At 72.2% G+C, this 186418-nt stretch carries 181 protein-coding genes, 4 tRNA genes and 1 pseudogene (1 of these 186 running past the window's edge); 56 read left to right on the plus strand and 130 right to left on the minus strand.

Annotated features, from left to right (window positions below):
- The 18 genes from rplR to rpsJ form a co-directional block, all read right to left on the minus strand.
- Positions 1–147 carry the beginning of a 50S ribosomal protein L18 gene (gene rplR / locus WA788_RS17265; protein ID WP_103886906.1) on the minus strand. Its footprint begins 237 nt before the window's first position, so only the first 147 of its 384 coding nucleotides appear in the window; its start codon is at positions 145–147; the stop codon falls past the left edge of the window.
- A 2-nt stretch (positions 148–149) separates the two neighbouring features.
- Positions 150–689 (minus strand): 50S ribosomal protein L6, encoded by a 540-nt coding sequence (gene rplF / locus WA788_RS17270; protein ID WP_335978231.1) that lies wholly within the window; start codon positions 687–689, stop codon positions 150–152.
- A gap of 21 nt (positions 690–710) precedes the next feature.
- The gene (gene rpsH / locus WA788_RS17275; RefSeq protein WP_335978232.1) at positions 711–1109 is read right to left on the minus strand and encodes a 30S ribosomal protein S8; all 399 of its coding nucleotides are present in this window, start codon (positions 1107–1109) and stop codon (positions 711–713) included.
- Between the two features lie 130 nt (positions 1110–1239).
- Positions 1240–1425 carry a type Z 30S ribosomal protein S14 gene (locus WA788_RS17280; protein ID WP_093713218.1) on the minus strand — a complete coding sequence of 62 codons (186 nt, stop codon included), beginning with the start codon at positions 1423–1425 and terminating at the stop codon, positions 1240–1242.
- A gap of 2 nt (positions 1426–1427) precedes the next feature.
- Positions 1428–2009, minus strand: a complete 582-nt coding sequence (gene rplE, locus WA788_RS17285) for a 50S ribosomal protein L5 (RefSeq protein WP_335978237.1) — start codon at positions 2007–2009, stop codon at positions 1428–1430.
- A gap of 1 nt (position 2010) precedes the next feature.
- Positions 2011–2334: a 50S ribosomal protein L24 gene (rplX, locus tag WA788_RS17290; RefSeq protein WP_202235522.1), complete on the minus strand. Its 324-nt coding sequence runs from the start codon at positions 2332–2334 to the stop codon at positions 2011–2013.
- A gap of 3 nt (positions 2335–2337) precedes the next feature.
- Complete coding sequence (gene rplN, locus WA788_RS17295; RefSeq protein ID WP_037912379.1) at positions 2338–2706, minus strand: 50S ribosomal protein L14; 369 nt, start codon at positions 2704–2706, stop codon at positions 2338–2340.
- A 116-nt stretch (positions 2707–2822) separates the two neighbouring features.
- A complete protein-coding gene (rpsQ, locus tag WA788_RS17300) occupies positions 2823–3104 on the minus strand; it encodes a 30S ribosomal protein S17 (protein ID WP_202235521.1) in 282 nt (93 codons plus the stop codon).
- Positions 3104–3328 (minus strand): 50S ribosomal protein L29, encoded by a 225-nt coding sequence (gene rpmC / locus WA788_RS17305; protein WP_202235520.1) that lies wholly within the window; start codon positions 3326–3328, stop codon positions 3104–3106. The genes rpsQ and rpmC overlap by 1 nt, the downstream gene beginning before the upstream one ends.
- Entirely contained in the window at positions 3328–3747 is a 420-nt protein-coding gene (gene rplP / locus WA788_RS17310) for a 50S ribosomal protein L16 (RefSeq protein WP_335978241.1), read from the minus strand. The genes rpmC and rplP overlap by 1 nt, the downstream gene beginning before the upstream one ends.
- Before the next feature lie 5 nt (positions 3748–3752).
- Complete coding sequence (rpsC, locus tag WA788_RS17315; protein ID WP_335978243.1) at positions 3753–4589, minus strand: 30S ribosomal protein S3; 837 nt, start codon at positions 4587–4589, stop codon at positions 3753–3755.
- Entirely contained in the window at positions 4589–4936 is a 348-nt protein-coding gene (gene rplV, locus WA788_RS17320) for a 50S ribosomal protein L22 (RefSeq protein WP_073492408.1), read from the minus strand. The genes rpsC and rplV overlap by 1 nt, the downstream gene beginning before the upstream one ends.
- A 48-nt stretch (positions 4937–4984) precedes the next feature.
- Complete coding sequence (rpsS, locus tag WA788_RS17325) at positions 4985–5266, minus strand: 30S ribosomal protein S19 (protein ID WP_202235517.1); 282 nt, start codon at positions 5264–5266, stop codon at positions 4985–4987.
- A gap of 12 nt (positions 5267–5278) precedes the next feature.
- A complete protein-coding gene (gene rplB / locus WA788_RS17330) occupies positions 5279–6115 on the minus strand; it encodes a 50S ribosomal protein L2 (protein WP_335978245.1) in 837 nt (278 codons plus the stop codon).
- 46 nt (positions 6116–6161) lie between these two features.
- The gene (gene rplW, locus WA788_RS17335) at positions 6162–6524 is read right to left on the minus strand and encodes a 50S ribosomal protein L23 (protein WP_335978247.1); all 363 of its coding nucleotides are present in this window, start codon (positions 6522–6524) and stop codon (positions 6162–6164) included.
- A complete protein-coding gene (rplD, locus tag WA788_RS17340; protein WP_335978249.1) occupies positions 6524–7177 on the minus strand; it encodes a 50S ribosomal protein L4 in 654 nt (217 codons plus the stop codon). Before rplD ends, rplW begins: the two co-directional genes overlap by 1 nt.
- A 5-nt stretch (positions 7178–7182) precedes the next feature.
- Positions 7183–7827: a 50S ribosomal protein L3 gene (gene rplC / locus WA788_RS17345; protein WP_103886919.1), complete on the minus strand. Its 645-nt coding sequence runs from the start codon at positions 7825–7827 to the stop codon at positions 7183–7185.
- Positions 7828–7841: 14 nt separating this feature from the next.
- Positions 7842–8150 carry a 30S ribosomal protein S10 gene (gene rpsJ / locus WA788_RS17350; RefSeq protein ID WP_014144312.1) on the minus strand — a complete coding sequence of 103 codons (309 nt, stop codon included), beginning with the start codon at positions 8148–8150 and terminating at the stop codon, positions 7842–7844.
- A gap of 504 nt (positions 8151–8654) precedes the next feature.
- On the opposite strand from rpsJ, the gene WA788_RS17355 reads away from it, so the two are divergent.
- From WA788_RS17355 to WA788_RS17365, 3 genes are all read left to right on the plus strand, one after another.
- On the plus strand, positions 8655–10049 hold the full coding sequence (locus tag WA788_RS17355; protein ID WP_335978253.1) for a ricin-type beta-trefoil lectin domain protein: 1395 nt from the start codon (positions 8655–8657) through the stop codon (positions 10047–10049).
- Between the two features lie 147 nt (positions 10050–10196).
- Entirely contained in the window at positions 10197–10904 is a 708-nt protein-coding gene (locus WA788_RS17360) for an ABC transporter ATP-binding protein (protein ID WP_335978254.1), read from the plus strand.
- A complete protein-coding gene (locus WA788_RS17365; protein ID WP_335978255.1) occupies positions 10901–12646 on the plus strand; it encodes a hypothetical protein in 1746 nt (581 codons plus the stop codon). Before WA788_RS17360 ends, WA788_RS17365 begins: the two co-directional genes overlap by 4 nt.
- A 103-nt stretch (positions 12647–12749) precedes the next feature.
- Here WA788_RS17365 and tuf read toward each other — a convergent pair whose 3' ends face one another.
- The 4 genes from tuf to rpsL form a co-directional block, all read right to left on the minus strand.
- Positions 12750–13943 carry an elongation factor Tu gene (gene tuf, locus WA788_RS17370; RefSeq protein WP_335978256.1) on the minus strand — a complete coding sequence of 398 codons (1194 nt, stop codon included), beginning with the start codon at positions 13941–13943 and terminating at the stop codon, positions 12750–12752.
- A 150-nt stretch (positions 13944–14093) separates the two neighbouring features.
- Positions 14094–16223: an elongation factor G gene (fusA, locus tag WA788_RS17375; RefSeq protein WP_335978257.1), complete on the minus strand. Its 2130-nt coding sequence runs from the start codon at positions 16221–16223 to the stop codon at positions 14094–14096.
- A gap of 38 nt (positions 16224–16261) precedes the next feature.
- The gene (gene rpsG / locus WA788_RS17380; RefSeq protein WP_033177779.1) at positions 16262–16732 is read right to left on the minus strand and encodes a 30S ribosomal protein S7; all 471 of its coding nucleotides are present in this window, start codon (positions 16730–16732) and stop codon (positions 16262–16264) included.
- Between the two features lie 2 nt (positions 16733–16734).
- Positions 16735–17106 carry a 30S ribosomal protein S12 gene (rpsL, locus tag WA788_RS17385; protein ID WP_014144289.1) on the minus strand — a complete coding sequence of 124 codons (372 nt, stop codon included), beginning with the start codon at positions 17104–17106 and terminating at the stop codon, positions 16735–16737.
- Between the two features lie 369 nt (positions 17107–17475).
- Here rpsL and WA788_RS17390 point away from each other — a divergent pair, with 369 nt between their 5' ends.
- The 6 genes from WA788_RS17390 (at position 17476) to WA788_RS17415 (ending at position 24213) form a co-directional block, all read left to right on the plus strand.
- A complete protein-coding gene (locus WA788_RS17390; RefSeq protein ID WP_335978263.1) occupies positions 17476–18210 on the plus strand; it encodes a Crp/Fnr family transcriptional regulator in 735 nt (244 codons plus the stop codon).
- A 132-nt stretch (positions 18211–18342) separates the two neighbouring features.
- The gene (locus WA788_RS17395; RefSeq protein ID WP_335978265.1) at positions 18343–19203 is read left to right on the plus strand and encodes a hypothetical protein; all 861 of its coding nucleotides are present in this window, start codon (positions 18343–18345) and stop codon (positions 19201–19203) included.
- The gene (locus tag WA788_RS17400) at positions 19200–21308 is read left to right on the plus strand and encodes a hypothetical protein (protein WP_335978267.1); all 2109 of its coding nucleotides are present in this window, start codon (positions 19200–19202) and stop codon (positions 21306–21308) included. Before WA788_RS17395 ends, WA788_RS17400 begins: the two co-directional genes overlap by 4 nt.
- A 98-nt stretch (positions 21309–21406) precedes the next feature.
- On the plus strand, positions 21407–22507 hold the full coding sequence (locus WA788_RS17405; RefSeq protein ID WP_335978269.1) for a PE-PGRS family protein: 1101 nt from the start codon (positions 21407–21409) through the stop codon (positions 22505–22507).
- Complete coding sequence (locus WA788_RS17410; RefSeq protein WP_335978271.1) at positions 22504–22995, plus strand: Pycsar system effector family protein; 492 nt, start codon at positions 22504–22506, stop codon at positions 22993–22995. The genes WA788_RS17405 and WA788_RS17410 overlap by 4 nt, the downstream gene beginning before the upstream one ends.
- Before the next feature lie 273 nt (positions 22996–23268).
- Positions 23269–24213, plus strand: coding sequence for a M48 family metalloprotease (locus WA788_RS17415; protein WP_335978273.1), 945 nt, complete (start codon positions 23269–23271; stop codon positions 24211–24213).
- A 72-nt stretch (positions 24214–24285) separates the two neighbouring features.
- Here the strand turns inward: WA788_RS17415 and WA788_RS17420 are convergent, their stop codons facing one another.
- The 11 genes from WA788_RS17420 to WA788_RS17470 all read right to left on the minus strand — a co-directional run bounded on the left by WA788_RS17420 (position 24286) and on the right by WA788_RS17470 (position 40138).
- Positions 24286–24756, minus strand: a complete 471-nt coding sequence (locus tag WA788_RS17420; protein ID WP_335978275.1) for a DUF1707 and DUF4190 domain-containing protein — start codon at positions 24754–24756, stop codon at positions 24286–24288.
- Positions 24757–24836: 80 nt separating this feature from the next.
- Positions 24837–25442 (minus strand): TetR/AcrR family transcriptional regulator, encoded by a 606-nt coding sequence (locus WA788_RS17425; protein WP_335978277.1) that lies wholly within the window; start codon positions 25440–25442, stop codon positions 24837–24839.
- 11 nt (positions 25443–25453) lie between these two features.
- Positions 25454–27031 carry an MFS transporter gene (locus WA788_RS17430; protein ID WP_335978280.1) on the minus strand — a complete coding sequence of 526 codons (1578 nt, stop codon included), beginning with the start codon at positions 27029–27031 and terminating at the stop codon, positions 25454–25456.
- A gap of 181 nt (positions 27032–27212) precedes the next feature.
- Positions 27213–31112, minus strand: coding sequence for a DNA-directed RNA polymerase subunit beta' (locus WA788_RS17435; protein WP_335978282.1), 3900 nt, complete (start codon positions 31110–31112; stop codon positions 27213–27215).
- A gap of 92 nt (positions 31113–31204) precedes the next feature.
- Entirely contained in the window at positions 31205–34690 is a 3486-nt protein-coding gene (gene rpoB / locus WA788_RS17440) for a DNA-directed RNA polymerase subunit beta (protein ID WP_335978284.1), read from the minus strand.
- 562 nt (positions 34691–35252) lie between these two features.
- On the minus strand, positions 35253–35639 hold the full coding sequence (gene rplL, locus WA788_RS17445) for a 50S ribosomal protein L7/L12 (RefSeq protein WP_335978286.1): 387 nt from the start codon (positions 35637–35639) through the stop codon (positions 35253–35255).
- A 152-nt stretch (positions 35640–35791) separates the two neighbouring features.
- Entirely contained in the window at positions 35792–36334 is a 543-nt protein-coding gene (rplJ, locus tag WA788_RS17450; RefSeq protein WP_335978287.1) for a 50S ribosomal protein L10, read from the minus strand.
- 303 nt (positions 36335–36637) lie between these two features.
- Complete coding sequence (locus WA788_RS17455; protein WP_335978289.1) at positions 36638–37549, minus strand: hypothetical protein; 912 nt, start codon at positions 37547–37549, stop codon at positions 36638–36640.
- A gap of 238 nt (positions 37550–37787) precedes the next feature.
- Positions 37788–38513: a 50S ribosomal protein L1 gene (gene rplA, locus WA788_RS17460; RefSeq protein ID WP_335978291.1), complete on the minus strand. Its 726-nt coding sequence runs from the start codon at positions 38511–38513 to the stop codon at positions 37788–37790.
- A gap of 84 nt (positions 38514–38597) precedes the next feature.
- Positions 38598–39032: a 50S ribosomal protein L11 gene (gene rplK, locus WA788_RS17465; protein ID WP_202235499.1), complete on the minus strand. Its 435-nt coding sequence runs from the start codon at positions 39030–39032 to the stop codon at positions 38598–38600.
- Positions 39033–39127: 95 nt separating this feature from the next.
- Positions 39128–40138, minus strand: coding sequence for a helix-turn-helix transcriptional regulator (locus WA788_RS17470; RefSeq protein ID WP_335978293.1), 1011 nt, complete (start codon positions 40136–40138; stop codon positions 39128–39130).
- Between the two features lie 97 nt (positions 40139–40235).
- Between WA788_RS17470 and WA788_RS17475 the strand changes: the two genes are divergently transcribed.
- Genes WA788_RS17475 through WA788_RS17485 form a run of 3 tightly spaced genes read left to right on the plus strand, consistent with a single transcriptional unit; the run spans position 40236 to position 41228 of the window.
- Complete coding sequence (locus WA788_RS17475; RefSeq protein ID WP_335978294.1) at positions 40236–40658, plus strand: VOC family protein; 423 nt, start codon at positions 40236–40238, stop codon at positions 40656–40658.
- Between the two features lie 31 nt (positions 40659–40689).
- Positions 40690–40962, plus strand: coding sequence for a type II toxin-antitoxin system Phd/YefM family antitoxin (locus tag WA788_RS17480; protein WP_335978296.1), 273 nt, complete (start codon positions 40690–40692; stop codon positions 40960–40962).
- Positions 40959–41228 (plus strand): type II toxin-antitoxin system RelE family toxin, encoded by a 270-nt coding sequence (locus WA788_RS17485; protein WP_335978298.1) that lies wholly within the window; start codon positions 40959–40961, stop codon positions 41226–41228. Before WA788_RS17480 ends, WA788_RS17485 begins: the two co-directional genes overlap by 4 nt.
- A gap of 15 nt (positions 41229–41243) precedes the next feature.
- Here WA788_RS17485 and WA788_RS17490 read toward each other — a convergent pair whose 3' ends face one another.
- Both WA788_RS17490 and WA788_RS17495 read right to left on the minus strand, forming a co-directional pair.
- Complete coding sequence (locus WA788_RS17490) at positions 41244–41468, minus strand: DUF397 domain-containing protein (protein ID WP_335978300.1); 225 nt, start codon at positions 41466–41468, stop codon at positions 41244–41246.
- Positions 41469–41473: 5 nt separating this feature from the next.
- The gene (locus WA788_RS17495) at positions 41474–42037 is read right to left on the minus strand and encodes a DUF5753 domain-containing protein (RefSeq protein WP_335978301.1); all 564 of its coding nucleotides are present in this window, start codon (positions 42035–42037) and stop codon (positions 41474–41476) included.
- 633 nt (positions 42038–42670) lie between these two features.
- Here WA788_RS17495 and WA788_RS17500 point away from each other — a divergent pair.
- Positions 42671–42841, plus strand: coding sequence for a hypothetical protein (locus tag WA788_RS17500; RefSeq protein WP_335978303.1), 171 nt, complete (start codon positions 42671–42673; stop codon positions 42839–42841).
- Positions 42842–43128: 287 nt separating this feature from the next.
- On the plus strand, positions 43129–43866 hold the full coding sequence (locus tag WA788_RS17505) for an SGNH/GDSL hydrolase family protein (RefSeq protein WP_335978531.1): 738 nt from the start codon (positions 43129–43131) through the stop codon (positions 43864–43866).
- Between the two features lie 95 nt (positions 43867–43961).
- On the opposite strand, the gene nusG is transcribed toward WA788_RS17505, so the two are convergent.
- The 3 genes from nusG to WA788_RS17520 all read right to left on the minus strand — a co-directional run bounded on the left by nusG (position 43962) and on the right by WA788_RS17520 (position 45445).
- Positions 43962–44897 carry a transcription termination/antitermination protein NusG gene (gene nusG, locus WA788_RS17510; RefSeq protein WP_335978305.1) on the minus strand — a complete coding sequence of 312 codons (936 nt, stop codon included), beginning with the start codon at positions 44895–44897 and terminating at the stop codon, positions 43962–43964.
- Positions 44898–44984: 87 nt separating this feature from the next.
- On the minus strand, positions 44985–45266 hold the full coding sequence (secE, locus tag WA788_RS17515; protein WP_335978306.1) for a preprotein translocase subunit SecE: 282 nt from the start codon (positions 45264–45266) through the stop codon (positions 44985–44987).
- 106 nt (positions 45267–45372) lie between these two features.
- Positions 45373–45445: transfer RNA gene (locus WA788_RS17520), tRNA-Trp, on the minus strand.
- Between the two features lie 162 nt (positions 45446–45607).
- Here WA788_RS17520 and WA788_RS17525 point away from each other — a divergent pair.
- Positions 45608–46846, plus strand: a complete 1239-nt coding sequence (locus WA788_RS17525) for a pyridoxal phosphate-dependent aminotransferase (RefSeq protein WP_335978308.1) — start codon at positions 45608–45610, stop codon at positions 46844–46846.
- Between the two features lie 100 nt (positions 46847–46946).
- Positions 46947–47981 carry an adenosine deaminase gene (locus WA788_RS17530; RefSeq protein WP_335978310.1) on the plus strand — a complete coding sequence of 345 codons (1035 nt, stop codon included), beginning with the start codon at positions 46947–46949 and terminating at the stop codon, positions 47979–47981.
- On the opposite strand, the gene WA788_RS17535 is transcribed toward WA788_RS17530, so the two are convergent.
- The 8 genes from WA788_RS17535 to WA788_RS17570 all read right to left on the minus strand — a co-directional run bounded on the left by WA788_RS17535 (position 47982) and on the right by WA788_RS17570 (position 53127).
- A complete protein-coding gene (locus tag WA788_RS17535; RefSeq protein ID WP_335978312.1) occupies positions 47982–49037 on the minus strand; it encodes a UDP-N-acetylmuramate dehydrogenase in 1056 nt (351 codons plus the stop codon). It abuts the gene before it with no gap.
- 75 nt (positions 49038–49112) lie between these two features.
- A complete protein-coding gene (locus WA788_RS17540) occupies positions 49113–50495 on the minus strand; it encodes a DHA2 family efflux MFS transporter permease subunit (protein ID WP_443034054.1) in 1383 nt (460 codons plus the stop codon).
- A gap of 242 nt (positions 50496–50737) precedes the next feature.
- On the minus strand, positions 50738–51283 hold the full coding sequence (locus tag WA788_RS17545) for a TetR/AcrR family transcriptional regulator (protein WP_335978533.1): 546 nt from the start codon (positions 51281–51283) through the stop codon (positions 50738–50740).
- 205 nt (positions 51284–51488) lie between these two features.
- On the minus strand, positions 51489–51917 hold the full coding sequence (locus tag WA788_RS17550; RefSeq protein WP_335978316.1) for a MaoC family dehydratase: 429 nt from the start codon (positions 51915–51917) through the stop codon (positions 51489–51491).
- On the minus strand, positions 51914–52453 hold the full coding sequence (locus WA788_RS17555; protein WP_443034051.1) for a MaoC family dehydratase N-terminal domain-containing protein: 540 nt from the start codon (positions 52451–52453) through the stop codon (positions 51914–51916). The genes WA788_RS17550 and WA788_RS17555 overlap by 4 nt, the downstream gene beginning before the upstream one ends.
- A 233-nt stretch (positions 52454–52686) precedes the next feature.
- Positions 52687–52851: a 50S ribosomal protein L33 gene (gene rpmG / locus WA788_RS17560; protein ID WP_004571794.1), complete on the minus strand. Its 165-nt coding sequence runs from the start codon at positions 52849–52851 to the stop codon at positions 52687–52689.
- Positions 52852–52935: 84 nt separating this feature from the next.
- Positions 52936–53008: transfer RNA gene (locus WA788_RS17565), tRNA-Met, on the minus strand.
- A 46-nt stretch (positions 53009–53054) separates the two neighbouring features.
- Positions 53055–53127 (minus strand) — tRNA-Thr (locus tag WA788_RS17570).
- Positions 53128–53535: 408 nt separating this feature from the next.
- Here WA788_RS17570 and WA788_RS17575 point away from each other — a divergent pair.
- Positions 53536–54900, plus strand: a complete 1365-nt coding sequence (locus WA788_RS17575) for an amidohydrolase family protein (RefSeq protein ID WP_335978321.1) — start codon at positions 53536–53538, stop codon at positions 54898–54900.
- Between the two features lie 9 nt (positions 54901–54909).
- Complete coding sequence (locus tag WA788_RS17580) at positions 54910–55566, plus strand: NAD(P)H-binding protein (RefSeq protein WP_335978322.1); 657 nt, start codon at positions 54910–54912, stop codon at positions 55564–55566.
- Positions 55567–55639: 73 nt separating this feature from the next.
- On the opposite strand, the gene WA788_RS17585 is transcribed toward WA788_RS17580, so the two are convergent.
- From WA788_RS17585 to WA788_RS17605, 5 genes are all read right to left on the minus strand, one after another.
- Positions 55640–56404 carry a class I SAM-dependent methyltransferase gene (locus WA788_RS17585; RefSeq protein WP_335978323.1) on the minus strand — a complete coding sequence of 255 codons (765 nt, stop codon included), beginning with the start codon at positions 56402–56404 and terminating at the stop codon, positions 55640–55642.
- Between the two features lie 76 nt (positions 56405–56480).
- Positions 56481–56840: a DUF742 domain-containing protein gene (locus WA788_RS17590; protein ID WP_335978325.1), complete on the minus strand. Its 360-nt coding sequence runs from the start codon at positions 56838–56840 to the stop codon at positions 56481–56483.
- 49 nt (positions 56841–56889) lie between these two features.
- Complete coding sequence (locus WA788_RS17595) at positions 56890–57312, minus strand: roadblock/LC7 domain-containing protein (protein ID WP_335978327.1); 423 nt, start codon at positions 57310–57312, stop codon at positions 56890–56892.
- Positions 57313–57384: 72 nt separating this feature from the next.
- Positions 57385–60177, minus strand: coding sequence for a sensor histidine kinase (locus tag WA788_RS17600; RefSeq protein WP_335978329.1), 2793 nt, complete (start codon positions 60175–60177; stop codon positions 57385–57387).
- Between the two features lie 337 nt (positions 60178–60514).
- Positions 60515–61828, minus strand: a complete 1314-nt coding sequence (locus tag WA788_RS17605) for a transposase domain-containing protein (protein WP_335978331.1) — start codon at positions 61826–61828, stop codon at positions 60515–60517.
- Between the two features lie 220 nt (positions 61829–62048).
- On the opposite strand from WA788_RS17605, the gene WA788_RS17610 reads away from it, so the two are divergent.
- The 5 genes from WA788_RS17610 to WA788_RS17630 all read left to right on the plus strand — a co-directional run bounded on the left by WA788_RS17610 (position 62049) and on the right by WA788_RS17630 (position 66079).
- Positions 62049–62846 (plus strand): ABC transporter ATP-binding protein, encoded by a 798-nt coding sequence (locus WA788_RS17610; protein ID WP_335978333.1) that lies wholly within the window; start codon positions 62049–62051, stop codon positions 62844–62846.
- Positions 62843–63703 carry an ABC transporter permease gene (locus WA788_RS17615; RefSeq protein WP_335978335.1) on the plus strand — a complete coding sequence of 287 codons (861 nt, stop codon included), beginning with the start codon at positions 62843–62845 and terminating at the stop codon, positions 63701–63703. The genes WA788_RS17610 and WA788_RS17615 overlap by 4 nt, the downstream gene beginning before the upstream one ends.
- A 118-nt stretch (positions 63704–63821) precedes the next feature.
- Positions 63822–64880, plus strand: a complete 1059-nt coding sequence (locus tag WA788_RS17620; RefSeq protein WP_335978337.1) for an ABC transporter substrate-binding protein — start codon at positions 63822–63824, stop codon at positions 64878–64880.
- A gap of 210 nt (positions 64881–65090) precedes the next feature.
- Complete coding sequence (locus tag WA788_RS17625) at positions 65091–65777, plus strand: hypothetical protein (RefSeq protein ID WP_335978339.1); 687 nt, start codon at positions 65091–65093, stop codon at positions 65775–65777.
- Between the two features lie 83 nt (positions 65778–65860).
- Positions 65861–66079 carry a DUF6011 domain-containing protein gene (locus tag WA788_RS17630; RefSeq protein ID WP_335978341.1) on the plus strand — a complete coding sequence of 73 codons (219 nt, stop codon included), beginning with the start codon at positions 65861–65863 and terminating at the stop codon, positions 66077–66079.
- A 90-nt stretch (positions 66080–66169) separates the two neighbouring features.
- Here the strand turns inward: WA788_RS17630 and WA788_RS17635 are convergent, their stop codons facing one another.
- Entirely contained in the window at positions 66170–67084 is a 915-nt protein-coding gene (locus WA788_RS17635) for a LysR family transcriptional regulator (RefSeq protein WP_335978343.1), read from the minus strand.
- Positions 67085–67183: 99 nt separating this feature from the next.
- On the opposite strand from WA788_RS17635, the gene WA788_RS17640 reads away from it, so the two are divergent.
- On the plus strand, positions 67184–68236 hold the full coding sequence (locus WA788_RS17640) for an NADP-dependent oxidoreductase (protein WP_335978345.1): 1053 nt from the start codon (positions 67184–67186) through the stop codon (positions 68234–68236).
- Positions 68237–68312: 76 nt separating this feature from the next.
- Here the strand turns inward: WA788_RS17640 and WA788_RS17645 are convergent.
- Positions 68313–68394 (minus strand) — tRNA-Tyr (locus tag WA788_RS17645).
- A gap of 210 nt (positions 68395–68604) precedes the next feature.
- Here WA788_RS17645 and WA788_RS17650 point away from each other — a divergent pair.
- On the plus strand, positions 68605–69093 hold the full coding sequence (locus WA788_RS17650) for a YajQ family cyclic di-GMP-binding protein (protein WP_335978348.1): 489 nt from the start codon (positions 68605–68607) through the stop codon (positions 69091–69093).
- 138 nt (positions 69094–69231) lie between these two features.
- Here the strand turns inward: WA788_RS17650 and WA788_RS17655 are convergent, their stop codons facing one another.
- From WA788_RS17655 to WA788_RS17715, 13 genes are all read right to left on the minus strand, one after another.
- Positions 69232–69726, minus strand: coding sequence for a peroxiredoxin (locus WA788_RS17655; protein WP_335978350.1), 495 nt, complete (start codon positions 69724–69726; stop codon positions 69232–69234).
- Between the two features lie 133 nt (positions 69727–69859).
- Complete coding sequence (locus WA788_RS17660) at positions 69860–70252, minus strand: YccF domain-containing protein (RefSeq protein ID WP_335978352.1); 393 nt, start codon at positions 70250–70252, stop codon at positions 69860–69862.
- Positions 70249–71109, minus strand: a complete 861-nt coding sequence (htpX, locus tag WA788_RS17665) for a zinc metalloprotease HtpX (protein ID WP_335978354.1) — start codon at positions 71107–71109, stop codon at positions 70249–70251. Before htpX ends, WA788_RS17660 begins: the two co-directional genes overlap by 4 nt.
- 216 nt (positions 71110–71325) lie before the next feature.
- The gene (locus tag WA788_RS17670; protein WP_335978356.1) at positions 71326–72885 is read right to left on the minus strand and encodes an NADH-quinone oxidoreductase subunit N; all 1560 of its coding nucleotides are present in this window, start codon (positions 72883–72885) and stop codon (positions 71326–71328) included.
- Positions 72885–74450 carry a complex I subunit 4 family protein gene (locus WA788_RS17675; protein WP_335978358.1) on the minus strand — a complete coding sequence of 522 codons (1566 nt, stop codon included), beginning with the start codon at positions 74448–74450 and terminating at the stop codon, positions 72885–72887. Before WA788_RS17675 ends, WA788_RS17670 begins: the two co-directional genes overlap by 1 nt.
- 7 nt (positions 74451–74457) lie before the next feature.
- Positions 74458–76482: an NADH-quinone oxidoreductase subunit 5 family protein gene (locus tag WA788_RS17680; protein ID WP_335978360.1), complete on the minus strand. Its 2025-nt coding sequence runs from the start codon at positions 76480–76482 to the stop codon at positions 74458–74460.
- Positions 76479–76886: an NADH-quinone oxidoreductase subunit NuoK gene (gene nuoK, locus WA788_RS17685; protein WP_335978362.1), complete on the minus strand. Its 408-nt coding sequence runs from the start codon at positions 76884–76886 to the stop codon at positions 76479–76481. The genes WA788_RS17680 and nuoK (WA788_RS17685) overlap by 4 nt, the downstream gene beginning before the upstream one ends.
- A complete protein-coding gene (locus tag WA788_RS17690) occupies positions 76886–77497 on the minus strand; it encodes an NADH-quinone oxidoreductase subunit J family protein (RefSeq protein ID WP_335978364.1) in 612 nt (203 codons plus the stop codon). The genes nuoK (WA788_RS17685) and WA788_RS17690 overlap by 1 nt, the downstream gene beginning before the upstream one ends.
- On the minus strand, positions 77497–78129 hold the full coding sequence (locus WA788_RS17695) for a NuoI/complex I 23 kDa subunit family protein (RefSeq protein WP_335978366.1): 633 nt from the start codon (positions 78127–78129) through the stop codon (positions 77497–77499). The genes WA788_RS17690 and WA788_RS17695 overlap by 1 nt, the downstream gene beginning before the upstream one ends.
- A gap of 3 nt (positions 78130–78132) precedes the next feature.
- The gene (gene nuoH, locus WA788_RS17700) at positions 78133–79095 is read right to left on the minus strand and encodes an NADH-quinone oxidoreductase subunit NuoH (protein ID WP_335978368.1); all 963 of its coding nucleotides are present in this window, start codon (positions 79093–79095) and stop codon (positions 78133–78135) included.
- Entirely contained in the window at positions 79092–80072 is a 981-nt protein-coding gene (locus WA788_RS17705; RefSeq protein ID WP_335978370.1) for an NADH-quinone oxidoreductase subunit C, read from the minus strand. The genes nuoH (WA788_RS17700) and WA788_RS17705 overlap by 4 nt, the downstream gene beginning before the upstream one ends.
- Positions 80069–80701: an NADH-quinone oxidoreductase subunit B gene (locus WA788_RS17710; RefSeq protein WP_335978372.1), complete on the minus strand. Its 633-nt coding sequence runs from the start codon at positions 80699–80701 to the stop codon at positions 80069–80071. Before WA788_RS17710 ends, WA788_RS17705 begins: the two co-directional genes overlap by 4 nt.
- Positions 80692–81060, minus strand: coding sequence for an NADH-quinone oxidoreductase subunit A (locus WA788_RS17715; RefSeq protein WP_335978374.1), 369 nt, complete (start codon positions 81058–81060; stop codon positions 80692–80694). The genes WA788_RS17710 and WA788_RS17715 overlap by 10 nt, the downstream gene beginning before the upstream one ends.
- A 221-nt stretch (positions 81061–81281) precedes the next feature.
- On the opposite strand from WA788_RS17715, the gene WA788_RS17720 reads away from it, so the two are divergent.
- The 3 genes from WA788_RS17720 to WA788_RS17730 all read left to right on the plus strand — a co-directional run bounded on the left by WA788_RS17720 (position 81282) and on the right by WA788_RS17730 (position 84484).
- On the plus strand, positions 81282–82502 hold the full coding sequence (locus WA788_RS17720) for a sensor histidine kinase (protein ID WP_335978376.1): 1221 nt from the start codon (positions 81282–81284) through the stop codon (positions 82500–82502).
- A 118-nt stretch (positions 82503–82620) separates the two neighbouring features.
- On the plus strand, positions 82621–83967 hold the full coding sequence (locus WA788_RS17725) for a sensor histidine kinase (RefSeq protein WP_435125353.1): 1347 nt from the start codon (positions 82621–82623) through the stop codon (positions 83965–83967).
- Positions 83968–84010: 43 nt separating this feature from the next.
- Positions 84011–84484 (plus strand): MarR family winged helix-turn-helix transcriptional regulator, encoded by a 474-nt coding sequence (locus WA788_RS17730; protein ID WP_335978378.1) that lies wholly within the window; start codon positions 84011–84013, stop codon positions 84482–84484.
- 498 nt (positions 84485–84982) lie between these two features.
- Here WA788_RS17730 and WA788_RS17735 read toward each other — a convergent pair whose 3' ends face one another.
- Complete coding sequence (locus WA788_RS17735) at positions 84983–85939, minus strand: quinone oxidoreductase family protein (protein ID WP_335978380.1); 957 nt, start codon at positions 85937–85939, stop codon at positions 84983–84985.
- Between the two features lie 159 nt (positions 85940–86098).
- Here WA788_RS17735 and WA788_RS17740 point away from each other — a divergent pair, with 159 nt between their 5' ends.
- The 3 genes from WA788_RS17740 to WA788_RS17750 all read left to right on the plus strand — a co-directional run bounded on the left by WA788_RS17740 (position 86099) and on the right by WA788_RS17750 (position 90029).
- Positions 86099–86758, plus strand: coding sequence for a response regulator transcription factor (locus WA788_RS17740; protein ID WP_335978537.1), 660 nt, complete (start codon positions 86099–86101; stop codon positions 86756–86758).
- A 153-nt stretch (positions 86759–86911) separates the two neighbouring features.
- Complete coding sequence (locus tag WA788_RS17745; protein ID WP_443034055.1) at positions 86912–88924, plus strand: 2-oxoacid:acceptor oxidoreductase subunit alpha; 2013 nt, start codon at positions 86912–86914, stop codon at positions 88922–88924.
- Positions 88917–90029: a 2-oxoacid:ferredoxin oxidoreductase subunit beta gene (locus WA788_RS17750; RefSeq protein ID WP_335978383.1), complete on the plus strand. Its 1113-nt coding sequence runs from the start codon at positions 88917–88919 to the stop codon at positions 90027–90029. Before WA788_RS17745 ends, WA788_RS17750 begins: the two co-directional genes overlap by 8 nt.
- Positions 90030–90096: 67 nt before the next feature.
- Here WA788_RS17750 and WA788_RS17755 read toward each other — a convergent pair whose 3' ends face one another.
- On the minus strand, positions 90097–90462 hold the full coding sequence (locus tag WA788_RS17755) for a winged helix-turn-helix transcriptional regulator (protein WP_335978385.1): 366 nt from the start codon (positions 90460–90462) through the stop codon (positions 90097–90099).
- A 108-nt stretch (positions 90463–90570) separates the two neighbouring features.
- On the opposite strand from WA788_RS17755, the gene WA788_RS17760 reads away from it, so the two are divergent.
- Both WA788_RS17760 and rarD read left to right on the plus strand, forming a co-directional pair.
- Positions 90571–91440 carry an SDR family oxidoreductase gene (locus WA788_RS17760; protein ID WP_335978387.1) on the plus strand — a complete coding sequence of 290 codons (870 nt, stop codon included), beginning with the start codon at positions 90571–90573 and terminating at the stop codon, positions 91438–91440.
- A 124-nt stretch (positions 91441–91564) separates the two neighbouring features.
- Entirely contained in the window at positions 91565–92512 is a 948-nt protein-coding gene (rarD, locus tag WA788_RS17765; protein ID WP_335978539.1) for an EamA family transporter RarD, read from the plus strand.
- Here rarD and WA788_RS17770 read toward each other — a convergent pair.
- The 4 genes from WA788_RS17770 to WA788_RS17785 form a co-directional block, all read right to left on the minus strand.
- On the minus strand, positions 92502–93437 hold the full coding sequence (locus WA788_RS17770; protein WP_335978389.1) for an ABC transporter permease: 936 nt from the start codon (positions 93435–93437) through the stop codon (positions 92502–92504). The two genes, rarD and WA788_RS17770, sit on opposite strands and share 11 nt — an antisense overlap.
- Entirely contained in the window at positions 93424–94389 is a 966-nt protein-coding gene (locus WA788_RS17775) for an ABC transporter ATP-binding protein (protein WP_335978391.1), read from the minus strand. Before WA788_RS17775 ends, WA788_RS17770 begins: the two co-directional genes overlap by 14 nt.
- A gap of 88 nt (positions 94390–94477) precedes the next feature.
- Positions 94478–95710 carry a LolA family protein gene (locus tag WA788_RS17780; RefSeq protein ID WP_335978392.1) on the minus strand — a complete coding sequence of 411 codons (1233 nt, stop codon included), beginning with the start codon at positions 95708–95710 and terminating at the stop codon, positions 94478–94480.
- Positions 95711–95913: 203 nt separating this feature from the next.
- Entirely contained in the window at positions 95914–96933 is a 1020-nt protein-coding gene (locus WA788_RS17785) for a polyprenyl synthetase family protein (protein ID WP_335978394.1), read from the minus strand.
- A gap of 426 nt (positions 96934–97359) precedes the next feature.
- Here WA788_RS17785 and egtA point away from each other — a divergent pair, with 426 nt between their 5' ends.
- The 5 genes and pseudogenes from egtA to WA788_RS17810 all read left to right on the plus strand — a co-directional run bounded on the left by egtA (position 97360) and on the right by WA788_RS17810 (position 103220).
- Positions 97360–98757, plus strand: a complete 1398-nt coding sequence (gene egtA / locus WA788_RS17790; protein ID WP_335978395.1) for an ergothioneine biosynthesis glutamate--cysteine ligase EgtA — start codon at positions 97360–97362, stop codon at positions 98755–98757.
- A 246-nt stretch (positions 98758–99003) separates the two neighbouring features.
- Entirely contained in the window at positions 99004–100320 is a 1317-nt protein-coding gene (gene egtB, locus WA788_RS17795; RefSeq protein WP_443034052.1) for an ergothioneine biosynthesis protein EgtB, read from the plus strand.
- Positions 100321–100607: 287 nt separating this feature from the next.
- A pseudogene (locus WA788_RS17800) lies at positions 100608–101099 on the plus strand (class II glutamine amidotransferase); the annotation flags it as partial.
- Positions 101100–101210: 111 nt separating this feature from the next.
- Entirely contained in the window at positions 101211–102197 is a 987-nt protein-coding gene (gene egtD / locus WA788_RS17805) for an L-histidine N(alpha)-methyltransferase (protein ID WP_435125602.1), read from the plus strand.
- Positions 102198–102410: 213 nt separating this feature from the next.
- Positions 102411–103220 (plus strand): class I SAM-dependent methyltransferase, encoded by an 810-nt coding sequence (locus tag WA788_RS17810; protein WP_335978396.1) that lies wholly within the window; start codon positions 102411–102413, stop codon positions 103218–103220.
- Positions 103221–103232: 12 nt separating this feature from the next.
- On the opposite strand, the gene WA788_RS17815 is transcribed toward WA788_RS17810, so the two are convergent.
- From WA788_RS17815 to WA788_RS17895, 17 genes are all read right to left on the minus strand, one after another.
- Positions 103233–103808 (minus strand): hypothetical protein, encoded by a 576-nt coding sequence (locus WA788_RS17815; RefSeq protein WP_335978397.1) that lies wholly within the window; start codon positions 103806–103808, stop codon positions 103233–103235.
- Positions 103795–105663: an alpha/beta fold hydrolase gene (locus WA788_RS17820; protein WP_335978399.1), complete on the minus strand. Its 1869-nt coding sequence runs from the start codon at positions 105661–105663 to the stop codon at positions 103795–103797. The genes WA788_RS17815 and WA788_RS17820 overlap by 14 nt, the downstream gene beginning before the upstream one ends.
- Before the next feature lie 99 nt (positions 105664–105762).
- A complete protein-coding gene (locus tag WA788_RS17825) occupies positions 105763–105942 on the minus strand; it encodes a hypothetical protein (protein WP_335978401.1) in 180 nt (59 codons plus the stop codon).
- A gap of 276 nt (positions 105943–106218) precedes the next feature.
- A complete protein-coding gene (gene nuoN, locus WA788_RS17830) occupies positions 106219–107880 on the minus strand; it encodes an NADH-quinone oxidoreductase subunit NuoN (RefSeq protein WP_435125397.1) in 1662 nt (553 codons plus the stop codon).
- Complete coding sequence (locus WA788_RS17835; RefSeq protein WP_335978402.1) at positions 107877–109523, minus strand: NADH-quinone oxidoreductase subunit M; 1647 nt, start codon at positions 109521–109523, stop codon at positions 107877–107879. The genes nuoN and WA788_RS17835 overlap by 4 nt, the downstream gene beginning before the upstream one ends.
- 6 nt (positions 109524–109529) lie before the next feature.
- Positions 109530–111434: an NADH-quinone oxidoreductase subunit L gene (gene nuoL, locus WA788_RS17840; protein ID WP_335978403.1), complete on the minus strand. Its 1905-nt coding sequence runs from the start codon at positions 111432–111434 to the stop codon at positions 109530–109532.
- Positions 111435–111447: 13 nt separating this feature from the next.
- A complete protein-coding gene (gene nuoK / locus WA788_RS17845; RefSeq protein WP_335978405.1) occupies positions 111448–111747 on the minus strand; it encodes an NADH-quinone oxidoreductase subunit NuoK in 300 nt (99 codons plus the stop codon).
- Positions 111744–112646, minus strand: a complete 903-nt coding sequence (locus tag WA788_RS17850) for an NADH-quinone oxidoreductase subunit J (protein WP_335978406.1) — start codon at positions 112644–112646, stop codon at positions 111744–111746. The genes nuoK (WA788_RS17845) and WA788_RS17850 overlap by 4 nt, the downstream gene beginning before the upstream one ends.
- Positions 112643–113302: an NADH-quinone oxidoreductase subunit NuoI gene (nuoI, locus tag WA788_RS17855; protein WP_335978407.1), complete on the minus strand. Its 660-nt coding sequence runs from the start codon at positions 113300–113302 to the stop codon at positions 112643–112645. Before nuoI ends, WA788_RS17850 begins: the two co-directional genes overlap by 4 nt.
- Entirely contained in the window at positions 113295–114728 is a 1434-nt protein-coding gene (nuoH, locus tag WA788_RS17860; RefSeq protein WP_335978408.1) for an NADH-quinone oxidoreductase subunit NuoH, read from the minus strand. Before nuoH (WA788_RS17860) ends, nuoI begins: the two co-directional genes overlap by 8 nt.
- Positions 114725–117214, minus strand: coding sequence for an NADH-quinone oxidoreductase subunit G (locus WA788_RS17865; RefSeq protein ID WP_335978410.1), 2490 nt, complete (start codon positions 117212–117214; stop codon positions 114725–114727). The genes nuoH (WA788_RS17860) and WA788_RS17865 overlap by 4 nt, the downstream gene beginning before the upstream one ends.
- Positions 117211–118545: an NADH-quinone oxidoreductase subunit NuoF gene (gene nuoF, locus WA788_RS17870; protein ID WP_335978411.1), complete on the minus strand. Its 1335-nt coding sequence runs from the start codon at positions 118543–118545 to the stop codon at positions 117211–117213. The genes WA788_RS17865 and nuoF overlap by 4 nt, the downstream gene beginning before the upstream one ends.
- Complete coding sequence (nuoE, locus tag WA788_RS17875) at positions 118545–119456, minus strand: NADH-quinone oxidoreductase subunit NuoE (RefSeq protein ID WP_335978413.1); 912 nt, start codon at positions 119454–119456, stop codon at positions 118545–118547. Before nuoE ends, nuoF begins: the two co-directional genes overlap by 1 nt.
- Positions 119453–120790: an NADH-quinone oxidoreductase subunit D gene (locus WA788_RS17880; RefSeq protein WP_335978415.1), complete on the minus strand. Its 1338-nt coding sequence runs from the start codon at positions 120788–120790 to the stop codon at positions 119453–119455. Before WA788_RS17880 ends, nuoE begins: the two co-directional genes overlap by 4 nt.
- Positions 120787–121524 carry an NADH-quinone oxidoreductase subunit C gene (locus WA788_RS17885; protein ID WP_335978418.1) on the minus strand — a complete coding sequence of 246 codons (738 nt, stop codon included), beginning with the start codon at positions 121522–121524 and terminating at the stop codon, positions 120787–120789. The genes WA788_RS17880 and WA788_RS17885 overlap by 4 nt, the downstream gene beginning before the upstream one ends.
- Positions 121521–122075 carry a NuoB/complex I 20 kDa subunit family protein gene (locus WA788_RS17890; protein ID WP_093785987.1) on the minus strand — a complete coding sequence of 185 codons (555 nt, stop codon included), beginning with the start codon at positions 122073–122075 and terminating at the stop codon, positions 121521–121523. Before WA788_RS17890 ends, WA788_RS17885 begins: the two co-directional genes overlap by 4 nt.
- A 60-nt stretch (positions 122076–122135) precedes the next feature.
- The gene (locus WA788_RS17895; protein ID WP_103887024.1) at positions 122136–122495 is read right to left on the minus strand and encodes an NADH-quinone oxidoreductase subunit A; all 360 of its coding nucleotides are present in this window, start codon (positions 122493–122495) and stop codon (positions 122136–122138) included.
- 725 nt (positions 122496–123220) lie between these two features.
- Here WA788_RS17895 and WA788_RS17900 point away from each other — a divergent pair.
- Positions 123221–123955, plus strand: a complete 735-nt coding sequence (locus tag WA788_RS17900; protein WP_335978422.1) for a C40 family peptidase — start codon at positions 123221–123223, stop codon at positions 123953–123955.
- Positions 123956–124061: 106 nt separating this feature from the next.
- Here WA788_RS17900 and WA788_RS17905 read toward each other — a convergent pair whose 3' ends face one another.
- From WA788_RS17905 to WA788_RS17925, 5 genes are all read right to left on the minus strand, one after another.
- Positions 124062–125348, minus strand: coding sequence for a geranylgeranyl reductase family protein (locus WA788_RS17905; protein ID WP_335978424.1), 1287 nt, complete (start codon positions 125346–125348; stop codon positions 124062–124064).
- A 130-nt stretch (positions 125349–125478) separates the two neighbouring features.
- Positions 125479–127551: a zinc ribbon domain-containing protein gene (locus WA788_RS17910; RefSeq protein WP_335978426.1), complete on the minus strand. Its 2073-nt coding sequence runs from the start codon at positions 127549–127551 to the stop codon at positions 125479–125481.
- Positions 127552–127662: 111 nt separating this feature from the next.
- Positions 127663–128364: a demethylmenaquinone methyltransferase gene (locus WA788_RS17915; RefSeq protein WP_335978428.1), complete on the minus strand. Its 702-nt coding sequence runs from the start codon at positions 128362–128364 to the stop codon at positions 127663–127665.
- A gap of 104 nt (positions 128365–128468) precedes the next feature.
- Positions 128469–129668: a cyclic dehypoxanthinyl futalosine synthase gene (gene mqnC, locus WA788_RS17920; protein ID WP_335978430.1), complete on the minus strand. Its 1200-nt coding sequence runs from the start codon at positions 129666–129668 to the stop codon at positions 128469–128471.
- A gap of 193 nt (positions 129669–129861) precedes the next feature.
- Positions 129862–130722: a menaquinone biosynthetic enzyme MqnA/MqnD family protein gene (locus tag WA788_RS17925; RefSeq protein WP_335978432.1), complete on the minus strand. Its 861-nt coding sequence runs from the start codon at positions 130720–130722 to the stop codon at positions 129862–129864.
- A 242-nt stretch (positions 130723–130964) separates the two neighbouring features.
- On the opposite strand from WA788_RS17925, the gene WA788_RS17930 reads away from it, so the two are divergent.
- Positions 130965–131168 carry a cold-shock protein gene (locus tag WA788_RS17930; RefSeq protein ID WP_103887033.1) on the plus strand — a complete coding sequence of 68 codons (204 nt, stop codon included), beginning with the start codon at positions 130965–130967 and terminating at the stop codon, positions 131166–131168.
- 102 nt (positions 131169–131270) lie between these two features.
- Here WA788_RS17930 and WA788_RS17935 read toward each other — a convergent pair whose 3' ends face one another.
- Together WA788_RS17935 and WA788_RS17940 are read right to left on the minus strand one after the other, a co-directional pair.
- Positions 131271–133109, minus strand: coding sequence for an AMP-dependent synthetase/ligase (locus WA788_RS17935; protein ID WP_335978547.1), 1839 nt, complete (start codon positions 133107–133109; stop codon positions 131271–131273).
- 132 nt (positions 133110–133241) lie between these two features.
- Positions 133242–134549, minus strand: a complete 1308-nt coding sequence (locus WA788_RS17940; RefSeq protein WP_335978434.1) for an acetyl-CoA C-acetyltransferase — start codon at positions 134547–134549, stop codon at positions 133242–133244.
- 88 nt (positions 134550–134637) lie between these two features.
- Here WA788_RS17940 and WA788_RS17945 point away from each other — a divergent pair, with 88 nt between their 5' ends.
- A complete protein-coding gene (locus WA788_RS17945; RefSeq protein WP_335978436.1) occupies positions 134638–135927 on the plus strand; it encodes a 3-oxoacyl-ACP reductase in 1290 nt (429 codons plus the stop codon).
- A 1-nt stretch (position 135928) separates the two neighbouring features.
- Positions 135929–136738 carry a MaoC/PaaZ C-terminal domain-containing protein gene (locus WA788_RS17950; RefSeq protein WP_335978438.1) on the plus strand — a complete coding sequence of 270 codons (810 nt, stop codon included), beginning with the start codon at positions 135929–135931 and terminating at the stop codon, positions 136736–136738.
- Here the strand turns inward: WA788_RS17950 and WA788_RS17955 are convergent.
- The 7 genes from WA788_RS17955 to WA788_RS17985 all read right to left on the minus strand — a co-directional run bounded on the left by WA788_RS17955 (position 136722) and on the right by WA788_RS17985 (position 142441).
- Positions 136722–137924, minus strand: coding sequence for an acyltransferase family protein (locus WA788_RS17955; RefSeq protein ID WP_335978439.1), 1203 nt, complete (start codon positions 137922–137924; stop codon positions 136722–136724). The two genes, WA788_RS17950 and WA788_RS17955, sit on opposite strands and share 17 nt — an antisense overlap.
- A gap of 300 nt (positions 137925–138224) precedes the next feature.
- Positions 138225–138794 (minus strand): TetR/AcrR family transcriptional regulator, encoded by a 570-nt coding sequence (locus WA788_RS17960; RefSeq protein WP_335978548.1) that lies wholly within the window; start codon positions 138792–138794, stop codon positions 138225–138227.
- Positions 138795–138920: 126 nt separating this feature from the next.
- The gene (locus tag WA788_RS17965) at positions 138921–139235 is read right to left on the minus strand and encodes a DUF4229 domain-containing protein (RefSeq protein ID WP_335978440.1); all 315 of its coding nucleotides are present in this window, start codon (positions 139233–139235) and stop codon (positions 138921–138923) included.
- Between the two features lie 138 nt (positions 139236–139373).
- Positions 139374–139895, minus strand: a complete 522-nt coding sequence (locus tag WA788_RS17970; RefSeq protein ID WP_335978441.1) for a GNAT family N-acetyltransferase — start codon at positions 139893–139895, stop codon at positions 139374–139376.
- Between the two features lie 87 nt (positions 139896–139982).
- Positions 139983–141146, minus strand: coding sequence for an aminofutalosine synthase MqnE (gene mqnE / locus WA788_RS17975; protein ID WP_335978443.1), 1164 nt, complete (start codon positions 141144–141146; stop codon positions 139983–139985).
- Positions 141147–141214: 68 nt separating this feature from the next.
- Positions 141215–141670, minus strand: coding sequence for an Lrp/AsnC family transcriptional regulator (locus tag WA788_RS17980; protein WP_335978445.1), 456 nt, complete (start codon positions 141668–141670; stop codon positions 141215–141217).
- Positions 141671–141790: 120 nt separating this feature from the next.
- Positions 141791–142441: a UbiX family flavin prenyltransferase gene (locus tag WA788_RS17985; RefSeq protein WP_335978549.1), complete on the minus strand. Its 651-nt coding sequence runs from the start codon at positions 142439–142441 to the stop codon at positions 141791–141793.
- Between the two features lie 324 nt (positions 142442–142765).
- Here WA788_RS17985 and WA788_RS17990 point away from each other — a divergent pair, with 324 nt between their 5' ends.
- Both WA788_RS17990 and WA788_RS17995 read left to right on the plus strand, forming a co-directional pair.
- Complete coding sequence (locus WA788_RS17990; protein WP_335978550.1) at positions 142766–143395, plus strand: rhomboid family intramembrane serine protease; 630 nt, start codon at positions 142766–142768, stop codon at positions 143393–143395.
- 139 nt (positions 143396–143534) lie between these two features.
- On the plus strand, positions 143535–144647 hold the full coding sequence (locus WA788_RS17995) for a hypothetical protein (protein ID WP_335978446.1): 1113 nt from the start codon (positions 143535–143537) through the stop codon (positions 144645–144647).
- Between the two features lie 87 nt (positions 144648–144734).
- On the opposite strand, the gene mqnP is transcribed toward WA788_RS17995, so the two are convergent.
- Positions 144735–145652 carry a menaquinone biosynthesis prenyltransferase MqnP gene (gene mqnP / locus WA788_RS18000; protein WP_335978447.1) on the minus strand — a complete coding sequence of 306 codons (918 nt, stop codon included), beginning with the start codon at positions 145650–145652 and terminating at the stop codon, positions 144735–144737.
- A complete protein-coding gene (locus WA788_RS18005; protein ID WP_335978449.1) occupies positions 145649–147100 on the minus strand; it encodes a menaquinone biosynthesis decarboxylase in 1452 nt (483 codons plus the stop codon). The genes mqnP and WA788_RS18005 overlap by 4 nt, the downstream gene beginning before the upstream one ends.
- A 132-nt stretch (positions 147101–147232) precedes the next feature.
- Between WA788_RS18005 and WA788_RS18010 the strand changes: the two genes are divergently transcribed.
- Positions 147233–147625, plus strand: a complete 393-nt coding sequence (locus WA788_RS18010; RefSeq protein ID WP_335978451.1) for a PLD nuclease N-terminal domain-containing protein — start codon at positions 147233–147235, stop codon at positions 147623–147625.
- 54 nt (positions 147626–147679) lie between these two features.
- Here the strand turns inward: WA788_RS18010 and ccsB are convergent, their stop codons facing one another.
- From ccsB to hemL, 7 genes are all read right to left on the minus strand, one after another.
- Positions 147680–148762 (minus strand): c-type cytochrome biogenesis protein CcsB, encoded by a 1083-nt coding sequence (gene ccsB, locus WA788_RS18015; RefSeq protein WP_335978453.1) that lies wholly within the window; start codon positions 148760–148762, stop codon positions 147680–147682.
- Positions 148759–150546: a cytochrome c biogenesis protein ResB gene (resB, locus tag WA788_RS18020; protein WP_443034053.1), complete on the minus strand. Its 1788-nt coding sequence runs from the start codon at positions 150544–150546 to the stop codon at positions 148759–148761. Before resB ends, ccsB begins: the two co-directional genes overlap by 4 nt.
- Positions 150547–150549: 3 nt before the next feature.
- Positions 150550–151317, minus strand: a complete 768-nt coding sequence (locus WA788_RS18025) for a cytochrome c biogenesis CcdA family protein (RefSeq protein ID WP_335978454.1) — start codon at positions 151315–151317, stop codon at positions 150550–150552.
- A 1-nt stretch (position 151318) separates the two neighbouring features.
- Positions 151319–151930, minus strand: coding sequence for a TlpA family protein disulfide reductase (locus WA788_RS18030; RefSeq protein WP_335978456.1), 612 nt, complete (start codon positions 151928–151930; stop codon positions 151319–151321).
- 93 nt (positions 151931–152023) lie between these two features.
- Positions 152024–153382 carry a hypothetical protein gene (locus WA788_RS18035; RefSeq protein ID WP_335978458.1) on the minus strand — a complete coding sequence of 453 codons (1359 nt, stop codon included), beginning with the start codon at positions 153380–153382 and terminating at the stop codon, positions 152024–152026.
- Between the two features lie 199 nt (positions 153383–153581).
- Positions 153582–154259, minus strand: coding sequence for a histidine phosphatase family protein (locus WA788_RS18040; RefSeq protein WP_335978460.1), 678 nt, complete (start codon positions 154257–154259; stop codon positions 153582–153584).
- Positions 154256–155563, minus strand: a complete 1308-nt coding sequence (gene hemL / locus WA788_RS18045; protein ID WP_335978462.1) for a glutamate-1-semialdehyde 2,1-aminomutase — start codon at positions 155561–155563, stop codon at positions 154256–154258. The genes WA788_RS18040 and hemL overlap by 4 nt, the downstream gene beginning before the upstream one ends.
- A 106-nt stretch (positions 155564–155669) precedes the next feature.
- On the opposite strand from hemL, the gene WA788_RS18050 reads away from it, so the two are divergent.
- From WA788_RS18050 to WA788_RS18065, 4 genes are all read left to right on the plus strand, one after another.
- Entirely contained in the window at positions 155670–156281 is a 612-nt protein-coding gene (locus tag WA788_RS18050; protein ID WP_335978464.1) for a hypothetical protein, read from the plus strand.
- A 147-nt stretch (positions 156282–156428) separates the two neighbouring features.
- Positions 156429–156821, plus strand: coding sequence for a group I truncated hemoglobin (locus WA788_RS18055; RefSeq protein ID WP_335978466.1), 393 nt, complete (start codon positions 156429–156431; stop codon positions 156819–156821).
- A gap of 147 nt (positions 156822–156968) precedes the next feature.
- A complete protein-coding gene (locus WA788_RS18060) occupies positions 156969–157493 on the plus strand; it encodes a hypothetical protein (RefSeq protein ID WP_335978468.1) in 525 nt (174 codons plus the stop codon).
- 48 nt (positions 157494–157541) lie between these two features.
- The gene (locus WA788_RS18065) at positions 157542–158306 is read left to right on the plus strand and encodes an SDR family oxidoreductase (protein ID WP_335978470.1); all 765 of its coding nucleotides are present in this window, start codon (positions 157542–157544) and stop codon (positions 158304–158306) included.
- A gap of 44 nt (positions 158307–158350) precedes the next feature.
- Here the strand turns inward: WA788_RS18065 and WA788_RS18070 are convergent, their stop codons facing one another.
- A complete protein-coding gene (locus WA788_RS18070) occupies positions 158351–159544 on the minus strand; it encodes an RtcB family protein (RefSeq protein WP_335978472.1) in 1194 nt (397 codons plus the stop codon).
- A 228-nt stretch (positions 159545–159772) separates the two neighbouring features.
- On the opposite strand from WA788_RS18070, the gene WA788_RS18075 reads away from it, so the two are divergent.
- The 3 genes from WA788_RS18075 (at position 159773) to WA788_RS18085 (ending at position 163388) form a co-directional block, all read left to right on the plus strand.
- Complete coding sequence (locus WA788_RS18075) at positions 159773–160669, plus strand: DUF3558 domain-containing protein (protein ID WP_335978474.1); 897 nt, start codon at positions 159773–159775, stop codon at positions 160667–160669.
- A gap of 89 nt (positions 160670–160758) precedes the next feature.
- On the plus strand, positions 160759–161505 hold the full coding sequence (locus tag WA788_RS18080; protein ID WP_335978476.1) for a DUF3558 domain-containing protein: 747 nt from the start codon (positions 160759–160761) through the stop codon (positions 161503–161505).
- Positions 161506–161681: 176 nt separating this feature from the next.
- Positions 161682–163388 (plus strand): DUF2637 domain-containing protein, encoded by a 1707-nt coding sequence (locus WA788_RS18085; RefSeq protein WP_335978478.1) that lies wholly within the window; start codon positions 161682–161684, stop codon positions 163386–163388.
- A gap of 107 nt (positions 163389–163495) precedes the next feature.
- Here WA788_RS18085 and lysS read toward each other — a convergent pair whose 3' ends face one another.
- Positions 163496–165226, minus strand: a complete 1731-nt coding sequence (gene lysS / locus WA788_RS18090) for a lysine--tRNA ligase (RefSeq protein ID WP_335978480.1) — start codon at positions 165224–165226, stop codon at positions 163496–163498.
- 267 nt (positions 165227–165493) lie between these two features.
- Between lysS and argS the strand changes: the two genes are divergently transcribed.
- Positions 165494–167269: an arginine--tRNA ligase gene (gene argS, locus WA788_RS18095; RefSeq protein WP_335978481.1), complete on the plus strand. Its 1776-nt coding sequence runs from the start codon at positions 165494–165496 to the stop codon at positions 167267–167269.
- 88 nt (positions 167270–167357) lie between these two features.
- Here the strand turns inward: argS and WA788_RS18100 are convergent, their stop codons facing one another.
- The 8 genes from WA788_RS18100 to WA788_RS18135 all read right to left on the minus strand — a co-directional run bounded on the left by WA788_RS18100 (position 167358) and on the right by WA788_RS18135 (position 175284).
- Positions 167358–167906, minus strand: a complete 549-nt coding sequence (locus WA788_RS18100; protein WP_335978482.1) for a L,D-transpeptidase — start codon at positions 167904–167906, stop codon at positions 167358–167360.
- A gap of 43 nt (positions 167907–167949) precedes the next feature.
- Positions 167950–168936, minus strand: coding sequence for a porphobilinogen synthase (gene hemB, locus WA788_RS18105; RefSeq protein ID WP_335978484.1), 987 nt, complete (start codon positions 168934–168936; stop codon positions 167950–167952).
- A 198-nt stretch (positions 168937–169134) separates the two neighbouring features.
- Entirely contained in the window at positions 169135–170787 is a 1653-nt protein-coding gene (locus WA788_RS18110; RefSeq protein WP_335978486.1) for a uroporphyrinogen-III synthase, read from the minus strand.
- Positions 170784–171905, minus strand: coding sequence for a hydroxymethylbilane synthase (gene hemC, locus WA788_RS18115; RefSeq protein ID WP_335978487.1), 1122 nt, complete (start codon positions 171903–171905; stop codon positions 170784–170786). The genes WA788_RS18110 and hemC overlap by 4 nt, the downstream gene beginning before the upstream one ends.
- Positions 171898–173262, minus strand: a complete 1365-nt coding sequence (locus WA788_RS18120; protein WP_335978489.1) for a glutamyl-tRNA reductase — start codon at positions 173260–173262, stop codon at positions 171898–171900. Before WA788_RS18120 ends, hemC begins: the two co-directional genes overlap by 8 nt.
- A gap of 67 nt (positions 173263–173329) precedes the next feature.
- Positions 173330–174040 (minus strand): redox-sensing transcriptional repressor Rex, encoded by a 711-nt coding sequence (locus WA788_RS18125; protein ID WP_335978491.1) that lies wholly within the window; start codon positions 174038–174040, stop codon positions 173330–173332.
- A gap of 131 nt (positions 174041–174171) precedes the next feature.
- Complete coding sequence (locus WA788_RS18130; protein WP_335978493.1) at positions 174172–174846, minus strand: 3'-5' exonuclease; 675 nt, start codon at positions 174844–174846, stop codon at positions 174172–174174.
- Positions 174847–175038: 192 nt separating this feature from the next.
- A complete protein-coding gene (locus WA788_RS18135) occupies positions 175039–175284 on the minus strand; it encodes a glutaredoxin family protein (RefSeq protein ID WP_335978494.1) in 246 nt (81 codons plus the stop codon).
- A gap of 83 nt (positions 175285–175367) precedes the next feature.
- On the opposite strand from WA788_RS18135, the gene WA788_RS18140 reads away from it, so the two are divergent.
- The 3 genes from WA788_RS18140 to WA788_RS18150 all read left to right on the plus strand — a co-directional run bounded on the left by WA788_RS18140 (position 175368) and on the right by WA788_RS18150 (position 179262).
- Positions 175368–176294: an HAD family hydrolase gene (locus tag WA788_RS18140; protein WP_335978496.1), complete on the plus strand. Its 927-nt coding sequence runs from the start codon at positions 175368–175370 to the stop codon at positions 176292–176294.
- 649 nt (positions 176295–176943) lie between these two features.
- Positions 176944–177741: an ECF subfamily RNA polymerase sigma factor, BldN family gene (locus tag WA788_RS18145; RefSeq protein ID WP_335978498.1), complete on the plus strand. Its 798-nt coding sequence runs from the start codon at positions 176944–176946 to the stop codon at positions 177739–177741.
- Positions 177742–177939: 198 nt separating this feature from the next.
- Positions 177940–179262, plus strand: coding sequence for a DUF5667 domain-containing protein (locus WA788_RS18150; RefSeq protein WP_335978500.1), 1323 nt, complete (start codon positions 177940–177942; stop codon positions 179260–179262).
- A gap of 25 nt (positions 179263–179287) precedes the next feature.
- Here WA788_RS18150 and WA788_RS18155 read toward each other — a convergent pair whose 3' ends face one another.
- The 8 genes from WA788_RS18155 to WA788_RS18190 form a co-directional block, all read right to left on the minus strand.
- Positions 179288–180529, minus strand: coding sequence for a lysophospholipid acyltransferase family protein (locus tag WA788_RS18155; RefSeq protein WP_335978502.1), 1242 nt, complete (start codon positions 180527–180529; stop codon positions 179288–179290).
- Positions 180526–181614: an NAD-dependent epimerase/dehydratase family protein gene (locus WA788_RS18160; RefSeq protein ID WP_335978504.1), complete on the minus strand. Its 1089-nt coding sequence runs from the start codon at positions 181612–181614 to the stop codon at positions 180526–180528. The genes WA788_RS18155 and WA788_RS18160 overlap by 4 nt, the downstream gene beginning before the upstream one ends.
- A gap of 173 nt (positions 181615–181787) precedes the next feature.
- The gene (locus tag WA788_RS36080) at positions 181788–182003 is read right to left on the minus strand and encodes a 30S ribosomal protein bS22 (RefSeq protein ID WP_435125512.1); all 216 of its coding nucleotides are present in this window, start codon (positions 182001–182003) and stop codon (positions 181788–181790) included.
- A gap of 29 nt (positions 182004–182032) precedes the next feature.
- Positions 182033–182245, minus strand: a complete 213-nt coding sequence (locus tag WA788_RS18170; RefSeq protein ID WP_202235362.1) for a helix-turn-helix domain-containing protein — start codon at positions 182243–182245, stop codon at positions 182033–182035.
- Between the two features lie 129 nt (positions 182246–182374).
- Positions 182375–183175: a phosphatase gene (locus WA788_RS18175; protein ID WP_335978506.1), complete on the minus strand. Its 801-nt coding sequence runs from the start codon at positions 183173–183175 to the stop codon at positions 182375–182377.
- A 90-nt stretch (positions 183176–183265) separates the two neighbouring features.
- Positions 183266–184453: an acetoin utilization protein AcuC gene (locus tag WA788_RS18180; protein WP_335978508.1), complete on the minus strand. Its 1188-nt coding sequence runs from the start codon at positions 184451–184453 to the stop codon at positions 183266–183268.
- Positions 184422–185654 carry an MFS transporter gene (locus WA788_RS18185; RefSeq protein ID WP_335978510.1) on the minus strand — a complete coding sequence of 411 codons (1233 nt, stop codon included), beginning with the start codon at positions 185652–185654 and terminating at the stop codon, positions 184422–184424. The genes WA788_RS18180 and WA788_RS18185 overlap by 32 nt, the downstream gene beginning before the upstream one ends.
- A gap of 103 nt (positions 185655–185757) precedes the next feature.
- Entirely contained in the window at positions 185758–186405 is a 648-nt protein-coding gene (locus WA788_RS18190) for an HAD family hydrolase (protein ID WP_335978512.1), read from the minus strand.
- Positions 186406–186418 lie beyond the last annotated feature (13 nt).

A 186418-nucleotide genomic window follows, 5' to 3' on the forward strand; every position in this document is an offset into this window, starting at 1 on the left:
CGCCACGATGCCGCGGTTGGACCGCGTCACCACCAGGCGCGGGCGCTCGGACGTACCGTTGACGCGCTTGCGCACCCGGATGTGGCGCCGCTTGAGCGCCGCACCCTTGTACGCCTTGCCCTTGGCGATCTTCACACCGTATGCCATGGCTACTTACCAGCCTTTCCGACCTTGCGGCGGATGACCTCGCCGGCGTACTTGACGCCCTTCGCCTTGTACGGGTCAGGCTTCCGCAACTTGCGGATGTTGGCGGCCACTTCGCCGACCTTCTGCTTGTCGATGCCCTCGACGGAGAACTTCACCGGGGACTCGACCTTGAAGGAGATGCCCTCGGGGGCCTCGACGAGGATCGGGTGGCTGTAGCCGAGCGAGAACTCCAGGTTGGAGCCCTTCGCCTGGACGCGGTACCCGACGCCGCTGATCTCAAGGGACTTGCTGTAGCCCGCGGTCACGCCGGTGATCATGTTCGCCACCAGCGTGCGGGACAGGCCGTGCAGGGCCTTCGAGACACGCTCGTCGTTGGGGCGGGTGACCAGCAGCACGCCGTCCTCGCCCTTTGCGATCTCGATCGGCGCGGCGACGGTGTGGGTGAGCGAGCCCTTGGGGCCCTTCACCGCGACCGTGCGGCCATCGATGGTGACGTCCACTCCGGCGGGAACCGAGATGGGCAGCTTGCCGATGCGCGACATTGCTCTACCTCTCTTTCCCGGTTACCAGACGTAGGCGAGGACTTCCCCACCCACGCCCTTCTTCTGCGCCTGCTGGCCGGTGAGCAGTCCGTGCGACGTGGAGATGATCGCCACGCCGAGGCCGCCCAGCACCCGAGGCAGGTTGGTGGACTTTGCGTAGACCCGAAGACCCGGCTTGCTGATCCGCTTGATGCCGGCGATCGAGCGCTCGCGGTTCGGGCCGAACTTCAGCTCGAGGATGAGGTTCTTGCCGACCTCGGCCTCCTCGACCTTCCAGCCGGTGATGTAGCCCTCCTGCTGGAGGATCTCCGCGATGTGCGACTTGATCTTGCTGAACGGCATCGCAACCTCGTCGTGGTACGCCGAGTTCGCGTTGCGCAGACGGGTCAGCATGTCTGCGATGGGGTCGGTCATGGTCATGAGTTGGCCCTGGGCCTCTCTCGCCGGGGTTTCCTGTCTGCTCCGTCCCTCTCCCCCGGCCGGAGCCGGGAGCGGGTGTGGAGCGGGGACCTACGGCGTAGTGGATCGGGTCCTGGTGTCCGGAAGGGGACTACCAGGAGCTCTTGGTCACGCCCGGCAGCTCGCCACGGTGCGCCATCTCACGGAGGCACACGCGGCACAGGCCGAACTTGCGGTAGACGGAGTGCGGCCGGCCACAGCGCTGGCAGCGGTTGTACGCGCGCACAGCGAACTTGGGCTTGCGAGCCGACTTAGCGATCAGAGCCTTCTTCGCCACGGTCAGTTCTCCTTGAACGGGAAGCCGAGGTGACGAAGGAGGGCACGACCCTCGTCGTCGTTGGTCGCCGTGGTGACCACGGTGATGTCCATGCCCCGGACCCGGTCGATCTTGTCCTGGTCGATCTCGTGGAACATGACCTGCTCCGTGAGACCGAAGGTGTAGTTGCCCCGGCCGTCGAACTGCTTCGGCGACAGGCCGCGGAAGTCGCGGATACGCGGCAGCGCCAGCGACAGCAGGCGGTCCAGGAACTCCCACATCCGGTCACCGCGCAGCGTGACGTGCGCACCGATCGGCTGACCCTCACGCAGCTTGAACTGCGCGATGGACTTACGGGCCTTGGTGACCTGCGGCTTCTGACCGGTGATCGTGGCGAGGTCGCGGATGGCGCCCTCGATCAGCTTGGAGTCGCGGGCGGCGTCGCCCACACCCATGTTGACCACGATCTTGGTCAGACCGGGGATCTGCATGACGTTCTCGTAGCCGAACTGCTCGTGCAGCTTGCCCGCGATCTCGGCGCGGTAGCGCGCCTTGAGGCGCGGAGCGGTGCTGGTGGCAGCGGCACCTGAAGTTGCAGTAGTCATCTCAGATGTCCTCACCGGTCCGCTTGGCAACGCGGATCTTGGTGCCCTCGTCGTCGAAGCGGTAGCCGACGCGGGTCACAACCTTCTTGCCGTCCTTCTCCACGACCAGCTGCACGTTGCTGACGTGGATCGGCGCCTCGGTGGTGATGATCCCGCCGGTCTTCGAACCGCGGTCGGTCTGGCCGGCCTTGGTGTGCTTCTTGACCCGGTTGACACCCTCGACCAGGACCCGGTCCTCGCGGGGGTAGGCCACGATGACCTTGCCCTGCTTGCCCTTGTCCTTGCCGGTGATGACCTGAACCAGGTCGCCCTTCTTGATCTTCATCGGTTACAGCACCTCCGGCGCGAGCGAGACGATCTTCATGAACCTCTTCTCGCGCAGCTCACGGCCGACCGGGCCGAAGATGCGGGTGCCGCGCGGGTCACCGTCGTTCTTGAGGATGACCGCCGCGTTCTCGTCGAAGCGGATGTACGAGCCGTCGGCACGGCGGCGCTCCTTGACGGTGCGCACGACGACAGCCTTGACGACCTCGCCCTTCTTCACGTTGCCACCGGGGATCGCGTCCTTGACGGTGGCGACGATGACGTCACCGATGCCCGCGTAGCGGCGACCCGAACCACCGAGAACACGGATGCAAAGGATCTCCTTGGCACCAGTGTTGTCGGCGACACGAAGTCGCGACTCCTGCTGGATCACGTCTATCTCCTGTTTGTCTGCCGGTTCCCGGCGGGTGCCGCACGGGGTGTCCCGCGCGGCACCCGCCGAGCCTGGCGGAACCGTCCTGCGAGGGACTCCCCGCAGGAATTACTGGGCTACTTGGCCTTCTCGAGGATCTCCACCACACGCCACCGCTTGGTCGCGGACTGCGGGCGGGTCTCCATCAGCAGCACGCGGTCGCCGATGCCGGCGGCGTTCTGCTCGTCGTGGGCCTTGAGCTTGTTGGTGCGGCGAATGACCTTGCCGTAGAGCGCGTGCTTCACGCGGTCCTCGACCGCGACCACTACGGTCTTGTCCATCTTGTCGCTGACCACGAGGCCCTCACGGGTCTTGCGGAAGCCGCGCGCGTTGGTTTCAGTCACATTCTTCTCGCTCATCAGGCGCTCTCCACCGTCTCGATGCCGAGCTCACGCTCACGCATGAGGGTGTAGATCCGGGCGATGTCCTTGCGGACGGTCTTGAGCCGGGAGTTGTTCTCAAGCTGTCCGGTGGCCGCCTGGAAGCGGAGGTTGAACAGCTCCTCCTTGGCCTCACGCAGCTTGCCGACGAGGTCCTCGTCGCCAAGCTGGCGCAGCTCGGTCGCCTTGGTACCGGCCGCCATCACGACTCACCTGCCTCGCGCCGCACGATGCGGCACTTCATCGGAAGCTTGTGCGCGGCGCGGGTCAGCGCCTCGCGCGCAACCTTCTCATTCGGGAAGGACAGCTCGAACATCACCCGACCGGGCTTGACGTTCGCGATCCACCACTCCGGCGAACCCTTACCGGAACCCATGCGGGTCTCAGCCGGCTTCTTCGTCAGCGGGCGGTCCGGGTAGATGTTGATCCAGACCTTGCCGCCACGCTTGATGTGCCGGGTGATGGAGATACGAGCGGACTCGATCTGCCGGTTGGTCACGTAGGCGGGCGTGATGGCCTGCAGGCCGTACTCGCCGAACGCCAGCTCCGTGCCGCCCTTGGCCATACCGCGCCGGGTGGGGTGGTGCTGCTTGCGGTGCTTGACCCTACGGGGGATCAGCATGGTACTTAGCCTTCCGTTCCGGGGGTCTCAGCAGCCGGGGCCGCGTCGACGGGAGCGGGCGCCTCGGCCTTGGCGGCCGTCGGGGCTCCGTCCGTCTGGGGACGACGGCCACGGCCGCCGCGCTCGCCACCGCGGCGCTGCGGACGCTCGTTGCCGCCGCCGCGGGCCGGGCGGTTGCCGGCGCGGGCAGCGGCGTTCTCGGCGCGGACCTCGGCGATGTTCTTCACGTCGCCCTTGTAGATCCACACCTTCACACCGATCCGGCCGAAGGTGGTCTTGGCCTCGAAGAAGCCGTAGTCCACGTTCGCCCGCAGGGTGTGCAGGGGCACCCGGCCCTCGCGGTAGAACTCGGAGCGGGACATCTCGGCGCCGCCGAGGCGGCCGCCGCACTGGATCTTGATGCCCTTGGCGCCGGCCTTCAGCGTGCCCTGCATGCTCTTGCGCATGGCACGGCGGAAGGAGACCCGGGAGGACAGCTGCTCGGCGACCGCCTGGGCCACGAGCTGCGCGTCCATCTCGGGGTTCTTCACCTCGAGGATGTTGAGCTGGACCTGCTTGCCGGTCAGCTTCTCCAGGTCGCCGCGGATACGGTCGGCCTCCGCGCCGCGGCGGCCGATGACGATGCCCGGCCGGGCGGTGTGGATGTCGACGCGGACGCGGTCGCGGGTGCGCTCGATCTCCACCTTGGAGATGCCGGCCCGCTCCATGCCCTGCGTCATCATCCGGCGGATGGCGACGTCTTCCTTGACGTAGTCCTTGTAGAGCTTGTCGGCGTACCACCGGGACTTGAAGTCCGTGGTGACGCCGAGCCGGAACCCGTAAGGGTTAACCTTCTGGCCCATTACCGGGTCCCTTCCTTGCTGGCAACGACCACGGTGATGTGACTCGTCCGCTTGCGGATGCGGTAGGCGCGGCCCTGGGCGCGCGGCCGGAACCGCTTCAGGGTCGGACCCTCGTCCACGTACGCCTCGCTGATGTACAGCGACTCGGCGTCCGTGTGGTCGTAGTTGTGCGCGGCGTTGGCGATGGCGCTGTCCAGCACCTTGCCCACCGGCTCGCTCGCGGCCTGCGGCGTGAAACGCAGGACCGCCTGAGCCTCCGTGGCGTTCATGCCACGGATGAGGTCCACCACGCGGCGGGCCTTCATGGGCGTGACGCGGATGTACCGCGCCTGGGCCCTGGCTTCCATGGTTGTCCCTTCAGTGTCTGTCATGGTCGGTCGCTTCTCGCCGCTGGATCAGCGACGCCGCGCCTTGCGGTCGTCCTTCTCGTGACCGCGGAAGGTACGGGTCGGCGCGAACTCGCCGAGCTTGTGGCCGACCATCGACTCAGTGACAAACACCGGGACGTGCTTACGGCCGTCGTGCACCGCGATCGTGTGGCCCAGCATGGCCGGGACGATCATCGAGCGGCGGGACCAGGTCTTGATGACGTTCTTGGTGCCGGCTTCGTTCTGGACATCCACCTTCTTGATCAGGTGGTCGTCGACGAAGGGCCCCTTCTTGAGACTCCGCGGCATCTAAACCCGCTCCTAGCGCTTCTTGTTCGTCTTGCGGCGGCGGACGATGTACTTGTTGCTCGCCTTCTTGGGAGAACGAGTACGACCCTCCTTCTGACCCCAGGGGGAGACCGGGTGGCGACCACCGGAGGTCTTGCCCTCACCACCACCGTGCGGGTGGTCCACCGGGTTCATGGCGACACCGCGGACGGTCGGGCGGACGCCCTTCCACCGCATGCGGCCGGCCTTGCCCCAGTTGATGTTCGACTGCTCGGCGTTGCCGACCTCACCGATGGTGGCGCGGCAGCGGACGTCGACCATCCGGACCTCGCCGGACGGCATGCGAAGGGTGGCCATGTTGCCTTCCTTCGCCAGCAGCTGCACCGAGGCGCCCGCGGAGCGGGAGATCTTGGCGCCGCCACCGGGCCGCAGCTCGATCGCGTGGATCGTGGTACCGACCGGGATGTTGCGCAGCGGCAGGTTGTTGCCCGGCTTGATGTCGGCCGCGGGGCCGTTCTCGATCCGGTCGCCCTGCTGCAGGCGGGCGGGGGCGAGGATGTAGCGCTTCTCGCCGTCCGCGTAGTGCAGCAGCGCGATGCGCGCGGTGCGGTTGGGGTCGTACTCGATGTGCGCGACCTTCGCGGGCACGCCGTCCTTGTCGTGCCGGCGGAAGTCGATCACCCGGTAGGCGCGCTTGTGGCCACCGCCCTGGTGACGAACGGTCACTCGACCGGCGTTGTTACGGCCGCCCTTGCTGTGCAGCGGGCGGACCAGCGACTTCTCCGGCGTGGACCGCGTGATCTCGACGAAGTCGGCGACGCTGGAGCCACGACGGCCCGGGGTCGTCGGCTTGTACTTGCGGATACCCATTCTTAGTCCTCGGAATATTCCGGACTTCGACTCGATCCGATCTCCGTCAGGAGACCGGGCCGCCGAAGATGTCGATGCGGTCGCCCTCGGCAAGGGTCACGATGGCGCGCTTGGTGTTCGCGCGCTTGCCGAAACCGGTGCGGGTGCGCTTGCGCTTGCCCTGCCGGTTGATCGTGTTGACCCCGGTGACCTTGACCTGGAAGACCGTCTCGACGGCCTGCTTGATCTGGGTCTTGTTGGCGCGCGGGTCGACGACGAAGGTGTACTTGTTGTCGTCCAGCAGCGCGTAGCTCTTCTCGGAGACGACCGGCTTGATCAGCAGGTCGCGCGGGTCCGTGAAGGTCTTGCTGGTGATCTCGGCGGCCGGCACCTGGTCGGCGGCCTCGGTCTGTGCGGTCTGCTCGGCCATCAGGCGTCGCTCCCTTCGGTCTCGGCGGCGCCGTTACCGATGAAGCGGTCGAAGGCGGCCTTGGTGAAGACCACGTCGTCGGAGACGAGCACGTCGTACGTGTTGAGCTGGCCCGCCTCCAGGATGTGCACCTGGGGGAGGTTGCGGGCGGACAGCCACCCGGCCTCGTCGGACCGCTCGACGACGAGCAGCACGTTCTTGCGCTCGCTGATCTTGCCCAGCAGCGTCTTCGCGGCCTTCGTCGACGGCGTGCTGCCTTCGACCAGGTCGCTCACCACGTGGATGCGGCTGTGCCGGGCGCGGTCGGTCAGGGCGCCACGCAGGGCGGCCTTGATCATCTTCTTGGGCGTGCGCTGCGAGTAGTCGCGCGGCACGGGGCCGTGCACGACGCCACCGCCGGCGAACTGCGGCGCGCGGGTCGAGCCCTGGCGGGCGCGGCCGGTGCCCTTCTGGCGGTACGGCTTCTTGCCACCACCGCGGACCTCGCCACGCGTCTTGACCTTGTGCGTGCCCTGGCGGGCAGCGGCCAGCTGCGCGACGACGACCTGGTGGATCAGCGGGATGCTGACCTTGGCGTCGAAGATCTCGGCCGGGAGCTCTACGGTCCCGGTGGTGTCGCCCGCGGGCGACAGGATGTCGATGCTGGTGCTCATATCCTTCAGGCCCCCTTGGCCGCGCTGCGGACCAGGACGAGGCCGCCGTTCGGACCGGGAACCGCGCCCTTGATGAGCAGCAGGCCCTTCTCCGCGTCAACGGCGTGGACGGTCAGGTTCTGGGTGGTGACCCGCTCGTTGCCCATGCGGCCCGCCATGCGCAGACCCTTGAACACGCGGCCCGGGGTGGCGCAGCCGCCGATGGAGCCGGGCGAGCGGTGCTTGCGCTGGACACCGTGGCCGGCGCCGAGGCCCTTGAAGTTGTGGCGCTTCATGACACCGGCGAAGCCCTTGCCCTTGCTCTTGCCGGTCACGTCGACCTTGACACCGGCCTCGAACACCTCGGCGGTGATCTCCTGGCCCAGGGTGTACTCGGCGGCGTCGGCGGTGCGCAGCTCCACGAGGTGGCGGCGCGGGGTGACGTCGGCCTTGGCGAAGTGGCCCTTGAGGGGCTTGTTCACCTTGCGCGGGTCGATCTCGCCGAAGGCGAGCTGGACCGACTCGTAGCCGTCGGCGTCGTTGGTACGCACCTGGGTCACGACGTTCGGGCCGGCCTTGACCACGGTCACCGGGACGACACGGTTGTTCTCGTCCCAGACCTGGGTCATGCCGAGCTTCTCGCCCAGGATGCCCTTGATCTGCTTGGTCATCTTCTCCGCGCCTCTCAGAGCTTGATCTCGATGTCGACGCCGGCCGGCAGGTCCAGGCGCATCAACGAGTCAACGGTCTTGGGCGTCGGGTCGAGGATGTCGATCAGGCGCTTGTGCGTGCGCATCTCGAAGTGCTCGCGCGAGTCCTTGTACTTGTGCGGCGACTTGATGACGCAGTACACGTTCTTCTCAGTGGGCAGCGGCACCGGGCCCGCGACCTGCGCACCAGTACGGGTCACCGTCTCGACGATCTTCTTCGCCGAGGAGTCGATGACCTCGTGGTCGTAGGCCTTGAGCCGGATGCGGATCTTCTGTCCCGCCATGGCTACTCCGTAGTCCTTGTCTCTGTTTACGCTCTGGCATCCGCTTGTCCGACCCACGCGGTCGGGCGTGTCGCTTCTCTCGCACATGGCTTTCCGCATGCGGAACAGGCCCTGCGCCAGGGATGTGCGTGGGAGATACCACCCACCGGATGCCTGGCCGGAGCCGCACTGACGCTTCCCGGAAGATTCCCGTACGTCCGCCCCAGCGCTGCCCGGAGGGCAGATATGGACGACGAGTACTGTGGGACTCGCTTCCGGTCCCCCCGACGGGAGGCGCGCAGCATCGGCGCTCGACCGAGCAACTTGGGTAGTCTGCCATACCGGACGCACCGGACGCCAATCGAGCCGGGTAGCTTACCCCGTGGTCCGGGACACCCAAACCCTGGCGGGGCGAGTCCGGACATGTCGCGATGGCCGAGGACGGCGCGGCAGGCGCTGTGGGGCGCGGAAGGTGGCCCGTTGGCGCTCTGCCCCGGCACCCGCCCGCCCCTGTAACTTTCCAAGGTGAGCCTATGGAGTTCCCTGGAGCCCGCGTCCACGACCGTCGACGCGGGCAGCACTGTGCCCGTACGCCTCCGCATCCGCAACACCGGCGACGTCGTCGACGAGTACCGCTTCACCGTCGTCGGTGACCTCGCGCCCTACATCACCGCCGAACCAGCCACCCTCCGGCTCTACCCGGGCACCACGGGCACGGTCGAGCTCACCGTCGCGCCGCCCCGTACCCCCGACGCCACCGCCGGGCCGCACCCCTACGCCGTCCAGATCACCCCGTCCGAGCAGCCCGAGGCGACCACCGTCCCGGAGGGCAACATCACGGTGACGCCGTTCGTCGAGGTGCGCGCCGAACTCGTCCCGCACACCGTCAAGGGGCGCTTCCGGGGACGGCCCAGGCTGGCGGTCGACAACCTCGGCAACACCGCCCTCACCGCCGTCGTGACCGGCGAGGACAACGGCGACCAACTCGGCTACGAGATCGTCCCGTCCAACGTCCGTATCGAGCCGGGCCGAGCGGCTTTCCTCGCCGCCACGTTGAAGCCCCGCCAGATCATCTGGATCGGCCCCAAGCAGAACCGGCCGTACCGGCTGTCGGTGTCCCGCTCGGGGGTCAGCCCGCTGAACGTGGACGGCTCCTACGTCCAGCGCGGCGTCCTGCCCCGCTGGCTCCTGACCGTCCTCACCATCTGCCTGGGGCTCATCATCGCCGGCGTCGCGCTCTGGTTCACCCATGCGCCCGCCCTCAGCAGCCGGGCCACGCCACTCGTCCAGCAGAGCACCGCGAGCGTGCTCCCCAGCCCGAGTTCCGCACCTGTGCAGCCACAGCCGGCCACCACCACCCCGAGTGCGGCGGTGCCCACCACACCGCAGGACACCGCGACCCGTGGAGGCGGCGCCACCCACGGCGCCACCCACGGCGGAAGCAGCGGCGGAGGCGGGGGCGGCACCACGCACACGACGCCGCCCGCCACCGGGAGTTCGGCCGTCGAGCTGGTCGGCCGGGGCTCCCACCGGTGCATCACGGTGACCGACGGCGTCGCGCCGGGGGGCAAGGACGGCAAGCCGCTGGAGCTGTGGGACTGCAGCGGCGCCGCCTGGCAGCAGTGGACCTTCGTCCTGGACGGGTCGTCCGACTACCGCGGCACCATCCACTCGCTGGGACTGTGCATGGACGTTGCCAACGCGGACACGGCCGCGGGCACCACGGTCCAACTGGCCAACTGCAACGGCGGCCCGGCCCAGGTGTGGACCCTCAACACCACCGCGGGCGGCGATCTGGTGAGCATCCTCGCCAACAAGTGCGTGGCCGCGGTCAACCAGGGAACCGGCAACGGGACCAAGCTGCAGCTGGCGGACTGCGCCGGCACCTCCAACCAGAAGTGGGTCCGGGCCAAACCGTGAGGGTGGGAAAGGTCCGGCGACGTGCGGCGTGCGTCGGGTCCTGCACTCCGCACCGGGGCGGGCGGTCGCCAACCCGACACGCCCCGCCGCCTGCGCGGCCGGCCGTACTAGGGTCACGGGGACCCACCTAGTGCAGGGAGGCACGTGATGGCGGTGAAGGCCCACGGTTCGGGTGCGCTGCTGCGGCTGCGGAAGGTCGGCCGCAGCTACGGGCAGCGGCGGGCCCTGTGGCCGCTGGACCTGGACGTGGCCGCCGGGACGTGCACCGCGCTGTTCGGGCACAACGGCTCCGGCAAGTCGACGCTGCTGCGGATCGCGTCCGGCCGCGACACCCCCAGCACCGGCCAGGCCCTGTTCGCCGGGCGGCCGATCAGCGAGGACGACCCGGAGGTGCGCGCCCGGGTCGCCGTGGTCGGCGACACCGTGGCCTGCTACCCGGACCTGACCGTGCGCGAGCACCTGGAGCTGGTGACCGTCGCGCACGCCGTCGACGACGCCGCCGGCTGGATCGACCAGGTGCTGGCCGACCGCCGGCTCGCCGACCACGCCGACGCGCTGCCGGGCGCGCTGTCCTCCGGGCAGATGCAGTCCCTGCTGCTGGCCGCCGCCCTGGTCCGGCCGCGGGACCTGCTGGTCCTCGACGAGCCCGAGCAGCGGCTGGACCCGGGCGCCCGCCGCCGCCTGGCGGAGCTGCTGGTCGCCGAGAAGGAGAGCGGCGTGGCGGTCCTGCTCGCCACCCACCAGCCCGAGTTGGCCGCGGCCGTCGCCGACCACCTGGTCGCCCTGGAGGACGGCCAGGTGGCCGCGCAGGGCCCGCCCGCCGAGGTCCTCCCCCACCTGGGCACGCCCGCATGACCGCCCCGCCCGCGGCCGCGCAGCCCCACGGCCCTGAAGGCGCGACGGGCCCCGCCGGCACCGCCGACGCCGCCGGCACCGCCGACGCCCCCGATCCGGCCGAGGAGACCGCCTCCGGCGGCTGGAGCGAGGCCGACGACGACCGGACCGCGGAGACGCTGGCGTGGCTGCGCGCCAAGCGCAAGACGCACCGGCGGCAGCAGGGCCGGGACCTGGCCGTCCTGCTGTACTCGGTGCTGCTGGCCGTGGCCGGCTACGGCAGCGGGCTGGCCTACCACTTCCTGCACGGCCTCAGCGAAGGCGCGGACTACGGCGGCTTCGGCGCCGGGCTGACCCGCGGCCTGCCCGCGCTGTTCACCGGGCTCGGCCTGCTGCTGTTCCTGGTCGCCGCGCGGGACGCGCTGTGGCGCGGGCCCGTGGTGCTGCCCGGTCCGGCGGTGGGCTGGCTGCTGGCGCAGCCGGTCCGGCGGGCGGCGGTGCTGCGGCCCTGGTTCCGGCTGTCCGCGGGCCTGGCGCTGCTGCCCGGCGTGTTCGGCGGGCTGGCCGGCGCGGTCGCGCTGCGCGTCACCGGGCAGGCACCGCTCGGCAGCGCGCTGCTGGCGGTGCTGCCCGCCGCGCTGTGCCTGCCGCTGCTCGCGACGGCCGTCGGCATGGCGGTGGAGCGCCGCCCGGAGCGGGCCCGGGACGTACGGCGCTGGACCGCGCCGGCCGCCGCGCTGCTCGCCGCGCTGGCCGCGCAGACCGCGCTGGCCGGGGCCGGGCACCGGTGCCGGCCGCTGGAGTGGGTGGAGCTGTGGTCGGGCCCCTGGGGCTGGGCCGCGCAGCCGGTGGTCCGCGCCTGCGGCGGCGCCGCGCCCGGCTGGCCGGCCGCGGCCGCCCTGCTGCTCGCCGCCACCGCCGCGGCCGTGGCGGGCGCGCACCGCGAGGCCGCGGCCGTACCGACCGCGCAGTTGCGCGCGAGGTCCGCGACCGCCACCACCGTCGCCTCGGTGGCCTGGTCGCTCGAACTGCGCGCCGCGAAGCTCGCGTTGCTCTCCGCCGCCGGCGGTGACGCCACCCGTACGGTCCGGCTGCCGCCGCCGCGCGGCCGGGCGGCGCGCTACCTGGCGGTCGCCTGGCGCGACGCCCTGACGCTGCTGCGCGCCCCCGGGAGGGTGGGGCGCGCGGTGCTGTGGACGGCGGCCGCGGCGGCCGCCGCCGGGCTCGGCGCCGACCTGGGCGGTGAGCGGCGCCCGGTGGGCCTGGTGATCGGCCTGGTCTGCGGCTACCTCGCGGTGGGCGCGCTCGCGGAGTCCGCCCGGGTCGAGACCGACGACCTGCGGCGCGCGGCCTGGTCGCCGTACCGGCTGCGCAGCCTGATGCTCCAGCACGGCACCGTGCCGGCGCTGGGCGGCGCCGTCCTCGGGCTGCTGGCCGCGGTCCCCTTCGCGGTCCGGGGCGCGCCGGTCGCCCTGCTCTACCTGCCGCTGTGCGCCTTCCCGTTCACCGCGGCCGCGCTCTACGGCGCCTGCCGCGGGCCGGCCCGCACCCAGTTGATGTTCCTGGGGGGCGGCTCCCCCGTCGGCTCCCCCGGGCCCCTGATCTACCTCGCCTGGTACGCGGCCGGGCCGCTGGTCGCGGTGACCGTGCTGGCCGTCACCCTGTCCACCGCGGCCCCGGCCGGCGTCGCCGCCGCCACGGCCCTTCTGACCGCCGCCCTCGGCTACGCGGCTGCCCGCTCCGCCGACCGGCTCCTGCGCTGAAACAGCGCGGTGAGGACGCCACCGGCTGACCCGCCCCACGCAAAAGGTGCCCCACTCCAAGCGGAGTGGGGCACCTACCTACGGCTCAGCGAGCCCGCAGGGCTTACTTGTTGATCTTGGTGACCTGGCCGGCGCCCACCGTACGACCACCCTCGCGGATGGCGAACTTCAGGCCCTCCTCCATGGCGACCGGCTGGATCAGCGAGACCGTCATGGAGGTGTTGTCGCCCGGCATGACCATCTCGGTGCCCTCGGGGAGGGTCACCACGCCGGTCACGTCCGTGGTACGGAAGTAGAACTGCGGGCGGTAGTTGTTGAAGAACGGCGTGTGGCGGCCGCCCTCGTCCTTGGACAGGATGTACGCCTGCGCCTCGAACTCGGTGTGCGGGGTGACCGAACCCGGCTTGATGATGACCTGGCCGCGCTCGACGTCCTCGCGCTTGATGCCGCGGAGCAGCAGACCGACGTTCTCACCGGCCTGGCCCTCGTCGAGCAGCTTGCGGAACATCTCGATGCCGGTGACCGTGGTGGAGGTCTTCTCCTGCTTGATGCCGATGATGTCAACGGTCTCGTTGACCTTCAGGACACCACGCTCGATACGGCCGGTGACGACAGTGCCACGACCGGTGATCGTGAAGACGTCCTCGATCGGCATCAGGAACGGCTTGTCGACGTCGCGCTCGGGGGTGGGGATCGACTCGTCCACGGCCTTCATCAGGCCGAGCAGCTTCTCGCCCCACTCCTTGTCGCCCTCGAGGGCCTTGAGCGCGGACACCCGCACGACCGGCAGGTCGTCGCCCGGGAACTCGTACTCGGAGAGCAGCTCGCGCACCTCGAGCTCGACGAGCTCCAGGATCTCCTCGTCGTCCACCATGTCGGCCTTGTTCAGGGCCACCACGATGTACGGCACGCCGACCTGGCGGGCCAGGAGCACGTGCTCCTTGGTCTGCGGCATCGGGCCGTCGGTCGCGGCGACCACCAGGATCGCGCCGTCCATCTGCGCGGCACCGGTGATCATGTTCTTGATGTAGTCCGCGTGACCGGGGCAGTCGACGTGCGCGTAGTGACGCGACTCGGTCTGGTACTCGACGTGCGCGATGGAGATGGTGATACCGCGCTGGCGCTCCTCAGGAGCCTTGTCGATCTGGTCGAAGGCCGAGGCCTCGTTCAGTTCCGGGTACGCGTCGTGCAGCACCTTGGTGATCGCCGCGGTAAGGGTGGTCTTACCGTGGTCGATGTGACCGATGGTGCCGATGTTGACGTGCGGCTTAGTCCGCTCGAACTTCGCCTTCGCCACTGGGGTCCTCCTGGGAGTGGATCTGTACGCCTTGCTTCATCGGCGCCAGGTGATCTTTGCTGGAATGCCGACCCGGGGGCGTTTCCGGCCCGTTGTGCCGGAAACGCCCCGAAAGCCTGCTGTCAAGCCTAGACGAGGTACCGGGGGGTACTACTCGCCCTTGGCCTTCGCGATGATCTCCTCTGCGACGTTCCGCGGAACCTCGGCGTAGGAGTCGAACTGCATGGAGTAGCTGGCCCGGCCCGAGGTCTTGGACCGCAGGTCACCGACGTAGCCGAACATCTCCGACAGCGGGACCAGGCCCTTGACGACCCGGGCGCTGTGACGCTCCTCCATGGCCTGGATCTGGCCACGGCGGGAGTTGAGGTCGCCGATGACGTCGCCCATGTAGTCCTCGGGCGTGGTGACCTCGACGGCCATCATCGGTTCGAGGAGCACGGGGCTCGCCTTGCGGGCACCCTCCTTGAACGCCTGCGAACCGGCGATCTTGAACGCCAGCTCGGAGGAGTCGACCTCGTGGTAGCCGCCGTCGATCAGGGTGACGCGGACGCCCACCATCTCGTAGCCGGCCAGGATGCCGAACTTCATGGCCTCCTGCGCGCCCGCGTCCACCGAGGGGATGTACTCACGGGGGATGCGGCCGCCGGTGACCTTGTTGACGAACTCGTAGGTCGCGTCGCCGCCTTCCAGCGGCTCCAGCATGATCTGCACCTTGGCGAACTGACCGGTGCCACCGGTCTGCTTCTTGTGGGTGTAGTCGATGCGCTCGACCGTCTTGCGGATGGTCTCGCGGTACGCGACCTGCGGCTTGCCGACGTTGGCCTCGACCCGGAACTCGCGCCGCATCCGGTCGACCAGCACCTCGAGGTGCAGTTCGCCCATGCCGCCGATGATGGTCTGGCCGGTCTCCTCGTCCGAGTGGACCTGGAAGGAGGGGTCCTCCTCCGAGAGGCGCTGGATGGCGACACCCAGCTTCTCCTGGTCGCCCTTGGACTTGGGCTCGATCGCGACCTCGATCACCGGCGCCGGGAAGTCCATCGACTCCAGGATCACCGGGTTCTTGTCGTCGCACAGCGTCTCACCGGTGGTGGTCTGCTTGAGCCCCATCACGGCGATGATGTCGCCGGCGCCCACCGACTCAATCTCCTCACGCTTGTTCGCGTGCATGCGGTAGATCTTGCCGATGCGCTCCTTCTTGCCCTTCACGGAGTTCAGCACGGCCGAACCCGACTCCAGGCGACCGGAGTAGATCCGGACGAAGGTGAGCTTGCCCAGGTGCGGGTCGCTCATGATCTTGAACGCGAGACCGGAGAACGGCTCGTCGTCCGACGGCTTGCGCTTGATGACCTCGTCCGCGTTGCCGACGGCGTGGCCCTCGATGGCCTCGACGTCCAGCGGCGACGGGAGGTAGCGCACGACCGCGTCGAGCAGGGGCTGCACGCCCTTGTTCTTGAACGCGGTGCCGCAGAACACGGGGGTGACGGTGACCGAGCCGGCGCCGCCCTTGGAGGCGAGCGTGATCCGGCGGATGGCCGCGATCAGCTGCTCCTGGGTGGGCTCCTGGCCCTCCAGGAAGAGCTCCATCATCTCGTCGTCGTGCTCGGCGACGGCCTCGAGCAGCTTGCCGCGCCACTCCTCGGCCGCCTCGACGTGGGTGTCCGGGATGTCGACGGTGTCGTACATCTCGCCCTTGGTCGCTTCGAGCGACCAGACCAGGGCCTTCATCTGGACGAGGTCGACCACGCCCTTGAAGTCGGCCTCGGCACCGATCGGCAGCTGCATGACCAGCGGCACCGCACCGAGGCGGTCCACGATCATGTCGACGCAGCGGTGGAACTCCGCGCCGGTGCGGTCCAGCTTGTTGACGAAGCAGATACGGGGCACGCCGTAGCGGTCGGCCTGGCGCCAGACCGTCTCGGACTGCGGCTCCACACCGGCGACACCGTCGAACACGGTCACGGCGCCGTCGAGGACGCGGAGCGAACGCTCCACCTCGACGGTGAAGTCGACGTGACCGGGGGTGTCGATGATGTTGATGGTGTGGTCGACGTTGTCGAGCGGCCAGTGACAGGTCGTCGCGGCCGACGTGATGGTGATGCCGCGCTCCTGCTCCTGCTCCATCCAGTCCATGGTGGCAGCGCCGTCGTGGACTTCACCGATCTTGTAGGAGACACCGGTGTAGAACAGAATCCGCTCGGTGGTCGTCGTCTTGCCCGCGTCGATGTGGGCCATGATCCCGATGTTGCGGACCTTGGCCAGGTCAAGCGAAGTGGTGGCCATGTGGCTCAGTCTTCTCTCGGTCTCGATGGGGGTGGTGACTACCAGCGGTAGTGCGCGAAGGCCTTGTTGGACTCGGCCATCTTGTGCGTGTCCTCGCGGCGCTTCACGGAGGCGCCCAGGCCGTTGCTGGCGTCGAGGATCTCGTTCATCAGCCGCTCGGTCATGGTCTTCTCGCGACGGGCGCGGGAGTACCCGACCAGCCAGCGCAGCGCCAGGGTGTTCTGGCGGCCCGGACGGACCTCGACCGGCACCTGGTAGGTCGCACCGCCGACGCGGCGGGACTTGACCTCGAGGGTCGGCTTGATGTTCTCCAGCGCGCGCTTGAGGGTGATCACCGGGTCGGCGCCGGCCTTCTCGCGCAGGCCCTCCAGGGCGCCGTAGACGATGCGCTCGGCGGTGGAGCGCTTGCCGTGCAGGAGGATCTTGTTGACCAGCGAGGTCACCAGCGGGGAGCCGTAAACCGGGTCGATGATGACCGGGCGCTTCGGGGCGGGGCCCTTACGAGGCATGCTTACTTCTCCTTCTTGGCGCCGTAGCGGCTGCGGGCCTGCTTACGGTTCTTCACGCCCTGCGTGTCGAGCGAACCGCGGATGATCTTGTAGCGAACACCCGGCAGGTCCTTCACACGGCCGCCGCGCACGAGCACGATGGAGTGCTCCTGAAGGTTGTGGCCCTCGCCCGGGATGTAGGCAGTGACCTCGATACCGCTGGTCAGACGGACACGCGCGACCTTACGGAGGGCCGAGTTCGGCTTCTTCGGGGTGGTCGTGTAGACACGCGTGCAGACGCCGCGGCGCTGGGGCGAACCCTTCAGCGCGGGCGTCTTGTTCTTCTCGACCTTGTCCTGCCGGCCCTTTCGGACCAGCTGCTGGATCGTAGGCACCGTTTCTCCGGTTTCTGTGTGCCGATCTCGATAAATCTAACCTGGGACCCGACCCACGCGGTCGGGTGTGTCGCGGACCCCACACGCATCCGCGTCCAGAAGATCGGAAAGCGCGTATGGTCGGGCGCCGCGGCCTCGATGTCCTCGTCCGGTCACACGGCACGCACAAGGACCCGGGCACACCCCAGGCACAGATGAGAGCGTACCTACCGCATCGGCTACGGTCAAAACAAATGCGCCGGGCCCCTTGACCCGTGGACGGGTGGCTGGCACCGCATGGTCGGCGCGGCCGTTCCGGCCCCCTCGGCGGGCCGCTGCACTAAGGTGATGCGGCCTCGTACCGCAGCGAATCGAGGGGGAGCTTCGCTCATGACGGTCACTGGTGCCACCGATCGAAGCGGCCCGCCCGGCCGGCCCGAACCGCCGAACACGCTGGACGACCGGATTCCCTTCCTCGCGCGTCTGGAACACGACGACCGGGTCGCCTTGCTCGCCCTCGGCCGTCCACTGGTCTACCCGCCACGAGCGACCCTCGTCTACCAGGACGAGCCTCCCGCGCATGTCCTGCTGATCCTCAGCGGCTGGACCAAGGTCACGCACTCCGCGGTCAACGGATACGAGGCACTGCTCGCGCTCCGCGGCCCGGGCGACATCGTCGGGGAGGCGTCCGCGGTCAGCGGGCGGCCGCGCTCGGCGACGGTGACCGCGTTGGAGGCGGTCAAGGCCGTGGCCATCGAACGCGAACGGTTTCTGGCCCAGTTGGCCTCCTCTCCCGCCACCGCGCTGAAACTCCTGGGGCTCACGGCTGACCGCACCCGGGCCAGCGACCGCCGACGGGTGGAGTTCGGCGCGCTCGGCGTACGGGAACGGCTGGCCATCCTCCTGCTGGAACTGGCCCGTACCCACGGCACGCAGGTGCCCGAGGGACTGCGGCTCACCACCGGGCTGAGCCAGCACGACCTGGCCGGGTCGGTGGGGGCCTCGCGGGAAGCAGTCGCGCGGCTGCTGAAGGAACTTCGCGAACGGGACATCGTCCGTACCAGCCGTCGCAGCCTGGTCATCGTGCGGCCGGAGCAGCTGCGCCGGATCGGGCGCGGCGAGTAGCGGTCGGGACTGCCGCGCAGCGGCACCCCGTTGTGTGCATTCGGTCACAGACCGTCTGTGTCAGCGGGCCTCCCGATTGTCAGTGCGGTGCGGGAGAGTCAGGCGGCACGGATGAGTCCTTGAGAGGCGGCCATGACGGAACCAGTGAACCGCACCATCCTGCTCTTCGACATCGAGCGCTTCAGCCGGCGCGACGACGTGGAGCAGGCGTTCCTACGGCGGGGTCTCGACACCGTCGTGGAGGACAGCCTCGCCGCGGCCGGTGTGGAGCGCACCCAGCAGTACCGCGAGGACCGCGGCGACGGGCTGATCATCCTCATCAGCGGCGACGTCTCGAAAGCCCGGTTGCTCCGCGCGCTGCTGACGACCACGCCGGACGCGCTTCACGCGTACAACCGCTTCGCCGCCAGCAGCACCCAGATGCGGCTGCGCGTCGTCCTGGCGGCCGGTGAGGTCGCGCACGACCCGCAGGGCAGCACGGTCGGCGGCCTTGTCGGACACGACCTCAACCAGGCGTGCCGGCTGCTCGACGCCGACGTACTACGCGCGGCGCTCCAGCAGCGGGAGTCAGCCGACTGCGTGTTGTGCGTGTCGACGTCCGTCTACGAGGGCGTGGTCCGGCACGGCCACCGCGGTCTGGACAAGGAGGAGTTCCACCGGGTCGCCGTGGCGGTGAAGGAGGACCGGCTGACCGCCTGGCTGCACGGACCGGTGCCCGACCTGCCCGGGAGCCGTCACAGCGCACCGGTCGACGCCGGCGGCGCGGCGGAGGGTCCCACGCCTCCGACCGAGCCGGTGCCGGCGCCTGCGCAGGGCACGGCACGCCCGCAGGACGCTGCCGGCCGAAGCGTCCAGTTCACCTTCAACGGCGGCTCCCAGACCTTTGGCGGCAGTCAGGTCGCGGGCGACCAGATCGGCGTGAGCGGTGGCCAGGTCACCGGCGACGTGATCATGGGCGGCATCCGGCGGGACCCGGAGGGTGGTCACCGATGAGCGACCCGGACGGTCGGCAGGACCAGACCGAGGAGCAGGCGGCGGAGGACGCTTCGGCCGACGGGCAGGAAGCCGGCGAGGAACAACAGGAGATCGAGGACGACCTCCCCCAGGACCCCTGGGTCGCCCGCCGCGAGCTGTACTTCCACGCCCCGAGCGCGTTCGGCGGAGGACTGACCGCGGGCGACCAGATCGGAATGTCCGGCGGCCGGGTGCACGGCGACCTGATCATGGGCAGCAAGGTGGAGAACCACTTCCGGTACGGGTCCGCCACCCACACCTCGGGGCTGCTCCCGCCCGCCGAACTGGCCGAGCTGGCCGAGGTCTTCGTCGCGGACGCCGACCGTGTCGACACCGCCCTGGCCCGGTTGCGCGAAGACCGTGTGCTGGTGCTGTCCGGCGCTCCCTACACCGGCCGCCGCAGCGCCGCGCTCATGTTGCTGCACACGTTGGGCGCGGCCCCGGTGCGCGAGCTCGATCCGAAGACCCGCCCCACGGCGCTGAAGGACGAACTCGGCGCAGGCGCCCGCGGCTACCTGATCTGCGACCTGATCACCGACCGGGACCATCCGCTGCGCGACATCGACCTCCTGGGCCTGCGGGAGAAGCTGACGGAGGAGAACTCCTACCTCGTCGTCACCGTGGGTCTGGCCGCGTCGCTGTCCGGTGTACGGCCCACGGAGTGGGAGCCGCCAGCGCCCGATGCCGTCCTGCGGTCCCATCTGGCCCGACGGGTCGGTGACGCTCAGCGCGAGCGGTTGCTGCTCGGGATGGCGCCGGTCCGGGAGTTCGTCGCCCACGCCCACCACCAGCTTCGCGAGGCCGCGAGGTTCGCGGAGGCGCTGGCGGCCTACGCCCGGGGCGAGTTGACCGAGCAGAAGCTCGGCTCGTTCCAGGCCGCGGCCGTGACCGACCAGGTACAGGAGTGGTTCGGCGACGAGGAGACGCCGCTGCGGGACAAGGCGTTCCTGATCGCCCTCGCCGCCTTCAACGAGGCCCCGTACGCCCTGGCCGCCGAGCTGAGCGACGAGCTGTACGCCGCCCTCCAGCAGACCGAGCACCCCGCGGTCCGACCGGTGATCCCGGTCTTCGGCACCTCCATCGGCAAGCGGCTGCAACTGGCCCGCGCGGAGGGGTACGAGGAGGTCGAGTACACCGAGTGGGGCGAGGTCAGCCAGTACAAGGCCCGCTTCCGTGAGCCGCTGGCCGCTCTGGTCATGCTGCGCGAGGTGTGGACCGGCTATCCCTCGGCCCGGCCCGCGCTGATCCGCTGGCTGCGTCAACTCGCCGACGACGGCCGGCCGCTGGTCCGCACCCGTGCGGCGGCGACCGCGGCGGTGCTGACATACGCCGACCTGCCCTCGGCCATGGCGCTCGTCGTACAGGGCTGGGCCGGTGCCAAGCGGTACCGCCGCTGCCTGGTCGCCGCCAACACGCTTGCACTTGCACACGGATTCGGCGCTCCGAACATCCCCAGCATCCTGCGCGCCTGGTGCGATCCGTCGCAGCCGGACAAGTGGCTGCGATGGACGGCGATCCGCGCATACGGGCTCGTCGGCGCGGAGATGCCGGAAGCAGCGGTGGAAGCGCTCAGCGACGCCGCCCGGGCCGAGGGCGATGACGAGGCCGCCGGCCCGATCGCCGAGTCCATGGCGCTGCTGCTCACGGGGCCCGTCGCAGGGGCCCGCAGCCAGGTACTGTCCGATCTGGCCGGCCTGGTCCACGACAAGCCGCCAGTCCGCCGTGTGGTGCTCCGTGCGTTCGTCCTGGCCTGCGAGCACACGGACGACAACCTGTTGCTGCTGCGCTGGCACGCCGCAGCGGCAGCGTCGAGCGGCACCGCGGACGACCGGCACCTGGCGGCGCTGTGGCGAGCGGTCCTCGGCGACCTGGAGCACACCGGGGGCGCCTTGCAGGCGCTTCGCCGGTGGGTGCGGCAGGCGGACGCCGACCCCACCGTCGAGTCCGCCCTCCTGTGCCTGCTGCCGTCGATCGCGGTGACCGCCGACGACCGCAAACGTCTCAGCCATCTGCTGCGCACCCTGCCGTCCTCGCCCGGCGAACAGCCGCCGCAGGCGGCCGGCCGGCTGCTCGCCGCCTTGTAGGCCGACGCATCCGCACGAGATGTCCGCACCACGATCCACGCGTGCGGAAAGAGCGCAGCACCTCCCCATCCACCCCGCGACCAATTGGAGTGACGACCATGGCGGACTTCTCCCGCCCGCCGGACTGGGACCAGGGCGCCGACCGGCACAGCGACGTGCCCGACCCCGTGCTGCGGGTGCGCCAGCTCGCGCGCTTCGAGTACCGCAAGCTGTACACCCGGATCGACGACGCCCTGGTGTTCACCACCAGCAAGGGCGGCTACGACGTCTTCATGCCGCCGCGTCGGCCGGGCCGTTCTGAGATGGCGACGAAGCGGTACTCCGCCGTGTACGAGGTCGACATCGGTGTGCACCGCTGCGCGACGTCGCTGCGCCTGCCGAGCGACAACGACGCCTTTCACTTCACGGCGGAAGCCGAGCTGAGCTGGCAGGTCGTCCGTCCTGACCTGTTCGTCGCCAGTGGCGAACGCGATGTGCCGGCACTGCTGACCCGCCGGGTCGAGGAACTCGCCCGCCCGCACACCCGGCTGTTCGCGGTGGACCGCGCCTCGGCCGCGGAGGAAGCTGTGCGGCGCGCGGTCGAGACAGCGGGACCGCTCGGCGGCGAGACCGGACTGCGGGTGCACTGGGTCCTGCGCCTGCACGTGGACGACGAAGCCCTGGAGCACCAGCGTGGCCTTCGGCAGAAGCGCTACGCCGACGAGCAGCTCAGCGTCTCGCACGCGCTCGCCATGCGTGAGGACCGGCTCCAGGCGGACCGCATGACGGCTCAGGCCGAGCAGGAACACGACCTGGCGATGCTCAAGGCACGCGGCGAGATCGAACGCCAGAGCCTGGAAGCCGAGAAGATCAAGTACTACCAGTATTACCTCGAACAGGAGGGTGTGGCGTCCTGGGCGTTCCACCTCGCCCAGCACCCGGAGGACTCCCGCCTGGTGATGGAGAACCTGCGCAAGGACCAGATCGCCCTCATCCAGAGCCAGGCTCAGGTCGCCATGGAGGTTCTGAAGGGCCCGAGTCTGGAGGAGTACCAACGTGAGGGCGTGACCAAGCAGTCACTCAAGTTCTTCGAGGACATGTTCACCCGCAACCTGCCGGGTGCCACCTGGGTTTCTCCCGAACCGGGCACCCTGCCGTGGGCCGGGTCCCAGGACGAACCGCCCGACAATCCGACCCCGCCGAAGACGGACGAGCCGTGACCGCGTCCGTCGCCGGCCACCGATTACTCGCGGAGCTGCGCGCGGAGATCGCGCACGCCGACAACAAGGCGTCGGTGCTGCTCGGTGCGTTGAGCATGACGGCGGGTCTGGTCGGCGCGCTGCTCGCCGCACACGGCTGGACGCCGGAACGTCTCCCGACCGCGGCCCAATGCGTGTGGTGGGCCGGTGTCGCCTCACTCGGCGGCTGTCTGCTGTCCCTTCTCCTTGCGATCGCCCCCCGGTACGGCAGGGCCTTCTGGACCCTCGGCCGCCCACTGACCTACTTCGACGACATCCGGCGCGCCGTCGCCCAGGACGTGCTGGCCCGCGCGCTGGCGGACACCGACGCCGCCCCGAACGCGGGTCTGATCGACGCGCTCTCCGCCACGAGCCGCATCGTCGGCACCAAGCACGCCTGGATACGCGTAGGGCTGATCGCCTACGCCGCGGGCGCGGTACTGCTACCCAGCGCCCTGCTCCTGAGCTGACGACGCCCACGACGCCCCACCGGAAGGCATAACCGCATGACCACCCCGTCCGACGCTGCCGGCGAGGGCCCGGCCGACAGCCGCGGCCCGGCCAAGGTCCCGCCGCAGTACCCCACCGCCGCGGAGCCGGCACCACCGCGATACCCCACCTCCTCCCGATCGGAACCGCCGGACTACCCCGGCGGCGGACCGCCGCGCCCCGCGCCGGGCCCCACCAAGACCGCACCTCCTCCCCCTCCTGCGCAGGACTCGGCACCGTTTCCACGGCAACGGATGACGGGCGATGCGCCGGGCCGGGTGCACATCGCCAAACGGCAGCGCGGGCTGGACGCCACCGCGATCGGCCAGTTGGTGTTCTACCTGCCGAGCTTCGTGGTCAGCCTGGTTCTCGTCGCCGGTCTCGCGCAGGCGGTGCTCCCCCACGAGGGCTGGGTCGTCGTGGTGGCCTGGCTCGCCTCGGGGGCTTTCGCCTTCCACCCGCCATCCGAGGACTTCATCGCCCGCTACCTGCTGCGACTGCGCTACCCGACCCCGTGGGAGTCTGCCCGCCTGGAGCCGCAGTGGCGGAAGGTGACCGCGCGGGCCGGTGTGGAAGGGCGCGCCTACCGGCTCTGGGTCGAGGACAGCGACGACCTCAACGCCCTTTCGGCAGCGGGCCACATCGTCGGAATCACGCGCTTCGCGCTCACCCTGCCCGAGGACCAGCTCGCCGCTGTGCTGGCGCACGAACTCGGCCATCACACCGACGGTCACGCCTGGTCGTCCCTGCTCGGCTCCTGGTACGCGGCCCCCGGACGGCTGGCGTGGGCCGTGGTCCGCGCCGTGACCCGCTTCTGCCGACGGTTCAGCAGTTGTCTCACCTTCCTCCTGCTGATCACGGTGGTCGGTGCGGTGGCAGCGCTCGCGCTCGCGTACTGGTTCGTCGTCGTACCGCTCCTGGCTGCGCCGTACCTGCTGGCCGCCGTCAGTCGCCGAGCCGAGCTGCGGGCGGACCGGCACGCGGCCGCCCTGGGCTTCGCGCCGATGCTCGCCCAGGTCCTGCACGTCATGCAGTCGCAGCAGTGGGCCGACCCCCGCACCGCGGGTCTCGCGCTGACAGCGCACGGCACTACGGCCGCGACGGCGCACGGCGGCCTGCCCGGCAAGCTGCTTTCCTCTCACCCGGACTACCACACCCGGCTCCACCACCTGCGGCCTTACCTGGAGCCGGCCCGATGAACGGCGCCGGGCAGCCGCAGGAGGGGGGCGGCGGCCCGGCGCTCCCGGTGCGGTCCGAAGTCTCGAGAGGGCTCAGGGGCCCGGGGCGGTGGCGATGAAGGCGACGACCAGGGCGATGAAGGCGGTGATGACGGCGAGGCAGGCGTAGCCGAGGATGAGGCCGGCGGTGGCCTGGCCGTCGCCGGACTCGCCGGTGCGGCGGATCTGGGTCTTGGCGACGTGCCCGCAGATGACCGCCGGGATCGCGGTGGCGCCCAGGGTGAAGGCGGCCAGGACGCCGCAGACGAGGGAGGCGGTGGCCGCGGTGTTGGTGCGCCGGACCTCGGGGACGAAGACCGGGGCTGGGGCCGGGGGCGGCAGCGGGTAGGGCGGCGCGGCGGGGTGGGGGATGTCCGCGGTGATCCGGTCGAGGTCGTCGTAGGTGCGGGCCTGGTAGGCCCGGCCGACCCGCTCGTCGTACTCCTCGGGCCGCAACCGGCCCTGGGTGTACGCCTCCTTGAGGATGTCCACCGCGCGCTCACGGTCCCCGTCACTCGCCAGCATGCGTTGATGCATGCCCCGGGTGAGCGCCGATCAGCCGCGACTGCCGTGCGGTGTCGAGAAGTTGTGACGCAGCGCCGCGGCTACGCCTGTTCGCCGTCGGTCCCGGGTGGCGTCGCGGTGAGGCCGGTGAGGACCTCGGTGACCAGGGCGACCAGTTCGGCGCGGGGGACGGAGCGGATGTCCTCGAACCAGCCGAGCGAGCGGCTGAGGCTGATGCCGTAGAGCGCGGAGACCGCGATCTCCGCGCGCAGCCGGGGCCGGTCGAGGTGCTGGCCGGCGATGTCCTCGGCCAGGGGCTCCACGACGCGGCGGGCGAGGCGTTCGCGGGCGGCCACCCGGATCTCCGGCGAGGTGTCGGACCGGATCAGGGCCTGCATGATGGGCCCGGGCCCGCGCTCGTCGGACCGCCGGACCAGGGTTTTTGCGATCTGTGCCAGCCCGCTGAACTCGGCCGGCCCGCTGACCGCGGCGTCCTCGGCGACCACCGCGGCGACGTACAGCTCCGCCTTGTTGCCGAAGTAGCGGGCGATCAACGCGGCGTCCACGCCCGCGCGTTCGCCGATCTCCCGGATCGTGGTCCGCTCGAAGCCCTTCTGCCCGAACAGCTCCTGGGCGGCCCGCAGCAGCGCCTGCCTGCTGGCGGCCGCATCGCGGGGGCGCCCGGGCCCCGTCTGCGCGACGCCCACCGTGGTCCTCCTCAGCGGGTGTCCGAAGCCCGGTCGTCGACGGTCATGAAGCCGGAGCCGGCGAGTTCGGCCTCCTCCTCCATCATAGGGACGACCGCCGCGGCCTCCTCGGCCTTCGCCCGTACCCGGCTGCCGCCGCCCAGCCCGGGCAGCACGAAGCTGATCACGGCCGTGGCCACGGCCAGCGCCGACGCGAAGAGCAGTGCCGTCTCGAAGCCGGACACCTTCGGCAGGGCGCTGCCCGCCGGGGTGTGCGCCATCAGCACCGCGGCCGACAGCGCGCTGCCCAGCGTCAGGCCGATGCTGCGCAGCACCTGGTAGAAGCCGGTCGCGCTGCCGGTCTCACTGGCCGGCACCGCGCGCACGATGAAGCCGGGCATCGCCGCGTAGGTGAAGCCCATCCCGAAGCCGGCGATCCCGGTGACCACGAACGCCTCCCACAGGTGGGAGTGCTCCAGCGCGAAGAAGCCGGTGCCGAAGGCGAAGATCAGCGAGCCCAGCGGGATCATGCTGCGGGTGCCGAACCGCCGTTCGTAGATCCCGAGGAAGCGGCTGGCCACGAAGTTCGCCGCCGCGTAGGGCATCAGCACCAGGCCGGAGACGACGAGCGAGGCGCCGAAGCCGTAGCCCCGGTCCGTCGGGACCTGGACGAACTCGACCACCACCGGCAGCAGCAGGTACATCGCCACGCTGATCAGGAAGCCGCCGGTGTCGGCGGTGAGCACCGAGCGGTTCTTCACCTGGCGCAGGTCGATCAGCGGGTCGGTGGTGCGCAGCTCATACGGAATCCAGGCCGCGAGCAGCACCAGGCTGGCGGCGAAGATGCCCAGGGTGCGGGCCGAGGTCCACCCCCAGCCGCCGGCTTCGCTGAGCGCCACCGAGAGCCCGACGACGACCAGGCTGATCAGGGTCGCGCCCACCGTGTCGAACCGCCGCGAGGGGACGTCCGCCCGGCCGGGCAGCACGAACGCGGCGAGCAGGAAGGCGGCGCCGACGGTGATCGCGCCGAACCAGTACGCGCCCCGGTAGTCGAAGGTCTCGGCGATCAGCGCGGTGACCGGGTAGCCGAGGCCGGCGCCGATCGCGGCGGTCACCGAGAGCGTGGCGATCGCCTGCCGCGACTTCTCGGGGGTGAGGTTGCGCCGGGCGACGGCCATCGCCACCGGCAGCAGTCCGAGGCCGACCCCTTGCAGGCCGCGCCCGACGATCAGCATCGCGAAGCCGTTGGACAGGGCGGCGACCACGCAGCCGGCGACCACCGAGCCGAGCGCGGCGAGGATCACGTCGCGCTGCCGGGGCCCGTCGGAGAGCCGGCCCATCAGCGGGGTGGCGAGGGCGCCGGTCATCAGCGTGATGGTCAGCAGCCACTCCGCGGTGCTCAGCGAGACCCCGTCGGCGTCGGCGATGGTGGGGATCAGCGGGGCGCCCAGGCTGGAGACGACCGACATCAGCGAGCCGACGATGATCAGGGTCGGCCCGAGCAGCCGCAGCCGCAGCCCGCTCGGTAGGGCCCCGGGGCCGGTGGCCCCGCCTGTTATGTGTGCGCTGCTGGACACGGTGCCGCCGCTCTCCCCGGGTTCGGATGTCACCGGGCGATGTCACCCGGTGATGTCATCAGATGATGACAACTGGAGATAACGGTATCACGCAACTATCTCGGCCCCGAACGGGGCCGGGCGGGCGGCCCCGGGCACGCACGCGAAAGGGCGGCCGCCCCGGAACCCCGGGGCGGCCGCCCTCCATGACCGCTCAGGCCGTCAGGCCCACGCCTCAGCCGTTGTACGGGCCGTAGTCGTAGTCCTCCAGCGGCACCGCCTGGCCGGAGCCGGTGCCGAACGGGCTGTAGTCGATGTCGTCGTAGCCGACGGCCGAGTACATCGCGGCCTTGGCCTCCTCAGTCGGCTCCACCCGGATGTTGCGGTAGCGGGACAGGCCCGTACCGGCCGGGATGAGCTTGCCGATGATGACGTTCTCCTTCAGACCCAGCAGCGAGTCCGACTTCGCGTGGATCGCCGCGTCCGTCAGCACCCGGGTCGTCTCCTGGAAGGAGGCGGCCGACAGCCAGGACTCGGTGGCCAGCGAGGCCTTGGTGATACCCATCAGCTGCGGGCGGCCCGAGGCCGGGTGACCGCCCTCGGAGACCACGCGGCGGTTCTCGGTCTCGAACCGGCCGCGCTCGACCAGCTCGCCCGGCAGCAGCTCCGCGTCGCCGGACTCGATGATCGTCACCCGGCGCAGCATCTGCCGGATGATGATCTCGATGTGCTTGTCGTGGATCGACACGCCCTGCGAGTTGTAGACCTTCTGCACTTCCTGCACCAGGTGGATCTGGACCTGGCGCTGGCCGAGGATGCGCAGCACGTCGTGCGGGTTGGTCGCGCCGTAGGTGAGCTTCTGGCCCACCTCGACGTGGTCGCCCTCGCCGACCTGGAGCTTGACGCGCTTGGAGATCGGGTAGGCGATCTCGTCGGCACCGTCGTCCGGGGTGACGATGATCTTCTTGGTCTTCTCGGTCTCCTCGATCCGGACCCGGCCGGCCGCCTCGGAGATCGGCGCGACACCCTTGGGCACGCGCGCCTCGAAGAGCTCGACCACACGCGGCAGACCCTGCGTGATGTCGTCACCGGCCACACCACCGGTGTGGAAGGTACGCATCGTCAGCTGGGTGCCGGGCTCACCGATCGACTGGGCGGCGATGATGCCGACCGCCTCGCCGATGTCCACCAGCTTGCCGGTGGCCAGCGAACGCCCGTAGCAGTAGGCGCAGGTGCCCACCGCCGACTCGCAGGTGAGGATCGAGCGGGTCTTGACCTCCTCGACGCCGTGCCGCAGCAGCTGGTCGATGAGGACGTCGCCCAGGTCGACGTTGGCGGGGGCGATGACCTTGCCGTCCACCACGACGTCCTCGGCGAGCATCCGCGCGTACACGCTGGTCTCGACGTCCTCGGCCTTGCGCAGCGAGCCGTCCTCGGCGCGCTCGGCGATCCGCAGCTTCAGACCGCGGTCGGTGCCGCAGTCCTCCTCGCGGATGATCACGTCCTGCGAGACGTCCACCAGACGACGGGTCAGGTAACCCGAGTCGGCGGTGCGCAGCGCGGTGTCGGCCAGACCCTTACGGGCACCGTGGGTGGAGATGAAGTACTCCAGCACGGACAGGCCCTCGCGGAAGGACGCCTTGATCGGACGCGGGATCGTCTCGTTCTTGGCGTTCGACACCAGGCCGCGCATACCCGCGATCTGACGCATCTGCATCATGTTTCCGCGGGCACCCGAGTCGACCATCATGAAGATCGGGTTGGTCTTCGGGAAGTTGGCGTTCATCGCCTGGGCGACCTCGTTGGTCGCCTTGGTCCAGATGTTGATCAGCTCGTCCGAGCGCTCCTGCTTGGTGATCAGGCCGCGCTCGTACTGCTTCTGGACCTTCTCGTCGAGCGCCTCGTAGGAGGCGATCAGACCCTTCTTCGCCTCGGGCACCACGATGTCGGTGACGGCCACGGTGACGCCCGAACGGGTCGCCCAGTGGAAGCCGGCCGCCTTCAGGTTGTCGAGCGTCGCCGCCACGATCACCTTCGGGTACCGCTCGGCGAGGTCGTTGACGATCTCGGAGAGCTGCTTCTTGCCGACCGCGTAGTCCACGAACGGGTAGTCCTCGGGCAGCAGCTCGTTGAAGAGCGCCCGGCCCAGGGTGGTGCGCAGCCGGAAGCTGTCACCGACCTGGTACGGCTCCTCGCCCTCCACCGGCTCCGGCGGGGTCCAGCCGCGCGGCGGGACGGTGCCCACCGGGAAGCGGATGTCCACCTTGGCCTGCATGGACAGCTCGCGCGCGTCGAAGGCCATGATCGCCTCGGCGGTCGCGCCGAACGCCCGGCCCTCGCCGATGACCTCGCGCTCCTCGGAGTCCGTGGTCAGGAAGAACAGGCCGAGCACCATGTCCTGGGTCGGCATGGTGACCGGGCGGCCGTCGGCGGGCTTGAGGATGTTGTTCGAGGACAGCATCAGGATGCGGGCCTCGGCCTGCGCCTCCGCGGACAGCGGCAGGTGCACGGCCATCTGGTCGCCGTCGAAGTCCGCGTTGAACGCGGTGCAGACCAGCGGGTGGATCTGGATGGCCTTGCCCTCGACGAGCTGCGGCTCGAACGCCTGGATGCCCAGCCGGTGCAGGGTCGGCGCGCGGTTGAGCAGCACCGGGTGCTCGGCGATGACCTCTTCCAGCACGTCGTACACGACCGTGCGGCCGCGCTCGACCATGCGCTTGGCCGACTTGATGTTCTGCGCGTGGTTGAGGTCCACCAGGCGCTTCATCACGAACGGCTTGAAGAGCTCCAGCGCCATGGCCTTGGGCAGGCCGCACTGGTGCAGCTTGAGCTGCGGGCCGACGACGATCACCGAGCGGGCGGAGTAGTCCACGCGCTTGCCGAGCAGGTTCTGGCGGAACCGGCCCTGCTTGCCCTTGAGCATGTCGGAGAGCGACTTCAGCGGACGGTTGCCGGGGCCCGTCACCGGGCGGCCGCGGCGGCCGTTGTCGAAGAGCGCGTCGACGGCCTCCTGGAGCATCCGCTTCTCGTTGTTCACGATGATCTCGGGCGCACCGAGGTCGAGCAGGCGCTTCAGGCGGTTGTTGCGGTTGATCACCCGGCGGTACAGGTCGTTCAGGTCGGAGGTGGCGAAGCGGCCACCGTCGAGCTGGACCATCGGACGCAGGTCCGGCGGGATCACCGGGACGCAGTCCAGCACCATGCCGCCGGGCTTGTTGGTGGTCTGGAGGAACGCGGAGACCACCTTGAGCCGCTTCAGGGCGCGGGTCTTCTTCTGGCCCTTGCCGGTGCGGATGATCTCGCGGAGGCGCTCGGCCTCCTCCTCCAGGTCGAAGGACTCCAGGCGCTTCTGCAGCGCCGCGGCACCCATCGAGCCCTGGAAGTACGTGCCGAAGCGGTCGCGCAGCTCGCGGTAGAGCAGCTCGTCGCCCTCCAGGTCCTGGACCTTGAGGTTCTTGAAGCGGGCCCACACCTCGTCGAGCCGGTCCAGCTCGCGCTGGGCGCGGTCGCGCAGCTGCTTCATCTCGCGCTCGGCGCCCTCGCGCACCTTGCGGCGGACGTCGGCCTTGGCGCCCTCGTTCTCCAGCTCGCCGAGGTCGGCCTCCAGCTTCTTCTGCCGGGCCTCGACATCGGCGTCGCGGCGCTGCTCGACCTGCTGGCGCTCCACGGAGACCTGGGCCTCCAGGGAGGGCAGGTCGCGGGTGCGGCGCTCGTCGTCCACCCAGGTGATCATGTACGCCGCGAAGTAGATGACCTTCTCCAGGTCCTTCGGGGCGAGGTCGAGCAGGTACCCCAGGCGCGAGGGCACGCCCTTGAAGTACCAGATGTGGGTGACCGGCGCGGCCAGCTCGATGTGGCCCATCCGCTCACGCCGCACCTTGGCGCGGGTGACCTCGACGCCGCAGCGCTCGCAGATGATGCCCTTGAAGCGGACACGCTTGTACTTGCCGCAGTAGCACTCCCAGTCCCGGGTGGGGCCGAAGATCTTCTCGCAGAAGAGCCCGTCCTTTTCCGGCTTGAGGGTGCGGTAGTTGATGGTCTCGGGCTTCTTGACCTCGCCGTGCGACCAGGTCCGGATGTCGTCCGCGGTGGCCAGGCCGATCCGCAGCTCGTCGAAGAAGTTGACGTCGAGCACTGTGTCGTCAATCCCTCTCAGGGTTGATTCTCAAATGGTCTGAACGGGTCGCGGGAGAGCCCGTCCGGTGGGAGACCGGACGGGCCGGCCCGTCAGACCTCTTCGACGCTGCTCGGCTCGCGCCGGGACAGGTCGATGCCGAGCTCCTCCGCCGCACGGAACACGTCCTCGTCGGTGTCCCGCATCTCGATGGACATGCCGTCCTTGGACAGCACCTCCACGTTGAGGCAGAGCGACTGCATCTCCTTGATGAGCACCTTGAAGGACTCGGGGATGCCGGGCTCGGGGATGTTCTCGCCCTTGACGATGGCCTCGTAGACCTTCACGCGGCCGAGCACGTCGTCGGACTTGATGGTCAGCAGCTCCTGGAGCGCGTAGGCGGCGCCGTACGCCTCCAGCGCCCACACCTCCATCTCGCCGAACCGCTGCCCGCCGAACTGCGCCTTACCACCCAGCGGCTGCTGGGTGATCATCGAGTACGGGCCGGTGGAGCGGGCGTGCAGCTTGTCGTCCACCAGGTGGTGCAGCTTGAGGATGTACATGTAGCCGATGGAGATCGGCTCCGGGAACGGCTCGCCGGAGCGGCCGTCGAACAGCCGCGCCTTGCCGGAGGGCCGCACCATCCGGTCGCCGTCGCGGTTGGGGATCGTGGCCTCGAAGAGACCGACGATCTCGTCCTCGCGGGCGCCGTCGAAGACCGGCGTGGCCACGTTGGTGCCCGGCTCGACCCGGCCGGCGCCGATGCCGTCCAGCCGCTGGGCCCACTCCTCGGCGATGCCGGAGACGTCCCAGCCCTGCTTGGCGAGCCAGCCGAGGTGGATCTCCAGCACCTGGCCCGGGTTCATCCGGGACGGGACGCCGAGCGGGTTGAGGATGATGTCGACCGGGGTGCCGTCCTCGGTGAACGGCATGTCCTCGACCGGCAGGATCTTGGAGATGACGCCCTTGTTGCCGTGCCGGCCGGCGAGCTTGTCGCCGTCGGTGATCTTGCGCTTCTGGGCGACGTAGACCCGCACCAGCTGGTTGACGCCGGGCGGCAGCTCGTCGCCCTCCTCGCGGTCGAAGACGCGCACGCCGATGACCTTGCCGACCTCGCCGTGCGGCACCTTCAGGGAGGTGTCGCGGACCTCGCGGGCCTTCTCGCCGAAGATCGCGCGCAGCAGCCGCTCCTCCGGGGTCAGCTCGGTCTCGCCCTTGGGCGTGACCTTGCCGACCAGGATGTCGCCGGCGACCACGTCGGCGCCGATCCGGATGATGCCACGCTCGTCGAGGTCGGCGAGGACCTCCTCGGAGACGTTCGGGATGTCCCGGGTGATCTCCTCCGGGCCCAGCTTGGTGTCGCGGGCGTCGACCTCGTGCTCCTCGATGTGGATCGAGGACAGGACGTCGTCCTGCACGAGGCGCTGCGACAGGATGATCGCGTCCTCGTAGTTGTGGCCTTCCCACGGCATGAACGCGACCAGCAGGTTCTTGCCGAGGGCCATCTCGCCCTCGTCCGTGGACGGTCCGTCGGCGAGCACCTGGCCGGCCACCACGCGGGCGCCCTCGTCCACGACGACCTTCTGGTTGAACGAGGTGCCCTGGTTGGAGCGGGAGAACTTGGCGACCCGGTAGGTGGTGTAGGTGCCGTCGTCGTTGGTGACCGTGACGTAGTCGGCGGAGACCTCCTGGACCACGCCGTCCTTCTCGGCCTTGATCACGTCGCCGGCGTCGACCGCGCAGCGGTACTCCATGCCGGTGCCGACCAGCGGCGCCTCGGCCTTGATCAGCGGCACGGCCTGGCGCATCATGTTCGCGCCCATCAGGGCGCGGTTGGCGTCGTCGTGCTCCAGGAACGGAATCATCGCGGTGGCGACCGACACCATCTGGCGCGGCGAGACGTCCATGTAGTCGACGTCGTCGCCGGGGATGTAGTCGATCTCGCCGCCGCGGCGGCGGACCAGCACGCGGGACTCGGCGAACCGCAGCTCGTCGGTGAGCGGCGCGTTGGCCTGCGCGATGACGAAGCGGTCCTCCTCGTCGGCGGTCAGGTAGTCGACGTGGTCGGTGACCTGGCCGTCGGTGACCTTGCGGTACGGCGTCTCGATGAAGCCGAACGCGTTGACCCGGCCGTAGGAGGCGAGCGAGCCGATCAGGCCGATGTTCGGGCCTTCGGGGGTCTCGATCGGGCACATCCGGCCGTAGTGCGACGGGTGCACGTCGCGGACCTCGAAGCCGGCCCGCTCACGGGACAGGCCGCCGGGGCCGAGCGCGTTGAGCCGGCGCTTGTGCGTCAGGCCCGACAGCGGGTTCGTCTGGTCCATGAACTGGGAGAGCTGGCTGGTGCCGAAGAACTCCTTGATGGAGGCGACGACCGGCCGGATGTTGATCAGGGTCTGCGGCGTGATCGCCTCGACGTCCTGGGTGGTCATCCGCTCCCGGACCACGCGCTCCATACGGGCCAGGCCGGTACGGACCTGGTTCTGGATCAGCTCGCCGACGTTGCGGATGCGGCGGTTGCCGAAGTGGTCGATGTCGTCGGTCTCGACGATGATCGACCGGCCGGAGTCGCCCACGGTCTCGGTCTCGCCCGCGTGCAGCTTCACCAGGTACTTGATGGTGGCGAGGATGTCCTCGGTGGTGAGCACGCCGGCGTCCAGCGGCGCGTCGCTGCCGAGCTTCTTGTTCACCTTGTAGCGGCCGACCTTGGCCAGGTCGTAGCGCTTCGGGTTGAAGTAGAGGTTCTCCAGCAGGGTCTGGGCGGCCTCCTTCGTCGGCGGCTCGCCCGGGCGCAGCTTGCGGTAGATGTCCAGCAGCGCGTCGTCCTGGCCCTGGGTGTGGTCCTTCTCCAGGGTGGCGCGCATCGACTCGTACTCGCCGAACTCCTCGAGGATCTGCTCGGTGGTCCAGCCGAGCGCCTTGAGCAGCACGGTCACCGACTGCTTGCGCTTGCGGTCGATGCGCACGCCGACCATGTCGCGCTTGTCGATCTCCATCTCCAGCCAGGCACCCCGGGACGGGATGATCTTGGCGGAGAAGATGTCCTTGTCGGACGTCTTGTCGATGGAGCTGTCGAAGTACACACCCGGCGAGCGGACCAGCTGCGAGACGACGACACGCTCGGTGCCGTTGATGCAGAAGGTGCCCTTGCTCGTCATCAGGGGGAAGTCGCCCATGAAGACGGTCTGGGACTTGATCTCGCCGGTCTCGTTGTTGGTGAACTCGGCGGTGACGAAGAGCGGGGCGCCGTAGGTGAAGTCGCGCTCCTTGCACTCGTCGAGCGAGTTCTTCGGCGGCTCGAAGCGGTGGTCACGGAACGTGAGGGACATCGACCCGGAGAAGTCCTCGATCGGGGAGATCTCCTCGAAGATCTCCTCCAGACCGGACTTCCTGGGGACGTCCTGCCCACTGTCCAGGGCCGCCTCGACCCGGGCCTTCCATGCCGCGTTGCCGAGCAGCCAGTCAAAGCTCTCGGTCTGGAGCGCGAGGAGGTTCGGAACTTCGAGCGGTTCACGGATCTTCGCGAAAGAGATGCGCAGCGGGGCGGTGCTTGCGCCGTTGTTCGAATGGGTGGTCGAGGCGTTGCGCGAGGCGGCCAAGAGGGGGTCCTTCCGAGGGCTCGGACTCACTACGCGCGTACCGGACCGAACCCGAGCTGAAGAGAAAAGCCCTGATGACAGGCTTCCTCACGAGTGCTCGGACACGGGCATACCCCTGGTGACGGGCCAGGCAGCAGCTAACAGGCAGCGCAAAGGGTCAGTGTAGCCACTTGGCCCACTGATGTCCAGGCTGAGATTCGGAGTACCGAATCGTCGCCCCCTCCGCCCGTCTCACGGCCGCGTCCGCCCGGCCCTCGGAGCCCGGGTCCCGCGTCCGTCATCCATCATGTCCTGCCTGCCGCGCGGACCACCGCAAGCGGGTCCACCCGACCACCAACGCATCCATTCCCGCTTCGCCGGCGATCCATGCATCCGGCCCCTGACGAAGTGTGGGGCCGGCGGGCACCGGACCGGGTGACCGCGGGTGGCGGCGCGTCCTGAGAATTGCGCGCCGCGTGCCATCCGTCAAGGCCCAAGCCTCGCGGAGATCGAAAACGACCGAGGGCGGCCACCCGTTCGGGTGGCCGCCCTACGGCGGGTGGAGCAGCTGCGGAGCGAGGTGTTACTTGACCTCGACCGAAGCGCCGGCGCCCTCGAGGGACTCCTTCGCCTTGTCCGCGGCTTCCTTGGTGGCCTTCTCCAGGACGGGCTTCGGGGCGCCGTCCACGAGGTCCTTGGCCTCCTTCAGGCCCAGCGAGGTCAGCTCACGCACGACCTTGATGACCTGGATCTTCTTGTCACCGGCGCCGGTGAGGATGACGTCGAACTCGTCCTTCTCCTCGACGGCCTCGGCCGGGGCGCCCGGGGCACCGCCGGCGGCGGCGACCGCGACCGGAGCGGCGGCGGTGACGTCGAACTTCTCCTCGAACGCCTTCACGAACTCGGAGAGCTCGATGAGGGTCAGGCTCTCGAACTGGGCGAGCAGTTCGTCCTGGGTCAGCTTCGCCATGATTGGCGTCCTTCCATTCATTCGGCTGGTGCCGTGGTGTACATGTCGGCGGGCGTACGTCGGGCCCGCGGCGACCGCTCCCGCTCCGCGAGCGACCGGTACGGGTACCGGGCGCCCCGCCGGGTCAGGCGGCGGTCAATGTGCGAGCCGAGTTACTCGGCACCGCCCTGCTCTGCCTCGGCCTCGGCCTTCTTGGCCCGAAGCGCCTCCGCGGTGCGGACGAACTTCGACGGGAGCGCCTGGAAGAGCGCGGCAGCCTGGGACTGCTTGGCCTTCATGGCACCCGCCAGCTTGGCGAGCAGAACCTCGCGGGACTCGAGGTCCGCAAGCTTCTTGATCTCGTCGGCGGACAGCGCCTTGCCGTCAAGGACACCGCCCTTGATGACGAGAGCGGGGTTGTCCTTGGCGAAGTCGCGCAGACCCTTCGCCGCCTCGACCGGGTCACCGGTCACGAAGGCGACGGCCGACGGACCCGCGAACAGGTCGTCGAGCGTGTTGATCCCGGCCTCGTTGGCCGCGATCTTGGTCAGCGTGTTCTTCACCACGGCGTACGTGGCGTTCTCACCGAGCGAACGGCGCAGCGTCTTGAGCTGCGCCACGGTGAGACCGCGGTACTCGGTCAGCACTGCGGCGTTCGAGCTGCGGAACTTGTCCGTCAACTCGGCAACCGCGGCAGACTTGTCGGGCCTCGCCATGAGTCTCGGCCTCCTTCCGGGTGATTGCGGACCGCCCGGTTGACGAAGGGGACGTGACTGGCGCGAGCAACACAAACGCCCCGGGCGCAGGCGCACGGGGCGGAACTCGACGAGAGGGCGTCAGCACTCCCGGAGATCTTCATCCGGTCACCTACGCGGGCCGTCCGCACCGAGCGGAATCCTTCGGCCGCCCCACCCGTTCCCGGGCAAGGCGACAACCTGCGGTCTTTGGCTTCGCCGCAACGGTACGGGTACAGGCCGCCGAAGAGCAAATCGCCTCCGCGGTACCGCTGGACCGGCGGCCTACGAGGCCTGGTCGAGCAGGTGGGAGAAGTCGGTGGTCTGCGAGGCCGGCGGCGCCGCGACGTGGACCTTGAGACCGTAGTCGGAGTAGAAGACCCTCGTCGACAGCAGGCCCTGCTTGCTGGTCGCGCGACTGGCCGACTCGACCGGGAGGTTGTCCTTCGACACCCACAGGTCGACCGTCTCGGTGGTGATACCGGCCTTGGTGAGCTGCTGCCGCACCGCCTGGAACTGTGCGGCGGTCAGGTGCGGGGTGCTCTGCCGGGTGACGGTGGCGACATCGAGGGTGCCCCGGTAGTGGGTGGCCGGAACGCCGCGTACGGTCTCCTGGCCGACCGCGCGCACGTCGGGCGACGCCAGCACGATGTCCACCGTGCGGGTGGGATTGCCCTCGTCCAGCTGGTCCTTGGCGACGGCGCCCGAAGCACCGCTGAACTTGGCCAGATCGTCGCTGTCGTACCTGAACCACTCCTTGCCGCCGAGCTTCTTCGCGAAGGCCGGGCCGAGGTCCACGTAGTACGCGTCCGGCAGGTAGCGGATCTTCATACTGGCCATGCCCGCCTTCTGCATGGTCGCGAGGGACGAGCCGCCGGTGTACGTCATCTGCAGGTCGGCGAGCATGCCGTTCGACCAGTCCATCGAGCCGGTGACGCGCATCGACACCTCCGAGCCCATGGTCGTCGTGGTGTCCGTCCGCGCGGAGTACACGCTGTCGGTGCGCTTCTGCACGGTGGCCAGGGCATCGACGGCGTGGGCGACATCGCCGTGGGACGAACTGCCGCCGGACGCCGTGGACGTCGCGGTCCTCGGAGCGCCGGCCGTGTCGTGGCCGCCGCAGGCAGCCGTCAGGACCAGCAGCGCGCCCGCGGCCGCGGCCGCCCCCACAAGGCGCCGGACACGGGTATGTGACATGGAAAGGCCCCTTCCCCCCAGGGGCGAGCGCCCTTCGTGGGCCCGCCCCTCGTTCCCACGGGAAGACCCTATTCATTCCCGGGGGGAAGACCCTAGCGGTTTCCTGTGACGGCACGCCTGCGGGGCGTGCGGCCGTCCGGTCCGCACACGCGCGGGCGCCCCGCGACCGCCCGGGGGTGCCGGGGGGAGCGGGGCGCCGTGGTGCTGTCGTGCCGTCGTACTGCCGGCCGCACCGCCGTCAGAGGGCGGCGGGGTCCTCCTCGGTGAGGAGGTTGCGGGTGCGGTTGGAGTCGAGCGGGATGCCCGGGCCCATCGTGGTGGAGACGGCGGCCTTCTTGATGTAACGGCCCTTGGCCGCGGACGGCTTGAGCCGCAGGACCTCGTCCAGCGCCGCCGCGTAGTTCTCCACCAGCTTGGTCTCGTCGAAGGAGACCTTGCCGATGATGAAGTGCAGGTTCGAGTGCTTGTCGACGCGGAACTCGATCTTGCCGCCCTTGATGTCCGTGACCGCCTTCGCCACGTCCGGGGTGACCGTGCCGGTCTTCGGGTTCGGCATCAGACCGCGCGGGCCGAGCACGCGGCCCAGCCGGCCGACCTTGCCCATCAGGTCCGGGGTGGCGACGACGGCGTCGAAGTCGAGCCGGCCCTTCGACACCTCGTCGATCAGTTCGTCGGAGCCGACGATGTCGGCTCCCGCGGCTTCCGCGGCCGCAGCACGGTCACCGGTCGCGAAGACCAGGACCCGGGCGGTCTTGCCGGTGCCGTGCGGAAGGTTCACGGTGCCGCGGACCATCTGGTCGGCCTTGCGCGGGTCGACACCCAGGCGGAAGGCGACCTCGACGGTCGAGTCGAACTTGGTGGTCGCGGTCTCCTTCGCGAGACGGACGGCCTCCAGGGGCGCGTACACGCGCTCCCGGTCGATCTTGGCGTCCGCAGCGCGGAGAGACTTGCTGCGCTTGCTCACTTGCTGCTCCTACGTTGTCTTGGAGTCGTGGTCCGAGCCGAGCAGGCCCTTCCACTCACTGCCGGGTGTGGCCAGGTCGGCGGTTCAGCCCTGGACCGTGATGCCCATGGAACGGGCGGTACCCGCGATGATCTTCTCCGCGGCGTCCAGGTCGTTCGCGTTCAGGTCGGGGAGCTTCGTGGTGGCGATCTCCCGCACCTGCTCACGGCTGAGCGAGGCGACCTTCTTGACGTGGGGCTCGCCGGAGCCCTTGTCCACGCCCGCGGCCTTCAGGATGAGCTTCGCGGCCGGCGGGGTCTTGGTGATGAACGTGAAGGTACGGTCCTCGTAGACCGTGATCTCCACCGGGATCACCATGCCGCGCTGCGACTCGGTGGCCGCGTTGTAGGCCTTGCAGAACTCCATGATGTTCACGCCGTGCTGGCCCAGCGCGGGGCCGACCGGCGGCGCCGGGTTGGCCGCACCGGCGTTGATCTGGAGCTTGATCAGCCCCGTGACCTTCTTCTTCTTGGGAGGCATTGCTCTCTCCGGGTCTTGTTGAGAGTGTTCATGCCTGCGAGCAGGCATACCGCACCACGATAACGGGTACGGGGCCGCGCCCTGAAATCGCGAGGTCACCGCGGGTCGCGCAGCGCCGACCGGTGCAGGCGGCCGGCGAGGGCGGCGACCAGGTCGCGGAGCTCGGCGGGGCGCTCGACGGCGAACGGCAGGTCGAGCGCGGCCAGGACGCCGGGCAGCCAGTCCAGGCGCTCCACGTGCAGTTCCACGCGGAGCCAGCCGGCGGGGTCGTCCGGGTCGGTGGGCTCGCCGTCCCGGGCGGCCGGGGGCTTCGTCACGACCGCGACGGACGCCGGCAGGCGGGTGCGGACCTCCTCCACGCTACCGGCGATCCGCAGCACCACCTCGTACCGGTAGCGCGCGGTGGCGAACCCGGTCAGCACGCGCTCGGCCGGGTCGACGCCGGCGGGCGGGGAGAACGAGCCCGGCAGGGTGCGCGCCTCCGCGACGCGGTCGAGCCGGAACGTACGGTCCTCGCCGCCGGGCACCAGCGCGCCCGTGACGTACCAGCGGCCGGAGTGGACCACCAGGCCGTACGGGTGCAGCGTCCGTACGGTGGCGCGGCCGCCGGCGGCGGTGTGGCGGAAGGCGACCGGGCGGTGGTGGCGCACCGCGTCGGCGAGCGTGAGCAGCACGGCGCTGTCCGGCGCGGCGGGTTCCGCGCCGCCCGGGGCGGTGAGGGCGAGGGTGTCCAGCACGGTGTCGAGCCGGGCGCGCAGCCGCGCGGGCAGCACCCGGCGGATCTTGGCCGCCGCGGTCTCGCCGGCGGTGGCCGCTTCCGTGGCCAGGCCGAGGCGGCGGCCCGCGACCAGGCCGAGGAGCACGGCGAGGGCCTCGTCGTCGCTGAGCATCAGCGGGGGCAGGCGGTAGCCGGGGGCGAGCCGGTAGCCGCCGTAGCGGCCGCGGACCGACTCGACCGGCACGTCGAGGTCGAGGAGGTGGTCGGCGTACCGCCGCACCGTGCGCTCGTCCACGCCGAGCCGGTCGGCGAGTTCGGCGACGGTGCGGGTGCCGCCGGACTGGAGGAGTTCCAGCAGGGTGAGCACGCGGGCGGTGGGCCGGGACATACCTGCGATTCTGCCTCGGATACCGGGCGGGTTCTGCCCGGTATCCGTCCTAACGTGCGGTGGAGAGAACAGCACCCGACGACGTACGGAGCACCCCATGGAGTTCGCCTCGACCCGCATCATCACCGACGACGTGGCCCGCCTCGTCGGCTTCTACGAGCGCGTGACCGGCGTACGGGCCGACTGGGCCACCGAGGACTTCGCGGAGATCCGCACCCCGGGGGCGACCCTGGCGATCGGCAGCACCCGCACGGTCCCCCTCTTCGCACCCGGCTCCGCCCGGCCCGCCGCCAACCACAGCGCGATCATCGAGTTCCTCGTGCCCGACGTGGACGCCGCCTACCGCGACCTCGCCGGTTCGGACTTCGTCAACGAGCCCACCACGATGCCCTGGGGCAACCGCTCCCTGCTGCTCCGCGACCCCGACGGCACCCTCGTCAACCTCTTCACCCCGGTCACGGCAGCCGCCCGCGAGAGGTTCGCCATGGATCAGGCGGCCACCGTTCATCCTCGGAGGTGACTGTGTACACATATCTGCGTACACTGGTGCCATGACCGAGAACACCGTGACCGTACGGGAAGCGCGCGCGCATCTCGCGGATCGCATCCACGACGCCGAAGAGGGCACGCCGACCGTCATCACCCGGAACGGCGAGCCCGTGGCGGCCCTGGTACCGATCGCGGACCTCAACGCCCTGGAGGAGGCCGCCGACCTGCTGCTGGCCCGGGAGGCGGAAGAGGCCCTCGCCGAGGGAGGCCCCACGGTGACCATGGCCGAGTTGCTGGCCGACCTGTTCGCCGAACGGGCTGACGGCGCGGCATGAAGTACGCATTCCGTTTCCTCCCCGCGGCGCAACGCCAGCTCCGTGCCATCGATCGGCCCGCCGCGATGCGCATCCTCACCGCGCTCACCGCGCTCGGTGACGATCCTTACCGCGAAGACGCGGACGTCAAGAAGCTCATAGGCCCGTCCGACCTCTATCGGCTCCGCGTCGGCGCCTACCGCGTCGCCTACCGGGTCGAGGACGGTGAACTCCTCATCCTGGTCGTCAAGGTCGGCAACCGACGCGATGTCTACCGCGCCCTCTGACAGCACACGGCCGGCTCACCCGTCGAAACGGCCCCCGCGCACAGCCGCCACGAATTGGGCGAACGAGTCCGCCGGGAACACCAGCGCCGGGCCCGCCTTGTCCTTCGAGTCCCGCACGGCCACCTGCCCGGTGGGGGTCAGATCGGCGACCTCGACACAATTGGTGCCGTTCTCCTGGCTGTACGACGACTTGAACCAGGCGTCTTCGGCCACAAGGTCAGGAGCCGTGCGGTGCGTCATGTGGATCAGATCTCTCCGGCTAGTCGGTGCAGGAAGGTCGGGGTCTCGCCCGGCGCCAGGGCTCCTGCCCGCAGTGCGTCGAACCGGCGAGTGAACGCCCAGATGGTGGTGTCCTTGTCGCTGACGTTCGACCCTTCGGGCCCGTCGGTCTGGACGACCGTGAGCTGCGGGGACTCGAACTCCAGCAGGTTGAAGTTGAAGCTGGACCTGTACGTCTCGCCGTCCATCGGCAAAACCTGGACTGTCACATTATCGAGCTTCGTCAGGCGGATGATTTCCTCGTACTGCTCACGCATGACGTCCGGACTGCCGATCCTGCGACGCAGTGCCGCCTCATCGAGGATCGCCCACAGCTCCAGACGCCCCTCCATGGTCGTGAGCCGTTCCTTCCGCTCCATCCGTAGCTGGATGTGGCGCTCCACCAACTCCGTGGTGTGCTCCTCGACAGGCTTTGCGACTTGGAGCATCTCCCGAACGTAGCGCTCGATCTGGAGAAGGCCGACCACCACGCTCGGGTGCGACGCACGGATCGCACGGGCGCCCGTCTCCAGACCGACGTACATCGCCATGCCTGACGGCATCACGCTGCGGTACTGCGACCACCAACCGCGGTTGAGGGAGTCCCGGTGGATCTCCGCGAGGAAGTCGGTGCCGCCATGAGTCTGCCTCCCCGTGTACCGAGTCCACGAGCTCGACGCGAGAGCCCCGAGCGTTTAACGGACAGTCCGCGCTCCGTCACTCCAAGCGTACGACAGCACATATGCCATCGTGGGCGAAATTTACGAAGAAGCTTGCGTGCAGGATTTCCGGGACTGGACGATTGAGGGGCCGTCGGGCAATCAGCCCTGGTGGAAGGCCACTTGATCCGGCGCCCCACTCCTCGAAGGAACCGTCGAGGACGAGGTGGCGGCGGACCGGGACGGGCACGGGGTGCTGTGGGCCCGGATGGGCGAGGCGGTGGGGGTCGGGCGGCCCGACTACCGGGCCATGAGCTCCCACCGCCAACGCGTCGCCGCACTCTGCAAGTTGTGCCAGGTGTGCGGGAAGCCGGCCGACCGCAGCGCCAAGGGCTGGCTCTTCCTGATGCCGGATGGAGGCGAAACGGAGGATCTGGAAGGGACGTTGACCACGAAGCCGCCGGTCTGCGGCCCCTCGCCAAGGTTGCCGTACGGCACTGCCCGCACCTCGCGGCACCGCTCTTCGTGCACTCCCGCAAGCCCCGCGTCTGGGGCGTGTTCGGCGGGTTCGTCACGCCCTCCCCCACCCGCGGTCTGGTCAACTCCGCGGACACGTACATGCCGTACGGCGACCGGGAGGCGGCGCCCTGGTTCCTGGCCTCCCAACTCGTCCTGGAACTCACCCGTTGCGGCTGAACGACGGCTCCACGCCGTGGCCGGACGGCCGTTCACCCCCGCACAACCCCTCGGCACGCCAGTGCGCCCCGGGGTGTCTCACGTGTCGCTGTCCAACACACCTGATTCCTGGGTACCACTGACTGACACTCAGGTCTACGCGTGGAGAATTCTTGGCATGGACACTTCCCAAGGGAAGCTACCGCGCGGTACCAAGGTGACGCAGCGATCCCGCCCTTGGAGGTTTCGTGAGACTCACAAAGTCCCTTACCGCTCTTGCCGCCACGGGGTTCGCCCTGGTGACAGCGATGTTGCTGGCGGCTCCGGCACAAGCCGCCGGGCCGGCGTACGTCGCGCTGGGCGACTCGTACGCAGCCGGCAACGGGGCCGGCAACTACATCAGTTCCAGCGGTGACTGCCACCGCAGCAACAGCGCGTACCCGGCCCTGTGGGCCAGCGCGCACAGCCCCTCCTCGTTCACGTTCGCCGCGTGCTCCGGCGCGGTGACCACGGACGTGATCAACAACCAGCTCAGCGCGCTGAACTCGTCCACCGGCCTGGTGAGCCTCACCGTCGGCGGCGACGACGCGGGCTTCTCCGACGTGATCACCACCTGCGTCACCGGCTCCGACGACACCTGCGTCAGCCGGGTCAACACCGCCGAGTCGTACATCACGAACACCCTTCCGGCCCGGCTGGACGCGGTGTACAACGCGGTCCACTCCAAGGCGCCCTCAGCGAAGGTCGTCGTGCTGGACTACCCGCACCTGTACAAGCTCAACACGCTCTGCCTCGGCCTCAGTTCGACCAAGCACAACAAGCTCAACGAGGCTGCCGACCTGATCGACTCGGTCATCTCGGCCCGCGCCTCCGCGCACGGCTTCACCTTCGGCGACGTGCGCACCACGTTCAGCGGCCACGAGCTGTGCTCCGGCGACGACTACCTGCACTCCCTGGTCATCAGCCCGACCTGGGAGTCCTACCACCCCACCGCCACCGGCCACTCCAAGGGCTACCTGCCGGTCCTGACGACCGACGCGTCCTGACCCGCACCCCCAGCACACGCAAGAGCCCCCGGCCGACGGGAGAACCGCCGACCGGGGGCTTCTTGGGAAGCCGGGGAACCGCGTCCCCGTGGAACCTAGTTCTTCTGGATCTGGTCGAAGCTCAGCTCGACCGGGGTCTCGCGGCCGAAGATCTCCACCAGGCCCTTGACCTTCTTGGAGTCCGGGTTGATCTCGTTGATCGTCGCCTGGAGGGTGGCGAAGGGGCCGTCGGTGACGGTGACCGAGTCGCCGACCTCGAAGTCGAGCACCTGGACCTCGACCTTGCGCGGCTGGGCCGTGCCCTCGGCGATCGCGGCGGCCTCGGCCGCGGCCTCCACCTCGGGGGCGAGCATCTTGACGATCTCGTCCAGCGTCAGCGGGTAGGGGTCGTAGGCGTTGCCGACGAAGCCGGTGACACCCGGGGTGTTGCGGACGACGCCCCAGGACTCGTTGGTGAGGTCCATGCGGACCAGCACATAGCCCGGGAGCTTGTTCTGCCGGATGGTCTTCCGGTCGCCGTTCTTGATCTGGACTACTTCTTCCTGGGGCACTTCGGCCTGGTAGATGTACTCCTCGACGTTGAGCGAGACGGCGCGCTGCTCCAGGTTGGACTTCACGCGGTTCTCGTAGCCGGCGTAGGTGTGGATGACGTACCACTCGCCGGGCAGGGTGCGCAGCTCCTCGCGGAACGCGGCGACCGCGTCGACCGGCTCGGCTGCCGGGGCCTCGGCCTCATCGGCCTCGTCGGCGTCCTCCGCGGCCTCGTCGCCCGCGGTCTCGTCCGCCGCCTCGTCGTCAGCGGCTTCCTCGTCCGCGGCCTCGTCGGTGTCCGCTACATCGTCGGCGCTGTCGGCGCCGTCGGCGTCCTCGGTGTGCACGGCTTCCTGCTCCGCCGGCTCCCCCTCGGCCAGGTCCGCAGCCTCGGCCTCGTCGATGTCGCCGTCAGCAGCGTCGACGATGTCGAGCGCGGACTCCTCGTCCGCCGCGGACTCGTCGGTGACGTCGGCATCGTGCGCGTTGGGGTCAGACACGTGACTGCTCTTCCTGACTTCTCAAAGGGTGGGACATACGGCTCGCCGCCGAGCACACCGGCGCGGGCCGCGGGTTCGAGCGAAGGCTCATCCGAAGACGTACGAGACAAGCTTCTCGAAACCGTAGTCAACCACGCTGACGAACGCGATGACGACGACAACGAACACAATCACCACAGTGGTGTACGTCGACAGGTCATTGCGGCTCGGCCAGACGACCTTGCGCAGTTCGGCGACGATCTGACGGTAGAAGAGCGCGAGACGACCGAGCGGGCCCTTCTTGCCGCGCTTACCACCGCGGCGGGGCTTCTTGCCGGTCTCCTTGTCGTCCTCAGCAGGGACCTCAACGGAGTCCGTGATCTCAGTCACTCGTCCTCACCTGACTCCGGGTCGTGGCCATGCCGCGCCCGTCGCGCGGTACGGCGAGTGCTTCTGTCTGCTACCTGCGCCCACGCCCACCGTCGGACGTGTGGAGCAGGGTCGGAGGGACTCGAACCCACAACCCCTGGTTTTGGAGACCAGTGCTCTGCCAATTGAGCTACGACCCTACGTAGACACCCCCAACGTACCGCAACGGTACGACAGGAGGGCCACGACCGATGAGTGTACGTGGTCCGGGCCGCCCCGTCGAACGCCTTGCACGCGAAAGATCAAAACCGGCCCGGTGAACTCGGGTGCCGGGGCCGCCCGGGGAATGGGACGATGCACCCATGAGCGCAGCCACTCCCTCCGCACAGTCTGCTACCGACCGGCGGGTATCGGCCCGTATCGGGGCGATCTCCGAGTCCGCGACGCTGGCCGTGGACGCCAAGGCCAAGGCCCTCAAGGCGGCCGGGCGCCCGGTGATCGGCTTCGGTGCCGGCGAGCCCGACTTCCCCACCCCCGACTACATCGTCGACGCGGCCGTGGAAGCCTGCCGGAACCCGAAGTTCCACCGCTACACGCCGGCCGGCGGCCTGCCCGAGCTGAAGGCCGCCATCGCCGCCAAGACGCTCCGCGACTCCGGCTACGAGGTGGACGCCTCGCAGGTCCTGGTCACCAACGGCGGGAAGCAGGCGATCTACGAGGCGTTCGCCGCGGTCCTCGACCCGGGCGACGAGGTCATCGTGCCCGCGCCGTACTGGACCACCTACCCGGAGTCGATCCGGCTCGCCGGCGGCGTGCCGGTCGAGGTCGTCGCCGACGAGACCACCGGCTACCGGGTGTCGGTCGAGCAGCTGGAGGCGGCCCGCACCGAGCGCACCAAGGTGGTGCTCTTCGTCTCCCCGTCCAACCCGACCGGCGCGGTCTACGGCCCGGCCGAGACCGAGGCGATCGGCCGCTGGGCGGTCGAGCACGGCCTGTGGGTGCTCACCGACGAGATCTACGAGCACCTGGTCTACGGCGACGCGGCCTTCACCTCGCTGCCCGCGGTCGTGCCCGAGCTGCGCGACAAGTGCCTGGTGGTCAACGGCGTCGCGAAGACCTACGCGATGACCGGCTGGCGGGTCGGGTGGATCATCGGCCCCAAGGACATCGTCAAGGCGGCCACCAACCTCCAGTCGCACGCCACCTCCAACGTCAACAACGTGGCGCAGGCGGCCGCGCTCGCCGCGGTCAGCGGCGACCTGTCCGCGGTCGCGGAGATGCGCGCCGCCTTCGACCGCCGCCGGCAGACGATCGTCCGCATGCTCAACGAGATCGACGGCGTGGTCTGCCCGGTCCCCGAGGGCGCGTTCTACGTCTACCCGTCGGTGAAGGCGCTGCTGGGCAGGGAGATCCGCGGCAGGCGCCCGCAGAACTCGGTCGAGCTGGCCGCGCTCATCCTCGACGAGGCCGAGGTCGCGGTGGTGCCCGGTGAGGCGTTCGGCACACCCGGCTACCTGCGGCTGAGCTACGCGCTGGGCGACGAGGACCTGGTCGAGGGCGTCTCGCGGCTCCAGAAGCTGCTCGCGGAGGCCACCGCCTAGGACGCTCCGGCCGCCTTGTACGGCCGACCGCCCTTTCGGGCAAGCCCCCGTTCGGTGAAAGTGGTACCGGGCGGGGGCCGACCTGTAGCAGGATCTATAGATGGCACGCGAGGTAGGGACGACGGCGCGCGAGATCCGCGAGCTGCCCAAAGCACATCTGCATCTGCACTTCACCGGGTCCATGCGGCCCGCGACTCTGCTGGAACTGGCCGACAGGCACGGGGTGCGGCTGCCCGAGGCGCTGACCTCGGGTGAGCCCCCGAAACTGCGTGCCACCGACGAGCGCGGCTGGTTCCGCTTCCAGCGGCTCTACGACATCGCCCGCTCGTGCCTGCGCACCCCCGAGGACATCCAGCGGCTGGTCCGGGAGGCCGCCGAGGAGGACGCCGCCGACGGCTCCGGCTGGCTGGAGATCCAGGTCGACCCGACCTCGTACGCGCCCCGGCTGGGCGGGCTGATCCCCACGCTGGAGATCATCCTCGACGCGGTGCGCAGCGCCTCGCGCGACACCGGCGTGGGCATGGCCGTGATCGTGGCCGCGAACCGGATGAAGCACCCGCTGGACGCCCGCACCCTGGCCCGGCTCGCGGTCCGGTACGCCGACCAGGGGGTGATCGGCTTCGGGCTGTCCAACGACGAACGGCGCGGGCTGGCGCGGGACTTCGACCGGGCGTTCGCGATCGCCCGCGAGGGCGGGCTGCTCGCGGCCCCGCACGGCGGCGAGCTGGCCGGGCCGTCGAGCGTCCGCGACTGCCTGGACGACCTGCACGCCCAGCGGGTCGGGCACGGGGTGCGCGCCGCCGAGGACCCCTACCTGCTGCGGCGCCTGGCGGACTCCGAGGTCACTTGCGAGGTCTGCCCGGCGTCGAACGTCGCGCTCGGCGTCTACGACAAACCCGAGGACGTGCCGCTGCGGACGCTGTGGGACGCCGGGGTGCCGATGGCGCTCGGCGCCGACGACCCGCTGCTGTTCGGCGCGCGGCTGGCCGCCCAGTACGAGATCGCGCGGGACGCCCACGGGTTCTCCGACCTCGAACTGGCGGAGCTGGCCCGGCAGTCCGTCCGCGCCTCCCGCGCCCCCAAGGAGGTCCGCGACCGCCTCCTCGCCGACATCACCGCCTGGGCGGCGCCCTAGCTACAGGGCCGTGCCCACGAAGACCGGTTCGTTGACGAGGGTGACGCCGAAGGCGGCGTGGACGCCGTCGCGGACCTCGCGGGCGAGGGCGAGGAGGTCGGCGGTGGTGGCGGTGCCGCGGTTGGTCAGGGCGAGGGTGTGCTTCGTGGAGATGCGGGCGGGCCCGGAACCGTAGCCCTTGGTGAAGCCGGCCTTGTCGATCAGCCAGGCCGCGGAGGTCTTCACATGGTCGGTGTCGGCCGGGTAGGCGGGCGGGATGACCTCCGGGCCGAGGTGCTCCTTCACCCGGACCAGGAACCGCGCGTGCTCGGCCGCGCTGAGCACCGGGTTGGTGAAGAACGACCCGGCGGACCAGGTGTCGTGGTCCGCGGCGTCCAGCACCATGCCCTTGCCGGCGCGCAGCGCGAGCACCGCCGTACGGGCCTCGGCGAGCGGCACCCGGTCGCCGGCCTCGACACCGAGCGCCCGGGCCGTCTCGGGGTACTTCAGGGGCGCCGACAGCCCGCCCGCGTCCTCCAGCTCGAACCGCACCCGCAGCACCACGTGCCGGTCGGGTTCGGCCTTGAACCGGCTGTGGCGGTAGGCGAAGCCGCACTCGGCGTTCGGCAGGGTGACGACCTCGTCGCGACTGCGGTCGTAGGCGACCACCTCGCTGACCGTGGCGGACACCTCCTGGCCGTACGCCCCGACGTTCTGGATCGGGGTGGCGCCGGCCGAGCCGGGGATGCCGGCCAGGCACTCGACCCCGGCCAGCCCCGCCTCGACGGTGCGGGCCACCGCGTCGGACCAGACCTCGCCGGCCGCCAGCTCCAGTGTCCTGCCGTGCAGCGCGACCCCGCCGGTGGCGATGCGGACGGCGGTGCCGTCGAAGCCCTCGTCGGCGATCACCAGGTTGCTGCCGCCGCCGACCAGCAGCACCGGCTCGCCGCGTGTGTCCGCCGCGCGCACCGCGGCGACCACGTCCGCGTCGGTGCGGGCGGTCACCAGCCGCCGGGCCGGGCCTCCCAGCCGGAAGGTGGTCAGCGGCGCAAGTTCGGCGTTCTCGGTCACATCCACGCGGAAAGCCTACGTTCCCCGCGCCCGCGAGGGGGCCGGGGAACGCGCCGGCCCGGCGGACCACCGTCCCGGGCGCTACCGCGCACTGGTCTCCGGCGCGCCGTCGGCCGCCCGCGGCTGCCCCGCCACCGCCACCTGCCGCGCGGCCTGGGCGCGCCGCGTCGGGTTGCACAGCGCCGCGACCATCCCGACCACCAGGACCGACGCGCCCACCCACAGCGCCGGGGTGAGGCCGTCCACGAAGGCGGCCGGGGACTGGTATCCGCCGTGCGAGGAGAAGATGGTGCCGAGCAGCGCGATGCCCAGCGCCCCGCCGACCTCGCGCAACGCGTTGTTCGTGCCCGAGGCGATGCCCTGCTGCGACTCCGGCACCGAGCCCATCAGCAGGTTGGTGGCCGGGGCGAAGAACAGCGCCATGCCGACCCCGCTGATGATCAGCGCGGGCAGCTGCGCGGTGTAGGACAGGTCGGTGGAGATCAGCGCCGCGTACCAGCCGAGCCCGACGGCCTGGCAGCCCAGCCCGGCGGCGACCACGAGCCGGCCGCCGATACGGTCGGACAGGTAGCCGGCGACCGGCGACACGATCATCGGCATACCGGTCCAGGGCAGCATCCGCAGCCCCGCCTCGGTGGGGCTGTAGCCGGCCACGGTCTGCAGGTACTGGCTGAGCAGGAAGACCGAGCCGAACATGCCGACGAACATCAGCATGCTGGTCGCGTTGGTCGCCGCGAAGCCCCGGTTGGCGAACATCCGCATCGGCACCATGGGGCGCGCGGCGGTGAAGCCGTGCCGGACGAACGCCGCCACCAGAACGCCGCCGCCGATCAGTCCGGACAGCACCCGGACGCTGCTCCAGCCGTGGTCGGTCGCACTGACCAGGGCGTAGACGACGCCGAACAGGCCGAGGCTGATCAGGGCGGTGCCGCGGAAGTCCAGCCGGGCGTCGGGCGCGGAGGACTCGCGCAGCTTCAGCCGGGCCAGCGGCAGCAGCGCCAGGCCGATCGGCACGTTGAGCCAGAAGATCCAGTGCCACGAGATGTGCTGGGTGAGGCTGCCGCCGATCAGTGGGCCGCAGGCGACCGCGAGGCCGTTGGCCGCGCCCCAGATCCCGTACGCCATGCCCCGCTTCTCCTTGGGCACCGCCGCGGTCAGCAGGGTCAGGGTGAGCGGCATCATGATCGCGCCGCCGATGCCTTGCAGGGCCCGCGCGGCGATCAGCTCGCCGATGCCGGAGGAGAGCGCGGCCGCGGCCGACGCGGCGGTGAAGACGCTGATGCCCACGAGGAAGAGCCGGCGGCGGCCGAAGCGGTCACCGAGCGCCGCGCCGAACATCAGCAGCACCGCGAAGGTGAGGGTGTAGGCGCTGACCGTCCACTCCAGGTCCGACAGTGCGCCGCCCAGGCTCTCGCGGATGGACGGCAGCGCGGTCGTGACCACCAGGTTGTCCAGGGCCGCCATGAAACCCGCCACGCTCGTGATGACCAGGGCCCAGCCCACGCCCGGTCCCTTCCGCTTCCCCTCGAACGCCGTCGCCGGCGCCGGTATCCGGTCCCGTGGTGGCCGCTGTTCGGTACTCATCGGTGCTACCCCCTGCTGGTTCGTGGTGCTCGCCGGCACCTCGGTGAGTTATCAGTCACTAAGTTCCGAGCCCAAAAAAAGAGGCCGCTCGGGGCGGACCACCGGGCCGGGTCGGCCCCGGGTCACTCGGGGCGGGCGGCCACATGGAAGCCCTCCCAACTCCGGTGGGACGCCGGAAAGCCCATGGAGACCAGGGTGTTGATCAGCATCCCGTACGCGAAGAACTCCGTCGTCTCGTCGACGTCCGTGCCCAGTGCGGCGCGGGCCTCGTCCCACATCTCCTGCCACGCGACCCGGAGCGGGGCGCCGAACTCGTGGTCCCCGCCGGCCTCGGCGGCCGCGACCGCCGCGTACATCTGCATCTGGAGCAGCAGCTTCTCCGGGTCCTCCCGCAGGAGCCGCTGGTAGGCCGACGCCATCGCTTCCAGGCGCTCCTCGACGGGCACGCCCTCGACGGCCCGGGCGAAGACCGCGCGGGCCTCGACGAGGCTGCGTTCGCAGGCCGCGACGAACATGGCCTGCTTGTTGGGGAAGAGGCGGAACAGGTACGGCTGGGAGACGCCCACGCGCCGGGCGATCGCCTCCGTGGACGTGCCGTTGTAGCCGCCCTGGGCGAACTCGCTCATGGCCACGGTGATGACGCTGGCGCGTCGCTCCTCGGCGCTCATCCTTGCCATGGCGTCAAGTTAGTGGTCAATTACTTACGTGGTCAAGCGGGAGGGCTGGACCGTCTCCGCCGCAGCGGTGCCGACTGGCTGCCCGCCGGGCCGGGCGGGCAGCCGGGGGCAGCCCGGGGCGGCGAGCGGTCGGCGCGAGGGCCCCCGCGCCCCGTCGAAAGGGGAGCAGGAGACTCGCGGCGGACCGGACCCGGACTCAGGCGAGCCTGACGACGGCGCGGGACATGCCCAGCACCTTCTGGCCCTGGCTGGTGGCGAGGAGGTCCACCCGCACGCGGTGGTCGTCGAGCTTGGCGGCGACCTTCGCGGAGACGTGCACGGTGGCGCCGACGCCGTCGTCGGGCACCACGACGGGCCGGGTGAAGCGGACGCCGTACTCCTCGACGGCTGCGGGGTCCACCGTCCAGTCGGTGACCACGCGGATGGCGACCGCCATCGTGAACATGCCGTGCGCGATGACGTCGGGCAGGCCGACCTCGCGGGCGAACCGCTCGTTCCAGTGGATCGGGTTGAAGTCGCCCGAGGCGCCGGCGTACTGCACGAGGGTGGCCCGGTCGACCGGGAACTCCTGTGCGGGCAGCTCGGTGCCGACCTCGACGTCGTCGTACGCGATTGCCGCGGTCATCGGCCGTCCCCGCTCGTGTCGTTGCTGCTCGCGGCGCCGGCAGCGGCCTTTGCGTCACCGGCGGGGCTCTTCACGTCACCCGCGTCGGCCGCCTCGATCGGGCGGGCCACCAGCTTGGTCAGCGCGGTGACCACGTGCTCGCCGGACTCGTCGTGGATCTCCCCGCGGATCTCCAGCACCTCGTTGCCCGCGAGGGACTTGATCGAGTCGATCGTGGAGGTGACCGTGAGGCGGTCGCCGGCCCGCACCGGGCGGGTGTAGGTGAAGCGCTGGTCGCCGTGGACCACCCGGCTGTAGTCGAGGCCCAGTTCGGGGTCCTGGATCACCAGGCCGGCCGCCTTGTAGCTGATCGCGAAGGGGAAGGTCGGCGGCGCGATCACGTCGGGGTACCCGAGCGCCTTGGCCGCGTCGGCGTCGACGTACACCGGGTTCGGGTCGCCGATCGCCTCGGCGAACTCGCGGATCTTCTCCCGGCCGACCTCGTAGGCGCTGCCGGGCGGATAGCTCCGCCCGACGAAGGACGGGTCGAGGGCCATCGTGAACCTCCGGGTGCGGGCGGGCCGGCGCGGACCGCGCGGCTCGGACATGCGATGAGGCCGCCCCCGGGGTACGGGAGCGGCCTCACGGTAGGGCTTCAGCCGGACGGTGCCGACACAGTCCGGTCAGCTGCCGGCGTGGGACACGGCGCCACAGTGCGTCGGAACCCTGGGGCTCCGGCGTTGCGTCGGGTACGGTCCCGGCCGGGCGGCACGCGGGGCCGCCGACAGCGTCAGCGGGTCTCGCGGTGCGCGGTGTGCGCGTTGCAGCGGGGGCAGTGCTTCTTCATCTCAAGACGGTCCGGGTCGTTGCGCCGGTTCTTCTTGGTGATGTAGTTCCGCTCCTTGCACTCCACGCAGGCCAGCGTGATCTTAGGGCGGACGTCGGTGGCGGCCACGTGAGTGCTCCTTGACGAACGGGTGTGATGAACACAGAAAGAGTAGCCGATCGAGGGACCGAACCCGCAATCGGCTACGGAGAGTAGCGGCGACCGGACTTGAACCGGTGACACAGCGATTATGAGCCGCTTGCTCTACCGACTGAGCTACGCCGCCTCGACGGACTGACCCCCGTCGTGGCGACGGGGGACCGATCCATCAGAGCCCCAATACGGAATCGAACCGTAGACCTTCTCCTTACCATGGAGACGCTCTACCGACTGAGCTATTGGGGCGAGCGAGGAAGACATTACACGCTCCGCAGCGATACGTGAAATCCGTATCCGGCGGGGCACATCGGACCTGGCGGACACCCGAACCGCGGCTCCCCCGGGGCCTGTCGGCGCCGCGTGGGCCGGCCCGTACCCAAGGGCGCCGCGGGTCCGCCACGACCCCACCGCGACCCCTGCCGGTACGACTAATGCGCTCCTCCCGGGACCTCGGCACCGGGCGCCCTAGGCTCTGAACCGCGTGATCGCGCCGTACGTCCCGCTTCCGGCCATCCACCGTGCGCGCCCCTGGTGAACCACGGGTGGCCGTCCGCCTCCGGGCGCCGTGCTTCTCCTGCTTCCTGTCCCGTGATCCCGTTCCTGTCCCGTGATCCTGCCTCCCACCGTCCGTAGAGCCCGTACCGGAGGAGCGCGATGACCGACAGCTCTCGCGGCACCACCGCGGAGACCGCCACCCTGCTGCTGTGCGGCGCCCGCCTCACCGACGGCCGGGCCGTCGACGTCCGGTTGAGCGGCGCGCGGATCGAGGCGGTGGGCACCGCGGGAAGCCTCGCGCTGCCCGCGGACCGCGGGGGCGGTGGCGGCGGCGGCGAACGGACCGCGGGCCCGGGCGACCGCGAGCGGGCCGGCCGGACCGACCGCGCCGACCGTGCCGACCGCGGTACCCGGATCGACCTGCGCGGCTACCTCCTGCTGCCCGCTCCCGCCGAACCGCACGCGCACCTGGACTTCGCGCTCACCGCCGGCGGCCCGCCCGCGGGCGACACCGAGGACGTGCAGCGCCGCGCCACCGAGGCCGCGCTCCTCCAACTCGGCCACGGCGCCACCGCGGTGCGCAGCCACGTACGGATCGGCGACGTACGCGGGCTGCGCTCGCTGGAGGCGGTGCTCCAGGCGCGGCAGTCGCTGCGCGGGCTGCTGGAGGTGCAGGCGGTGGCCGTGCCGCGGGTGCTGACCGGGGCGGCGGGCGCGGACGGCCTGGCGATGCTGCGGGACGCGCTGAAGATGGGCGCCTCGGCGGTGGGCGGCTGCCCCGACCTCGATCCGGACCCGAGCGGCTACATCGAGGCGGTGCTCACGCTGGCCGCCGAGTTCGGGCTGCCGGTGGACCTGCACACCGCCGCCGACGACCCGGCGCGGATGGCCCGGCTCGCCGCGATGGCCGGCGGGCTGCGGCCCGGGGTCACCCTCGGCCCCTGCCACCGGCTGGCCGTGCAGGGCCCGGACGGGGTGGCGCGCACCGCGGACCGACTGGCCGCGGCGGGCGTCTCGGTGGTCGCGCTCCCGCAGGGCGGCTGCGGCGCGCTGGACCGCGGCTCGCCCGCGCCGGCCACCCCCGCGGCCTACGCGGCCGCCGCCGTCCGCCCGCTGGCGCCGCTGACCGCGGTACGCGCGCTGCGCGCGGCCGGGGTGCGGGTGACCGCGGGCAGCGGCGCGCTGTGCGACCTGGCCAACCCGGTCGGCCGCGGCGACCCGTTGGAGGCGGCGTTCCTGCTAGCCTCGCACGGCGAGTGCGCTCCCCTGCTCGCCTACGACCTGGTCAGCGCGGAGGCGCGGGCGGTGCTCGGGCTGCCGGAGGTGCGCGTCGAGGCGGGTTTCCCGGCGGAGTTGCTCGCGGTGCGCGGGGAGAGCCTGGCCGGGGTGCTCTCGCTGGCCTACAGCCGGATCGTGATCCACCGCGGCCGGGTGGTCTCGCGGACCAGCGCGGTGCGCGAGTACTGCGACTCGGCGGGCGACGCGGCCTTCGACCTCCCGCGCCAGGCGCACCGCCAGGCGTAGCGTCGGGGCATGCGTACGGTGATCGCTGGTGGACACGGACAGATCGCGCTGCGGCTGGAGAAGCTGCTGAGCGGGCGCGGGGACAGCGCGGTGGGGCTGATCCGCGACCCCGCCCAGGCGGACGACCTGCGGGCGGCGGGTGCCGAACCGGTCGTGCTGGACCTGGAGTCGGCGACGGTGGAGCAGGTGGCGGAGGTGCTGGCGGGCGCCGACGCGGCGGTGTTCGCGGCGGGCGCGGGCGCCGGTTCGGGGGCTGCGCGCAAGCAGACCGTGGACCGGGGCGCGGCGGTGCTGCTCGCGGACGCGGCCGAACGGGCCGGGGTACGGCGCTTCCTGGTGGTCTCGTCGATGGGCGCGGACGCGGCGGCGGAGGGGCGGGACCCGGTCTTCACGGCGTATCTGCGGGCGAAGGGCGAGGCGGACGACGCGGTGCGGGCGCGGGACGCGCTGGCGTGGACGATCCTGCGCCCGGGTGCCCTGACGAACGACAGTGGCACGGGGAAGGTGCACCTCGCGCCCTCGACCGGGCGGGGTTCGGTGCCGCGGGACGACGTGGCGGCGGTGCTGGCGGAGTTGCTGACGGCGCCGGAGACGGCCGGGCTGACGCTGGAGCTGGTCGCGGGGCGCGACCCGGTGGCTTCGGCGGTGCGGGCGGCGGCTTCGTAGGTCCCCTCCTCGCCTGGCGCGTGTGAGGTGCCGTGTCCGGCCCGGGGCGTCGAGGGCCCCGGGCCGGGCCGGGTCAGCCGGCGCGCCGCGCGCGCCAGAGGTAGCAGGCCATGGGCAGGCGGACGCGGCCGTCCCCGAACTCCGCGGTGGCGCGGACCTTCGCCTCGATCCGGGCGGTGAGTTCGCGTCTGCGGTCGGCGGGCAGCGCGATGAACCTGCTGTAGGTGGCGAACATGGCGGCGACCTCCTCGGTGGTCGCCTCGGCGGTCCAGGTGACGGTGTGGGTGCGCGGCTCGGTGAAGGGCGCGCCGGCGGGCAGCCAGGGTCCGCTGTTCATCCGCGTGATGAGGTCCCCGATCCGGTCGTCGGTGCCCATCTCGTCGTGGACGTACCCGTCGAGGGCGTCGAGCCAGGGCACCCGCCGGTCGCGCCGGGTGTAGAGGATGCCGAAGGTGCCGCCCGGCCTGAGCACCCGGGCGATCTCCGGGAGGGCGGCGGCTGGGTCCATCCAGTGCCAGGCCGCGGAGACGGTGACGGCGTCGACGTGGGCGGCGGGCAGCGGGATGTGCTCGCCGGTCCCGTCGAGGACGTCCGCGCCCGGGCAGTTCCCGGCCAGCACCTCGCGCATCCGGGCGTCGGGTTCGACCGCGACCACCCGCCCGGCGCGGTCGGCGAGTTGACGGGTCAGCAGGCCGGTGCCGGCGCCCAAATCGAGCACGTCGGGGCGGCCGGCGGGCAGCAGCCAGTCCAGCGCCTGCGCGGGCGGGCCCATGCGGTAGCGGTCGTAGTCCTGTGCCGCGGCGCCGAAGGACACCGCGAGGCCGGGCTGGTCGGTCATGGCACTTCCGTGGGTTGTGGGGGGACGCGGGTCGGGGGACGGGCGGGCGCTCACCCGGTTGCCGCCGGGCGGCGGTTCACAGGCCGCGCAGCCCCGTGAGCACCCGTTCCAGCAGGGTGACGTCCGGCCGCCCACCCGCGTAGCCCGGCTGCTGGACGATGACGAAGCCGCCCTCGGCCAGGTCGCCGACGAGCACACGGGTGACGCCGAGCGGGATGTTCAGCAGCGCGGAGATCTCGGCCACCGACGTCAGGTTCACGCACAGCCGACAGATCGCCTGCTGCTCGGGGAAGAGCCGTACCCCCCTCTCCCAGGCGTGCGCGGTGGTGCCGACCAGCGCCTCCAGCGCGAAGTCGGTCCGGGCCGCCGTACGCCCGCGGGTGACGGCGTAGGGCCGTACGAAGGGCGACGAGTTGCGCCTGCGGTCCTCGCTCACGAGCACACGTCCTTCCGGGGGTGGGTCGGCCGGCGGGCCGCGCGGGGCCTCAGCCGGCCAGCGCGCTCTGCAACTCCCGGCGCACGTCGGGGGTGAGCACGTCGCCGGCCCGTTCGACCAGCAGTGTCATCTCGTAACCGACGACCTTCATGTCGCAGGTGGGCGCGGCGAGCACCGCCAGGATCGAGCCGTCGCTGATCGACGTGAGGAAGAGGAAGCCGTTCAGCATGTCCACCACGGTCTGGGTGACCGCGCCGGCGTCGAAGAGCTGGGCCGCGCCCTGCGTGAGGCTGGCCAGGCCCGAGGCCATGGCGGCGAGTTGGTCGCCGCGGTCCTTGGGCATGGAGGCCGAGGCGAGGAGCTGGACGCCGTCCGAGGAGACGACCACGGCGTGGGCGACTCCCGGCACCTGCTTGACGAAGTTGGCGATGAGCCAGTTCAGGTTCCGTACTTCGGTGCTCGGATCGCTCATGGCTGGGGCTGCTTCCTATGCTGCTGGGGGCGTCGTGCGGCGCGGCCGCGGGCGGAGGGGCGGGCGTCCGGTTCATACCGGACCCGTTCCGCCCGGTGACCGGCCCGGTCCGCCGCCGCGTTCCGTCCCGTCCTTGCCGCGCCGGACGCCCTGGCGGAAGCTCGACAGCCGCTCCCGCATCAGGTCGGCCTGGCGGGGCGCGGCCGGGACGTGGGGAGCCGGGACGTGGGGGGCCGGGTTCCCGGGTGCGGGGCGGGGGTCAGCGGCCGTGCCGGGGGCGAGGTTGCCGAACGGCACGCGCCGGGGCAGGCCCTGGGCGGTCGGGCCCGCGCTCGGCGGGCGGCCCGGGTCGCCCGGAGCGGCGTGCGGGGTGCGGTCGGGGCGCGCCCAGGAGGGCGCCTGGTGGGCGTCCCGCGGGGGCAGTGGCTGGGGCGCGTCCGGCGGCTGCGGGTGGGGGTGTGCCTGCGGCTGCGCGGGGTGGGGCGGGTCCGGCGGGGGCGGGTGCTCGTCGAGTTGCTGGGCGAACCAGGAGAACGCGTGGCCGGGCTGCCCGGGGGCCGGCTCCGGGTCGTTGAACCAGGGGAAGCCGCCGTCGGGCGGGCCGGAGTGGCGTCCGGCGGGTGCCTGGTCGTAGTGCGGGTCGCTTGCGCCGCGGGGCCGGCCCTGGCCCGTACCCGGCGACGGCATCGACCCCGGGCCGAAGTCAGGGCCGAAGTCCGGGCCGAAGTCCGGGCCGAAGCCCGAACCTCCGGCCGGCCCCGCCGCCGCGGAGCGGTACGCGCCGACGGGTTCGCGGGCATCGTCCTGCCTGCCGGGCTGCGGCGCCGGCCGGCCGAACGCCGGTGCCGCGTCGGCGCCCCCCTGGTCCGGGGAGACCAGCAGGGCGGGCGGCACCCGGATGAGGGCGTTGAGGCCGGTCCGGCCGGAGCTGGTCAGCCGTACCTGGATGCCGTACTTGGCGGCCAGCCGCCCGACGACGAACAGGCCCATCCGGCGGGAGGTCGCCACGTCGAGCAGGGGCGGCTCGGCGAGCCGGCGGTTGATCCGGTCCAGTTCCTCCGGGCGTATGCCGATGCCCGCGTCCGCGACGTCCAGGACGACGTCGCCGGAGGTGAGGAACTTCGCGCCGACCAGCACCTGGGTCTCGGGGCCGGAGAACGAGGTGGCGTTCTCGATGAGTTCGGCGAGCAGGTGGACGACGTCGGTCGCGGCGTGGCCGGCCACCGCGACGTCCGGCAGCTCGTAGAGCACCACGCGTTCGTACTGCTCGACCTCGGCGGTGGCGGCGCGGACCAGGTCGATCAGCGACACCGGCTCGTGCCAGCGGCGGCCCTGCTCCTCACCGGCCAGCACCAGCAGGTTCTCGTTGTTGCGGCGCATCCGGGTCGCGAGGTGGTCGAGCTGGAACAGGCTCGCCAGCTGGCTCGGGTTCTGCTCGCTGTTCTCCAGGTCGTCGATGAGCTGGAGCTGCCGCAGCACCAGGCTCTCGCTGCGGCGGGAGAGGTTGGTGAAGATCGCGTTGACGTTGCTGCGCATCCGCGCCTGCTCGGTGGCGAGCCGGACCGCCTCGACGTGGACGCGGTCGAAGGCGCGCGCGACCTGGCCGACCTCGTCCTCGGTCCGTACCTCGATCGGCTCGACCCGCACCGGTTCGTCGGTGTCCGAGGGCGCCAGGTCGCGCAGCCGGCGGACGGCGGCGGGCAGTCGGTGGTCGGCGACGTCCAGCGCGGATGCGCGCAGCCGGCGCAGCGGCCGCACCACGGAGCGGGCGAGCACCAGGGCGCCGAGGAAGGACAGCGCGACCACCACGACGATGATCGCGATGTTCTCGTAGAGCTGGGTGCGCACAGCGGACAGCAGGTCAAAGGCGCGCCGGTTCATGTCCGCGACGGCCTGGCGCTCCACGGTCCGCACCGCGTCGAGCTTGTCGGTGAGCTGCCGGAACGCGGTGGCCTTGCCGATGCCGAGGTCCGCCAGGGGGATGTCCTCCTGCGCGGCGGTGGAGACCTCCTGGACGGTGCCGTCGGCGGCGCCGACCTTGTCGCCGCTGACCGTGGACTGGTAGAGGTTCAGCAGCGAGGTCGGGGCGTTGTTGGCGAGGGACTCGGCGGCCGTCTCGAACTGCGCCTGCTCGATGTCCTCCTTCTGCTCCAGCGTGAAGTCGCCGCTGTCCAGCACGTCGACGAGGTAGCCGCGCTCGCTGGACGTCTGCTGCTCGATCTGCTCGATCGAGGCGAGCGTGGCGACCAGGCTGCCGAGGGCGTGGTCGGAGGTGACGGCGGCGAGCTGCTCGCTGAAGTCCAGCAGGTCGTCGATGATCGTGCTGTACGCGCTGAAGGTCGGGGTGCCGGCGCCGGCGGCGAGGCCGCGTGCGGAGGCTCGCAGCGGGCTCAGATCGCCGAGCCGTGCCTCGCCGTGCGCGCCGAGCTGCCGCACCGCGGCCGGCAGGGCGTCGACGCTGTCCTGGTGACCGCGCAGGCTCGCGCCGAACTCCCGTACCTGGACGTCGGTCGCCTTCTGCGCCGCCGCCAGGTCCTGGTCCTTCGCCGCGCCCGGGCCGCGCAGCGCGACCTCGGTGCGGTCGCGTTCGTCGTCCAGGGCGCTGACCAGGGTGGATATCTGGCGGGCGAGCTGCGCCTGGCCCTGGACGCGGGCCGCGGAGCGCAGGTTGCCGACCTCGGAGACGACGCGTACGCCGACCAGCGGGATGATCGCGACCAGCGGGACCAGCACCAGGAGCAGCATGCGGCTCCGCAGCCGCCAGTCGCCCAGGTGCTTGACGCGCAGGAGGGCGAGGACCCTGCCGGGTACGGCGGCGCCGCGCCGGGGTGCGCGAGCCGAACGGGACCTGCGTGCCGCGGTCACAGCACCACCACACGGTGACGCTCCAAGCGGTCCCCGCCCGTCGGCGGATTTCCGGCTTCGCGGGACCCCTGGTCTGCCATTTGCCAACCCTCAACCCTCGATAACGTCGCAGGCATGACGCGGCGACGCCCGGTTATTCGGTCCACCACAACGAGTGCCCGATCCGGGCGCACACCAGTCGGCTCAGGTACACCACGTCGCACGCGCTTTCCGGCTGCAAAGACATTGCCGCCGTACTTCCGCCCGCTCCCGCGCACCGGTCGGGGAACCACATTTCAGCACACGCAAGCCCACCGGAGCAAAGGGTTCCGCTACTGACTTAAGGCGATCGGCCCGGTCACAGGACCGCATCGCCCGCCTCGGCCGCAATACCGTCCGCTGAATATGCCGGGGTCATCAGATGGCCCACGACGTGATACATGCAGAGCATCGCATATATTTCCTGCTGAACAAGTTCCGGGCTTTTCGAGCGCAGCGCCACCCGCATACCGGCGAGCTGCGCCACAAAGGCACCGACACCGCTTCTGCACATCTCCGCCACATTTCGATGGCGGGCGGCGATCTCCGCCGCGGTCACCGCTTCGTCGAGGAACGACGTGACCAGCACCGCCGTTTCCGCGGCCGACCGGCACGGCACCACCCGGACGAGCCGCCCGGCCGCGCCTTCGGCGCTCTGGCCGACCTGGCCGCCTGTGCCTTCCGGGGCTCCCACGCCGTCTGTGCCGCCGGTGCCGCCGGCGCCGCCGGCGCCGCCTGTGCCACCGTCCTGCGGCAGGACCGACAGGTAGGAGCCGTCGGGCAGTTCGCGCAGCACCGGCAGTACCCGGCCGGCCCCGCCGCGGCCGCCCACCCGCCAGATCTGCTGGGCGCCGGCCGCGGCCAGCACGTCCCACATCGCCAGCGGCACCGCGTCCTGCTCGCCGACCACCAGCGCCCCCGCGCCGAGGAGGTCGTGCTGCCAGTCGGCGACGATGCTGTCGATGCCCGCCTGCGGGCCGGCGGCGACGGCCGCGGCCGCGGACAGGCGCAGCCGGCACTCGGTGAGGGAGACCAGCCAGACGTCGAGCGCGCGCCCCCGCGCCGTTCGCTCGACCACCTGGCGGCCCGCGGCGCCCTCCCCGTACGCGGCGCCGAACGCCTCGTACGCCCCCCGGTTCGCGGGGGTGTCCGGCGCCTCCATGGCGACGCTCTCCAGGACGAACACCCGCTCGGCGCCCGGCTGCGCGGCGGACGCCGCCACGTGCGCGCACAGCCCCTTGAGCGGTTCGACGCCAAGCCGCATCCGGGCCCGGGCGATGGCGGCGGCGGTGGCCACGTTGCCGACGTCGTCGAACAACTCGGGCAGCCCGCCGGTCAGTTTGGCGAGCACCTCCTCGTACGAGGAAGTCCCGAAGAGCCACATGGCGAGGGCGAAATACATCATCAATTGCGCGGGCAGCAGCCGCCGGCGCCGCTCCCGCCGCTCGGCCCGGTCCACCAGCCGGTCCATCAACTCCGGCCGGAAAGTACGGACGAGCATGCGCAGCGCCAACCGATCCGGAAGCGCGATTTCGACGGGTATGTCGGGATAACGGAATGTCACCAACCAGAAGTTACCCCCGAAGAACGCATCACGTCTAACCGCCTCCAACAATCCGCAGAAGCCGAACATCGGCGTTTTTCTCCGGACACGGGAGAGGCGGCGACACGGCGCGGCGACGGTTTTCCGGCCGCTTCCGCGCTTAAGTCAGTGCACTCCGGATGGGCAAGGTTGTTCTCCCGCGCCGGGTTCTGGCAGCCTCACCGGCGTGACGAGCGAATCCCCGCGTGAACCCAATGGGTCGGTCACATCGCCGCAACCGACGACGCCTCCCAAGACGCCTCCAATCGTGATGCGCAATGTGACGAAATCCTTCAGCACGCCCCAGGGCGGCAATCACGATGTCCTGCACGACGTCGATTTCTCGGTGGCGGCCGGCGAGTTCACCGCGGTGGTCGGGCCGACCGGCTGCGGGAAGTCCACCACGCTCTCGCTGATCAGCGGCATGGCCCGGCCGGACAGCGGCGAGGTGCTGCTCGACGGTCGCCCGGTCGACGGCATGGCCCGGGACGTGGGCTTCGTCTTCCAGACCGACGCGGTGTTCCCCTGGAAGACCGTGCTGGGCAACGTGGCCGCAGGACCGCGCTTCCGCGGCGCGTCGCGGAAGGACGCGCACGCGCTGGCCGCCGACTGGATACGCCGGGTGGGCCTGGCGGGGTTCGAGCGCTACCACCCGCACCAGCTCTCCGGCGGCATGCGCAAGCGGGTCGCCCTCGCGCAGACGATGATCAACCAGCCGCGGGTGCTGCTCATGGACGAGCCGTTCGCCGGGCTGGACGTGCAGACCCGCCAGATCATGTCCGACGAGCTGCTCGCGCTGTGGGACCTGACCCGGCCGTCGGTGGTGTTCGTGACCCACGACCTGGAGGAGGCGATCTCGCTCGCCGACACGGTCGTCGTCATGACCGCGGGCCCCGCCACCGTCAAGGAGACCTTCCCGATCGACCTGCCGCGGCCCCGGAACCCGCGGGAGATCCGGCACACCCCGGAGTTCGTCCGGCTCCACGAGCGGATCTGGGAGTCCCTGCGGGACGAGGTGCAGGTCGCCCACCGCCGTACGGCGACCGCGACGCCCGGGACCGCGGCATGAACCCGCCCGCCAAGTCCCCGTCGGCCAAGGAGCTGCGCGGGCAGGCCGTACGGCGGGCGCGGATACGGCGCCGGGTGCTGGTCAACCTCACCAGGGCCGCCCTCCTCGTGCTGTTCGTCGGCCTGTGGCAGGTGCTCGCGTCGTCGGGGACCATCGACCGCTTCTACTTCGGCGAACCCTCCGGCATCTGCTCGAAGTTGTGGGACTGGGTGCGCCACGGCACCTCGCAGGGCTCCTTGTGGGACCAGGTGTGGGTGACGCTCGAAGAGACGCTGATGGGCTTCGGCATCGGTGTGCTGGGCGGTGTCGTCCTCGGCATCCTGCTGGGCCGGCTGCGCTTCCTCGCCGACGTCCTCTCCCCCTTCATCAAGACGCTGAACTCCATCCCGCGCATCCTGTTCGGGTCGGTGTTCGCGATCTGGTTCGGCCTCGGCATCAGCTCCAAGGTGACGCTGTCGGCGGTGCTGGTCTTCTTCGGCGTGTTCTTCAACGCCTTCCAGGGCGCCCGCGAGGTGGACCGCAACCTGATCGCCAACGCCCGCATCCTCGGCGCCGGGAACGCCCAGGTGACGCTGCACGTCGTCATCCCCTCCGCGCTGAGCTGGATCACCACCAGCCTGCACGTGGCGTTCGGCTTCGCCGTCACCGGCTCGATCGTCGGGGAACTGCTCGGCGCGCAGCAGGGCCTCGGGCTGCTCATCTTCCAGGCGCAGGCCAACTTCGACCCCGACGGCGTGTACGCGGGGCTGGTCATCACCGCCGCGTACGCGCTGGCCGCGGAGGGCCTGATCACGCTGCTGGAGCGGCGCCTGCTGCGGTGGCAGCCGCGCCCGCAGCGGTCCGACGCCGGCGCGTGACCCCGGCGGCCCCCGTGCGGCACCTCCCGACGAACGCCCGCCCCGCATTGACCGGCGGACCGCGGCACGGCCGAAGACGGCCGGTGGCGCGCCCGCTCCCGAGGAGAAGGCAAGGCTCATGTGGCACAAGAAGATCGTTCTCACAGCCGCGACGACGTTCCTGGCTACGGGGCTGACGGCCTGCTCGGACAGCTCGTCCGGCAGCTCCGGCGCGGCCGGTGACGGCTCCGCGACGAAGGTGACGATCGCGCTGTCGAACCAGGCGAACCAGAGTTACCTGCCGCTCATCCTGGCGCAGCGGATGGGCTTCTTCACCAAGCAGGGCCTGGATGTGAAGATCGACAACCTCCAGGGCACCCCGCAGGTCTCCGACGCGCTCCTCAAGGGCGACGTCCAGGGCATGATCGGCTTCTTCGACCACAACCTCGACCTCCAGGCCAAGGGCAAGAGCACCGAGGCGGTCGTGCAGCTGCTCCAGGCGCCCGGCATGGTCGAGATGACCCGGGCGAACGAGTCGTCGCTGAAGTCCCCGGCGGACCTGCGCGGCAAGACCGTCGGGGTGACCTCGCTCGGTTCGGCCAGCTCCACCATCGGCTCCTACCTGGCGATCCACAACAACATCCCGCTCGCCCAGACCCACCTGGTGGCCGTGGCCGCCGGCCCCACCTTCGTCGCGGCCTTCCAGCACGACCGGGTCGACGCCGGCGTCACCACCGAACCGACGATCTCCACGCTGCTGAAGAAGCACCTCGGCACGATCGTCGCCGACATGCGCACGCTCGCCGGCACCAAGGCCGCGCTCGGCGGGCCGTACCCCGGGACCGCGCTGACCGTGCAGACGGCCTGGGCGAACAGCCACAAGGCGACCACGCAGAAGATGGTCAACGCGATCTACCAGACGCTCCAGTGGATGGAGTCGCACTCGGCCGCGCAGATCACCGCGCAGGTCCCGGCGGACTTCTACTCCGGCAGCGGCAAGGACCAGTACATCCAGGCGCTGGCGAACGAGATGGGCATGTACAACCCCACCGGCCAGATGCCGGCGGACGCGCCGCAGACCGTGCTGCGGGTGCTGGACGCGGTCGACCCGGCCGTCAAGGGCCACACGATCGACCTGGCGAAGACGTACACCGACGCGTACGTCCAGAAGTCGGCACAGGACACGTCCTCGTCCTGACCCGCGGGCGGGCTCGTACGCGTCCTGACCTGCCGGCGGGCTCGTACGCGTCCTGGCCCGCGGGCGGGCTCGTACCGACCTGTGCGCGAGCGGGCGGCTGCACACGGTCACCCTCTAGGGTGAGGTGCGGCCGCTGACAATGCGGCGCGGCGGGGCCCGGCGCACACTGGCCGGGAGATGCGGACCGGAGCCGAGCCCTAGGGAGCCGCCATGCTGAGGACGTGTCGCCGGTACACGGAGCGCAGGGCCCGCCTGGTCGGTACGGCCGCGGCGGCCACCGCGCTCGCCGTCGCCGGGGGTACCGCGCTGACCGGTACCGCGGCGGCGGCGACGCCCGGCCCGACCGTACTGAAGTCGGCGCTGCTGAGCCCGTCGGACACCGGTATGACCGGTGCGCAGTCGGCCGCCGGAGGCGGGGTCGGCGGCGACGGGGTCTCCGGCTGCGCCGCGCTGGTGAAGGTGCTCCGGGCCGCGCCGGGCCCGGGCACCCAGGAGGCGGACTTCACCGGCGGGCAGTCCGGACCGCTGCTCAGCGAGCAGCTGACCACCGGGTCCGCGGGCCGGGTCGCGGGCGTGTACGCCCAGGAGAAGGCCGCGCTCACCTCCTGCCGCGACCTCACCCTCACCTCCGACGGCACCAAGCTCGCCCTCAGGCTGACGCCGACGCACCTGGTCACCGCCTCCGGCGCGCAGACCACCGCGACCCGGATGGACGGGCAGCTCAGCGGCGTACCCGTCAACGGCTACCTCGCCTTCGGGCGCGTCGGGCAGGTCCTCGTCGGCTACATGTTCTTCCAGATCTCCGACACCTCGCCCCAACTGGCCAGCAGCCTCTACCAGAAGGCCGTCACCAAGGTCCGCCACACCGTCGCCACCGGTGGCGGCACGCCGGTGTGAGGCGGGGCGCGCTTCCGGGGCGTGAACGGCGGGGCGCGATTCCTGCGCGAGTGCGGCCCGTCGCGTTGGCGCACACTGGGGGCATGAAGGGTGACGCGCCGCTGCCCGGGCTGGCCACGGACGAGGAACTCGCCGCGGGGCGGCGGGTGGTGCGGTGCGGGATGTGCGGGCAGCCGCTGTCCGACGCCGAGAGCAGGGCGTGGGGGCTCGGCGAGAACTGCCGGCGCAAGCTGGGCGGTGACAGGGCGGTCCGCCGCCCTGGGCGCTTCGAGGTCGAGCAGGACGGCATCCCCGGGGTCTGACCGCGCGCCGGCGATGCCGTCCCGGTACGGCCGGTGCCGATGCTCACGCTCCGGCCGGGCTCACCGTCCGCGGCGCTGCCGCTCCGGCGGTCAACCCCGCGCCGGCAGGGTCCCGCGCGGATGGTCGGCCCTCAGTTCGCGGATCAGTGCGCGAACCGCGGTGGTGGCGGCCAGCTCGGGCGTGGTGACGTAGCCGACGCCGCGGGTGGGGCGGTCCGGGCCGAGGTCGGTGGTGCGCAGCGCGGCCGGGGCGGCGGTCAGGGAGAGCGCGGGCATGATCGCCATGCCGTGGCCGGCGCCGACCAGCGCCAGGACCGCTCCGTCGTCCTCGGCCTCGACCGTCGCCCGCGGTATCCAGTCCTGCGCGGCCCACCAGGAGCGGGTGTACGACCCGCAGTTCTCGGCCCAGTCGACCAGCGGCAGCGCACCTGGAGCGGCCCGGTGACCGGGCGGGTGCACCAGGACATACGGCTCCTCGAACAGCCCGCCGACGACGAGGCCGGAGGGCAGCGGCGCGCTGCCGCCCAGCGTCGCGACGGCCAGATCGGCCTTCCCGTCGGCGACTTCGCCCGCCGCGCCGCGGCCCACCTCGCGGACGATCCGCACCCGCGGCTCGATCCCGGGGTTCCGGTCGCGCAGCCGGCTCAGGGCCGCGGGCAGCAGGTGCAGGGCCGCGCTGCGGAACGCCGCGATGCGCAGCTCGCCCCGCGCCGGGTCCGCCGAGGCGGCGCCGCGCGCCTCGGCGGCCAGCACGTCCAGCATCCGCAGGATGCGGCGGGCGTGCGCGACGGCCCGCTCACCGGCCGCGGTCGGGCGGGCGCCGGTCCGGCCCCGTACGAACAGCACCGCGCCGACCTTGCGTTCGCTGCCGCGCACCGAGTGGGACACCGCGGACTGGGTCAGCCCGAGCGCCGCGGCCGCGGCCGAGAAGCCCGCGCCGTCCGCGACCGCGACCAGCACGCGCAGTTCGTGCGGCGCGAGATCGGAGTCGGCCGTCCGGGCCACCGGCGCTCACCTCGACGTATGAATAGTGCTCATGGAACCGCCCGTCACATGAGCCCAACCCGCTGCCGGCCGGCCCCATTCCCGCCGTACGGTCCGGCCATGGACGACACCGCGCTCACCGTGCACCAGACCGCCCGCCCGCACGGCTTCCCCGGCCCCGAGCACTTCGCCTTCGTCGAGTCCGCGCTCCCCTCCCCCGCCGCCGGCACCGCGCTGGTGGAGAACCTCTACTGGTCCGTCGACCCGTACCACCGCGAGATGATGGACGGCGGGCCCGGCGGTTTCGCGCTCGGCGCGCCCCTGGAAGGCCGCGCCCTCGGACGGGTCGTCGCCTCGCGCACGCCGCAACTGGCCGAGGGCGAGGTCGTGTTCCACCGGCAGGGCTGGCGTACGCACGCGGTTGTCGCGCCGGGGCAGGTCCGGCGCCTGCCCCGCTACGACGGGGTGCCGCTGAGCGCCTACCTGGGCATCCTCGGCGGCACCGGTCTGACCGCCTACGTGGCCCTGACCCGGATCGCCCGGCTCCGGCCCGGCGACGACCTGTTCGTCTCCGCCGCCGCGGGCGGCGTCGGCACGGCCGCCGGACGGTTCGCCCGGCTGCTGGGCGCCGGACGCCTCGTGGGCAGCACGGGCTCGGCGGACAAGGCCGCGTACCTCACGCGGGAGGTCGGCTACGACGCGGCCTTCGACTACCACGACGGCCCCGCCTCCGAACTGCTCGCCGGCGCGGCCCCCGACGGCTTCGACGTCTTCGTCGACAACGTCGGCGGCCCGCAGCTCGCCGCCGCGATCGGCGCGCTGCGCCCGTTCGGCCGGATCGCGCGGGTCGGCACGATCAGCCAGTACAACGCCCCCGACGCGCCGCCGCCCCGCTTCAACCACGCCGACCTGGTGGAGAAGAGCCTGCGGATGGAGGGCTTCCTCGTCACCCACCACCTCGAACTCCAGCAGGAGCTGTACGACTTCGCGGTCCCCCACCTCCGGTCCGGCCGCCTCACCCCCGACGAGACCGTCGTCACCGGCTTCGACCACATCGTGACCGCCTTCCTCGCGATGCTCCACGGCCGCACCACCGGCAAAACCCTCATCCGCGCCCCCGCCCTCGCCCCCGTTATCCACACCCCTGTGGACAACCCCAGCGAGCCCGCATAACCGACCGACCCGCCCCGCACACGCAAAGAGGGCCCCCGACCCGCACAGGTGCAGGTCGGGGGCCCTCTTCGGGGTGTGGCGGCACGTGGATTCGAACCACGGTAGGCTAAGCCGACGGATTTACAGTCCGCTCCCATTGGCCACTCGGGCATACCGCCATGGGATGGCGCCGCGGGCCGGCCTGGTGGGCCGGGGGTCGTGGCGACGGGGTAAACGATACCTGATGCAGAGGGGTGGTTCGCCACCGGATTGATCAGGGCATCGGCGGCGGGGATGGCTAGGCTGGGCCGGTGGCGGTGCCCGGTCGGGCCGCCGCCGATGTGATGGAACCGACGTACCGATGAACACAGTCAAGGAGCCCACTGAAGATGGCCGACTCCAGTTTCGACATCGTCTCGAAGGTCGAGCGGCAGGAGGTCGACAACGCCCTCAACCAGGCCGCCAAGGAGATCTCGCAGCGCTACGACTTCAAGAATGTCGGCGCGTCGATCTCGTGGTCCGGGGAGAAGATCCTGCTGGAGGCGAACTCCGAGGAGCGCGTGAAGGCGATCCTGGACGTCTTCGAGAGCAAGCTGGTCAAGCGGGGGATCTCGCTGAAGGCGCTGGACGCGGGCGAGCCGCAGCTGTCCGGCAAGGAGTACAAGATCTTCGCGTCGATCGAGGAGGGCATCTCCCAGGAGAACGCCAAGAAGGTCGCGAAGATCATCCGTGACGAGGGCCCGAAGGGCGTCAAGGCGCAGGTCCAGGGGGACGAGCTGCGGGTCAGCTCCAAGAGCCGTGACGACCTCCAGTCCGTGCAGGCCCTGCTCAAGGGCAAGGACCTGGACTTCGCGCTCCAGTTCGTCAACTACCGCTGAGCTCCGCGGGCCCGCGGACGGGGGAACGAGCAGCGCGCGGTACGAGGCCGGCAGGCGCCCTGGGGGGCGGCCCGCCGGCCTCGGGCGTTGTAGCGGGGACGGGGGCAGGAGGCGGGGACGGGGGTTGCCGGACTCGGGTTACTGTTCGCTCGCGGGCGGGTCGGCGGGGGCCGCGTCGTCGCCCTTGAGTTGCTTGACCACCGCCAGCGCGTCGTCCACGTGGGCGCCGACGTTGCTCATCGAGGAGAAGGCGTGGCGGATGGTGCCGGCCTGGTCGATGACGAAGGTGATCCGGGCGGGGACGACGCCGAGGGTGGTGGCGCCGTACTGCTTGCGGACGGCGCGGTCTGTGTCGGAGAGCAGGGTGAAGGGGAGTTCGTGGCGCCCGGCGAACTTGTCGTGCGAGGCGACGCTGTCGGAGCTGACGCCGATCACCTCGGCGCCGGCGTCGGTGAAGCTCTCGTAGCCGTCGCGGAAGCTGCACGCCTCGGCGGTGCAGCCGCGGGTGTTGTCCTTGGGGTAGAAGTACAGGACGACGGTGTTGCGCGCCAGCCGCTCGCTGAGCGCCACCGGTGCCCCGGTCTGGTCGGGGAGGGTGAAGTCCGGTGCCTTGTCGCCGACTTGCAGGGTCATCGCGATCTCCTCGGTGCGGTCGGTAACGGCCGGAGTAGAGCGTACGGGCGGCCGGCGGGGGCGGGGAGGGGCCGGAAAAGCGCGAGGCGCGCGTCAGGTGACGCGCGCCTTCTCCGTCGGGGCCCGGAACCGCTCAGCGGGTGGCGAACGGCTGGTCCGTCGGCACGATCTCCCGGCCCAGCGGCATCAGCGACAGCGGAATCAGCTTGAAGTTCGCGATGCCGAAGGGGATGCCGATGATGGTGACGCACAGCGCGATCCCGGTGACGATGTGGCCGAGTGCCAGCCACCAGCCGGCGAGGATCAGCCACAGGACGTTGCCGACGAGGGAGCCGGCGCCGGCGTCACGGCGTTCGACGGTGGTGTAGCCGAAGGGCCACAGGGCGTAGACGCCGATGCGGAAGGCCGCGATACCGAACGGGATACCGATGATGGTGATGCACAGCAGCAGCCCGGCCAGGAAGTAGCCCAGGCACATCCACAGCCCGCACAGGATGAGCCAGATTATGTTGAGGATCGTTTTCATCGGTTGCGACCTGCCATCTCTTCCAGGCGCGCGATGCGCTCGGCCATCGGCGGGTGCGTCGAGAACAGCTTGGAGGCGTCACCCGGCCGGAACGGGTTGGCGATCATCAGGTGACTCGTCGTCTCCAGCCTAGGCTCGGCCGCGAGCGGACGCTGCCTCGTGCCCGTGTCGAGTTTGCGCAGCGCCGAGGCGAGGGCGAGCGGGTCGCCGGTGAGGCGGGCGCCGGAGGCGTCCGCTTCGTACTCCCGGGAGCGGGAGACGGCCAGCTGGATCAGGGAGGCGGCCACCGGGCCGAGGATCATCAGCAGGAGCATGCCGAGGATGCCGGGGCCGTCGTCGTCGTCGGAGCGGCCGACCGGGATCAGCCAGGCGAAGTTCGCCAGGAAGACGATGACCGAGGCGAGCGCGCCGGCCACCGAGGAGATCAGGATGTCCCGGTTGTAGACGTGGCTCAGCTCGTGGCCGAGCACGCCGCGCAGCTCCCGCTCGTCGAGGATCTGGAGGATGCCCTCGGTGCAGCAGACCGCCGCGTTGCGCGGGTTGCGGCCGGTGGCGAAGGCGTTCGGCGCCTCGGTGGGCGATATGTACAGCCGCGGCATGGGCTGCCGGGCCGCCGTGGACAGCTCGCGGACGATCCGGTAGATCTCGGGCGCCTCGAACTCGCTGACCGGGCGGGCCCGCATGGCCCGCAGCGCCATCTTGTCGCTGTTCCAGTACGCGTACGCGTTCGTGCCCAGGGCGATGACGAGCGCCACGATGAGCCCGGTCCGGCCGAAGAAGCTGCCGATGACCAGGATGAGTGCGGACAGGCCGCCGAGGAGTACGGCGGTCTTCAACCCGTTGTGCCGGCGGTGCACGTGCGCCCTCCAAGGTGTGCGGCGGGGACCTCCCCCTCAGGAAAACCTCCTGCACTGGTCAACGCGAGTCGGGCGCCGTTGGTTCCCGTGTGCGTACGCAGCGCTACCGTGCGAACGAGGCCGGAACCGGCCGGGTCCGCGCCTCGTGCCGCCCCACCTGCGGCGCGGCCGTGGCGGACCAGTTCGCCGCCGCGGGGCCGGGTCGGCGGCGGGTACTCACAGCAGCACTCCGGCCGCGTAGCGCAGCACGATCTGCGGCGCGCCGGACAGCACCACGCCCGCCGCGGCGGCGAGCGCGATGGCCGCGCCCAGCGCGAAGGGGGTCCGCGCGGCGACCGCACCGGCCGCCGGCGTGCCCCCGCCGTCCGAGGAGAGCTCGGGAGCGGCCGCCGCGGCCTTCGTCCCGCCTGCTGCGGCGAAGAGCAGCGCCGTCCACCGCAGGTAGTACACGAGCGCGATCGCCACGTTGACGGCCATGATCACCGCGAGCCAGCCGTGCTGGGCGTCGACCGCCGTGGAGAAGACCGCCACCTTCGCGAACAGGCCGATCAGGCCGGGCGGCAGTCCGGCCAGGCAGAGCAGGAAGAAGGCGAGCGCGAGGGCGGCCGCGGGCCGGGCGGCGTACAGGCCGCGGTAGTCCGTCAGCCGCCCGTGCGGCGCGCTGCGGCCGACCAGGGCCGCGACGGCGAACGCGCCGAGGTTCACCACCGCGTACATCAGGGCGTACGCCACGGTGGTGCCGACGTGGTAGCCGGCGGGGTGGCCCGAGGACTCGGCGGCCAGCGGCACCAGCAGGTAGCCGGCCTGCCCGATCGAGGACCAGGCGAGCAGGCGGACGGCGCCGCGCTCGGCGTCGGGCCGCTGCCGCAGGGCGCCGACATTGCCGACGGTCATGGTCAGCGCGGCCAGCACGCCCATCGCCGGGCCCCAGGTGTCGGCGTACGGGTGCAGGGCGAGCGTGGTGATCAGGATCAGGCCGGAGAAGCCGGCCGCCTTGCCGACCACCGACAGGTAGGCGGCGACCGGCAGCGGTGCGCCGGCGTAGGTGTCGGGCACCCAGAAGTGGAAGGGCGCCACCGCCAGCTTGAAGGCGAAGCCGACCAGCGTCAGGGCGGCGCCGGCCTTGCCGAGGGTGTGCAGCTGGGCGGGTTCGTGGCCGAGGGTGCGGCCGATCCGGTCGAGGTAGAGGGTGCCGGTGGTGGCGTACAGGAAGCTGACGCCGAGCAGCGACACGGCGGTGGCGGTCACCGAGGTGAGGAAGAACTTCAGCGCGGCCTCGCTGCTCAGCCGGTCGCCGCGGCGCAGCCCGACCAGGGCGAACGACGGCAGCGTGGTGACCTCCAGCGCCACGACGAGGGTGGCCAGGTCCCGGGAGGCGGGCAGCAGGGTGGCGCCGGCCGCGGAGGCCAGCAGCAGGAACCAGAACTCCCCGGCCGGCAGCTCCTCCTCGACGGCGGGCGCGGACAGCAGCGCGGTGAGCAGCGCCCCGCCGAGTACGAGCACCTGCACCACGAGCGCGAAGCGGTCTGCGGTGTACGAGCAGCCGGCGGCGGGGTCGGTGCCGCAGAACGTGGCGTGGTGCCCGGCCCGCAGCGGGATCAGGGAGAGCAGCGCCAGGGCGAGCCCGGCCACGGTCGCCCAGGCCAGCAGCCGCTTGTGCCGCGGCGGCAGGAAGAGGTCGGCGACCAGCAGGAGGACGGCCAGGGCGGCGGGGATCGCGGCCGGGGCGATCGCGGTCCAGTCGACGGACGCGGTCAGCGCGCCGAGGGAGGTCATCAGCTTCCTCCGAGCAGGGAGCGTACGGCCGGTTCGGTGAGGCCGAGCAGCAGCGCGGGCCACAGTCCGGCCAGCACGGTGAGGGCGGCGAGCGGCGTCCAGGCGGCGAACTCGTAGCCCTGCACGTCGGCGAGGGCCGGCTCGGCCCGGGCGGTGTCGCGGTCGCCCATGCAGATCCGGCGGACCACGACGAGCAGGTAGGCGGCCGTGAGCAGGGTGCCGAAGGCGGCGATCGCGGTGAAGGTGACGTAGGCGGGGCGGCTGAGGCCGGCGCCGGGGGTGAAGGAGCCGAACATCGCGAGCATCTCGCCCCAGAACCCGGCCAGGCCCGGCAGGCCGAGCGAGGCGACGGCGCCGAAGGCCAGCAGCCCGCCCAGGCGCGGCGCGCGGCCGTAGAGGGCGGCGCCGCCGCTGCCCGCGAGCCGGTCGAGGTCGCTGGTGCCGTAGCGGTCCTTCAGGGCGCCGACGAGGAAGAAGAGCAGGCCGGTGATGAGGCCGTGGGCGACGTTGGCGAACAGGGCGCCGTTGACGCCGGTGCGGGTCATGGAGGCGATGCCGAGGAGCACGAAGCCCATGTGGCCGACCGAGGAGTAGGCGATGAGCCGTTTGAGGTCGCCGCCGTTGCCCTGCCGGGCCAGCGCGAGGCAGGCGAGCGAGCCGTAGACGATGCCGACGACCGCGAAGGCGGCCAGGTACGGGGCGAAGGTGTGCATCCCGCCGGGCGCGATCGGCAGCACCACCCGGACCAGGCCGTAGGTGCCCATCTTCAGCAGCACCCCGGCGAGCAGGACCGATCCGGCGGTGGGTGCGGCGGTGTGCGCGTCCGGCAGCCAGCTGTGCAGCGGCCACATCGGGGCCTTCACGGCCAGGCCGAGGCCGATCGCGAGGACCGCGACCAGTTGCGTGGTGTGACTGAGGTGTGACCCGTTGTCAGTGGCGAGTGCCACCATGTCGAAGGTGCCCGCTTTCACGCCGACGAGGAGCAGGCCGAGCAGCATGACCACGGAGCCGAGGAGGGTGTACACGATGAAGCGCAGCGCCGAGCGTTCCCGGTTCGCGCCGCCCCAGCGCGCGATGAGGAAGTACATCGGGACCAGCACGGTCTCGAAGGCGAGGAAGAACAGGATCAGGTCGAGCACCGCGAAGCTGGCCAGCGTGCCGCCCTCGAGCAGCAGCAGCAGGGCGACGAAGGCGCGCGGCCGGGGCCCGTCCGGCATCTTGAAGTACGAGTACAGCGCGCACAGGAAGGTCAGCAGCGCGGTCAGCACCAGCAGCGGCAGCGAGATGCCGTCCACCCCGAGGTGGAGGTGGATGCGCAGCGCGGGAATCCAGTCCAGGTCGGTGGTGGCCTGCATCCTGGCCGGGTGGGAGTGGTCGAAGCCGGCGGCGAGCACCACCGCGAGGACCAGCACCGCGCCGGTGACGGTCACGCCGTGCCGCAGCACCGCCTGGTCGGGGCCGCGGCCGCGCAGACCGGGCGGCGCCGGCAGCAGGGCGCCGAGCGCGCCGAGCAGCGGCAGCACCAGGATCGCCGCGAGGATGTACTGAAGGGCGGTGTCGTTCACTTCGGGCTCAGCCTCCGACGGCGACGAGGACGGCGAGGACGACCGCACCGGCCAGCAGCGCGCTGAGGTAGGTCTGGACGTTTCCGGTCTGGGCCTTGCGGACGGCCGCGCCGAGCAGGTTCGGGGTGCCCGCGGCGCCGCGTACCCAGGTCTCCACCACGTCCCGGTCCAGGAAGCGGACCAGGGACGCGGCGGCCAGCACCGGCCGGACGAACAGCGCGGTGTACAGGGCGTCGAGGTGGAAGCCGTGCGCGGCGGCGGTGTGCAGCGGGCCGAGCAGCAGCCGGCCCGGGTCGCCGGGGTCGCGGGCGGCGGCGACGTCGCCGTAGACCTCCTTGTGGTGCTCTTCGGCCTCGGCCTCGATCAGGGCGGGTTCGGAGTCCGCGTCGAGGTGGTCGGTGAGCGCGCCCGCGGTGTCCGGCGGTTCGGCGGCGAGCGCGCCGATCGGCACGGCCCGGCGGCTGGCGGCCACCGCGCGCCAGGCGCCGTAGGCGAGCAGTACGCCGACCAGCGCGAGCCCGGTGCCCAGCAGGGCGGTGACCAGGGTCGGGCCGAGCGGGCTGCCGCCGAACCAGTCGGGCAGTTCGCGGTAGGCGAGCCCGCCGAAGGCGACGGTGGGGATGGCCAGCACCCACAGCACCGCGGTCATCGGCAGCGGCTGCCGGCCGTGGTCGGGGGCGGCCGGACCGGTGCCGAGGAAGGCGAGCAGGAACAGCCGGGTGGCGTAGGCGCCGGTGAGCACGGCGGTGGCCAGCCCGGCCACCAGCACCGTCCAGCCGACCGCCGAGGGCACGTGCGCGGTGTCGCCGCCGGCGGCGTGCTCCGCGGCGCGCAGCACCGACTCCTTGGAGAAGAAGCCGGACAGCGGCGGGAGCGCGGCCAGCGCGGCCAGGCCCAGGCCCATGGTCCACATCGCGTCGGGCACCCGCTTGCGCAGCCCGCCCATGCGGGACATCGCGGTCAGCGAGTTGGTGCCGGCCGCGTGGATCACCACGCCCGCGCCCAGGAAGAGCAGCGCCTTGAACGCGGCGTGCGACAGGAGGTGGAAGACGGCGGCGTCGCGGTCGCCGACGGCCAGCGCGCCGGCCATGTAGCCGAGTTGGCCGATGGTGGAGTAGGCGAGCACCCGTTTGATGTCGTCCTGGGCGAGCGCGGCCAGGCCGGAGCCGACCATGGTGATCGCGGCCATCGCGGCCAGCACCGCGAGCGCGGCGGCGGACGCGGTGAACACCGGCAGCAGCCTGGCGACCAGGTAGATGCCCGCGGCCACCATGGTCGCGGCGTGGATCAGCGCGGAGATCGGGGTGGGGCCGGCCATCGCGTCGGGCAGCCAGGTGTGCAGCGGGAACTGCGCGGACTTGCCGGCGACCCCGGCGAGCAGCAGCAGCGCGGTCACCGTGGGGTGGTGCAGGCGCCCGTCGGCGGCGGCGGCCAGGATGCCGCTGATCCGGAAGGTGCCGGCGTCCGCGGCCAGCGCGAACACGCCGATCAGGAACGGGACGTCGCCGAGCTTGGTGACCAGGAACGCCTTGATCGACGCGGAGCGGGCCGCCTCGGTCTCCCAGTAGTGGCCGACCAGGAAGTAGGAGCAGATGCCCATGACCTCCCAGCCGACCAGCAGCACCATCAGGTCGCCGGAGTAGACGACGAGCAGCATCGCGGCGGTGAACAGCGAGACCAGCGCCGCGTAGGACGGGTAGCGCGGGTCGTCCCGCAGGTAGGAGACGGAGTAGACCTGCACGCAGGTGGCGACCAGGCCGACGAGCAGCGCGATCAGGACGGAGAAGCCGTCCAGGTGCAGCGCGAGGTCGATCGGCACCGAGCCGGTCGCGGTCAGCCGGTGGGCGGCGTCGGTGGCCTGCCCGGTGCCCTGGCGGGCGGCGACGACGGCGGCGAGCACGAAGGCCGCGGCGGTGGGCAGCACCGCCAGCGGCCGGACGAAGCCGGGTGCGCGCCGGCCGAGCAGGAGTCCGGCGGCCGCGCCCAGGAAGGGCAGTGCGGGGACGAGCGCGGCAAGGGCGGTCAGGGTCACGCGGTGGCCTCTGCCTTCTCGTCGGGGCCGGCGGCCGCGCCCGGACCGGCGTCCGAGTCGGCGGCGTCCGGGGGCGCGGGCGCGCCGAGCGGCCGTCCGGGGTCGGCCAGGTCGGCGAGGCGGTCGATGTCGGAGGTGCCGCGGTTGCGGTAGACCAGCAGCACGATCGCCAGCCCGAGCCCGATCTCCGCGGCGGCGACGGTGATGGTGAACAGGGTGAGGGCCTGCCCGGAGTGCAGGCGGTCGCCGAGCCAGGTGTCGAAGGCGACCAGGTTGAGGTTGACGGCGTTGAGCATCAGCTCGACGGACATCAGGACGAGGATCGCGTTGCGCCGGGCGAGCACCCCGTACAGGCCGACGCAGAAGAGCAGGGCGGCCAGCACGGCGGGGTAGACGAGGTGCATCAGCGGTCCTTGCCGTTCGGGGCGGAAAGGCCGCCGGACCCGGCGGCGGGCAGGGCGGCGGCTCCGGTGCCCGCCCTGCGCCGGGACAGCACGATCGCGCCGACCAGCGCGGCCAGCAGCAGCACCGACAGTGCCTCGAAGGGCAGCACCCAGAACCGGAAGAGGCTGCTGCCGGTGACCTTGGTGGCGCTGACCCCGGCGGTGCGGTGCACGTCGATCCAGGTGCTGCGGAAGGCGTCCAGCACCACCCACACCAGCGTGGCCGCGGCCGCCACCGCCACCGCCAGGGCCACCCAGCGGTTCTCGGAGTCCGCGTCGGGCGAGTGGCCGATCGGCGCCCTGGTGAGCATCAGGCCGAACAGCAGCAGGACCACCACCGAGCCGACGTAGATCAGCACCTGCACCCAGGCGATGAACTCGGCGGTCAGCAGCAGGTACTCCACCGCGATCCCGCCGAGCGCGACCACCAGCCACAGCGCCGCGTGCACGAGCTGGCGGGTGGTGACGGTGACGACGGCCGCGCCGAGGGTGGCGAGGCCGACGAGCAGGAAGGTGATCTCGACGCCGGTCGGCGAGAGGAAGCCGTGGTGGCTGGCGACACTGCCGTGCATCACGCCTCGCCCTCCTCGGGCCGGTCGTCCTCCGAAGCACCGTCGGCCTGCCCCGACTGCTCGGCCTGCTGAGCGGCTTGGGCTGCCTGTGCTGCCTGAGCTGCCTGAGCTGCCGCCTGCGCCGCCTTCTCCGCCGCCTTGTGCGCGGCCGCGACCTCCTTCGGCTCCTCGGCCGCAGGGTCGAGCGGCGGCGGAGGCGGCACCGTCCACATCCACTCGCGCAACTTGTCGCGCTCGTGGGTCAGGTCGAGGATGTCGGTCTCGGCGTACTCGAACTCCGGCGACCAGAAGAGCGCGTCGAAGGGGCACACCTCGATGCAGATGCCGCAGTACATGCACAGCGAGAAGTCGATCGCGAAGCGGTCCAGCACGTTGCGGCTGCGCTCGCGGCCACCGGGGGCGGCGGGCGGCGCGGTCTCCTTGTGCGAGTCGATGTAGATGCACCAGTCGGGGCACTCACGGGCGCACAGCATGCACACCGTGCAGTTCTCCTCGAACAGCGCGATCACACCGCGGCTGCGCGGGGCGAGTTCGGGTTGCGCGTCGGGGTAGCGGGCGGTGACGGTCTTCTTCGTCATCGTGCGCAGGGTGACGGCCAGGCCCTTGGCCAGGCCGGAGCCGGGAATCGGCATGGCTTACGAGGTCACCACCTTGACGACGCCGGTCAGGGCGATCTGGACGAGGGAAATCGGGATCAGCACGGTCCAGGCGAACTTCATCAACTGGTCCTCGCGCAGCCGCGGGTAGCTCACCCGCAACCAGATCACCACGAAGGCGAGCACGCCGGTCTTCAGCAGCGTCCACAGCCAGCCGACGCTGCCGGACCAGGGCCCGTGCCAGCCGCCGAGGAACAGCACCGCGGTCAGCGCGCACAGCACCACGATCCCGGCGTACTCCGCGAGCAGGAACAGCGCGAAGCGCAGCCCGGTGTACTCGGTGTACGCGCCGAAGATGATCTCGGAGTCGGCCACCGGCATGTCGAACGGCGGCCGTTGCAGCTCGGCGAGCCCGGCGGTGAAGAACACCAGGCCGCCCATGAGCTGCCACAGCGTCCACCACCAGTGGTACGACTCGACGATCCCCGGCAGCGACAGGGTGCCCGCGGCCATCGCCACGGACGCCGCGGCCAGCAGCATCGGCAGTTCGTACGCCATCAGCTGGGCGGCCGTGCGCAGGCCGCCGAGCAGCGAGAACTTGTTCGCCGACGCCCACCCGGCCATCAGCGAGCCGAGGACGCCGACGCCCATCACCGCCAGCACGAAGAACAGCCCGGCGTCGACCGCCTCCCCGACGAAGCCGTGCGGCCCGACGGGGATCACGACCAGCACCAGGAGGTAGGGCAGCAGGGCGACGGCGGGCGCGAGCTGGAAGATCCGGCGGTCCGCGTCGGCCGGGACCACGTCCTCCTTCTGCGCGAACTTCACGCCGTCGGCGACGAGTTGGGCCCAGCCGTGGAAGCCGCCGGCGTACATCGGGCCGAGCCGGCCCTGCATGTGGGCCATCACCTTGTGCTCGGTCTGCCCGACCGCCAGCGGCAGGACCAGGAACGCGACGAGGACGGCGACCAGCCGCAGGACGACATGGAGCGTGTCGTTCACGGGGTACGGCCTCCTTCTCCTTCGCCGGTGGGCGGTTCGTCACGTGCGGGCGGCGCGGGTTTCGGCTCCTCCTGCGGCCGGTCGGCCTGAGGCGGCTCGGACCGCGGGGGCTCGGCGGGTTTCGACGGCTCGGCCGACCCCGGTTCCGCCGGCGGCTGCTCCACCGGTTTCGAGGGCTCCGCGGGCGGCTGCTGCCAGGGCGCGTCCGGGCCGGCCGGGCGCGGCGTCCGGGCCGGGCGGGCCGGGCGCTCCGTACCGCCGCCCCCCGTGCCGCCAGCCGCGCCGCCCGCCGCGCCGGACTGGCTCGCCGAACCCTCCCCCGCCGTCCGCGTCCGGCGGGCCGGCCGCTCCCCCGCGGCGCCGCCCGCTCCCGCGCGGCGCGCCGGACGCGCCGGCGCGGGCGGCAACTGGCCCTTCAACGGGCCCCAGTCGTTCGGGTCCGGCACCCCGGGCGGCAGCATCTGGCGCCGCTTCGGGCCGCCGTCGTGCGACTCGCCCGGCTCCTTCGCGCCCGGCCACGCCTTGGCCACCCGCGCGGCCAGCACGAAGTCCTTGCGCAGCGGGTGCCCCTCGAACTCGTCGGGCAGCAGCAGCGGCGCCATCCCGGGGTGCCCGGTGAAGGCGACGCCGAACATCTCGTGCGTCTCACGCTCGTGCCAGCCCGCGCCCGCGTAGACGCCGGTGGCGCTCGCCAGCTCGGCCGCGTCATGGGGCACCGTGGTGCGCACCAGCAGCCGCCCGAGACCGCCTTCCAGCCGGACGAGGTGGGCGCAGACCCGGAAGCCGGTGCCCGGCTCGTCCACCGCGCTGAGCCAGTCGAAGAAGGTGCAGCCGAGCACGTCCCGGGCCGCGGTCAGCGCCGTCACCCATCCGGCGGGCGGGACGTCGACGGTCAGCAGGTCGTACGACTCCTCGGCGGTCGCGCCCTCGCCGAAGACCTCGGCCGCGGCCTGGGGAAGCTGCTCGAAGTGGCTCACCGCTCCTCCGCCTCCGCCGGCGGCGGGGCCACCAGTGAGCTGGTCAGCGCGGCGGTCGAGGGCTGCCCGCGGCCGGCGCGGCGCCCGTACCGCTCGCCGAGCGACTCGCGGGCGATCTTCTCCTGGAGCTTGAGGATGCCCTGGAGCAGCGCCTCGGGGCGCGGCGGGCAGCCGGGCACGTAGACGTCGACCGGGATGATCTGGTCGACGCCCTTCGTCACGGAGTACGAGTCCCAGTACGGGCCGCCGCAGTTGGAGCAGGCGCCGAAGGAGATGACGTACTTCGGTTCGGGCATCTGCTCGTAGAGCCGCTTCACCGCCGGCGCCATCTTGTCGGTGACCGTGCCGGAGACCACCATCAGGTCGGCCTGGCGCGGGCCGGGCGCGAACGGGATCACCCCGAGCCGGATGAAGTCGTGCCGGGCCATCGACGCGGCGATGAACTCGATCGCGCAGCAGGCCAGGCCGAAGTTGAAGACCCACAGGCTGTAGCGGCGGCCCCAGTTGAGCACGACCTTCATCGGCTCGGGCGCCAGCCGGGCGAGCGGGCCGAGCCGGCGCGGCTCGGGCAGCAGCGTCCCGGCCGGTTCCGGCTGCGGCTGCGCCGGGTCGGGCAGGGTCACGTCCATTCCAGCACGCCCTTCTTCCACGCGTAGAGCAGCCCGACCGCGAGGAAGCCGAGGAAGACGAACATCTCGACGAGCGTGGTACCGCCGAAGCCGTGGGCGGCGAAGACCGTCGCCCACGGGAAGAGGAAGATCGCGTCCACCGCGAAGATCACGTAGAGGAACGCGTACACGTAGTAGCGGATCTGGGTGTGCGCCCAGTCCTCGCCGACCGGGTCGACGCCGCACTCGTAGCTGAGCAGTTTCTCGCGGGTCGGCACGTCCGGTCGCAGCAGCCGCCCGGCCGTGAACGAGACCGTCACGAACAGCACGCCGACGACCGCGACCAGACCGACGACCGAGTAGCCGTGGAAGTAGGCCACGTCCGTCCGCCCCTCGTTCACTCGTTGACCAGCGATGTCCAGCGATCCGGATGGATCTTTAGACGATTTATACGGAGGGAGTCTAGGCCCTGGCCTCAGCGGCGGAGGAAGCCGTCCACCGATGGCGGCCCGCGGGCGGTGGGGCCGGGGGGATAACCCCACCGGCCACCGGAGCGCGCACCCCATGGCGCGGGCCCCCGGCGGGACGGCAGGCTGGACCCATGGACACCTCCCCCGCGTCGTCGGCGCCATCGGCGCCGCAGCCGCTGCCCCCGCCCCGCTTCGCCTTCGACCCCGTGACGTGGCGGGAGATCGCGAACCTGCTGCTGAACTTCCCGATGGCGCTGCTCGGCTTCGTCTACGTGGTGGTGACGCTGTCGCTGGGCGCCGGGCTGTCCGTGACGGTGGTCGGGTTGCCGCTGCTCGCCTTCGGCCTGGGCGGCTGCCGGGTGCTGGGGCGGCTGGAGCGGGCCCGGGCGCGCTCGCTGCTCGGGGTGCGGATCGAGGAGCCGCGGCCGCTGCGCACCCGGACGATGGGCGGCTTCCTGCCCTGGCTGTGGGCGTCGCTGAAGGACCCGGTGGCCTGGCGGCACGCGCTGTACCTGGCGATCCGGCTGCCGTGGGGCATCCTCACGTTCACGGTGACGCTGGTCTCGCTGTTCGTGCTGTGGCCGCTGCTGCCGTTCCTGGCCCGCGGCATGTCGACGGTGGACCGGGCGCTGGCCCGCGGGCTGCTCCAGCCCTCCGACGAGCTGGAGCGGCGGATCGCGGAGCTGGAGTCCGACCGCGGGGTGGTCGTCGACACCGCGGCCGCCGACCTGCGCCGGATCGAGCGGGACCTGCACGACGGCGCCCAGGCCCGGCTGGTGGCCCTGGCCATGGACCTCGGCCTGGCCAAGGAGAAGCTGCTGGAGGACCCCGAGGCGGCGGCGAAGATGGTCGGCGAGGCGCACGGCGAGGTGAAGGTGGCGCTCCAGGAGCTGCGCGACCTCGCCCGCGGCATCCACCCGGCGATCCTCACCGACCGCGGCCTGGACGCCGCGCTGTCGTCGGTCGCGACCCGCTGCACCGTGCCGGTCGCGGTCACCGTGGACCTGCCGGCCCGGCCTGCCGAGGCGATCGAGGGCATCGCCTACTTCACCGTCTCCGAGCTGCTCCAGAACGTCAGCAAGCACAGCCGGGCCCGCGGCGCCTGGGTGGAGGTCTGGCGCGCCGACGACCGGCTGATGATCCAGGTGCGCGACGACGGGCAGGGCGGCGCGGACGTCTCCGGCGGGTCGGGGCTGGCCGGGCTCACCGAGCGGCTGGACTCCGTGGACGGGCTGTTCGTGGTGGCCTCGCCGGTGGGCGGGCCGACCGTGGTGACCGCGGAACTGCCGTGGCGGGACCGGGACTTCCGCCGCCCCGCGGCACCCCGCGGCCAGGCCCGGGGCCGGAGCTAGGCCCGGGGGCGGGGCCAGGTCTGGGGATGGGGCCGCGGCCGGGGTAGGGAAATCCCCACCCCGAAGACGCCGATCCGCACCATGGGCGGCCGGGCCGGACCGGAGCAGGGTGGTCGGTATGACCAGCAGTACCGAAAGGACGGTCCCGACCATGGCGTACGGCATCCATCCCGCCGAGCGAGCGCACCGGCTGCCCACCGCGCTGCGCGCCCCCGTGGAGGCGCGTACCTGGCGGGAGCTGGCCTACCTGCTGCTGAACCTGCCGATGGGCGTCGTCGGCTTCGTGTGGACGGTGACGATGCTGTCGCTGGGCGCCGGGCTGCTGATCACCTTCGTCGGGCTGCCGGTGCTGGTGCTGGCGCTGGGCGGCTGCCGCGCGATCGGGTACGCCGAGCGGGCGCGGGCCCGCTCGCTGCTGTGGCTCGACGTCGCCGAGCCCGGCCCGGTCCGCACCCGCGGGCGCGGCTTCTTCCCGTGGCTGGGCGGCCAGCTGGGCAGCGGCGTGAACTGGCGGCACGCGATCTACGGCCTGCTGCACTTCCCGTGGGGGGTGTTCACCTTCTCGGTGTCGATCAGCTTCTTCACCTACGGCTGGGGCTTGCTGACCTACCCGCTGTGGCGCTGGGTGTTCCCGGTCTACTTCGGCCAGGACGGCCTCCAGCTCTACGGTGACGGGCACGGCGGCGGCTGGTGGCTGCACACCCCCGCGGACATGGTGCTGTGCGTGGCCGTCGGCGGGGCGCTGGTGCTGGCGCTGCCGTGGACGGTGCGGGGTATGGCGCACGTGGACCGGATGCTGGTCAGCGGGCTGCTCGGCCCGTCCCGGCTGGCCGACCGGGTCAGCGAGCTGGAGTCGGACCGCGGCGCCGTGGTGGACACCGCGGCCGCCGACCTGCGCCGGATCGAGCGGGACCTGCACGACGGCGCCCAGGCCCGGCTGGTGGCGCTGGCCATGGACCTGGGGATGGCCAAGGAGAAGCTGCTCCAGGACCCGGCGGTGGGCGCGGCGATGGTCGAGGACGCGCACGGCGAGGTGAAGGTGGCGCTCCAGGAGCTGCGCGACCTCGCCCGCGGCATCCACCCCGCGATCCTCACCGACCGCGGGCTCGGCCCGGCCCTGTCGGCGGTCGCGGCGCGCTGCACCGTGCCGGTCGCGGTCACCGTGGACCTGCCGGCCCGGCCGGTGCCCGCGATCGAGGGCATCGCCTACTTCACGGTCTCCGAGCTGCTCCAGAACGTCAGCAAGCACAGCGGCGCCGCCCGCGCCGCCGTGGACGTCTGGCAGACCGAGGACCGGCTGATGCTGCACGTGTCCGACGACGGGCGCGGCGGCGCCGCGGTGGACGCCGGCTCGGGCCTGGCCGGGCTGGCCGAGCGGCTGGACTCCGTCGACGGGGTGCTGGTGGTGGACTCGCCGCAAGGCGGCCCGACCCGGATCACGGCCGAACTGCCCTGGCGGTCCTGACCGCGGCGGCGGACGGGCCGCGGCGAGGCCCTACCGTAAGGCCATGGACGCGAAGGCCTTGGACGGCAGCGGCGACGGGGCGGGCGGAGCGGTCGGCGGCTCCGCGGTGCGGGCGGCCGAGGAGGTGCGGGTCGTCGTCGGGCGGCTGCGGCGCCGGCTGCGGGAGGTGAGCGGCGACGGGCTGACGCCGGCCCAGTCGTCGGTGCTGGTCCGGCTGGCCAGGGGCGAGGCCGCCTCGGTCAGCGAACTCGCCGCGGTGGAACGGGTCCGCCCGCAGTCGATGGCGAAGACCGTGGCGGGCCTGGAGGAGGCCGGGCTCGTCTCCCGGCGCCCCGACCCGGACGACGGCCGCCGCCAGCTGCTGGCACTGACCGAGCAGGGCGTGCAGCGGCGCCTGGGCGACCGCCGCTCGCGCCAGGAGTGGCTGGCCCGGGAGTTGCAGACCCGCTGCACCGAGGAGCAGCGGCGCACGATCATCGAGGCGATGTCCCTGCTGGACGCCATCGCCCAGTCCTGAGGATTCCCCGTCGGAGCCCGAGCAGGTCCCCGGCGGGGCCCGGCAGATCCCGGGCGGGGCTCGACCGATCCCGAGCAAGTCCGGGCCGATCCCGAGCAGGGCCCCCGGCCGATCCCGAGCAAGCCCCCTGGCGAGGACCGAGCAGGTCGCCCGGCGGGGTCCGGCAGATCTCTAGCAGGGCCCGAGCGATCCCCGGGGAGGGGCGAGCAGGGCCCGGGGAGGGCCCGGGGCGTCTTCCATGCCGGGCCGGGCGCACCGGGCCGGCCCCGCAGCCGGCGGCGCGTGGACCCGAACGAGTCGCGGGTCGGCGCCCCGCCGGACCATCCCCAGCAGATCGCGAACCGAGCCTCGGCCGGCCGGCCGCTCGGTCCCGAACCAGACATCGCGGCCGGACGGGCAGCACGAACACGCCCCCGACCAGCTCGCACCCCGGCCGGGTGGGCTGACCGGGCCTCGGGCGGGACCGGGCGGCTCCGGGGCGGCTTCGCCGCGGTGCGCTCAGGCGACCCGCAGGAGAACCTTGCCGGTGCTGCGGCCGGCCGCCATGGCCTCGTGGGCCTCGGCCGCCCGCGCCAGCGGCAGTTCCGCGGTCACGTCCAGCCGGATCGCGCCCGAGGCCAGCAGCGACAGCGCGGACAGGGCGTGCGAGCGTACGGCGGTCGGCGCGCGGCGGGCGAGGTCGGCGATGTGGTAGCCGGTCAGTGAGCGGTTGTGCTGCCACAGCGGCAGCAGCGGCAGCGACAGGTCCGGGTGGCGGGCGGCCTCGCCGTACAGCGCGAGGCGGCCGAAGGGGGCCAGCAGCGGCAGGGACGCGAGCCGGGTGGGCCCGCCGATCGGGTCGAGCACCACGTCGACCTCGCGGACCGCCTCGGCGAACGCGTCGCGCGGGTGGATCGCGTCGTAGCCGAACCGCTTGGCGTACTCGGCCTTGGCCGGGGAGCCGACGGTGCCGTAGACCGCGGCGGCGCCCAGCGCGCGGGCGATCTGGGCGGCGGCCGAGCCGATGCCGCCGGCGGCGGCGTGGATCAGCACGGTATCGCCCGCGGTGAGCCGGGCGGCGCCGGCGAGGATGCCGTAGGCGGCGGTGAGCGTGAGGCCGGCGCCACCGCCGTCGCGCAGCGAGATCCCGTCGAGCGGGAAGGCGAAGTCCGCGGGCGCGAGCGCGAACTCGGCGTAGCCGCCGCCGTCGGGGAGGTAGGCGGCGACCTGCTCGCCGACGGTGAGGCCGGTGACGCCCGGGCCGACCGCGGCGACCTCGCCGGAGACCTCGTAGCCGGGCACGGTCGTGTGCCGCGGGGCGCCGTAGTCCCCCCGCCGGTGCCGCATCTCGTCGTGGTTGACGCCGGCGTAGGCGACCTTGACCAGGAGCTGGCCGGGCCCGGGCACGGGCGCGGGCAGCTCCACGGCCTTGAGCACCTCGGGACCGCCTATGACGTCGAAACCGACCGCGCGCACACGTTCTCCTCTCCCCGGGCGCCGCCTGTACGGGCGGCCGCCGCTGATCGACGGGCGCAACCTTGCCCACCCCGAACCGTATTCCTCATCGGGCCGCCGATGCTGGGATGCTGGGGGAGTCAGTCCGGACGGGGGGAGTGGGAGACGGTGGAGGAACGCGTGCGGGTCGTGATCGCCGAGGATTCGGTACTGCTCAGGGAGGGGCTGACCCGGCTGCTCACGGACCGCGGCCACGAGGTGGTCGCGGGGGTCGGCGACGCCGAGGGCCTGATCAAGGCGGTGCGCGAGCTGGCCGGGCAGGGCGTTCCGCCGGACGTGGTGGTGGCCGATGTGCGGATGCCCCCGACGCACACCGACGAAGGGGTGCGCGCCGCGGTGCAATTGCGCAAGGAGCACCCGGGCGTAGGCGTGCTGGTGCTGTCGCAGTACGTCGAGGAGCAGTACGCGACGGAGCTGCTGGCCGGCAGCAGCCGCGGGGTGGGCTATCTGCTCAAGGACCGGGTGGCCGAGGTCCGCGAGTTCGTGGACGCGGTGGTCCGGGTGGCGCAGGGCGGCACCGCGCTGGACCCGGAGGTGGTCGCGCAGCTGCTGGGCCGCAGCCGCAAGCAGGACGTGCTGGCCGGGCTGACCCCGCGCGAGCGCGAGGTGCTGGGGCTGATGGCCGAGGGCCGGACGAACTCGGCGGTGGCCAAGCAGCTGGTGGTGAGCGACGGCGCGGTGGAGAAGCACGTCAGCAACATCTTCCTGAAGCTCGGGCTGGCGCCGAGTGAGGGAGATCACCGCCGGGTGCTGGCGGTACTGACCTATCTCAACTCGTGAGTTGCTGACACGCTGTCTCACAAGGGTGCCGGCGGTCGTTGTCGGAGGGTTTTCCGGGCTTGGTTCCCGTTGCCGGAACGTCCCGGGAAGGGAAGCCTTACCGACGTACGATGACCGGTGATGAGCAGTGCCGCCGCGAAGGAGGTCCGTTCAGTGACCAGCCAGGTCAGCAGCCCCATCAACGAGGAGCACGAGGGCTCGGGGACCGTGCTCGGCTCCCCGGCCGCGGAGGCCGGTGCCCTCGGGGCCCTCGCCCAGGCCGCCGGACTCCCCGAGCCCGGCGGCCCCGGCGGCCCGCCCCCCTCAGGCAAGGAGACCCGCCGGCTGGACCGGGTGATCATCCGGTTCGCCGGTGACTCCGGTGACGGGATGCAGCTCACCGGCGACCGGTTCACCTCCGAGACCGCGTCCTTCGGCAACGACCTGTCGACGCTGCCGAACTTCCCCGCCGAGATCCGGGCCCCCGCGGGCACCCTGCCCGGGGTCTCGTCCTTCCAGCTGCACTTCGCCGACCACGACATCCTCACCCCGGGCGACGCGCCGGACGTGCTGGTGGCGATGAACCCGGCCGCGCTGAAGGCGAACCTCGCCGACCTGCCGCGGGGCGCGGAGGTCATCGTCAACACCGACGAGTTCACCAAGCGGGCGATGGCGAAGGTCGGGTACGCCGCGAACCCCCTGGAGGACGGCTCGCTGGCGGCGTACGCGGTGCACCCGGTGCCGCTGACCACGCTGACGCTGGAGGCGCTCAAGGACAGCGGGCTGGCCCGCAAGGACGCGGAGCGGGCGAAGAACATGTTCGCGCTCGGCCTGCTGTCGTGGATGTACCACCGCCCGACCGAGGGCACCGAGTCCTTCCTGCGCCAGAAGTTCGCGAAGAAGCCGGACGTCGCCGAGGCGAACGTCACCGCCTTCCGGGCCGGCTGGAACTTCGGCGAGACCACCGAGGACTTCGCCGTCTCGTACGAGGTGCAGCCGGCCGCCAGCGCCTTCCCGGCCGGCACCTACCGCAACATCTCCGGAAACCTCGCGCTCGCCTACGGCCTGGTCGCCTCGTCCGAGCGCAGCGGGCTGCCGCTGTTCCTGGGCTCCTACCCGATCACCCCGGCCTCGGACATCCTGCACGAGCTGAGCCGGCACAAGAACTTCGGCGTGCGGACCTTCCAGGCCGAGGACGAGATCGCCGCGATCGGCGCCGCGCTGGGCGCCGCGTTCGGCGGGTCGCTGGCGGTCACCACCACCTCCGGGCCGGGGGTGGCGCTGAAGTCCGAGACCATCGGGCTGGCCGTCTCGCTGGAGCTGCCGCTGCTGGTGGTGGACATCCAGCGCGGCGGGCCGTCCACCGGGCTGCCGACCAAGACCGAGCAGGCCGACCTGCTCCAGGCGATGTACGGGCGCAACGGCGAGGCGCCGGTGCCGGTGGTCGCCCCGGCCACCCCCGCGGACTGCTTCGACGCCGCGCTGGAGGCCGCCCGGATCGCGCTGGCCTACCGCACCCCGGTGATGCTGCTGTCCGACGGGTACCTGGCCAACGGCTCCGAGCCCTGGCGTATCCCCGACGTCGGCGAACTGCCGGACCTGCGGGTGGAGTTCGCGACCGGCCCCAACTACACCGCCCCCGACGGCACGCAGAGCTTCCGGCCCTACCTGCGCGACCCGAAGACCCTCGCCCGGCCCTGGGCGGTGCCCGGCACCCCGGGGCTGGAGCACCGGATCGGCGGCATCGAGAAGCAGGACGGCACCGGCAACATCTCCTACGACCCGGCCAACCACGACTTCATGGTCCGCACCCGCCAGGCGAAGATCGACGGCATCGAGGTGCCGCGGCTGGAGGTCGACGACCCCGACGGCACCGCCCGCACCCTGGTGCTGGGCTGGGGCTCGACGTACGGGCCGATCACCGCCGCGGTCCGCCGGCTGCGGCGCGAGGGCGGCCGGGTCGCGCAGGCCCACCTGCGCCACCTCAACCCCTTCCCGGCCAACCTCGGCGCGGTGCTGGCCCGCTACGACAAGGTCCTGGTGCCGGAGATGAACCTCGGGCAGCTCGCCCACCTGATCCGGGCCAAGTACCTGGTGGACGCCCGCTCCTACACCCAGGTGACCGGACTGCCGTTCAAGGCCGAGCAGTTGGCGCAGGCCATCGCGAAGGAGAACGCGGATGTCTGAGACCCCCGTACTCGGCGGCACCGGTACCGGCATCGGCCCGCTCGCCGGCGCCGCCTCGCTGTCGCTGGTGCCCAAGGCAGCAGGCCCGCAGAGCACCAAGGACTTCAAGTCCGACCAGGAAGTGCGCTGGTGCCCCGGCTGCGGCGACTACGCCATCCTCGCCGCCGTCCAGTCCTTCATGCCGGAGCTCGGCCTGGCCCGGGAGAACGTCGTCTTCGTCTCCGGCATCGGCTGCTCCTCCCGCTTCCCGTACTACATGAACACCTACGGGATGCACTCCATCCACGGCCGCGCCCCGGCCATCGCCACCGGGCTGGCCACCTCTCGCCGCGACCTGAGCGTGTGGGTGGTCACCGGCGACGGCGACGCGCTGTCCATCGGCGGCAACCACCTCATCCACGCGCTGCGCCGCAACGTCAACCTGAAGATCCTGCTCTTCAACAACCGGATCTACGGCCTCACCAAGGGCCAGTACTCCCCCACCTCCGAGGCGGGGAAGATCACCAAGTCCACGCCGATGGGCTCTCTCGACGCGCCCTTCAACCCGCTGTCGCTGGCGATCGGCGCCGAAGCCTCCTTCGTCGCCCGCACCATCGACTCCGACCGCAAGCACCTCCAGTCGGTGCTGCGCGCCGCCGCCGCCCACGAGGGCACCGCGCTGGTGGAGATCTACCAGAACTGCAACATCTTCAACGACGGCGCCTTCGACGTCCTCAAGGACAAGGACACCGCCGAGAGCGCCCTGATCCGGCTGGAGCACGGCGCGCCGGTCCGCTTCGGCCCGGACGGCGCGCGCGGCGTGGTCCGCGACGCGCGCACCGGCGACCTGGAGATCGTGGACGTCACCGCCGGCAACGAGGCGAGCGTCCTGGTGCACGACGCCCACTCCCCCTCCCCCACCAACGCCTTCGCCCTCTCCCGGCTCACCGACGGCACCGCCTTCGGCCCGGGCACCGCCACCCCGATCGGCGTCTTCCGCGACACCACCCGCCCCGTCTACGACACCGACATGGCCGACCAGCTCAAGGCGGCCACCACCCGGCAGGGCCCCGGCGACCTGGCCGCCCTCCTCGCCGGGAAGGACACCTGGACGGTCAACGGCTGACCGCCCCGCACCGGCCCGCCGCCTCCGCCCCGTCCCGCCGGCACCCCGGCGCGGCGGGGCGGGCGCGTCACCGGGCCGCGTCGTACGCCTGCTGGGCGGCGGCGACCGCGGCGACGTTGTCGGCGGTCCAGCGGGCCAGCGCGCTGACCTTCTCGGCGGCCTGGGCGCCCAGCGGGGTCAGGTCGTAGTCGACGTGGGGCGGGATGACCGGGTGGGCCAGGCGGCGTACGAAGCCGTCCCGCTCCAGGGTGCGCAGGGTCTGGGTGAGCATCTTCTCGCTCACCCCGCCGATCCGGCGGCGCAGTTCGCTGAAGCGCAGGGTGCCCGCGTCGGCCAGGTCGAGCAGGACCAGGACGCCCCAGGTGCTGGTGACGTGTTCCATGACGGCCCGCTCCGGGCAGCCCTTCACGGTGCCCATCTCACTTACCTTCATGTATGTACCGTACGCCAAGGTGGGTACTTTCCCACGGTTAGCACTCGCGTTACGGTGGCGGAGAGGTCGGAGAGACCCGCACACCACCGCAGAACGGGAGCACACAGCATGAGCATCGTCGTCACCGGGGCAAGCGGCCACCTGGGCCGACTCGTCGTCGCGGACCTGCTGGCACGCGGGGTGGGGGCGGGGGACATCGCGGCGGTCGTCCGGGATGAGGGCAAGGTGGCCGACCTGGCCGCCCAGGGCGTGGACGTGCGCGTCGCGACGTACGACGACCCGCAGAGCCTGAAGGGCGCGTTCAAGGGGGGCGAACGGGTGCTGTTCGTGTCCGGCAGCGAGGTCGGGCGGCGGCTGCCGCAGCACACCGCGGTCATCGACGCCGCGCGCGCGGCGGGTGTCGGCCTGCTGGCGTACACGAGCATCCTCGGCGGCCCCGAGGCCGACATCGCGCTCGCCGAGGAGCACAAGCTCACCGAGCGGCTGATCCTCGACTCCGGGCTGCCCTACACCTTCCTGCGCAACGGCTGGTACACCGAGGTGTACACGCAGAACCTGGGCACGGTGCTGGAGCACGGTGCCGTGGTCGCCAGCGCGGGCGAGGGCCGGGTGGCCTCGGCCGCGCGCGCGGACTACGCGGCCGCCGCGGCCGTGGTGCTCACCGGCGAGGGCCACGAGGGCAGGGCGTACGAGCTGAGCGGCGACACCGCGTGGAGCTTCGCGGAGTACGCGGCGGAGGTCTCGCGGGCCACCGGGCTGGAGATCCGCTACCAGAACGTCTCCTCCGAGCAGTACCTGGAGGTGCTGGTGGGCGCGGGCCTGCCCGCGGGCCTGGCAGAGGTGCTGGTCGACGTGGACCGCGGCATCGGCCGCGGCCTGCTCGCGGGCACCAGCGGCGAGCTGTCCCGGCTGATCGGCCGCCCGACCACGCCGATGCCGGAGTCGGTGGCCGCCGCCGTACGCGAGCTCGAGGGCTGACCCGGACCCGCTGACCCGGACCCGCCCCTGCGGCCTGTCATGACCACAGTGCGATATGGCCATGACAGGCCGCGGCGCGGCCGCTACGGTCGAGGAGCCGTACGGCATCACGAGGGGCGGGCGCATGGGCGAGCAGCGGGTGGGACTGGGCTACGGCTTCGCGGCCTACGGGCTGTGGGGGCTCTTCCCGCTCTACTGGCCGCTGCTGGAACCGGCCGGCGCCCTGGAGATCCTGGCGCACCGCATGGTGTGGTCGCTCGGGGTGGCCGCGGTCATCCTGCTGGTGCTGCGCCGCTGGGCGTGGATCGCCGAACTGGCCCGCCAGCCGCGGCGGATGGCGCTGGTCGCGGCCGCGGCGACCGCGGTCACCGTGAACTGGGGCGTGTACATCTGGGCGGTGAACGCCGGCCACGTGGTCGAGGCGGCGCTCGGCTACTTCATCAACCCGCTGGTCACCATCGCGCTCGGCGTGCTGGTGCTGCACGAGCGGCTGCGGCCGGTGCAGTGGGTGGCCGTCGGCATCGGCTGCGTGTCCGTGGTGGTGCTGACCGTCGGCTACGGGCGGCTGCCGTGGATCGCGCTCACGCTGGCCTTCTCCTTCGGCGCCTACGGGCTGATCAAGAAGAAGGTGGCGATGGGCGGCCTGGAGTCGCTCGCCGCCGAGGCGAGCGTGCAGTTCCTGCCCGCGCTCGGCTACCTGATCGTGCTGGGCGCGAGCGGCGACTCCACCTTCACCCACCACGGGCCCGGCCACGCCTCGCTGCTCGCCGCCTGCGGCCTGGTCACCGCGATACCGCTGATCTTCTTCGGGATGGCCGCGACCCGGCTGCCGCTGTCCACCATCGGCCTGATGCAGTACCTCACCCCGGTCTCGCAGTTCCTGATCGGGGTGCTCCACTTCCACGAGACGATGCCGCCCGACCGGTGGGCCGGGTTCTTCCTGGTCTGGGCCGCGCTGGTGGTGCTCACCTGGGACGCGCTGCGCACCGCCCGCCGGGGCCGGCTCGCGCTCGCCGCGGCCGGGGCCGGCGCCGCGCCCGGCCGGGCCGCCGCGGGCAGCACTACGCGGTGATGTCGCGCGAGGTGAACCGCGCCCACGCGGCCGACCCGAACACGGCCGCGTACAGCGCCTGGAGGCCCAGGTTCCTCCCCGTCGCGCTCCACTGCACGGGGTCGCGCAGCACGTCGGCGAAGCTCAGCCAGTAGTGCGGGAAAAGATACGGCTGGACCGCGTGCAACTGCGGGATGGAGTCCACGATCTGCACGGTGATCAGCACGCCGACCGTGGCCGCCATGGCGCCGATCCCGCTGTCGGTCAGGGTCGAGACGAACAGCCCGACGGCGGCCACGCCCACCAGCGACCCGGCCACCAGCACCGCGATCAGCAGGGCCCGCAGCATGCCCTGGGAGAGCGGGATCGTGGTGCCCGACAGGGTCGTCACATCCCCGACCGGGAAGAGCACGCACCCGACGACCAGGCCGGACCCGGCTACGACCAGGGTCGCGGCGAGGCAGAAGGCCAGCACCGAGGCGTACTTGGCCAGCAGCAGGCGGGTCCGCCCGGCCGGGGCGACCAGCAGGTAGCGCAGGGTGCCGCCGCTCGCCTCGCCCGCGATCGCGTCACCCGCCACCACGCCGACCGCCATCGGCAGGAAGAACGGCAGGGTCGCGGCGAGCGCGGTGAAGACCAGGAACAGGCCGTTGTTGCTCACCTGCTGGATGAACGCCGGTCCGTTGTCGCCGTGTGCGCCGCCGCCGAGGGTCCCGCCGTCGCGGGTCTCGATCCGGACCGCGACACCGACCAGCACCGGGACGCCCACCAGCACCCCGAACAGCGCGAGGGTCCGCCAGCGCCGGAAGACGAGCAGCAGCTCGGAGCGGAACAGCCCGAGCGTCCACCGCAGCCGCGCCGCCCGTGCGGCGGCCGGGCCCGGCGCCGTGCCGGTCCGCTGCGGTGCCCCGTCGGTGCGGTCCGCCGCCGTCTCAGCCCGCGACATCGAAGCCCTCCCCGGTCAGCGCCACGAACGCGTCCTCCAGCGTGCCGCGTTCCAGGCCGAAGCCGCGCACCCGGACCCCGCCGGTGACCAGCGCCGCGTTCAGCTCGGCGAGGTCCGGCGGCGGCGCCGGCAACTCGCCGGTGACGCGCTGCCCGTCGGTGGTCAGGGCGGTCACACCGCACCCGGCCAGCACCCGGACCGCGTCGGCCGGGTCCGGGGTGGTGACGGCCAGCCGCCCCCGGCCGCCGGCCGACAGTTCGGCGACCGGCCCCTGGGTGAGCAGCCGGCCGCGGGCCATCACGGCGGCGTGCGTGCAGACCTGCTCGATCTCGTCCAGCAGGTGCGAGGAGAGGAAGACGGTCGTGCCGTCGGCGGCCAACTCCCGTACCAGAATGCGGATCTCCCGCATGCCCTGCGGGTCGAGGCCGTTCGTCGGCTCGTCGAGCACCAGCAGGTCCCGCGGCTGGAGCAGGGCCGCGGCCAGGCCGAGGCGCTGCTTCATGCCGAGCGAGTACTGCCGCGCCCGCTTCTGGGCGGCCGCGGCCAACCCCACCCGGTCCAGGGCCGCGCCGACCCGGGCCCGCCGGGTGTGCGGGTCGGCGGTCGGGTCGGCCGCGTCGTAGCGGAGCAGGTTGTCGCGGCCGGACAGGAAGCCGTACAGCGCCGGGCCCTCGATGAGGGCGCCGACCCGGGGCAGCACCGTGCGGGCCGCGCGCGGCATCGGGTGGCCCAGCACCCGGGCGGAGCCGGCGGTCGGCTCGACCAGGCCCATCAGCATGCGGATGGTGGTGGTCTTGCCGGAGCCGTTCGGGCCGAGGAAGCCGAAGACGCTGCCGCGCGGCACCCGCAGGTCGAGGCCGTCGACCGCGAGGGTGCCGCGGTAGCGCTTGGCGAGGCCGCGGGTCTCGATCACGGCCTCGCCGGGCGCCGCCGCCAGGGCCGGCTCCGCCATCGCACTCCTTCACGGTCTCGGGTCGTCGGGGTCGCCGGTCGAGGGGCAGGGCACCGCGGCGGCGCGGGCGCTTCCCGCGACGGGCCGGCTACTTCGCGCCGTCGACGGCCGCCTGGGTCAGCGCGGACTGCGTGACCGCGCCGGCGTAGAGCGTGCCCTTGTCGGTGAGGAGCACGTTCACCAGGCGGGTGTGGAAGACAGTGCCGGTGCCGAAGGAGCCGGTGACCTTGGTGCCGTAACTGTCGAGCAGGGACTGCGCGTCGGCGCCGCCCTGGCCGCCGGAGCCCCTGGTGGCGGCCGTGCCCGCGCCGGTGTCGATGACCGCGATGGAGTCCCAGCCGGTGCCCAGGACGGTGGGCGCGGCCAGGGCGGACAGGGTGCCGGAGCCGGAGCCGCCGGACGCGCCGGACGCCTTGCCCTCGGTCACCTCGGCGCCCTTGGGCGCGCTGAACGCGAAGGTGCTCGCGGCCGGGCGGCCGAAGCCGACCTTGGTGAAGCCGATGTCGAAGACGGCCTTGCCGCCGCCCTTCGGGAGCAGGGTGAACTTCAGCGGCACCCCGGTGCCGGAGTCGACCGCGATGCGCACGGAGCCGACCGTGGTGCGGTCGGCGTGCTCGGGGGTCACCACCAGCTCGTAGGCGCTGCGGCCGGCCACCCGGGCGGTGCCGTCGACCGTGATCGAGGCGGTGCCCCGCGCCGCGGCGAGCACCTGCTCGGCGGCAGCCTGCGGGGTGGTGGGCACGCCCGCGGCCCCGTCCGTGCCCGCGCCGTCCGCACCGTCCGCCGCGGGCAGCGTCGCGTGGTACGCCTGGTTCGACGCGCTGTCGTACGCCCACAGTTGGGTGCCGTTGTGGATGACGCTGTACTCGGCGGTCGGCTCGATGACCGAGACCTTCTGCCGGTCCGGGCCGTCCACCGACACGTGCAACTGGTGGGTGCCGGCCAGCAGCTGGACGAGCTGCGTCTGCGGCGCCGCGGACGAGCCGCTGCCGCTGCCGCCGCCCTGGCCCGCGCCCGACAGCAGGCCGTCGGCCGCGCCCCCCGAGAGCGCGTCGGGCAGGCCCAGGTCGGTGCTCACCTTCACGGTGCCGTCCAGGGTGCGGGTGTGCGAGGCCGCGATCTTCGTCAGCAGCTGCTGCGCGGTGATCTTCGGCAGCGAAGGGGTGCCCGCGTCGGCGAGCGCCGGGACCAGCGTGATGGTCGCGGCCGCCACTCCCGCCACAGCCACGGGTACGGCGTAGCGCGCGATCTTCCGGCCGCGGCCCCGCGGTTGGTCCGGCTCCTCCGGCTCGGGCCGTCCGATCCGTTCGGTCAGTGCCATTGCGTCTGCCTCCGTCGTCAGCGGCGGTCTGCTCGCAGCGGACCCTCTACCAGGCCCCATTCTCCTCCCGCCGCGCCCCGACCGAGTCCCCCCACGGGCTGCCCTTCCCGTCCCCCTGGGGTATGACACCCCCTTAGGTCACTCCGGGGTCCCTGGGGCCCCTGCGGTCGCTGCCGGAAGAGCCGCGCAGATCCGGGGAGCGGTCAGCCGGCGCGGTGGACGACGGCGTCGCAGAGCGCGGCGAGGGACGCCTTCGCGGGGAGTTCGGGCAGCGGGGCGAGCGCCGCGCGGGCCTCGTCGGCGTAGCGGACGGTGTCGCGGCGGGCCTGTTCGAGCGCGGGGTGCGCGCGCAGCAGGTGCAGCGCCTCGGCGTGCAGCGCGTCGTCCGTCAGGTCGCCGTCGAGGAGTTCGTTCAGCCGGCGGTCCTGCGGGGTCTGCGGGCCGCTCCCCTGCGCCCGCCACCGGCGCAGGTGCAGCACCGGCAGCGTCGGGATGCCCTCACGCAGGTCCGTGCCGGGCGTCTTGCCCGACTCGTGGCTGTCGCTGGCGATGTCCAGGACGTCGTCGGCGAGTTGGAACGCGACGCCGATCCGCTCGCCGTACTGCGTCAGGACGTGCACCACCGACTCGTCGGCGCCGGACATCATCGCCCCGAACCGCCCGGAGACGGCCATCAGCGAGCTGGTCTTGCCCGCGATGACGTCCAGGTAGTGGTCGAGCGGGTCGCGCCCGTCACGCGGGCCGACGGTCTCCATGATCTGCCCGGTGACCAGGCGTTCGAACGCCTCGGCCTGCACCCGCACCGCCTCGGGGCCGAGGTCCGCGAGGATGTGGGAGGCGCGGGAGAAGAGGAAGTCGCCGGTGAGCACGGCCACCGAGTTGTCCCAGCGGGAGTTGGCGCTCGGCACCCCGCGGCGCACGTCCGCCTCGTCCATGACGTCGTCGTGGTAGAGGGTGGCGAGGTGGGTCAGCTCCACGACGACGGCCGCGGGCACCACCCCGGGCGCGTGCGGGTCGCCGAACTGCGCCCCGAGCATCACCAGCAGTGGCCGGAAGCGCTTGCCGCCGGCCCGCAGCAGGTGCCGCGCGGTGTCGGTGATGAAGGGGACGTCGCTCTTGGTCGCCTCCAGCAGCCCTTCCTCCACGGCTGCGAGACCGGCCTGGACGTCGGCATCGAGGTTCTCGTCCCACACGCTCAGCCCGAAGGGCCCGACGACGGTCACGAGGGGTACTCCTGTCGCTGGTCTGGCATCTGGCGGGTCTGTCCCGGGGCGGCTGGCGGCTTGCTGCGGCTACTGCGGGGAACCGCCGCACGAGACCGTCCGGGGACGGGGACCTGCGACTGCTCCTACCGGCAGGGTAGCCGGTCAGGTGTTGATCACCGCCGGGGCATGGCCCTGCGACGAGCTACGGACGATCACCGCCCGTATAATCCTGATCACCCGGGTTTATTCATATACGACCCACTCGAAAGAGTGAAGTGCGCGAACAGGGGAATACTCGGCCGATATCGAATGCTTGAACGGGCGGCCGTTCCGGAGGAGAGGCAGGATCGCCACGCACCATGCCGAACTACACTCTCGGCAGCACCATGTGACATGTCCTCGCTTCGGATGAACACCCGACAGAAGAACTGAGGAGGTGGATCGATGGGCCCCTACCGTGCCGACCTGGGTGAAGACCTCACCGAGGAGGAGGCGGAAGCCCACATACGCGGCGTGTGCTTCAAGACCGGACCGCCCGAACGGACCGGCGTGGAGCTGGAGTGGCTGGTCCAGGACCGCTCCGATCCGCGCGAACTGATATCCGTCGAACGGCTCGACGCGGCGCTCGCGCCGGTCGAGGCCCCAGGGGCACTGCCCCGGGGCAGCAGGCTCACCCGCGAACCGGGTGGCCAGGTGGAGCTGAGCTCCCCGCCCGCACCCTCGCTCAGCGGGTGCGTCACGGCGATGGCCGAAGACCTCGCCGCCCTCCGGGAAGCCGTCGAACGCGCCGGGCTGGTGCTCGTCGGCTCCGGACTCGATCCCCACCGCGAACCGCCCCGCGTCCTGGACCATCCCCGCTACCGGGCGATGGAGCGCTTCTTCGACCGCGAGGGCCCCTGGGGCCGCACGATGATGCGCCGCACCGCGTCCTTGCAGGTCAACCTGGACAGCGGCGACGACAGCGCGGGCATCACCGGATACCGCAGCCGGTGGGCGCTGGCCCACCGGATCGGCCCGGTGATGGTCGCCGCCTTCGCGAACTCGCCCTTCCGGGACGGCCGCCCGACCGGCTGGGTCTCCACCCGGCAGGCGAACTGGGCGCTGATGGACCCCGGTCGGACCCGGCAGCCGCGGCACGACGGGCGGGACGAGGACCCGCGTGCGGCATGGGCCCGGTACGCCCTGGACGCCCGGGTGCTGTGCATCCGGCAGGAGGGCGCGCCGGCGGGCGCCCCCGCGGCGCAGGCGGCCGTCGCCGCCGCGGGCCCAGCTGCGGGCCCGACCGCGGGCCCGACCGGCGGCCCTGCGGCGGGCTCCCCCGCCGGCACGGATCACGCTCGCCGCGACGACTGGTCCGCTCCCCATGGGCTCACCTTCCGCCAGTGGGTGCGGGGCGCGCCGGGCGTGCGGCGGCCCACCGCCGACGACCTCGACTACCACCTCAGCACTCTCTTCCCCCCGGTCCGCCCGCGCGGCTGGCTGGAGCTCCGGATGACCGACGCGCAGGACGGCGACCAGTGGATCGTGCCGACGGTGCTCGCGGCAACCCTCCTGGACGATCCGGTCGCCGCGGAGTGCGCCTACGCCGCCACCGAACCGTTCGCCACGGACGGTGACCTGCTCCCCTCCGATCTCGTCTGGCGCCGCGCCGCCCGGACCGGCCTGGCCGATCCGGAACTGGCCCGAGCGGCCCGCGCCTGTTTCGCCGCCGCCGAGAGCGCGCTGTCGCGCGCCGGCGCTTCCCCGGCCCTGCGGCAGGCCCTCTCCGACTTCGCCGAGCGCTACCCCGAACGCGGCCGATGTCCGGCCCACGACCAGTTGGACGCGTTGAGCCGCGCCTGACCCACCGGAAGGCTAGTCGTGACAGACCCCCGTACTCCGTACCACGGCGCTGCCGAGAACCAGGCCCCGCCGACCCCTTCAGCCGCTCCGGCACCTTCGGCCCCCCGCGTCGCACCCGCGGCTTCGGCCGGCGGCGCCCCGACGGCCCCGCCCGGCCACCCCGGTGGGCCCGGCCACCCCGGTGACCCCGCCGATCCCGCCGACCGGGCCCGGGCCGCGCTGCGGGCCGCCCGGCACCGCACCGGCGTGCTCACCGACTCCGTCACGGACGACGACCTGGTCGCCCAGCACTCCCGGCTGATGTCCCCGCTGGTGTGGGACCTCGCGCACATCGGCAACCAGGAGGAGCTGTGGCTGGTCCGCGAGGCCGGCCGGCGCGGCGGGCTGCGCCCCGACCTCGACCACCTCTACGACGCGTTCCGGCACCCCCGCGCCGACCGCCCCGCGCTGCCGCTGCTCGGCCCGGCGCAGGCGCGCGCGTACGTCGCCGAGGTGCGCCAGGAGTCCCTGGACGTGCTGGCCGGGGCGGACACCGACCCCGGCCACCCCGAACGGCTGCTGGCGGGCGGCTTCGTCTTCGGGATGCTCGCCCAGCACGAGGCGCAGCACGGCGAGACGATGCTCGCCACCCACCAACTGCGCTCGGGCCCGGCCGTCCTGGACGCCCCCGCGCCGCCGCCCGCGCCCGCCGACGCGGCCGCGCTGCCGCGTGAGGTCCTCGTCCCCGGCGGCCCGTTCACCATGGGCACCAGCACCGAGCCGTGGGCGCTGGACAACGAACTGCCCGCGCACGAGGTGCCGGTGGCGCCCTTCTGGCTGGACACGGTGCCGGTCACCAATGGTCGGTACGCCGACTTCATCGACGCCGGCGGCTACCGCGATCCGCGCTGGTGGTCGCCCGCGGGCTGGCGGCACGTGCAGGACGCCGGCCTCATCGCGCCGCTGTTCTGGTCCCGCGACGGGGACCGCTGGATTCGGCGCAGGTTCGGCCATGTGGAGGCGGTGCCCGCCGACGAGCCGGTGGTGCACGTCTGCTGGTACGAGGCCGACGCCTACGCCCGCTGGGCCGGCCGGCGGCTGCCGACCGAGGCGGAGTGGGAGAAGGCGGCGCGGCACGACCCGGCGTCCGGCCGCTCGCGCCGCTACCCGTGGGGCGACGCCGACCCGGGGCCGGAGCACGCCAACCTCGGGCAGCGGCACCTGCGGCCGGCGCCCGCGGGCAGCTACCCCGCGGGCGCGGCGCCCAGCGGGGCCCGCCAGCTGATCGGCGACGTGTGGGAGTGGACGTCCTCGGACTTCGCCCCCTACCCGGGCTTCGCCGCCTTCCCGTACAAGGAGTACTCCGAGGTGTTCTTCGGGCCGGAGTACAAGGTGCTGCGCGGCGGCGCGTTCGGGGTGGACCCGGTGGCTTGCCGCGGCACCTTCCGGAACTGGGACTACCCGATCCGCCGGCAGATCTTCGCCGGGTTCCGCACCGCGCGGGACCTGACCGAGGCGGAGGCGGGCACCGGGGCGGCGCGGGCAGCGGGAACGTCGGGGGCGGCGGGCGGCGGGAGCGCCTGATGTGCCGCCATCTCGCGTACGTGGGACCGCCGTTGCCGCTGGCGCACCTGCTCGTGGCGCCGCCGCGGGGCCTGTACGAGCAGTCCTGGCAGCCGCGGCGGCAGCGGCACGGCACGGTGAACGCCGACGGTTTCGGGGTGGGCTGGTATCCGCCGGCGGAGACATCGGCCGACGCAGCCGACGCGCCAGCGGCGCCGGACGGTGCGGGCGTCGGCGGTGGCGTCGGCGTCGGCGTTGGCGTTGGCGTTGGCGTTGGCGTCAGTGCGGAACTGCCCGGCGACGCGGGCATGCCGGTGCCCGCCCGCTACCGCCGCGCGCTGCCGATCTGGGCCGACCCCAACTTCACCGAGCTGGCCCGGGTGATCCGCAGCGGTGCCGTGCTGGCCGCGGTGCGCTCGGCCACCGAGGGCACCGCGCCCGACGAGGCGGCGGCCGCGCCCTTCCGGGACGGGCGCTGGCTGTTCAGCCACAACGGCGCCGTACCGGACTGGCCCCGGCTGCCCACCGGGCTCGCCGCGGCCGAACTGCTCGCCCTGGAGGCGCGGTCGGACTCCGCGCTGCTGTGGGCGATGCTCGCCGGCCGGCTGCGCCGGGGCGAGCCGCCGGGCGGCGCGCTGGCCGCCGTGGTCCGCGAGGTCGCCGCCGCTCGGCCGACCGCGCGGCTCAACTTCCTGCTCACCGACGGCCGTACCATCGCCGCCAGCGCGTGGGGCGACACGCTCTGGTACCGGGTCCGCCCGGGCGCGGTGGTCGTCGCGTCAGAACCCGACGACGCGGTCGGGGCCGCGCTCGGCGAGTGGCGCGAGGTCCCCGACCGTTCCCTGCTCCTGGCCACCACGGAAGGCGTCCGCGTCATCGCGCTGCGCCCCGAACGCAAGGACACCACCCTCATGAGCGACGAGAACCAGAGCCGCTTCACCCTCGACGACCGGCTGCCCGCCGGGTACTTCACCGACACCCTGCACGCCGACGTGGCCGGCGGTCTGACCGCCGCGCCGCGCACCCTGCCGCCCAAGTGGTTCTACGACAAGCGCGGCAGCGACCTGTTCGAGCAGATCACGAAACTGCCCGAGTACTACCCGACCCGGGCCGAGCAGGAGATCCTGGTCCGCCGGGCGCCGGAGATCGCCGCGGCCACCCGCGCGGCCACCCTGATCGAGCTGGGCTCGGGCTCCTCGCGCAAGACCCGGCTGCTGCTGGACGCCCTCACCGCGGGCGGCACGCTGCGCCGCTACGCGCCCCTGGACGTCAGCGCGTCCGCGCTCGAGGCGGCCGGGCGGGCGATCTGCGCCGACTACCCCGGGCTCGAAGTCGCCGCCACCGTCGCCGACTTCGAGGGCGGCATCCCGCTGTCCGACGAGCCGGGGCCGCGGCTGCTCGCCTTCCTCGGCAGCACCATCGGGAACTTCGACGGCCCGCAGCGCGCCGCCTTCTACCGCACCCTGACCCGCTCGCTGAGCAGCGACGACATGCTGCTGCTCGGCGCGGACCTGGTGAAGGACCCGCAGGTACTGATCCGTGCCTACGACGACGCGGCCGGTGTCACCGCCGAGTTCGACAAGAACGTGCTGCACGTCCTGAACCGCGAACTCGGCGCGGACTTCGACCCGGACGCCTTCGAGCACGTCGCCGTCTGGAACGCCGAGGACGAGCGGATGGAGATGCACCTGCGCGCACGGGTCGCCCAGACCGTCAAGATCCCCGATCTCGACCTGTCGGTGGACCTCGCGGCCGGGGAGGACCTGCGCACCGAGCTGTCCTGCAAGTTCCGCCGCGAGTCGCTGACCGCCGAGCTGCACGCGGGCGGCTTCACCGTCCGCCACTGGTGGACCGACGACGCCGCCCGGTTCGCCCTCCTGCTGGCCGTGCCGAACTGATCCCGGCCGCCCGCCCACAGCCGCCCCGGGGCTCGCGTCCACCGACGCGAACACCGGGGCGGCGTGCGTGAGTTGGACGTATCGGGCAAGCGGATCGGGGGCCCGGCCGACATGGCGGAAGGTGTCGTTTCTCTCCTCTAGAGTGATCGACTACAGCCGTTGGGCGAACAGTTCGGGTACGGCACGGATTCGGGTACGGCACGGAGGTGTGCGGTGGGCGACTTCGACGCGTTCGAGCGCGAGGCGTGGGCCGGACGGGCGGAGGCGTACGCGCGGAGCTTCGGGCTGCTGTGCGCGCACACCGTGCCCATGCTGCTCGACGCCGCCGGGGTGGGCGCGGGCGTGCGGGTACTGGACGTCGGCACCGGGCCGGGCACCGCGGCGGCGCTGGCGGTGCGCCGGGGCGCGGAGGTCTTCGCGGTGGACGCGGAGCCGAGCATGGTCGAGCGCGCGGCGCGGGCGGTGCCCGAGGCGCGGGTCCAGCACGCCCTTCTTCCCGAACTCCCTTTCGCCGACGGCGAGTTCGATGCTGTCGTGGCGAACTTCGTGGTCAACCACGTGGGTCGGCCGGCGGCCGCGCTCGCCGAGCTGCGCCGGGTGGCCGGGCCCGGCGGCCGGGTCGCGGTCACGATCTGGTCCGCGCCGCCCGCGCCGGGGCAGGCGCTGGTGGACCAGGCGCTGCGGGCGGGCGGCGCCGTCCGGCCGCCGTCGGTCCCCACGCTCGACGCCGAGGACGACTTCCCGCGCACCGAGGAGGGCTTGACCGGGCTGCTGACGGCCGCGGGGCTGGCCGGCGCCCGCTGTACGACGGTGCGCTGGGACCACGTGGTCGACCCCGAGGTGTGGTGGGCGGGCCGGGCCGCCGGGATCGCCACGTCCGGCCAGATCCTGCTCGCCCAGCCCCCGGGTGTCGTGGCGGAAGTACGGCGCCACTACGACGAGTTGGCGGCTCAGTTCCGCACCGCCGACGGTGCGCTGTCCCTGCCGCACTCCGCGCTCCTGGCCTGGGCGACCACGTCCTGACGCCCGTACGGCTCAGGCGTACGGTGCGGCCGGGGCGAACGGGATGTACGGCGAGACGAACAGGTAGTCCGGGTCGTGCGCCGGGTCGTGGCCGGTGTGGCGGGCGACCACGAACTGGAAGCCGCGGGGCGGCGGTCCGGGCCGTTCGGCGACCGTGCGGGCCACGGAGTTGCGCAGCATGCGGTAGGCGGGTGCCTGGGTGAGGTCGCCGTCGAACTGCCGCATGACGGCGACGAGTTCGTGGCACAGGTCGTAGAGCGCCTTCTCCCGGCGGCGGTTCGGGAACCACACGGTGTGCAGCGGGCGGCGCGGGGTGATCGCGGAGCCCTCCTGCCAGGGGGTGGCGCGGCCGTCGGCCTCCTCGGTCCGGAACAGGACGTGGAAGTCGTGTTGGGCCGGTTCTGGCGCGAAGAAGCGCCAGTTGGGGATGAGGGCGCCGGTGCCGTCCAGGGCCGCGAGCCGGTTGAACTCCGGGCGCGGGTGCTGGCTCAGGACGGTGGCCGCGAACCAGGTGGCAAGGGCCGCGAGCGCCAGCGCGCCGACCGCGTCGGCGCCGCCCGGTGCGGGCCGGCCGCTAAGCGGGGACATCGGCGGCTCTCCCCCGCTCGGCGGTGGTGCCCGCGGTGAAGCTCGCGACCAGTTCGGCGACGGCCCGGGCGGAGCCGCGGGCGGCGAGCACATGCTCGCGGGGGGCGTCCACGGTGTGCACCTGCCTGTGCGGGGCGCGCCGCAGGTACTGCTCCTGGCGGGCCCGCCGGTCCTCCGGCGGCGGGCCGCCGGGCTCGCACAGCACCAGGCAGGTGGGGACGGCCGCGGCCGGGACGCCGGCGGTGCCGCGCAGCGCCCGCCACTCGTCGCGGGCCGCGCGCCACCCGGCGGCGTCGCGGTAGTGCGCGCGGGCCAGGCCCCGTACATCCGGTGGGAGCAGGCGCAGCCAGTCCGGGTCGCGCAGCAGCTGGCCCAGGCCGAGCCGCAGGGAGACGGTCATCTGGTCGAGCAGCGCGGTGACTTCGCGGTGGTGCTCCGGTTCCGCGTCCTGCACGCCCGGGTGGTAGGGGTCCACCAGGGCCAGGCCCGTGAGGCGGTCCTCCAGGCGGGTCGCGGCGGCCGCGGCGACCACTCCGCCGACGCCGTGGCCGACGAGGACCGCGGGCCGCCCGTCCGCGACGTGGTCCACCAACTCCGCGAGGTCCGCCGCGGCGCCCGCCGGCCCGCCGCCCGGCCGGGGTCTCTCCCGCGTCCCGCTCCCGGCCTGCCCGGCCCGGTGGTAGGTCACCACCTCGTACCGCTCGGCCAGTTCCCGCACCAGCCACTCCGCGCGCTCGGGCGACTCGGCCAGCGCCCCGCTGAGCACCACGACCGGTGCCGCGGCGGCGCTCTTGCGGCGGTGCGTGCCGAGCGCGGTGGCGCGGCGGTGGACGAGGAGGGTGCCGGCGGTGGTGACGAAGCGCTGCTCGTCGCCGCGGCCGCGCAGCACCGTACGGCGGTCGCGGGCGCGTACGACGGCGCCGGCGGTCAGCGCCGCGGTCAGGGCGGCGCCCGCGGCGAGCGGGAAGGTGTCGTCGCGGCGCTGCACCAGCCCGCCGGGCAGGGGGCGTTCGCGCGGCCCGGTGACGTAGAGCACCGCCGGGTGCAGGGCGCAGAAGCCGGTGAGGAAGCGGCCCAGGCCCATCACGCCGGCGTTGGCGAGGTGGAAGCCCGCGGCGGCGGCGACCAGGGGGACGGCGGCGCGGCCGCGGGCCAGGTGGACCGCGGGGAAGGCCGATTCGAGGGCCACCACGCAGGTGCAGACCGCTTTGGCGGCGCGCGGGTGGTCGTGGGCCAGCCGCCAGGCGTGCTCCTGGCCGTAGGAGACGGTGCGCAGCACCCCGGGCAGGGCGCGGCCGCTGCGCCAGGTCCGGCTGGACGCCTTGACCCAGCCGGACGCGGTGTAGGACAGCACCGACTGGAGGCCGGCGAACCACAGGCAGGCGTCGACCGTGGCGGGCCGGCGCTCCTCGGCCGCCCGGGCGATGGCGGCGGCGGTCTGGGCGACGAACGCGGCCTGGTCGGCGCCGTCGGTGCCGTAGTGGTTGCGCGGGTAGAGGGCGAGGGAGGCGGCGCAGAGCACCGCGTCGGCGGCGAGGCGGCCGCGGCGGGACAGCGGCAGGAGCAGGGCGCCGGCCGCGGCGACGCGGGCGGCGTGCAGGGTGCGGGTCACGGCGGGCCGGCCCACGGCGTCGAGCGCGGCGCGGGCCGGGCGCGGCCAGCGCGCGAACTGCCCGCGGGCGACCTGCCAGTCGTTGAGGCCGCCGGGGCGGCGGTCGCCGGGGGTGGCCAGGTACTCCAGGCTCGCCACCAGGTGGTTGACCGCGCCGAGGCGTTCCATCGCGGTCAGGGCCGTCCCGCGGTCCACCGTGGGCGGTGCCACCGCGGCACGCAGTATCCACTGGAGTCTCGGCACGGGTCTTCCCCTTCCTGGCGGGTTCGTCGGCAGGCGCTCGTGGGGCGCCCTCCCTCCCGCCGCCGGGCCGGGGTGGGAGGGAGGGCGAGCAGGCGGGCCTTACGCGTCGGGCAGGGTGCCGCCGCTGACGCTGATCGACACGCTGACGGAGCAGGTCACCAGTACGACGGACAGGATGGGCTGCACCTCGGTGCTCGCCAGCCGCTGCACGTCGGTGGCCCGCAGCGGCACGGCCGCCAGCTCGGTGCTGTCGTTCGCCTTCGCGGCAAGAGGGGACACGGGGGTTCTCCTTCGGTCGAGGCCGCCCGCTGAGGGCCGGCCGCCGTCACGTTCGGGCCCCACCCGAGGCGGGCCCGCTTCGCCCGGCCGAGGAGCGGCAGTGCGGTCGCGCCGTGGCCGGCGACGGCGTTCAGCATTCCCCACCCCCCGCCCACCGGTCAACTGATGTGAATAACAAACCCCCATCCGTTCATCTGAGTTGACATCCCGTACGGGGAAACGGCGAAGGGGGCCCGGGATACCGGGCCCCCTACGCACCAAGGGTGGGGTGGTGGGTCAGCGGACGAAGACGCCGGCCTTGTCGGCGAGGTCCAGGAAGTACTGGGGGGCCAGGCCCAGGACGACCGTGACGGCGACGCCGAGGGCGATCGCGGTCGAGGTGAGCGGGGAGGGCACGGCGACGGAGGGGCCGTCGGCCTTGGGCTCGCTGAAGAACATCAGCACGATCACCCGGATGTAGAAGAACGCCGCGATCGCCGAGGAGATCACACCCACGATGACCAGCGGCATCGCCCCGCCCTGCGCCGCGGCCTTGAAGACCGCGAACTTCCCCGCGAACCCGGAGGTCAGCGGGATACCGGCGAACGCCAGCAGGAACACCGCGAAGACCGCGGCGACCAGCGGCGAGCGGCGGCCCAGGCCCGCCCAGCGCGACAGGTGGGTGGCCTCGCCGCCCGCGTCGCGCACCAGGGTGACCACTGCGAACGCGCCGAGGGTCACGAAGGAGTACGCGGCCAGGTAGAACAGCACCGACGACACGCCCGCCTTGTCGGTGGCGATCACGCCGGCCAGGATGAACCCGGCGTGCGCGACGGACGAGTAGGCCAGCAGCCGCTTCACATCGGTCTGGGTGACCGCGATCACCGCGCCGATGACCATCGTGGCGATCGCCACGCCCCACATCACCGGCCGCCAGTCCCAGCGCATCCCCGGCAGCACCACGTACAGCAGCCGCAGCAGCGCGCCGAACGCGGCGACCTTGGTGGCCGCGGCCATGAACCCGGTGACCGGGGTCGGCGCGCCCTGGTAGACGTCCGGCGTCCACATGTGGAACGGCACCGCGCCGACCTTGAACAGCAGCCCGACCGCGACCATCGCCAGCCCGATCAGCAGCAGCGCGTCGTTCCCGGTGGTGTCGGCGAGCGCCGGGGTGATCTTCGCGGTGCCGTCGACCACCGAGGAGATCCCGGAGTACGACACGGTGCCCGCGTAGCCGTACAGCAGCGCGATGCCGAAGAGCAGGAACGCCGACGAGAAGGCGCCGAGCAGGAAGTACTTGACCGCGGCCTCCTGCGACATCAGCCGGTTGCGGCGGGCGAGCGCGCACAGGATGTACAGCGGCAGGGAGAAGACCTCCAGCGCCACGAAGAGCGTCAGCAGGTCGTTCGCCGCCGGGAAGACCAGCATCCCGCCGACCGCGAAGAGCAGCAGCGGGAAGACCTCGGTGGTGGTGAACCCGGCGCGGACCGCGGCCTTCTCCTGGTCGCCGCCGGGCACCGCGGAGCCCTGTGCGGCGAAGGAGTCGACGTGCCGGCCGTGGGCCTTCGGGTCGAGCCGTCGCTCGGCGAAGGTGAACACCGCGACCAGCGACACCAGCAGGATGGTGCCCTGGAGGAAGAGCGCCGGGCCGTCCACGGCCACCGCGCCCATCGCCGCGATGTGCGCCTTCGTGGTGCCGTAGCCCTTCTCGGCGAGCGCCACCACGGCGGCGAACGCGGCGGCCAGGCCGACCACGGCCAGCACCACCTGGGTGGTGTAGCGGGACCGGCGGGGCACGAACGCCTCGGCGAGCACCCCCACCATCGCCACGCCGAAGACGATCAGCACCGGGGACAGCTGCGCGTACTCGATGTGCGGGGTGGGGAAGCGGTCCGTGGTGGACGCGGCGCTCGTCCACAGGGTGTGGACGGCGGGTCCCGTATGCAGTGCGGCGCTCACTTCTTCGCCTCCAGCGCGGGCTTGGGGTCGGTCTTGTGCACGTCGGAGAGCGTGTGCTGGACCGACGGGTTGACGATGTCCGCCACCGGCTTGGGGTACACGCCGAGGAAGAGCAGCAGCGCGATCAGCGGTGCGACCACCAGCAGTTCACGTGCCTTCAGGTCGGCCATGCCCTCGATGCCGGCCTTCACCGGGCCGGTCATGGTGCGCTGGTAGAGCACCAGCACGTACAGCGCGGCGAGCACGATGCCCAGCGTGGCGACGATGCCGAGCACCGGGTGCCGGCTGAAGGTACCGACCAGCACCAGGAACTCGCTGACGAACGGCGCGAGCCCCGGCAGCGACAGCGTGGCCAGGCCGCCGACCATGAAGGTGCCGGCGAGTACCGGCGCGACCTTCTGCACCCCGCCGAAGTCGTCGATCAACCGCGACCCGCGCCGGGTGATCAGGAACCCGGCGACCAGCATCAACGCGGCGGTGGAGATGCCGTGGTTGACCATGTAGAGCGTCGCGCCGGACTGGCCCTGGCTGGTCATCGCGAAGATGCCCAGGATGATGAAGCCGAAGTGCGACACCGACGCGTAGGCGATCAGCCGCTTGATGTCGCGCTGGCCGACCGCGAGCAGCGCGCCGTAGATGATGCTGATCACCGCGAGCACCAGGATCACCGGGGTCGCCCACTTCGAGGCGTCCGGGAAGAGCTGGAGGCAGAAGCGCAGCATCGCGAACGTGCCGACCTTGTCCACCACCGCGGTGATCAGCACCGCGATCGGCGCGGTGGACTCGCCCATCGCGTTCGGCAGCCAGGTGTGCAGCGGCCACAGCGGCGCCTTCACCGCGAAGGCGAAGAAGAAGCCGAGGAAGAGCCAGCGCTCGGTGGTGGTGGACAGGTCCAGGTGCCCGGCGGCGCGGGCGGTGAGGATCTCCTGCAACGAGAAGGTGCCGGTGCCCAGTTGGTCCGCGGTCGCGGCGTACAGCCCGATCACCGCGGCCAGCATGATCAGCCCGCCGACCAGGTTGTACAGCAGGAACTTCACCGCCGCGTACGAACGCTGGCGGGCCGCCTCCTCCTCGCCGGAGGCGTGCGCCCGGTCGCCGAAGCCGCCGATGAGGAAGTACATCGGGATCAGCATCGCTTCGAAGAAGATGTAGAAGAGGAAGACGTCGGTGGCCTCGAAGGAGAGCACCACCATCGCCTCGACCAGCAGGATCAGCGCGAAGAAGCCCTGGGTGGGCCGCCAGTCGAGAGGCTTTCTCGCCGAAGGCAGGGGCCGGTTCGGGCCCGCGGCGGAGCCGCTGTCAGGTACCGGCCCCTCCAGCGGGTCGGCGTCGTGCCAGCCGGCGAGCATCACGAACGGGATCAGCACCGCGGTCAGCGCGACCATGACGACCGCGATGCCGTCCACGCCCAGGTCGTAGTGGAGCCCGAAGCTCTTGACCCAGGTGTGCGACTCGGTGAGCTGGTAGCGGTCGCCGTGCGGGTCGAACCGCACCAGCGCCACGATCGCCAGCACCAGCGTGCCCAGCGAGAACGCCAGCGCCGTGTACTTGGCGGCGAGGCGGCGCGCGGCGGGCACCGCGGCGGTGACGACGGCGCCGACCGCGGGCAGCGCCGCGGTGGTGGTCAGCAGAGGAAACGACATGAGCTATCAGACCGCCCTCATGAGAAGGGTCGCGGCGACCACCACCGCGGTACCGCCGAGCATGGAGACGGCGTACGACCTGACGTAGCCGTTCTGGAGCCGGCGCAGCCGTCCGGACAGCCCGCCGACGGAGGCGGCCGTACCGTTGACGGCGCCGTCGACCAGGGTGTGGTCGAGGTAGACCAGCGAGCGGGTCAGGTGCTCGCCGCCCCGGACCAGCACCACGTGGTTGAAGTCGTCCTGGAGCAGGTCGCGGCGGGCCGCCCGGGTGGCCAGGCTGCCGCGCGGCGCGACCGCGGGCACGGTCCTGCGCCCGTACATCAGCCAGGCGATGCCGACGCCGACCACCAGGCAGACCATGGTGGCGGCGGTGACGGTGCCGGTGCTCAGCGGCGAGTCGCCCTCGCTGTGCCCGGTGACCGGCTCCAGCCACTTCAGGAACGAGGAGTTGATGCTGAACGCCGCGCCGGCGAACACCGACCCGAACGCGAGGATGATCATGGGAACCGTCATGGAGGCCGGCGACTCGTGCGGGTGGGGCTCCCGCCCTTCGGCGTCCGGCACCCACCGCTTCTCGCCGAAGAACGTCATCAGCATCACGCGCGTCATGTAGAAGGCGGTGACCGCGGCGCCCAGCAGGGCCGCGCTGCCGAGAATCCAGCCCTCGGTGCCGCCCTTGGCGTACGCCGCCTCGATGATCTTGTCCTTGGAGAAGAAGCCGGACAGCCCCGGGAAGCCGATGATCGCCAGGTAGCCCAGGCCGAAGGTGACGAAGGTGATCGGCATGTACCTGCGCAGACCGCCGTAGCGGCGCATGTCCACCTCGTCGTTCATGCCGTGCATCACCGAGCCGGCGCCGAGGAACAGCCCCGCCTTGAAGAAGCCGTGCGTGACCAGGTGCATGATCGCGAAGACGTAGCCGATCGGGCCGAGCCCGGCCGCCATGATCATGTAGCCGATCTGCGACATCGTGGAGCCGGCCAGCGCCTTCTTGATGTCGTCCTTGGCGCAACCGACGATCGCACCGAAGAGCAGCGTGACCGCGCCGACGGTGACCACCGCGGTCTGCGCGTCCGGCGCCGCGTTGAAGATCGTCCCGGAGCGGACGATCAGGTAGACGCCCGCGGTCACCATGGTCGCGGCGTGGATCAGGGCCGAGACCGGGGTCGGGCCCTCCATCGCGTCGCCGAGCCAGGACTGGAGCGGTACCTGCGCGGACTTGCCGCACGCGGCGAGCAGCAGCATGAAGCCGATGCCGGTGACCGTGGCGTGCTGGGTGGCCGACGCCCCGGCCGCGGCCGGCAGCACGTCGGCGAAGGCGAACGAGCCGAACGTGGTGAACATCAGCATGATGCCGATGGACAGCCCCATGTCGCCGACCCGGTTGACCAGGAACGCCTTCTTCGCCGCGGTCGCCGCGCTGGGCTTGTGCTGCCAGAAGCCGATCAGCAGGTAGGACGCCAGGCCGACGCCCTCCCAGCCGGCGTACAGCAGGAGGTAGTTGTCGGCGAGCACCAGCAGCAGCATCGCCGCGAGGAAGAGGTTGAGGTAGCCGAAGAAGCGGCGGCGGCGCTCGTCGTGCTCCATGTAGCCGATCGAGTAGATGTGGATCAGGGTGCCCACACCGGTGATCAGCAGCACGAACGTCATCGACAACTGGTCGAGCTGGAAGCCGACCTGGGCCTGGAAGCCCTCCACCGGCACCCAGGTGAACAGGTGGGAGTGCAGGGCGCGGTGGTCGGCGCTCTTGCCGAGCATGTTGACGAAGAGCACCACACCGAGCACGAAGGACAGCAGCGCGAACACGGTGCCCAGCAGGTGGCCGCCGCGGTCGAGCCGGCGGCCGCCGGTGAGCAGGATGCCCGCGCCCAGCAGCGGCGCCGCGACGAGCAGTCCGATCAGGGTTTCCACGTCTCGCAGCCCCTTACAGCTTCATCAGGTTCGCGTCGTCGACCGAGGCCGAGTGGCGGGTTCGGTAGATCGACACGATGATCGCCAGGCCGACCACGACCTCGGCGGCCGCGACGACCATCGTGAAGAACGCGATGACCTGCCCGTCGAGGTTGCCGTGCAGCCGGGAGAAGGTGACGAACGCCAGGTTGCAGGCGTTCAGCATCAGCTCCACGCACATGAACACCACGATCGCGTTGCGCCGGATCAGGACGCCGGCCGCGCCGATGGTGAACAGCAGCGCCGCCAGGTAGAGGTAGTTCACCGGGTTCATTTCGCCCCCTCCTGCGCGGGCTCGGTGTCCCGCTCGCCGTCCTGCGCCAACTCGGGGTGTTCCGGGGCCTGTTCGGGGGCGCGTTCCAGCCACTCGTCGGAGCGCTGGTCGAGTGCGGCCAGCCGCCGCATGGCGTCCCGCGACACGTCGCGGATCTGGCCGCGGTCGCGCAGCGTGGAGCTGACCGACAGTTCGGCGACCGAGCCGTCCGGCAGCAGCGCCGGCACGTCGACCGCGTTGTGCCGGGCGTAGGTGCCCGGCGCCGGCAGCGGGGTGACCTGGCGGCCCTCGCGGACCCGGGCCTCGGCCAGCTCCCGCTGGGTGCGCCGCTCCTCGGTCCGCTCGCGGTGGGTGAGCACCATCGCGCCGATCGCCGCGGTGATCAGCAGCGCGCCGGTGATCTCGAACGCCCACACGTACCTGGTGAACACCAGGTGGGCCAGGCCCGGCACGTTGCCGCCGTCCACCGCGTTGGCCGCGCCGGTGCCGGCGAAGGTGTCCAGGGAGGCGTTGGCGATGCCCGCGATCAGCAGGATGCCGAAGCCGAGGCCGCACAGCGCGGCCATCCAGCGCTGGCCCTTCAGCGTCTCCTTCAGCGAGTCGGCGGCGGTGATGCCGACCAGCATGACGACGAAGAGGAAGAGCATCATGATCGCGCCGGTGTAGACGACGATCTGCACCACGCCGAGGAAGTACGCGCCCTGGGCGAGGTAGAACACCGCCAGCACGATCATGGTGCCGGCCAGCGACAGCGCGCTGTGCACGGACTTCTTCATCAGGACGGTGCCGAGCGCGCCGAGCACCGCGACGGTCCCCAGCACCCAGAACTGCACGGCCTCGCCGGTGGACGTCTGGTAGGCGGCCGCGGCCAGCGGCAGCGACTGCAACGAGCCGGTCATGCTTCCTCCCCCGTTCCGGCCGGGGCGGTGCCGCCGGGCGCGACGGTCTCGGCCGCCTCCGGCTCACCGGTGTACGGGTTCTCGACGGGCACCGACTCCTCGGGCTTCTCGCCCTTGGAGACGGCGACCTGCCGTACGGTGCCGGGCGCCGCCTCGGTGACCGCGCCGCGGTAGTAGTCGCCCTCGTCCATGCCGGGGAAGATCGAGTGCGGCGACTCGACCATGCCCTCCTCCAGCCCGGCGAGCAGCTGCTCCTTGGTGAAGATCAGCGACTCGCGGGTGCGGTCGGCGAGTTCGTACTCGTTGGTCATGGTCAGCGCGCGGGTCGGGCACGCCTCGATGCACAGCCCGCACAGGATGCAGCGGGCGTAGTTGATCTGGTAGACGCGGCCGTAGCGCTCGCCCGGGGAGTAGCGCTCCTCGTCGGTGTTGTCCGCGCCCTCCACGTAGATCGCGTCGGCCGGGCAGGCCCAGGCGCACAGCTCGCAGCCGACGCACTTCTCCAGGCCGTCGGGGTGCCGGTTGAGCTGGTGGCGGCCGTGGAACCGCGGCGCGGTCGGCTTCTTGTACTCGGGGTACTGCTCGGTCAGGCGCTTCTTGAACATGGCCTTGAAGGTCACGCCGAAGCCCGCGACCGGGTCCAGGAACTCAGGCATCGCCGTCCTCCGTGTTCTCCGTCTGCGCGGCGTCCGCACCGGGTGCGCCGGACGCACCGGGCGCGCCGGACGCACTGGATGCGCCTACGAGTTGGGCCTGCGCGCGGCTGGGCCGCCGCGGCGCCGGCTCGGCCTGCTGGCCCGGCAGCGGCGGCACCGGGTAGCCGCCCGCCATCGGGTCGAACCGCTGCTGCGGGCCGAGCGCCCCGCCGGTCGCGGGCTCCTTGCGTTTCTCCTCGCGCTCGCGCAGCACGTCGATCACGAGCGAGACCAGCAGCAGCGCCACGACCGCGCCGCCGACGTAGAGCACGATCTTGGTGAAGTCGTAGTTCTCGTTGCGCATCGCCTTCACCGCGGCCACCAGCATCAGCCAGACCATGGAGACCGGGATGAGCACCTTCCAGCCGAGCTTCATCAGCTGGTCGTACCGGACCCGGGGCAGGGTGCCGCGCAGCCAGATGAAGAAGAAGAGCAGCAGCTGCACCTTGATGACGAACCACAGCAGCGGCCACCAGCCGTGGTTGGCGCCGGCCCAGAAGGTGCTGATCGGCCAGGGGGCCCGCCAGCCGCCGAGGAAGAGGGTGGTGGCGACCGCGGAGACCGTCACCATGTTGACGTACTCGGCGAGCATGAACAGCGCGAACTTGATCGAGCTGTACTCGGTGTTGAAGCCGCCGACCAGGTCGCCCTCGGACTCCGGCATGTCGAACGGCGCCCGGTTGGTCTCGCCGATCATCGTGCAGATGTACACCAGGAACGACACCGGCAGCAGGATGATGTACCAGCGGCCGTGCTGCGCCTCGACGATGGTCGAGGTGGACATCGACCCGGAGTAGAGGAAGACCGCCGCGAAGGACAGGCCCATCGCGATCTCGTAGGAGATCATCTGCGCGGACGCGCGCAGGCCGCCGAGCAGCGGGTAGGTCGAGCCGGACGACCAGCCGGCGAGCACGATGCCGTAGATGCCGACGGACGCCGTGGCCAGGATGTAGAGGATGCCGATCGGCAGGTCGGTGAGCTGCATCGCGGTGCGGTGGCCGAAGACGGACACCTCGTTGTCGGCCGGGCCGAACGGGATCACCGCGAACGACATGAACGCGGGGATCGCGGCCACGATCGGCGCGAGGACGAAGACCACCTTGTCCGCGCGCTTGACGGTGAGGTCCTCCTTCAGCATCAGCTTCACGCCGTCGGCGAGCGACTGGAGCATGCCCCACGGGCCGTGCCGGTTCGGGCCGATCCGCAGCTGCATCCAGGCGACGACCTTGCGCTCCCACACGATGGAGAAGAGCACGGTCAGCATCGCGAAGGCGAAGCAGAACACCGCCTTGACGACGATCAGCCACCACGGGTCGGTGCCGAAGAAGGAGAGGTTCTCCGTGGTGGTGGCGGCGAGTCGGACGCCGCCGGGGGCAAGGGCGGTCATGACTGGACCTCCGCGGTGAGCTGCGCGCCGAGCGTGACGACCTGTCCCGGGCCGGCGCCGGTGTCCGAGGCGACGCCGCCGCCAGCGGAGTTGAGCGGCACCCACACCACCCGGTCCGGCATCGGGGTGACCGCCAGCGGCAGCGCCACGCTGCCGGCCGGGCCGGTCACGGTGAGGATGTCGCCGTCGGCCACCCCGACCTCCTCGGCCGTCGCGGCCGACAGCCGGGCGACGGCCGCGTGCCGGGTGGCGGCCAGCGCGTCGTCGCCGTCCTGGAGCCGGCCCTGGTCGAGCAGCAGCCGGTGCCCGGCGAGCACCGCCTGCCCGGCCGCGGGCCGGGGCAGCGGCACCGACACGGCGGCGGGCGCCTGCGCGCGGGGCCCGGACCACCCGGTCAGGCGGTCGATCTCGCGGCGGGCGGCCCGCACGTCCGACAGGCCCAGGGCCACGTCGAGCGCGTCGGCGAGCATCGTCAGCACCCGGGCGTCGCTGAGCTGGTGCCGGGTGGTGGCCTGGTCGGGCTTGATCGCGGTCTCGAACATCCGCACCCGGCCCTCCCAGTTGAGGAAGGTGCCGGACTTCTCGGCGACCACGGCGACCGGCAGCACCACGTCGGCGCGCTCGGTGACCTCGCTCGGCCGCTGCTCCAGGCTGACCAGGAACCCGACGTTGCCGAACGCGGCCCTGGCCCGCGCCGGGTCGGGCAGGTCCGCGACCTCGACGCCGCCGACCACCAGCGCGGCCACCTCGCCCGCGGCCGCGGCCGCCAGGATCTGCCCGGTGTCGCGGCCGAACCCGGTCGGCAGGGCCGGCAGGCCCCACACCCGGGCGACCTCGTCGCGGCCGCGCGGGTCGGTGAGCGGGCGCCCGCCGGGCAGCAGCCCGGGCAGCGCCCCCGCCTCGACCGCGCCGCGCTCCCCGGCCCGGCGCGGAATCCACGCGGTGCGCGCGCCGGTCGCCGCGGCCAGCCGCAGCACCCCGGTCAGCCCGCCCGGCACGGCCGCCAGCCGCTCACCGACCAGGATCACCGAGCCCGGCGCGCGCAGCGCGTCGGCGGCCAGCCGGCCGGCCTCGTCCAGGCCGACCCCACCGGCCAGCGCGTCCAGCCAGTCCGGTTCGGTGCCCGGGGCGGCCGGCAGCAGCACGCCGCCGGCCTTCTCCAGGCCGCGCGAGGCGTGGGTGGCCAGCGCGAACGTCTGCTGCTTGCTCTTGCGGTGCGCTTTGCGCAGCCGCAGGAAGACGCCGGGCGCCTCCTCCTCGGCCTCGAGTCCGGCCAGCAGCACCGTCGGCGCCTGCTCCAGCGCCAGGTTGGTCACCCCGGCGTCGCCCCCGACGTCGACACCGCGCCCGGCGACGTGGGCGGCGAGGAAGTCGGCCTCCTCCTCGGAGTGCGGGCGGGCCCGGAAGTCCACGTCGTTGGTGCCGAGCGCCACCCGGGCGAACTTGCCGTACGCGTAGGCGTCCTCGACGGTGAGCCGGCCGCCGGGCAGCACCGCGGCCCGGCCGTGCGCGGCGGTCAGCCCCGCGGCGGCCGCGGCCAGCGCCTCCGGCCAGCTGGCGGGGGCGAGTTCACCGTCGGCGCCGCGCACCAGCGGGTGGGTGAGGCGCTCGGGGCGCTGCGCGTAGCGGAAGCCGAAGCGGCCCTTGTCGCACAGCCACTCCTCGTTGACCTCCGGGTCGTTGGCGGCCAGCCGCCGCATGACCTTGCCGCGCCGGTGGTCGGTGCGGGTGGCGCAGCCGCCCGCGCAGTGCTCGCACACCGACGGCGAGGAGACCAGGTCGAAGGGGCGGGAGCGGAACCGGTAGGCGGCGGAGGTGAGCGCGCCGACCGGGCAGATCTGGATGGTGTTGCCGGAGAAGTACGACTCGAACGGGTCGCCCTCGCCGATCCCGACCTGCTGGAGCGCGCCGCGCTCGAGGAGTTCGATCATCGGGTCGCCGGCGATCTGCTGGCTGAAGCGGGTGCAGCGCGCGCACAGCACGCACCGCTCGCGGTCCAGCAGCACCTGCGCGGAGATCGGCACGGGCTTGTCGTAGGTGCGCTTGCGGCCCTCGAAGCGGGAGTCGGGGTCGCCCACCGACATCGCCTGGTTCTGCAGCGGGCACTCGCCGCCCTTGTCGCAGACCGGGCAGTCCAGCGGGTGGTTGATCAGCAGCAGCTCCATCACGCCGCGCTGCGCCTTCTCGGCGACCGGCGAGGTGAGCTGGGTGGTGATCACCATGCCGTCGGTGCAGGTGATGGTGCAGGAGGCGACCGGCTTGCGCTGGCCCTCGATCTCCACGATGCACTGGCGGCAGGCGCCGGCCGGGTCGAGCAGCGGGTGGTCGCAGAACCGGGGGATCTCGATGCCGAGCTGCTCGGCGGCGCGGATCACCAGGGTGCCCTTGGCCACCGAGATCGGGATGCCGTCGATGGTGACCGAGACCAGGTCCTCGGGGGGCGGCGCCGGCTGCCCCCCGGAGGGTGCGTTTGTCATGATGGTCACGCGTGGGCCTCCGTACGGGACGTGTCGGCCCAGGCGGTGGAGCGGGCCGGGTCGAAGGGGCAGCCTCCGCGCTCGATGTGCTCCTCGTACTCCGCGCGGAAGTACTTCAGCGAGGAGAAGATCGGGGCGGCGGCGCCGTCGCCGAGGGCGCAGAAGGACTTGCCGTTGATGTTGTCGGCGATGTCCTGGAGCTTGTCGAGATCTTCCGGCCGGCCCTTGCCGGCCTCGATGTCGCGCAGCAACTGGACCAGCCAGTACGTCCCTTCGCGGCAGGGCGTGCACTTGCCGCAGGACTCGTGGGCGTAGAACTCCGTCCAGCGGGTGACGGCCCGCACCACGCAGGTGGTCTCGTCGAAGCACTGGAGCGCCTTGGTGCCGAGCATGGAGCCGGCCGCGCCGACGCCCTCGTAGTCCAGCGGCACGTCGAGGTGCTCGTCGGTGAACATCGGGGTGGAGGAGCCGCCGGGGGTCCAGAACTTCAGCCGGTGGCCGGGCCGCATCCCGCCGCCCATGTCGAGGAGCTGGCGCAGCGTGATGCCGAGCGGCCCCTCGTACTGGCCGGGGCGGGCGACGTGGCCGGAGAGCGAGTAGAGCGTGAAGCCCGGGGACTTCTCGCTGCCCATCGACCGGAACCACTCCTTGCCGCGCTGGATGATCGCGGGCACCGAGGCGATCGACTCCACGTTGTTCACCACGGTCGGGCAGGCGTACAGGCCCTCGACGGCGGGGAACGGCGGGCGCAGCCGGGGCTGGCCGCGGCGCCCCTCCAGGGAGTCCAGCAGCGCGGTCTCCTCGCCGCAGATGTACGCGCCGGCCCCGGCGTGCACGGTGAGTTCGAGGTCGAAGCCGGTGCCCTTGATGTCCTTGCCGAGGTAGCCGGCGGCGTACGCCTCGCGGACCGCCTCGTGCAGGCGGCGCAGCACGGGGACCACCTCGCCGCGCAGGTAGATGAAGGCGTGGTGCGAGCGGATCGCGTAGCAGGCGATCACGATGCCCTCGATCAGGGAGTGCGGGTTGGCGAAGAGCAGCGGGATGTCCTTGCAGGTCCCGGGCTCGGACTCGTCGGCGTTGACCACCAGGTAGTGGGGCTTGCCGTCGCCCTGCGGGATGAACTGCCACTTCATGCCGGTGGGGAAGCCCGCGCCGCCGCGGCCGCGCAGGCCGGAGTCCTTGACGTAGGCGATCAGGTCGTCCGGGGCCATCGCGAGCGCCTTGGTGAGCGCTTCGTACCCCTCGTGCCGCCGGTAGGTCTCCAGCGTCCACGACCGCGGGTCGTCCCAGAACGCCGACAGTACGGGCGCGAGCAGCTTCTCGGCCGGTTCCACGGTCATCACTCGCCCTCCTCCTCGGTGGCGTGGTCGTCCACGTGGTCCGCGACCGGGTCCGACGGGTGCGCCGGGTCGGACTGCGCGGTCTGCGCGGGTGCGTCGTGCGAGCTGGGGTGCTGCGCGGGCGACGGCGAGGTGGCGGTGTCGTACGTCCCCGCGTCGTCGCGCGGCGATGCCTCGCGCTGGCCGACCACCTTCGGTGCGTGCAACTCGCCGCGGTGCAGCCGCAGGCCGGCCAGGGAGGCGGGCCCGGCGCCGCCGGTCGCCTCGACGGCGCCCGCGCGCTCGTCGGGGAAGCCGGCCAGGATGCGCGCGGTCTGCCGGTAGGTGCACAGCGGCGCACCGCGGGTGGGGCGGACCTCGCGGCCGGCGATCAGGTCGTCGACGAGCTGCTTGGCCGACTCGGGCGTCTGGTCGTCGAAGAACTCCCAGTTGACCATCACCACGGGTGCGAAGTCGCAGGCCGCGTTGCACTCGATGTGCTCGAGGGTGACCTTGCCGTCCTCGGTGGTCTCGTCGTTGCCGACGCCGAGGTGGCGCTGCAGCTCCTCGAAGATCGCGTCGCCGCCCATCACGGCGCACAGCGTGTTGGTGCAGACGCCGACCTGGTACTCGCCGGACGGCTTGCGCCGGTACATCGTGTAGAAGGTGGCGACCGCGGTGACCTCGGCGGTGGTCAGGCCCAACTGCTCGGCGCAGAACCGGACGCCGGTGCGGGTGACGTACCCCTCCTCGGACTGCACCAGGTGCAGCAGCGGCAGCAGCGCGCTGCGCGAGCCGGGGTAGCGGGCGATCACCTCCGCGGCGTCGCGCTCCAGCCGGGCCCGGACGTCGGCCGGGTAGTCGGGGGCGGGCATCTCGGGGATGCCCAGGGACACGGCCTGCGCGCCGGTTGCCGGTGCGGGCTCGGTCATCGGTCGACACCTCCCATCACGGGGTCGATGGACGCCACCGCCACGATGACGTCGGCGACCTGGCCGCCCTCGCACATCGCGGCCATGGTCTGCAGGTTGGTGAAGGACGGGTCGCGGAAGTGCACCCGGTACGGGCGGGTGCCGCCGTCGCTGACGGCGTGCACGCCCAGCTCGCCCTTGGCCGACTCGACGGAGGAGTACGCCTGTCCCGGCGGCACCCGGAAGCCCTCGGTGACGAGCTTGAAGTGGTGGATCAGGGCCTCCATGGAGGTGCCCATGATCTTCTTGATGTGGTCCAGGGAGTTGCCCATGCCGTCCGGGCCGAGCGCGAGTTGCGCGGGCCAGGCGATCTTCTTGTCCGCGACCATCACCGGCCCGGGGGCGAGCCGGTCCAGGCACTGCTCGACGATCCGCAGGCTCTGGTGCATCTCCTCCAGGCGGACCCGGAACCGGCCGTAGGAGTCGCAGGTGTCGGTGGTCGGCACGTCGAACTCGTAGTTCTCGTAGCCGCAGTACGGCTCGGCCTTGCGCAGGTCGTGCGGCAGGCCGGCGGCGCGCAGGATCGGGCCGGTGGCGCCGAGCGCCATGCAGCCGGTCAGGTCGAGGTAGCCGACGCCCTGCATCCGGCCCTTGAAGATCGGGTTGCCGGTGGCGAGCTTGTCGTACTCCGGCAGGTTCTTCCGGAACTTCTTCACGAACTCGCGGATCTGGTCCACCGCGCCGGGCGGCAGGTCCTGGGCGAGGCCGCCGGGGCGGACGTAGGCGTGGTTCATCCGCAGGCCGGTGACCAGCTCGAAGATGTCGAGGATGTACTCGCGGTCGCGGAAGCCGTAGATCATGATGGTGGTGGCGCCCAGCTCCATGCCGCCGGTGGCGATGCACACCAGGTGGGAGGCGATCCGGTTGAGCTCCATCAGCAGCACCCGGATGACGCTGGCCCGGTCCGGGATCTGGTCGGTGATGCCGAGCAGCTTCTCCACCGCGAGGCAGTAGGCGGTCTCGTTGAACAGCGGCGTGAGGTAGTCCATGCGCGTCACGAAGGTGGACCCCTGGGTCCACGTCCGGAACTCCATGTTCTTCTCGATGCCGGTGTGCAGGTAGCCGATGCCGGAGCGGGCTTCGGTGACCGTCTCGCCGTCGATCTCCAGGATGAGCCGGAGCACGCCGTGGGTGGACGGGTGCTGGGGGCCCATGTTGACGATGATCCGCTCGTCGTCGGCCTTGCCGACGGTCTCGGCGAGTTCGTCCCAGTCCCCGCCGGTGACGGTGAACACCCGGCCCTCGGTGGTCTCCCGCTCGTCGGCGGGTTGCGGGGCGGTGTATCCGTAACTCATGAGTACGACCTCCGCTGGTCGGGAGCCGGGATCTGGGCGCCCTTGTACTCGACGGGGATGCCGCCGAGCGGGTAGTCCTTGCGCTGCGGGTGGCCGGGCCAGTCGTCCGGCATCATGATCCGGGTGAGCGCGGGGTGGCCGTCGAAGACGAGGCCGAAGAAGTCGTAGGTCTCGCGCTCGTGCCAGTCGTTGGTCGGGTAGACCGCGACCAGCGAGGGGACGTGCGGGTCGGCGTCGGGCGCGCTGGTCTCGATCCGCAGCCGGCGGCCGTGGGTGAGCGAGCGCAGGTGGTACACCGCGTGCAGCTCGCGGCCCGTGTCGCCGGGGTAGTGCACGCCGCTGACGCCGGTGCACAGCTCGAAGCGGAGCGCGGGGTCGTCGCGCAGCGTGCGGGCGACCCGGACCAGGTGCTCGCGGGCGATGTGGAAGGTGAGTTCGCCGCGGTCGACGACGGTCTTCTCGATCGCCTCGGCCGGCGGCAGCCCCTGCTCCTCCAGGGCGCCTTCCAGTTCGTCGGCGATCTCGTCGAAGGGGTCGCCGTAGGGGCGGTGGGCGGCGCCGGGCAGCCGCACAGTGCGCACCAGGCCGCCGTAGCCGCTGGTGTCACCGCCGCCGGAGGAGCCGAACATCCCGGTGCGGACGCCGATCACCTCGCCGGCGTCGTGCCGCTGCGCGGGTACCGCGCCCTCGCCCGCTTCCTCGGGCAGCTCGGGCGGGTTGGGGGTGGCCGTCATCGCAGCAGCCCCTTCATCTCGATCGTCGGGAGCGCCTTGCGTGCCGCTTCCTCCGCCTCGCGGGCGGCGGCCTCGCGGTTCACGCCGAGCTTGCCGTGCTGGATCTTCTCGTGGAGCTTGAGGATCGCGTCGAGGAGCATCTCGGGGCGCGGCGGGCAGCCGGGCAGGTAGATGTCGACGGGCACCACGTGGTCGACGCCCTGCACGATCGCGTAGTTGTTGAACATGCCGCCGCTGGAGGCGCACACGCCCATCGAGATCACCCACTTGGGGTTCGGCATCTGGTCGTAGACCTGGCGCAGCACCGGCGCCATCTTCTGGCTCACCCGGCCGGCCACGATCATCAGGTCGGCCTGGCGCGGTGAGCCGCGGAAGACCTCCATGCCGAACCGGGCCATGTCGTACCGCCCGGCGCCGGTCGTCATCATCTCGATGGCGCAGCAGGCCAGGCCGAAGGTGGCCGGGAAGACCGACGCCTTACGCACCCAGCCCGCCGCCGTCTCCACCGTCGTCAGCAGGAATCCGCTCGGCAGTTTCTCTTCGATACCCATGGGTTGCTCCTGGTCTCCTCGGTCCCCTGGTCGCCGTCAGTTGCCGGAACTCGCCGGGCTCTAGTCCCACTCCAGGCCGCCGCGCCGCCAGACGTAGGCGTAGGCGACGAAGACGGTGAGCACGAAGAGGAGCATCTCGACGAGCCCGAACATCCCCAGCCGGTCGAAGGTGACCGCCCAGGGATAGAGGAAGACGATTTCGATGTCGAAGACGATGAAGAGCATCGCCGTCAGGTAGTACTTGATCGGGAAGCGGCCACCACCGGCCGGCTGCGGAGTGGGCTCGATGCCGCACTCGTACGCCTCCAACTTGGCCCGGTTGTACCGTTTCGGCCCGATGATCGAGGCCATGAAAACGGAGAAGATCGCGAAGCCGGCCGCGAGGCCGCCCAGCACGAGGATGGGCGCGTAGGCGTTCACCGTCCCCCGCTCCTTCCAGTCGACTGTGACTGATGTACGGACCGTGCCCGGGTCGGCGCACGCCGTCACAGAATCGCGAAGATCGCGGCCATGTGAGGCAGTTCACAAGCCCAAGCCGCCTGCATACTATGCCTCCCGGTCTGTGATCTGCGACACGGGGGTCAGCACCGACTTTGTGATCTCCACCACCTGACAGTCGATCATCAGGTCGGATGAACGCCAATGTTGCGCCAGATGGCACCCAAATGATCACCGGACGTTACATCCGAGGGTGTTCTCGCTGGTCAGAGCGTCGATTCCACTACCAGACGATGGCCCGTACAGGCAAATTGGCCCTGGACTTGACAGCGTGGTAGCGCCACCCAACTCGCCCGGGTGACCCGTGGAACCCGGGAATGACGCGCGTGAACGCGTGCACGAGCACATAACGAACCTGAGCCATGAAAACGGACCAAAGCCCCCGTCAAGCAAGATCGATAATCGGGCAATTGGGCCGTGGCCACGTCAACTGTGGCGCATCCCACCTTTATTGAACGGAACCATTCGTTCCTGATAGCCAGAGACGCATGTCCCCGAACACAACCCGGACACAGGTGTCCGATACGCATCCCCATAGCGGCCGCCGACGGCACGCGGCGCCCCGCGACCCGAAGTGGGTTCGCCGGGCCGGACTCGTCGGCGGTGTCGTCAGCGCGTTCGCCCTGTGCGGCGCGGCCGCTCCGGCCATGGCCGAGTCCACGCACACCACCACCACCGCCGCCGCCCCGTCACGGGCCGGGCTCGAGGCCCGCAGTGCGACGTTCTCCACGACGGCCTCCGCTCAGCAGGCCGTTGCCGCGCTGGAGCGGGAGGCGCTGGCCGCCGCGCTCGCCGCCGACCAGGAGAAGGCCGCCGCCGACGCGGCGAAGTCCGCGGCCAAGGCCCACAAGGCCGCGCTGCGCAAGGCCGCCGCCGCCGCGAAGGCGAAGGCCGCCAAGGCCGAAGCCGCCGCCAAGGCCGCCGCACAGAGCGCCGCCACGGCCTCGACCGGCTCCGCCGGGCAGAGTTCGACCACCGCCACCACCGCGGCCACCACGTCGGGCACCACCGCCACCGCGGCCTCGTCCAGCAAGGCCGACCAGCTGATCGCCTTCCTGAAGTCCCAGCTCGGCAAGCCCTACGTCTACGGCGCCACCGGCCCCGACTCGTACGACTGCTCCGGCCTGACCCAGGCGGCGTTCGCCTCCATCGGCATCGACATCCCGCGCACCTCGCAGGAGCAGTCGACCGCCGGCACGCCCGTCTCGCTCTCCGCCCTCCAGCCCGGCGACCTCATCTTCTGGGGCGGCGAGGGCAGCGCCTACCACGTCGGCGTCTTCATCGGGAACGGCCAGTACCTCGACGCGGCCAACTCCTCCACGCCGGTCGCCATCCACCAGCTCGCGGACTACGAGCCCGACTGGGCGGTCAACGTCCTCTGAGCACCCCCGCTCCCCCGCGAACAGCGGGAGGCGGCCCCGTCACGCCCTCTTCCGGGCCGACGCGGACCACCTCCCGCTGATTCGTGTGCAGTTGTCGCGTTCGTCCTCAGGCGCGCGGGGTGATCTTGGTGAGGCCGTTGATGATGCGGTCCATCGCGTCGCCGCCGGTCGGGTCGGTGAGGTTGGCCAGCAGCTTGAGGCAGAAGCGCATCAGCATCGGGTGGGTCAGACCGCGCTGGGTGCACAGCTGGAGCACCTTGGGGTTGCCGATGAGCTTCACGAAGGCGCGGCCGAGGTTGTAGTAGCCGCCGTAGGTGTCCTTCAGGATGCGCGGGTAGGCGGCGAGCGCCAGTTCGCGCTGCGCGGCGCCGGCCCGGGCGTGCGCCTGGGTGATCACGTCAGCGGCGAGCTGGCCGGATTCCATCGCATAGGCGATGCCCTCGCCGTTGAACGGATTGACCAGCCCGCCCGCGTCGCCGACCAGCAGCAGACCGCGGGTGTAATGCGGCTGGCGGTTGAAGGCCATCGGCAGCGCGGCACCGCGGATCGGCCCGGTCATGTTCTCCGGGGTGAACCCCCAGTCCTCCGGCATGGAGCCGACCCACGCCTTGAGCACCTCGCGCCAGTCCAGCTCGCGGAAGGCCGCCGAGGAGTCGAGGATGCCCAGCCCCACGTTGGCGGTGCCGTCGCCGAGGCCGAAGATCCAGCCGTAGCCCGGCAGCTGGCGCGGCGCGGCGCCGCGCCGGTCCCACAGCTCCAGCCAGGACTCCAGGTAGTCGTCCTCGTGCCGGGGCGAGGTGAAGTAGGTGCGCACCGCGACGCCCATCGGGCGGTCGTCGCGCCGGTGCAGGCCCATCGCCAGCGACAGCCGGGTGGAGTTGCCGTCGGCGGCGACCACCAGCGGCGCGTGGAAGGCGACCGGGGTCTTCTCCTCGCCGAGCTTGGCGGTGACCCCGGTGATCCGGCCGGTGCGCTCCTCGATGATCGGGGCGCCGACGTTGCACCGCTCGTACAGCCGCGCGCCGGCCTTCACCGCCTGCTCGGCGAGCATCTGGTCGAAGTCGTCGCGGCGGCGCACCAGTCCGTAGTCCGGGTAGGCGGCCAGTTCCGGCCAGTCCATCTCCAGCCGCATGCCGCCGCTGATGATGCGCAGGCCCTTGTTGCGCAGCCAGCCCGCCTCCTCGGAGACGTCGATGCCCATCTGCACCAGCTGCTTGGTGGCGCGCGGGGTCAGCCCGTCGCCGCAGACCTTCTCCCGCGGGAAGGCCGTCTTCTCCAGCAGCAGCACGTCCAGACCGGACTTGGCCAGGTAGTAGGCGGTCGTCGAACCGGCGGGCCCGGCGCCGACGACGATCACATCGGCGCTGCGCTCTGACAGGGCGGTGTCGGTCACGTGGGCTCTCCCGGTTCGGCAAGGGGCTGTTGCTGGCACTGGACGCCGGCAGCGGACGTCATGCCGAGTGTATGAGGCCGCCGGTCCCCGTGGAGCGGCGGCTCTCGGGGCAGGCCCCGGTCCGTGCCGGTCAGCGGTGGTCGGGCGGCTCCGGCGGCTGCTTGCGCAGCCGGTCCGGCTGCACCACGCCGAGGTCGTGCACGGTGGGTTCCGCGGGCCCGGGCGGCCCGGGCGGCTGCGGCGGCCCGTACGGCCCGGCGGGCGCGGCGGGTTGGGCCGGCACCGCGGCGCCGAAGGTCCCGCCGGGCACGTCGTACGCCCCGCCCCGGCCGGGTCCGCCCTGCGGCGCCGGGGCGTACGGCGAGGGCGCGCCGGCGCCCGGGTAGGGCGCGTTCGGCACCCGGCCGCCGAACACCCGCCAGACGTACGGCGCGACCAGCACCCCGCCGAACGTCCACAGCAGGCCGAACCCCAGCAGCTCCGGCACCTGCGTACCCACGCTGGTGTGGGTGAGCGCCCCGGTGCCCACCAGGCTGGAGTCCCCGCCCGTGTGCGCGCCGCTGACGGCGGCGAGGATCACCAGCAGGAGCGTGAACAGCCCGGCGACCGCGAACTGTTCGGGCCGGCCCCGGTTGCGCCGAAGGGCCAGCACCCCGATCAGCAGCGCGCAGCCGAGCCCGCCCGCGACGGTGCCGGCCACCGACCAGCCGCCCCACACGTGGTCGAGGTCGCCCAGGCCGAAGGAGACGTGCCGGGCCTGCGAGCCGCTGCTGGCGCCGACCCGGAAGGGCGCGCCCCAGCCCAGCCCCAGCCCGGACACCCCGAGGTTGACCAGCAGCAGGCCGGCGGCGGTCAGGCCCCAGCCGGTGAGGTCGTGGTAGTGCGCGGCCGCGATCACGAAGACCACGGTGCCCGCGACGAGCAGGGTCGCCAGCAGCGCGATCGCGGTGGTGGCGAGCACCCGGTACGCGGCGGCGGCGCCCGGCCGCGCGGCCAGCCACGCGGTCAGCGCCGGACGGCACAGCACGACCAGCGCTGTCACCAGGCTGAGCACGAAGGTCCACAGCGCGGCGAGGAACGGCGCGGTGGTGAAGTGCACCAGCTCGATGCGGGGTTCGGCGAAGAAGCCGATGGCGAGCACCGCGGCGGCGGCCAGCAGCGCGACCCGTACGGCCGCCGCGGCCGCCTCGGCGGTGAGGGCCGAGCCGGGCCCGGCGGGTATGCCCGCGGCGGCGGCCTGCGCCTGCTGCCGCCGGCGCAGCGCGCGCAGGCCGAGCACCAGCACCAGGACCCAGAGCAGGGTGACCGACCAGGGCAGGACCGACAGCGAGGCGTGCACCGTGTGGGAGTGGCCGCTGCCGCTGCCGCCGCCGCTCATCGTGTAGCCGATGTCGCTGCCGTCGGTGCCGTCCGACCCGTCGGAGCCGCTGTCGTAGCCGTCGGACCCGTCGCTGCTGTAACCGTCGGAACCGTCCGTGCTGTAGCCGTCGGAGCCGTCGTCGTAACCGTCGCTGCCACCGTCGGAGAAGTCGAACCCGTCGCTGCCACCGGAGGAGTCGTCGTAACCGTCGCTGCCGCCGTCGGAGTAGTCGAATCCGTCACTGCCGCCGTCGGAGAACTCGTCGCCGCCGCTGCTGCCGTCGGACGAACCGTCGCCGCTGTCGTCCGAGTCGTCGAAGACGGAGTCCTCGGTGTAGGTCGCGTTCGCCCTGAGGTTGCCGCCCAGCCCCTGGACGAGCGCCGCCAGGGCGGCCCGGGTGCGGGTGGCCATTCCGACGGTGCCGCTGGGCAGGGCGGTCCCGGCGACCCCCGCGATCGCCAGGGCCGCCGCGACTATGGTGAGCGCCGGGCCGAGCGCGACCAGCAGCGGGCCCTCCCAGCGGCCGGTGAACACCCGGCGGACGAACACGGCGGCGGGCGAGGGCCCGGCCGGCGCGGGGGGCGGGTAGGGGCCGGGCGCGTAGCCGGGTGGGGCCGCGGCGCCGGCGTACGGCGGTGCGGGCGGTGGCGCGGTGGGCGGCGGCAACGGCCCGACGTGCGTGGGCGTGGGCCCAGGCGCGGCCGTGGGTGCGGCCGCCGGTGGCGGCGGCGCGGCGGGCTGCGCGGGAAGGGACGGCGCGGTCAGGTCACGGCCGCAGCGCGGGCAGAAGCGGTTGCCTTCCGCCTCGGCGACCTGGTTCCCGCACGCGGGACAGAACGGCATCGGCAACTCCGGAAAACGGCGGGGCTGCGTTCCCCCCGCAGACAAGGCAGCATATGGCCCCTACCGGCCGCAACCACCCGGAATACCGGATTCCGTTCGAACAGCGGGCGGTTACGCCGCCGGCCCGTTCGTGCCGCGGTGCAGCGCCACGATCCCGCCGGTCAGGTTCCGCCAGGCCACGCCCGTCCAGCCGGCGTCCTTCAACCGCCCGCCCAGCGCCCGCTGGTCGGGCCAGGCGCGGATCGACTCCGCGAGGTACACGTAGGCGTCCGGATTGCTGCTCACCCTGGTCGCCACCGGGGGCAGCGCGCGCATCAGGTACTCGGTGTACGCGGTGCGCAGCGGCCGGTACGTCGGGTGGCTGAACTCGCAGATCACCAGCCGCCCGCCGGGCCGGACCACCCGGCGCATCTCGCGCAGCGCCGCGTCCACGTCCTGCACGTTGCGCAGCGCGAAGGAGATGGTGACCGCGTCGAACACCCCGTCCGCGAACGGCAGCCGGGTCGCGTCGCCCGCGGTCAGCGGCAGTTCGGGGTGCCGGCTCTTGCCCTGGCGCAGCATGCCCAGCGAGAAGTCGCAGGGGACGACCCAGCCGCCGGCCGCGGCGAACGGCAGCGACGACGTCGCGGTGCCCGCGCCCAGGTCGAGCACCCGCTCGCCCGGCCGCACGTCGAGCGCCTGCGCCACGGCCCGCCGCCACAGCCGCGTCTGGCCGAGCGACAGCACGTCGTTCGTCAGGTCGTACTTCGCCGCCACCTTGTCGAACATCGCGGCGACGTCCTGCGGCTGCTTCTCCAACGATGCCCGGGTCACGCGACTCACCTTACGGGGTGCGCCGCGCACGGCCCGGCACACCCCCGCGGGGCCGCGGCGGGCGGCCGGCTCCGGTTAGATCCGGTTAGATCCGGTCAGTCCGGTCAGTTGGAGGGAAGGAGCTTCAGCTCGGGGTGGGCGGTGCCGCCCTCGATCGCGGTCGAGGACAGGTGCGAGACCACGTGGTCGTCGACCGGGTCGTTCGCCGGGTCGTCGTGGACGACGAGGTGCTCGTAGGTGGTCGCGCGCTGCGCGGGCACCCGCCCGGCGGAGCGGATGAGGTGGATCAGTTCCATGCGGTTGGAGCGGTGCTTCGCGCCGGCCGAGGAGACCACGTTCTCCTCCAGCATGACCGACCCGAGGTCGTCCGCGCCGTAGTGCAGCGAGAGCTGGCCGACCTCCTTGCCGGTGGTCAGCCAGGACCCCTGGATGTGGGCCACGTTGTCGAGGAAGAGCCGCGCGATCGCGATCATCCGCAGGTACTCGAAGAGCGTCGCCTGCGTCTGGCCCTTCAGGTGGTTGTTCTCCGGCTGGTAGGTGTACGGGATGAACGCCCGGAACCCGCCGGTGCGGTCCTGCACGTCGCGGATCATCCGCAGGTGCTCGATCCGCTCCGCGTTGGTCTCGCCGGTGCCCATCAGCATGGTCGTGGTGGACTCCACCCCGAGCCGGTGCGCGGTCTCCATGATCTCCAGCCACCGCTCGCCGGACTCCTTCAGCGGCGCGATCGCCTTGCGCGGCCGCTCCGGCAGCAGTTCGGCCCCGGCGCCGGCGAACGAGTCGAGCCCGGCGGCGTGGATGCGGCGGATCGCCTCCTCCGCGCTGACCCCGGAGATCCGCGCCATGTGGTCGATCTCGGAGGCGCCCAGCGAGTGGATCACCAGCTGCGGGAACTCCCGCTTGATCGCGGCGAAGTGCTCCTCGTAGTACTCCACGCCGTAGTCCGGGTGGTGGCCGCCCTGGAACATGATCTGGGTGCCGCCGAGTTCGACGGTCTCCGCGCAGCGGCGCAGGATGTCGTCCAGGCTGCGGCTCCAGCCCTTGTCGGTGTCCTTCGGCGCCGCGTAGAACGCGCAGAACTTGCAGGCGGTGACGCAGACGTTGGTGTAGTTGATGTTGCGCTCGATGATGTACGTCGCGATGTGCTCGGTGCCGGCGAAGCGGCGGCGGCGCACCGCGTCGGCCGCGGCGCCCAGGGCGTGCAGCGGGGCGGAGCGGTAGATGTCGAGCGCTTCCTCCGGGGTGATCCTGCCGCCCGCGGCGGCGCGGTCGAGGACGGCTGCGAGGTCGGTCGGAGAGGTCACCGTGGCAGGCCCTTCGGAGGACGGGAGATCGGTCCGGCCCAGCGTACGCCAGCGGCCGGTGGCACTTTCAGGTGCCGTACGGGGCGGCGCGCGGCCGCGCCCGTACGGCGCCCGGCCCGCCGCGCGGGGGCGCGGGCCGGGATGCTGCGGGGTGGAGCGGAGGTGCTGCGGGGGGCTGCGGGGCCGGCGCGGGTCAGGCCGGCGGGAGCAGGTCCACGCCGGCGCCGGGCGGGAAGCCGACGCGGCGGGCGAACTCGGCGATGCCGGCCTGCTGCGGGGCGCCGAGCGAGAAGTCCAGCGTGGTGAAGTAGCTGCTCAGCAGCTCCTGGTCGAACGCCTCCCAGCGCGATGCCTGCTCGGCGACCTTGTCGACCTCCACCAGGGACAGGTCGCGGGAGGCGAGGAACGCCCGGTGCACGCTGTGCACGGCCTCCGGGTGCGCCGCGAGGTAGTCGCGCCGGGCCGCCCAGACCGCGAAGACGAAGGGCAGCCCGGTCCACTCCTTCCACATCGTGCCGAGGTCGTGGACGGTCAGCCCGAGCCGGGGCGCGTCGTGCAGGGAGGCGCGCAGGGCGGCGTCGCCGATCAGCACCGCGGCGTCGGCCTCCTGCATCATCAGCGAGAGGTCCGGCGGGCAGCGGAAGTAGTCCGGCGTGACGCCGTACCGCTCGCTGAGCAGCAGCTCGGCCAGGCGCACGGAGGTGCGGCTGGTGGAGCCGAGGGCCACCCGCTGGCCGTCCAGCCGGTCCAGCGGGAGCTGGCTGACGATCACGCACGACATCACGGGGCCGTCGCAGCCCACCGCGATGTCCGGCAGCGCGACCAGCTGGTCGGCGTGCTTGAGGTACTCCATGAGGGTGATCGGGCCGATGTCCAGGTCGCCCTCGACGAGCTGGGCGCTGAGCTTCTCCGGGGTGTCCTTCGTCAGCTCCAGGTCCAGCAGCGCACCGGTTCTGGCCAGGCCCCAGTACAGCGGGGTGCAGTTCAGGAACTGGATGTGGCCGACCCGGGGGCGGACCCGGTCGCTGTCGCTTTCACGCGCGGTTGTGTCCATATGCCGGACGCTACTCCTGGGTCCGTGCGGTGCTGTGCGGGGGTGCCCCGGCGAGCCGCCAGGAAGGATCTTGCGACCCTTCCGCGCCCCGGCCCCCCATGCTAGGCTCGACGCAAGTTGCAGTTTGGTTTCCTTGCAGTACAAGGCCTGCGGATCATGTAACCCGCGGGCTTTTGTAGTTTTCAGACTTCGCAGTTGCAGGTTCTGGAGCAGGGCAACCCTTTGGGCCCAAGGAGGGCTTTATGGCTACCGGAACCGTGAAGTGGTTCAACGCTGAAAAGGGCTTCGGCTTCATCGCCCAGGACGGCGGCGGCCCGGATGTCTTCGTTCACTACTCCGCGATCAACGCGACCGGCTTCCGCTCCCTCGAGGAGAACCAGCCGGTGACCTTCGACGTCACCCAGGGCCCGAAGGGCCCCCAGGCGGAGAACGTCACCCCGAACTAGTTCTCCACTAGGTCGGACGGACAGCGGCGCGATCGCGCCCAGAACCTGCAGTACCAAGGGGCCCCGCACTCCGTGCGGGGCCCCTGCCTCTTTTTTGCCGCCCTAGGGGCGGCGGTAGAGGTCTTCGATGGTGTCGGCGAAGTCCGCGGCGACAGCCGACCGCTTGAGTTTCATCGACGGCGTGAGGTGGCCGCTGTCCTCAGTGAAGTCGACCGGCAGGACCCGGAACGCGCGGATCGACTCGGCCCGGGAGACCGTGGAGTTCGCGTCGTCGACCGCCTTCTGGAGGTCGGCGAGGAGGTCGGGGTCGGTGACGAGGTCGGCGGGCCGCAGGCCCTCCTTGCGCCGCATCCGCTGCCAGTGGGCGAGCCCGTCCGCCTCCAGCGTGATGAGCGCGGTCACGAACGGCCGGTTGTCGCCGACCACCATGCACTGGCCGACCAGCGGATGCGCCCGCAGCCGGTCCTCCAGTGGTGCGGGCGCCACGTTCTTGCCGCCGGCGGTGATGAGGATCTCCTTCTTCCGCCCGGTGATCCGCAGGTATCCGTCCGGGTCCAGCTCCCCGATGTCCCCGGTGGGGAACCACCCGTCCACGTGCGGCACCCCGCCCGCGTCGTTCCAGTAGCCGGTGAAGACCTGCCCGCCGCGCAGCAGCACCTCCCCGTCGTCGGCGATCCGCACCGCGGTGCCCGGCAGCGGGTGCCCCACGGTGCCCAGCCGCGGCGCCAGCGGCGGCGTCACCGTGGCCGCCGCGGTGGTCTCCGTCAGGCCGTAGCCCTCGAAGACCATCACCCCGGCGCCCGCGTAGAACGCGCACAGCCGCTCGCCCAGCGGGGAGCCGCCGCAGATCGCGTACCGGACCTTGCCGCCGAGGGCGGCCCGTATCCGGCGGTAGACCAGCGGGTCGTACAGCGCGTGCGCCATCCGCAGGCCGAGCGAGGGGCCCGGGCCGGTGCCGGTCTGCCGGGCGATCAGCGCCCGGCCGTAGCGCCGAGCGATCGTGGCGGCCCGGTCGAAGGAGGCGGCCCGGCCCATCTTCTCCGCGGTGGCCCGGCCGGTGTTGTAGACCTTCTCCAGGACGTACGGGATCGCCAGCAGGAAGGTCGGCCGGAAGCCGGCCAGGTCGGCGAGCAGGTCCTCGGTGGCGATGCTCGGCGCGTGGCCCAGCCGTACCCGGGCCCGCAGGCACCCGATGGCGACCATCCGCCCGAAGACGTGCGACAGCGGCAGGAACAGCAGGGTGGAGGCGGGCTCGGTGCTCACCGACTTGAAGACCGGGTGCAGCAGCTCGATCGCGTTGTCGACCTCGGCGAAGAAGTTGCCGTGGGTGAGCACGCAGCCCTTGGGGCGGCCGGTGGTGCCGGAGGTGTAGATCAGCGTGGCGGTGCTCGCCGGGGTCAGCGCCTGCCGCCGGGACGTCACCAGCGCGTCCGGCAACTCCTTGCCTTCGGTGCTGAGTTGCCCGATCGCGCCCGCGTCCAGCTGCCACAGGTGGCGCAGTTCGGGCAGCTCCGACCGGCGGCCGGTGACCAGCCGGGACTGGTCCACGTTCTCCACCGCGCAGGCCGCGGCACCGGAGTCGGCGAGTATCCAGGCGGTCTGCGACGCCGAGGAGGTCGGGTAGATCGGTACGGTCACCAGGCCCGCGGCCCACCCCGCGAAGTCCAGCAGCGTCCACGCGTAACTGGTGCGGGCCATGATCGCCAGCCGTTCGCCCGGCTTCAGCCCCGCCGCGATCAGGCCCTTGGCGACGTCCACCACCTGGGCGCAGAAGTCCGCGGCGCTCACGTCCCGCCAGGTGCCGTCCGCGCCCTCCCTGCCCAGCACCGCGTCCTGCGGCGCCTCGGCCGCGTTCGTGAACGGGATGTCGGCCAGGCTCCCCCGCTCGGGCACGGCGACCAGCGGAGGCACCGCCACCTGCACGGCCCGGCCCGCCTCCATCACCACCTGCGGCGCCTGACCCGCCTGACCCACCAGCTGCCCTGTTCCAGTTGACATCTACGGCTCCTGAACGATGAGGGTGGATTGCGCTTCCGTGCCCGGTCGCGGCCCGGGGCGGCCGGCTGCGGCGTGCTAGGCGCTCTCGAGGATCGCGGTGACGCCCTGTCCGCCCGCGGCGCAGATCGAGACGAGGCCGCGCCCGGGCGTTCCCCGCTCGGCGAGCAGCCGCGCCAGCGTCCCCACGATCCGTGCCCCGGTCGCGGCGAAGGGATGCCCGGTCGCCAGGGAGGACCCCGCCACGTTCAGCCGCGCCCGGTCGATCGCACCGAGCGGCTCGGCCCGCCCCAGGCGCTCCGCACAGAACGCCTTGTCCTCCCATGCCGCGAGCGTGGCGAGCACCTGGGAGGCGAACGCTTCGTGGATCTCGTAGAAGTCGAAGTCGCCCAGGCCCAGTCCGGCCCGCTCCAGCATCCGCGGCACCGCGTAGGCGGGTGCCATGAGCAGCCCGTCGGGGCCGGGCCGGCCGCCGACGAAGTCGACGGCCGCCGTCTCGTACGCGGTGAGGTACGCCTGCGGGGTCAGGCCGCGCTCGGCGGCCCACTCCTCGGAGCCGAGCAGCACCACCGCGGCGCCGTCGGTGAGCGGCGTGGAGTTGCCCGCGGTCATGGTGCCGCCGGGCCCGCCGTAGACCGCCTTCAGCCGGGCGAGCTTCTCGGGGGTGGAGTCCGGCCGCAGGTTCTGGTCGCGTTCCAGGCCGCGGTAGGGGCTGACCAGCGGCGCGAAGAACCCGCGGTCGTAGGCGGCGGCGAGGTTGCGGTGGCTGGCGGCGGCGAGTTCGTCCTGCGCGGCGCGGGTGATGCCCCACGCCTCGGCGGTGAGCGCGGCGTGCTCGCCCATCGACAGGCCGGTGCGCGGCTCGGCGTTGCGCGGCATGTCGGGCACGAGGTGGCGCGGGCGCACCCCGGCGAGCGCGCGGGCTCGGCCGCCCAGGGACTTCGCGCGGCGGGCGGCGAGCAGGGTGCGGCGCAGTTCGTCGTTGACGCCGAGCGGTGCGTCGCTGGTGGTGTCGGCGCCGCCGGCGATGCCGGAGTCGATCACGCCGAGCGCGATCTTGGCGGCGACCGCGAAGACGGCCTGGAGGCCGGTGCCGCACGCCTGCTGGATGTCGTAGGCGGGGGTGGCCGGGTCGAGAACGGAGCCGAGCACGGTCTCGCGGGCGAGGTTGAAGTCGCGGGCGTGCTTGAGCACGGCCCCGGCCGCGAACTCCCCCACCACCGGCCGGCCGTCGGCCCCCGGGCGGGCCAGGCCGGTCCGCTCGGCCAGGCCGTCGAGCGCGGCGGTGAGCATGTCCTGGTTGGACGCGGTGGCGTAGGGGCCGTCGGAGCGGGCGAAGGGGATGCGGTGGCCGGCGATGACGGCGACGCGGCGGACGGTATGCATACGGAACTCCTGAGGGCTCTTGGCCGGAGCGACAACTCACCAGTAGCCTTACCGGCGGTAAACTTACTCCAGAGTAAGGAGAAGGCCAATGGCCGACCGCTATCTCGGCTTCACCGGTACGGCTCCCGGCCGCTTCCTCACCCGGCGGCTCGGCCTGCCGCAGCCCACCGCGCTGCGGCGCTGGTCGCCCGAGACCCCCGAACTCGACGGTCCCGTCCTGCGGTTGACCGCCGGACAGGCGCCGCCGCCGGCCGCGCCGGGCGACCCGGCACCGGCCGCGGTGGTGCTGGACGCGACCGGCATCGCGGACCCGGCCGGGCTGCGGGCGGTCCGCGAGAGCCTGCACCCCCTGGTGCGCACCCTGGCCCCCTGCGGCCGGGTGGTGGTGCTCGGCGCGCGACCCGACGCCGCCGACGTCCACCAGGCCGCCGCCCAGCAGGCGCTGGAGGGCTTCGTCCGCTCGCTCGGCAAGGAGATCGGCCGCGGCAGGACCGTACAGCTGGTGCGGCTGGCCCCCGGTGCCGACGCGGACTCCACGCTGGACTTCCTGCTCTCGCCCCGCTCGGCCTACGTCAGCGGGCAGGTGATCGAGGTCGGCCCGCCGGTGGGCCGTAAGGACAGCGCTGCGGCGGACGGCGGACCGGGCGCGGCCGGGCCCCGTACGGCGCTGGTCACCGGAGCGGCCCGCGGCATCGGCGCCGAGGTCGCGGCCACCCTCGCCCGGGACGGCGCGCAGGTGGTCTGCCTGGACGTGCCGCAGGCCGCCGACGCGCTCGCCGCGACCGCGGCCCGGATCGGCGGCACCGCGCTGACCGTGGACATCACCGCGCCCGACGCCGCCGAGCGGATCGCGGCCGCGGTGCCCGGCGGCCTGGACGTCCTGGTGCACAACGCGGGCATCACCCGCGACCGCAAGCTCGCCAACATGTCCGCGGAGGGCTGGGACACGGTGATCGAGGTCAACCTCGCTTCCGTGCTGCGCGTCACCGACCACCTGCTGAAGGCCGGGGCGGTCCGCCCGCACGGCCGGATCGTCGGCACCGCGTCCATCGCGGGCATCGCCGGGAACGTCGGCCAGACCAACTACGCCGCCTCCAAGGCCGGCATCATCGGCTTCGTCCGCGCGCTGGCCGCCGCCCCCGAGGTGCGCGAGCGCGGCATCACCGTCAACGCGGTCGCGCCGGGCTTCATCGAGACGCAGATGACCGCCGCGATACCGCTGTTCATCCGCGAGGCCGGCCGGCGGATGAACTCCCTCGGCCAGGGCGGCCGTCCGCAGGACGTCGCCGAGACCGTCGCCTGGCTCGCGGCGGCCGGCTCCGGCGGCGTGACCGGCCAGGTCGTCCGCGTCTGCGGGCAGTCGCTGCTGGGAGCGTGAGATGCCGCTGCTGCTCACGCTGGGGCGCGGCGCGCTGACCGGCCTCGGCAAGCACCCCTCGGCCGGCGCCGCGCTGCCGCCGCTCCGGCTGACCGACCCGCGGGTGCGGATCGACCCGGCCCGGATGGCCCGCTACGCCGAGGTCTGCGGCTACCCGCCGCTGACCGACCGGGTGCCGCTGACCTACCCGCACATCCTCGGATTCCCGCTGGCCGCGCGGATCATGGCCGCCCGGGACTTCCCGCTGCCGCTGATGGGGCTGGTGCACACCTCGATCGAGATCACCGCGCACCGCCCGCTCACCACCGCCGACCGGCCCGAGATCGCCGTCCACGCCGAGGAGTTGCGGCCGCACCGGCGGGGCACCGAGGCGGTCCTCGTCACCGAGGCCCGGATCGGGGGGGCGGCGGTGTGGACCGACCGCAGCACCTACCTGGCCCGTCACCCGACCGGCGCGCCGCCGACGGAAGGGGCCGAGCCGGGCACCGGGCCGCAGGACGCCGGCGCACTGCCCGTCGTCGAGGAGTGGCGGCTGCCGGCCGGGCTCGGGCGGCGGCACGCCCGCGTCTCGGGCGACTACAACCCCATCCACCTGCACGCGCTGACGGCCCGGCCGCTCGGATTCCCCCGGGCCATCGCGCACGGGATGTGGACGATCGCCCGGTGCGCGGCCGCGCTCGGCCTGGACGAGCGGGTGCGCGCCCACTTCCGCGCACCGGTGCCGCTGCCGTCCACGGTCGCTCTGGCCGCCGCCGGGCACCGGTTCGAACTGCGCTCGCCCCGGGGGGTGCACCTCACCGGCTCGTCCTGAGCAGCGCGGCCGACCCCAGCGGAACGGAGAGCCTGCGCCGCAGCAGCGGGCCGAGCGGCTTCTCCACCAGGCGGTATATCAGCCAGGCGAGGACCAGCATCGACAGCACGGCCAGCACCAGCACCGCACTGGCCGGCAGCGACGTGTGGTGCTCCAGCCGGTCGATGACCTCGGTGCCGAGGATCTCGTGCACCAGGTAGAAGGGGTACGTCAGCGCGCCCGCGGTGGTCAGCCACCGCCACTCCACCCGGGCCACGCGCGGCACCAGCGTCGCCGCGGCGATCGCGGCGAACCCCGCGGCGACCAGCACGATCACGACCGTGGGCGACCGCTGGTAGAAGGGGTGCGAACCGGGCGGCGCCACCAGCGCCTTGACCGCGGACTGCTGGCCGAGCAGGAAGCCGACCGCGACCACCGACCAGTTCACCAGGTCGTGCCCGAAGCGGTGCACGAGGTAGAGGCCGATGCCGCCGACGAAGAAGGGCGCGTAGTCCGGCATCAGCGCCAGTTGCAGGAAGCTCTCGCCCGAGCCCTGGGCGTAGACCGCGCCGAGGGTCCACAGCGCGCAGAACGCCAGCACCCGGCGCTGGGTCGCACCGCGCCACAGCACCGTCAGCGCGAACAGCGCGTAGAAGCGCAGCTCCGCCCAGAGCGTCCAGGAGACGCCCAGCTGCCGCTTGGCGCCCGCCGGGGTCTGGAGCATGGTGAAGTTGGTGATCAGGTCGGTGCGGGAGACGGTCTCCTTGCCGATCACGTAGAGGACCGCCGCCACCAGGATCAGCGCCGCCCAGTACGCGGGGTACAGCCGGCTGATCCGGGAGACCGTGAACGCCTTCACGGTGCGGCCCCAGCCGCTCATGCAGATCACGAACCCGCTGATGATGAAGAAGAACTGCACACCGAGCGGGCCGTAGGCGGCCGGCGCGATGACGTGCGGCAGCATGTGCTTGATCGGGTGGTTCCACGCGTCGCCGCCGCGCACCACGTAGTGGTAGGAGGCGACCATCAGCGCGGCGACCAGCCGCAGCCCGTCCAGGGCCCGCAGCCGTGCCGGCGGCGCGGGCGCGGGCGGCTGCTGCGCCGCGGGCGCCCCGGTCGCTTCGGGAGCTGCCGGGGCAGCAGGGGCGGCGGGGCGGGGCTGCGGGGGCGCCGGAGGCGGGCCGGGCGTGGGGAGCGTCGAACTCATCCCGTTCTTCCTTCCTGCCGGCGCGCGGCAGGGAGTCGTGTGGCAGGAGCGGTGGGAAGTCTCGGACGACGGAGCCGCGCCACGTCGGGCGCCTGCGATCCGCATCCTCCTTCGCACCCTAGCCGTGGGTTCGCCGTGAGAAGCCTGTGGGCGCAACCCCCACCGAATCGGGACAGGACGTTAACGGCCGCGCCGCGGCGAATTCATCCGCGCCAGGGCAACCTTCGGCGCGGCAGCCGCCGACAGGACGCGGGGGAGGCCGGGACGGGAGGCCGGGACGGGAGGCCGGGACGGGGGAGGTCAGGGCGACCAGGGGTGGCCGTCGAGCAGGTTGCCGAGGCCGGCCCAGGCGAAGTTCATCAGCGTGGCGGCGGTCTCGCGGCCGTTCGCGGAGGACCCGGCCAGCGACTCGGCGGCGCCCACCAGCGCCAGGGCCAGCGCCCGCACCTCGCGGTCGGCGAGCACCGGTACACACGGGGCCTCGCGGGCGGCGGTGCCGATCAGCGCGGTGACGAAGTCCACGATCTCCACCCGCATCGCGGCGACCTCGTCACCGGAGGGCGCGCCGCCGCTGCGGGCCTGGCCGTACAGCAGGTGCCAGCCGTCGGGGTGTTCGGCGGTGTAGCGGAAGAACCCGAGCAGCCCGGACCACAGTTGGCGGTCGGGGGCGGCGCCGGTCTCGACGGACGCGCGCACCGCGGCGCTGAGCGCCTTGGCCTCGCGCCGCACGCAGGCGGTGAACAGCTCGTCCTTGGACTTCAGATAGAGGTAGACCAGCGGCTTGCTGACGCCCGCCGCCTCGGCGATCTCGTCCATGGAGGTGGCGCGGAAGCCGCGCCGGGCGAAGACGGCGACGGCCGCGTCCAGCATCTGCTGCTCGCGGACCGCCCGCGGCACGCGCTGCGCCCGCTTGCCCTGGGTCTCCACCTGCGCCCCTCCCCCGTGCTGGCTCGGCGGCCGGTCGACACGGACCGGCCGGATCGGACGCTGCCCGGGTCAGGCGGTGTGCGGCTCGCCGTCGCGGGCGACCTCGCGGGCCTGGTCGTCGGCGTCGTCCTCCTGGCCCGCGGCGGCGGCCAGGGAGTTGCGGGTGCGGGTGACGCGGTCGGAGACCTGGGCCGCGGCCTGTTCCCGGACCCCGCGCAGCAGCACGAAGCTCAGGGGCGCGGACACGACCAGCGCGAGCAGCGCGACCCACAGGTAGTTGGAGTCACCGAGCCCGGCCGGCAGGACATGCAACCGGACCAGGCCCCAGATGACCCCGAAGCTGGCGACGATCAGACCGAAGCGCAGTGCGGTGTATCGGAGCATGCTCCCAGTGAAGCACGCCCCCTTCCCGATCATCGTCCCGCCCCCGCAGCAAGCCCCCCGCCCCACGAAAGCACGGCCCCAAGAAGTAGCCGGCGAGCCGAAGGGCGCGGTGCCCCGGTGGGCGCGGCCGGGCCGCGCTCACCAGCTCAGCAGCATGAAGACGTCGTCGCGGTCGTCTCCCGGGGCGACGCGGATCGCGTTCGGGACGCGGCCGACCTCCTTGTAGCCGCAGGATGCGTAGAAGCGTTCGAGGCCGAGGCCGCCGCGGCAGGTGAGCCGGATCGCCTCGATCCCCTCGAACCCGCGGGCGGCCCGCTCGGCCTCGGCCAGCAGCGCCCGGCCGTACCCGGCGCCCTGGTGGCGGGGGTGGACCATCACCGTGTAGAGCCAGATCCAGTGGGTCATCAGCCGGTGCGCGTTGAAGGTGAGGAACGCGGTCGCGGCGACCCGCTCCTCCTCGTCGCGCCCGACGAGCAGCCGCCGGCGCCCCGCCTCGACGTCGGCCATCGAGTCGGCCAGGCCCGGCGCGATGTCCGCGGCGGTGACCGGCGGCACGTAACCGACCGCGCCGCCGGCGTTGCTCACGTCGGCCCACAGCGTGAGCACACCGGCGCGCAGGTCGTCGTCGAGCGCGGGATCGAGTTCGAAGGTAAGTGCCATAAGGGCAGCGTACCTATTACCTCGACCCGGCCTCCAACCGTTTCCGTGTCACCCGGGTCACACCGCCCCGGGTGTCACCGCCCCGCGTCACACCCGCATCGCCTGCGGCGACTCCCGGCGGGAGCCGTCGGGGCCCGGGTACTCCCGGATGATCTCGTAGCGGGTGTTGCGCTCCACCGGGCGGAACCCGGCATCCCGGATCAGGTCGAGGATGTCCTCCCGGGTGAGCTTGTTCGGCGTGCCGTAGTCGTCCGCGTCGTGGGTGATCTTGTACTCCACGACCGACCCGTCCATGTCGTCGGCGCCGTGGTTGAGGGCGAGTTGGGCCGTGGACAGCCCGTGCATCACCCAGAACACCTTCACGTGCGGCACGTTGTCGAACAGCAGCCGCGAGACCGCGAAGGTCTTCAGCGCCTCCGCGCCGGTGGCCATCGTGGTACGGGCCTGGAGGACGTTGCGGATCTTGCCGTCCTTCATGTCCACGAAGTCGTGCTGGTAGCGCAGCGGGATGAAGACCTGGAACCCGCCGGTCTCGTCCTGGAGTTCGCGCAGCCGCAGCACGTGGTCGACGCGGTGCCGGGGCTCCTCGATGTGGCCGTAGAGCATCGTCGCCGGGGTCTTGAGGCCCTTGGAGTGCGCCAGCCGGTGGATACGGGACCAGTCCTCCCAGTGGGTGCGGTGGTCCACGATGTGCTGCCGCACCTCCCAGTCGAAGATCTCCGCGCCGCCGCCGGTCAGCGACTCCAGGCCGGCGTCGATCAGCTCGTCGAGGATGTCGGAGGCCGACATCCCGGAGATGGTCTCGAAGTGGTGGATCTCGGTGGCGGTGAACGCCTTCAGCGAGACCTGCGGCAGCGCCTCCTTCAGCGCCTTCAGCGACCGCGGGTAGTACCGCCACGGCAGCGTCGGGTGCAGGCCGTTGACGATGTGCAGCTCAGTGAGGTTGTCGCCCTCCATGGCCTTCGCCAGCCGGACGGCCTCCTCGATCCGCATCGTGTACGCGTCCTTCTCGCCCGGCTTGCGCTGGAAGGAGCAGTACGCGCAGGACGCGGTGCACACGTTCGTCATGTTGAGGTGGCGGTTGACGTTGAAGTGGACCACGTCGCCGTTCTTGCGGGTGCGCACCTCGTGCGCCAGGCCGCCCAGCCACGCCAGGTCGTCGGACTCGTAGAGCGCGACACCGTCCTCACGGGTCAGCCGCTCGCCGGCGTGTACCTTCTCCTCCAGCTCGCGCTTGAGTCCAGCGTCCATGTGCGTCTCCTCCTACGGGGTTCGGTCCGACGTTACTCCCCCGCCCGCGCGCGCGAAGCCGCCCCCGGTCACACCTCTTCGGGCAGGTTCCCGACCCGGTTCTCCCACTTGGTGGAGAGCACGATCGTGGTACGGGTCCTGGCCACGCCCTTGGTGCCGGACAGCCGGCGGATGGTGTGCTCCAGCCCGTCCACGTCGCCGACCCGCACCTTGAGCATGTACGAGTCGTCGCCCGCGATGAACCAGCAGTCCTCGATCTCGTCCAGGTCCGACAGCCGCCGGGCCACCTCCTCGTGGTCGGCGGCGTCCGACAGCTGGAGCCCGACCAGCGCGGTCACCCCCAGGCCCATCGCGGCGGGGGCGACGGTGGCGCGGTAGCCGGTGATCACGCCCGCCTGCTCCAGGCGGTTGATCCGGTCGGTGACGCTCGGCCCGGACAGGCCCACGAGCCGGCCCAGCTCGGCGTACGACGCCCGGCCGTTCTCGCGCAACGCCTGGATGAGCTGCCTGTCCACCGCGTCCATCGGATTGGACCCTCCCGTTCGCCTGGTGACTGCCCTGTCTGGACACGAATCTAAGGCATCGAAAGGTTCCTGCCCTCCTTTTGCCGCCTGTTCGCCGCCGCAGGCTTGGACCCGGCCGGTTCAGCCCTGGCCCGTGGACCCGCCGCCGAGCTCGCCCCGCCACCGCCGGTAGAGCCGGTGCTCCACCCCCACCGCGTCCAGCACCCGCCCGGCCACGAAGTCCACCAGCTCCTGCGCCGTGGTGCCCCCGGCGTAGAAGGCCGGGGAGGCGGGCAGCACCACCGCGCCGGCATCGGCCAACGAGGTGAGCTGGCGCAGCGTCTGACCGCTCAACGGGGTCTCGCGCACCGCGACCACCAGCGGCCGGCGCTCCTTGAGGGTGACGCTCGCCGCGCGCTGGAGCAGGTCCTTGGACAGGCCCAGCGCGACTCCGGCCACACACGCGGTGCTGGCCGGCACGATCAGCATGCCCCGGGCCGGATACGACCCCGAGGACGGCCCGGCCGCCAGGTCGCCGGCCGGCCAGTAGCGCACACCGGAAAGGTCCGGGCCGGGGGCGAAGGCGTCCGGGCGGCCGTCCGCCCCGCGGGCCAGCCAGCGCGCCAGGTCCTCCTGCCAGTGCGCGTCCCGCACCGCCGCGCCGGTCTCGTCGAGCAGCGTCAGCCGGGCGGCCCGGCTGACCACCAGGTCCACCCGCTCGCCCGCGTCCAGCAGCCCGCGCAGCACCGCCGCCGCGTACGGCGTACCGGACGCGCCGGAGACCCCGACGATCCACGGGGCACGCTCCGCACGCCCCCCGCGCTCCGCGCGCCGCTGCTCCGCATCGCGCGTCTCGCGCCCGCCGTCCAGGTCCGCCACGCCGTCGAGCGTAGCCGCGACCTGGGCGGACCGCCGGGCGGGGCGGGCGCGCGCCCGGGCTCGGCCGGCCCGCTGCGATCCGGCCGTCCGATCGGCGGCGGGCCGGAACCGCAGACGGTGTCAGTGGCGTCGTGCACACTGGACGCACATAGAAACCACTGGGGGACGTGGCGGATCGGGGGGGATTCGGTGGCGTACGGACGCATCGCGGCGCACACCGGCCGCGGGGGGACGCTCATGGCGTCGCTGCGGGTCCGCGACCGCGCCGGGGCCGCCTCGGCCGGCGACCGGATCGTGGCCGCCGCGGCGCTGATGACCGCCTGGGTGGCGCTGCTGTGGGCGCTCGAGGTCGTCGACCACGCCACCGGCCACCGGCTGGACAGCCTCGGCGTCCAGCCGCGCCGGGCCGGCGAGTTGGCGGACATCGTGCCGTCGGCGTTCATCCACTTCGGGTACGGGCATGTGGCGTCCAACACGCTGCCGCTGCTGGTGCTCGGCTTCGTCGCCGCGCTGCGCGGCACCGGCCGCTTCCTGGCCGTGGCGTTCACCGTCATCGCCGTCGACGGGCTCGGGGTGTGGGCGTGCTCGCCCGCGCACACCAACACCGCGGGCGCGTCCGGCCTGATCTTCGGCCTGTTCAGCTACCTCCTGGTGCGCGGCTTCGTCGACGGCCGCGCGCTGGACCTGCTGGTGGGCCTGCTTATCGGCGCGTACTACGGCACGTCCATCCTGTGGGGCGTGCTGCCGGTGCACACCGGCGTCTCCTGGCAGGGCCACCTCTTCGGTCTGCTCGGCGGGGTGGCCGCCGCCTACCTGTTCCGCGACCGTCCGCCCGAGGTGCGCGGCGAACCACCGTACGCGGGCTGACCGGTTGCCGGACCCCGGCAGCCAGTCGGCCCCCAATTCGCCCGAAGAACCCGGGTGAAGACACAGCGCCCGCACAGCTACGCTTCTGCTCCGACTCATCCGCTTACCCACCGCTTCCTAGGAGTTCGTCATCATCAGCATGCGCAAGGGCCTCGCCGCCGCCGGAGTGGTGGCCCTCATAACCGCCGGGGCCGCAGCGTGCGGTGCGGACGACCCCGCGTCGCCGCAGGGGAAGGTGGACAACGCCTTCCAGAAGCTCGGCAAGCAGAACACCGTCACCGTCGATCTCGGCTTCAGCGGCACCTCCGCCCAGATCTACTCGGCCATGAAGGACGAGGACGGCTTCACCCAGGCCGACGCCGACCTGCTGTCGTCCCTGCACGTCACCGTCGGCGGCAGCTCGCAGAAGTCGCTGTCGCTGCTCGGCCGCAGCCTCGGCAAGGGCGCGGACGCCACCAAGGGCTCCTCCGCGGCCTTCCTGCTCTCCACGGACGGCCCGAGCGGCGCGAAGCTGATCGAGGTCCGCGCGGTCGGGCAGAAGATCTACCTGCGGGCCGACGTGAAGGGCCTGGAGAAGCTCGACACCAGCGCCTCCGACGCCGGCTCCATCGCGCAGTTCAACGACCAGTACCTCAACGCCCTGACCAGCTCGTCCGGTTCGGTGGGCTCGGCGCTCAACGGCAAGTGGGTCAGCATCGACCCGGCGGTGTGGGGCGCGTTCGTCAAGAGCGCCCTGGCCGCCCAGGGTTCGAGCAGCGGCTCCGACTCCGGCTCCACCACCCCGACGCTGGACGCGAAGACGCAGAACGAGGTCATCTCCGGGCTGCGGGCCGCGCTGACGAAGGACGCCACCTTCGCCGACGCGGGCAAGAAGGGCGGCGCGGACCACATCACGGTCACCGTGCCCGCGCAGCAGTTCGCCAAGGACGTCGCCTCCAGCGTCGCCCCCGCGCTCAAGCAGATCCCCGGCATGAAGCAGTCCGACCTGGACAGCATGCAGCGGGCCGAGGGCGTGCCGGCGAAGAAGGTCACCGCGGACGTCGCCGTCAAGGACGGCAGCATCCAGTCGGTCACCTTCGACCTCCACCAGCTCGACGACCAGTCCACCGGGCCGCTGCCGCTGACCGTCGGCTTCAAGGGCAGCGCGGCGCCGATCAGCGCGCCGAGCGGCGCGGTGACGCTCAACCCGCAGGACGTGGTGAGCGCCGTCATGAACCTCATGGGCGACGACTCGAACAGCTCGGAGTTCTGAGCGCCGGGGAGCTGAGCGACCCGGTATCACAGCGGCGGCCCCGGCGGATGATCCGCCGGGGCCGCTGCCGTCGGGCCGCGCCGCGCGCTACCAGCTCAGGCCGCGCGCGATCAGGTCGAGCAGCGCGAAGACGAACAGGGTGATCCCGATGACACCGTTCACCGTGAAGAACGCCCGGTTCAGCCGGCTCAGGTCGTGCGGCTTCACGATCGAGTGCTCGTAGACGAACGCGCCGGCCACGATCGCCATGCCCACCCACCAGAAGCCGCTCGCGTCGGTCGCGGCGCCGTACCAGACCAGCAGCGCGGTGGTGGCCACATGGCAGGCCCGCGCCCCGTACAGCGCCGCGGGCACCCCGAAGCGGGCCGGCACCGACATCACGCCGTGCGCCCGGTCCGCGGCCACGTCCTGGCTGCCGAAGATCAGGTCGAAGCCGCCGATCCACACCCCGACCGCCAGGCCCAGCACCACCGCGTGCCAGTCCCAGGAGCCGGTCACCGCCAGCCACGCGCCGACCGGGCCCATCGCCTGGGCGAGGCCGAGGATGGCGTGCGGGAAGTTCGTGAACCGCTTGCCGTAGGGGTAGACCACCATCGGCACCACCGCGACCGGCGCCAGCGCCAGGCACAGCGGGTTGAGCAGCGCGGCGGCGCCGAGGAAGACCACCACCGCCACCAGCGCGCCGGCCCACGCCGAGCGCACCGACAGCGCGCCGGTGACCAGCTCGCGCCCCGCGGTGCGCGGGTTGCGGGCGTCGATCTCCCGGTCGATGATCCGGTTGCAGGCCATCGCGAAGGTGCGCAGGCCCACCATCGCCACGGTCACCAGCAGCAGTTCGCCCCAGTGCACGCTGCGGTCGTCGCGGAACATCGCGGTCAGCGCGGCGATGTAGGCGAAGGGCAGCGCGAAGACCGAGTGCTCGATCATCACCAGCCGCAGAAAGGCCCGGACCTTGCTGTCGGGCCGCGGCTCCGACTCGAACAGGTCCGGCGTCGTGGCGCTCACAGGCCGTACTCCCTCCACCGTTTGGTCACCAACTCTGCCGTCTTCGGATCGGCGAGCACCATCTCGGGCCAGCCGCCGTCCCGCGTGTAGCCCTCCTCCGGCAGCTTACGGGTCGCGTCGATGCCGGCCTTGCCGCCCCAGAACTGCTGGTACGACGCGTGGTCGAGGTGGTCGACCGGGCCCTCCACCACCGTGAGGTCCCGGGCGTAGTCGGTGTTCCCGAACGCCCGCCAGGCCACCTCGTGCAGGTCGTGCACGTCGCAGTCGGCGTCCACCACCACGATCAGCTTGGTGAGCGACATCATGTGCGCCCCCCACACCGCGTGCATCACCTTCTGCGCGTGTTTGGGGTATTTCTTGTCGATCGAGACGATCGCGCAGTTGTGGAAGCCACCCGCCTCCGGCAGGTGGTAGTCCACGATGTCCGGCACGATGATCTTCAGCAGCGGCAGGAAGAACCGCTCGGTGGCGCGGCCCAGCGGCCCGTCCTCGGTCGGCGGCCGGCCGACCACGATCGACTGGAACAGCGGCCGCTTGCGCATCGTGACGCAGTCGATGGTCAGCGCCGGGAACGGCTCCTGCGGGGTGTAGAAGCCGGTGTGGTCGCCGAACGGGCCCTCCGGCAGGGTCCGCCCGGGCTCCAGCCAGCCCTCCAGCACCACTTCGGCGTGCGCGGGCACCTGGAGCGGCACCGTCTTGCAGTCGACCAGCTCGACCCGCTTGCCCTGCACGAAGCCGGCGAACAGGTACTCGTCGATGTCGCCGGGCAGCGGCGCGGTCGAGGCGTACGTCACGGCCGGCGGGCAGCCGAACGCGATCGCCACCGGCAGCCGCTCACCGCGCCGCTGCGCGACCTGGTAGTGGTTGCGGCTGTCCTTGTGGATCTGCCAGTGCATGCCGATGGTGCGCCGGTCGTGCCGCTGGAGCCGGTACAGGCCGAGGTTGCGCACCCCGGACTCGGGGTCCTTGGTGTGGGTCAGGCCGAGGTTGAAGAAGGAGCCGCCGTCCTGCGGCCAGGTGAACAGCGCCGGCAGCCGGTCCAGGTCCACGTCGTCGCCGGTGAGCACGACCTCCTGCACGGGGGCGTCCTTCACCTTCTTCGGCGGCACGTGGACCATCCCGGCGAGCTTCCCGAACGCCTCGCGCACCCCGACGAACCCGTGCGGCAGCTCGGGCTTGAGCAGCCCGCCGATCTTCTCCCCGATGTCCGCGTACGACGTCAGGCCCAGGGCTTTGAGCAGCCGCCGGTCGGTGCCGTAGACGTTCGTCGCCAGCGGCGCGATCGAGCCGCGGACGTTCTCGAAGAGCAGTGCCGGGCCGCCGGCCTTGTTCACCCGGTCGGTGATCTCCCCCACTTCGAGGTGGGGGTCCACCTCGGCGGTGATCCGCTTGAGGTCGCCGTCCTTCTCCAGTGCCCTCAGCAGCGAGCGGAGATCGTCGTAAGCCATACGGCCAGTGTTCCACCCCGCACCGCGCCGCCCACCCGCGGCCGGGCCGCCGGCGCACCGCGGCCAGGTCGTAACCTGGGTGGGGTCAAGGATTGGTCAACCTGGGGGCCGGGGTTTCGAATGTCGCGCTACATGCCGTTCCTACTGGTCATCGCGGTATGGATATACGCCTTCGTGGACTGCCTGGGCACCCCGGACCGGCAGGTGCGCGGGCTGCCGAAGGTGGTCTGGCTGCTGATCGTGCTCTTCTTCGGCGAGATCCTGATCGGCCCGCTGGCCTGGCTGGCGCTGGGCAAGCGGCGGGTGGCGGGCCCGCGCGGCGGCTTCGGCGCCGGATGGGGGCCGGACCTGTCCCGGCCGGCCGGGCGCCGGGAGCAGGAGCGCCCGCAGGCCGGCGATGTGCTCCAGGCGCCGCGCGAGGACTGGATACCGCCGGACGACAACCCGGAGTTCCTGCGCTCGCTCGCCGAGTTGAACCGGCAGAAGCGCGAGGACGGCACGACCCCCTCGCCCGAGGGCGAGTGAGCCGTACCGCCTCGATGAGCCCGGCGCCGCGGCGCCGGGGCGCCGCGCTCTTCGTCACACCCCGGCGTAGGAGTGCTTGCCGGTCACGAAGATGTTCACGCCGTAGTAGTTGAACAGGAAGCACGCGAAGGCGACCAGCGCCAGGTAGGCGGCCTTGCGGCCCTTCCACCCGGCCGTCGCGCGAGCGTGCAGGTAACCGGCGTACACCACCCACGTGATGAACGACCAGGTCTCCTTCGGGTCCCACTCCCAGTAGTGTCCCCAGGCCGCCTGCGCCCAGATCGCGCCCGCGATGATGGTGAACGTCCACAGCGGGAAGACCAGCGCGTTCATCCGGTAGGCGAACTTGTCCAGGCTCGCCGCGGACGGCAGCCGCCGCATGATGTTGCCCCACCGGTTGCTCTGCGCCGCCCCGGCCAGCACCGCCACCTCGTAGTGGTCGCGGAACAGGTAGAGCAGCGTGCCGACCGCGGCGAGGTAGAACACCGCGCCGGAGATGATCGCGCACGACACGTGGATCCACAGCCAGTACGAGTGCAGCGCCGGCACCAGCTGCTCGCTGGAGGTGTAGAGCACCGACAGCGCCAGGCCCAGGTCGAGCAGTACCGACGTGGTGAGGAACAGCCCGATCCAGCGGACGTTCTTCCGCAGCGCCAGCAGCAGCAGGTACGCGCCGACCGCCACCGCGCCGAACGTGGTGGAGAACTCGTACATGTTGCCCCACGGCGCGCGCTGCACCGAGGCGGCCCGGAAGGCGACGCCGCTGACGTGCAGCACCCAGGCCAGGGCGGTGAAGGAGATGGCGATCCGGCCGTACAGGTCGCCCCGCGCGTCGTCGCCCGCGGCGCCCGGGCCGTCGGCCATGTCGCGGTCGCTGGCGGAGGCGCGGGTGACGACCTTGGGCCGCTCCAGGGTGGTGGTGCCGCCGGCGGAGCGCACCGCCACCGCGGGTGCGGCCGCGCCCGCCGGCGCGTCGGCGGTGAGCGCGGCGGACTGCACGGCGATCTTGCTGCGACCGCCGAAGACCCACTCCGCGAGGTGCGCGAGGAAGGCGAGTGCGTACACGAACATCGCCGAGCGGATCAGGTAGTTGCTGTAGTTCGCGAAGTTCTCGTTGACCGCGGCCGCGAGGTTCACGCGCGGGCTCCTTCGTCGTCGGGCGGGGATGGCGGTTCGTCGGGGGTGTCCGCTGGGGCGGCTCTGACCGGTGCGTCGGGTTGCAGCTGGTCGACGAGGCTGCCCAGCTCGTCGGCGATCCGGGCCGACTCGCTGCGGCCCAGGCCGCCCAGCTCGACCACGGAGCCCTGGTCGGACGGCACCGCGCGCACCCAGATCCGGCGCCGCTGGATGAACAGCGACCCCATCAGGCCGAGGATCGCGATGATGCCGCTGACCAGCGCCAGTTCGTTGCCGGACTGGTGGGAGATGGTGAAGCTGGCCCAGCGCTTGACCCCGTCGAACTCCAGGCTGCCGGCACCGTTCGGCAGTTGCATCGAGTCGCCCACGCCGAGCGCGACACCGTTGACCCCGGTCTTGGTGTTGAGCTTGTACTGCTTCATGTGGGTGGTGTCGAGCTGGTAGACGTTCTGCGCGATGCCGGAGTCCAGGCCGAGGTCGCCGTGGTAGGCGTTCAGCCACAGGATCGGCTGCAACTCGTCCGGGAAGAGCGACACCGGGCCGCTGGAGGTGTCACCGGTCGGCGTGAAGAAGCCCTCGAAGGCGAGCTGGTCGGGCTTGCCGTTCTTGCCCATCGCGTCGGGGACCTTGATCACACCGGTCGAGGTGAGGTTGGCGTCCTGCGGCAGGAACGGCACCGGGCCCTGGTAGGCGACGTTGCCCTGGGCGTCCTTGACGGTCACCACGGGCGCGTAGCCGTGCGAGATCAGGTACACCTTCTCCCCGCCGATGCTCAGCGGGTGGTTGGTGGAGATCGTGCCCTTCGTCGGGTGCGCGCTGCTGGTGCCGCTCCAGTAGTGGATGTCCGCCTGGAACTTCAGCGCGGTGCCGCGCTCGGGGCCGGAGGTGGCGTACTTGTCCTCGAAGCTGTCCAGCGTGAAACCGAACGCCTTGAGGTCGTCCGCGCCGTAGAGCGTGCCGCCGGAGAAGTCGTCGTACTGCGTGAGGTTGTTGACGAAGCCGTCCTGGCCCTCGACCACCAGCTTGCCGCCGGACGCCGCGTTCAGCGAGGTCCAGGCGAAGCCGATCAGCAGGCCGAACAGGGCCACGTGGAAGAGCAGGTTGCCCGCCTCGCGCAGATAGCCCTTCTCACCGGCCACCGAGGTGCCGGTGGCGTCGACCCGGAACCGCCGCCCGCGCAGCGCCTTGCGGGCGGCCTGCGCGACCTGCTCCGGGCTCGCGTCGGTGTGCCAGGTGCTGTACGCCGGCAGCCGGTCCAGCCGGCGCGGCGCGGCCGGCGGCTTCGCCCGCAGCTGGCCGACGAACTGCCAGGTGCGCGGCACGATGCAGCCGGCCAGCGAGACGAACAGCAGGATGTAGATCGCCGAGAACCACGGCGAGCCGTAGACGTGGAAGAGGTCGAGCCGGGAGTACAGCGGGCTGATGTCCGGGTGCGCCTTCTTGAACGCGGCGACCTTCAACTCGTCGCTGCGCTGCGGGATCAGCGAGCCGGGGATCGCGGCCAGCGACAGCAGGAAGAGCAGGATCAGCGCGATCCGCATCGAGGTCAGCTGCCGCCACATCCAGCGCAGCCAGCCGAGCACGCCCAGCGACGGCCCGCTGGAGAGGGTATCCACCGGCTGGGTGGACAGCTGTGCGCCCGCGGCGCCGATGCCGTCCTCGCCGCCGGTGCCGTCCTGCGGCCCGTCGGGGGTGTCCGGGCCGTTGGCGTCCGGGCCCTCGGCGTCCGGCCCGGAACCCTGGCCGGGGACGCGGCCGTCGCTTGGCTTGTGCGTGATGCTCACGGTTCAGACCCCTGTGGAGAAGCCGCTGGACCAGATCTGCATCTGGTAGGTGATGTGGTCCCACACGCCGGTGACGAGCAGCACCCCGACGGCCACGAGCATGCCGCCGCCGATCCGCATGACCCAGGCGTAGTGCCGCTTGACCCATCCGAAGGCGCCCAGCGTACGGCGGAAGGCTACGGCGGCCACGATGAAGGGCACCCCGAGGCCCAGGCAGTAGAACGCCATCAGCAGCGCGCCGCGCCCGGCGCTGGCGTTGCTGAAGGCGAGCGACTGCACGGCGCCGAGCGTCGGCCCGACGCAGGGTGTCCAGCCCAGCCCGAACATCGCGCCGATCAGCGGCGCGCCGGCCAGCCCGACCCCGGGCCGGAAGTGGAAGCGGAACTCCCGCTGGGTGATGCCGCCGATCAGCCCCATGAAGGCGAGCCCGAGCACGATGGTGAGCGACCCGAAGACGCGGACCAGCACCTGCCGGTGCACCTGCAGTTCGGCGCCGAAGTTGCCGAACAGGGCGCCGCCGGAGACGAACACGGCGCTGAAGCCGAGCACGAACAGCAGCGAGCCGGCGAACATCCGCCCGCGCCGGGCCTCCCCCAGGTCGCTGCCGGTGACCCCGGTCACGTAGGAGAGGTAGCCGGGCACGAGCGGCAGGACGCAGGGCGACGCGAAGGAGACCAGCCCGGCGAACATCGCGATCGGGATGGCCGCGACGAGCGCGCCGGACGTCACCGTGTCCGCGCTGCCGGCCAGCAGGAGGGAGCCGCCCGCCACGTCACTTCTCCGCGGCGATGGGGTCCACCAGCTTGTGCAGCTGGTCCTCGGTCAGGGCGGCCAGCGCCCGGCCCGCGACCCGGCCCTGCCGGTCGATCACGAGCGTGGCCGGCAGGCTCTGCGGGTTGAGGCTGCCCTTGGGGAACTTCAGGATCAGCTTGCCGTACGGGTCGTACAGGCTCGGGTAGGTGATGCCGAAGCGCTTGTCGAACCGGGCGGCGTTGGAGCGGTTGAGGTCACGCGTGTTGATGCCGAGGAACTGGACGTCCTTGCCGGCCTCGGCCTTGGAGACCTTGGCGAGGTTGGGCGCCTCGGCCCGGCAGGGCGCGCACCACGACCCCCAGATGTTGACGACGACGACCTTGCCCTTGTAGGCGGCCAGGCTGGTCTTCCCGCCGGCCACGGTCTCGCCGGACAGCGCCGGGGCGGCCTTGCGCTGGCCGGCCTTGACCACCGTGATGTTGCCGTTGCCGCTGACGAAGTTGGCGTTGCCGCCACTGGAGGACGAGGAGGACGAGCTGCAGGCGGCGAGCGTGAGCGCCAGCGCCACGGCTCCGGCCGGCGCGGCGGCGCGGCGGAGCAGGTGGCGGCCGAAGGCGCGCGGAGAACTCATGTGAAAAGTTTCGCATGAGCCCCCGCGCGATCTTCCCCACCCCCCACCGGCAACCCCAAAGACGGCAATTGCCCCAAGTAAGGATGCGTGGGGTCAGGTCGCCGAGGGAACCTCCGGCGATGCGCCGGCCCCGACCGGGCTGTCGGCCGACCCGCCGGCGGAGCCCCCTGCGGAGGGCCCGGCGCCGGTCGCGTCGGACGCCGGCACCTGGCCGGTGAACCGCTTCCAGCCGCCGGCCGGCTGCTCCCCGACCTCCAGTTCGCGCAGCTTCGCCAGCATCGCCGGGTCCTGGGCGTCCAGCCAGTCGGCGAGCTGCTGGAAGGAGACCAGCCGCACGTCCTTGTAGCCGAGCGAGGCGATGTGCTGCAACGCGCCCTCGACGGCGTCCATGTAGATGCCGCCGTTCCACTCCTCGAAGTGGTTGCCGATGTAGAAGGGCGCGCGGTTGGTCTCGTAGGCCCGCTCGAACCCGGCGATGTACGAGGCGGTCGCCTGGCTGCGCCAGTACGGGTAGTTGCGCGGGTCGGACTTGGTGGCGGCGTGCGACTGGTTGGCGAGCATGTTGTAGTCCATGGACAGCACCTCGAAGGTGTGCCCGGGGAACGGGATGAGCTGGAGCGGGAAGTTCCACAGGCCCTGCATCTTGTCCGGCCAGGTCTGGTTGCCGCCGGGGTTGCTGGTGTCGTAGCGCCAGCCGAGCGCGGCGGCGGTGGGCAGCAGGTTGTTCTGGCCGAGCAGGCAGGGGGTGCGGCTGCCGATCAGGGTCTTCTCGTAGTCGAACGGCAGCGGCTCCTCGTCGTGCCAGCCGGTGTTGGTCTTCCACTGGGTGACGAACGACACGGCCTGGTCGATCTCGCTCTTCCAGTCCGCCGGCGTCCAGCGGGCGACGCTGCCGGCGCCGGCGCAGAAGTGGCCGTTGAAGTGGGTGGCGATCTCGTGGCCCGCGGTCCACGCCTGCCGCAGGTTGTCCAGCGTCATCCTGATGTGGTCGTCGGCGAGGTAGCCGATGTCGGAGGCGCCCAGCGGGCCGTTCGGCGGCGCGTACTGGAGCTTCTTGCTCTCCGGCAGCAGGTACAGGCCGGAGAGGTTGAAGGTCATCTTGGCGCCGTGGTCGTCGGCGAGCTTGCGGAAGCGGGGGAAGAGGCCGTTGCCGATCTCGCCCGCGCCGTCCCAGGAGAAGACCACGAACTGCGGGGGCGTCTGGCCCGGTTCCAGCCGGTCCACCACCGGCTGGCCGGGCTGCGGCCCGGTGTCGGCGGTGGAGCCGTCGCCGATCAGCCGCACGGTAGGCGGCGCCTTCGGCCCGCTCGCCCCCTGGTGCTCCCCCGTGCTGCGGGACCGTGGCGCGGCACCCGAGGAGCCCCCGTCCTTTCCGCCGCACCCCGCCACCGCGACACCCGCGGCGGCTCCGGCGGTCGTGGTCAACAGGGCCCTTCGGGTCATGGCACTCATGCGATCCCCGTCTCTCGGCGGCTGCGTCGTTGCCCCTCACCACTTCCTCGCGGGCAGCACGAAACGGAGACTCGCCGACAGATAGGGCACTTATGGACTAATCAGATCACCTTAAAAGAGGCCCATTTCGGGCATATGCACCAACGTCCGGGGCGGAGGCCGGAGCCACCTGGACCGGGCGCCGGCCCGGCCGGAACGCCTACGCGCCGACCGAGCCGCGTACCGGCTTGGCCCCCGCGCGCAACCGCGCCGGGACCAGGTCGATCGCCGGCTCGCTGTAGCCCACGGAGACGATCTCGTCGCCCTGGAACGTGAAGCTCGTCACGCTCGCCAGCGTGCACTGCCGCTTGCGCGGGTCGTGCCACAGCCGCCGCTTCTCCGCGTACGACCGCACGATCCAGATCGGCAGCTGGTGGCTGACGCACACCGCCTCGTGCCCGCGCGCGGCGTCCCGCGCGGCGCCCAGCGCGGCCATCATCCGCACCACCTGGTCGACGTACGGCTCGCCCCAGCTCGGCCGGAACGGGTTCGTCAGGTACTTCCAGTTCGCCGGGCGGCTCAGCGCGCCGTCGCCGACGCCGAACGTCTTGCCCTCGAAAATGTTCTCCGCCTCGATCAGCCGCGGGTCGGTCGCCAGGTCCAGCCCGTGCGCCTTCGCGATCGGCGTCGCGGTCTCCTGCGCCCGCTCCAGCGGCGACGCGACGACGTGGCGGATGTCACGCCCCGACAGGTGCTCGGCGACCCGCTCGGCCATCTGCCGGCCGAGCTCGGAGAGGTGGTAGCCGGGCCGGCGCCCGTACAGCACGCCCTCGGGGTTGTGCACCTCGCCGTGGCGCATCAGGTGCACCACGGTCAGCTCAGGGTGTTCGGCACTCATGCGTGGGCCTCCGCTGCGGCACGTGCGGCGGCGGGCAGCGCCGCGGCGATCCGCTGCACCGCCTGCTCGTCGTGTGCGGTCGACACGAACCAGGACTCGAACGCGGACGGCGGCAGGTAGACGCCCTGCGCCAGCATCGCGTGGAAGAAAGCGGTGAAACGGTACGCCTCCTGCCGCTTCGCGTCGGCGAAGTCGCGCACCTCGGAGTCGGTGAAGAAGACGGAGAACATGCTGCCCGCGGTCTGCACCCGGTGTGCGACGCCCTCCTTGTCCAGCGCCGCGCTCACCAGCTCGCGGATCTGCGCGGAGACCGCGTCGAGCCGCGCGTACGCGGCCGCGTCCAGCAGCCGCAGCTGGGCCAGACCGGCGGCGGTGGCGACCGGATTGCCCGACAGCGTGCCGGCCTGGTACACCGGCCCGGCCGGGGCGAGCGCGGCCATCACGTCCGCGCGGCCGCCGAAGGCCGCGGTGGGGAAGCCGCCGCCCATCACCTTGCCGAAGGTCATCAGGTCCGGGCGCACCCCGTCGATCCCGTACCAGCCCGCGGCGCTGACCCGGAAGCCGGTCATCACCTCGTCGGAGATGTACAGGGCACCCTCGGCCGTGCACAGTTCCTTGAGCTGGGCGTTGAAGCCGTCCCGCGGCGGCACCACGCCCATGTTGCCGGGCGACGCCTCGGTGATCACACAGGCGATCTCGCCCGGGTGGGCGGCGAACGCGGCCCGTACGGCCTCGATGTCGTTGTACGGCAGCACCACGGTGTCGCCGGCCTGCGCGCCCGTCACCCCCGGGGTGTCCGGCAACCCGAACGTGGCGACCCCGGAACCGGCCGCCGCCAGCAGCGCGTCCACATGACCGTGGTAGCAGCCGGCGAACTTCACCACCTTCGCGCGGCCGGTGAAGCCGCGGGCCAGCCGGATCGCCGACATCGTGGCCTCGGTGCCCGAGGACACCAGGCGCACCTGGTCCAGCGGCTCGACCCGCGCCACCATCGCCTCGGCGAGCGCGACCTCGCCCTCGGTGGGCGTCCCGAACGAGGTGCCCCCCGCCACGGCCGCCTGCACGGCCGCGATCACCTCGGGGTGCGCGTGGCCGAGAATCATCGGTCCCCACGAGCAGACGAGGTCGACGTACTCGCGCCCGTCGGCGTCGGTCAGATACGGACCGGCACCGGAGACCATGAACCGCGGCGTACCGCCCACCGCGCGGAACGCGCGCACCGGGGAGTTCACGCCACCTGGGGTCACGGCCGCCGCGCGGTCGAAGAGTTCCTGGGACACTGGTGCTTCGTACGGATAGCTCACAGGCACATGCTCTCAAACGACGGGCGTTGCGCCGCAACGTCTCGACCTCGCATCTGAGACGATGATCGGGTTGCATGGTTGGGTCGACGGATGGTCGGGTAGTGGAATGCAGCAGCGCGGTGGTGAACCGGGCGACGTGCCGGGCGATCGCGAGCCTGAAAACCCCCGTCCCACCGGCCGGCGGCGCCGGCCCGCCGATCGCGCGCCGCAGGACAACACCGGCTCCGGTGCCGACCGACCGGAGCAGCGACCGACCGCAGAGGGCAGGAGCAGGGGTGGCCGAGTGGGGGTGACCTACAAGTACTTCGGCGCGCCCGACGGGGCCACGGCGGCCCGCGTCCCCATCTCCATGCGCCCGGAGGAACTCGGGGGCGACGAACTCGGCCAGGGCCTGTACACCAAGGTCAAGCCGGAGACCATGGCCGCGATGGTGCTCACCGGCATCGAGGGCATACCTCCCTCCAAGGTCCCGCCGCTCGAACTCGTCGTGCTGCACCCGGACTACGCGGTCGTCCGGCTGCCCGCGTCCGTGGTGGACCCGCTGCGCACCGCCAACGAGGAGTCGCTCGGCGCCGCCGCCTTCATCTGGTCCACGGTGCCCGACCGGCGCGGCCCGCGCGACGCGTTCGTCATCTACCAGATGCTCCACGAATGGCAGGACTTCGCCCGCCGCTGCGAGGAGTCCGGCCACCAGCTCTACTGCCTGGTCTGGCCGTAGGGCCTGGCGCCCGCCCGGACCCCCTCCCGTGTGACCGCCGCGTGTACGGCCGCTCACACTCGCAACCCGCGTGCTGTCAGCGGGACTTGACGGCCGGATAACCGGCGGGTCACCGCGGTGGAAAGCGGCCGCCGAATCATCGGGGCCATGACGGACACGACATCGGCAGGGGCCACTGCGGCCGAACCCACGATCTTCGACCGTATCGGCGGAGCGGACGCGGTGGCGGCCGTGGTCGACCTCTTCTACGACCGGGTGCTGGCCGACCCGGACCTGGCCGGGTACTTCGAGGGCCAGGACATCGAGCGGATCAAGGGCCACCAGCGGAACTTCGTCGGCCAGGCGCTGGGCGCCCGGCGGCCCTACTCGGGGCGGACGATGCGGCGCGCCCACGAGCAACTGGCCATCACCTCGGGCGCGTTCGACAAGGTCGTGGCGCACCTGGCGGCCTCGCTCGCGGAGGCGGGCGTGGACGAGGAGACCATCGGCACCATCGCGGGGGTGCTGGGGCCGCTGAAGCCGGAGATCGTGACGGCGTGACGGCGTGACGGCGTGAGGGTATGACCGGCGCCCGGGTTCGGGCCGGGCCCGGGTGACATCCGGCGGCCCCGGACATGACAGATGTCACCGGCGACCGCGGACGTCCGGCTCTGCCGCCGGCCACCCCGCGACCGGGACGCTGGACGCATGGCAACCACCGAGGCAGTCCCGCAGACCACCAGCCGCACGGCGCCCCCGCCCACCGGCCCCGACCGCGGCCCGGACACCGACACCCGCGCTGGCACCGCCACCGGCACCGGCACCGGCACCACGGACCCCTGCGCGTACCAGCCCGTCCCCGTCTGGTTCTTCGCCTTCGAGGGCCTGATCGGCGCCTCCTACGACGTCCTGCGGACCAGCCGCTACGGCTGGGTCGTCGTCGCGGTCGCGGTCGCGGTGAACATCGTGCTGACCAGGACCGTGCTGCGCGGCCGGCTGAAGACGGCGAAGGCGATCCTGCGCGGCCGCCAGACCCGGCTGCTCGCCGTCGGGCTGCTCGCGCTCCGCGTCGGCGCCCACTTCGCGCTCGGCATGGTCGGGGCCGAGGCGGCCTCGCCGGTCGCGCACACCGTGTTCGCGGGGCTGATGTGCGCGACGACGGTCACCCTGCTCGCCTTCGACCAGCGGGTCATGCTGCGGGCGCTGAACTCGGACAGGTGCGCGAGCGCGTAGCGCCCGCACCTATGCTGAGCGGCAGCCCCGTACGAAAGGCAGCGCGACATGACTTCCCGTACCGCAGTGGTCACCGGTGCGAGCAGCGGCATCGGCGCCGCGACCGCCCGCCGGCTCGCCGAGGCCGGCTACCACGTCGCGCTGGCCGCCCGCCGCACCGACCGGCTGGACGCGCTGGCCAAGGAGTTGACCGACGCCGGCCGCAGCGCCTCCGTGCACGCCCTGGACGTCACCGACCGGGCCGCGGTGGACGCCTTCGCCGCCGACCTCGGCGCCCTGCCCCCGCTGCACGTCCTGGTCAACAACGCGGGCGGCGCGCTCGGCACCGACCCGGTCGCCACCGCCGACCCGGACGAGTGGCGCACCATGTACGAGGTCAACGTGCTCGGCGTGCTCCACGTCACCCAGGCGCTGCTGCCCGCGCTGACCGGCTCCGGCGACGGAACCGTGGTGGTGCTCTCCTCCACCGCCGGCCTGGCCCCGTACGAGGGCGGCGGCGGCTACGTGGCCGCCAAGCACGGCGCCCACGTCATCGCCGAGACGCTGCGCCTGGAGCTCAACGGCCGACCGGTGCGGGTGATCGAGATCGCCCCCGGCATGGTCAAAACCGAGGAGTTCGCCCTCACCCGCTTCCACGGCGACGCCGAGCGCGCCGCCGCCGTCTACGCGGGCGTGGCCGAGCCCCTCACCGCCGACGACGTCGCCGACACCGTCGCCTGGGCCGTCACCCGCCCGCCCCACGTCAACGTCGACCTGCTGGTCCTGCGCCCCCGCGCCCAGGCCAGCAACACCAAGGTCCACCGCGAGCAGTAGCCCCCACCCGCCTGCCGGACGTGCGGGGTGCGGCAGCAGCCCCCTCAGCCCTTGACGCAGACGACCTGCTTGAGCTTCGCCACCACCTCGACCAGGTCGCGCTGCTGGTCGATGACCTGCTCGATCGGCTTGTACGCGCTGGGGATCTCGTCCACGACGCCGGCGTCCTTGCGGCACTCCACCCCGCGGGTCTGGTCCGCGAGGTCCCGTACGGTGAAGCGCTTCTTCGCCGCGCCCCGGCTCATCCGGCGGCCGGCGCCGTGGGACGCGGAGTTGAACGCCGAGGCGTTGCCCAGGCCGCGCACGATATACGAAGCGGTACCCATGGAACCGGGGATGATGCCGTACTCGCCGCTTCCCGCGCGGATCGCGCCCTTGCGGGTGACGAGCAGGTCCATCCCGTCGTAGCGCTCCTCGGCCACGTAGTTGTGGTGGCAGGAGATCTCGGGCTCGAAGGCGGGCTTCGCCTTCTTGAACTCCTTGCGGACGACCTCGCGGAGCAGGGTCATCATCACCGCGCGGTTGTACTTGGCGTACTCCTGCGCCCAAAACAGGTCGTTGCGGTAGGCCGCCATCTGCGGGGTGTCGGCGACGAAGACCGCGAGGTCCCGGTCGACCAGGCCCTTGTTGTGGGGCAGGCCCTGGGCGACCCCGATGTGGTGCTCGGCCAGTTCCTTGCCGATGTTGCGGGACCCGGAGTGCAGCATGAGCCATACCGCGTCGGACGTATCGATACAAACTTCAACAAAGTGGTTGCCCGAGCCCAGCGTGCCCATCTGCTGGGCCGCGCGTGCGGCGCGGAACTTGACCTCGTCGGCGAGTCCGTCGAAGCGGGACCAGAAGTCGGTCCAGCCCGCGGTGCGGAACCCGTGGATCGCCCCCGGGTCCACCGGGTCGGCGTGCAGCCCGCGGCCGACCGGGATGGCCTGCTCGATCTTCGTCCGCAGCCGGGAGAGGTCGCCGGGCAGGTCGCCGGCGCGCAGCGAGGTCTTCACCGCGCTCATGCCGCACCCGATGTCGACGCCGACCGCGGCCGGGCAGACCGCGCCGTGCATGGCGATGACCGAGCCGACCGTCGCGCCCTTGCCGTAGTGCACGTCGGGCATGACCGCCAGGCCCTTGATCCAGGGCAGCGAGGAGACGTTGCGCAGCTGCTGCATGGCGCCCTGCTCGACGGACGCGGGGTCGGCCCACATCCGGATCGGTACGCGCACGCCCGGCAACTCGGTGTACGACATGGTTTCCCCCCGATGGCGGTACGGATAATGGAGCGACAATACGAAGAATGGATGCGAGCCATGCTCCGCGCCGGCCCGCGAGGGCACGTGCGGCATGGCGGTCCGGTCGCACCCGCGAGCTCGTGCGAGCCGTCCGGTGCGCCCGCCCCGACGGGCGGTTTCCGCCCCCGGTGCGGTAGACATTGTGTCCAAGGCTCGCTCGTATGCGCCAAGGAATTACCGCGAGGAATGACGAAAGGGGTCCGGCCGGTGCGGTCCACGTTGCCGTCGACACGAAGGCTGCCGCTCGCCGCCGGAGCCGTCCTGACCGCGGTCGCGGTCGCCGTCCTGGGCGCGTGCACCGGTCCCGGCTCGTCCGACGGCGCGGACAAGGACGGGACGGCCGGACCGGTCGGGGGCGCCGCCGCCTCCGCGGCGCCCGGCAAGTACCAGACGCTGCCGCAGCCCTGCTCCGCGGTGGACGCGGACTCGCTGAAGCGGCTGGTGCCGGGCCTGGCCGACTACTCCGGCACGGAGGCGCTGACCTACGACACCGACCGGCTGGTGGGCTGCTCGTGGCAGGCCAAGGCGGCCGACGGCGCCTCCCGCTCGCTGAAGCTGAGCATGGTCCGCGTGGTGTCGTACGACCCGTCCGTCAGTGACGAGGCGCAGGCGACGTCGGACTTCGAGAAGAAGGCCCAGGCGGCGTCCATCCCGCTCACCCCGGCCGACGGGTCGTCGACGAACCCGACCGCCTCCTCGACGGCGTCCGGCACCTCGTCGTCGTCCTCGTCGTCGTCCGGCGGCTCCGGCGGCACCGGCAGCAGTTCGAGCGGCAACGCGGCCGACAGCTCCACCGGGACGAACGCGGCAAACGGCACGGACAGCACCGGCACGAGTGCCGCGAGCCTCGCCCCGCGCCTGCTGTCGGGTGTGGGAAACGCCGCATTCATCAACGACGTCGCCTCGACCGCCGGAAAGGGCGCGAGCCGCACGGTGACGCTGGTTTTCCGCACCGCGAACGTCCTGGCGACCGTCACGTACACGCAGTCCTCGACCAGCGACGCACAGCCACCGGACAGCGCTGACCTGCAAAAGGACGCCGAGAAGGTGGCCAGCGACCTCCAGCACAGGGTCGAGGGCTGACCCGGCGGGCGGACCGGGGCCGGCCCTCGACCCCTTAGGGTGGTGGGCCGAACCGGCCCGACCACCCCGCTGCCGAAGGACCCGAGACCATGGAACGACGTCGACGCCCCTCCAAGCGCCGCCTGACCGTGCTGCTCGCCTGCGCGGCCATGCCCGCCCTGCTGGTGGCCGGCTGCTCCGGCGGCTCGTCCGGCTCGTCCGGCTCCTCCACCGCGTCCGCCTCGGGCTCGTCCGCGGACGACGGCAGCGGCAAGGGCGGTTCGGCCGCGCCGAGCGCCACCACCACCGCCCCGCTCGCCGCCGCCCGGTTCCAGACGCTGCCGTCGTCCTGCAAGACGATCACCAAGGCCACCATCAGCGACCTGGTCCCGAAGGCCAAGCACAGCGGCGGCACCGCGACGGACACCGCCGGCGCCAGCAACACCCGCAGCGGCTGCTCCTGGACCGGCAACGGCAAGGACGGCTACCAGTACCGCTGGCTGTCGGTCAGCCTGGAGCGCTACGACTCCTCGGCCGACCTCGGCGCCGCCGACCTCCAGGCGCACAAGCAGTTCACCGACCAGGTCGCCTCGGCGGAGAAGGACGCGGGCACCACCGCCACCGGCATCACCGGGCTCGGCGACGAGGCCCGGTCGATCAGCGGCTGGACGATCGTGTCGAAGGTCAAGTCGCAGAACGACTCCGTGGTGGTCCGCACCGGCAACGTCGTGGTGCTCGTCGAGTACGACGGCGCCGGCCTGGAGGGCAAGAAGAACCCGAGCGCGAAGTCCGTGGACAGCGACGCGAAGCGCGCCGCGAAGGACGTCGTCGCCGCGGTCGCGGCCGCCAACGCGTAGCACCGCCGCCACCGGGCTCCGCGTAACAACTCGGCCTCACCCGGCCCCGTATCCGTACGTTTGTCCGACCGCGAGCGGGCCCGGGCGTCAACCGATCCTCACGACGCCACCCGTATGTGGCAGTCTGGGGCGGCCAGTTCAGGGGAAGAGGTGCCGAGCAGCAGGAGGGGCCGCGGGTGGCCGCGATACGTTTGACCCGGACACACCGGATATTGGTCGGCATCGTCATCTCCGGTGCCGTGGTGATCGCCGGGATCGGTTTCGCCGGTTCGTACGCCGCCGTGCGCACGCTCGCCCTGCACAAGGGCTTCGGCTGGTTCGCCAACGTCTTCCCGATCGGTGTGGACGCCGGGATCGTCGTCCTGCTCTCGCTCGACCTGCTGCTGACCTGGCTGCGCATCCCCTTCCCGCTGCTGCGGCAGACCGCGTGGCTGCTCACCGCCGCCACCATCGCCTTCAACGGCGCCGCGGCCTGGCCGGACGCGCTCGGCGTCGGCATGCACGCGATCATCCCGGTGCTGTTCGTGGTGTCGGTCGAGGCCGCCCGGCACGCGATCGGCCGGATCGCCGACATCACCGCCGACAAGCACATGGAGGGCGTGCGCATCACCCGCTGGCTGCTCGCCCCGCTGCCGACCTTCCGGCTGTGGCGGCGGATGAAGCTGTGGGAGCTGCGCAGTTACGAGGAGGTCATCCGGCGCGAGCAGGACCGGCTGGTCTACCGGGCCCGGCTGCGGGCGCGGTACGGCATCGCGTGGCGGCGCCGCGCCCCGGTCGAGGCGATCATGCCGCTGCGGCTGGCCCGCTACGGGGTGCCGCTGTCCGAGACGGCCGACGCGGGGCTGGAGGCGGCGGGCATCGAACTGCTGCCCCCGGCCAAGCAGTTGACGGCGGGGAGCGGTGGGGCGGACGCGCTCGCCACGGGTGACGCGGCGGACGGCGGGCAGGCCGCCGACGAGCGGGCGGGTACCGCGGGCAGGGCTCCGGCCGCGGGCCAGGCCGGCCCGGGTGGACCGGGTGGGCCGGGTGGCCGAAACGGGTCCGCCGGACCGGTGCCGAACGGCCCGGTGAGCGACCTCGACGACGACTTCGACCTGGCACTGGCCCAGGCGCAGGAGTACGAACGGCAGTTGTACGAGCGCCAGCTGCTGGAGCAGCAGGGGTACCAGCAGGGCGATTGGCAGGGCGCGCCCCACCACAGTCCGTGGTTCGCCGCGCAGCGGGCCGCCGCCCAGGCGGAGTTCCCGGGCCACCCCTACCCCGGGCCGTACGGCGGGCCGGAGTACGACGAGGCCCAGCAGGGCTTCGCGGCCCAACAGGGCTTCGCGGCTCAGCAGGGCCAGGCTCCGGTGCCGGGCGCCGAACCGCAGCAACCGCAGCAACCGCAGCAACCGCAGCAACCGCAGCAACCGCAGGTGATGGTGCCCGCCGGGCCCAACCGCACCCGACCGCTGGGCACCGTGGGCACCGTGGGCACCGAGGGCGAAGTGCCGCCCGAGGCACTCAACGGTGCGAACGGCACCCCGGTCCAGGGCGAGGGCGGCATCGCGCTGCCCGGCCAGCGCACCGAGGCACCCGCTGCCGCTCCCACTCCCGAGCCGGCGGCCGAGGCGGCCCCCGCACCGGAACCGGAGTCCGACCTCGCCACCTACCCGTCCGGCACCCTGCGCCTGCCCGACGACGTGCCGGTCGCCGACGCCTACTTCGCCGCCTACCGCCAGTACGTACGGGAGCAGGGCAGCTTCCCCAACACCCGCCAGCTCGCCCGGCTGCTGGAGGAGGCGTACGGCGGCAACGCACCCGAGCAGCGCGAACTGGTCGCCGCCCACCGCGAGTTGCGCTACCGCTACACCTCCGAGGCAGAGGCCGAGTACATCCCCTGATCGGGCGCCGATCCGGCCCGCCCCGCCCCTGATGCCGATCCGGCGGGGCGCCGCACTGCCGCACGGCGCCCCGCTCCTGCGGCCGGGAGCCGGCCGTCAGCAGTCAGTCAGGAACCGCCGCCCAGCAGCGACCGCACCCGGTCCTGGCCCACGGCCAGCAGCAGGGTCGGCAGCCGCGGACCGGTGTCCCGGCCGACCAGCAGTTCGTACAGCAGCACGAAGAACGACCGCTGGGCCGCCTTGAGTTCGGGCGTCGGCTTCGCGTCGGGCGTCAGGCCGGCCCGGATCTTCGGCACCGCGTAGACCAGGGTGGTCAGGCCGTCCAGCGACCAGTGGCTGTCCAGGCCGTCCAGCAGCAGCTTCAGGGAGCCGCGGTCGGCGTCGTCGAGCGCGGCGAGGCGGTCGGTGTCGGGCTGGTCGCGCACCACGGTGCGCTGCTCGGCCGGGACGTACGTCGCGATCCAGTCCTCGGCGCGGTCCAGCCGCGGCCGCACCTCGGCGAGCGAGGTGAGCGGGTGCTCCGGGTCCAGCTCGGAGAGGATGCGCAGCGTCTGCTCCTCGGCGCCCGCGGTCACGTCGGCGACCGAGGCGAGGGTGCGGTACGGCAGCGGGTGGACGGTGCGCGGGAGTTCACCGCGGGCGGTACCGACCGCCCGGCCGTACGCCGCCGCGTCGGCGGGGAGCACGGTGCCGTCGGCGACCTTGCGGGAGAGCGCGTCCCACTCGTCGTACAGCCGCTGGATCTCCTGGTCGAAGGCGATCTTGAAGGACTGGTTGGGCCGGCGGCGGGCGTACAGCCACCGCAGGATCTGCGGCTCCATGATCCGCAGGGCGTCGCCGGGGGTGGGCACGCCGCCCTTGGACGAGGACATCTTGGCCATGCCGGAGATGCCGACGAACGCGTACATCGGCCCGATCGGCTGCTTGCCGCCGAAGATCGGTCCGACGATCTGCCCGCCGACCTGGAAGGACGACCCGGGCGAGGAGTGGTCGACGCCGGAGGGCTCGAAGACCACGCCTTCGTACGCCCAGCGCATCGGCCAGTCGACCTTCCAGACCAGCTTGCCGCGGTTGAACTCGCTGAGCCGGACCGTCTCGGAGTGGCCGCAGGCGCAGGTGTAGCTGAGCTCGGTGCTCTCGTCGTCATAGCTGGTGACGGTGGTGAGGTCCTTGCCGCAGCGCGCGCAGTACGGCTTGTACGGGTAGTACTCCGCGCCGGCGCCGCTGCCGTCGTCCTCCGCCGCGGCGCCCGAGCCCTCGGCGGCCGCCAGCTCCGCCTCGTCGACCGGCTTCTGGCCCTGCTTGGCGGCGGGGGCGGCCTTCTTCGTGCGGTACTGCGCGAGGATCGCGTCGATGTCGGCGCGGTGCCGCATGGCGTGCAGCACCTGGTCGCGGTAGGCACCCGCGGTGTACTGCGCGGTCTGGCTGATGCCGTCGAACTCCACGCCGAGGGCGCCCAGGGCGTCGACCATGGCGGACTTGAAGTGCTCCGCCCAGTTCGGGAACGGGGAGCCGGCCGGGGCGGGCACCGAGGTCAGCGGCTTGCCGATGTGCTCGGCCCACGAGTCGTCGACGCCGGGGATGCCCTTGGGCACCTTGCGGTACCGGTCGTAGTCGTCCCAGGAGATGAGGTGGCGCACCTCGATGCCGCGGCGCCGGATCTCGTCGGCCACCAGGTGCGGGGTCATGACCTCGCGGAGGTTTCCCAGGTGGATCGGGCCGGAGGGGCTGAGCCCGGACGCGACGACAACGGGTTTCCCGGGGGCGCGGCGCTCCGACTCGGCGATGACGTCGTCCGCGAAACGGGAGACCCAGTCGGCCTCGGTGCTTGCTGCCACGGTCCTCTTCTTCCTGGGGGTCTTCGACGGTGCTCGCCGCCGGCCGCGAAGCGTCCGCGGGACCGGCGGGCCGGGACCTGCCCGGCACCTTCATTCTCCCAGACCCGGCGCGTGCGGCGGCCAGCGAATAATCCGCCTGTGGACAACCCGGCGCGGCCGCTTCCGCCTGTGGATAACCCGGTGAGGGGGTCGCGGGGCCCGTGGGACAATGATGTCGCCACGGTCGCGTGGCACGTCCGATCTCCCGACACACGGAACGGCACCTCCATGGCCTCGGTCGCTTCCCTCTCCGCCTCGCTCCAGCAGCGCGTCTCCGCAGCCCTCGCGGCCGCGGTGCCGTCGGCCGTCGACGCCGACCCGCTGCTGCGACGAAGCGACCGGGCGGACTTCCAGGCGAACGGGGTGCTGGGCCTGGCCAAGCGGGCGAAGGCCAATCCGCGGGAGCTGGCCGCGGCCGTGGTCGCCGCGCTGCCCGCGGACGAGGTGGTCGGCGAGGTCGAGGTCTCCGGCCCCGGCTTCCTGAACATCACGGTGCCGGACGCGGCGATCACCGCCAACCTCGCCCTGCGCGCGGCCGACGAGCGGCTCGGCGTGCCCGGCAAGGCCGCCCCGGGCACCACCGTCATCGACTACGCGCAGCCGAACGTGGCGAAGGAGATGCACGTCGGCCATCTGCGGTCCTCGGTGATCGGCGACGCGATCGCGAAGATCCTGGAGTTCGAGGGCGAGAAGGTGGTGCGGCGGCACCACATCGGCGACTGGGGCACCCAGTTCGGCATGATGATCCAGTACCTGCTGGAGCACCCGCACGCGCTGGACCACACCGAGGCGGCCGGCACGGACGCCGGTGAGGCGTCCATGTCCCGGCTCGACCGGCTCTACAAGGAGTCCCGGGCGCTCTTCGACACCGACGAGGCGTTCAAGGAGCGGGCGCGGCGCCGGGTGGTCGACCTCCAGGCCGGCGACCCCGAGACCCTGGCGACCTGGCAGCGCTTCGTCGACGAGTCGAAGATCTACTTCTTCTCCGTCTACGACAAGCTGGACATCGCGATCGCCGACGAGGACATCGTCGGCGAGTCGGGGTACAACGACATGCTGGTCGAGACGTGCGAGCTGCTGGAGAAGTCCGGGGTGGCGGTGCGCTCGGAGGGCGCGCTGTGCGTCTTCTTCGACGACATCAAGGGCAAGGACGGCGAGCTGGTACCGCTGATCGTCCGCAAGTCCGACGGCGGCTTCGGGTATGCGGCGACGGACCTGTCCGCGATCCGCAACCGCACCGGCGACCTGCACGCCGACACCCTGCTCTACGTGGTGGACGTCCGGCAGTCGCTGCACTTCCGGATGGTCTTCGAGACCGCGCGGCGGGCCGGCTGGCTCACCGACGGCGTGGTGGCGCGCCACCTGCCGTTCGGCACCGTGCTCGGCGCCGACGGCAAGCCGTTCAAGACCCGGGCCGGTGCCAGCGTCAAGCTGGAGGACCTGCTCGACGAGGCGGTCCAGCGGGCCACCGCGGTGGTGCGGGAGAAGGGCGAGAAGATCGGCCTGTCCGAGCAGGAGATCGTGGACAACGGCCGGCAGGTGGGCATCGGCGCGGTGAAGTACGCCGACCTGTCCACGTCGCTGGGCCGGGACTACATCTTCGACCTGGACCGGATGGTCTCGCTCAACGGCGACACCAGCGTCTACCTCCAGTACGCCTACGCCCGGACCCGGTCGATCTTCCGGAAGGCGGCGGCCGGCCAGCGCCCCGTCGCCCACCCCGAGCTGGCCCTGGAGCCGGCCGAGCGGGCGCTGGGGCTGCACCTGGACGCCTTCGGGGACGCTCTGGCGGAGGTCGCCGAGAGCTACGAACCGCACCGGCTCGCCTCGTATCTCTTCCAGCTCGCCTCGCTGTTCACCACGTTCTACGAGCAGTGCCCGGTGCTGACCGCCGACGGCGGCCCGGCCCAGGTGGAGAACCGCCTGCTGCTGTGCGAGCTGACCGGCCGGACCCTCAGCAAGGGCCTGGAGCTCCTCGGCATCCGCAGCCCCGAGCGCCTCTGACCCCTCCCGCCGCTCGCCACCAGCATCACAAGCGGGGCCGTCCCGGTGGACGGCCCCGCTTGTGATGCTCCGCTCCGGGCGGCGGGTCCTACTTCAGGACCACGACCGTGGAGCCGATGACGGTGTTGTTCCAGATCTTGGTCTCGTCGGCGCGGTGGACGCGGATGGCGCCGGTGCGCAGTGCGGAGGAGGGGGCGGTGACCTTGTCGTCGATCGGGGCGGAGAAGGCCACCCAGGTCTCGGCGGTGTACTCGAAGAAGACGACGTGTTCGACGTGGACGCCGTCGGAGCCGGTGCCGGTGGCGTTGCGCCCGGTCACGTAGTGGGTGCCGACCTGGGCGGGCACGGTGCCGGGCTGCACCAGGAAGGTGGAGGTGGGCCCGGAGCGCGGGACCACCCACACGCGGTGCTGGGAGATCGAGTAGACGATCCGCTTACCGGTGTCGGAGTGCGCGGGCACCGGCGGCGGGGTCTGCGGGGACTGCTTGCTCGCCGAGGGGTGCGGCGCGGGCGCCGCCGTGGCCGGCTTGCCGCCCGGGGCCGATCCGCTGGCCTGGATCGCCAGCACCGACACCACGGCCATCGCCCCGGCCGTCAGGCCGCTGACCGTGGCCCACGAGGGTATGCCCCGACTCATCGGACCCCCTCCCCTTCCTCAACAAGCACCCGCCCGGCGGCCGTCAGAGCCGCTGGGCGACTTCCGTGGCCCAGTAGGTCAGGATCATGTTCGCGCCCGCCCGCCGGATCGACGTCAGCGTCTCCATGATCGTACGGTCCCGGTCGATCCAGCCCTTCTCGGCGGCGGCCTCGACCATCGCGTACTCCCCGGAGACCTGGTACGCCGCGACCGGCACGTCGACGGTGTCCGCGACCTTCCTCAGCACGTCAAGATACGGCAAGCCGGGCTTGACCATCACCATGTCCGCGCCCTCCGCGAGGTCGAGCGCCAGCTCGCGCATCGACTCGCGCAGGTTCGCCGGGTCCTGCTGGTAGGTCTTGCGGTCGCCCTTGAGCGAGGAGCCGACGGCCTCCCGGAAGGGGCCGAAGAAGGCGGAGGCGTACTTCACGGTGTAGGCGAGGATCGCCACGTCCTGGCGGCCGATCTCGTCCAGTGCGTCGCGCACCACACCGACCTGGCCGTCCATCATCCCGGACGGGCCGACCACATGGACACCGGCGTCGGCCTGTACCTGGGCCATCTCCGCGTAGCGCTCCAGCGTCGCGTCGTTGTCGACCCGGCCCTGGTCGTCCAGCACACCGCAGTGGCCGTGGTCGGTGAACTCGTCCAGGCACAGGTCGGACATCACGATGACGTCGTCGCCGACCTCGGAGACGACGTCGCGGATCGCCTGCTGGAGGATGCCGTCGGGGTCGGTGCCGGCGCTGCCCACCGCGTCCTTGGTCTCCGGGACGCCGAAGAGCATCAGGCCGCCCACGCCGGCCGTGGCCGCCTCCACGGCGGCCTTGCGGAGGGTGTCGCGGGTGTGCTGCACCACACCGGGCATCGAGGCGACGTCGACGGGGGCGCTGATGCCCTCGCGGACGAACATCGGGAGGATCAGCTCCGCCGGGTCCAGGCGGGTCTCGGCGACCAGGCGGCGCATCGCGGGTGAGGTGCGCAGGCGCCTCGGCCGCGCTCCGGGGAACTCGCCGTACCGGCTGCTCATCGGCTGCGCCGCCTTTCTGTGGACAACAGGGCCGTTTTCCACGGTACGCCCGCGCACAGGGTGCAGTTGCCGACGATCAGTCGGTGCCCCAGGTACCCTCAGGCGCCGCCGGGCCCTCCCCTGACACCACGCCCCGGACCCCTCGGCAGGCGGCCCCCGAACCGACAGGACCGCCCGCCCCCGGCACTTCCGCGCCGGCTACACCCGGGAGCGGCGGCGCGCCCCGGGACGGCGCTCGCTGGGCCGCGTGACGGGGTCGCCCGCCGCCTCCGCCGCCGTACGCCGCGCCCGCCCGAACTCCGCCAGCGCCTGCGCCAGCGCGTGCACGGACGGCTCGGGGGCCATCACGTCCACCCGCAGCCCGTGCTCCTCCGCCGTCTTCGCCGTCGCGGGCCCGATGCACGCGATGACCGTCACGTTGTGCGGCTTCCCGGCGATCCCGACGAGGTTGCGCACCGTCGAGGACGACGTGAAGAGCACCGCGTCGAACCCGCCGCCCTTGATCGCCTCGCGGGTCTCGGCCGGCGGCGGCGAGGCGCGCACCGTCCGGTAGGCGGTCACGTCGTCGACCTCCCAGCCGAGTTCGACCAGACCGGCCACGAGCGTCTCGGTGGCGATGTCGGCGCGCGGCAGGAACACCCGGTCGATCGGGTCGAAGACCGGGTCGTAGGGCGGCCAGTCCTCCAGCAGCCCGGCGGCGGACTGCTCGCCGCTGGGCACCAGGTCCGGCTTGACGCCGAACTCGACCAGCGCCTGCGCGGTCTGCTCGCCGACGGCGGCGACCTTTATCCCGGCGAACGCCCGGGCGTCGAGGCCGTACTCCTCGAACTTCTCGCGGACCGCCTTGACCGCGTTGACCGAGGTGAACGCGATCCACTCGTAGCGGCCGGTGACCAGGCCCTTGACCGCGCGCTCCATCTGCTGCGGGGTGCGCGGGGGTTCGACCGCGATGGTCGGCACCTCGTGCGGCACCGCGCCGTAGGAGCGCAGCTGGTCCGACAGGGACGCGGCCTGCTCCTTGGTGCGCGGCACCAGCACCCGCCAGCCGAAGAGCGGCTTGGTCTCGAACCAGGACAGCTGCCGCCGGTGCGCGGTGGGCTCGCCGACGACGGCTATCGCGGCGATCGGGCCCTCCGGCGTCGGCAGCGCCTTGGTCGCCTTCAGCTCGGCCGCGATGGTCGCCAGGGTCGCGCTCCAGGTGCGCTGGCGGGTGGTGGTGCCGGCCACGGTGACGGTCAGCGCGGTGTCGGGCTTGCGCCCGGCGGCGACGAGTTCGGCGGCGGCCGAGGCGACGGTCTGGAGGGTGGTGGAGACCACCAGCGTCGCGGAGCTGGCGCCGACCTCGCCCCAGCACTGGTCGGAGGCGGTGGCCGCGTCCACGAACCGGACGTCGCCGCTGAGCGGCACACCGGCGTACGCGGGCACGCCGAGCGCGGCGGCGACGCCGGGGACGACCTCGAACGGGATGCCCGCGTGGGCGCAGGCGAGCATCTCCTCGGCCGCGGAGGCGTCCAGTCCGGGGTCGCCGGCGATCGCGCGGACCACCCGCTTACCGGTGCGCGCGGACGACATGACAAGCTGTGTCGCAGCAGCGGCGGCGTCCAACACCTCGCCGTCGGCGGCGGGTTCGGCCGTGCCCACATCGGCGCGGGCGTGGCCGCGGACGACGTCGAGCACGTCGCCGGGACCGATCAGCACGTCGGCGAGGCCCAGGGCCTCGACGGCGCGCAGGGTCAGCAGGCCCGGGTCACCGGGCCCGGCGCCGAGGAAGGTCACGTGCCCGGCGGCTGGGGCGGCCGGACCGGCGGCGGTGCCGGCCGGGTTGGTTGTAACGACGGCGGCGGGGTTCAAGATGTGCGCTCCCCCATAAGACCGGCCGCGCCCTTGGCGAGCATCGCCACGGCGAGTTCGCGGCCAACGGCCCGCGCCTCGTCGTCCGACGCCGGTACGGGACCGGTGGTGGACATCTGCACCAGCGTGGTGCCGTCGGTGGTGCCGACGACGCCGCGCAGGCGCAGCTCGGTAAACTGCCCGCCGGCCACGAGGTCGGCCAGCGCGCCCACAGGGGCGGAGCAACCGGCCTCAAGGGCGGCGAGCAGGGATCGCTCGGCGGTCACGGCAGCCCGGGTGAACGGGTCGTCGAGTTCGGCGAGCTGTGCGGCCAACTCCTGGTTGGAGGCGGCGCATTCGACGGCGAGCGCGCCCTGCCCGGGAGCGGGCAGGCTGACGCCGGTGTCGATGAGCTCGCTCGCCTCGGCGAGTCTGCCGATACGGTTCAGCCCGGCGGCGGCCAGGACGACCGCGTCGAGTTCGCCTGAAGTAACGTACCCGATTCGGGTGTCAACATTGCCACGGATCGGGACCGTCTCGATCTCCAGTCCGTGTGACCGTGCCCACGCGTTGAGCTGGGCCATCCGGCGCGGCGAGCCGGTGCCGACCTTGGCGCCGGGCGGCAGTTCGGCGAAAGTGAGCCCGTCGCGGGCCACCAGCGCGTCGCGCGGGTCCTCGCGGACCGGGATCGCGGCGAGCACCAGGGCGTCGGGCGCCGTGGTGGGCAGGTCCTTGAGGCTGTGCACGGCGAAGTCGATGTCACCGGCGAGCAGCGCGTCGCGCAGCGCGGAGACGAAGACCCCGGTGCCGCCGATGCGGGCGAGCTCCTCCTTGGAGACGTCGCCGTAGGTGGTGATCTCGACGAGTTCGACGGCCCGGCCGGTCAGCTGCCGGACCTGGTCGGCGACCATGCCGGACTGCGCCATCGCGAGTTTGCTGCGGCGGGTGCCCAAGCGCAGTGGCGCCGCGCTGTCGGTGGAGCCGCGCCGCGCGGCGCGTGCGGCCGGGTCCGCCGGCTGATCCGAGAGCTGGTCCGACGGCTGGTCCGTCGGCGACGGCGGCTGGTCCGCGCCGGTCGTTCCGGGGGCCGCGGCCGGCGGCCGCACCGTTTCCGGCTCCGGCCCCGCAGGGTTACTCATTGCCCGCCTCGATTCGGTTCGGTGCCACCCGGGTCGGCGGCCGGGTGTCGGCCCGGCTGACGGCGGCGACCGCCTGCGGGTCGAGGTCGAAGAGTTCGCGCAGCGCGTCGGCGTACCCGGCGCCGCCGGGCTCGCCGGCCAGCTGCTTGACCCGCACGGTCGGCGCGTGCAGGAGCTTGTCCACCACGCGGCGGACGGTCTGGGTGATCTCGGCGCGCTGCTTGTCGTCCAAGCCGGGCAGCCTACCGTCGAGGCGGGCGAGTTCACCCGCCACGACATCGGCGGCCATCGCGCGCAGCGCGACCACGGTCGGGGTGATCCGGGCCGCCCGCTGGGCCGCGCCGAAGGCGGCGACCTCCTCGGAGACGATCGCCCGGACCTGGTCGACGTCGGCGGCCATGGGCGCGTCGGCGGAGGCCGCGGCGAGCGACTCGATGTCGGCGAAGTGCAGCCCGTCGATGTGGTGGGCGGCCGCGTCCACGTCCCGCGGCATCGCCAGGTCCAGTACGGCCAGCGGCCCGTCCGCGGTGCGGCGGCGTACGGCGTCGCGCAGGTCGTCGGCGGTCAGCACCAGGCCGGTGGCGCCGGTGCAGGACACGACGAGGTCGGCGTCGGCGACCGCGCCGGACACCTCGTCGATGGTCAGGGCGCGGGCGCTCAGCCCGGGGTGCTGCTCGCCGAGCATGGCGGCCAGCCGCTGGGCGCGCTCGACGGTGCGGTTGGCGACGGCCAGTTCGCGCACCCCGGCGCGGGCGAGGGTCGCCGCGGCCAGCGAGGACATCGAGCCGGCGCCGACCACCAGGGCGCGGCGGCCGGCGAGCGGGCCGGTGGCCGGGGCGAGTTGGGACAGCCCGAAGGTGACCAGGGACTGCCCGGCCCGGTCGATGCCGGTCTCGGAGTGGGCGCGCTTGCCGACCCGCAGCGCCTGCTGGAACAGGTCGTTGAGCAGGCGGCCGGCGGTGTGCTGCTGCTGGCCGAGGGCCAGGGCGTCCTTGATCTGGCCGAGGATCTGGCCCTCGCCGACCACCATGGAGTCCAGCCCGCAGGCCACCGACAGCAGGTGGTGGACGGCGCGGTCCTCGTAGTGCACGTAGAGGTGCGGGGTCAGCTCGTCCAGGCCGGCCGAGCTGTGCTGGGCGAGCAGCGTGGACAGTTCGGCGACCCCGGCGTGGAACTTGTCGACGTCGGCGTACAGCTCTATCCGGTTGCAGGTGGCCAGCACCACGGCCTCGGCGGCCGGTTCGCAGGCGACTGTGTCCTGGAGCAGCTTGGGCCGCGCGCCCTCGGGCAGGGCGGCGCGCTCCAGCACGCTGACGGGGGCGGTGCGGTGGCTCAGCCCGACGACCAGAAGACTCATGAACACTCCCCGTCGCCCGCGGACCGGACGGCGCCGGACCCACCTCGCCGCATGGCGCTGCGCTCGTTCATGCCGGCATCACGGCGGGTACGTCGCCGTCCGGGTCCTGGCGTTCCTCACCGGCCTTGCGCTGCTCGTGGAAGGCGAGGATCTGCAGCTCGATGGAGAGGTCGACCTTGCGCACGTCGACGCCGTCGGGCACCGACAGCACCGTCGGCGCGAAGTTGAGGATGGAGGTCACACCGGCCGTGACGAGGCGGTCGGTGACCTCCTGGGCGGCGCCGGCCGGGGTGGCGATCACGCCGATGGACACCTGGTTGTCCGCGACGATCGTCTCGAGCTCGTCGATGTGCCGCACCGGCAGGCCCGCGACCAGCCGGCCGGCCAGGGCCGCGTCGGCGTCCAGCAGCGCGGCGACGCGGAAGCCGCGGGAGGCGAACCCGCCGTAGTTGGCGAGTGCGGCGCCCAGGTTGCCGATACCGACGATGACCACGGGCCAGTCCTGGGTGAGGCCGAGTTCACGGCTGATCTGGTAGACGAGGTACTCCACGTCGTATCCGACTCCCCGGGTCCCGTAGGAGCCCAGGTAGGAGAAGTCCTTGCGCAGCTTCGCGGAGTTGACTCCGGCGGCGGCGGCGAGTTCTTCCGAGGAGACGGTGGGCACCGAGCGCTCCGAGAGTGCTGTCAGTGCCCGCAGATACAGCGGAAGCCTGGCGACGGTGGCCTCGGGAATTCCTCGGCCGCGGGTCGCCGGTCGGTGTGTTCGGCCAGTTGCCACGGTGCTCCTGCGGGTAGAGCTGGGCTGAGGGCGACCGCGGTCTTTGGGGACGCCCCGTGGACGCCAGGCTATGTCTTTGTGAACGCGTGCACAAAGATGGTGTCCGATTTGCCCGGCGGAAGTGATGGGCATCACGCGTGCCCGTGGCGGGCATGCGGCACTGTTCGGCGGGCCGAATCGTTGCCGCGCCGCAGCCACAGGCCGTCCGCCGCCGCGAGCAGGCCGGACGGCTCCGGCCAGGGCAGCCCGGCCGCGGCCGCCAGCAGGTCGGACAGGCCCGGCAGTTGCGGGGCGTGGTGCGCGAACAGCGCGGCGGTGGCGCGGACGTCACCGAGCGCGGTGTGCGGGCTCCAGTCGGTGACGCCGATGCGCGCCGCGCAAGCGCGCAGCGACAGTCCGTACGGCGCCGACGGGCCCAGCGCCGCCGCGGTCCGCATGGTGCACACCTCGGGCGCCGCGGGCAGCCGCAGTCCCAGCCGGGCGTACTCCGCGGCCAGGAAGGCCCGGTCGCAGCCGACGTTGTGGCCGACCAGCACCCGGCCGCGCAGCAGCACCAGCAGCCGCGCCGCGATCGCGGCGAACCGCGGGGCCCCGGTCAGGTGTTCCGCCTCGATGCCGTGGATGTGCGTGGGGCCGACCGGGCCCTGCGGGTCGATCAGCGTGGTGAACTCGCCCTGCGGCACCAGGTCCCGGTCCAGCAGCAGCACCGCGAGCTCGACCACCCGGTGCCGGTGCGAGGACGAGCCCGTCGCCTCCACGTCCACGACGGCATAGCCGTACGAACCCTGGCTCCGGCCCGGAAGCACGCGCCCACACTCCTCACGCATCGCCCCCGGGTGTACAAAACGCCCCCGATGGTAGTCGAACACGCGGCTACGCAGGCAATCCGCCCAAAAGCACCCACCGCCGCCGGGCCGCGGGCACCGCCGGACGGGCCGGCGACGGTCAGGCGCAAAGGTCGGGCGCCGAGGTCGGGCGGCGGTCACATTCCGATCAGATCAGGCGAGCGCCGCCCGCAGCCGCCGCTCGTCGACCCGCCAGAACGTGTGCTGCTCGCCGTCGACGAGCACCACCGGGATCTGCTCCCAGTAGCGGTCGTGCAACGCGGCGTCCTGGGTGATGTCCTGCTCGGTCACGACCGCGCCGGTCTCGGCCGCGACCTTCTCGATCACGGCGCGGGCGTCGTCGCAGAGGTGGCAGCCGGGCCGGCCGATCAGGGTCACCGTCTTCGGGGTCGTCGTCATGCCCGCCATTGTGTCCCGCGCCGTTCACGCGCCCGCATCCCGGCCGCAGCGGGCCCGCCCCCGGACCTCGTTATGCTCGCGGCATGGCCGCTCTCAAATGGCTCACCCCCCGTAGGCAGTCCGCCACCGAGCGGAGCGTGCTGGCAGGAGAGGCCGCCGCGGAGGCCGCGCTCGACCACCGGACGCAGGCCGGCGACGCGGCCGCCGAACCGGCGGAGCAGCAGTTCCCGGTGGCGGGCGACCCGCGGGCCGCCGCCTTCTTCGACCTCGACAACACCGTGATGCAGGGAGCCGCGCTCTTCCACTTCGGCCGCGGCCTGTACAAGCGGAAGTTCTTCGACAAGCGCGACCTGCTGCGGTTCGCCTGGCAGCAGGCGTACTTCCGGCTGGCCGGCGCCGAGGACCCCGAGCACATGCAGGACGCCCGCGACAGCGCGCTGTCCATCGTCAAGGGGCACCGGGTGGCGGAACTGACGGCCATCGGCGAGGAGATCTACGACGAGTACATGGCCGGGAAGATCTGGCCCGGTACCCGCGCCCTCGCCCAGGCCCACCTCGACGCCGGGCAGCGGGTGTGGCTGGTGACGGCCGCGCCGGTGGAGACCGCCGCGATCATCGCCCGCCGGCTCGGGCTGACCGGGGCGCTGGGCACCGTCGCGGAGTCGGTCGACGGCGTCTACACCGGCCGGCTGGTCGGCGAGCCGCTGCACGGCCCGGCCAAGGCCGAGGCGGTACGGGCGCTGGCGACGGCCGAGGACCTCGACCTGTCGCGGTGCGCGGCCTACAGCGACTCCACCAACGACATCCCGATGCTCTCGCTGGTCGGCCACCCCTACGCGATCAACCCCGACAGCGGGCTGCGCAAGCACGCGCGGGCCGAGGGCTGGCGGCTGCGCGACTACCGCACCGGGCGGAAGGCCGCGAAGATCGGGATTCCCGCGGCCGCCGGCATGGGCGCGGTGGCCGGCGGCGTCCTGGCGGCCCTGGCCGCCCGCAGGCGCTACCGCTAGGCCGTGTCTGACAAATAGCGTCGTCCCGCCCGAAGGGCGGGGGCCGACGGGGCCTGGTGCGTGCGCTCGCAAGGCGGAGGGAGGAGAGCGCAGCGGGCTGCGCTGACGACCGACAACGCTGGGGGCACCTCCCGCCGAAGGCAGGGGGAGAGCGTGCGTGCCAGGCCCCGTCGGCCAGGCGGGATTTGTCAGACACGGCCTAGCCGCCCGGGCGAGCCCGACACCCCGACACGGCGGAGAGGCGCGCGGCGCCGTACGGAAGCGCGTGCGGCGCGCTCCGTACGATTCCGCGCCCGCGCCCGCCCGCGCGCACGGCTCGCGCCGGTGCACCGGAACGCGCGCCCCGCACGGCGCGCACGGCTCGTTCGGCCGGACCAGCGGCTCGCATCCGCGACTTCGACACGAGCACAACACGCGCTTCACACGAGCGCTTCACGACTCGAAGTGGTCAACTCGGGCGCCCCGTTCGATAATTGGTCGATCACGATTCCGCACAGGAAGTGCCGGAAACGGCGATTTCCACAACTCGGTGTAGCGCCGCCTGTACGAAGCGTTATTCTCCTCAGACGCATTCCGGTACCCGCACGTCGCCACGACGGGTGAACGGTCCCGTACTGCACGTGATGGAAGTTCTGCCTCTGGGAGTCCCGTGTACCCACACGACGGGGTTGTCACCTCCGGCCTGGCTGCGCTGCGCGCTCTGGTCACCGACCAGTTGCCGCGTGTCCCCGCGTACGCCGCGCCCGCCCTCGCCACGTCCGGTCCCACCGTCCCCGGCCCCGCCTACGCCCTGGCCGAAATCAGCACCGCCGCAGGCAGACGCACCCGCAACAGCAGCCCGCAGCGCGGCCAGGCCGCCGACAAGGCCGCCCCGGCCCGACGGCCCGCGTCGGACACCGACAGCGGCCGCATGATGGACCTGGTCGAAGCCGCGCAGAGCGGCGAGACCGAAGCCTTCGGCCGGCTCTACGACCACTACAGCGACACCGTCTACCGGTACATCTACTACCGGGTGGGCTCCAAGGCGACGGCCGAGGACCTCACCAGCGAGACGTTTCTGCGCGCCCTGCGCCGTATCGGCACCTTCACCTGGCAAGGCCGCGACTTCGGCGCCTGGCTGGTCACGATCGCCCGCAACCTGGTCGCCGACCACTTCAAGTCGAGCAGGTTCCGGCTCGAAGTGACCACCGGTGAAATGCTGGACGCCAACGAAGTGGCCCGCAGCCCCGAGGAATCGGTGCTCGAACAGCTCTCCAACGAAGCGCTGCTCACCGCCGTCCGCAAGCTCAACCCGCAGCAGCAGGAGTGCATCACCCTGCGCTTCCTCCAGGGCCTGTCGGTGGCCGAAACCGCCCGGGTGATGGGCAAGAACGAGGGCGCCATCAAGACGCTCCAGTACCGCGCGGTGCGCACCCTGGCCCGGCTGCTGCCCGAAGACGCCCGATGAGTGGCGCCCAGGGCGTACGCTGCCCGATCATCAGACCTGCGTAACCCAACCGGACCGGCACTCGTTGCAACACATGCAGACACTTCCGCGCCGCACGCCGCTCACCGCTTTTCACCCGATCGGGTGGACGGCTTCGGAGAGGGCAACCTTCCGGACGGCGGGTGGAGTCGAGTGTGGAGACGAGAGGAGGTGCCGCCCGTGATCGGACAGGCAACGGCACACCGTCGGGCGAACGCCTTCGCCCAGGCGGTCGAGGACGCCGGGCTCGACGGCGGCCGCGAGGACAGCACCGGCGGACACGGCGCCGGTGCCGGCACGGACGGCGCAGCGGACAGCCGCGGCGGCGGTACGCCCGGGGGTGCGTCCAGCGGTGCGCACAGCGCCGGTGAGACGCACGGCACGCACGCCGCCGACCGCCACGCCGACCCCGAGCAGGGTGCGATGGTCGCCCTCGCCGATGCCATCGGCCGGCGCCCGCGCCCCGCGATGGACCCCGCGCGCAAGACGGTGCAGCGCGCCCAGCTGATCGCCGCCATGGAGCAGGCGATCGCCGACGGCAGCTTCCGCCCCGCCACCCGCGTGCCCGAGCAGCGCGGTGAGAGCGGCCGGCTCGCACCGGCCGCCGCCCTGCGCCGGTTCGCCCCGCGCTCCCGGCTGTCCCGCCGGCTCGCGGTCGGCGGGCTGACGATGGGGGTCGCCGCGGGCGCCCTGGGCGGTGTCGCCGCGGCGAGCACCAACGCCCTGCCCGGCGACAGCCTGTACGGCCTCAAGCGCAGCATGGAGGACATCAAGCTGGACATGGCGGGCAGCGACGCCTCCCGGGGCAAGGTCTACCTCGACATGGCGTCCACCCGTATGCAGGAGGCGCGCCGGCTGATGGACCGCGGCCGCGGCGGGCAGCTCGACCCCGAGTCCGTCGCCGAGGTGCGCAGGGCGCTGTCCGGAATGCACCAGGAGGTGGCCGAGGGGCACCGCCTGCTCACCGACGCCTACCGCAAGAACGGCTCGCTCCAGCCGATGGAGCTGCTCAACAGCTTCGCGGAGAGCCACCGCCAGGGCTGGACCGACCTGAGTGGCAAGCTGCCCAGCCAGCTCACCGACGTCTCCGACCAGGTGACCTCGCTCTTCGACGCCATAGACGCGGAGGTCGCGCCGCTGTCGCTGCCGCAGAAGGACCACTCCGGTGCCTCCGCCACCCATGGCGCGGACTCCGGCACCGGTCACGACGGCGGCCCGCGCGGCGGCTCCCCCTCGAGCGGCCCGTCCGCGACGGCCACGTCGAAGGACACGGCCGGGGACGACAGCGGGCAGAGCCCCAGCCCCTCGCCCTCGGGCAGCACCGCCGACGGACTGATCGGCGGCTCGGGCAACCTGCTCGGCACCGCGCCGAAGCTCCCGGACCTGCCGGAGACGACCCCGACGCCGACCCCCAGCCCCACCCAGCACTCCGTCGAGCTGCCCCCGCTGCTCCCCGGGCTGCTCCCCGGCCTCGGCCTGACCAGCAGCACCGACGACAGCTGACGCGGCACCGTGCGGCGCCGCCCGGTCAGAAGAACACCGAGCGGCGCTCCACCAGCAGTTCGTACAGGGTGTGCTGGATGGTCTCCCGCACCTGGTCGGTCAGGTTGAAGACGAGCATCGGGTCGTCCGCGGCCTCCGGAGCGTAGGAGTCCGTGGGGATCGGCTCGCCGAACTGGATCGTCCACTTCGTCGGAAGCGGAACCAGGCCGAGCGGGCCGAGCCAGGGGAAGGTCGGGGTGAGCGGGAAGTACGGGAAGCCGAAGACCCGGGCGAGGGTGCGGGAGTTGCCCACCATCGGGTAGATCTCCTCGGCGCCCACCACCGAGCACGGCACGATCGGCACCTTCGTTTTCAGTGCCGTCGCCACGAACCCGCCCCGCCCGAACCGCTGGAGCTTGTACCGCTCCGAGAAGGGCTTGCCCAGGCCCTTGAAGCCCTCGGGCATCACCCCGACCACCTCGCCCCGCTCCAGCAGCAGTTGCGCGTCCTCCGCGCAGGCGAGGGTGTGGCCGGCCTTCCGCGCCAGCTCGTTGACGACCGGCATCATGAACACCAGGTCCGCGGCGAGCAGCCGGAGGTGGCGGCCGGCCGGATGGTGGTCGTGCACCGCGACCTGGGTCATCAGCGCGTCGATCGGCAGCGTCCCGGAGTGGTTCGACACCACCAGGGCACCGCCCTCGGCGGGGATGTTCTCGATGCCCCTGACCTCGACCCGGAAGTACCCCTCGTACAGCGGGCGCAGCAGCGACAGCAGCACCTGGTCGGTCAGCTCGGCGTCGAAGCCGAACTCGTCGACGTCGTAGTCCCCGGTCACCCGCCGCCGCAGGAAGGACAGGCCGCCGGCGACCTTCCGCTCCCACGGGCCGCCGAGCAGCCGGTCGGCGACCGCGCCGAACGCCGCGGACAGCGACGCCCCGACGTCCTCCGCACCGCCCGGGCCACCGTCCCCCGCCGCCGGACCGCCGGCCGCCTCCGGGCGGACACCGTCGGCGGCGCCCCCACCACCGCCGTGCGGGCCCTGTCCGGCGCCTGCCGGCGGTGTTCCGTCCGCCTGTGCCGGAATGCCCGGGCCGTCCTCCGGAACGGCCGCCAGCGGCGCCTGGGCGGCACCCGCGGCCTTCTGCCCGGACCCCGCCGCACCCGCCTTGCGCTCCCGGCCCCGCGACCGCCGCGCGCCACCACTGCCGCTGCTGCTGCCGGCGCCGCCGGCACCCGCGCCGCGGCGGCGGCCGTCGTCCCCGAACGGGATGACCTTCGCGTCCGTCATGACTGCCGTTCCTCCTGCCGCTCCGGCCCCCGCTTCGTTCCCGGACCCGCGGCCGCGGGCCGCCGCACCCGCGCCGCCACCCCGTCGACCGCTGCCGCCAGCCGGGCCGGCGGCAGCAGGCCGCCGGCCCGGGAGCGGGCGAAGTCGTGGAAGGTCTCCGCGGTGGTGTGGACGGGGTGGAAGCCCAGCGTCTCCCGCATATGCCGGGTGTCGACCACCCGGCCGTGGGTGAGCAGCCGGATCTGCTCGGCGGAGAAGTCCGTCACACCCGCGGTGCGCAGCATCCGGCCCACCCAGGTCACCGCGGGCAGCAGCACCGGCACCGTCGGGCGCCCCAGCCGCCGCGCGGTCTGCGACAGCAGCAGCACCCCGTCCCCGGCGATGTTGAACGTGCCGCTGTTCAGCGTCCCGCGCCGCGGCTCCGTGGCCGCGACCACCAGCACCTCGTCGACGTCGTCCTCGTGCACGAACTGGAGCCTGGGGTCGTACCCGAACACCGTGGGCAGCACCGGCAGGTCGAAGAACTCCGCGAGCGGGGTGTCCGCGCGCGGCCCGAGGATGTTGGCGAAGCGCAGCACCGCCACCGCCACGTCGGGCCGGCGCCGGGCGAAGCCGCGCACAAAGCCCTCGACCTCGACCGCGTCCTTCGCGAAGCCGCCGCTGGGCAGCGACTTGACCGGGGTGGTCTCGGTGAAGACCGCCGGGTCGCGCGGCGCGGAACCGTAGACGCTCGTGGTGGACTTCACCACCAGCCGCCGGACCGTCGGCGCCTTCTGGCACGCGCCCAGCAGCTGCATGGTGCCTATGACGTTGGTCTCCTTGGCCTGGGTACGGCCGCCTGCGCCCAGCGGGGTGCCGCTGACGTCCAGGTGCACCACGGTGTCCACCGCGTGCCGCGCCAGCACCTTTCCGATCACCGGCTGCCGGATGTCGGCCCGGACGAACTCCGCGTCCCCCAGGTCGTGGTCGGGCGGCACCACGTCGACCGCGACCACCCGGTCCACCTCGGGCTCGCGCTGCACCCGCCGGACGAACCGCCCGCTGAGCTGCCGCGCGACTCCGGTGACGAGCACCACCTTGCCCACGTTCAGCGCCTTCCTGAGGGAATGCTGTCACCGTACCCCGCCGCCGTGGCACCGCGGTGACGCAACGCCCCCGCCCGCGGGCGGCCGCCGAACGGCCCCGGACACGCCACTGCCCCCTTCCACCACCCTGAATCGGGCGGTCGAAGGGGGCAGGAGAGCGGCAAGCAGCCCGCTTACTTCTTGTTGCGGCGCTGGACACGCGTCCGCTTCAGAAGCTTGCGGTGCTTCTTCTTCGCCATACGCTTGCGCCGCTTCTTGATGACAGAGCCCACGACAACCCTCGCTTCGGTTTCACTCGGTGCGGGGCGTCCGAGCCCACACGACCTACGTCGGCCTAGCCTACCCGCCCCGAGCGGACGAACGTAACCGAGGCCCACGCGGCCCGTCACCGGCCCGTTACCGGACCGCTCACGGCAGCTCAGGCAGACTCCACCCCCACATAGCTCTCCCGCAGGTATTCGTGCACGGCCTGCTCCGGAACCCGGAAGGACCGACCCACGCGAATCGCCGGCAGATGACCGCTGTGCACCAGGCGGTACACGGTCATCTTCGACACCCTCATGACCGCCGCTACTTCGGCGACAGTGAGGAACACGACCTCGTTGAGAGGCCGACTTTCAGTTACAGCCATGACACACCTGAACCTTCCGCACATGACGGCCACCGGCTTCCCCTCCGGCGACTCCAAACAGGCATGTGCGCTCCCCCTCAGATTAGGGGCGGATGATGCAAGTGGGGAAGAGGAGTTGCGAAGGGAGGATTACTGCCCGAGCCATGCGCTCTTCAGGACGTAACGGGTGACCGGCCGGTAGTAATCCGACCGAGCGGTGTCGTCGAGTGGTACGGCCACCGACACTCTGCCCTCCGCCTCCGCCACGAAAACCGCCGGGTCGTCGCAGTCCCCGATACCGATCGCCTCGATGCCCAACTGCCCTGCCCCGCAGACGAATCCATGGTCCCCCACCACGAGTTTCGGCAGAATTCCCGCCTGCTGCGCGGCCGCCGCGAGGGCCGCCCTGACCGGCAGCGGCGAGTGGGTGTGCGCGCCCCGCTCGGCCCCCTCCGCCCGCACCACCGCGACCCCGCCGACGTAGCCGAGGCGGTGTATGCGTACGCCGAAATGAGTGGGCATCCGCATGCAGTGGTCGTAGTGCGGGGTGAGCACCTGGCACCCGGCCGCCGACAGCGCGGCGGCCAAAGTTGCGTAGAAACCAAGGAGACGATGTGGATGTCCTGTGCCCAACAGGACGGGTAGCCGGTCATGCGCCGCACGCGCCAACCGCTCCGCGAACGCGTCCAGCGCCGCCACCGTACGGTCCGGATCGATCGCGTCGGGCCCCGACGTCCGGCACGGATCGGCCGACACCCCGCACCGGTCCGCCATCAACCGCAGCAACTCCGCCCGGTCCCACGCCCCCTCCGGCTCCAGACCGCAGGTCTGCCGCGGATCACGCGCCGCGAACAACCCGTAGTTCACCAGGCTCTGCTCCCGCGCCGTGGCCACCTCGCCCGCGAGCCCCACCGCCACCAGATGTGCGCGCAGCGCACCCACACTCACCACGCGCCCGATCCTGCACGGGCCCCGCGGCCGGTACATAACGAACCTTCCGAAATCACCCCCACGGGTGGGCCGTCGAACCCCGCCACGGCCCTACGGCAGCAGCCCGTGCAACGGGAAGACCGCCCGCCGCGTCGCCAGCACCGCCTGGTCCAACCGCGACGCCGGGTCGTACCCTCCGTCGTCGAACTCCGCCCACCGCCCCGGCGCACCGTCCGTCATCCGCGCCGACACCGACGTCCGCGTCAGCGCGTACGCCTGGTCCTGCCACTCCCGCGGCACCGCCGTCCGCGGCTCGACCGGCGTCCCCGCCGCAATGCCCACCAGATGCGCCCACGCCCGCGGCACCACGTCCGCGACGGCGTACCCGCCACCGCCCAGCGCCACCCAACGCCCCTGCGCGTGCTCGTGCGCCAGCCGGTGGCACGCCTCCGCCACCACCCGCTGCGCGTCCAGCGACACCGCCAAGTGCGCCAACGGGTCCTCCACATGGCTGTCCGCGCCGTGCTGCGACACCAGCACCTGCGGCCGGAACGCCGCCACCAGCGCCGGCACCACCGCGTGGAACGCCCGCAGCCAGCCCTCGTCCCCCGTGCCCGCCGGCAGCGCCACGTTCACCGCGCCGCCCTCCGCGTCCGCCCCGCCGGTCTCCTCCGGCCACCCGGTGGCGTACGGGAAGAGCGTGCGCGGCGTCTCGTGCAGCGAGATCGTCAGCACCCGAGGGTCGTCCCAGAACGCCGTCTGCACACCGTCCCCGTGATGTACGTCCGTGTCCACGTAGACCACCCGCTCCGCGCCCAGCTCCAGCAGCCGCGCCACCGCGAGCGCCGCGTCGTTGTAGACGCAGAACCCCGCCGCCTGGCCGGGCATCGCGTGGTGCAGCCCGCCGGCGAAGTTCACCGCGTGGTCGGCCTCGCCCCGCCACACCGCCTCCGCCGCGCCCACCGACTGCCCGACGATCAGCGCGGAGGCGTCGTGCATCGCCGCGAACGCCGGGTTGTCCATGCTGCCGATGCCGTACGCCGCCTCGGCCCCGGCCTGGGCCGCCGCCGGGTCCGCCGAGGCGCGGCGCACCGCCGCCACGTAGTCCGACCGGTGCACCAGCTCCAGCGTCGACTCCCCCGCCGCCGGAGCCGCCACCACCTTGAGCCCCGCGTCCAGGCCGAACGCCCGCACCAGGGCCCAGGTCAGCTTCAGCCGCACCGGGTCCATCGGGTGCCCGTCCCCGAAGTCGTACGCCGTTACCCGGTCATCCCACATCAACTGCGCGCGGCCGCTCATGGCCGACACCGTACCCGCCGGGACCCGCCGCGAAAGATCGCGCGTACAGCAGCGTGGCTCCCACCAGGACCATCGGTACGACCATGGCACCGCGGTAGCTCCACGCGTCGCCGAGCGCCCCGACCAGCGGCGATCCGACCAGGAACCCGACGTAGTTGAAGATGTTCAGCCGCGCGATCGCCGAGTCCGACGCCTCGGGGAACATCCGCCCGGCCGCCGCGAACGTCTGCGGCACGATCACGCACAGCCCGAACCCGAGCAGGGTGAAGCCGAGCATGCCCACCCACGGCCCCGGCGCCACCGCCACCACCGCGAACCCGGCCATGGCGACGACCGCGCCCACCCGCACCACCGCGACCGCCCCGAACCGCCGCACCCCCTGGTCCCCGACCGCCCGCCCGACCAGCGTGGTCACCATGTACACCGCGTACGGCACCGTGGAGAGCTGGTCCGAGCTGTGCAGCGTGTCCTGGAGGTACTTCGCACTCCAGTTGGAGACCGTCGAGTCGCCGATGTACGCGAAGGCCATCACCAGGCACAGCGGCAGCAGCATCCGCATGACGACCTGCTGGGCGGCCCCGCCCCCGTCCGGGCTGCGTCCCTCCGCCACGTCGGCCGACACACCGCCCGGCTGCTGGTCGCGGTACCAGCGGCTCGCCGTCAGCGTCAGCGGGATCAGCACCAGCACCGCCGGCCCGTACAGCGAGAACAGCGCGAAGTGCCAGTGCGCGCCCGACCAGGCGAGCGACGCACCGACGATGCCGCCCAGGCTGTAAGCCGCGTGGAAGCCCAGCATGATGCTCTGGCCCCACTCCCGCTGGAGGCTGACGCCCAGCATGTTCATCGACGCGTCCAGCCCGCCGACGCACACCCCGAACAACGCCAGCGTCACCGCCGCCGTCCACACCCGGTCCCCGGCACCCAGCCCCGCCAGCACCAGCCCCACCACCGGCTGCACCCAGCGCAGCACCACGCTCGGCCGCACCCGCTTCACCAACTGCTCGGTCAGCACGCTCCCGACGCCCGCCAGGATCGGCACGGCCGCCAGGAACACCGGCAGCAGCCCGTCGCTGATCCCGTAGCGGTCCTGGATCGCGGGGATACGGGTCACGAGCAGCGCGAAGAGCGCGCCCTGCGCGAAGAAGCTGACCGCGAGGGCAGCCCGGCCTTGCCGCAGAGCCTGCGGGCGAGCGACATCCATAAGCGAGCAGGCTAAGCGCGGGAGCTACGGATGAGTAGGGTCTGTGCGGACGATTCCGCACGGTCAGCCGGTCGGCGGGTCGGCAGCTCGGTCGGTCGGCAGCTCAGCCGGTCAGCAGCGCGGGCAGCTCCGTCATCCGCTCGAACAGCGCGGTCGCCCCCGCCAGGTTCCCGGGCGGCGTCATCGCGGTGAACCCGTACACGTCCATCCCGGCCGCGACCGCCGCCTGTACGCCCAGCCGGCTGTCCTCCACCACCGCACAGCGGCCCGGCGCGACACCCATCTCCCGGGCGGCGTGCAGGAACAGGTCGGGGGCCGGCTTGCCACGCCCCACGTCCTGCGCGGAGAAGATCCGCTCCTCCCCGAACCGCTCGTACAGGCCGGTCTTCCGCAGCGCGACCCGAATCCGGTCATGCCCGCCGGAGGAGGCGAGGCAGTACGGCACCCCGTCCGCGGCGAGCTGGTCCAGCACCGCGGCGACGCCGACAACGGGCTCCAGGTCCCGTTCGAAGGCGGCGAAGACCTGGGCGTGGAACGCGTCGTCGAAGTCCGCCGGCAGCACGGCTCCCGACCGCTCACGCACCAGGTCGTGCACCCGGTGCATCGCGGCACCCATGAAGTCCCGGAGCGAGTCCTCGTACGTGGTGGGGTGCCCGGCCGCGGTCAGGCACTCCGCGAGGATGCGGTTGGAGATCGGCTCGCTGTCCACGAGGACGCCGTCGTTGTCGAAGATCACCAGGTCGTACTGCACGGGCTCACGCTAC

This window comes from Streptomyces sp. CA2R106, assembly GCF_037034245.1.
Taxonomy (GTDB): Bacteria; Actinomycetota; Actinomycetes; order Streptomycetales; family Streptomycetaceae; genus Actinacidiphila.

What these genes read in the sequence shown, in the direction of transcription:
- rplF (WP_335978231.1), bottom strand. Translation starts at nt 689, where the DNA reads ATGTCGCGCATCGGCAAGCTGCCCATCTCGGTTCCCGCCGGAGTGGAC.
- rpsH (WP_335978232.1), bottom strand. Translation starts at nt 1,109, where the DNA reads ATGACCATGACCGACCCCATCGCAGACATGCTGACCCGTCTGCGCAAC.
- rplE (WP_335978237.1), bottom strand. Translation starts at nt 2,009, where the DNA reads ATGACTACTGCAACTTCAGGTGCCGCTGCCACCAGCACCGCTCCGCGC.
- rplX (WP_202235522.1), bottom strand. Translation starts at nt 2,334, where the DNA reads ATGAAGATCAAGAAGGGCGACCTGGTTCAGGTCATCACCGGCAAGGAC.
- rpsQ (WP_202235521.1), bottom strand. Translation starts at nt 3,104, where the DNA reads ATGAGCGAGAAGAATGTGACTGAAACCAACGCGCGCGGCTTCCGCAAG.
- rpmC (WP_202235520.1), bottom strand. Translation starts at nt 3,328, where the DNA reads ATGGCGGCCGGTACCAAGGCGACCGAGCTGCGCCAGCTTGGCGACGAG.
- rplP (WP_335978241.1), bottom strand. Translation starts at nt 3,747, where the DNA reads ATGCTGATCCCCCGTAGGGTCAAGCACCGCAAGCAGCACCACCCCACC.
- rpsC (WP_335978243.1), bottom strand. Translation starts at nt 4,589, where the DNA reads ATGGGCCAGAAGGTTAACCCTTACGGGTTCCGGCTCGGCGTCACCACG.
- rplV (WP_073492408.1), bottom strand. Translation starts at nt 4,936, where the DNA reads ATGGAAGCCAGGGCCCAGGCGCGGTACATCCGCGTCACGCCCATGAAG.
- rpsS (WP_202235517.1), bottom strand. Translation starts at nt 5,266, where the DNA reads ATGCCGCGGAGTCTCAAGAAGGGGCCCTTCGTCGACGACCACCTGATC.
- rplB (WP_335978245.1), bottom strand. Translation starts at nt 6,115, where the DNA reads ATGGGTATCCGCAAGTACAAGCCGACGACCCCGGGCCGTCGTGGCTCC.
- rplW (WP_335978247.1), bottom strand. Translation starts at nt 6,524, where the DNA reads ATGGCCGAGCAGACCGCACAGACCGAGGCCGCCGACCAGGTGCCGGCC.
- rplD (WP_335978249.1), bottom strand. Translation starts at nt 7,177, where the DNA reads ATGAGCACCAGCATCGACATCCTGTCGCCCGCGGGCGACACCACCGGG.
- rplC (WP_103886919.1), bottom strand. Translation starts at nt 7,827, where the DNA reads ATGACCAAGCAGATCAAGGGCATCCTGGGCGAGAAGCTCGGCATGACC.
- rpsJ (WP_014144312.1), bottom strand. Translation starts at nt 8,150, where the DNA reads ATGGCGGGACAGAAGATCCGCATCCGGCTCAAGGCCTACGACCACGAG.
- WA788_RS17360 (WP_335978254.1), top strand. Translation starts at nt 10,197, where the DNA reads ATGGCGGTGAAGGCCCACGGTTCGGGTGCGCTGCTGCGGCTGCGGAAG.
- WA788_RS17365 (WP_335978255.1), top strand. Translation starts at nt 10,901, where the DNA reads ATGACCGCCCCGCCCGCGGCCGCGCAGCCCCACGGCCCTGAAGGCGCG.
- fusA (WP_335978257.1), bottom strand. Translation starts at nt 16,223, where the DNA reads ATGGCCACCACTTCGCTTGACCTGGCCAAGGTCCGCAACATCGGGATC.
- rpsG (WP_033177779.1), bottom strand. Translation starts at nt 16,732, where the DNA reads ATGCCTCGTAAGGGCCCCGCCCCGAAGCGCCCGGTCATCATCGACCCG.
- WA788_RS17390 (WP_335978263.1), top strand. Translation starts at nt 17,476, where the DNA reads ATGACGGTCACTGGTGCCACCGATCGAAGCGGCCCGCCCGGCCGGCCC.
- WA788_RS17395 (WP_335978265.1), top strand. Translation starts at nt 18,343, where the DNA reads ATGACGGAACCAGTGAACCGCACCATCCTGCTCTTCGACATCGAGCGC.
- WA788_RS17400 (WP_335978267.1), top strand. Translation starts at nt 19,200, where the DNA reads ATGAGCGACCCGGACGGTCGGCAGGACCAGACCGAGGAGCAGGCGGCG.
- WA788_RS17405 (WP_335978269.1), top strand. Translation starts at nt 21,407, where the DNA reads ATGGCGGACTTCTCCCGCCCGCCGGACTGGGACCAGGGCGCCGACCGG.
- WA788_RS17415 (WP_335978273.1), top strand. Translation starts at nt 23,269, where the DNA reads ATGACGGGCGATGCGCCGGGCCGGGTGCACATCGCCAAACGGCAGCGC.
- WA788_RS17420 (WP_335978275.1), bottom strand. Translation starts at nt 24,756, where the DNA reads ATGCTGGCGAGTGACGGGGACCGTGAGCGCGCGGTGGACATCCTCAAG.
- rplL (WP_335978286.1), bottom strand. Translation starts at nt 35,639, where the DNA reads ATGGCGAAGCTGACCCAGGACGAACTGCTCGCCCAGTTCGAGAGCCTG.
- rplJ (WP_335978287.1), bottom strand. Translation starts at nt 36,334, where the DNA reads ATGGCGAGGCCCGACAAGTCTGCCGCGGTTGCCGAGTTGACGGACAAG.
- WA788_RS17455 (WP_335978289.1), bottom strand. Translation starts at nt 37,549, where the DNA reads ATGTCACATACCCGTGTCCGGCGCCTTGTGGGGGCGGCCGCGGCCGCG.
- rplK (WP_202235499.1), bottom strand. Translation starts at nt 39,032, where the DNA reads ATGCCTCCCAAGAAGAAGAAGGTCACGGGGCTGATCAAGCTCCAGATC.
- WA788_RS17470 (WP_335978293.1), bottom strand. Translation starts at nt 40,138, where the DNA reads ATGTCCCGGCCCACCGCCCGCGTGCTCACCCTGCTGGAACTCCTCCAG.
- WA788_RS17475 (WP_335978294.1), top strand. Translation starts at nt 40,236, where the DNA reads ATGGAGTTCGCCTCGACCCGCATCATCACCGACGACGTGGCCCGCCTC.
- WA788_RS17480 (WP_335978296.1), top strand. Translation starts at nt 40,690, where the DNA reads ATGACCGAGAACACCGTGACCGTACGGGAAGCGCGCGCGCATCTCGCG.
- WA788_RS17485 (WP_335978298.1), top strand. Translation starts at nt 40,959, where the DNA reads ATGAAGTACGCATTCCGTTTCCTCCCCGCGGCGCAACGCCAGCTCCGT.
- WA788_RS17490 (WP_335978300.1), bottom strand. Translation starts at nt 41,468, where the DNA reads ATGACGCACCGCACGGCTCCTGACCTTGTGGCCGAAGACGCCTGGTTC.
- WA788_RS17495 (WP_335978301.1), bottom strand. Translation starts at nt 42,037, where the DNA reads ATGGCGATGTACGTCGGTCTGGAGACGGGCGCCCGTGCGATCCGTGCG.
- WA788_RS17505 (WP_335978531.1), top strand. Translation starts at nt 43,129, where the DNA reads ATGTTGCTGGCGGCTCCGGCACAAGCCGCCGGGCCGGCGTACGTCGCG.
- WA788_RS17525 (WP_335978308.1), top strand. Translation starts at nt 45,608, where the DNA reads ATGAGCGCAGCCACTCCCTCCGCACAGTCTGCTACCGACCGGCGGGTA.
- WA788_RS17530 (WP_335978310.1), top strand. Translation starts at nt 46,947, where the DNA reads ATGGCACGCGAGGTAGGGACGACGGCGCGCGAGATCCGCGAGCTGCCC.
- WA788_RS17540 (WP_443034054.1), bottom strand. Translation starts at nt 50,495, where the DNA reads ATGGCGGCCCTGGACAACCTGGTGGTCACGACCGCGCTGCCGTCCATC.
- WA788_RS17545 (WP_335978533.1), bottom strand. Translation starts at nt 51,283, where the DNA reads ATGAGCGCCGAGGAGCGACGCGCCAGCGTCATCACCGTGGCCATGAGC.
- WA788_RS17550 (WP_335978316.1), bottom strand. Translation starts at nt 51,917, where the DNA reads ATGACCGCGGCAATCGCGTACGACGACGTCGAGGTCGGCACCGAGCTG.
- WA788_RS17555 (WP_443034051.1), bottom strand. Translation starts at nt 52,453, where the DNA reads ATGGCCCTCGACCCGTCCTTCGTCGGGCGGAGCTATCCGCCCGGCAGC.
- WA788_RS17575 (WP_335978321.1), top strand. Translation starts at nt 53,536, where the DNA reads ATGACCGACAGCTCTCGCGGCACCACCGCGGAGACCGCCACCCTGCTG.
- WA788_RS17580 (WP_335978322.1), top strand. Translation starts at nt 54,910, where the DNA reads ATGCGTACGGTGATCGCTGGTGGACACGGACAGATCGCGCTGCGGCTG.
- WA788_RS17585 (WP_335978323.1), bottom strand. Translation starts at nt 56,404, where the DNA reads ATGACCGACCAGCCCGGCCTCGCGGTGTCCTTCGGCGCCGCGGCACAG.
- WA788_RS17595 (WP_335978327.1), bottom strand. Translation starts at nt 57,312, where the DNA reads ATGAGCGATCCGAGCACCGAAGTACGGAACCTGAACTGGCTCATCGCC.
- WA788_RS17605 (WP_335978331.1), bottom strand. Translation starts at nt 61,828, where the DNA reads ATGTTCGGCTTCTGCGGATTGTTGGAGGCGGTTAGACGTGATGCGTTC.
- WA788_RS17610 (WP_335978333.1), top strand. Translation starts at nt 62,049, where the DNA reads ATGCGCAATGTGACGAAATCCTTCAGCACGCCCCAGGGCGGCAATCAC.
- WA788_RS17615 (WP_335978335.1), top strand. Translation starts at nt 62,843, where the DNA reads ATGAACCCGCCCGCCAAGTCCCCGTCGGCCAAGGAGCTGCGCGGGCAG.
- WA788_RS17620 (WP_335978337.1), top strand. Translation starts at nt 63,822, where the DNA reads ATGTGGCACAAGAAGATCGTTCTCACAGCCGCGACGACGTTCCTGGCT.
- WA788_RS17625 (WP_335978339.1), top strand. Translation starts at nt 65,091, where the DNA reads ATGCTGAGGACGTGTCGCCGGTACACGGAGCGCAGGGCCCGCCTGGTC.
- WA788_RS17630 (WP_335978341.1), top strand. Translation starts at nt 65,861, where the DNA reads ATGAAGGGTGACGCGCCGCTGCCCGGGCTGGCCACGGACGAGGAACTC.
- WA788_RS17640 (WP_335978345.1), top strand. Translation starts at nt 67,184, where the DNA reads ATGGACGACACCGCGCTCACCGTGCACCAGACCGCCCGCCCGCACGGC.
- WA788_RS17650 (WP_335978348.1), top strand. Translation starts at nt 68,605, where the DNA reads ATGGCCGACTCCAGTTTCGACATCGTCTCGAAGGTCGAGCGGCAGGAG.
- WA788_RS17655 (WP_335978350.1), bottom strand. Translation starts at nt 69,726, where the DNA reads ATGACCCTGCAAGTCGGCGACAAGGCACCGGACTTCACCCTCCCCGAC.
- WA788_RS17660 (WP_335978352.1), bottom strand. Translation starts at nt 70,252, where the DNA reads ATGAAAACGATCCTCAACATAATCTGGCTCATCCTGTGCGGGCTGTGG.
- WA788_RS17670 (WP_335978356.1), bottom strand. Translation starts at nt 72,885, where the DNA reads ATGACCTCCCTCGGCGCGCTGACCGCGTCCGTCGACTGGACCGCGATC.
- nuoK (WP_335978362.1), bottom strand. Translation starts at nt 76,886, where the DNA reads ATGCACCTCGTCTACCCCGCCGTGCTGGCCGCCCTGCTCTTCTGCGTC.
- WA788_RS17690 (WP_335978364.1), bottom strand. Translation starts at nt 77,497, where the DNA reads ATGCACGGCAGTGTCGCCAGCCACCACGGCTTCCTCTCGCCGACCGGC.
- WA788_RS17695 (WP_335978366.1), bottom strand. Translation starts at nt 78,129, where the DNA reads ATGCCGATTCCCGGCTCCGGCCTGGCCAAGGGCCTGGCCGTCACCCTG.
- WA788_RS17710 (WP_335978372.1), bottom strand. Translation starts at nt 80,701, where the DNA reads ATGGACGTGACCCTGCCCGACCCGGCGCAGCCGCAGCCGGAACCGGCC.
- WA788_RS17720 (WP_335978376.1), top strand. Translation starts at nt 81,282, where the DNA reads ATGGACACCTCCCCCGCGTCGTCGGCGCCATCGGCGCCGCAGCCGCTG.
- WA788_RS17725 (WP_435125353.1), top strand. Translation starts at nt 82,621, where the DNA reads ATGACCAGCAGTACCGAAAGGACGGTCCCGACCATGGCGTACGGCATC.
- WA788_RS17730 (WP_335978378.1), top strand. Translation starts at nt 84,011, where the DNA reads ATGGACGCGAAGGCCTTGGACGGCAGCGGCGACGGGGCGGGCGGAGCG.
- WA788_RS17750 (WP_335978383.1), top strand. Translation starts at nt 88,917, where the DNA reads ATGTCTGAGACCCCCGTACTCGGCGGCACCGGTACCGGCATCGGCCCG.
- WA788_RS17755 (WP_335978385.1), bottom strand. Translation starts at nt 90,462, where the DNA reads ATGAAGGTAAGTGAGATGGGCACCGTGAAGGGCTGCCCGGAGCGGGCC.
- WA788_RS17760 (WP_335978387.1), top strand. Translation starts at nt 90,571, where the DNA reads ATGAGCATCGTCGTCACCGGGGCAAGCGGCCACCTGGGCCGACTCGTC.
- rarD (WP_335978539.1), top strand. Translation starts at nt 91,565, where the DNA reads ATGGGCGAGCAGCGGGTGGGACTGGGCTACGGCTTCGCGGCCTACGGG.
- WA788_RS17770 (WP_335978389.1), bottom strand. Translation starts at nt 93,437, where the DNA reads ATGTCGCGGGCTGAGACGGCGGCGGACCGCACCGACGGGGCACCGCAG.
- WA788_RS17775 (WP_335978391.1), bottom strand. Translation starts at nt 94,389, where the DNA reads ATGGCGGAGCCGGCCCTGGCGGCGGCGCCCGGCGAGGCCGTGATCGAG.
- WA788_RS17780 (WP_335978392.1), bottom strand. Translation starts at nt 95,710, where the DNA reads ATGGCACTGACCGAACGGATCGGACGGCCCGAGCCGGAGGAGCCGGAC.
- egtA (WP_335978395.1), top strand. Translation starts at nt 97,360, where the DNA reads ATGGGCCCCTACCGTGCCGACCTGGGTGAAGACCTCACCGAGGAGGAG.
- egtD (WP_435125602.1), top strand. Translation starts at nt 101,211, where the DNA reads ATGAGCGACGAGAACCAGAGCCGCTTCACCCTCGACGACCGGCTGCCC.
- WA788_RS17815 (WP_335978397.1), bottom strand. Translation starts at nt 103,808, where the DNA reads ATGTCCCCGCTTAGCGGCCGGCCCGCACCGGGCGGCGCCGACGCGGTC.
- WA788_RS17835 (WP_335978402.1), bottom strand. Translation starts at nt 109,523, where the DNA reads ATGTCGTTTCCTCTGCTGACCACCACCGCGGCGCTGCCCGCGGTCGGC.
- nuoK (WP_335978405.1), bottom strand. Translation starts at nt 111,747, where the DNA reads ATGAACCCGGTGAACTACCTCTACCTGGCGGCGCTGCTGTTCACCATC.
- WA788_RS17850 (WP_335978406.1), bottom strand. Translation starts at nt 112,646, where the DNA reads ATGACCGGCTCGTTGCAGTCGCTGCCGCTGGCCGCGGCCGCCTACCAG.
- nuoI (WP_335978407.1), bottom strand. Translation starts at nt 113,302, where the DNA reads ATGCCTGAGTTCCTGGACCCGGTCGCGGGCTTCGGCGTGACCTTCAAG.
- nuoH (WP_335978408.1), bottom strand. Translation starts at nt 114,728, where the DNA reads ATGACCGCCCTTGCCCCCGGCGGCGTCCGACTCGCCGCCACCACCACG.
- nuoF (WP_335978411.1), bottom strand. Translation starts at nt 118,545, where the DNA reads ATGACCGTGGAACCGGCCGAGAAGCTGCTCGCGCCCGTACTGTCGGCG.
- nuoE (WP_335978413.1), bottom strand. Translation starts at nt 119,456, where the DNA reads ATGACCGAGCCCGCACCGGCAACCGGCGCGCAGGCCGTGTCCCTGGGC.
- WA788_RS17880 (WP_335978415.1), bottom strand. Translation starts at nt 120,790, where the DNA reads ATGAGTTACGGATACACCGCCCCGCAACCCGCCGACGAGCGGGAGACC.
- WA788_RS17885 (WP_335978418.1), bottom strand. Translation starts at nt 121,524, where the DNA reads ATGACGGCCACCCCCAACCCGCCCGAGCTGCCCGAGGAAGCGGGCGAG.
- WA788_RS17890 (WP_093785987.1), bottom strand. Translation starts at nt 122,075, where the DNA reads ATGGGTATCGAAGAGAAACTGCCGAGCGGATTCCTGCTGACGACGGTG.
- WA788_RS17900 (WP_335978422.1), top strand. Translation starts at nt 123,221, where the DNA reads ATGGCCGAGTCCACGCACACCACCACCACCGCCGCCGCCCCGTCACGG.
- WA788_RS17910 (WP_335978426.1), bottom strand. Translation starts at nt 127,551, where the DNA reads ATGCCGTTCTGTCCCGCGTGCGGGAACCAGGTCGCCGAGGCGGAAGGC.
- WA788_RS17925 (WP_335978432.1), bottom strand. Translation starts at nt 130,722, where the DNA reads ATGGACACAACCGCGCGTGAAAGCGACAGCGACCGGGTCCGCCCCCGG.
- WA788_RS17930 (WP_103887033.1), top strand. Translation starts at nt 130,965, where the DNA reads ATGGCTACCGGAACCGTGAAGTGGTTCAACGCTGAAAAGGGCTTCGGC.
- WA788_RS17935 (WP_335978547.1), bottom strand. Translation starts at nt 133,109, where the DNA reads ATGGAGGCGGGCCGGGCCGTGCAGGTGGCGGTGCCTCCGCTGGTCGCC.
- WA788_RS17940 (WP_335978434.1), bottom strand. Translation starts at nt 134,549, where the DNA reads ATGCATACCGTCCGCCGCGTCGCCGTCATCGCCGGCCACCGCATCCCC.
- WA788_RS17945 (WP_335978436.1), top strand. Translation starts at nt 134,638, where the DNA reads ATGGCCGACCGCTATCTCGGCTTCACCGGTACGGCTCCCGGCCGCTTC.
- WA788_RS17950 (WP_335978438.1), top strand. Translation starts at nt 135,929, where the DNA reads ATGCCGCTGCTGCTCACGCTGGGGCGCGGCGCGCTGACCGGCCTCGGC.
- WA788_RS17955 (WP_335978439.1), bottom strand. Translation starts at nt 137,924, where the DNA reads ATGAGTTCGACGCTCCCCACGCCCGGCCCGCCTCCGGCGCCCCCGCAG.
- WA788_RS17960 (WP_335978548.1), bottom strand. Translation starts at nt 138,794, where the DNA reads ATGCTGGACGCGGCCGTCGCCGTCTTCGCCCGGCGCGGCTTCCGCGCC.
- WA788_RS17965 (WP_335978440.1), bottom strand. Translation starts at nt 139,235, where the DNA reads ATGCTCCGATACACCGCACTGCGCTTCGGTCTGATCGTCGCCAGCTTC.
- WA788_RS17970 (WP_335978441.1), bottom strand. Translation starts at nt 139,895, where the DNA reads ATGGCACTTACCTTCGAACTCGATCCCGCGCTCGACGACGACCTGCGC.
- mqnE (WP_335978443.1), bottom strand. Translation starts at nt 141,146, where the DNA reads ATGGACGCTGGACTCAAGCGCGAGCTGGAGGAGAAGGTACACGCCGGC.
- WA788_RS17980 (WP_335978445.1), bottom strand. Translation starts at nt 141,670, where the DNA reads ATGGACGCGGTGGACAGGCAGCTCATCCAGGCGTTGCGCGAGAACGGC.
- WA788_RS17990 (WP_335978550.1), top strand. Translation starts at nt 142,766, where the DNA reads ATGGCGTCGCTGCGGGTCCGCGACCGCGCCGGGGCCGCCTCGGCCGGC.
- WA788_RS17995 (WP_335978446.1), top strand. Translation starts at nt 143,535, where the DNA reads ATGCGCAAGGGCCTCGCCGCCGCCGGAGTGGTGGCCCTCATAACCGCC.
- WA788_RS18005 (WP_335978449.1), bottom strand. Translation starts at nt 147,100, where the DNA reads ATGGCTTACGACGATCTCCGCTCGCTGCTGAGGGCACTGGAGAAGGAC.
- WA788_RS18010 (WP_335978451.1), top strand. Translation starts at nt 147,233, where the DNA reads ATGCCGTTCCTACTGGTCATCGCGGTATGGATATACGCCTTCGTGGAC.
- WA788_RS18030 (WP_335978456.1), bottom strand. Translation starts at nt 151,930, where the DNA reads ATGAGTTCTCCGCGCGCCTTCGGCCGCCACCTGCTCCGCCGCGCCGCC.
- WA788_RS18035 (WP_335978458.1), bottom strand. Translation starts at nt 153,382, where the DNA reads ATGAGTGCCATGACCCGAAGGGCCCTGTTGACCACGACCGCCGGAGCC.
- WA788_RS18040 (WP_335978460.1), bottom strand. Translation starts at nt 154,259, where the DNA reads ATGAGTGCCGAACACCCTGAGCTGACCGTGGTGCACCTGATGCGCCAC.
- WA788_RS18050 (WP_335978464.1), top strand. Translation starts at nt 155,670, where the DNA reads ATGCAGCAGCGCGGTGGTGAACCGGGCGACGTGCCGGGCGATCGCGAG.
- WA788_RS18055 (WP_335978466.1), top strand. Translation starts at nt 156,429, where the DNA reads ATGACGGACACGACATCGGCAGGGGCCACTGCGGCCGAACCCACGATC.
- WA788_RS18060 (WP_335978468.1), top strand. Translation starts at nt 156,969, where the DNA reads ATGGCAACCACCGAGGCAGTCCCGCAGACCACCAGCCGCACGGCGCCC.
- WA788_RS18065 (WP_335978470.1), top strand. Translation starts at nt 157,542, where the DNA reads ATGACTTCCCGTACCGCAGTGGTCACCGGTGCGAGCAGCGGCATCGGC.
- WA788_RS18070 (WP_335978472.1), bottom strand. Translation starts at nt 159,544, where the DNA reads ATGTCGTACACCGAGTTGCCGGGCGTGCGCGTACCGATCCGGATGTGG.
- WA788_RS18075 (WP_335978474.1), top strand. Translation starts at nt 159,773, where the DNA reads ATGACGAAAGGGGTCCGGCCGGTGCGGTCCACGTTGCCGTCGACACGA.
- WA788_RS18080 (WP_335978476.1), top strand. Translation starts at nt 160,759, where the DNA reads ATGGAACGACGTCGACGCCCCTCCAAGCGCCGCCTGACCGTGCTGCTC.
- argS (WP_335978481.1), top strand. Translation starts at nt 165,494, where the DNA reads ATGGCCTCGGTCGCTTCCCTCTCCGCCTCGCTCCAGCAGCGCGTCTCC.
- WA788_RS18100 (WP_335978482.1), bottom strand. Translation starts at nt 167,906, where the DNA reads ATGAGTCGGGGCATACCCTCGTGGGCCACGGTCAGCGGCCTGACGGCC.
- hemB (WP_335978484.1), bottom strand. Translation starts at nt 168,936, where the DNA reads ATGAGCAGCCGGTACGGCGAGTTCCCCGGAGCGCGGCCGAGGCGCCTG.
- hemC (WP_335978487.1), bottom strand. Translation starts at nt 171,905, where the DNA reads ATGAGTAACCCTGCGGGGCCGGAGCCGGAAACGGTGCGGCCGCCGGCC.
- WA788_RS18120 (WP_335978489.1), bottom strand. Translation starts at nt 173,262, where the DNA reads ATGAGTCTTCTGGTCGTCGGGCTGAGCCACCGCACCGCCCCCGTCAGC.
- WA788_RS18135 (WP_335978494.1), bottom strand. Translation starts at nt 175,284, where the DNA reads ATGACGACGACCCCGAAGACGGTGACCCTGATCGGCCGGCCCGGCTGC.
- WA788_RS18140 (WP_335978496.1), top strand. Translation starts at nt 175,368, where the DNA reads ATGGCCGCTCTCAAATGGCTCACCCCCCGTAGGCAGTCCGCCACCGAG.
- WA788_RS18155 (WP_335978502.1), bottom strand. Translation starts at nt 180,529, where the DNA reads ATGACGGACGCGAAGGTCATCCCGTTCGGGGACGACGGCCGCCGCCGC.
- WA788_RS18170 (WP_202235362.1), bottom strand. Translation starts at nt 182,245, where the DNA reads ATGGCTGTAACTGAAAGTCGGCCTCTCAACGAGGTCGTGTTCCTCACT.
- WA788_RS18180 (WP_335978508.1), bottom strand. Translation starts at nt 184,453, where the DNA reads ATGAGCGGCCGCGCGCAGTTGATGTGGGATGACCGGGTAACGGCGTAC.
- WA788_RS18185 (WP_335978510.1), bottom strand. Translation starts at nt 185,654, where the DNA reads ATGGATGTCGCTCGCCCGCAGGCTCTGCGGCAAGGCCGGGCTGCCCTC.